Annotated in this window: 170 protein-coding genes and 1 tRNA gene (1 of these 171 only partly in view); 96 read left to right on the forward strand and 75 right to left on the reverse strand. The window is 39.8% G+C overall.

Annotated elements, in window-relative coordinates; genetic code table 11:
• Window positions 1-2,060, reverse strand: partial view of a patatin-like phospholipase family protein gene (locus G3567_RS10045; protein ID WP_164005201.1) — the 5' portion only. It extends 184 nt beyond the left edge of the window; the window shows 2,060 of its 2,244 coding nt (coding positions 1-2,060); it begins with the start codon at window positions 2,058-2,060; the stop codon falls past the left edge of the window.
• Window positions 2,050-3,852 carry an excinuclease ABC subunit UvrC gene (uvrC, locus tag G3567_RS10050; protein ID WP_164005357.1) on the reverse strand — a complete coding sequence of 601 codons (1,803 nt, stop codon included), beginning with the start codon at window positions 3,850-3,852 and terminating at the stop codon, window positions 2,050-2,052. Before uvrC ends, G3567_RS10045 begins: the two co-directional genes overlap by 11 nt.
• Window positions 3,853-4,041: 189 nt before the next feature.
• Here uvrC and G3567_RS10055 point away from each other — a divergent pair, with 189 nt between their 5' ends.
• Window positions 4,042-4,428, forward strand: coding sequence for a hypothetical protein (locus tag G3567_RS10055; protein WP_164005202.1), 387 nt, complete (start codon window positions 4,042-4,044; stop codon window positions 4,426-4,428).
• 75 nt (window positions 4,429-4,503) lie between these two features.
• Here G3567_RS10055 and alr read toward each other — a convergent pair whose 3' ends face one another.
• The gene (gene alr, locus G3567_RS10060) at window positions 4,504-5,607 is read right to left on the reverse strand and encodes an alanine racemase (RefSeq protein WP_164005203.1); all 1,104 of its coding nucleotides are present in this window, start codon (window positions 5,605-5,607) and stop codon (window positions 4,504-4,506) included.
• Window positions 5,607-6,245 carry a thymidine kinase gene (locus G3567_RS10065; RefSeq protein ID WP_164005204.1) on the reverse strand — a complete coding sequence of 213 codons (639 nt, stop codon included), beginning with the start codon at window positions 6,243-6,245 and terminating at the stop codon, window positions 5,607-5,609. The genes alr and G3567_RS10065 overlap by 1 nt, the downstream gene beginning before the upstream one ends.
• Before the next feature lie 101 nt (window positions 6,246-6,346).
• Here G3567_RS10065 and G3567_RS10070 point away from each other — a divergent pair, with 101 nt between their 5' ends.
• Together G3567_RS10070 and rsmI are read left to right on the forward strand one after the other, a co-directional pair.
• Entirely contained in the window at window positions 6,347-7,285 is a 939-nt protein-coding gene (locus tag G3567_RS10070; RefSeq protein ID WP_164005205.1) for a hypothetical protein, read from the forward strand.
• Window positions 7,286-7,287: 2 nt separating this feature from the next.
• Window positions 7,288-7,968, forward strand: coding sequence for a 16S rRNA (cytidine(1402)-2'-O)-methyltransferase (rsmI, locus tag G3567_RS10075; RefSeq protein WP_164005206.1), 681 nt, complete (start codon window positions 7,288-7,290; stop codon window positions 7,966-7,968).
• A 167-nt stretch (window positions 7,969-8,135) separates the two neighbouring features.
• On the opposite strand, the gene pyk is transcribed toward rsmI, so the two are convergent.
• The 5 genes from pyk to G3567_RS10100 all read right to left on the reverse strand — a co-directional run bounded on the left by pyk (window position 8,136) and on the right by G3567_RS10100 (window position 12,444).
• Window positions 8,136-9,566 carry a pyruvate kinase gene (pyk, locus tag G3567_RS10080; protein WP_164005207.1) on the reverse strand — a complete coding sequence of 477 codons (1,431 nt, stop codon included), beginning with the start codon at window positions 9,564-9,566 and terminating at the stop codon, window positions 8,136-8,138.
• Complete coding sequence (locus tag G3567_RS10085) at window positions 9,566-10,048, reverse strand: IPExxxVDY family protein (RefSeq protein WP_164005208.1); 483 nt, start codon at window positions 10,046-10,048, stop codon at window positions 9,566-9,568. The genes pyk and G3567_RS10085 overlap by 1 nt, the downstream gene beginning before the upstream one ends.
• Before the next feature lie 138 nt (window positions 10,049-10,186).
• Window positions 10,187-10,924, reverse strand: coding sequence for a ribonuclease III (gene rnc, locus G3567_RS10090; protein ID WP_164005209.1), 738 nt, complete (start codon window positions 10,922-10,924; stop codon window positions 10,187-10,189).
• A gap of 14 nt (window positions 10,925-10,938) precedes the next feature.
• On the reverse strand, window positions 10,939-12,192 hold the full coding sequence (gene fabF, locus G3567_RS10095) for a beta-ketoacyl-ACP synthase II (RefSeq protein WP_164005210.1): 1,254 nt from the start codon (window positions 12,190-12,192) through the stop codon (window positions 10,939-10,941).
• Window positions 12,193-12,207: 15 nt separating this feature from the next.
• Complete coding sequence (locus G3567_RS10100) at window positions 12,208-12,444, reverse strand: acyl carrier protein (protein ID WP_093364943.1); 237 nt, start codon at window positions 12,442-12,444, stop codon at window positions 12,208-12,210.
• A 154-nt stretch (window positions 12,445-12,598) separates the two neighbouring features.
• Between G3567_RS10100 and purN the strand changes: the two genes are divergently transcribed.
• The 20 genes from purN to pncA all read left to right on the forward strand — a co-directional run bounded on the left by purN (window position 12,599) and on the right by pncA (window position 36,145).
• A complete protein-coding gene (purN, locus tag G3567_RS10105) occupies window positions 12,599-13,186 on the forward strand; it encodes a phosphoribosylglycinamide formyltransferase (RefSeq protein WP_164005211.1) in 588 nt (195 codons plus the stop codon).
• A gap of 3 nt (window positions 13,187-13,189) precedes the next feature.
• Entirely contained in the window at window positions 13,190-13,810 is a 621-nt protein-coding gene (locus G3567_RS10110; protein WP_164005212.1) for a ribonuclease H1 domain-containing protein, read from the forward strand.
• A gap of 178 nt (window positions 13,811-13,988) precedes the next feature.
• The gene (locus tag G3567_RS10115; protein ID WP_164005213.1) at window positions 13,989-14,912 is read left to right on the forward strand and encodes a PfkB family carbohydrate kinase; all 924 of its coding nucleotides are present in this window, start codon (window positions 13,989-13,991) and stop codon (window positions 14,910-14,912) included.
• 45 nt (window positions 14,913-14,957) lie between these two features.
• Window positions 14,958-16,859 (forward strand): amidophosphoribosyltransferase, encoded by a 1,902-nt coding sequence (locus G3567_RS10120; RefSeq protein ID WP_164005214.1) that lies wholly within the window; start codon window positions 14,958-14,960, stop codon window positions 16,857-16,859.
• Between the two features lie 67 nt (window positions 16,860-16,926).
• On the forward strand, window positions 16,927-17,907 hold the full coding sequence (locus tag G3567_RS10125; protein ID WP_164005215.1) for a hypothetical protein: 981 nt from the start codon (window positions 16,927-16,929) through the stop codon (window positions 17,905-17,907).
• Between the two features lie 102 nt (window positions 17,908-18,009).
• Window positions 18,010-18,552, forward strand: a complete 543-nt coding sequence (locus G3567_RS10130; protein ID WP_164005216.1) for a hypothetical protein — start codon at window positions 18,010-18,012, stop codon at window positions 18,550-18,552.
• Entirely contained in the window at window positions 18,552-19,685 is a 1,134-nt protein-coding gene (wecB, locus tag G3567_RS10135) for a non-hydrolyzing UDP-N-acetylglucosamine 2-epimerase (protein WP_164005217.1), read from the forward strand. Before G3567_RS10130 ends, wecB begins: the two co-directional genes overlap by 1 nt.
• 12 nt (window positions 19,686-19,697) lie before the next feature.
• A complete protein-coding gene (locus G3567_RS10140) occupies window positions 19,698-21,113 on the forward strand; it encodes a lipopolysaccharide biosynthesis protein (protein ID WP_164005218.1) in 1,416 nt (471 codons plus the stop codon).
• Window positions 21,110-22,339: a glycosyltransferase family 4 protein gene (locus tag G3567_RS10145; RefSeq protein WP_164005219.1), complete on the forward strand. Its 1,230-nt coding sequence runs from the start codon at window positions 21,110-21,112 to the stop codon at window positions 22,337-22,339. The genes G3567_RS10140 and G3567_RS10145 overlap by 4 nt, the downstream gene beginning before the upstream one ends.
• A gap of 40 nt (window positions 22,340-22,379) precedes the next feature.
• A complete protein-coding gene (locus G3567_RS10150; protein ID WP_164005220.1) occupies window positions 22,380-23,639 on the forward strand; it encodes a hypothetical protein in 1,260 nt (419 codons plus the stop codon).
• A complete protein-coding gene (locus G3567_RS10155; protein WP_164005221.1) occupies window positions 23,596-24,759 on the forward strand; it encodes a glycosyltransferase family protein in 1,164 nt (387 codons plus the stop codon). Before G3567_RS10150 ends, G3567_RS10155 begins: the two co-directional genes overlap by 44 nt.
• Window positions 24,756-26,024 (forward strand): O-antigen ligase family protein, encoded by a 1,269-nt coding sequence (locus G3567_RS10160; protein ID WP_164005222.1) that lies wholly within the window; start codon window positions 24,756-24,758, stop codon window positions 26,022-26,024. The genes G3567_RS10155 and G3567_RS10160 overlap by 4 nt, the downstream gene beginning before the upstream one ends.
• A complete protein-coding gene (locus tag G3567_RS10165; RefSeq protein WP_164005223.1) occupies window positions 25,999-27,105 on the forward strand; it encodes a DUF1972 domain-containing protein in 1,107 nt (368 codons plus the stop codon). The genes G3567_RS10160 and G3567_RS10165 overlap by 26 nt, the downstream gene beginning before the upstream one ends.
• Before the next feature lie 119 nt (window positions 27,106-27,224).
• Window positions 27,225-28,532, forward strand: coding sequence for a UDP-glucose dehydrogenase family protein (locus G3567_RS10170; RefSeq protein WP_164005224.1), 1,308 nt, complete (start codon window positions 27,225-27,227; stop codon window positions 28,530-28,532).
• Window positions 28,533-28,535: 3 nt separating this feature from the next.
• Entirely contained in the window at window positions 28,536-29,522 is a 987-nt protein-coding gene (locus tag G3567_RS10175; RefSeq protein ID WP_164005225.1) for a UDP-glucuronic acid decarboxylase family protein, read from the forward strand.
• Between the two features lie 3 nt (window positions 29,523-29,525).
• Complete coding sequence (locus G3567_RS10180) at window positions 29,526-30,872, forward strand: undecaprenyl-phosphate glucose phosphotransferase (protein ID WP_164005226.1); 1,347 nt, start codon at window positions 29,526-29,528, stop codon at window positions 30,870-30,872.
• On the forward strand, window positions 30,872-31,624 hold the full coding sequence (locus G3567_RS10185) for a glycosyltransferase family 2 protein (protein WP_164005227.1): 753 nt from the start codon (window positions 30,872-30,874) through the stop codon (window positions 31,622-31,624). Before G3567_RS10180 ends, G3567_RS10185 begins: the two co-directional genes overlap by 1 nt.
• 52 nt (window positions 31,625-31,676) lie before the next feature.
• A complete protein-coding gene (locus tag G3567_RS10190) occupies window positions 31,677-34,070 on the forward strand; it encodes an ATP-binding protein (protein ID WP_164005228.1) in 2,394 nt (797 codons plus the stop codon).
• A gap of 75 nt (window positions 34,071-34,145) precedes the next feature.
• On the forward strand, window positions 34,146-35,558 hold the full coding sequence (locus G3567_RS10195; protein WP_164005229.1) for a nicotinate phosphoribosyltransferase: 1,413 nt from the start codon (window positions 34,146-34,148) through the stop codon (window positions 35,556-35,558).
• A complete protein-coding gene (gene pncA / locus G3567_RS10200; protein WP_164005230.1) occupies window positions 35,555-36,145 on the forward strand; it encodes a bifunctional nicotinamidase/pyrazinamidase in 591 nt (196 codons plus the stop codon). Before G3567_RS10195 ends, pncA begins: the two co-directional genes overlap by 4 nt.
• Window positions 36,146-36,452: 307 nt before the next feature.
• Here pncA and G3567_RS10205 read toward each other — a convergent pair whose 3' ends face one another.
• Window positions 36,453-38,909 (reverse strand): ligase-associated DNA damage response DEXH box helicase, encoded by a 2,457-nt coding sequence (locus tag G3567_RS10205; RefSeq protein ID WP_164005358.1) that lies wholly within the window; start codon window positions 38,907-38,909, stop codon window positions 36,453-36,455.
• Window positions 38,910-39,078: 169 nt separating this feature from the next.
• On the opposite strand from G3567_RS10205, the gene G3567_RS10210 reads away from it, so the two are divergent.
• The 10 genes from G3567_RS10210 to G3567_RS10255 all read left to right on the forward strand — a co-directional run bounded on the left by G3567_RS10210 (window position 39,079) and on the right by G3567_RS10255 (window position 51,046).
• Window positions 39,079-39,561 carry a TlpA family protein disulfide reductase gene (locus G3567_RS10210; protein WP_164005231.1) on the forward strand — a complete coding sequence of 161 codons (483 nt, stop codon included), beginning with the start codon at window positions 39,079-39,081 and terminating at the stop codon, window positions 39,559-39,561.
• A 55-nt stretch (window positions 39,562-39,616) separates the two neighbouring features.
• Complete coding sequence (locus tag G3567_RS10215; RefSeq protein WP_164005232.1) at window positions 39,617-39,763, forward strand: hypothetical protein; 147 nt, start codon at window positions 39,617-39,619, stop codon at window positions 39,761-39,763.
• A gap of 178 nt (window positions 39,764-39,941) precedes the next feature.
• Entirely contained in the window at window positions 39,942-40,976 is a 1,035-nt protein-coding gene (hemH, locus tag G3567_RS10220) for a ferrochelatase (protein WP_164005233.1), read from the forward strand.
• A 4-nt stretch (window positions 40,977-40,980) separates the two neighbouring features.
• Window positions 40,981-42,354, forward strand: a complete 1,374-nt coding sequence (locus G3567_RS10225) for an MATE family efflux transporter (protein ID WP_164005234.1) — start codon at window positions 40,981-40,983, stop codon at window positions 42,352-42,354.
• Window positions 42,355-42,409: 55 nt separating this feature from the next.
• Window positions 42,410-42,952 (forward strand): CopD family protein, encoded by a 543-nt coding sequence (locus G3567_RS10230; RefSeq protein ID WP_164005235.1) that lies wholly within the window; start codon window positions 42,410-42,412, stop codon window positions 42,950-42,952.
• Window positions 42,952-44,418 (forward strand): sensor histidine kinase, encoded by a 1,467-nt coding sequence (locus G3567_RS10235; RefSeq protein ID WP_164005359.1) that lies wholly within the window; start codon window positions 42,952-42,954, stop codon window positions 44,416-44,418. Before G3567_RS10230 ends, G3567_RS10235 begins: the two co-directional genes overlap by 1 nt.
• Window positions 44,408-45,184, forward strand: a complete 777-nt coding sequence (locus G3567_RS10240) for an enoyl-CoA hydratase/isomerase family protein (protein WP_164005236.1) — start codon at window positions 44,408-44,410, stop codon at window positions 45,182-45,184. Before G3567_RS10235 ends, G3567_RS10240 begins: the two co-directional genes overlap by 11 nt.
• A 1-nt stretch (window position 45,185) precedes the next feature.
• The gene (hemB, locus tag G3567_RS10245; protein ID WP_164005237.1) at window positions 45,186-46,172 is read left to right on the forward strand and encodes a porphobilinogen synthase; all 987 of its coding nucleotides are present in this window, start codon (window positions 45,186-45,188) and stop codon (window positions 46,170-46,172) included.
• Between the two features lie 49 nt (window positions 46,173-46,221).
• Complete coding sequence (hemE, locus tag G3567_RS10250) at window positions 46,222-47,244, forward strand: uroporphyrinogen decarboxylase (RefSeq protein WP_164005238.1); 1,023 nt, start codon at window positions 46,222-46,224, stop codon at window positions 47,242-47,244.
• A gap of 436 nt (window positions 47,245-47,680) precedes the next feature.
• On the forward strand, window positions 47,681-51,046 hold the full coding sequence (locus G3567_RS10255) for a GEVED domain-containing protein (RefSeq protein ID WP_164005239.1): 3,366 nt from the start codon (window positions 47,681-47,683) through the stop codon (window positions 51,044-51,046).
• A gap of 411 nt (window positions 51,047-51,457) precedes the next feature.
• Here the strand turns inward: G3567_RS10255 and G3567_RS10260 are convergent, their stop codons facing one another.
• Window positions 51,458-52,855, reverse strand: a complete 1,398-nt coding sequence (locus G3567_RS10260; protein WP_164005240.1) for a dipeptidase — start codon at window positions 52,853-52,855, stop codon at window positions 51,458-51,460.
• Window positions 52,856-53,009: 154 nt separating this feature from the next.
• Between G3567_RS10260 and G3567_RS10265 the strand changes: the two genes are divergently transcribed.
• Window positions 53,010-53,091: transfer RNA gene (locus G3567_RS10265), tRNA-Leu, on the forward strand.
• Window positions 53,092-53,361: 270 nt separating this feature from the next.
• On the opposite strand, the gene G3567_RS10270 is transcribed toward G3567_RS10265, so the two are convergent.
• Window positions 53,362-54,330 carry a glycoside hydrolase family 5 protein gene (locus tag G3567_RS10270; RefSeq protein ID WP_164005241.1) on the reverse strand — a complete coding sequence of 323 codons (969 nt, stop codon included), beginning with the start codon at window positions 54,328-54,330 and terminating at the stop codon, window positions 53,362-53,364.
• A 415-nt stretch (window positions 54,331-54,745) separates the two neighbouring features.
• On the opposite strand from G3567_RS10270, the gene G3567_RS10275 reads away from it, so the two are divergent.
• From G3567_RS10275 to G3567_RS10295, 5 genes are read left to right on the forward strand one after another with little or no spacing between them, the layout of a single operon-like run.
• Window positions 54,746-55,750 (forward strand): sensor histidine kinase, encoded by a 1,005-nt coding sequence (locus G3567_RS10275; RefSeq protein WP_164005242.1) that lies wholly within the window; start codon window positions 54,746-54,748, stop codon window positions 55,748-55,750.
• 21 nt (window positions 55,751-55,771) lie between these two features.
• Window positions 55,772-57,817 (forward strand): cellulose biosynthesis cyclic di-GMP-binding regulatory protein BcsB, encoded by a 2,046-nt coding sequence (locus G3567_RS10280; protein WP_164005243.1) that lies wholly within the window; start codon window positions 55,772-55,774, stop codon window positions 57,815-57,817.
• On the forward strand, window positions 57,804-58,700 hold the full coding sequence (locus G3567_RS10285) for a hypothetical protein (RefSeq protein WP_164005244.1): 897 nt from the start codon (window positions 57,804-57,806) through the stop codon (window positions 58,698-58,700). Before G3567_RS10280 ends, G3567_RS10285 begins: the two co-directional genes overlap by 14 nt.
• 1 nt (window position 58,701) lies before the next feature.
• Window positions 58,702-60,594 (forward strand): glycosyltransferase family 2 protein, encoded by a 1,893-nt coding sequence (locus tag G3567_RS10290; protein WP_164005245.1) that lies wholly within the window; start codon window positions 58,702-58,704, stop codon window positions 60,592-60,594.
• The gene (locus G3567_RS10295) at window positions 60,594-62,111 is read left to right on the forward strand and encodes a hypothetical protein (protein WP_164005246.1); all 1,518 of its coding nucleotides are present in this window, start codon (window positions 60,594-60,596) and stop codon (window positions 62,109-62,111) included. The genes G3567_RS10290 and G3567_RS10295 overlap by 1 nt, the downstream gene beginning before the upstream one ends.
• 404 nt (window positions 62,112-62,515) lie before the next feature.
• Here the strand turns inward: G3567_RS10295 and G3567_RS10300 are convergent, their stop codons facing one another.
• Together G3567_RS10300 and G3567_RS10305 are read right to left on the reverse strand one after the other, a co-directional pair.
• Entirely contained in the window at window positions 62,516-62,845 is a 330-nt protein-coding gene (locus G3567_RS10300; RefSeq protein WP_164005247.1) for an Hpt domain-containing protein, read from the reverse strand.
• A complete protein-coding gene (locus G3567_RS10305) occupies window positions 62,838-64,949 on the reverse strand; it encodes an ATP-binding protein (RefSeq protein ID WP_164005248.1) in 2,112 nt (703 codons plus the stop codon). The genes G3567_RS10300 and G3567_RS10305 overlap by 8 nt, the downstream gene beginning before the upstream one ends.
• 553 nt (window positions 64,950-65,502) lie before the next feature.
• Between G3567_RS10305 and G3567_RS10310 the strand changes: the two genes are divergently transcribed.
• The 5 genes from G3567_RS10310 (at window position 65,503) to G3567_RS10330 (ending at window position 71,826) form a co-directional block, all read left to right on the forward strand.
• Window positions 65,503-66,078: an N-acetylmuramoyl-L-alanine amidase family protein gene (locus tag G3567_RS10310; RefSeq protein WP_235923563.1), complete on the forward strand. Its 576-nt coding sequence runs from the start codon at window positions 65,503-65,505 to the stop codon at window positions 66,076-66,078.
• Window positions 66,079-66,116: 38 nt separating this feature from the next.
• The gene (locus tag G3567_RS10315) at window positions 66,117-67,382 is read left to right on the forward strand and encodes a BaiN/RdsA family NAD(P)/FAD-dependent oxidoreductase (RefSeq protein ID WP_164005250.1); all 1,266 of its coding nucleotides are present in this window, start codon (window positions 66,117-66,119) and stop codon (window positions 67,380-67,382) included.
• A 78-nt stretch (window positions 67,383-67,460) separates the two neighbouring features.
• Complete coding sequence (locus G3567_RS10320) at window positions 67,461-68,045, forward strand: DUF3332 domain-containing protein (RefSeq protein ID WP_164005251.1); 585 nt, start codon at window positions 67,461-67,463, stop codon at window positions 68,043-68,045.
• A 131-nt stretch (window positions 68,046-68,176) separates the two neighbouring features.
• Window positions 68,177-70,771 (forward strand): T9SS-dependent M36 family metallopeptidase, encoded by a 2,595-nt coding sequence (locus G3567_RS10325; RefSeq protein WP_164005252.1) that lies wholly within the window; start codon window positions 68,177-68,179, stop codon window positions 70,769-70,771.
• An 86-nt stretch (window positions 70,772-70,857) separates the two neighbouring features.
• Window positions 70,858-71,826, forward strand: a complete 969-nt coding sequence (locus G3567_RS10330; RefSeq protein ID WP_164005253.1) for an ABC transporter ATP-binding protein — start codon at window positions 70,858-70,860, stop codon at window positions 71,824-71,826.
• On the opposite strand, the gene G3567_RS10335 is transcribed toward G3567_RS10330, so the two are convergent.
• Window positions 71,819-72,244 (reverse strand): Rieske (2Fe-2S) protein, encoded by a 426-nt coding sequence (locus G3567_RS10335; RefSeq protein ID WP_164005254.1) that lies wholly within the window; start codon window positions 72,242-72,244, stop codon window positions 71,819-71,821. The two genes, G3567_RS10330 and G3567_RS10335, sit on opposite strands and share 8 nt — an antisense overlap.
• A gap of 109 nt (window positions 72,245-72,353) precedes the next feature.
• Here G3567_RS10335 and greA point away from each other — a divergent pair, with 109 nt between their 5' ends.
• Entirely contained in the window at window positions 72,354-72,830 is a 477-nt protein-coding gene (gene greA, locus G3567_RS10340) for a transcription elongation factor GreA (protein WP_164005255.1), read from the forward strand.
• Window positions 72,831-72,901: 71 nt separating this feature from the next.
• Here greA and G3567_RS10345 read toward each other — a convergent pair whose 3' ends face one another.
• A complete protein-coding gene (locus G3567_RS10345; protein WP_164005256.1) occupies window positions 72,902-73,501 on the reverse strand; it encodes a porin family protein in 600 nt (199 codons plus the stop codon).
• A gap of 426 nt (window positions 73,502-73,927) precedes the next feature.
• On the opposite strand from G3567_RS10345, the gene G3567_RS10350 reads away from it, so the two are divergent.
• Complete coding sequence (locus tag G3567_RS10350) at window positions 73,928-75,070, forward strand: hypothetical protein (protein ID WP_164005257.1); 1,143 nt, start codon at window positions 73,928-73,930, stop codon at window positions 75,068-75,070.
• 247 nt (window positions 75,071-75,317) lie between these two features.
• Here G3567_RS10350 and G3567_RS10355 read toward each other — a convergent pair whose 3' ends face one another.
• The 8 genes from G3567_RS10355 to G3567_RS10390 form a co-directional block, all read right to left on the reverse strand.
• Window positions 75,318-76,130, reverse strand: a complete 813-nt coding sequence (locus tag G3567_RS10355) for a purine-nucleoside phosphorylase (protein ID WP_164005258.1) — start codon at window positions 76,128-76,130, stop codon at window positions 75,318-75,320.
• Window positions 76,127-76,759: a TIGR04282 family arsenosugar biosynthesis glycosyltransferase gene (locus tag G3567_RS10360; RefSeq protein ID WP_164005259.1), complete on the reverse strand. Its 633-nt coding sequence runs from the start codon at window positions 76,757-76,759 to the stop codon at window positions 76,127-76,129. Before G3567_RS10360 ends, G3567_RS10355 begins: the two co-directional genes overlap by 4 nt.
• Window positions 76,759-77,253 carry a rhodanese-like domain-containing protein gene (locus G3567_RS10365; protein ID WP_164005260.1) on the reverse strand — a complete coding sequence of 165 codons (495 nt, stop codon included), beginning with the start codon at window positions 77,251-77,253 and terminating at the stop codon, window positions 76,759-76,761. The genes G3567_RS10360 and G3567_RS10365 overlap by 1 nt, the downstream gene beginning before the upstream one ends.
• Window positions 77,254-77,335: 82 nt before the next feature.
• Window positions 77,336-78,304, reverse strand: a complete 969-nt coding sequence (arsM, locus tag G3567_RS10370; RefSeq protein WP_164005261.1) for an arsenosugar biosynthesis arsenite methyltransferase ArsM — start codon at window positions 78,302-78,304, stop codon at window positions 77,336-77,338.
• A gap of 20 nt (window positions 78,305-78,324) precedes the next feature.
• A complete protein-coding gene (gene arsS, locus G3567_RS10375; protein ID WP_164005262.1) occupies window positions 78,325-79,377 on the reverse strand; it encodes an arsenosugar biosynthesis radical SAM (seleno)protein ArsS in 1,053 nt (350 codons plus the stop codon).
• 45 nt (window positions 79,378-79,422) lie between these two features.
• Window positions 79,423-79,758: an arsenosugar biosynthesis-associated peroxidase-like protein gene (locus G3567_RS10380; RefSeq protein WP_093365162.1), complete on the reverse strand. Its 336-nt coding sequence runs from the start codon at window positions 79,756-79,758 to the stop codon at window positions 79,423-79,425.
• Between the two features lie 63 nt (window positions 79,759-79,821).
• Window positions 79,822-80,502 carry a TIGR04282 family arsenosugar biosynthesis glycosyltransferase gene (locus G3567_RS10385; RefSeq protein ID WP_164005263.1) on the reverse strand — a complete coding sequence of 227 codons (681 nt, stop codon included), beginning with the start codon at window positions 80,500-80,502 and terminating at the stop codon, window positions 79,822-79,824.
• A gap of 102 nt (window positions 80,503-80,604) precedes the next feature.
• Window positions 80,605-80,979 (reverse strand): SPOR domain-containing protein, encoded by a 375-nt coding sequence (locus G3567_RS10390; RefSeq protein ID WP_164005264.1) that lies wholly within the window; start codon window positions 80,977-80,979, stop codon window positions 80,605-80,607.
• Window positions 80,980-81,176: 197 nt separating this feature from the next.
• On the opposite strand from G3567_RS10390, the gene G3567_RS10395 reads away from it, so the two are divergent.
• The 26 genes from G3567_RS10395 to G3567_RS10520 all read left to right on the forward strand — a co-directional run bounded on the left by G3567_RS10395 (window position 81,177) and on the right by G3567_RS10520 (window position 115,185).
• A complete protein-coding gene (locus tag G3567_RS10395; protein ID WP_164005265.1) occupies window positions 81,177-82,511 on the forward strand; it encodes a c-type cytochrome in 1,335 nt (444 codons plus the stop codon).
• A gap of 28 nt (window positions 82,512-82,539) precedes the next feature.
• Window positions 82,540-85,617, forward strand: a complete 3,078-nt coding sequence (locus G3567_RS10400) for a TAT-variant-translocated molybdopterin oxidoreductase (RefSeq protein WP_164005266.1) — start codon at window positions 82,540-82,542, stop codon at window positions 85,615-85,617.
• A gap of 32 nt (window positions 85,618-85,649) precedes the next feature.
• Window positions 85,650-87,116: an NrfD/PsrC family molybdoenzyme membrane anchor subunit gene (nrfD, locus tag G3567_RS10405; protein ID WP_164005267.1), complete on the forward strand. Its 1,467-nt coding sequence runs from the start codon at window positions 85,650-85,652 to the stop codon at window positions 87,114-87,116.
• Window positions 87,116-87,643, forward strand: a complete 528-nt coding sequence (locus G3567_RS10410) for a DUF3341 domain-containing protein (protein ID WP_164005268.1) — start codon at window positions 87,116-87,118, stop codon at window positions 87,641-87,643. Before nrfD ends, G3567_RS10410 begins: the two co-directional genes overlap by 1 nt.
• 4 nt (window positions 87,644-87,647) lie before the next feature.
• The gene (locus G3567_RS10415) at window positions 87,648-88,235 is read left to right on the forward strand and encodes a c-type cytochrome (protein ID WP_164005269.1); all 588 of its coding nucleotides are present in this window, start codon (window positions 87,648-87,650) and stop codon (window positions 88,233-88,235) included.
• A gap of 29 nt (window positions 88,236-88,264) precedes the next feature.
• Window positions 88,265-89,572 carry a quinol:cytochrome C oxidoreductase gene (locus G3567_RS10420; protein ID WP_164005270.1) on the forward strand — a complete coding sequence of 436 codons (1,308 nt, stop codon included), beginning with the start codon at window positions 88,265-88,267 and terminating at the stop codon, window positions 89,570-89,572.
• Window positions 89,573-89,596: 24 nt separating this feature from the next.
• The gene (locus G3567_RS10425; protein ID WP_164005271.1) at window positions 89,597-90,643 is read left to right on the forward strand and encodes a cytochrome c oxidase subunit II; all 1,047 of its coding nucleotides are present in this window, start codon (window positions 89,597-89,599) and stop codon (window positions 90,641-90,643) included.
• Between the two features lie 23 nt (window positions 90,644-90,666).
• Window positions 90,667-92,487 (forward strand): cytochrome c oxidase subunit I, encoded by a 1,821-nt coding sequence (locus G3567_RS10430; protein WP_164005272.1) that lies wholly within the window; start codon window positions 90,667-90,669, stop codon window positions 92,485-92,487.
• A gap of 69 nt (window positions 92,488-92,556) precedes the next feature.
• Window positions 92,557-93,579: a Holliday junction branch migration DNA helicase RuvB gene (ruvB, locus tag G3567_RS10435; protein WP_164005273.1), complete on the forward strand. Its 1,023-nt coding sequence runs from the start codon at window positions 92,557-92,559 to the stop codon at window positions 93,577-93,579.
• A gap of 9 nt (window positions 93,580-93,588) precedes the next feature.
• Window positions 93,589-94,911, forward strand: coding sequence for a cytochrome P450 (locus G3567_RS10440; protein ID WP_164005274.1), 1,323 nt, complete (start codon window positions 93,589-93,591; stop codon window positions 94,909-94,911).
• A gap of 3 nt (window positions 94,912-94,914) precedes the next feature.
• Complete coding sequence (gene queG, locus G3567_RS10445) at window positions 94,915-95,841, forward strand: tRNA epoxyqueuosine(34) reductase QueG (protein ID WP_164005360.1); 927 nt, start codon at window positions 94,915-94,917, stop codon at window positions 95,839-95,841.
• Window positions 95,842-96,044: 203 nt separating this feature from the next.
• Window positions 96,045-98,330, forward strand: coding sequence for an NADP-dependent malic enzyme (locus G3567_RS10450; RefSeq protein WP_164005275.1), 2,286 nt, complete (start codon window positions 96,045-96,047; stop codon window positions 98,328-98,330).
• A gap of 91 nt (window positions 98,331-98,421) precedes the next feature.
• Complete coding sequence (ruvA, locus tag G3567_RS10455) at window positions 98,422-99,003, forward strand: Holliday junction branch migration protein RuvA (protein ID WP_164005276.1); 582 nt, start codon at window positions 98,422-98,424, stop codon at window positions 99,001-99,003.
• A 65-nt stretch (window positions 99,004-99,068) separates the two neighbouring features.
• A complete protein-coding gene (gene sov / locus G3567_RS10460; RefSeq protein WP_164005361.1) occupies window positions 99,069-106,244 on the forward strand; it encodes a T9SS outer membrane translocon Sov/SprA in 7,176 nt (2,391 codons plus the stop codon).
• Window positions 106,245-106,256: 12 nt separating this feature from the next.
• On the forward strand, window positions 106,257-106,634 hold the full coding sequence (gene gcvH / locus G3567_RS10465) for a glycine cleavage system protein GcvH (protein WP_164005277.1): 378 nt from the start codon (window positions 106,257-106,259) through the stop codon (window positions 106,632-106,634).
• Window positions 106,603-107,010 (forward strand): VanZ family protein, encoded by a 408-nt coding sequence (locus G3567_RS10470; RefSeq protein ID WP_205521217.1) that lies wholly within the window; start codon window positions 106,603-106,605, stop codon window positions 107,008-107,010. The genes gcvH and G3567_RS10470 overlap by 32 nt, the downstream gene beginning before the upstream one ends.
• A 50-nt stretch (window positions 107,011-107,060) precedes the next feature.
• A complete protein-coding gene (locus tag G3567_RS10475) occupies window positions 107,061-107,780 on the forward strand; it encodes an energy transducer TonB (RefSeq protein WP_164005278.1) in 720 nt (239 codons plus the stop codon).
• Window positions 107,781-107,881: 101 nt separating this feature from the next.
• Window positions 107,882-109,951 carry a gliding motility protein RemB gene (locus G3567_RS10480; protein ID WP_164005279.1) on the forward strand — a complete coding sequence of 690 codons (2,070 nt, stop codon included), beginning with the start codon at window positions 107,882-107,884 and terminating at the stop codon, window positions 109,949-109,951.
• A 79-nt stretch (window positions 109,952-110,030) separates the two neighbouring features.
• Window positions 110,031-110,933 (forward strand): heme o synthase, encoded by a 903-nt coding sequence (cyoE, locus tag G3567_RS10485; protein ID WP_164005280.1) that lies wholly within the window; start codon window positions 110,031-110,033, stop codon window positions 110,931-110,933.
• Complete coding sequence (locus tag G3567_RS10490) at window positions 110,924-111,490, forward strand: cytochrome c oxidase subunit 3 (protein ID WP_164005281.1); 567 nt, start codon at window positions 110,924-110,926, stop codon at window positions 111,488-111,490. The genes cyoE and G3567_RS10490 overlap by 10 nt, the downstream gene beginning before the upstream one ends.
• A gap of 44 nt (window positions 111,491-111,534) precedes the next feature.
• A complete protein-coding gene (locus G3567_RS10495; protein WP_164005282.1) occupies window positions 111,535-112,518 on the forward strand; it encodes a cytochrome c oxidase subunit 3 in 984 nt (327 codons plus the stop codon).
• Window positions 112,519-112,546: 28 nt separating this feature from the next.
• Window positions 112,547-112,912, forward strand: a complete 366-nt coding sequence (locus G3567_RS10500) for a cytochrome C oxidase subunit IV family protein (RefSeq protein ID WP_164005283.1) — start codon at window positions 112,547-112,549, stop codon at window positions 112,910-112,912.
• Between the two features lie 75 nt (window positions 112,913-112,987).
• Window positions 112,988-113,626 (forward strand): hypothetical protein, encoded by a 639-nt coding sequence (locus tag G3567_RS10505; RefSeq protein WP_164005284.1) that lies wholly within the window; start codon window positions 112,988-112,990, stop codon window positions 113,624-113,626.
• Entirely contained in the window at window positions 113,626-114,300 is a 675-nt protein-coding gene (locus G3567_RS10510) for an SCO family protein (protein ID WP_164005285.1), read from the forward strand. The genes G3567_RS10505 and G3567_RS10510 overlap by 1 nt, the downstream gene beginning before the upstream one ends.
• 90 nt (window positions 114,301-114,390) lie before the next feature.
• A complete protein-coding gene (locus G3567_RS10515; RefSeq protein WP_164005286.1) occupies window positions 114,391-114,930 on the forward strand; it encodes a DUF420 domain-containing protein in 540 nt (179 codons plus the stop codon).
• 12 nt (window positions 114,931-114,942) lie between these two features.
• On the forward strand, window positions 114,943-115,185 hold the full coding sequence (locus tag G3567_RS10520; protein ID WP_164005287.1) for a hypothetical protein: 243 nt from the start codon (window positions 114,943-114,945) through the stop codon (window positions 115,183-115,185).
• Between the two features lie 122 nt (window positions 115,186-115,307).
• Here the strand turns inward: G3567_RS10520 and G3567_RS10525 are convergent, their stop codons facing one another.
• From G3567_RS10525 to G3567_RS10550, 6 genes are read right to left on the reverse strand one after another with little or no spacing between them, the layout of a single operon-like run.
• Complete coding sequence (locus tag G3567_RS10525; protein ID WP_164005288.1) at window positions 115,308-116,225, reverse strand: hypothetical protein; 918 nt, start codon at window positions 116,223-116,225, stop codon at window positions 115,308-115,310.
• A 10-nt stretch (window positions 116,226-116,235) separates the two neighbouring features.
• Entirely contained in the window at window positions 116,236-118,017 is a 1,782-nt protein-coding gene (locus tag G3567_RS10530; protein WP_164005289.1) for an Ig-like domain-containing protein, read from the reverse strand.
• 32 nt (window positions 118,018-118,049) lie between these two features.
• Window positions 118,050-119,531: an SLC13 family permease gene (locus G3567_RS10535; RefSeq protein ID WP_164005290.1), complete on the reverse strand. Its 1,482-nt coding sequence runs from the start codon at window positions 119,529-119,531 to the stop codon at window positions 118,050-118,052.
• Window positions 119,532-120,287 carry a DUF4886 domain-containing protein gene (locus G3567_RS10540; RefSeq protein ID WP_164005291.1) on the reverse strand — a complete coding sequence of 252 codons (756 nt, stop codon included), beginning with the start codon at window positions 120,285-120,287 and terminating at the stop codon, window positions 119,532-119,534. It lies immediately after the preceding gene.
• A 22-nt stretch (window positions 120,288-120,309) separates the two neighbouring features.
• Entirely contained in the window at window positions 120,310-121,728 is a 1,419-nt protein-coding gene (locus G3567_RS10545) for a SusD/RagB family nutrient-binding outer membrane lipoprotein (RefSeq protein WP_164005292.1), read from the reverse strand.
• Window positions 121,729-121,739: 11 nt separating this feature from the next.
• Window positions 121,740-124,988, reverse strand: coding sequence for a SusC/RagA family TonB-linked outer membrane protein (locus G3567_RS10550; RefSeq protein ID WP_164005293.1), 3,249 nt, complete (start codon window positions 124,986-124,988; stop codon window positions 121,740-121,742).
• A 175-nt stretch (window positions 124,989-125,163) separates the two neighbouring features.
• Here G3567_RS10550 and G3567_RS10555 point away from each other — a divergent pair, with 175 nt between their 5' ends.
• The 4 genes from G3567_RS10555 (at window position 125,164) to G3567_RS10570 (ending at window position 129,245) form a co-directional block, all read left to right on the forward strand.
• Window positions 125,164-126,312: a hypothetical protein gene (locus tag G3567_RS10555; RefSeq protein ID WP_164005294.1), complete on the forward strand. Its 1,149-nt coding sequence runs from the start codon at window positions 125,164-125,166 to the stop codon at window positions 126,310-126,312.
• A 413-nt stretch (window positions 126,313-126,725) separates the two neighbouring features.
• The gene (locus G3567_RS10560) at window positions 126,726-127,079 is read left to right on the forward strand and encodes an arsenate reductase family protein (RefSeq protein WP_164005295.1); all 354 of its coding nucleotides are present in this window, start codon (window positions 126,726-126,728) and stop codon (window positions 127,077-127,079) included.
• On the forward strand, window positions 127,072-127,974 hold the full coding sequence (locus G3567_RS10565) for a DMT family transporter (protein ID WP_164005296.1): 903 nt from the start codon (window positions 127,072-127,074) through the stop codon (window positions 127,972-127,974). The genes G3567_RS10560 and G3567_RS10565 overlap by 8 nt, the downstream gene beginning before the upstream one ends.
• 212 nt (window positions 127,975-128,186) lie before the next feature.
• On the forward strand, window positions 128,187-129,245 hold the full coding sequence (locus G3567_RS10570; protein WP_164005297.1) for an ArsO family NAD(P)H-dependent flavin-containing monooxygenase: 1,059 nt from the start codon (window positions 128,187-128,189) through the stop codon (window positions 129,243-129,245).
• Here G3567_RS10570 and G3567_RS10575 read toward each other — a convergent pair.
• Window positions 129,242-131,623, reverse strand: coding sequence for a DUF5916 domain-containing protein (locus tag G3567_RS10575; RefSeq protein ID WP_235923565.1), 2,382 nt, complete (start codon window positions 131,621-131,623; stop codon window positions 129,242-129,244). The two genes, G3567_RS10570 and G3567_RS10575, sit on opposite strands and share 4 nt — an antisense overlap.
• A 179-nt stretch (window positions 131,624-131,802) precedes the next feature.
• On the opposite strand from G3567_RS10575, the gene G3567_RS10580 reads away from it, so the two are divergent.
• The 4 genes from G3567_RS10580 to G3567_RS10595 all read left to right on the forward strand — a co-directional run bounded on the left by G3567_RS10580 (window position 131,803) and on the right by G3567_RS10595 (window position 134,449).
• Window positions 131,803-132,132, forward strand: a complete 330-nt coding sequence (locus G3567_RS10580; protein ID WP_164005299.1) for an ArsR/SmtB family transcription factor — start codon at window positions 131,803-131,805, stop codon at window positions 132,130-132,132.
• Between the two features lie 154 nt (window positions 132,133-132,286).
• Window positions 132,287-132,739 (forward strand): DUF6428 family protein, encoded by a 453-nt coding sequence (locus G3567_RS10585; protein ID WP_164005300.1) that lies wholly within the window; start codon window positions 132,287-132,289, stop codon window positions 132,737-132,739.
• A 32-nt stretch (window positions 132,740-132,771) separates the two neighbouring features.
• Window positions 132,772-133,782 (forward strand): ACR3 family arsenite efflux transporter, encoded by a 1,011-nt coding sequence (gene arsB / locus G3567_RS10590; RefSeq protein WP_164005301.1) that lies wholly within the window; start codon window positions 132,772-132,774, stop codon window positions 133,780-133,782.
• A gap of 34 nt (window positions 133,783-133,816) precedes the next feature.
• The gene (locus tag G3567_RS10595) at window positions 133,817-134,449 is read left to right on the forward strand and encodes a low molecular weight phosphatase family protein (RefSeq protein WP_164005302.1); all 633 of its coding nucleotides are present in this window, start codon (window positions 133,817-133,819) and stop codon (window positions 134,447-134,449) included.
• On the opposite strand, the gene G3567_RS10600 is transcribed toward G3567_RS10595, so the two are convergent.
• Window positions 134,429-135,385, reverse strand: coding sequence for a DUF3667 domain-containing protein (locus G3567_RS10600; RefSeq protein ID WP_164005303.1), 957 nt, complete (start codon window positions 135,383-135,385; stop codon window positions 134,429-134,431). The two genes, G3567_RS10595 and G3567_RS10600, sit on opposite strands and share 21 nt — an antisense overlap.
• Before the next feature lie 164 nt (window positions 135,386-135,549).
• Between G3567_RS10600 and G3567_RS10605 the strand changes: the two genes are divergently transcribed.
• The 4 genes from G3567_RS10605 to G3567_RS10620 are packed head-to-tail and all read left to right on the forward strand — an operon-like array spanning window position 135,550 to window position 140,679.
• The gene (locus G3567_RS10605; protein ID WP_164005304.1) at window positions 135,550-136,224 is read left to right on the forward strand and encodes a TetR/AcrR family transcriptional regulator; all 675 of its coding nucleotides are present in this window, start codon (window positions 135,550-135,552) and stop codon (window positions 136,222-136,224) included.
• 3 nt (window positions 136,225-136,227) lie between these two features.
• Entirely contained in the window at window positions 136,228-137,889 is a 1,662-nt protein-coding gene (locus tag G3567_RS10610) for a peptidase domain-containing ABC transporter (RefSeq protein ID WP_164005305.1), read from the forward strand.
• A 1-nt stretch (window position 137,890) separates the two neighbouring features.
• Window positions 137,891-139,261, forward strand: a complete 1,371-nt coding sequence (locus tag G3567_RS10615) for an HlyD family secretion protein (RefSeq protein WP_164005306.1) — start codon at window positions 137,891-137,893, stop codon at window positions 139,259-139,261.
• Window positions 139,258-140,679: a TolC family protein gene (locus G3567_RS10620; protein ID WP_164005307.1), complete on the forward strand. Its 1,422-nt coding sequence runs from the start codon at window positions 139,258-139,260 to the stop codon at window positions 140,677-140,679. The genes G3567_RS10615 and G3567_RS10620 overlap by 4 nt, the downstream gene beginning before the upstream one ends.
• Window position 140,680: 1 nt before the next feature.
• Here the strand turns inward: G3567_RS10620 and G3567_RS10625 are convergent, their stop codons facing one another.
• Window positions 140,681-141,274: a riboflavin synthase gene (locus G3567_RS10625; RefSeq protein WP_164005308.1), complete on the reverse strand. Its 594-nt coding sequence runs from the start codon at window positions 141,272-141,274 to the stop codon at window positions 140,681-140,683.
• 51 nt (window positions 141,275-141,325) lie between these two features.
• On the opposite strand from G3567_RS10625, the gene pdxA reads away from it, so the two are divergent.
• From pdxA to rpmF, 3 genes are all read left to right on the forward strand, one after another.
• On the forward strand, window positions 141,326-142,351 hold the full coding sequence (gene pdxA / locus G3567_RS10630) for a 4-hydroxythreonine-4-phosphate dehydrogenase PdxA (protein WP_164005309.1): 1,026 nt from the start codon (window positions 141,326-141,328) through the stop codon (window positions 142,349-142,351).
• A gap of 71 nt (window positions 142,352-142,422) precedes the next feature.
• Window positions 142,423-142,959, forward strand: a complete 537-nt coding sequence (locus G3567_RS10635; protein ID WP_164005310.1) for a YceD family protein — start codon at window positions 142,423-142,425, stop codon at window positions 142,957-142,959.
• Between the two features lie 15 nt (window positions 142,960-142,974).
• Window positions 142,975-143,178 (forward strand): 50S ribosomal protein L32, encoded by a 204-nt coding sequence (gene rpmF / locus G3567_RS10640; protein WP_093365270.1) that lies wholly within the window; start codon window positions 142,975-142,977, stop codon window positions 143,176-143,178.
• A gap of 333 nt (window positions 143,179-143,511) precedes the next feature.
• On the opposite strand, the gene G3567_RS10645 is transcribed toward rpmF, so the two are convergent.
• The 4 genes from G3567_RS10645 to aspS form a co-directional block, all read right to left on the reverse strand.
• A complete protein-coding gene (locus tag G3567_RS10645) occupies window positions 143,512-143,703 on the reverse strand; it encodes a cold-shock protein (protein ID WP_019037592.1) in 192 nt (63 codons plus the stop codon).
• 114 nt (window positions 143,704-143,817) lie between these two features.
• Window positions 143,818-144,099, reverse strand: coding sequence for a hypothetical protein (locus G3567_RS10650; protein WP_164005311.1), 282 nt, complete (start codon window positions 144,097-144,099; stop codon window positions 143,818-143,820).
• 9 nt (window positions 144,100-144,108) lie between these two features.
• Window positions 144,109-145,896: a chloride channel protein gene (locus G3567_RS10655; RefSeq protein WP_164005312.1), complete on the reverse strand. Its 1,788-nt coding sequence runs from the start codon at window positions 145,894-145,896 to the stop codon at window positions 144,109-144,111.
• 46 nt (window positions 145,897-145,942) lie between these two features.
• Entirely contained in the window at window positions 145,943-147,691 is a 1,749-nt protein-coding gene (aspS, locus tag G3567_RS10660) for an aspartate--tRNA ligase (protein WP_164005313.1), read from the reverse strand.
• A gap of 221 nt (window positions 147,692-147,912) precedes the next feature.
• Here aspS and G3567_RS10665 point away from each other — a divergent pair, with 221 nt between their 5' ends.
• A complete protein-coding gene (locus G3567_RS10665; protein ID WP_164005314.1) occupies window positions 147,913-148,272 on the forward strand; it encodes a toxin-antitoxin system YwqK family antitoxin in 360 nt (119 codons plus the stop codon).
• Window positions 148,273-148,307: 35 nt separating this feature from the next.
• Here G3567_RS10665 and G3567_RS10670 read toward each other — a convergent pair whose 3' ends face one another.
• The gene (locus tag G3567_RS10670; RefSeq protein ID WP_164005315.1) at window positions 148,308-148,874 is read right to left on the reverse strand and encodes a DNA-3-methyladenine glycosylase I; all 567 of its coding nucleotides are present in this window, start codon (window positions 148,872-148,874) and stop codon (window positions 148,308-148,310) included.
• A gap of 47 nt (window positions 148,875-148,921) precedes the next feature.
• Here G3567_RS10670 and G3567_RS10675 point away from each other — a divergent pair, with 47 nt between their 5' ends.
• The gene (locus tag G3567_RS10675) at window positions 148,922-149,542 is read left to right on the forward strand and encodes a thioredoxin family protein (protein ID WP_164005316.1); all 621 of its coding nucleotides are present in this window, start codon (window positions 148,922-148,924) and stop codon (window positions 149,540-149,542) included.
• Here G3567_RS10675 and truB read toward each other — a convergent pair.
• Genes truB through G3567_RS10695 form a run of 4 tightly spaced genes read right to left on the reverse strand, consistent with a single transcriptional unit; the run spans window position 149,539 to window position 152,170 of the window.
• Complete coding sequence (gene truB, locus G3567_RS10680; RefSeq protein WP_164005317.1) at window positions 149,539-150,237, reverse strand: tRNA pseudouridine(55) synthase TruB; 699 nt, start codon at window positions 150,235-150,237, stop codon at window positions 149,539-149,541. The two genes, G3567_RS10675 and truB, sit on opposite strands and share 4 nt — an antisense overlap.
• The gene (locus G3567_RS10685; RefSeq protein ID WP_164005318.1) at window positions 150,230-151,027 is read right to left on the reverse strand and encodes an undecaprenyl-diphosphate phosphatase; all 798 of its coding nucleotides are present in this window, start codon (window positions 151,025-151,027) and stop codon (window positions 150,230-150,232) included. Before G3567_RS10685 ends, truB begins: the two co-directional genes overlap by 8 nt.
• Window positions 151,027-151,290, reverse strand: coding sequence for a DUF3098 domain-containing protein (locus G3567_RS10690; RefSeq protein WP_164005319.1), 264 nt, complete (start codon window positions 151,288-151,290; stop codon window positions 151,027-151,029). The genes G3567_RS10685 and G3567_RS10690 overlap by 1 nt, the downstream gene beginning before the upstream one ends.
• A gap of 1 nt (window position 151,291) precedes the next feature.
• A complete protein-coding gene (locus tag G3567_RS10695) occupies window positions 151,292-152,170 on the reverse strand; it encodes a cell division protein FtsX (RefSeq protein WP_164005320.1) in 879 nt (292 codons plus the stop codon).
• A gap of 298 nt (window positions 152,171-152,468) precedes the next feature.
• Between G3567_RS10695 and G3567_RS10700 the strand changes: the two genes are divergently transcribed.
• On the forward strand, window positions 152,469-153,035 hold the full coding sequence (locus G3567_RS10700; RefSeq protein ID WP_164005321.1) for a hypothetical protein: 567 nt from the start codon (window positions 152,469-152,471) through the stop codon (window positions 153,033-153,035).
• A gap of 82 nt (window positions 153,036-153,117) precedes the next feature.
• Here G3567_RS10700 and G3567_RS10705 read toward each other — a convergent pair whose 3' ends face one another.
• On the reverse strand, window positions 153,118-154,269 hold the full coding sequence (locus G3567_RS10705) for a serine hydrolase domain-containing protein (RefSeq protein WP_164005322.1): 1,152 nt from the start codon (window positions 154,267-154,269) through the stop codon (window positions 153,118-153,120).
• A 308-nt stretch (window positions 154,270-154,577) separates the two neighbouring features.
• Between G3567_RS10705 and G3567_RS10710 the strand changes: the two genes are divergently transcribed.
• Entirely contained in the window at window positions 154,578-158,036 is a 3,459-nt protein-coding gene (locus tag G3567_RS10710; RefSeq protein ID WP_164005323.1) for a leucine--tRNA ligase, read from the forward strand.
• Between the two features lie 205 nt (window positions 158,037-158,241).
• Here G3567_RS10710 and polA read toward each other — a convergent pair whose 3' ends face one another.
• On the reverse strand, window positions 158,242-161,061 hold the full coding sequence (polA, locus tag G3567_RS10715; protein WP_164005324.1) for a DNA polymerase I: 2,820 nt from the start codon (window positions 161,059-161,061) through the stop codon (window positions 158,242-158,244).
• Window positions 161,062-161,466: 405 nt separating this feature from the next.
• Here polA and G3567_RS10720 point away from each other — a divergent pair, with 405 nt between their 5' ends.
• The gene (locus G3567_RS10720; RefSeq protein WP_164005325.1) at window positions 161,467-162,693 is read left to right on the forward strand and encodes a metallophosphoesterase; all 1,227 of its coding nucleotides are present in this window, start codon (window positions 161,467-161,469) and stop codon (window positions 162,691-162,693) included.
• Between the two features lie 198 nt (window positions 162,694-162,891).
• On the opposite strand, the gene G3567_RS10725 is transcribed toward G3567_RS10720, so the two are convergent.
• The 6 genes from G3567_RS10725 to G3567_RS10750 form a co-directional block, all read right to left on the reverse strand.
• On the reverse strand, window positions 162,892-163,290 hold the full coding sequence (locus tag G3567_RS10725; RefSeq protein WP_164005326.1) for a VOC family protein: 399 nt from the start codon (window positions 163,288-163,290) through the stop codon (window positions 162,892-162,894).
• 50 nt (window positions 163,291-163,340) lie between these two features.
• The gene (locus G3567_RS10730; protein WP_164005327.1) at window positions 163,341-165,188 is read right to left on the reverse strand and encodes a DUF885 domain-containing protein; all 1,848 of its coding nucleotides are present in this window, start codon (window positions 165,186-165,188) and stop codon (window positions 163,341-163,343) included.
• A gap of 366 nt (window positions 165,189-165,554) precedes the next feature.
• Window positions 165,555-166,742, reverse strand: coding sequence for a porin family protein (locus G3567_RS10735; protein WP_164005328.1), 1,188 nt, complete (start codon window positions 166,740-166,742; stop codon window positions 165,555-165,557).
• A 43-nt stretch (window positions 166,743-166,785) separates the two neighbouring features.
• Window positions 166,786-167,673 (reverse strand): mechanosensitive ion channel family protein, encoded by an 888-nt coding sequence (locus tag G3567_RS10740; protein ID WP_164005329.1) that lies wholly within the window; start codon window positions 167,671-167,673, stop codon window positions 166,786-166,788.
• A 91-nt stretch (window positions 167,674-167,764) separates the two neighbouring features.
• Window positions 167,765-170,314, reverse strand: coding sequence for an ABC transporter permease (locus G3567_RS10745; RefSeq protein ID WP_235923566.1), 2,550 nt, complete (start codon window positions 170,312-170,314; stop codon window positions 167,765-167,767).
• On the reverse strand, window positions 170,314-171,000 hold the full coding sequence (locus G3567_RS10750) for an ABC transporter ATP-binding protein (RefSeq protein ID WP_164005330.1): 687 nt from the start codon (window positions 170,998-171,000) through the stop codon (window positions 170,314-170,316). Before G3567_RS10750 ends, G3567_RS10745 begins: the two co-directional genes overlap by 1 nt.
• Before the next feature lie 73 nt (window positions 171,001-171,073).
• On the opposite strand from G3567_RS10750, the gene G3567_RS10755 reads away from it, so the two are divergent.
• A complete protein-coding gene (locus tag G3567_RS10755; RefSeq protein ID WP_164005331.1) occupies window positions 171,074-171,778 on the forward strand; it encodes an arylesterase in 705 nt (234 codons plus the stop codon).
• A gap of 6 nt (window positions 171,779-171,784) precedes the next feature.
• On the opposite strand, the gene G3567_RS10760 is transcribed toward G3567_RS10755, so the two are convergent.
• Window positions 171,785-172,183, reverse strand: coding sequence for a hypothetical protein (locus G3567_RS10760; RefSeq protein WP_164005332.1), 399 nt, complete (start codon window positions 172,181-172,183; stop codon window positions 171,785-171,787).
• 363 nt (window positions 172,184-172,546) lie between these two features.
• The gene (locus G3567_RS10765; RefSeq protein WP_164005333.1) at window positions 172,547-173,248 is read right to left on the reverse strand and encodes a gasdermin; all 702 of its coding nucleotides are present in this window, start codon (window positions 173,246-173,248) and stop codon (window positions 172,547-172,549) included.
• 216 nt (window positions 173,249-173,464) lie between these two features.
• Between G3567_RS10765 and G3567_RS10770 the strand changes: the two genes are divergently transcribed.
• The gene (locus tag G3567_RS10770) at window positions 173,465-173,617 is read left to right on the forward strand and encodes a hypothetical protein (protein ID WP_164005334.1); all 153 of its coding nucleotides are present in this window, start codon (window positions 173,465-173,467) and stop codon (window positions 173,615-173,617) included.
• 36 nt (window positions 173,618-173,653) lie between these two features.
• On the opposite strand, the gene G3567_RS10775 is transcribed toward G3567_RS10770, so the two are convergent.
• From G3567_RS10775 to G3567_RS10790, 4 genes are all read right to left on the reverse strand, one after another.
• Window positions 173,654-174,166, reverse strand: a complete 513-nt coding sequence (locus G3567_RS10775; protein WP_164005335.1) for a hypothetical protein — start codon at window positions 174,164-174,166, stop codon at window positions 173,654-173,656.
• A gap of 166 nt (window positions 174,167-174,332) precedes the next feature.
• Window positions 174,333-175,178 (reverse strand): hypothetical protein, encoded by an 846-nt coding sequence (locus G3567_RS10780; protein ID WP_164005336.1) that lies wholly within the window; start codon window positions 175,176-175,178, stop codon window positions 174,333-174,335.
• Between the two features lie 65 nt (window positions 175,179-175,243).
• Window positions 175,244-176,266 (reverse strand): hypothetical protein, encoded by a 1,023-nt coding sequence (locus tag G3567_RS10785; RefSeq protein WP_235923567.1) that lies wholly within the window; start codon window positions 176,264-176,266, stop codon window positions 175,244-175,246.
• The gene (locus G3567_RS10790) at window positions 176,263-177,063 is read right to left on the reverse strand and encodes a DUF6090 family protein (RefSeq protein ID WP_164005337.1); all 801 of its coding nucleotides are present in this window, start codon (window positions 177,061-177,063) and stop codon (window positions 176,263-176,265) included. The genes G3567_RS10785 and G3567_RS10790 overlap by 4 nt, the downstream gene beginning before the upstream one ends.
• 329 nt (window positions 177,064-177,392) lie before the next feature.
• Here G3567_RS10790 and G3567_RS10795 point away from each other — a divergent pair, with 329 nt between their 5' ends.
• A complete protein-coding gene (locus tag G3567_RS10795) occupies window positions 177,393-178,460 on the forward strand; it encodes a methyltransferase (protein ID WP_164005338.1) in 1,068 nt (355 codons plus the stop codon).
• Window positions 178,461-179,320: 860 nt separating this feature from the next.
• Here the strand turns inward: G3567_RS10795 and G3567_RS10800 are convergent.
• The 11 genes from G3567_RS10800 to G3567_RS10850 all read right to left on the reverse strand — a co-directional run bounded on the left by G3567_RS10800 (window position 179,321) and on the right by G3567_RS10850 (window position 189,884).
• Window positions 179,321-180,157, reverse strand: a complete 837-nt coding sequence (locus tag G3567_RS10800; protein ID WP_164005339.1) for an SAM-dependent methyltransferase — start codon at window positions 180,155-180,157, stop codon at window positions 179,321-179,323.
• Window positions 180,158-180,456: 299 nt separating this feature from the next.
• Entirely contained in the window at window positions 180,457-181,437 is a 981-nt protein-coding gene (locus G3567_RS10805; protein WP_164005340.1) for a DUF6624 domain-containing protein, read from the reverse strand.
• 272 nt (window positions 181,438-181,709) lie between these two features.
• The gene (locus G3567_RS10810) at window positions 181,710-182,078 is read right to left on the reverse strand and encodes a response regulator (protein ID WP_235923568.1); all 369 of its coding nucleotides are present in this window, start codon (window positions 182,076-182,078) and stop codon (window positions 181,710-181,712) included.
• A gap of 1 nt (window position 182,079) precedes the next feature.
• Window positions 182,080-183,261 carry a sensor histidine kinase gene (locus tag G3567_RS10815; RefSeq protein WP_164005342.1) on the reverse strand — a complete coding sequence of 394 codons (1,182 nt, stop codon included), beginning with the start codon at window positions 183,259-183,261 and terminating at the stop codon, window positions 182,080-182,082.
• Between the two features lie 171 nt (window positions 183,262-183,432).
• Window positions 183,433-184,203 carry a DUF6090 family protein gene (locus tag G3567_RS10820; protein ID WP_164005106.1) on the reverse strand — a complete coding sequence of 257 codons (771 nt, stop codon included), beginning with the start codon at window positions 184,201-184,203 and terminating at the stop codon, window positions 183,433-183,435.
• Between the two features lie 163 nt (window positions 184,204-184,366).
• Complete coding sequence (locus G3567_RS10825; RefSeq protein WP_164005107.1) at window positions 184,367-185,143, reverse strand: DUF6090 family protein; 777 nt, start codon at window positions 185,141-185,143, stop codon at window positions 184,367-184,369.
• Between the two features lie 166 nt (window positions 185,144-185,309).
• Window positions 185,310-186,293, reverse strand: a complete 984-nt coding sequence (locus G3567_RS10830) for a hypothetical protein (RefSeq protein ID WP_164005108.1) — start codon at window positions 186,291-186,293, stop codon at window positions 185,310-185,312.
• A gap of 123 nt (window positions 186,294-186,416) precedes the next feature.
• Window positions 186,417-187,229 carry a LytTR family DNA-binding domain-containing protein gene (locus G3567_RS10835; protein ID WP_164005343.1) on the reverse strand — a complete coding sequence of 271 codons (813 nt, stop codon included), beginning with the start codon at window positions 187,227-187,229 and terminating at the stop codon, window positions 186,417-186,419.
• A gap of 236 nt (window positions 187,230-187,465) precedes the next feature.
• Window positions 187,466-188,233, reverse strand: coding sequence for a DUF6090 family protein (locus G3567_RS10840; protein WP_164005109.1), 768 nt, complete (start codon window positions 188,231-188,233; stop codon window positions 187,466-187,468).
• A gap of 336 nt (window positions 188,234-188,569) precedes the next feature.
• Window positions 188,570-189,271, reverse strand: coding sequence for a DUF6090 family protein (locus tag G3567_RS10845; protein WP_164005344.1), 702 nt, complete (start codon window positions 189,269-189,271; stop codon window positions 188,570-188,572).
• 94 nt (window positions 189,272-189,365) lie between these two features.
• A complete protein-coding gene (locus G3567_RS10850) occupies window positions 189,366-189,884 on the reverse strand; it encodes a hypothetical protein (protein WP_164005345.1) in 519 nt (172 codons plus the stop codon).
• A gap of 199 nt (window positions 189,885-190,083) precedes the next feature.
• Between G3567_RS10850 and G3567_RS10855 the strand changes: the two genes are divergently transcribed.
• Window positions 190,084-190,599 carry a hypothetical protein gene (locus tag G3567_RS10855; RefSeq protein WP_164005346.1) on the forward strand — a complete coding sequence of 172 codons (516 nt, stop codon included), beginning with the start codon at window positions 190,084-190,086 and terminating at the stop codon, window positions 190,597-190,599.
• Window positions 190,600-191,400: 801 nt separating this feature from the next.
• Here the strand turns inward: G3567_RS10855 and G3567_RS10860 are convergent.
• The 8 genes from G3567_RS10860 to G3567_RS10895 form a co-directional block, all read right to left on the reverse strand.
• On the reverse strand, window positions 191,401-191,721 hold the full coding sequence (locus tag G3567_RS10860; RefSeq protein WP_164005347.1) for a hypothetical protein: 321 nt from the start codon (window positions 191,719-191,721) through the stop codon (window positions 191,401-191,403).
• Between the two features lie 355 nt (window positions 191,722-192,076).
• Window positions 192,077-192,706 carry a hypothetical protein gene (locus G3567_RS10865; protein ID WP_164005348.1) on the reverse strand — a complete coding sequence of 210 codons (630 nt, stop codon included), beginning with the start codon at window positions 192,704-192,706 and terminating at the stop codon, window positions 192,077-192,079.
• An 83-nt stretch (window positions 192,707-192,789) separates the two neighbouring features.
• Complete coding sequence (locus G3567_RS10870; protein WP_235923569.1) at window positions 192,790-193,974, reverse strand: serine hydrolase domain-containing protein; 1,185 nt, start codon at window positions 193,972-193,974, stop codon at window positions 192,790-192,792.
• A gap of 214 nt (window positions 193,975-194,188) precedes the next feature.
• Complete coding sequence (locus tag G3567_RS10875) at window positions 194,189-194,929, reverse strand: DUF6090 family protein (RefSeq protein ID WP_164005350.1); 741 nt, start codon at window positions 194,927-194,929, stop codon at window positions 194,189-194,191.
• A gap of 91 nt (window positions 194,930-195,020) precedes the next feature.
• On the reverse strand, window positions 195,021-195,779 hold the full coding sequence (locus tag G3567_RS10880; RefSeq protein WP_164005110.1) for a hypothetical protein: 759 nt from the start codon (window positions 195,777-195,779) through the stop codon (window positions 195,021-195,023).
• Window positions 195,780-196,461: 682 nt separating this feature from the next.
• Complete coding sequence (locus tag G3567_RS10885; RefSeq protein ID WP_164005351.1) at window positions 196,462-198,345, reverse strand: DUF885 domain-containing protein; 1,884 nt, start codon at window positions 198,343-198,345, stop codon at window positions 196,462-196,464.
• A 173-nt stretch (window positions 198,346-198,518) separates the two neighbouring features.
• Window positions 198,519-199,166 (reverse strand): hypothetical protein, encoded by a 648-nt coding sequence (locus tag G3567_RS10890; protein ID WP_164005352.1) that lies wholly within the window; start codon window positions 199,164-199,166, stop codon window positions 198,519-198,521.
• 154 nt (window positions 199,167-199,320) lie between these two features.
• Window positions 199,321-200,022: a hypothetical protein gene (locus G3567_RS10895; protein WP_164005353.1), complete on the reverse strand. Its 702-nt coding sequence runs from the start codon at window positions 200,020-200,022 to the stop codon at window positions 199,321-199,323.
• Window positions 200,023-200,090: the final 68 nt, after the last annotated feature.

Below are 200,090 nucleotides of genomic sequence, written 5' to 3' on the forward strand. Positions count from 1 at the left end.
GCTGTAAACAGGAGATGGTTTTTTTTATAGAAATTATAATCTATTTGTATAATGCCTTTGATGTAGGAATCTGCAGAAAGCGTGAAAAAATCATAACCCAGGAAATGTCTGAAATTATTGATGGTCTGGTTTCCGAATCCACCCAGGAAAAAATTGAGCGCAGCCAGATCCTCATTTCCAGTCCTGAAACCCAGTTCCGAACCAATATAACCGGAAACTTTAGGAAGCAAAGGCTGAGCGTAGCCTATTTCACCTTTTGCAATGGCAAATTCAGAATAATCATCAAAAAAGGGGAAGTAAATGTTCAACTGCCCGGAAAAGAAATAGCCGGAACTCGGGTAGAATTTGTCATCGAGGGTATCGATTTTGAGATAGCCAAAGCTGCTAAATAAATTGTTCTTTTCTATGATGGTTTCGGCTTCACTGACCATGGGATCCTGGATAAAGGTTTCAGTGGTGGCTCTCAGAAATTTGTATTCGGCTCCAAGGCCGAATTTAAAGTCTTTGGTGAGAAAAGTTTCAGCATAGATTTGACTGGTGAAATCGTTATTTCTCAGCCGGACCTGATTCAGATTCAGAATATTTTGAGAACCTATATTCTGCTGGATAAACTCAAAATTGACATCCTCTTCAAACTGATTAAACCTGGAGGAGAACCCGATGCTCCAGTACCGCCCTTTGTCGATATAATAATTGAAATTATACCTTAGGTTATCACCAATGATCAAATCTAAAGAGGCTAGGTCATTTATAAAAAACAGTCTTTTTTGGGTAAGGTTGGCCAGGAAACTCGTTTTGTAGAGTTCGTCGTAATGCGCACTGAATTTGAGTTGTGTATTCTGTTCACTTTCATACATCTTCAGCGTGAGGTCCTTGTAAATGCCATTTTCAGAAAGCGTATAATTTATCTTTTCAAAACTGCCTGTGGCCGATAAATTGTTAAGCCCGGCGTTCAATTGATTAAAACTGGTTTTTTCAAAAGATTCAATTTTTAGCTTTCCAGTAATGTAATTTCTGGGAAAACGCTCATTTCCAATGAGTTTTATATTCCCTATTTGGATTTGTTCCGGCACGGCAACGGGCTGACGTGTAAAAGTTCCGCTTTGAACTTCAGCGATTTTTTTTAGAGATTCTATTTTCGCTCGTGCCGCCATTTCTCCGTTATCGATAATTTGTTCACCCTGGTCAAAAGACAAAACCGAAAAATCCTTAATATCGGGTTTGATGTATATCTCTGTTTTTTGACTCTTTTCCTTAGCCGACTTAATCGTCCTGAAATTGTTGACTTGGGTCAGGATTTCCAGACCGCTTTCCAGTTCCTCCCGTTTCCTTAAATCATCCTGAACATCCACGGCGATAATAATATCCATGCCTTTGGCTCTAACTTCATACACAGGAAAATTGTTCAGGACTCCACCATCGGTCAGCATCATTCCATCGATGTAAACCGGGCTGAAAAGGGTTGGAATCGCACCACTGGCTGAAAGTGCAGTGGCCAGATCTCCTTCTTCCAGAATCACTTCTTCACCGGTTTCCACATTGGTGGCGACACAGAGAAATGGAATGGGCAGCTTAGAAAAATCCTTGACACGCACACGGGATAACAGCTGGGCATAGAGGTTGTAAATGTTTTGTCCTTTGGATACCCCGGAAGGAAATTTGATCTTAAAATCATCAAACGGGAGCTTTAAAACGTAGCGTTCAGAATCTTTTCTGATATTAAAACTCTTCGAACTCCTTGGTAAATCATCCTGAATTAGGGTGCTAAAATCTGTCGTCTCGAAAATAGAGTCCAGTTGATGCGTTGTATATCCTGCTGCATAAAGCCCACCTACAACCGCGCCCATGCTGGTTCCCCCTATGTAATCTATCCGTATTCCTGCTTCCTCTATAATTTTTAAAACGCCAATGTGAGCCAAACCCTTGGCTCCTCCACCACTTAAAACCAATCCTACCTTAACCTGTTTTCCGGAGTTTTTTAAACTATCCAGTTGATTCAGATCCAGATTCTGGCTCCAAACCAATACAGGGAAAAGCAGCAGCAGTAAATTAATTTTCATTTTGAGTGTGGTAATGGTTATAAATAAGTCCCGCCTTGGAAGTTCCTATAACATCTTCCAGCTCCTTAAAAGTTGCCTCTTTCACTTTTGTAATGGATCTGAAATGCTGTAACAATTCAATTGAGGTTTTTTCTCCTATTCCTGTAATTTCCTCCAACTCTGTACCAATGGCATTTTTACTTCGCTTGTTTCTGTGAAACGTAATTCCAAAGCGGTGAGCCTCGTTTCTTAGCTGCTGGATAATCTTTAAGGTTTCTGTTTTCTTATCCAGGTACAATGGATACTGATCGCCGGGATAAAACAGTTCCTCAAGGCGTTTGGCAATGCCGATGATCGGTATTTTTCCTCGTAACCCAAGGCGTTCCAGCGCTGTAACTCCAGAAGATAACTGGCCTTTACCTCCGTCCACAATCACGAGCTGAGGCAGAGGTTCGTCTTCTTCCAGCAGTCGCCTGTAGCGCCTGTACACGACTTCTTCCATAGAAGCAAAATCATCCGGACCCTCTACGGTTTTGATATTAAATTTACGATAATCTTTCTTACTGGGTTTCCCATTTTTGAAAACGACGCAGGCGGCAACAGGATTGGAACCCTGTATGTTGGAGTTGTCAAAACATTCGATATGCCGAGGTTCTTCGTTCAGCCTTAAATCTTCTTTCATCTGAGCCATCAGTCTATTGGTATGCCGGTCGGGGTCTACAATTTTCATTTGCTTGAAACGCTCCATGCGGAAATACTTTGCATTTCTTGTGGACAGATCCACAATGGCTTTTTTATCGCCCAGTTTTGGAACGCTTACTTTCACATGTTCACCAGCCTCCACTTCAAAAGGCACGTAAATTTCGGGGGACATGGAGTCGAAGCGCTGTCTTATTTCAGTGATGCCCAATTCCAAAAGCTGTTCATCGGTCTCATCCAGTTTTTTCTTCATTTCGATGGTATGGGAACGAATGATAGCACCGTGAGACAGTTGTAGAAAATTGACATAGCCGTAACCTTCATCGCTAACAATGGAAAACACGTCAACATTGCTGATCTTAGGATTGACAACGGTAGATTTGGATTGATACTTTTCCAGGGTATTGATTTTTCGCTTAACTTTTTCGGCTTCTTCAAATCTCATTTCCTCGGCCAGGGCATGCATCTGGTCTTTGAAATCTTTCAGGGAATCCTTCAGGTTTCCCTTTACAATGTTACGTATCGCCTCGATTTGTTTGAGGTACTCTTCTTCATCCTGATAATCTTCGCAAGGCCCTTTACAATTGCCCAGATGGTATTCCAGACACACTTTATATTTTCCCTGGTCAATTTTAGACTGAGACAAATCGTAGTTGCAGGTTCTGAGCTGATAAAGCCCTTTAATCAAACCCATAAGTGTTTTTACAGTGCGCACACTGGGGTAAGGGCCATAGTATTCACTGCCGTCTTTCACGACTTGTCGGGTCAGAAAAACTCTGGGAAAGCGTTCGTTTTTGATACACAGCCAGGGATAGGTTTTGTCATCCCTTAACATGATGTTGAAACGCGGCTGATGCTTTTTGATGAGGTTGTTTTCAAGCAGGAGCGCATCCATCTCAGAATCGACGACAATGTGCTTTATGTTTTTGATCTTCTTTACCATCACGTTAGTGCGATGACTGTCGTGCTGTTTGTTGAAATAGGAAGCCACTCTTTTTTTAAGATTTTTGGCTTTGCCTACATACAAAATCCTGTCGTCTTTATCATAGTACTGATAAACACCGGGGCTTTCCGGAAGCGTTTTTACTTGTATGTCTAGGTCTGTGGTTTCCATAAATTCCAGTACGAGCAAAGTTAAGTCTTATGCTTTAAACTTGGTAAGACTTTATAAAAATGAAATACTATTTAAACTTTTTCAGTGAGAAATTGAGATGCATGGCTGTAAGTGTTTATCTTTATGTAAAGGAACAGTTGGTGTGTATAATTCTTATCGGCCAAAATAAAATGTGGCCCTTTTAGTCATATGAAAAAATTAAATCTTTTTTGGATTTTCATTTTCGCAGGAATTTGCTTTTCCTGCGAAAATGATACTGAAATGAGTCAAGAACAAGAAGCTCAAAACTTAAAACTAATGTTTTCTGAAATTGAAAGTTTAGCATACAGTGAAAGCTGTAAGGATTCATCAAACTGGACTTTTACCAGCATTGGGAGCAAGGCTTGTGGTGGACCTGCAGGATTTATTGCATATTCACTAAATATTGACACAGAGCTTTTCTTGGAGAAAATTAATCAGCATAAAAGGGCTCAGGAAGAATTCAATAAAAAGTGGGGAATATCCAGTGATTGTTCTCTGCCTCCTCAGCCAAGCGGGGTCGAATGTGAAAACGGAAAGCCGGTTTTAAAATACTAAGCTTTTCCTTAAACCTATGCTATTCCAAATAACTTATTGAGAATAAAACGGCACTTATAAAAAAGCAATTGCAGTTTAAACCAAGACCCGCGTAACCCGCTGAGAAATTCTCGTAATCACTTCGTAAGGGATGGTTTGTTGCTGAAGGTCAAAGTCCACAACCGTATTGTTTTTTCCAAAGACTTCCACTTCATCCCCTTCCTCACACGCAATTCCCGTTACATCTACCATTAAGGTATCCATGCAGACGTTTCCCACAATAGGGGCCTTTTTTCCATTCACTAAAACCTGTGCTTTTCCATTTCCAAAAATTCTGGAAATGCCATCCGCATAGCCTAAGGGCAACGTGGCGATTTTGGTGGTTTGTTCTGCCTTAAACTTGCGTTCGTAGCCTACACTATCTCCTTTTTGAATGGTTCGCAACTGGGCGATTACGGTTTTTAAACTCGCCACCGCTTTTAACAGGCGGTGTTCTTCAGGATTGTTTCCGTAGCCATACAGAGCAATGCCTGCCCGTACCATATCAAATTCGGCTTCAGGGAAATTCAATATACCACTGGAATTGCAAATGTGGCTTTCAAAGCTGTACTCGAGATGGGTTTTAAAAAAGCCTCGGGCTTCTTCAAATTTAGCGATCTGGCTTTTGGTGAATTCAACCTCATTTTTATTTCCAGAGGCGGCAAGATGAGAAAACACACCGGCCACCTTTATCTTTTTTTCTGATTCCAGATGGGTTAAAATGGAATCCAGCTCACTCAGTTCAAAACCAAGTCGGTTTAGTCCTGTATTGATTTTGAGGTGAACACCAAGAGCGTCTACCTCATGATGCGTTAGCTCCTGGCAGAGTCCTTCCAGAAAACGGTGGGTGTACACACTTGGGGTGAGCTGGTAGTCTACCAGGTTTTGAATTTCTTCCAGCTGGGGATAAAAGACCAGAATAGGAACTTCAACCCCGGCTTTTCTCAATCTCACGCCTTCTTCGATGTAGGCGACGGCAAGATGCTGAGCACCGATTTTTACCAGATGCTTACCGATGATTATCGAATCTGTACCGTACGCAAAGGCCTTAACGACCCCCATCATTTTGGTTCCGGGACTCAAATAGCTTTTCAATAATTTGAAGTTTGCTTCCAAAGCATTGAGGTCTATTTCCAGACGTGTTTCCAAAACTTTGGACATTACTTCGCTTTTTTTTGAATGAGTTCCTGAGAGTCCTTTACGTCGATATTTTTTACTTTCTCTTTGAGCATGGCCTTAAAATAGGCCGCTCTGCTTAAAGGTTCATATTCGTCGGTTTCGCCGAGTAAAACCAGGTCTTCTTTGGTTGATTTTCTGTAGCTGTATTGTGCCAAATTACCGGTTCTCGTGCAAACCGCGTGCACTTTGGTTACATACTCTGCGGTAGCCATTAAGTTGGGCATGGGTCCAAAGGGATTGCCTTTGAAATCCATGTCCAGGCCAGCCACAATCACTCTCACGCCTCTGTTGGCCAGATCGTTGCAAACCGAAACAATCTCATCATCAAAAAACTGAGCTTCATCGATGCCCACCACATCACAATCGTCTGCCAGGAGCCGAATATTTGCAGCGGCCGGAACCGGAGTAGAGCGGATGGAGTTTTCGTCGTGTGAGACCACTTCTTCATCATCATACCGGCGATCGATTTGGGGTTTGAAAATTTCGACTTTTTGTTTGGCAAACTTCGCACGTTTGAGCCGCCTGATCAATTCTTCCGTTTTTCCGGAGAACATACTTCCACAGATGACTTCGATCCATCCAAATTGCTCTTTGTGATTAACAGTGTTTTCGAGAAACATTTTGTATTTTAGGGCGTTAATAAATAGATTGTCACTACCGAATAATAAGGCTAAAATTAGCAAAAATAATAAGGTCTTTAAAGAAGAAAATCACAAATGTTATGAAGAGAGTTTTAGAAGACGAATTGATAAGTATAGCCGAGCGTATTTTAAAATTGAAAAACAGAGCAGATATACACCAGTTAAAAAATGAAGCGGCTGAGCTCTATGAGAAATTGAGCATCCTGGCTTTTGCTGAATCCCATTTTGGAGGCTTAAAGTCTGAGGTTTCCAAGACTGAATTCATAGAAGGCTTTGCAGAGCAATTCAGCGACATAGATGAAGAAAGCGGGCATTACAAATCCCCTGATGGTATGGATTACAATCCCAATCCCATCTCTGAACCCAATACTGAAAAAATAAAAGATATCGTATCTCAAATGCCACCGGAATCTGAGCAGGTCGATTTGCTTTTGGCAGAGTTTGAAAAACTGACTCACAAATCCAGATCTGATTCTGAATCCCATTCAGAGAACAAAAAATCTTCCCCATCAGAGTCTTCCGATGAGAAAAAAACTTCCCCTCCAAAAAAACCCTATCCCACAGAGGATGATTTCAATAGTTACGGTGTTCATTTTGATGACTTGCCGGATTTTGAACCTAAATCTGCTGACCAGGACCAGAAGCCGAAGCCTCCCGAGCAAAAATATCCGGAGCAAAACCCGGATGCTGACCACTCAGAGCCAAAATCAACACCACCTAAACCCGAAGCCGTTAAATCTAACCTGAATTCTGCTCATGAAGAAAAGCAGTCTCTGAACGACAGACTGAAAAAAGGAATCAAGATTGGGCTTAACGACAGGATTGCGTTTACAAATCATCTTTTTGGCGGGAGCACCGATGATTACAACCGGGTGCTTTCTCAGCTCAATACCATGTCTTCTTTCAAGGAGGCGGAATCATTTATCCAAAATCAGGTAAAACCCGATTACGATAACTGGGAAGGTAAAGAAGCTACAGAGGCAAGATTTATGGAGATTATTGAACGCAAATTCGAGTAAGCATGTCAAAATTAATTTTGGTTCCCACCCCTATAGGCAATCTTGCAGATATGACTTACCGGGCGGTTGAGGTCTTAAAGTCTGTGGATGTTATTCTTGCAGAAGACACCCGTGTCAGTGGCATTTTGCTCAAGCATTATGGAATAGAAACACCAATGCAAAGCTATCATCAGCACAATGAGCATTCGCAAACCGATTCTGTAGTAAGGCAAATCAAAAGCGGAAGGGAAACCGCCCTCATCACAGATGCGGGTACCCCGGGCATATCCGATCCCGGATTTTTGCTCGCGAGAGCCTGTGTTGCAGAAGGCGTCAAAATCGAGTGTTTGCCAGGAGCAACCGCTTTTGTTCCTGCGCTGGTCAACAGCGGTTTGCCCAATGATAAATTTGTGTTTGAAGGTTTTCTGCCAGCCAAAAAAGGCAGACAAAAACGCCTTAAGGCTTTAGCTGAAGAAGAACGTACCATCCTGTTTTATGAATCGCCTTACAAACTCTTAAAAAGCCTTGAGCAGTTTGCAGACCATTTTGGAGCAGACCGGCAGGTGAGTGTTTCACGGGAAATTTCAAAACTTTATGAAGAGACTGTTCGTGGAAGTCTTGCTGAAGTCATCACGCATTTTGAAGAGAAAAAACCAAAAGGGGAATTCGTCATTGTACTCGCGGGATCCGGATTGAAAGCATAAAAAAAGTTGTTTTAAAACATTTATTGTCACCTTGAACTTGATTCAAAGTCTGTTAAGTGATTGCCCAACAATTTAGATTCTGAAATAAACCTGCCTGCTTGATTCACTCAGGCAGGTTCAGAATGACAAGTAATAGATTTAAAGCAACTTTTTGGAAGTTTGAGAACTTATTTTATCTCTGACACTCGGAGTGTGTTTACCATGCCTTTTGCTTCAATTGGCATCGCGGCCAGGTTGATGGTGAAGTCTCCTTTTTCAACATAATTCTTCTCCTTGGCAATAGAGTTTATGTCATCTATCGTTTCGTCGGTACTCTCAAATTTGTCATAGTAAAAGGCTTTAACACCCCACAACAGGCTTAATTGTGTGAGAATTCTTTTGTTGGAAGTAAAAGCTAAAATATGAGAATCCGGTCTCCAGGCCGAAATTTGAAATGCGGTATAACCACTATTGGTCAATGTACAAATAGCATTTGCGTCGATTTCATTGGCCATTAAGGCGGCGTGATAACAAATGGATTTTGTGATGTACCTCTTGGTTTTGATTTGCGGAGCCTCATGTGGAACGTTGATCAGTGGTGAGTTTTCAACACTTTTCAGAATTTGAGCCATCTTTTGAATCACCTGTACCGGATATTTTCCTACAGAAGTTTCTCCGGATAACATAACCGCATCGGCACCATCCATGACGGAGTTGGCCACATCATTTACTTCCGCTCTAGTCGGTGTAAGGCTGTCTATCATGGTTTCCATCATCTGCGTGGCAATGATGACGGGAATTCTGGCCTGTTTTGCTTTTAAAACGAGTTGCTTCTGAATGAGCGGCACTTCGTGAGCAGGCACTTCTACACCAAGATCTCCACGGGCAACCATCAATCCGTCACAGTAAGCTATGATTTTGTCGATGTTTTTAACCCCCTCCGGTTTTTCGATTTTTGAAATGATAGGAATTTTGTAGGCGCTGTGTTTTTTGATAATTTTCTGAAGCTGCTTGAGATCGCTTGCAAACCTTACGAAGGATAAGGCGATCCAGTCGACCTGGAGTTCACAGGCAAAAATGGCATCTTCAACATCTTTTTCTGTCAGTGCCGGAAGTGAAATGTTGGTATTAGGAAGGTTAACGCCCTTTTTAGATTTAAGCGGCCCGCCCTGTATGACTTTGGTTTTTACTTCACTTTTTTTGTCGGTCGTAAGCACTTCAAAAATAAGCTTCCCATCGTCAAGTAAAATACGCTCACCAGGCTCCACATCCTGTGGAAAGGTATCGTAGTTCATGTAGACCCGGGTTTTTGTACCTTCAAACTCTTCACCTGTGGCAAAGACAATTTCGTCACCAGGTTCTACAACCACCTCGTCTTTCATAACGCCCACCCGAAGTTTAGGGCCTTGTAAATCGCCAAGTATACCTGCGTTATACCCATATTCTTCATTGAGGTCACGAATCATTTTTACACGTTCGCGAACGTCGCCATGATCGGCATGAGAAAAATTGATTCTAAAGATGTTGACGCCTGCATCTAGCATGTCCTTAAGGACTTCTTTTTTGCTGGTTGAAGGGCCTAAAGTGGAAACTATTTTTGTTTTCTTTGATGTTTTCATTAGTCTAAAATTAAATGTTCTGGATGTTTTATCGCATGACTTTCAATAGGGTATGCCATTGAAATTTGATTTATTGTTATTAGTTTTTTTATGATGAGTTCCGGATTGAAAATATCCAGCTCGTCGTCTATTTTCAACAGATAATCTACGCGTTTATAATCTTTCAATAAAAATTCTGAAGTCATTAAATCTTCAGAATCAAATAAATTATCGGCTGTTACAAAAACCTGCTCTAAGCTGACTTTGTTACAGATCAAGTATGATTTGGTATCCCATTCTTTATTGAAATAATCGAATATGGGAAATGTTACTGATTTGCCACCTACACTTAGGTCAAGATTGTTCTCCATTCTTTTGAAACTCGTTCCAAGAACAGAATTGATGAGATAAGCCAGCTTGTGAGGTTCCTGATGAGAATGAATGCCTATCAATTTGAAATCATAAATATCAAAATCAGATAAACTAAATCTTCTTTTCTTCATGATCATGAGGTCATCAAAACTCGTTAATAACATTTCAACAGAGCGAATGTAAATATATGAAACAAAACAAGATGCATCAAATCTTAATGAAATATAAAAAGCGCTAAAGCTTAAGAAAACGTTTTCGTGGAAAGAATTTTAGATACTCATGCTGTTCTGAAATGTAAAGTAAGCGCGTTGAGAAGCTTTTTCTTCAGCCCTTTTCTTTGAAGTTTCCCTTGCTTTCCCAGAAACTTCATTGTTGATGATGAGTTTTACCGAAAAATGTTTTTCTTCATCCTTGCCCTGGTCGTCTTCCACCACAAATTCGAAGGTGAATTTGTTTTTTTGACACCACTCGATCATCAAGCTCTTATAGCTCATCACGCGTTTTTCAAGTTTGACCAGATCAACGTCTTCCCGTATCACTTTCTTGTAGATAAAGGTTTCACAGGCTTTGAATCCTTTATCGACGTATATAGCACCTATAAGCGCTTCAAATAAATTGCCGTTTATATTTTTACCCAGCTTTTCAGTGGGAATGTCAGAAAGGATAAGGTCGGTGAGGTTCAAACGTTCACCGAGTATATTGAGGTTTTTGCGGCTAACAATTTTAGATCGCATTTTGGTCAGGTAGCCTTCATCGCCATGCGGTGCATTTTCAAAGAGATAGGTAGAAATAACAGCGCCAAGAATAGAATCTCCAAGGAACTCCAGACGCTCGTAACTTATATAACGCCCGTCTTCATTTTGTATTTTTAAGGAACGATGTGTAAAGGCTTGTTTATAAACAGCTAAGCCGTTCGGTTTTACCTTTATAATCTTTTGGATTTTTTGAAAAAAAATCCCGTCTGTTTGAGAACGGGATTCATTTAAGATATGTTTAAAAAATTTCATTCGAAAGTGATAAACTACTCATCCATACTTTTAAAAGCTACACAGGCATTATGACCTCCAAATCCAAATGTATTGCTCATCGCAACTTTTATTTTTCGTTCCTGAGGCTTGTTCAGTGTAAGATTAAGTTCGGGATCAATATTTTCGTCTGCAGTTTCATGATTGATCGTTGGAGGAACCAGGTTATGCTGCATGGCTAAAATAGAAGCGATAGCTTCTACGGCTCCGGCGGCACCCAGTAAGTGACCAGTCATTGATTTTGTAGAATTGATATTGATATTCTTGGCGTGATCTCCAAAAACGTTTTTGATAGCTTTCAGTTCTGCCACATCCCCAAGAGGCGTAGAGGTACCATGCGTGTTGATGGTATCGACATCCTCAGGTTTAAGTCCGGAATTTTCAAGACAATTTTTCATCACAGCAATCACTCCTTTTCCTTCCGGATGCGGAGCGGTCATGTGATAGGCATCAGAGGACATTCCTCCTCCAATGACTTCGGCATAAATTTTCGCTCCTCTGGCCTTGGCGTGCTCATATTCTTCAAGAATAAGCGCTCCTCCGCCTTCTCCAAGTACGAATCCATCCCGGTTAGCATCGAAGGGTCTCGATGCTTTCTGAGGGTCATCATTTCTTGTAGAAAGGGCATGCATAGAGTTGAATCCGCCCATACCTGCCTGGGTGACTGCGGCTTCACTTCCACCGGTAACCATGATATCGCTGTAGCCTAAACGAATATAGTTTAGAGCGTCTATCATAGCATTTGCAGAAGAGGCGCATGCAGAAACCGTTGCGTAATTGGGGCCCATAAATCCATGCTTGATAGAGATGTTGCCAGGGGCAATATCTGCAATCATTTTGGGAATAAAGAATGGGTTGAAACGTGGAGTTCCGTCACCTTTAGCAAAGTCAATGACTTCGTTTTGGAAGGTTTCCAAACCTCCAATTCCAGCTCCCCAGATGACACCGATTCGATATTTATCGACAACATCCAGATCCACACCAGAGTCTAAAATGGCTTCATCCGAAGCCACTAAAGCATATTGTGCAAATCTGTCAAGTCGCCGTACTTCTTTTCTGTCGAAGTGATCGGTGGCATTGAAATTTTTTATTTCACAGGCGAATTTTGTTTTGAATAGGCTAGTATCAAAATAGGTGATGGGTGCCGCTCCACTTTTACCGCTTTTGAGGGCTTCCCAATACTCTGATATATTATTTCCTATGGGCGTAAGCGCCCCTAGACCAGTAACTACAACTCGCTTTAATTCCATGAAATAAGACTATTTTTATTTTTTTGCTTCTTCGATGTAAGAAACAGCTTGACCTACGGTTGAAATGTTCTCTGCTTGGTCATCAGGTATCTGAATGTCAAATTCCTTTTCAAACTCCATAATGAGCTCTACCGTATCCAAAGAATCTGCTCCCAAATCGTTTGTAAAGCTAGCTTCTGTAACAACTTCGTTTTCGTCAACGCCCAACTTATCAACGATAATGGCTTTTACTCTTGATGCAATGTCTGACATGATTGTAATTTTTTATGTTTAATTTCAGTGCGCAAAAATATAAAACTTTAGTTTAAAACAAGTTTTAAAGGTGAAAATGTGTTTAAATTTACATAATTATATTTTATAAATTAGTTTTGAATTTACTTTAATTCAAAGTTCAACATCATTTTAAATGGAAAATTTTAAATCAAATTCAAAAAAACGAATAGTTGTTTTTGCCTCTGGTAACGGCACAAACGCTATCAATTTATATCATTATTTCAGGGAGAGTAAAGAGTTCGAAGTGTCTCATGTTCTTTCAAACAATAAAAAATCCAAAGTATTACGTCGAGCCCATGACCTGGGCATAAAATGTATACATTTTGACAAAGAGGATCTGCAGGACTCTACGAGTTTGCTGGAAGTGATCAAAGAAATAAATCCCGATATCATTGCCTTGGCTGGTTTCTTATTAAAAATACCAGAATCTTTCTTAGCGGTTTTCCCCAATCAAATTGTGAACATCCACCCCTCACTGCTTCCCAAATATGGAGGGGAAGGCATGTACGGTGAGCGCGTTTTCAAAAAGGTATTAAAAAATAAGGATAAGGAAAGCGGGATTACCATACATTTTGTTAACGCCAAATACGATGAAGGTGAAATCATCGCTCAGTATAAAATCGAACTGGATGATGATGAGGACCTTAATTCTCTGGAAGAAAAGATTCATTCGCTAGAATATGAGCATTATCCGAAGGAGATTGAAAAGCTTTTGTCATAGATTATGTCCAAATCATCCAAGTATTACGTCGTTTGGGAGGGTTATGAGCCAGGCATCTATTCCTCCTGGACGGATTGTAAACTAAAAATCCAAAATTATCCCAACGCGAAATACAAATCATTTCCAAGCCTGGAAGAGGCTAAAGAGGCTTATGCTATGGGGTTTTTCAACTATCAGAAACAAAAAAAAGCAACTTCCAAAACCTTTTCTACAGAAGGTATTGAATGGAATTCTATAGCGGTAGATGCTGCCTCTAGCGGAAATCCCGGTAAAATGGAGTACCGCGGGGTGGTGACTAAAACCAAACAGGTCTTGTTTCATATGGGTCCGTTTCCCAACGGAACCAACAACATTGGGGAGTTTCTGGCTCTGGTGCACGGTCTGGCCTTTTTGAAAAATAAAAAAAGCGAGTTACCGATTTACACAGATTCTAAGATTGCGATGTCCTGGATCCGCCAAAAAAAATGTAAAACCAAGTTAGCAAGGAATTCTGAAAATGAAAAGCTGTTTGAACTGATCAAAAGAGCTGAACTCTGGCTGGCAACGAATAGTTTCAAAACCCCTATCCTAAAATGGCAAACCAAAGCCTGGGGAGAAATCCCTGCCGATTTTGGGAGAAAATAACTCGAGTACTCATGCAGATGAAGGTTGTTATTATGCTGCCTGACCAGCTTTTGAGGCTTCGAAAATGTGGGGTTTGGCAGCCGATGTATAAGGTGTTTCGGATGCGTTTTTATTCATCGTAAAGCGCGACTTGATTCTTATAGAAAGCCTTATATTTGCAAAAAAAATTAAACTAGTTATGAGCAAATTACTGATTGTTGGAACTGTAGCCTTCGATGCCATCGAAACCCCTTTTGGAAAAACAGACAAGGTCCTTGGCGGTGCTGGAACTTACATCGCTTTAAGTGCTTCTCAGTTCAATATAGAATCCGGAGTGGTTTCTGTGGTTGGTGATGATTTTCCGCAAGACTATCTCGATTTGCTCACCAATAGAAATGTGAATTTAGACGGTTTAGAAATCGTAAAAGGTGGAAAAACATTTTTCTGGAGTGGGCGTTATCATAACGATATGAATACAAGGGATACCCTGGATACTCAGTTGAATGTTTTGGCAGAGTTTCAGCCTGTTGTCCCCGATAATTTTAAAGATTCAGAAATCGTTATGCTTGGCAACCTTCATCCAGCGGTACAACTCAGTGTGATGGAGCAGGTCAACAACCCGAAATTAATCGTTCTGGATACGATGAATTTCTGGATGGATTCTGAGCTCGATTTGCTGAAACAGGTCATTTCAAAAGTGGATGTGATTACGATCAATGATGAGGAGGCACGACAGCTTTCCGGAGAATACTCGTTGGTAAAAGCAGCCAGAAAAATAAGAGATATGGGGCCCGATTATGTGGTCATCAAAAAAGGGGAGCACGGCGCCCTGTTGTTTCACAAGGAAGAGATGTTTTTCGCGCCTGCACTTCCGCTGGAAGAAGTTTTTGATCCTACGGGAGCCGGAGATACCTTCGCCGGAGGATTTGTAGGGTATCTGGCCAATTCCAGAGACGTTTCTTTTGAAAACATGAAAAATGCAGTGATCTACGGATCGAATTTAGCTTCCTTTTGTGTTGAAAAGTTTGGGACAGAAAAAATGTTGGATTTGAATAAAGACGAGTTAGACAGACGCCTGGAGAGTTTTAAGGCACTAACCCAATTTGAGATTAATTTAGCTTAATACTTAGTGCCCTGAATGTTCGGGGCATTTTTATAGAATACAAAAATGAGTGATCTAATAAAACATGAGTGCGGAATTGCCACTCTCAGACTTTTGAAACCACTTTCCTATTATCAGGAAAAGTACGGCAGTGCATTTTACGGCATCAACAAGATGTATTTGATGATGGAAAAACAGCATAACAGGGGTCAGGATGGAGCTGGGTTTGCAAGTGTGAAGTTGGATGTGGAGCCCGGTAACAGATACATCAGTCGTGTACGATCAAACGCGGCTCAACCTATACAGGATATTTTTGCTCAGATCAATGAAAGAATCAATACAGAGTTAGAAACCAATCCGGAAATCCTCGAAGATGTAGATGCTCAAAAAGTAAACCTTCCCTATCTGGGTGAAGTTTATCTGGGCCACGTGCGTTACGGGACTTATGGTAAAAACAGTATTGAAAGCGTTCATCCCTTTCTAAGACAAAACAACTGGATGCACCGGAATCTTATTGTTGCCGGGAACTTCAATATGACCAATGTAAACGAGTTGTTTCAAAATCTGGTGGAACTGGGTCAGCATCCCAAGGAGAAGGCCGATACGGTAACGGTGATGGAGAAGATTGGTCATTTCCTGGATTCTGAAGTCGGGAAGCTTTATAAAAAACTGAAAGAGAAAGGCTTTAATAAAAAAGAAGCCTCACCGCATATTGTTGAGCAGCTTAAGATTCACAAGATTCTGAGAAAATCCTCTAAAGACTGGGATGGCGGTTACGTGATTGCCGGAATGCTAGGTCACGGCGATTCTTTTGTGCTCCGGGATCCCAACGGGATCAGGCCGGCTTATTATTACAAAGATGATGAGGTGGTTGTGGTGGCTTCAGAGCGTCCGGTTATTCAGACCGCATTTAACGTAGCTTTTGAAGATGTACACGAACTGATGCCTGGGGAAGCCATTATTACAAAAAAGGATGGCTCGGTTCATTTCAAAACCATTTTAAAGCCAAAAGAGCGCAAAGCCTGTTCGTTTGAGCGCATCTATTTTTCGAGAGGCAGCGATGCCGAAATTTATAAAGAGCGGAAAAATCTCGGCCGATTACTGATGCCGGATGTCTTAAAAGCCATCGATTACGATACGATGAACTCCGTGTTTTCTTACATTCCTAATACAGCTGAAACCTCCTTTTATGGAATGGTAGAAGCAGCCCAGGATGAATTGAACCGTCAGAAAAATGAGGCGATTTTAAAAGAAAAAGAAAGCCTTACAGATGAGCGACTCAAAGACATTCTTAATCTAAGACTGCGAACTGAAAAGATTGCCGTCAAAGATGTAAAACTTCGCACCTTTATTACGGAAGACAGCAGCAGAGATGACCTGGTAGCCCATGTCTATGATGTGACCTATGGGGTGGTTAAACCTACTGACAATTTGGTGGTGATAGACGACAGTATTGTGCGGGGAACCACCCTGAAGAAAAGTATTTTGAAAATGCTGGACCGCTTATCGCCAAAGAAAATCATCATTGTCTCTTCAGCACCACAGATTCGTTATCCCGACTGTTACGGAATTGATATGGCAAAACTGGAAGATTTTGTAGCCTTTCAGGCGACAGTTTCACTTTTGAAAGAGCGTGGTATTTATCAGGAAACCGTAGATGCGATTTATAAAAAATGCAAAGACCAGTCAGAATTTGCTTCCCAAGCCGAAGAAAATCATGTCAAAGCCATGTATGCGCCCTTTACGTATGAAGAAGTATCCGAACGGATTTCTCTACTTTTAAGCGATGAGAGCATCACTTCTGAAATTAAGGTTATTTATCAGACTGTGGATAAACTCCACGAAGCCTGCCCTAAAAATCTAGGCGATTGGTACTTTACTGGCGATTATCCCACGCAAGGCGGCAATAAAGTAGTTAACAAGGCGTTTGTAAACTTTTATGAAGGTAAAAATGACAGGGCTTATTAAAAGTTAGGATTAGTCTGCTCAAGCCTCGTTTTTAGATATATTTACGTAAATATTATGATCAGTTGCTATGAGTGAACATTCCTCCCCAAACCAAACCTCAAACGACGAAGTTGATTTGAGTGTGGTTATTGAAAAAATAAAATCATTTTTTAAATCCATTTTGACAGGGATCGTACAGATCTTTCAATTTTTCTGGAACCATAAGGTCAGGCTCTTAATATTTCTGATCATAGGTATTGGTTTGCAGTACCTTTTAATGACTCAGACCCAGAAAATCTATGTCAGTGAGTACTTGGTCAGAACCAATTTTGAGAGTACGGAGTATCTGTATAGCAAAGTCAGCTCGATTAATGCAAAACTCAATTCTGAAGATACGCTCTTCCTGGAGCGTGTTTTTGGAGAAGACTATGAAAGGATAAAGGAACTTGAAGTTTCTCCAGTCGTGGATGTTTACAGCTTAATCAACGAATCCGAAGGAAACAGAGAAATCTTTGAACTTTTATTAGATGAATACGGAGACTTGTCATTTCTTGAAGATGAAATCAATATCAATGAATACCCTACCCACAAATTAAGAATTTTTATAAAAGGTCTGGAAAACAATGAACTTATCTCGAATCGTCTGTATGACTTTTTATCAGATAACGCATTCTTTGAGGAGTTAAAGCAAACGGCATTATCGAGTTACAGGGAACAACTCGAGCAAAATAAAACAATTAGAGCTCAAATCGATAGCATTATAAAAGACCAGAGAGAAAACGGAATGATGCCCAACCTGAATGATAAAGCCGTTAGTTTTACAGTTAGTCAAGATTTTAAAGAACTTTTGACTCAAAAACAAGGTTTGCTAAATAATGACTTTATACTTAGAAATCAGCTTTCCTCTGAGGATGCAATTTTTAAAACCATTGACGCTTCTTTTGGAGTATTGAGTGAAGAGAAGAACTTAAATTATTTTGTAATTCCTTTATCTTTAGTTGCTGCCTACTGCCTGTTTTTCTTTGCTTTGTATTTAAGAAATACGGTGCAAAGCATTTTGAAAGCATAAAATTTCCAGTTTTTTAGTATTTCCCGGGTTGATTTTCAGAGAGGGATTTTAATTTTTTATTGCTTGTGTTGAATTTAGGTAAATCGTATAAACTTTAAACTTATGGGAAAGTACATCTGTCTCTTTGCTTTAGTTAGTTTAGCAGCCTGTAAGGATAAAAAAGTTCCTGACATATCCCAAAATGAAAATGCAAGGGATAATATTTTAAAAGTGGTTATGGAAGTCAAGATTCCTGAAGATGATACGTTCCAATTGTTTTATTTTGAAGATGCATCTCAGGCGAGTTATAAAGTTGAAAAAAGAATTTCAGTACCGGTCACCCGGAGTGATAATTTTCAGAAGGTAGAATTTGAGTTGCCAGTGAAACTGATACCCTATAAATTCAGAATTGATGTCGGTGAAAAAGGGTTGCAAACTCCTGTTGAAATCAAGCATATAAAATTGGAATATAACACGAATTACATTGAGATTGAAAACCCGGTATTCGATCGGTTTTTTCAAACCAACATCTATTTAGAAAAATCAAAAAACACGCTTATAAGGAAAGAGGTGGATGGAAGATCGGATCCTTTTTTTGTTTCAACAGCGCTTTTGATTAAAAAAATGCATATTGAATTTTTAATCAGTACTAAAGCCTCCTACTGATGAAAAAAAATTTAATCATTTTTGGAACACGACCGGAAGCTATTAAGATGGCTCCTTTAATAAAAGAGTTTTTAAAGGATCAGGTCAATTTTGACACCAAAGTTTGTATTACAGCTCAACATAGAGAGATGCTGGACCAGGTGTTGTCTTTTTTTGAAATTGAACCAGACTATGATTTAGACCTTATGAGGCCTAATCAAAATTTATACTCTTTAACGGCAGATATACTGACTTCATTAAAGCCTGTTCTGGAGGAATTTCAACCTGATTTTGTTTATGTTCACGGGGATACGACCACTTCACTAGCCGCAGGTTTAGCTGCGTTTTATTCGGGTGCAAAACTCTGTCATATCGAAGCCGGTCTAAGAACGTTTAATAAGCTGTCACCATTCCCGGAGGAGATGAACAGATCGGTTACAGGTCGTATTGCCGACTACCACTTTTCCCCAACCCAGACGTCCAGACAAAATTTATTGAAGGAGGGTATAGAGGATAAAAATATATTAGTGACTGGAAACACCGTTATTGACGCCTTAAAGTTCAGTAATGCCAGAGTCAATTCTTCAGACTATTTCGACGAAGAAATAGAGTCCTTAACCTCAGTGATAGAACCCGATAAAAAATTGATTTTGGTCACAGGCCACAGGCGAGAAAATCATGGACAAGGTTTTATAGGCATCTGTAATGCACTAAAGCAAATCGTTGAAGAGCAGGAAGATGTTCAAATTATCTATCCGGTTCACCTCAACCCCAAGGTCAAAAGACCAGTGTTTGATATCTTAAACAGGGTGCCACATGTGACTTTAATAAATCCGTTATCCTATCCTGCATTTATATGGTTGATGAGTCAGTCTCATATCATACTTACCGATAGTGGAGGAGTACAGGAAGAAGCCCCGAGTTTGGGGAAGCCGGTTTTGGTCATGCGAGACACTACTGAAAGGCCTGAGGCTGTAAAGGCGGGTACTGTTGTGTTGGTGGGTACAGACCCAAAAAAAATAGTGAAACATACCAGGGAACTCTTGAATAACCCGGAGGCCTATTCCAGCATGAGCAGGCTGCATAATCCGTATGGAGACGGGACTGCCTGCAAAAAAATAGTTCAATTTATTCTGAATGAAATTGGCAAATAGATATTTCTCATCATGACCGAATACATCAAAGACTTTGGTTGGAATTCTATAGCGCAGGCCTATAAGGTTTTATTTTCTTCCTTAATCCTTATTGTATTAGCACGCATAATACCCGTAGAAGCCTTTGGAGTTATTGGCATGGCTACTGTATTCGTGCTCTTCTTCAATACCTTACTGAATATTGGATTTGACAGCTCTATCATTTACTCTAAAACACTCAAAGAAAAGGATTTATTTTCTCTTTTTGTTTTAAACATAGGAGTAGGAATCCTTATTTATGGGATTGGATATATGATTGCTCCCTTACTGTCTTTATTCTACGACAACGATGAAATTCAAATCATATTCAGGGCCTTAATCCTAAGTGTTGTGCTCGCAAGTGCAGGAGTGGTTTCCAAAGGCTATCTACAAAAGAAGTTAGAGTTTAAAAAGCTGGCCATAGTCGATTTAATTTCAATTACCCTGGCTGGTTTGGTTGCCTTGGCGGTAGCTTTGAATGGTTATGGATACTGGGCTTTAATTTGGCAGCAGCTTTTAACGGTAGGTTTAATTTCTATTGGATATTTATCTATTTCCTATAAAAGCATTTTTAAATCCATTGAATTTTCATTTGGTGTTTTAAAAGAACATTTACGATTTGGCTATAACGTCTTAATATTTAATATCTCCAATTTTTTTGCTCAGCAGTTAGATGTGTTATTAATCGGAAAATTTTTGGGAGAACGGGAGTTGGGGATTTATATGCTGGCATTCAACCTGATTATCAAACCCATTTCTTTATTAGTCCAGGTTTTTAATAAGACGCTGTACCCTATCTTGACCGGATTAAAATTCGAACTGGTGTCTCACAAATACGCTCAATACACTTACCGGTTCTTTATAATTTTCACGCCCTTAATTATTATTGGCGTATCCTTAAGTCAAATAGTAATACCCTATCTGCTAACAGATAAATGGATATCGACTTTGCCTTTATTAATCGTTTTCGGCTATCAGGCCATACGCATGATTCTGGCATCTCCTTCTGGTTTATTGTTTTTAATCTCGGGGAACCCTGATAAACAGTGGAAGTTTTCCATATACATTTCTTTACCTCTTCGTTTAGCAGGAATTTTTATGGGGTATTTAATGTTTAAGTCTTCCCTTGGAATCGCCGTTGGAATCAATTTTTTTGCTACTATTGAAATGCTTGCTGGTTTTTACCTGACTTTCAGATTGATAAAACTGGATATTAAGTCCTATTTTTTTCAGTTTAGAAAGGAATTTATAGAATTTATAGTCCTGGTAAGCCTGCTTGTTATTTTAAATTTGAAAGTAGATGATTTTATAGTCTTGCTGTCCCTGCAAGTCGTATTGTTCTTAGCTTACGAACTAGTCAAATGGAAGAAACAAATAAAACTTCTAAGCATCTTTAAAACGGATAAATGAAAAAAATAGGCATTGTAACTACTTGGTTTGAAAGAGGAGCGGCTTATGTTTCTAAACAGTTTGAGCAGGTATTGCAGGAAGAACATGAAGTCTTTATTTATGCCAGAGGGGGAGAGCACTATGCTATAGGCGATCCTGAATGGGATAAATCAAATGTGACCTGGGGAAAAAACATCAGATCTCGATTCGCACTTACTTTAATGGATAAAAAGGATTTTAAAGCATGGGTAGATCTTAATTCCATCGATTTGATTTTGTTCAACGAGCAACATTGGTTTGAACCCTTGTTATGGTGCAAGGAGTGGGGGATACAGACGGCTGCATATATCGATTATTATACCAGAGAAACCATAGGTTTGTTCAATATATATGACCTCTTAATTTGCAACACCAGGCGTCATTATTCTGTGTTTGAAAACACAAACAAAGCAGAATATTTGCCCTGGGGAACCGATACCGACTTATTCAGCACTTCCAATACTTCTGAATTAGTAAATGGGGAGCATGTTACTTTTTTTCACTCCTGTGGCATGGGTCATAAAAGAAAAGGGACAGAACAACTGATCATCGCTTTCAGCAGAACGAAACATGCTCAAAAATTGATAATCCATACGCAACAGAACATATCAGGAGCTAAAATTGAACACTTAATTTCCAGTTTAGAAGCAGAAGGGCGTTTGAAAATTATTCATAAAACGGTACCGGCACCAGGTCTTTTTCATTTAGGCGATGTGTATCTATACCCGTCTTTACTGGAAGGAATTGGGTTAACCATAGTGGAAGCATTATCCTGTGGACTAGCAACTTTAGTACCCGATAATGCTCCGATGAATGAATTTGTTGACCATGGATTCAACGGGCTTTTAATTAAAAAAGGCAAGTGCTATTTACGGGAGGATAAGTATTACTGGCCCTTATGCGAAATAGATATAGATGATTTGGTGCAGAAAATCGATTACCTGGCTACACATAAGGATAAAGTTATTCGCATGAAAAGGAATGCACGCCAATCGGCGCTAAATAATTTATCTTTAAAGGAAAATATGAAATCCTTGTCTGGCATACTTGAAAACTTGGAGTTTACGCCTTTAAGACAAGAGACTGAAAATAAAATAATTAAATTCGGCAAAAAAGGTTTTGGCAGGTTTAATAAGCTCTATATAAAACTTTACCCTTTCATAAATATGATTTATAGGCTACATGGATACGTGAAACCTTCAAAATAAAAACAAATCTTCAGAACTGTAAAAACTTAAACCCTAATTTGTGCTTCCTCTAAAAACTCTATATCAATTTTCATTCTATTTCGTTTTGGCTTTGAGTTTTATAATCGGAGGCGCATTTCAGTTTCTGTTTGGGCTTTCAAACACGGTACTTACTGTTTTTTTAGGCCTTGTCATGTTTTTGAATTACCTGGTCTATGTCTATGTCAAACGAAAGATTCTGATGGACTGGGTTTTAATTTCGTTTCTGGCTTACGCATTGATTATAATTCTTAGCAGCCTGGTGAATAAGTCAAACCTGGTGAGTACGCTTCTGTATTTGAATTTTGCTTTTCTTCCGTTGTCTGTTTATTATTTCTTTCATATCAATAAAAAAGAAGGCTATGTAAAACCCCAGGCATACTATAAGTTTATCATTCTTATTGCCTGCATTCAGTTACCGGTTTTAATTATACAAAGAAACTTTTACGATGTATTGATCCTTTTAAACAACAGCGGTCAGTATATTGCTTCCTACGACTTTATGTATGGAACTTTTTTAGTCAAATCAGATCATTCCTTAGGCGCTTTCTTATTGTTTTTAATAATAGGCTTACTTTTCAACATCAATAGAGTCAACAGATACATCAAATACAGACTTGTTCTGGCCGTATACCTTAGCGTCACGCTTTTGTTATCAGAATCCAATATTTCGAAAGCACTGCTTGCAGCAACCTGGGCTGTATACATCATTTATCTGCTTTATCACAGAATACCAAAATCATTTTTTAGTCGTAAATTTTACGTCATAGTCACCTCTATAATCTTTCTCCTGCTTGTTTATAATTTAAGGAATATTGAACTTATCACCTCAAGACTTGGAGGCACCATCGAGAATAATTACACCATTGAAAAATCCATTTACTTCTTTGAAGAAGGAACGGCTAAAAGGCTGCAAATAATAATTGTTGCCGTATATGATCTCCATGCCAAATATCTGGGGGATGGGCCTTATTCTTATTTTGACATACTCACAGGAAAGTTTAAAAACACAATACATTTTTCTCAGTTCATATGGAGTTATTTTGATCTGGGCCTTTTAGGACTCACAGCACTCCTGTTGTATGTGTATAATTTAATTCGTGCTGTAGTGAAGAATAATAAGAACCTGTTCCTTTTTATATTCCCGATTGTCCTAATTTACATGATGTATACAACCCCCTTTTCAGAAGTAGGTATTTTGTTAAGTTTTTTTATAATTTTCAGCATAAAGCAATCCAATGAATTTAATAATAATTCCATTTCACGACTGGAGAAAAAGTGAAAAAGAAGGTTTCAGAACACGCGATGTTCATTTTATTAAATCCTTTGAGACCTTAGAAACTATAGAAAAAATTTTGGTCGTAAACAGACCATATACCAGGCTTGAGCTGAAATTCAAAAAGCATAAACCCGACTTGCAAGGGGAAGTCGTTTTTCGTAACTCCAAATTTTCGATAACTAAAGTTTCAGAGAAGATATATGTTTTGGACTATGAATCTCTGGATATGCCTGGTCAATTCATATACAGGCACAAATGGTTTTTTAAAAAGTATGGCGAAAAAAAATTAATGCATTTTGTTTCTAAAGCCCAGGAAATTTTGGGGATAACAAATCCTGCAGTCCTCTGTCAAAATATATTTGCTTATAAATTCTTGCTGAATATTGAGGCTGAAAAGAAAATATTTGATGCCTGGGACAATTTCTCAAAATTTCCAGCATACAGTCATATTAAGCCCGAGATTGAAAGTGCATATACTCAGCTAAGTGAAAAAGTTCAAACATGGCTTACAAATTCAAAAGAGAATCAATTATACTTTAAGGAACATCTGGGCGTTCATGATGTATACCTCATTAAAAATGGAGTGAATGAAAATTTTGCCGAAGCGTGTTCAGAAATACCTGAGGATATGGAACAAATCCCAGGACCTATAATCGGGTTCGGCGGGAAAATATCCTACCTCTTAGATACTGAACTTATCAACTATTTAGTTGAAGACAATCCTGCATTACATTTTGTGTTTGTAGGTCAGGTATTGGATGCATCTGTATTTGATAGAATTTACAAAAAGTGTAATGTGCATTTTCTGGGAGATAAAACCTACGACATTTACCCGTGTTATGTCAATCATTTTGATGTAGGGATTATACCCTATAGAATAAATGAGAATCAACATGGAGGGGATTCCATTAAAGCTTACGAATACCTGCAGGCAGGGAAAACGGTTATTGGAACCTGCGGAAATGGTTTAACAGAGTTATCGGATTATTTATATTTAGCAGAGAATAAATTTGAATTCTCTGAGTATTTAAAATCAGACTTAGCCGCTAAGAGACATTTTTATGCGGCAGATTTTAGCTGGGAATCCAAAGCGAAAAGAATTCTATCACTGATGAATGCATGAAGACTTTTTTAAAAAATCCATCTTTTCATTTATTTCTGCTGGCAGGCCTAGCCATGGCTATACCTGTTTACAGGTCATTCGCGAATGCTTTTATAATTATTTCCTTTGTAGTTGGGTTGTTTTTAATTTACCAAAACAAGTCAGGTTTAAGGATATTACTCAGGTCGATAATAGCCTTGCCTGTTTTTTTTTATTTGTATTTATTAATCAATGGCTTGACGGGGTATGATTATGATTTTTTATGGAAACAGCTTAATAAGAATTTACTCTTTGTCCTGATTCCTTTTTCTGTTTTGATGCTGTATAAAGATTTCTTTTATACTAAGATATTAAGACTTTTCACCTATTCCCTGTTTACAATAACTTCGGTCCTCCTTTTACATAATTTAATCAAGTTTATAAAAGGCGCAGACAGTTCGGTCTTCTATTTCCATGAATTTACAGAGCTTATAGGCGAACATGCAGTGTACTTTTCTCTTTATTTATCATTGGGTATTCTAATCTGTATGGATCAAATTCAAAAGCAAACTTACATCCGTGTAAATGCACTTATGATACTTATTTTTTCTCTGGGTTTGTGGTTTTCCGCCTCAAAAGCAATAATCTTAGCAACCTTGGCTTTAGTTATTTTCTATTTGATAAGTCAAAGCGGCATTTCTTTTAAAAAAGCAGCCATAGGGCTTTCCGTTTTAGTTGTTTTTGGGATTTCAATCGCAACGAATCCGTTCTTAAAACAAAGATTTATCGAAGGTTTTACATATGATATCAATTTTGAGCCTACGGATAAATTAGAAAATGCCAGGGTATTTACCAGTGCTGAAATCGACGAAATATCGGATTTGGAACTCAGGGTGATTCTGGGAAAAATAAGCACGTATCATTTGGTCAAAGACCAAAACCTGATGTTTGGTTATGGCTTAAGCGATTATCAGGATTATCTGGATTACTACTATATGTATTATGGCCTGGCACCATTTCATTACGAGGGTTATAGTCCCCATAACCAATACATTACAACTCTGGTGAGTTCCGGGCTTGTGGGATTGTTCATTTTTTTATTATACATAGGGTATAGCTTTTATAGAGGCTTTATTAAAGGTCATTATTTATATCTATCGTTTTTAATTCTTTTTTGCTTTGCAATGGTCTTTGAAACTTACTTATTACGGGCTAAAGGGATTATTTTTTTCTTCTTTTTCAACAGTTTTTTTTTAATTCATAATGCACAGAATACAAAGGATGAGGATAGCAATATTAGGAAGTAGAGGAATACCCAATTACCATGGAGGTTTTGAACAGTTTGCTGAGAACTTCTCAGTTTATCTAGTAGAAAACGGCCATCAGGTATATGTGTATAATTCCAGTCTGCACCCTTATCAAAACTCAACTTATAAAGGGGTTCATATCATTCACTGCAGGGACTTGGAAAATAAACTAGGGACCTCAGGACAGTTTGTATATGATTTCAATTGCATTAGAGATTCAAGCCACAGGAACTTCGATATCATTCTTCAACTGGGATACACCAGCAGCTCTGTATGGCACCGGTTTTTGCCAAAAAAACCTGCCATTATTACCAATATGGATGGCCTGGAATGGAAGCGTTCAAAATACAGCAAAGCGGTCAAGTCCTTTTTAAAATACGCCGAGAAGCTGGCTGTTCAAAGTAGTGATTACCTCATTTCAGATTCCATAGGCATTCAAAATTACATCAGGCAGACCTACAACCAGGATTCAAAATACATAGCTTACGGTTCTACTGTAATCGAGGAGGTTGATGAAACGGTGTTGGGTCATTATGGACTGGAGGCCTATGGCTATAATATGCTTATTGCCAGAATGGAGCCGGAAAATAATATTGAAACCGTACTGGATGGAGTTCGAGACAGTGAATCCTCTGCTGCATTTTTGGTTATCGGGAACTACACTACAAATGCATTTGGGAAATATATCTATCAGAAATTCAATGCATCAGAAAATATAATTTTCTTAGGGGCGATTTACAATCAGGAGCATTTAAATGCCTTAAGATGGTACTCCAACTTATATTTTCACGGTCATTCGGTAGGCGGTACAAATCCCTCTTTACTGGAAGCTATGGCTTCAGGATGTCTTGTCGTTGCCCACGATAATGACTTTAACAGAGCTGTTCTTCATACCGACGGGTTTTACTTCAAAAATAAAAATGACATTTCCTCCATGTTGGAAACCTTAAGTAAAAAAAACCATGGCGAAAGGATTGTCAATAACAAGAATAAAATTAAACAGCATTACAGCTGGGAGATGATCAACAGGACCTATTTAAACTATTTTGTTGAATGCCTGAAAACTAAGAGCGACAACTAGATAAACTATTTACCTTCTGTGAGTCTGCTTTGTTTGGATTATCCTATTTTTGACTGATAAAATAATCTTTAGTATTCTGAGTTATTCTTAATGGCTCAAGCAGATAAATAATCCAGCTTATGAAAATAGCAGTTATTGGCTCAGGTTACGTTGGCCTGGTTACTGGAACATGTTTGGCAGAAAACGGTAATGAAGTCCTCTGTGTTGATATCGACAACAACAAAGTTGAACAGATGAAAGCGGGAATAGTCCCAATTTATGAACCACATCTGGATGTGCTTTTTGAACGAAACATTGAAGCGGGCAGACTCAGCTTTACCACCGATTTAAATGAAGGTCTGGATTTCGGAGAAGTGATTTTCCTGGCCTTACCCACTCCCGAAAACGGAGATGGTTCTGCAGATTTGAAATATGTCTTAAGTGTTGCTGAAGAGATAGGCAAGTACATCACTTCTTATAAGGTGATTGTCGATAAAAGTACAGTGCCGGTGGGAACTGCAGAACGTGTGAGAGCGACAATCGCCAAAGCCTGTAAAACAGAATTTGACGTTGTTTCCAATCCTGAATTTTTAAGGGAGGGTTTTGCTGTCGATGACTTCCTGAAGCCGGAGCGCATTGTGATTGGCTCAAGCAGTGCAAGAGCTACCGAAGTGATGCAGCGTTTGTATCAGCCCTTCGTCAGGTCCGGTAACCCGATTCTCATTATGGATGAAAAGTCGGCAGAACTTACCAAATACGCCTCAAACTCCTTTCTGGCAACCAAAATCACCTTTATGAATGAAATCGCTAACTACTGTGAAAAAGTAGGAGCAGATGTCGATAAGGTGAGGATAGGTATGGGGACCGATTCCAGAATAGGTAAACGTTTTCTCTTTCCCGGTATTGGTTATGGAGGCTCTTGTTTCCCAAAGGACGTCAAAGCACTTCATAAGTCAGGAAAAGACATCAATTACGATTTCAAAATTCTGGATGCTGTGGTACAAGTTAACGACAAACAAAAGACCATACTTTACCCTAAAATTTCATCCTTCTTTGATGATGATCTGAAAGGCAAAACCATCGCCATTTGGGGATTGGCCTTTAAGCCGGAAACCGATGATATTCGGGAAGCGCCAGCACTTTACATGATAGATAAATTCCTGGAAGCCGGGGCCCATGTGAAAGCCTTTGATCCGGAAGCAATGGAAAATGTAAAACAGAAGTATGGAGATCAAATTGCCCTGGGAAAAGATATGTATGACGTGACCAAAGGCGCAGATGCACTTTTGATATGCACCGAATGGAGTATTTTTAGAACCCCCGATTACAAACGTTTAAAATCGAACTTACGAAATCCGATTATCTTTGACGGTAGAAATTTATATCCGGTTCTAGAGTTAGCAAAAGAAGGGATTCACTATATTTCCATAGGAAGACAAAACGTATAAGGCATGAAAAAAGTTTTGATTACAGGTGCTGCTGGTTTTTTGGGTTCACATCTATGCGATAAATTTATAAATGAAGGTTTCAAGGTCATTGGTATGGATAACCTGATTACCGGGGATCTGAAAAATATTGAGCATCTTTTTAAACTGGAAAGCTTTGACTTTTATCACCATGACGTTAGTAAATTTGTTCACGTTCCGGATGAGTTAGATTATATCTTACATTTCGCTTCACCGGCAAGTCCGATAGACTACTTAAAAATTCCTATACAAACGCTTAAAGTAGGTTCACTGGGGACTCACAATTTGCTGGGCCTGGCAAAGGCAAAAGGGGCCAGGCTTTTAATTGCTTCCACAAGTGAGGTTTATGGAGATCCTTTGGTGCATCCCCAAAACGAAGATTATTACGGGAATGTCAACACTATTGGTCCCCGCGGGGTTTATGACGAAGCTAAACGCTTTCAAGAATCCTTAACTATGGCTTACCATCGCTTTCATGGGTTAGAAACCAGAATAGTTCGCATTTTCAATACCTATGGTCCCCGAATGCGTCTAAATGATGGCCGTGTTATTCCGGCATTTATCGGCCAGGCTTTGCGGGGAGAGGACCTTACTGTATTTGGAGATGGTTCTCAAACCCGGTCCTTTTGTTATGTGGACGATCAAATTGAAGGGATTTATAAATTGTTGATGAGTGATTATGCCGAACCCGTGAACATTGGGAATCCCTATGAAATTTCCATTTTAGATTTCGCTCAGGAGATCATCAGGCTTACAGGAACCGATCAAAAGATCGTGTTCAGGCCACTTCCTAAGGATGATCCTATGCAAAGACAGCCGGATATTTCAAGAGCGAAGTCAATATTGGGGTGGGAGCCAAAAGTGGAACGAGGCGAAGGGATGAAGCTTACCTATGATTATTTTAAGTCCCTGAGCAAAGAGGAACTGCAAAAAAGCGATCACAAAGATTTTTCAGTTCATAATCGAAAATAACAAATGGCCAAAATTGGACGATATTCAGGTTATATAAAGCCCGCAATCTTTAGCGTTGATTTAGCTGTTCTTATCTTATTCGGATCTCAGTTCAACTTTGACTTCGAGATGAGCCTTCTATTTTATGGGTATCTGGCTATATCGTGGATTTTATTATCCACCTACTTAGAATTTTACGAAGTCTATCGCTATACCAAGTTAATTAAAATCATATCGCTTACCATCGCTCAGGCGGTGCTGTTTACCTTTATTGTATTTAGCTTCTTTGGCTTTTTTTATCGCTATAGCAGAGATACAGATCAGATATTTTCTTACTTAGGCCAGTCTTTTTTAGTCATTTTTTTGATTAAGATAGCCTTGCATTTTTTTTTGAAAACATACAGAAAAGATCTGGGTGGAAATTTTAGGAGAACAGTTATTGTTGGTGAATCCGCCGGAAGCCTTCAGTTAAAATCTTTTTTTGATGAAAAACCCGAATATGGATATCAGTGTAAAAAGGTGTTCAATATCAGTTCAAATACGACTATTGAAACTATAAATAAATTTGTTTTAGACAATAAAATCGATGAGATCTATTGTTCGATGGCAGATCTCACCAATGAACAGCTCAATCAGATTATCAGTTTTGCAGATAACAATTTAAAAGTCATCAAGTTCCTTCCGGATAACAAGGACATCTATTCTAGAAAATTGAATTATGAATATTACGGTTTTCTGCGAGTAATCTCCTTGAGAAAAATCCCTCTGGACTCTCTTGTTAACAAGTTTCTTAAGCGAGCCTTTGACGTGTTATTAAGTCTGATTGTGATTGTATTTGTTTTATCCTGGCTAACACCTTTGCTCGCTATTTGTATCAAAATGGAAAGCAGAGGATCTGTTTTTTTTAAACAAAAGCGCAATGGTCTGGATTATGAGGAGTTTTACTGTTATAAATACCGTTCTATGAAACCCAATCCGGAGGCCGATCTCCATCAGGTGCATAAAAATGATAGAAGGGTGACCAGAATCGGTAAATTACTGCGCAAAACAAGTATGGATGAATTGCCTCAGTTTTTCAATGTTATTAAAGGGGAAATGAGTGTGGTGGGACCAAGACCTCACATGGTGAGTCATACCCATAATTTTGCAGAAAATGTGGATAAGTTCATGGTGCGGCATTTTATCAAACCGGGTATAACGGGTCTTGCTCAGGTCAGCGGTTATAGAGGTGAAGTGGAAACCGGACAAGATATTATCAACCGGGTTAAATATGATATTTTTTATTTGGAAAACTGGTCATTGCTTTTGGATATGAAAATTATTTTCCAAACCCTCAGCAATGCTGTCAAAGGGGATAAAAAAGCCTACTAATGTCAGATCTGGTCTCTATCATAACGCCCGTGTACAATGCTGAAAAGTACCTTGAAGAGACCTTAACATCCGTAAGGAATCAATCTCATGAGAACTGGGAACATATTTTGGTAGATGATTGCTCTTCAGATCAGTCGGTTAAGCGTATCCAAGAGTTCTCCGATAAAGATCCAAGGATTAAACTGATTAAATTGACCCAAAACAGCGGCCCTGCGGTGGCGCGAAATCGGGCTATAGATTTAGCCAAAGGCCGTTACCTTGCTTTTTTGGATGCAGATGACATTTGGTTTGACTTTCATTTGAAAGATTCATTAGCGTTTATGAACTCAAAACATCACGATTTTGTTTTCGCTTCCTACAAAAGATCTGATGAGCATCTCAATTTTATCTATTCAAATTTTGAAGTTCCCCTTAAAGTGTCCTACACCGATGTTCTAAAAACAAACTCGATAAGTTGTCTCACCGCTGTCATTGACACGCATACTTTAGGCAAGAAAAAAATGCCTCATATACGCAAACGTCAGGACATGGGATTATGGCTGAGTTATCTAAAAGAAACAAAATATGCCTACGGCATAAAGCGACCACATGCTATTTATAGGATAAGAGAAAACTCCTTGTCGAGAAATAAATTTAATCTTATCCGGTACCAGTGGGAGTTTTATAGGAAAGTAGAAGGGCTTACAGCCTTCAAATCCATTTACTTTCTGGTTTTGTGGACCTATTATGGTTTCAAAAAATACAAGGATTAAACCTTTCTTAATTTATAAATAAGGTCTATATTGCCGGTCATCCCTTTCATGAATGAAAACATTAATTAAACTAGCCGTCTGCTTGATTTATTACATGCCTTCGTATGCAAGTCATCCAGCAATTGACAGTTTAAAAACGGAGCTTGCAAAAGTTAAAGCCGACTCTATAAAAGTTAGGCTTTATAATGAAATTGCTTCAGAGTTTATTAATGTAAGCTATGATAGCATTCTTCCGTATTCCCAGAAAGCCCTTAATTTAGCATCTAAAATAAATTATCCGAAAGGCAAAGGCATAGCCTTAAAAAATCAGGCGATCTACTATTTCTATTCCGGCAATCAGACTGAAAGTAAACAGAAAATAGAACAGGCTATTGAAATTTTCAAAGAAATCCCAGATGAACTGCAACTGGCTAAAGCCTATCAGAATTACGGAATTTTATTAAAAAACTTCGGAGAGACGGAGAATGCTGCCGAAAAATACAACTTAGCTATTATCCATTTTGAAGCGATAAGTGATAAAAAAGGAGTTGCAGATAATCTGATAAACCTGGGTGATATTTATCAAAACCAGGGGGATTTCGATAAAGCCATGAAGGTCTTATCAGAAGCAAAAAAAGTCAGCAAAAGTCTCAACGACCCCAATCTTAAAGCAAGTATTCTTAGTGGAGAAGGCCTTATAGAAGAAAATAAAGGCAATTTTGATACCGCCATAGATAAGCTAACCCAAAGTCTGGAAATCTTTCAGGAACTCGATCAGCCGAGGCTTGTCTTGGGGATGTACAATAACCTGGCAAATATTTCAAGAAAAAAAGGGGACTATCTGAAGTCTATAGAGTATTTTGAAAACGCCTTATTTACAGCCAGAGAAATAAACAATCCAAGATTGCAGGGGATAATTCTTAATAATCTTGCGAATGCTTATTTGGATATTAATGATGATGCTAAGGCCGCTTCCTTGTATAAAGAAGCTATGGCAATCATTAAAGATATCGACAGGACCACTTATGCCTGCCTGTTATCCAATCTTGCCATTATCCAGACCAATCAAGATGAGTTTTCATTAGCACTTAAATCTTTAGACTCCTCGTTAACCATTTACAGAGAACAGGATAATAAAATTTACATTGCTAATGCCTTGTCAAATATTGCTTATAACTACCTTCAGTTAAAAGATATTCCTAAGGCAAAACAGTTCTACGAAGAAGCCAAGTTTGTTGCCGAAGAAATGGGAGACCAGTATACCAGTGTAGGGATCTACAACGGCCTTGGTGAAGTTTATCTGAAAGAAAACCAGCTCGATTCTGCCTATTACTTTGCTGAAAAAGCCTATTCGCTTTCCAAGAAAATCAAGGCTTTACCTGAAGAATCTTATGCGGCAGAGCTGCTTTACAAAATTTACAAATCGGATGCAAAAAGCGCCGAAGCACTAACCTACCTTGAGATTTTCAGAACACTCAAAGACAGCTTATTTGATGATGAGAAAAGTAAGGCCCTGGGAAAACTCGAAGCCGAGTTAAGCTTTAAAAGCCTTAAAGAACAACTGGAGTTAGAGAGACAAAATCAACGTTTGGAAAATAAGTTAAAGGTTAATAGACGAGAAAACTACATCATAGGATTAAGTTCTGCCTCCCTGGTTTTCGTTTTAATCATTTTGCTTTTGCTAAGAATCAGAAAAAATAAAACGAGAACCAATCGTCTTCTCACTCACAAGAATAAAGAGATTGAAAAGCAAAACATAAAACTGAACGAGTCCAATACCCAAAAAAACAAACTGTTTTCTATTATCTCTCATGACCTGAGAAGCCCAGTAAATAACTTGAGTCAGATTTTTGAAATGCGCGTATCAGGACAGATTTCTGAAGAAGAGTTTGAAACATGGCTACCGAAAATCAATAAAAGCCTGACCTCTACTCGGCTTTTGATTGAAAACTTGCTCAAATGGGCAAGTGCTTCTCTTAACGAATCTCAGGTGGATAAAACCGAATTTCTTGTACATAATGAGATACAAAGCATGGAAGACTTTTTTAGTACAGCTTTAAAGGATAAAAACCTGATTCTAAACAATAAAGTTTCAAAAGGCTTTAAAATTTATATGGATGCCAATGCCTTCAAATTGGTCATCCGAAACCTGATCTCCAATGCGATTAAATTTTGTAATCCTGGAGATGAAATTACGATTTCAGCAATTACACAGGATGGGTTCTACAGGGTTTGTGTTCAGGATACAGGGGTTGGCATGCCTTCAACTACAGCAAAAAGTTTGTTTAAGGATTCGTCGATTACGTCCTCAATCGGTACTCGAAAAGAAGATGGTAAGGGCATAGGGACGATACTTTGCAGAACCTATGTGGAAGAAAATGATGGAATCATCTGGGTGGATTATTCTGAAACAAATAAAGGGACTAGAATTTGTTTCGAAGTTCCAGCTAAAAACCTGCCTCTCTAGCTTTAGCATTTATTTATAAGTGCTTCCAAAGTTTCCAGGCTTTCATTGCTTAAATTTGATGAAACTCCAAGAAGCATGCATAACTTCACGGCAACCTATACGGATTTGTATCAGATCAATATGGCCCAGGTTTATTTTCAGCAGGGTAAACATGAGCATCAGGCTGTTTTCGATTATTTTTTTAGAAAACTCCCTTTTGAAGGAGGATACGCCGTATTCTCGGGATTAGAAACCTTATTGGAAATTTTAGAAGATTTCAGGTTTTCAAAAGAAGATTTAGACTTTCTAAACGCTCAGGGATTGGATTCCAAATTCCTGGATTACCTGAAAGACTTTAAATTCCAGGGAAATATTATCAGTTCTGCAGAAGGAGATATCGTGTTTCCCACGCGGCCGGTTCTTCAGGTGGAAGCCAATATGGTAGAAGCTCAACTGGTGGAAACCATACTTTTGAACATACTCAACTTTCAAACGCTTATTACCACTAAAGCCAGCCGCATTAGAAAATCTGCAGGAGACCAAATGCTTATCGATTTTGGTATGCGACGTGCCCAAAGTAGCGGGGCGTATCATGCCAGCAGGGCTGCATTTATAGGGGGTTTTGAAGCCACCAGTAATGTGGTCGCAGGTAAGGATTTCAACATCCCTATCTCGGGCACCATGGCTCACTCTTTTGTACAAAGTTATGACGACGAACTCACGGCTTTTAGGGATTTTGCACAGAGCCATCCCGATAACAGCATTTTGCTGGTGGATACTTACGACACGCTTAAAAGCGGTCTGCCCAATGCGATTAAAGTGGGTAAAGAAATGAAATCCCGGGGCGAAGAATTGAAAGGCATCCGCCTGGATAGCGGGGATTTGTCCTACCTGGCCAAAAAATGCAGAAAAGCCCTCGACGAGGCGGGATTACAGGATGTGAAGATTGCTGCTTCAAATCAGTTAGACGAATACGTTATCAGAAGTTTGAAAGAACAACAGGGGCCTATAGATGTCTTCGGAGTGGGCACAAATCTGGTGATTGGAGACCCGGACGCAGCTTTGGATGGAGTTTATAAACTTGCATTCGCAAATGATAAGCCTCGAATCAAACTTTCAGAAAACCTGGCTAAACTTACCCTGCCTCATAAAAAGCAGGTTTACAGAATGAGAAATTCTGAAGGGAAACTCACAGGAGCGGACGCCGTGACCTTAAGAGAAGAAACCAACATCGCACACATGAATCACCCTTTCGATGCTTCAAAATCCCTGCGTTTCAACGACTGCACTGAAGAAGCTTTGCTTCACTACGTCATGAAAGATGGAAAACGAACAGAACCTCCCAAAAGGCTGCAGGATATCAAAGCCTATTCAAGAAAGCGCTTGGCCGAATTCACGGAAGAATTCCAGCGTTTTGAAAACCCGCACCTTTACAAAATAGGAATTTCAGATCAATTGCTTGAAGAACGAGAGGCCCTGAGAAATCATTATAAAACCCAAAACGCATGAAAACCTTACTGATCGTAGATGCCCAGCTGGATTTTATGCCAGGCGGAGGTCTGCCCGTAGAACATGGCGACCAGATTGTGTCCCACATCAACTTGATTCAGCCCCAGTATGACCTGGTGCTGGCTACACAGGACTGGCACCCGCAGCATCACATGAGTTTCGCTTCCAATCACGACGGCTACACGCCGTTTCAGGAGAAAGAAATCGATGGCTACCAGCAAATCTTATGGCCAGAACATTGTATACAGGGGTCGATAGGTGCAGAATTTCATCCCAACATGCGAACCAATTGCATCGAAGCCATTTTCAGAAAAGGCACCAATCCCAATATCGACAGTTATAGCGCTTTCTATGACAATCACCACAAAAAATCTACCGGTCTGGCGGGTTATCTCAAAGATAAGGGCTGCGAAACTTTAGAGATCTGCGGACTGGCAGGCGATATCTGCGTGTATTTCACCATTAAAGATGCCCTCAAAGAAGACTTTCAGGTCAGAGTTTTGGAAAAAGCCACCAAAGCTCTAGACCAGGACAAATTCAGTCAGCAGAAAGAAGAACTGAAAGCAGAAGGGGTTGTATTTGTTTGATGTTTTAGAATTTCAATAGTTGAGCGACTTTTGTGCTCTTTGCGTGAAAGATCAACTTCATTTTTAAACCCTGAATTAATATACATTATCAAATAGCAGGAGTGATTGTTTCTTTTGAATTTACCACTGCTAAATTCAAAGGATTTCGATATACATCTTCACAGCTCGCGTTCACTTCATGAAGCGTCCCAAGTGAAAAGTTTCACCTGAAGTCGACGTGAAATTTGGGGTTTAGGGTATAGGAATTAGAATTTTTAATTTGCTTGTTTCCGTCTGATATTTTTATTTTTGACTCACGACTCACGACTCACGACTTCTGCAATTTTTTAATCATCTTTTGAATCCGGTCGCTGAGTTTTTCAGAAGATAATTTTTCCCGTAACCGGTCGGTAATGATGGGAAATGAAAAGGGAGTGGGTTTCTGGCATGATTTCCATACGATGTCTTGAGTGGCGATGCGCTCCAGGGCTTTTTGTAAACGGCCCTGCTCAAGGGAATGCTCAAAGGTTTCTGTAAAGGCCTGCTGATACAGCGGATTATCCGGGTCAAAATCTTTGAAGACATCAAAAATCAACTGCGAACTGGACTGCAGGTGTTTGTTTTTAATCAGTTTGTTGGGATAGCCTGTAAATACCAAACCGGCAATCACAGCAATATCTCTGAATTTTCGCCTAGCCATTTCAGTAGCATTCAGACTTTTGGATAAATCATCCAGAAGATAGTCTGCCGTGAACAGATTGTTGTCCAGCACGGCCTGCATATCTGCCGGCTGGTCCGATAACAGCTCAAATCCATAGTCATTGAAGGCCAGTGAAAACGAAATCGGTGTTAATAAGCTGATGCGATAGGCGAGCAGACTTCCCATAGCTTCATGTACAAACCGGCCCTCAAACGGATAAAAAATATGATGATAACCATCCCGGGTTTTAAAAGTTTCGATTAAAAACTGATGCGGTTTTGGTACAATCGATTCCAGGTTCTGCCGCTCAAAAATCGGTTCAAGAGCTTTCAGTTCCGGGCTTTTATTGTCCGCATCACTACTGTAGAGTTCCGCTCTCAAGAGTTCACTCATTTGAGACGTCAGGGTTAACCGGCCACCCATCCAGCTTGGTACTTTGGAGGTTTTCGACTTGGATTTCCTGACCAAAACCTGCATCTGTTTTATCCTGACCAGTTCCAGATTTCGACCCGCAAACGTGAAGACATCGCCTGGTTTTAATTTCGAAATAAACCATTCTTCAATAGATCCTATAAAACCTCCAGTCATGTACTTGACGCTAAGCACGGCATCACTCACGATGGTACCGATTTGCAGACGATGCCGCATGGCGATGCCCTTGCGGTTGACTTTATAAAGTCCATCGCTTTCAATTTCCACTTTTCTATATTCATCATAGGTCTGCAGGACTTCTCCCCCTTTGGTGATGAAATTGAGGGCCCAGCTCCATTGCTCCTCGCTCAGGGTCTGGAAACAAAAAGTCGACTGGATTTCGGGTAAAATGTCTTTGGGATAAAACCCGTCAGATACCGCCAAAGTGGTTAAGTACTGCACCAGGACATCAAAACTGTTGAGGTAAGGCAGCCTGTCCTCAACCACTTTGCTTTCTACTGCTTTTTGCAAGGCAGAGGCCTCGATCAACTCGATAGCATGCGTGGGTAAAAAATAAATGACACTGGTTTTGCCAGGCTGGTGACCGCTTCTTCCGGCGCGTTGTAAAAACCGGGCAACCCCTTTGGGACCGCCAATTTGTATGATGGTCTCTACAGGAGCAAAGTCAACGCCCAGGTCTAAGCTTGAGGTGCAAACCACAGCTTTGAGACTTTCATTCCGGATAGCGCCTTCCACCCATAGCCGTGTGTCTTTGTTGATGCTCCCGTGATGCATGGCCAGTTCTCCGGCAAATTCCGGATGCTTTTCCAAAATCTTCTGAAACCAGATTTCACACTGAGACCGTGTATTTGTAAACAACAACGTGGTCTTTGAAGCTTTGAGGATCGGGATGACGTCTTCCAGTAAATGCAATCCCAAATGACCACGCCAGGGGAACTTATCCATGGTTTCAGGGATGATGCTTTGGACGCGAATGTTTTTTTTAATATCCGCTTTGATTAAGATGGAATTGTCCAGCATGCCTGGGTCAATACCTAAAAGCACATCACGGGCCTGTTCCAAATTGCCAATGGTGGCAGAAATCCCCCACACTCTCAGCTGAGGGTTGATGGTCTTGAATCTGGAAAGCGCCAGCTCCATCTGCACGCCACGTTTGGTGCCAAGTAGTTCATGCCATTCATCAACGACAATGGCCTGGCAATCTCTAAAGGTGTTAGGATAGTCTTTGGAAGCTATCAGGAGCTGCAGACTCTCCGGGGTAGTTACCAGAAGATCAGGCATTCTGCGTTTTTGCCTTGCTCTTTCGTTTTGGGGGGTGTCGCCGGTTCGAATGCCAATCGTCATATCGAGATCCAGATCGGTGATGAGTTGCTCGGCGGCCTGTTGTATTTCGACAGACAACGCCCGAAGCGGAGTAATCCAGACGGCTTTTAAGCTGGAGTTTTTTTGTTTTTGTAAGCTCTTAAATTTTAAGATCTCCAGGAAAATAGGGACCCAAAGGGCGTAGGTTTTTCCACTGCCCGTCGGAGCATTCAGCAGGCCATGCTTTCCCCGGGCATAAGCCTGCCAGGTCTCAGTTTGAAACTGAAAAGGAGACCAGCCTCTGGAAGCAAACCAATCCGTAAACAACGAAATATCTGGGGATTTTGGCATAGATACAAACATAAGTATATTTAAAATCAAGTAGTATCTCTGTCAGTATCAAAACTCATTTCTAACCGGAGATAAGATTCAAACCCAATTTCTTTCAGAAGTGATGACTGCAGCTGAACATGTTTTTATAAAATAAATTACCTTTACATGTATTTTAAACGTAATCCCTATGAGATACTGTTTCCTTTTTTTAGCTATGATGACTGTTCAGTCCAGTTTTGCACAAAGCGAACTCGAAACCTTACCGGAATTTAATATCTTCACTTTGGAGGGAGAGACCTTTACTCAGGATGATATTAAAAAAGACAGTCCCAGTTATTTTATATATTATGATCCTTCCTGCGGGCATTGTGTAAGAGCTTTTAAAGTCCTGAATCTTAAAGCAGAGCAACTCAAAAATGCGGATGTTCATATTTACGCAGTTTCTGCAGGTGCAAATCAGCAGACCCTTAAATTTTTTGAAGAGATAGCTCCACAGCTCAAAGACCTGGAGAATCTTCACCTCTTGAAAGATAAAAATTATGCCTTTGCCGATATATTTTTTGTAGGACTATTCCCAAGTGGGTATTTATACGATGAAGATAACAAGCTCATCAAAACCTATGAAGGCGAAGCTGAAGCGGTTCTTTTTTTAAACGATTTGCCTGAATAGAGCAGAAGCTAAAGCCTTAACCTCTTTCTTCTATGATGTAATTGAAAGTATCTTTATGAAAAGCATACAAGTAAACATTTATGCTTTCAAAAGTTCAACTGAAGTTTATAAAAAAAGTTTCCTGGTCGAAAAACTCCCATTACCGGTGAAATTTTCTCGTATGGCATTACTCCATGCCATAAAATCCAAATCGACCACCTAAAAATAAGCCTTTGCACTTCACCTATCATAACATTCTATCAAAATTGGCTTTTGTTAAAATGCAGTGCTTTAATTTTGGAAATTATAATGAATATTATGAAATGGGTTGTGCTAGTTCAATTACGAACTGAATTGTTTGTGATAGAATGGTTTCTGACTCATTGAGAAAAAACGAACAGATGAAAGGAGTATTACTAGTCAATTTAGGTTCGCCCAAATCCACCGACCCCAAAGATGTAAAAACTTACCTGGGGGAGTTTTTGATGGATGAGCGCGTCATCGATGTCCCCAAATTTTTCAGAACGATTCTCGTTAAAGGGATTGTGTTGAACACCAGACCTAAAAAATCTGCAGAAGCCTATGCTAAAATATGGTGGAAGGAAGGTTCGCCGCTTATTGTCTTGTCAGAACGCCTTCAAAAGGGAGTTGATGAACATACGAGTGTTCCTATTTCGCTAGCCATGCGTTACGGACAGCCGACCATAAAATCGGGTTTGCAGGAATTGCATGACCAGGGTGTTGACGAAGTATTACTGGTGCCTTTATATCCTCAGTTTGCCATGGCTACCACAGAAACGATATTAGTCCTGGCTGAAGAACTGAGACGTGAACACTTTCCTGAAATGTCGTTTACCACTTTGCCACCCTTTTATAACCATCCCGATTACGTCACAGTCTTATCCAGAAGTATAGGTGAAAAACTGGATGAATTTGATTACGATCACCTGTTGTTTAGCTATCATGGGGTTCCGGAAAGGCATATCCGAAAAAGCGATATCACCAATTCACATTGTAAAATCGACGGCTCCTGTTGTCAAACCCCTTCCAAAGCGCACCAGTTTTGCTACAGGCACCAGTGTTTTGAAACCACACGTGGCGTAGCCAAAACCCTGGGTCTTAAGGAAGGCACCTACAGTACCTCGTTTCAATCCCGTTTAGGCTTTGATCCCTGGTTAAGGCCTTACACCGACAGAACCGTTGAAAAATTAGGCCTGGAAGGCACCAAGAAATTAGCCGTCGTTTCTCCAGCTTTTGTTTCGGATTGTTTAGAAACTTTAGAAGAAATCAATATGGAAGCCCGGGAGATATTTGAAGAGTCTGGAGGTGATGATTTCATGTTTATCCCTTGCTTAAATGATAGGGAAGACTGGGTAAAAACCATGAGCCGCTGGATAGACGAATGGGCGCATCAAACTCAAAAGGTAAACGCATAAGTACATGAACAGAGCCAATTCAGAAGAATTAGGTAATAAGCCTATTGGCAAGTTATTAATAAAGCAGGCTGTTCCTGCATCTATCGGAATTTTAGTGATGTCCATCAATATTTTGGTGGACACTATTTTTGTAGGTAACTGGATTGGTTCTATCGCTATTGCAGCGATTAATGTCGTTTTACCCGTCTCTTTTTTTATTGCCGCTCTGGGGATGGCGATTGGTATTGGCGGATCTTCTATCATTTCCAGGGCGCTGGGAGCAAATGATGATAAGAAAGCTTTAAAAACCTTTGGAAACCAGATCACCATTACGCTTTTGGTGACCATCACCATGGTGGTGATTGGCTTAACCTTTATCGATGAACTGATTCCGGCCTTTGGAGGTAAAGGTGAAATTTTTGACCCCGCCAAAATTTATTACAGAGTCGTTCTGTACGGAGTTCCTGTATTGGCTTTAGCCATGATGGGGAATACGGTAATAAGAGCGGAGGGCAAGCCTAAGTTTGCCATGGTGGCCATGATAATTCCGTCGGTTGGAAATTTGGTTATGGATTATGTCTTTATCAATGTCTTAGATTATGGAATGCTCGGTGCAGCCTGGGCGACAACAGGTTCCTACGTCCTTTGCATGGGTTATATTCTCTGGTTTTTCCTTTCCAAAAATTCAGAACTGAAGATTCGGTTTTCAGATTTCGGGATAGATTTCTCCATATTGAAAGAGATGGGAGCTTTAAGTTTTGTAACGCTTTCTCGACAAGCTATCGTCAGTGTTACTTATCTTCTTTTGAATAATATCCTTTTTGAACTCGGGGGTGAATCCTCGGTAGCGGTTTATGCCATTGTCGCTCGGATGCTTATGTTTGCCTTGTTTCCTGTACTTGGTGTGACTCAGGGATTTTTGCCTATTGCCGGGTATAATTACGGGGCTGATAATTATGAGCGGGTTAGGGAAAGTATCAATAAAGCCATTCTTTACGCCTCGGCTGTCGCGATTTTAGTATTTGCCGTTATCATGATATTTCCCGAAGAGATAGCTTCGGTATTCACAAAAGATCAGCAGGTGGTTAAAGACACGCCGAGTGCTATGCGGTGGGTCTTTGCAGCAATCCCCATTATTTCTATTCAGCTTATTGGCAGTGCCTATTTTCAGGCCATCGGCAAAGCTGTTCCTGCACTTTTACTTACCATATCCCGTCAGGGGATCGCTTTTATACCGCTGATACTCATTTTACCAAACTACTTTGGCGAACTGGGGGTTTGGATTTCTTTTCCGCTGGCGGACCTTTTATCTACCCTGGTTACAGGGTATTTCCTGAGACGCGAAGTAAAGTCGACCCTCATCACTAAAGAAGAACCCGCAGAAGTAGAAACGACTTAGTGAACCAAGTCTTTCAGTAATGTTTATCTTTGATTTACAAATTCAATAAGATACAGTGGAATACAATTACATCAAAGCGCTTCATCTCATTTTTGTAATCACCTGGTTTGCGGGTTTATTCTACATTCCGAGATTGTTTATCTACCATATTGAAGCCAGGCAAAAGCCAAAGCCCGATTGCGATATCCTGAGTAAACAGCTCAAAATTATGGAGAAGCGTTTGTGGTATATCATCACCTGGCCTTCAGCCATCCTGGCTACGATTTTTGCCGTATGGTTGTTAGTTTTGGTTCCGGGCTGGTTAGAGCAGGCCTGGATGCACGTGAAATTGACTTTTGTAGCTTTGCTTTTTGCGTATCACATCAAAAATCATTTTATTTTTAAACAGTTTCAAAACGAGGATATCAGGTGGACTTCCAACGGCATGCGTCTCTGGAATGAAGGCGCAACCCTTATTTTATTTGCCATTGTGTTTTTAGTTATTTTAAAAAATACTATCAGTTGGATTTGGGGTCTTGTGGGTTTGATTGGGCTTGGCCTAGTGCTGATGCTGGGCATCAAACTGTATAAACGTCTTAGAAACCGAAATTCTGCATGATGTTCAACTACAGGCGATCTTTACGAACCCGAATCTTTATTTCCATGATAGCGCTTGTGGTTGGAGCTTCCATTTTGATAGCTGGGGTGACTATTTATCAATTTACAGAAGAAGCCGAAGAACTTCATCTGGAAAAACTCAACCGGAAAGAAAATGCCATTCGTGCGAACATCAATTATGTCTTGAGGACGACTACTTATCCCGTAGATGAAGAGAATCTGTCGCTCATTTTCAAGGAAAAAATCTACGAAATACAGGATATTCATAATACCGAAATCAACATCTATGATCTAGACGGCTATCTTTTAAAATCCTCTTTTGCTACCTTTTATATGGATTCTGTGCAAACGCGCATGGCTCCGGAAAAACTGGAAACCTTAGAAAATTCTGCCAGCAAAAAATACGTTGAGAACTTTAAAATCAACGATCAGAACTACCAGTCCTCTTACACCTATATTCTGGATAACTATTTTAAGCCCATCGGTATTTTAAATTTACCTTATATCGAGGATGACGGTTTCCTGCAAAGGGAGCTTAGAGGCTTCCTCATTCTTTTGTCTGAAGTGTATTTATTTATGCTGATAGCCGCTATCGTTTTAGCTTACTTTCTGTCTAAATATATCACGAGTTCACTCCAGAGCATCAGCAAAAAAATAACCAAAACAAGACTGGATCAGGCCAATCCTAAAATATCGTACAATGAAATCAGCTATGAAATTAAACCCCTGGTCAAGGCCTATAATGAAATGATTGACGAGCTGGAAGAAAGCGCCGCCAAGCTTGCCAGAACTGAACGTGAAGAAGCCTGGAGGCAGATGGCACGGCAGGTAGCCCATGAGATCAAAAACCCACTCACCCCCATGCGTTTGAGCATGCAAAGTTTTGAGCGAAATTTCGACCCCGGGGATCCTGCTATTGAAACAAAAGTCCAGGAGTTTTCGAAAACCATCATTCAGCAAATTGATAACTTAAGTGCCATTGCCGGAGCCTTTTCAGACTTTGCCAAAATGCCTGCGCAGCAAAAAGAAAGTTTAAATGCTGTTGAAATCATTAAGCTGGCCCTCGATATTTTCAACGATAATAAGATTCGGTTGATTTCTGAAAAAGATAACATTCAGATTAAATTTGATAGAAGTCAGCTGATAAGAATTATTACCAATCTGGTCAAAAATGCGATTCAGGCCACTGAACATCTGGAGTCACCACTCATTACTGTGAGCATTTTTACGAGTGAAGATGACGTCATCATTACTGTGGAAGACAATGGAGTTGGAGTTCCTGAAGAAATGCAGGAGCGGATTTTTGAACCGAGATTTACCACCAAATCCAGTGGCATGGGTCTTGGTCTTGGCATGGTCAAAAATATCGTTGAAACTTATAAAGGAGATATAAAACTGACCTCAAAACCTGATGAAGGCAGTATCTTTACATTAAAATTTCCAAAATCCCAAACCTATGACATTTGAAAATTTACGAGTAGATATTAACGATCGTATCGCGACCGTTTTCATAGACAGGCCTAAAAAACTAAACGCGCTCAACAGGGCTACCATTGAAGAACTGCACAAGGCCTTCGCATCCCTTCGGGACGATGCAGATGTCTCTATTATCATTCTGACAGGCAGTGGTGAAAAAGCATTTGTGGCAGGAGCAGACATTTCAGAATTTTCTGAATACAGCGTTGAACAAGGAAAAGATCTTGCTGCTAAAGGTCAGGAACAGGTGTTTGATTATATCGCCAATTTTCCGAAACCTGTGATTGCAGCTGTCAATGGCTTTGCTCTGGGCGGTGGACTGGAATTAGCGATGTCTGCACATTTCAGAATTGCAAGTGACAATGCCAGATTGGGCCTTCCTGAAACTTCTTTAGGTGTGATTCCTGGTTATGGCGGAACGCAGCGCTTACCCCAGCTGGTAGGTAAAGGTCGAGCTATGGAAATGATCATGACCGCAGGAATGATCGATGCGCAAACCGCCAAGGACTATGGTTTGGTAAATCACGTGACCACACTAGAGGAGTTGCTTCCGCTGGCTGAAAAACTGGCTAACAAGATTTTAAACAACTCCATACAGGCGATTTCTGCTGCTATTGAAGCTGTTAATGCCAATTATAAAGATGGTGTTGACGGCTTTGAAACCGAAATCAATAATTTTGGAAAAGCCTTCGGTACCGAAGACTTCAAAGAAGGAACTCAGGCCTTTTTAAACAAGAAAAAGCCAAATTTTAACTGATATGTTCCCATTACAAAGACACCGACGCTTAAGGCAAAGCGAAGCCATAAGAGCATTGACGAGAGAACACTATCTGAGTCCGAATGACTTTATCGTGCCTCTGTTTGTAGTTGAAGGGAAAGCTGTAAAAGATGAAATAGCTTCTATGCCCAACTACTACAGGTTTAGTCTAGACCTGCTCGCTAAAGAAGTTAAAGAACTCTGGCAGATGGGTTTAAAGTCTGTTTTGCTGTTTGTAAAAGTGGATGAGAAACTCAAAGACAACAGAGGTGAGGAGGCTGTCAATCCCGATGGATTGATGCAAAAAGCCATCAAAACCGTTAAGGATGCCGTGCCGGAAATGCTGGTGATGACCGATGTGGCACTGGATCCGTATTCCATCTATGGTCACGACGGGATTATAGATCAGGGGAAAATTGTGAATGACAGAACCAACTCTTTCCTTGCCCGGATGGCATTGAGCCATGCTCAGGCTGGAGCCGATTTTGTGGCGCCTAGCGATATGATGGACGGCCGGATTTTGGAGATACGAAGCGTTTTGGAAGATGCGCATTTCACCGATGTGGGGATCATGAGTTATTCAGCTAAATTTGCTTCGGCCTTTTATGGACCTTTTAGAGATGCTTTAGATTCTGCTCCTGTAGATGCGAAAGATATCCCCAAGGATAAAAAAACCTATCAGATGGACCCTGCCAATAGAAGTGAAGCTTTAAAGGAAGCCTTTGCCGATATTGATGAAGGCGCCGATATCGTTATGGTAAAACCGGGTTTATGCTATTTGGATATCGTAAGAGATTTAGCCAACGAAGTAGAGGTTCCTGTGGCGGTTTATCAGGTGAGCGGCGAATATGCCATGATCAAGGCGGCCTCCGAAAAAGGCTGGCTGGACCATGATGCAGTCATGCTGGAACAACTCACCGCCATCAAAAGAGCAGGGGCAACCATGATCGCAAGTTATTTTGCAAAGGATGCCGTTAAATTGCTTTAAGCAATTAGTTTTGTACCTTAAAAAGATATCGAATACCAATTCAGAATACATGATAAAAAACGACTTATTTCTAAAGGCTTTAAGAGGAGAGACCGTAGAGAGACCACCGGTGTGGATGATGAGACAAGCTGGGAGGTATCTGCCAGACTTCATGAAATTGAAAGAAAAATATGATTTTTTCACCCGCTGCAGAACGCCCGAACTGGCTACCGAGATTACGGTAATGCCCATCCATCAGGTAGGAACAGATGCGGCCATATTGTTTAGTGATATCCTCGTGGTTCCTCAGGCCATGAATATAGAAGTAGAGATGCGGCCCGGTGTCGGACCCTGGCTGCCAAACCCCATTCGGGACAGGAAAACCCTGGACCAGGTCATTGTTCCTGATGTTTACGAAGAACTTGGTTACGTCTACGAAGCTATCAAAATGACCAAAAAAGAGCTCAATGATGAGGTCCCGCTTATTGGTTTTGCAGGCTCACCCTGGACGATCTTTTGCTATTGTGTACAGGGACAGGGTTCCAAAAACTTCGATAAGGCTAAAGAATTCTGCTTTACAGAACCCCAGATGGCGCACGAGTTACTCCAAAAAATTACCGATACCACGATAGCCTATTTAAAAGGAAAAGTGGAAGCAGGGGTGGATGCCGTACAGGTGTTTGACTCCTGGGGAGGTATGCTCTCGCCGGTAGATTATCAGGAATTTTCATGGCCTTATATTCAGCAAATCATCGATGGGCTGAAGGATGACATCCCAGTGATCGCTTTTGGAAAAGGCTGCTGGTTTGCTCTGGATACCATGGCGAAGTCCGGTGCATCTGCATTGGGTGTAGACTGGACCTGTTCCGCCAGAAACGCGAGATACCTCTCTGGAGGGAAAATCACCTTACAGGGTAATTTTGATCCGTCGAGGCTTTTCTCCCCACCAAAGGACATTAAAAAAATGGTACACCAGATGATCGACGAATTCGGTAAAGACCGGTATATCGTGAATCTAGGTCACGGCATTTTACCCAACATTCCCGTCGAAAATGCCAAAGCCTTTGTGGAGGCGGTGAAAGAATATAAATAAACACAAACTCCATTTAGAAGACAAAAACCATCTGCCCGAGGCAGGTGGTTTTTTGTTTAAAAAAATAAGCATCCTCTCTTTAAATCACCATTTGTTTTTCCGACCCCAGGCTCAGGAATTAAATACATTGATCTTCAGACCAGTATGAGCAGCTTGACAGATTATAGATTTTCAACTGCTAACCAAATCCTAAAAATCTTACGGTTTTCCCTCACTTAAACTACGGGCGAACCGTAAATCATTTCAAAATAATCGGGCGTTATTTACAATAAAAGTAAAATAAAGGCAATTTTGAAGAATATCAGAACCTGCCATTTTATTCACTATGCGCTTCTCTTCAAAGTGATTTTATCACATGATTTTTTGACGCAATTTTCGAATATTCACTCTAAACCTACCCCTAAGGGGGCTCACTTTTTAATTTAAACACTAACCTATGATTCAAAAATTACTTAAAAACGCTACAAGCTTTGTAGCCATTGCTGGCTTTTCTTTTTTAGGAGTCGCACAAACCCAGGAAAAGCAGGTAGAAATCACATCCAGTTACGACACCTCAGCTTTAAATACACTTGAAAAGGAATTCAAGTCCAAATCAGAACGTCAGGAACTCAAAATCGAGGAGTATATAAAAACCCATTCGGTACAGACTGAACTTATTTTGGATGACGGCGGATATGCCCAGCTTCAGCGTATTGAAGAGGATGGAAGCCTTATTTATTACAGAACTTTTAATGTGGGTTCAGCCAGATCCACACGTGTCAACCACGTCAATTCAGGAGGTTCTTTAGGACTCAGCCTGGATGGCCAGAATATGATTTCTTATGTCTGGGATGGTGGTCATCCCCGGGTAACCCATCAGGAATATGATGGTGCAGGGGGGAGTAACAGGGTTTCTATTCAGGATGCAACCGCAGAAGGCGGCGTTCAGCTTAATTTTCATGCGGCTCATGTTACGGGAACCATTCTTGCCTCAGGTGTTGTAGCCAATGCCAAAGGCATGGCTCCACAGGCCAAGGCTAAAGCCTACAAGTGGAATGATGATTTGGCCGAAGCCACTTCAGCAGCAGGCAGCGGGATGCTGATCTCCAACCATTCTTACGGATACAATTCGGAGGCTGTTCCCGATTACTATTTTGGAGCTTATATCGGAGATTCCAGAGACTGGGATAATTTACAGTACAATGCGCCCTATTATCTTATGGTTGTAGCAGCTGGTAATGACGGAACGGCGACTTATAATGCTTCTCCGCTTAACCCTACCTATCCCCCGTACGATAAACTCACAGGGCACTCGGTTTCTAAAAATACAATGGTCGTTGCCAGTGCTCAGGATGCTGACATTGATACCGCAGGCAATCTGGTATCCGTCAACATAAGTTCATTCAGCAGTCAGGGACCAACCGATGATTACAGAATCAAACCCGATATTACAGGGAATGGTCAAGGGGTGTATTCTACTTACGATAACAGTGATACGGCGTACAATAGTATTTCCGGAACTTCAATGGCTTCGCCGAATGTGGCCGGATCCTTGCTTTTATTACAACAGCACGCCAATAACACTACTGGAAATTATTTAAAAGCCTCCACCTTAAAAGGAATTGCTTTACATACTGCCGACGATGCCGGTTTAACCGGTCCCGATGCCATCTTTGGATGGGGGCTGATGAACACTAAACGAGCTGCAGAGGCGATTTCAGATAACGGGCAGGCGGCGCTTATCAGTGAATTAACTCTGGCATCCGGACAAAGCTATTCTGTGGAAGTCGAAAGCGATGGCATCAACGACCTGATGGCTTCTATTTCTTGGACAGATCCCGCAGGAACAGCGACTACCTCTTTAAACTCTACCGAAGCAAGACTGGTGAATGATTTGGATATCCGTGTGACCAATACCTCAACCTCGTTTTTACCTTGGCGGTTAACCGGAGTGAATACGAATGGCAAAGGGGATAACACCAGAGATCCTATTGAACGTGTAGACGTGAGCAATGCTTCGGGAACTTATACCATTACGGTAACACATAAAGGGTCTCTTAGCAGCGGAAGTCAGGATTATAGCCTGGTCGTGACGGGTTTGACTTCAGCACCCGTAGCCTGTGAGGCGTTGACGCCAACGGGACTTGCAGCTTCAGGCATAGGCTCTACGTCAGCCAGCTTGAATTGGATTAGCGTTGATTCAGCAAGCTATGCAGTGAGGTACAGAGCTTCCGGAACCTCGACCTGGACCACAACTTCTTCAGATAATGCGTCGACGACGCTTGAAGGTTTGACTGCAGAAACCACTTACGAAGCTCAGGTAAGAAGTATATGCGGTTCTGGCAGTTCTGCCTATTCTTCATCGATTAGCTTCACAACGACCCCTCAGGAGCTGGTCTATTGCGATTCTAAAGGGAATAGTGTTGCCGATGAATATATCGGGAATTTTGAATTGAACAGCATCTCTAATGCATCCGGAGGCGGAAATGGATATTCAGATTTTACATCTACCTCTACAGAATTGGCCAGCAGTCAGACTTACAGTTTTACAATAACGCCAACCTGGACCGGTACGGTTTACAACGAAGGCTATGCTCTATGGATAGATTATAATAAAGACGGAGATTTTACGGATGCTGGTGAACTTGTGTTTTCGAAAGCGGCCTCCAGTGACACGCCGGTAACAGGAAACTTTACAGTACCCAGTACAATTGTGGAAGGCGCTACACGGCTTCGTGTTTCAATGAAATACAATGCTATTCCAGGTTCATGCGAAGCCTTTTCCTATGGGGAAGTGGAAGATTATACAGTGAACCTAAGTGCAAATACAGAAGACACCCAGGCGCCAAGTACGCCAACGGCTTTTGCAGCGTCCAATGTCACAGAGACTTCAGTGAATCTAAGCTGGGACGCCTCTACAGATAATGTAGGTGTGGAGGGCTACGAAGTTATACAGGGATCGAGTGTTTTGGGATCTACGGTAAACACCAGCGTGAAGGTTAACGGCCTTTCTGCCGGAACGACCTATAGCTTTGCTGTAAAAGCAAAAGATGCCGCAGGAAATACCTCGGCAAGTGCAACCTTGAGCGTGACCACAGCTTCTTCCAGTGTAACCTATTGTACTTCCAGCGGGAACAATTCTTCCTACGAATGGATTGATTTTGTCGGACTTAACAATATATCCAAGACCAGCGCAGACGATTCCGGCTATGCAGATCGTACCAATTTGGAAGCGGATTTGCCCTACGGCTCTAATACCGTTCAGATAAGTGCTGGATTCTCGGGTCAGGCGTATACGGAGTACTGGAAAATCTGGATAGACTACAATAAAAACGGCGTTTTTGAAACCAGTGAGTTGGTGGTGAGCGGGTCCTCATCCAGCGCTGATAATTTGAGTGCGACTTTTAATGTGCCAACCACAGCAGTGTCGGGTTTAACCCGTATGCGAGTATCCATGAAGTACAATGCTGCTCAAACCCCCTGTGAAAACTTTGCTTATGGCGAGGTAGAAGATTACACGGTGAATGTGGGCCAGACTACCAGCAGCTATGTAACCTTGAATGCTACAGAAAGACTGGGTAATGAAACGGCTTCCCTGGGTATGCAGCTGTATCCTAACCCCGTGACAGGAAACTTCGTTAAGATAAAAGCCTCATCCAAAACACAACTGAACTACAGCATCTTTGACCTTTCCGGAAGAGAGTTGAGTCAGGGACAAGTGAGGAATCAAAGCATTCCTACACATAATTTATCTACTGGAGTTTACCTGGTCCGCTTGGATGATGGTCAAAAATCCTTCACCAGAAAAATGATTAAAGAGTAATCCATTGATTTTTTTTAAATCAAGGTTAAGCCGTCCGTCTCACCCGGGCGGCTTTTCTATGTTGTAAAATCAAGTAGGGAGGTTGTGTTTTCTTTTGATTTTGTGCCCGTTAGCTTAACGGCATAAAGATAGTCAGCTTCAGGCTTTGGATAGCTTCCTGTGGCGTCGGGGAATTGTAAGTTCTACTGAAGTCGGCGTGGGGTTTTATGCTCTTCTATATAAATCAGGTGAACGCCAGGTATGCGTTAGGGATAGCAGTGGAAAGCCCATGACGTAAAAGCCATTTAAACATAAAGCCTGGCGAAGCGACTAAAAGAAGCTCTTGCCAGGCTTATATGTTTTTGGCTTTTTACCGAAATGGCTTGTAGCGGATAGCCTGACCCCCAATGCTTTGGGGGTAACGCCCAAATCTTACTGCTTGTGTTCCTTGTACAGCTTTGTAAAATGCTTGTAAAAATAAGGAATGGTTTCAATGCCTTTGAGGTAGTTCCAGATCCCGAAATGCTCGTTGGGGGAGTGGATGGCATCCGAGTTGAGACCAAAGCCCATCAGCACGGTTTTGCTGCTCAGGTACTTTTCGAACAGAGACACGATCGGAATGCTTCCACCGCTTCGCTGAGGCACCGGTTTCTTACCAAAAGTCTCTTGAAAGGCGAGATCTGCCGCCTGGTATTCGATGCCATCGATAGGGGTGACGTAGCCCTGGCCGCCATGATGAGGTTTGACTTTGACTTTCACGCTTTTTGGCGCGATGTTTTCAAAATGCGTTTTGAACAAGTCTGTGATTTCTCTCCAGTCCTGATTCGGTACCAAACGCATGGAAATTTTAGCGAAGGCTTTGCTCGGTATCACCGTTTTGGCACCTTCCCCTGTATAACCGCCCCAGATACCGTTGACATCCAGGGTAGGTCTTATGGAATTGCGTTCGTTGGTGGTGAAGCCTTTTTCACCATGAACCTCGGGGATGCCGATGTGTTTTTTATAATCTTCCAGGTCAAAAGGCGCTTCGGCCATTTTCTCCCGTTCTTCATCGCTTAGTTCTTCGACTTTATCGTAGAAACCGGGAATCGTGATGTGGTTATTTTCATCGTGAAGTGAAGCAATCATTTGGGATAAAATGTTGATCGGGTTGGCCACGGCTCCGCCGTATAAGCCTGAATGCAAATCACGATTGGGTCCTTCCACTTCCACTTCCACATAGCTCATGCCACGCAGGCCGGTAGTGATGGACGGCACTTCCTTGCTAATCATGCCCGTATCCGAAATCAGGATGACATCGTTGGCAAGTTTTTCTTTGTTGTTTTCCAGAAACCATTCCAGGCTCACACTGCCGACCTCTTCTTCCCCTTCAATCATAAATTTGATATTGCAGGGCAGGCTGTCATTTTGAATCATGACTTCCAGCGCTTTGACGTGCATATACATTTGTCCCTTGTCATCACAGGCTCCGCGGGCAAATATGGCGCCGTCGGGGTGGATGTCTGTCGTTTGGATCACCGGCTCAAAGGGAGGGCTGTTCCATAGATCCACGGGATCTGGTGGCTGCACATCATAATGGCCGTAAACCAGAACCGTGGGCAGGGACTCATCTATAATTTTTTCGGCATACACAATGGGGAATCCCGGGGTGTCACAAATTTCCACTGTATCGCAACCTGCGGCTTCCAGATTGATTTTCACAGCGCCGGCAGTCATCAACACCTCTTTTTTGAAATGCGGATCTGCGCTCACCGAGGGAAGCTTGAGAAGCTCTATGAGTTCATCTATAAAACGTTGTTTATGTTTTTCGATATAAGGTCTGGTATCCATAATAATTATTTAGTTTTTACAATATAAAATTTTTTCCCGAAACATAATTTGAAAGTTGTATTTATTACATATATTTGCAATCGCAAAAAATAATGCGGGCGTGGTGGTCCCGAAGCGTCGGGAGGTAGACACGCTGAAATCATCAAAAAATAATGCGGGCGTGGTGGAATTGGTAGACACGCTAGACTTAGGATCTAGTGCCGCAAGGTGTGAGAGTTCGAGTCTCTCCGCCCGTACTTGTAGAAAGCTTCTCATATTTGAGAAGCTTTTTTTTTTGAAATCTATTTTAAGTTTTCAGGGTTCGTTCCGATAGCTATCGGAACTCCGGCCCTTACTTGAATGCTTCTCTTGATTGAGAGAGATTTTTAAAACAACAACGAAGTGTGATACAGCTCTCCTATCTGGTTTACTTAAAATCAGTTTCAAAATTAATAGTAAATCCTACAGACTTACTGAGATTATAAATTAATCCTTTTAGGATTTTTTTTAAATGTAGACTCCGAAATTCATTTAAAAAGAACATTTAAGTCTTTTACTCCAAAATTCCCCTGGTACTCCCATATGAATCCGGGGATATCGTGAGCTTTTAAGGTCTGGTGAACCCCTCTTAAATAATTTTTTCTGGATTGTTTATCGGCATTCTTGGTGACACCATATTCTGTGCACCACACTTCTACATCATGTTGATCTCTCCAGTTTGAAATAATACTTATTTTATTTTCGATGGCATCATAAGTTCCTGTAGATCCATAATCCCGATAATTGATTTCTCCCGGGGTGCCCATAGCTTCTTTGGCGAGAGGGGGTAGCAGGTTTATGTTGTTTAGGGGATAGGGAAAGGGTATGCCGAGAGTGTTGTTCTGGGGAGCAGTCCAGGGTGTACCCTGATGTGTAAAAATAAAAGGTTCGTAAAAGTGGAAGCTATAAATGATATTGTCGTAAGGAAAAGGTTCCAGTCTGGATAACTCATAGATGCTGTTGAAATTGGAAGCTCCTGCTATGATAGGTAGTTCTGGGTAATAACCTCTTATCCCTTCTATGATGATTGCAGCAGACTGTTTCCATTCCCGGGGATAGATCTGAGGTTCATTAGCGATCTCGATATAGATATCATGTCTTAAGAATCGTCTTCTGTTCAGAGATTTCAATAACTTTATCCAGTTCTTGGCCATTAACGCTGCTTCTGATTTAAAATTATCATGAGCCAGGTTGTGGTTGAAATAGGCTAAAATAAGTGGCTTATCGTTTTTTTGATATCGAATGATCTTATTCAGAAGCCTTATAAATCTTCTTTTTCGACTTGGATCATCCAGGGTGAGAAAATGTTCTATATCCACAGGAATACGCACAGCTTCAATATCATTTCGATTCAGGCTCCGAAAGGTCTTTCGATATGTTTTTGGTCTGAGGCTAAGGTTTTTTTCCCAGGTTTCTTGTAATCCTGTGACGTTAACCCCCTGAGCTGTTGTTTTCAAGGGAAATAGCAGAATAAAAAAAAATGCAATTAAAAAGTAATTTACTTTTTTTTTGATTAGATTAACACCACAATAATTAGAACGTTTCATGCAAAACATTAAAGTTCCAAAGTCCTGGTTTCTTCGCGAGTTGAAGCTGAAAATGTGGAAAGCTTGTAACAGATTGGTCTGGGGGACTATTGGGCTCTTAATTATCATATCAATTTTAGATTTTCTTTTATTTCAGGAGTTTTTTTTAGAATTGATTATACTGAATTTAGGCTGTATAACTTTAATATTATTTAGTTTCCGTCTATTGGCTAAAGTACTACAAAAACCAACTTTTCTGTTGCATTTAGTCCTGTTGGTTATTAGTTTTTTATTTTTATATAGTATTGCTGTAACTCATACTACAGGCAAAATTCTATATTTAACCATGTTGGCGATTTCATACGTAAGTTTTAATACGATTGCCATCTGGAAACCTTCTGATGCAATGCTACAATTTGGAGTTCTAAGCATTTTGATCTTCAGTCTGGATTATCTGAATCTTTTTGATGTGGAAGAACTATTGCTGATCGGAGGATATACCACTTTTTCTATTTGTATGGTCAGCCTGGCTTTCCCATCTATCAAATCCCTATCTCTGAAGGATCAAATAGAAGAAGAGTATTCGAAATCTCAGAAGATCTCAGATTTTAAATCAGCCAATCAAAATTTAAAAAAGGAAAATGATACTGTCAAAACTAAATTATCCTTTTTAGAAAATAAAGCTAAGATCTATCAGCATGACCTAAATAATCAACTTAGCAGTATAGAATCTTTGGTTGATTTGATAGAACTGGAAGACAGATATGTTAATGATGGGGATGCAGATAATGATTATTTAGACCTGATCAAAAACACATTAAAAGATTCAAAAGAGGAAAACGAGAATTTTTTTAAAAACTTCAGTAAGGAAGAAATAGGTAAGGAGTCGTATAACAAAACGAACCTGAATCTGAATCAGCTTATTAAAGAAAATATCAGGAAATTTTCAGAAAAGATCTCTTCCAGAAACATTCAGATCGACTTGGAGTTGAATGCTAAAGAATGCTGTATTCTTGCCGATAAAACAATCTTGAACACTTCTTTTTATAATATTTTCAAATACGCGATTGATTTCTCAAATAATAATGATTCCGTAAAAATAATAACTCGAAATGAAGACAAATTAATGATATTTGAACTGGTGAACAGAAGTTCAGGAATGTCCATGATAGAACTGGAATCTTATTTCAAAAATATCAAAGTTTACGATTTTGAAGATATTCAAGGAAATAAAGGTTTGGGTTTAGCTATAGCAAGAAAAAACATAGAACTAATGGATGGTAATTTACGGTATAGTGCCTCCAAAAGTCTTGGCTTTGAATTTATTGTAGAATTTCAACTTAATGATTAGACACCTTTAATTACAATTTTAATGCAACTAAAAATACTTCCATTAGTTTGTTTGTTTTTGATCAGCTTTATGCTGCAGGGCCTAAATGCTCAAGAAAGATTCGGGTTTGATGATTTTGAATACTCCGAAGAATCAGTCACCTGGGGATCCGTTAGTAAATCCACCTATTTTTTCCCTATTAATGAAAAGCGATTTATAGCAAATGGGAGTACGCTTTATTTAAATTTAAAAACTTCAGATGTTCTCAATGCTAAGCGAAGTTTTGTGACCATAGCCATTAATAATATCCCTGTAGCTACAAAATCCCCTGAACCTAGTGACTCTTCCATTAATTTTGTCATTCCTCTTAGTGCAAATAGCGTAAATTCTGGTTTTTTGAGAGTTGATGTAATCAGCAAATTAAGGATTGATGAAGAGCTATGTGAATTTTATGGAGAAGGAGCCTTTTGGCTTCGAAGATTACCCTCCTCACATTTGGATCTTAATCTGAAATCACCTGAAACGTCAGAGATCAAAGGCATAAGTGATTTTTTAAACGAGGCCAGTACTATTTTGCTGCCTGAGGAGGTGTCCCTAACCACCATGAAATACGCTGCATATATCCAGTACTATTTTAAGAATGAGCTGAATAGAAACCTGAGTATTAAATCGATTCCTAACCGATCAGATTCTATTCCACCGGGAAGCATTCTTCTTGGGTTGTTAAAGGAGATTAACTCGGATGAAAAATTTGATGTCGAAATTGATACGCCTCATACTGAAAGCGGTTTGGTTAAACTCTATAGATTGGGAGCGGAAAATAAGCCATTCTCAAAAAATAAATCAAAAATTTTACTGGTGACAGGCCAAGGTGAAGACGAATTTGAGAAAGCAGCTCAAAGCCTTCTGGAAAAAGATTTAATCAGCAGTGCTTATACAGATTCCTATTTTGTAAAAGAGGGTAAGAGCTTAGGAGGAGTTTCCGTTGAAGTTTTAAATGAAATAAATTTCAGAGAATTAGGAGTAAATGAAGAAATAACTGAAGGTGTAGGGAGAATTCAAAAGGAAATTGAACTGCCCAGAGCTATCTTCCCTCCAGGACTTTCCAAGTTAAAATTAAATCTAAAATTCACTTACCGTCCTCTTGAAGAAACGGAGAGCGCCTATTTGAACCTTTACATGGATGATGTTCTCAAACATAGTTATTCATTAAATAGCTCTGGAAGCTTTGAAAGGATGATGGATTTTACAGGGGTTAAGTCTAAAGATAAAAATAAACTTAAGATCGAATATTACTTTATTCCTGAGGGGAAAGAGTGTATAAGAAACCCAACTACATTCTATGCTCAGCTGGATCTGGATGCTTCTGAATTTAAGGCTGAAGCTTTTGAAAAGGAAAAACAACTCAGTTTCGATAATTTTACTCAAACATTTTTCCGGAATAAACCTGTTATCTATTGGGATGTTCCCAACTCTCCAAGACATACCGCTTCATTAAGCCTTTTACTTGACAAACTAAATCCGGAACTCGCATTTAAGAAAAAACATGTTTTTCCTGATATTCTGCCTATTGACAGTCTGAAAACACGCGGTAATACAAACAGCAGTATCATTATTACATCCCAAAGCGAATCCCTGGAAGAATTTGCCGAGGGGAACTCCTTTCTAAATATCAGATACAATCAATATGAATTTAAAAAAGAAGACTATTCCCGTTTTTTTGAAGTGAGCTATACGGATAGAATTGGAATAAGTCAGTTGTTCGAAGTAGAAGGTCAGGACTTTATGTTCATCTATGATCCTGATGGTAATCCTGCTATTCTGAATCAGATAATCGAAAAAATTGCTAGCCCTTACCTAGATAATTACGGAGATTTAATACTAGCTAGCGAAGATGATTCCTATTTTTTTAGCTTGATGAATGAACAAAAAATAACTAAAAAGGAAATAGAAAGTAACTTTCAAAACTTCTGGAACAAGTATAGTCTCATTATTATTTTTGTATTACTTATTTTACTCATTGTTATATTGATCTATATCTTTCAAAAGTCACAGGAATCAAAAAACAATATCATTGGAAACGAATAAAATGTTCACCCTCATTTTTATACTGAGTTGGTATTATATTTCGGCTCAGGATACTAATGACCCCATTGGCAAGACTGATGAGCTCGCTGAGGAAAATGCTGCTGAAGAACGAATAAATCCCTGGCAACAGGGATCCGGAGAGATTTTGCTTTCTCCTTTTGTGAGTCGCTATGAAGCTACTTCTTACAGAACTTCGGATGGTGATAAAATTGATTTTGCAAGAGATGGTAAGTTCAGTAACTATAACCCCAGATTATTTGTCGCTGCTCCTTTTTTTGGTGAAAGATTAAATATAATCGGTTCCATTCCTTTTTTTAGCAACACTTATGAAGATAATGATGCTTCAGATACGAATACCGATTTTGGGGATCTTGAAGTGGGGTTAAAAGCTCATTTGGCAAGGTTCAAAGAAAACTACCTAATGGCCAGTGTGATCGCATATATTCCCTTGTATAGTAATACCTCCACCCCTTTTATAGGCTATGATCTTTTTGCTTTAGAAGCGCGTTTGATTTTTGCAGGTACACAAAAGAGTCTGGGAGAATACAATAATTTTCATAAAGTTGAAGTTGGCCTCAGGTATTTTTTCCCTGAGGATCCCCTTCAGTTGCGTATCCTCGTTTCTGAAGGTTATGATTTATCCGATAGAGTAAGCTTATTGGGAGAATTGGAAGGCATGTTTTCATTCAGTGAAAGAGATGAATTTTTTAGAAATAACCTGCAGGCTGTGGCAGATTTTAATATGATAAAAGCCTCTCTTAATCTCGGTTATCAATTTTCTGATACCTTTACTCTTTACGGTGGGTTATTTCATGATATTTTTAATAGAAATTCTGCCGTTGGAAGAGGTTTTCAAGCTTTCGCAGTGATCAGACTCAATTGATATGCTTAAAATTTATAGGAATGATTTATTCTTAAAGTCTGGATTACTCCCCCTAGAGGTCTGCGAAGAAATTGAAAAGATGAGGAAGACCATGGATAAATCCTTCCTGAAGACGGCTCTGAACTATGCTTTCCTTTCCCGCCTGGACTACAAAAATTTATTACTTAAGAAGGGTATAAGCTTCTATCAGTTTGATTACGCTAATCTGACAAAACTAAACAGGGAAGTCAGTAAAGCTGATTTAGATTTTCTGCTGGATCATAATCTTTATCCTCTCCAAAGCGAGAGTGGGGAGATCGAATTGGTATCTGCCGATCCTTCTGATGATATTAGCATTTCCAAATTCAGGGAACGCTTTTCACTTCGGGCAAGTCATGTGCATTTTGCCGAAGATCTGGATATTGTTAAAGCTCTACATCTCACCTATGGTGAAAGCCTGTTGCAAAAAGCTGTTTTTGATCTTTACAACAGAGATTCCAAAAGTTCAGCACTGGAGACCTTTACCTCAAAACAGATCATAGTGCTTTGTGTTTTAGGATTGATCTTTCTGATTCTCTTATTGATTTTTCCTGTGATTAGCATCATCACTGTAAGCCTTCTGATCAATTTGTTTTTCTTTATCTCCATAGGTTTCAAATTTATGTTGACGATTGTTGGGGCAAAATCGGAAAATCTGCAAAAAGTATCAAAGTCTGAATTAGGAAATTATCTTGATAGTGAACTGCCCTATTATACATTACAGTTGCCCGTTTTTAAAGAATCTGAGGTTATATATAAGTTAGCGTCAAATCTCAAGAATATCGATTATCCCAAAGAGAAACTGGATGTCAAGCTGCTCATAGAATCTGATGACCCTGTCACATTTGATGCAGTCAAAAACCTGAAAGATCCCTGTATTTTTGATCCCGTTATAGTTCCTTATGCCCAGCCTAAAACCAAACCTAAAGCCTGTAATTACGGACTGTACTTCAGCAAAGGGAAATATCTTGCTATTTATGATGCAGAAGATATTCCTGATAGTGATCAGTTAAAATTGGTGAATGCTTTATTCCATAAGCTTCCTGAGGAATATATTGTCATACAATGTGCTTTAAATTACTTCAATAAGACAGAAAATTTTCTCACCAGAATGTTTACTCTTGAATATTCTTATTGGTTCGACTATATGCTTCCGGGACTAGATGGTCTAGATATTCCCATACCCTTAGGAGGGACCAGTAATCATTTTAAGTTTGATAAACTGATCGAATTGGGAGGCTGGGATGGATTCAATGTTACCGAAGATGCTGATTTAGGGATACGTGCTTATGCCAAGGGATATAAAGTGAGTGTACTTGATTCTACGACTTACGAGGAAGCCAATAATGAATTTTACAACTGGATACGTCAGCGTTCCAGATGGATCAAGGGATATATGCAAACTTACTTGGTGCATATGCGCAACCCCGCTAAACTCTATAAAGAAGTCGGCTGGAATGGGTTTTTTGGTTTTCAATTTTTTATTGGAGGCACGATTTTCACCTTTTTAATTTATCCCATACTATTGTTTACTTTTCTCTTTTACCTGTTTTTAAAATTAGAAATAGGGGTTGATTTGTTGGGCTCTGTAAATCAAGATCTGATCAATTTTATTAAATTGATCTTTCCGGACTGGTTAATAATAGTCTCGATTTTCAATTTTCTGGCCGGTAACTTACTGATGATTTTCGTCAATATGATTGCTGTATTTCGAAGAAAATCTTACAATCTGATCTTATATGCGATTGCCAATCCGGTCTACTGGATCATGCATTCCATTTCAGCCTACAAGGGCTTATTTCAATTAATATCTAAACCCTTCTATTGGGAAAAAACCAATCATGGTTTGACCAAAGCTGATAAATCTAAAATTTAATGAGAGCATCGTTTTCCATCGGTATTGTTGGGCTCATTTACTCTGTATATTATATAGGTCTCAGTCACTATGTGATCGCTCAGGGCTACTGGCACCTGGAAGCTTACTTTATAAGTGACAAGCTGCAATTGCTATTTACAAATGATGAAAAGACCCTTGAATTATTTTTTTTTATTTATCCCTTGATAGCTCAGGTTCTAGCCATGCCTGCGAGCATTTTAGGTACCCTCAATGCACCTGTGATCACTTCAGGAATTTCTATGGCCTTTCTTGCTTCCTATTTAGTGGTGAAGACCTTTAATCTTCACTTGAGATTTGCTTCGGTTTTGATCAGTATATATTTTTTATGCAGCCCCCTTGTTGTCTACCTGTCTACTTCTGGATCATCATTATATCTTTATTTTATACTTTACTTTCTGTTTTTCCATTTAATATTCAGATACCTTAGACAGTTTACGATTTATAATTTTGTCTTACTTGGACTTTGTCTTGGCCTATTTGTCTTTCTTGATTATTCCTTTTTATGGATCATGTTATTTATGATGCCACTCATATTATTAATATCGCTGTTTAACTATTCAGGAATTGATAAAACCTATATCGGTGTTTTTTCGCAAATTTCACAAGAGTATACCTCTGCTAAAGAACTTTTAGCGCGTTCTTTTTCTACATTCCTGGTCATCATTTTTATCCCCTTAACCAGCTTGATCTTCTATCTTTTTTTTAATTATTGGTTTACAGGAAATTTGATGTTCTTCGACCAGTCCGATACACATCAATGGAATCAGAGTAGAATATTCACTTCCGATTTTATGGATAATTCTATGGGGTATCTGCTCAGAATGGGACTTTGTCTTTCCCCGTTATTTCTTGCGGCTTCGTTTTTAGGCAGAAAAAGACTATTATTTCAAATGACCCTGCTCTTGGTTCCGATCTGGCTGATTTATTTGAAAAATTCAAATCCTGGAGAGCCTTTGTTCTTACCTGTACTAATCATCATAACAGCTTCAGGAATGGCCGCCATGGTCCATCTTTTTCAAACCCAGTTATTACCTCTGTTCAAGAAAAGTAAAGCGCTTCACATGGTCACGACGCTTGTATTTTTGATTACGATCCTTGGTGAGTTTTATTATTTCAAAAATACCGAGCACAGTCAGGAAGCCCGACTATTTTCTTTTTCTGAAAGTGATGACGTTCAAAGAATAAGCGCTCATGAGGATATGGCAAATTATATTAGTTCTGAAATCAAAGAAGATGAAGTTATACTGGCAGATAATAAAATATTTTATCCTACGATGGCCTTAACTCGTAAAAGCACAGAGTATATAGATCAGTTTAGTAAAGATTATGAAAATGCATTACAGGCTCCAAAACTCTACGCCGACTTCATATTACTAAGTAATGCTGATATAGGTTATTATAGAAATGATCAAATGAAACCCTTGATCGAGAAAAATAAACTGGTGCTGTATCCGGTGTATACGAATTCTGAATTTCGATTGCTTAAACTTAAGTGACTGGAGGACAATTTGTTGGGTTTAGGTTTAAAATTCAAACCCTTTCAAAAATTAGCGATTAAATATAGATTTAATTCAAATTAAAAAACAGCAAAAGATATCCAGCATCACTAGGCTTGGCTTAAGCCTAGTGATGCTGGATATCTTGGTTTGCATTTATAAAAAACTAAGGCTTAGGAACTAAAAGAATATCTGTGGTCGCTTTGGAATTTCCAGGCTTTGGATTTCGTGTTCTAACAGGCATGGTTCAAAATGAAGTAGTTCAGCCCCTATAGGCTGATGTTCTAAACCCCTTGATGCCGGGAGGATAGATGAAGGCTGTACCTTCTCAGATATACTCTAAAGGAGCTTGTCCTAAGCGTAAAATTTACTACTTGTTTGAATAAAAGCTGAAATTGAAACAATCAGGGAAGGTCTTTATTCATGTCATGAATTATATTTCTGGTTTCAGAATTCAACCTTTCAAAAACCGGTGTTATAGTTTCGATAGGTTCTGAATTTTTGCCCATCTCCTCCAGTTTTTTAATTAGAAACACATTTTTATAATTAATGAGATTATAACTTGACACTAATTTATGGCTGAGTTTAGAGATGGATTCGTAATTTTTAGCGTCGATAGCATCCTGAATTTTTGCTAAATCTTCTGGTGTTACCTTTATGAATATGTCTAGCATTTCCCTCACGAATTCTTTATCGCCGGATGCGATGGATTCCAGTTGTTTAAGGTTATACACTTTCTGATTTTTTTATGCCAGAGAGTGCCGCTTGAATCTTACGGTTCAGGTCTTCGGGTTTGAAAGGCTTTGACAGATAATCTGACATACCATGCTGGATGCATTTGGTCTTTTCCTGGCCTAAAGAATGGGCAGTCATCGCAATGATAGGGAGGTCTAACTCTAAGTCTTTTCGGATGACAGAAGTGGCCTGATAACCATCCATTTTGGGCATTTGCAAATCCATTAAAATCAAATCTGCCTCGTTATGCTTTAACCATTCCACGCCTTCTTCTCCATTGGAAACAATGGTTAATTCATGACCTAAGTCAGTAAGGATTTTCTGTCCCAGTTTCTGATTCAGTAAGTTGTCTTCAAACATTAATATTCTGCCCGCAAGAAACTCTTGTTTCTGATTTACTTCTTGCTTATCGTCTTCTAATTCGTGTTCTATTTTAAAAGGAATAGAAACTGAAAAGAGGGAACCTTCACCCAATTTGCTTTTTATGCTCAAATCTCCTTTGAAATTTTCTGTCAGTAATTTTACGATATTAAGACCCAGGCCTGTGCCACCGTACTTACGTGTCGTATCCGTGTCTGCCTGGGTAAAGCGTTCATAAATCATTTTTTGTTTCTGTTTAGGAATACCTATACCACTATCCTGTACGCGTATGTTTAAGGTGCAATTCTCCTCATCCAGTAGTTTTGCAGAGGCAGAAATTTTTACAAAACCTTCAGACGTAAATTTTATAGCATTACTCACCAGATTGATGATGATTTGACTTAGGCGAAATTCGTCTCCTGAAAGCATTTTGGGTATCTTTTTATCTATATTACTTTCCAAAAGAATATTTTTCTCTTCAGCTTTCTCCCGAAGCATTTTCTCCACAGATTTTATGACATGAGCCGGACTAAACGGGTTATTTTCCAATGCAAATTCACAGGATTCAATCTTTGATAAGTCGAGTATGTCGTTTACAATACTTAGCAGGTTTTTGCCTGCCTGTAAAATGGTGTTGACATGATCGGTTTGGGCATCGTTGAGCTTTTCATTTTTAAGGATATCTGAAAATCCGATGATGGCATTTAAGGGCGTTCGGATTTCATGGCTCATATTGGACAGGAACTTATCGTTAGCCTCCAGGGCTTTTTCTGCTACGAGTTTCGATTTTTCCAGGTCTTTCTGATATTGCACCTCATTGGTGATATCATGGGATATATTTAAAATACTTACCAGCTTGCCCTGCTCATCAAATATGGGGTTGTAATTGGCTTCAATCCATTTCTTATTGCCATTTTTTGTGATTCTAATGAATTTTCCCCGGTGGTAAACCCCTTGACGCAATTTTTCCCAGTATTTCTCGTGGGTTTCTTTCAACTCATCCTTTGAAATTAGGAGACTGTGGTCCTGCCCAATCAGCTCTTTTGGCTGATAGCCCATCATCTTACAAAAAAGTTTATTTGCAGACAAAATTTTGCCGTTTAAATCAAATTTGATGGTAGCATTTGCCTTGTCTATCGATTTCTGAAGTAAATTGGCTTCGAGTTCTTTACTGGTTAACTTATCTTTTGTCTCCTGAAATCGCTCCCCAAGCAAATGTTCCACTTCTCTTTTTAAGTTGGTATTCAACTTTCTCATTTCCAGCTGAGTCATCACCTGTTTGGCGATGGTTCTCAGGGCTTTTTTTTGCTCAGCATTCAATTTGCCAGGCTTTGTATCAATAACGCATAAAGCACCCACATGATATCCTTCTGCTGTACTTAATGGCATCCCGGCATAAAAACGGAAATTAGGATCTTCTCTAATTAACGGATTAAACTTGAAGATGTCGTTTTTTGCAAGATTTTGTATCTCTAAAATATCATCCTGAAGTATAGTATATTGACAAACGCTGTCTTCTCGAGGTCGAGAACCTCTTGGCATACCCACAGCAGATTTCTCATACTGTCGCTCTTCATCTATAAAATTGATAAGACCAATAGGTGTTCCGCAAATATAGCTTGCAAGTTTTGCCAGTTCATCCAAATTCTTTTCCTGACCAGATTCAAGGATGTTGTAACTCCTCAGGGCTTTAAGACGATCAACTTCATTGGAGGGAAGCGGAGCTTTCGGGAATAAATTCATAGTTTAAAATACCAGTATTTCTTGACTTCAAAAAAATCGATTAAATATAGAAAAAAATAGTTTACAAGCAGAGGGAATTAAAAAATATGTTGAAGATTTTAAGTGGGTTAAGCTATTGGTCTTTAGATTAATACAGGTGAAATTAGAGTTTCGGTTTAGTTATAGAGGACCCCGGTTTACAATTAATGCCCGGCTTTCATTTAGGTTGCTTCCTTAAATAAATACGTTCAATTTTAAAATGCCTTGTTTTCCACTGGCCTTTTTTGAATTTAATTTGAATACCAGCCTTTTATTCAGCAGAGGGAATGGTGCTTTGCAAGCAAGTGGATGATTCTAAACAAATCTATTTTTCTGTCTTCAAAATAATGAATAGTTCGCTTTTGTCTTGATGAGAAAACCAGCAGTAAGTTTATGATCAGGGATTGAGTTTGCAGATTTAAACCGGATACTAAAATATTTTCTTCATAAAAAAACCTTAATTTTAAAAATTAATTACTACATTAGAAATTATAATAAGTATGTGTGTATGAGATTGTTTTGCTTTTTGTTCATAATGTGTGTAGGATTCAATTTTGCAGCTGCAGACCCTACAAATCCAAATAAGACTAAAATTAAAGTGGTTGTTGACGCTGGTCATGGCGGCATGGATTCTGGTGCACAAAGTGATTCGGTTTTAGAGAAGCAAATTGTGGCTGATGTTTCTTCTCAGCTCAAAGCGCTTTGTAATGATAATAATATCGAAGTGATCCTTTTGAGAACCGAAGATAAATTCATGTCCCTTGAGGATAGAGTCTCCAAAATAAAAGCGCTTTCTCCGGATTTAGTGATTTCTCTTCACGCCAATTATTCTGAGAACAGAGAACGCAATGGCGTCGAAGTTTTTGTTGCTGAGAATGATTTCACGGTAAAGTCTTCCTATTTTGGGACCAAAATCCTGGAATCGTTCAAGCGTAAAGATTTTAAAACTTCGGCCTTAAGGTCAGCGAACTTTTTCCTTTTAAAAAATCTGGATTGTCCGGCAGTAAGCATCGAGCTTGGCTTTTTATCCAATGCTGAAGATATGAAATACCTCAATTCTGAATTTGGACAAAAATTCATTGCTAAACAAATCGTTTCTTCTTTAGATTAATCGACTAACAAAAGCCTGTATTCCATTACTTTTGCCTTATGAAAGTATTAGAAAGAGAGGTGGTTATTATTGGTGGAGGAGCAGCAGGTTTCTTTGCAGGCATTAATCTTGCAGCATTTAATTCCGAAGTAAATGTCCTTATCCTCGAAAAGAGCAAGCAGGTGTTAAGCAAAGTTAAAATTTCTGGTGGTGGACGTTGCAATGTTACTCATGCCGAATTTGACCCCATGGCTTTAGCTAAAAATTATCCTCGGGGACACAAAGAGCTTTTGGGTCCCTTTCATCAATTTATGACGGGTGACATGTTTGCCTGGCTGGAAGAACGCGGCGTTGAGCTTAAAGTTGAAAACGACCAGCGTGTATTCCCGGTTTCAGATTCCTCACAAACCATCATCGATTGCTTTGAAGCTGAGGCCAGTAGAGTGGGCGTTGAGGTCAGAATCAAAGCAGGAGTTGATGAGATTTATAAGCGGGAAGGCCAAGACTTTTCCTGGGAGCTCAAGGGTAACGAAGTTCATGTTTTTGCTAAAACCTTAATTTTCGCTTCCGGCAGTAGTCCGAAATTATGGCGTCTTATTCAGTCACTTGGACACCGGGTTATAGAACCGGTCCCGTCATTATTTACTTTCAACGTAAAAGACAAGCGCATAGAAGGTCTTTCAGGAATCAGCCTGGAAGCTGAAGTGCAAGTGTTTACAACCAAAGACAGAGGGGTGTCTAAGCAGAAGCTTAAAAGTCTGCATTCTTCCGGCCCGATTTTGATCACGCACTGGGGGTTGAGCGGTCCCTGCATCTTAAAGCTTTCGGCCTGGGGAGCCCGTGTTTTTCATGAGCTGAATCATCAGTTTCAAATGCGGGTAAACTGGCTTCCCCATCATCATGTGGAATCTCTTCAGTCTCTGATGGAAACCTTGAAAACAGCGCATCCTAAACAGTTGATATACTCAAACCCAATAGAAGCTTTGCCCAAACGCTTATGGCAGAGCCTTTTGGATCATGTCGCTATTGATTCGCACCTGAACTGGTCGAACATCAGTAAAACACAAATTCATGCGTTAGCGGTAGAAATTTGTGCCGGAGAGTTTCACGTCAATGGGAAGAGCACCTTCAAAGATGAATTCGTCACTTCAGGGGGGGTAGATCTTAGGGAAATCGATTTTAAAACCTTCGGCAGTAAACTTCATGATAACCTGTATTTTGTTGGGGAGGTTTTAGATATTGATGCCGTGACGGGGGGATTCAATTTTCAAAATGCCTGGACAGGGGCCTACATTTGTGCAAAGCACTTGAGTAAGTCTTTGTAATGTTAAACTTCTGTTTAGTCTATAGCTATCACTCTTATTTCTGTTAAATTGATAATTCTAATTTAAAAACCTAACATAATGAAAAAGAAAATATTTATTTGCGGCGCATTGTCAATGACCTTATTAAGCACGAGTTGCCTGGGGTCGTTCAGTGCCTTTAATTCGTTAAGAGACTGGAATGACGGGTTAACAAGCAGTAAGTTCATGGATAACTTAGTTTTTTGGGCCTTAAACATTGTTCCGGTTTATGGACTTTTTATGACAGGTGATGTTTTGTTTTTTAATGTCTTGGAATTTTGGACCGGAAACAATCCTATAGCCATGGCAGAAGGTGAAACAGAAACTCAATATGCCACAATAGACGGTAAAGATGTGAAAATGACAGCTACAAAAAATCATTTTAACATTGAAATTCTCTCTGGTGAAAACAAAGGTCAAACTCTAGAAATGGTATATACTCCGGAAAACAAAACCTGGAATGCTTTGGATGAAAACGGAGAATTCATCAAACTTGCCTCCATGAAAGATGGATTTTATATGGTGTATACGCCAGAAGGTGATGTTATCCAACTGGATCCGGCAGCATCAAAAGCACAAAATATGGCTATTTTACAAGGTAAAGTAGCAGATTATGAAGCGTCTATGTGGGCAAAAGCAAACTAAAACGCTTGTTACATATTTAAAATAGTAAACCACCTGAAACCAGGTGGTTTTTTCATTAAAGAAAATTAACACATGTTAGTTTATTTTTAAATAATTTTTTAGGTATGTTGCTTAAAATTTTACTTTAACATATGAAATCAAAATTACTTCTGTGTCTGTTGGCGTTTGTGTCCTTTTCATCCATACATGCACAAACAGAAATCAAACTGATAAAAGCTTACGTGGAGCAGGAACAAGCAATGAAAAAGATTTCTTCCGATGATTTTTCAGGTCTGAAACTCAATTCTGAGCATTTTTCTCAAAGCACAAAGCTGAATCACATCTATATTCAGCAGACCTATCGTGGGATTCCTGTCTTTAATGCTATAGGTAACTTTGCGGTTTTTAGAGATGAAGTCCGCTATGCCAACTACGATTTTGTAACTAACCTGGCTTCTAAAATTACCACTCAGAATTCAACATTGACTCCAGAGGAAGTTTTACAAGCTGCCGCTACTCAACTTGGCATTGCTACACCCACACGGGTTTCTGTCATAAAAGCCAACTCTGAAAACGATCTGGTTTTTTCGAATTCAGGAATTTCTATGGATCCAATTCCAATGAAGCTTGTCTTTTACAAGGCAGATCAGGAGAGTCTGAAATTAGCTTGGGATTTATCGATTCACCTTCCTGATGGGTCTCACTGGTGGAGTATGAGAGTAGACGCTCAGAATGGTCAAATACTAGAAAAAAACGACTGGATTGTTCATTGTGAATTCGATCATTCTTCCTTGCTGGGTAGAACGTCTGGACCCTTATCTGCTTCAAAACGCAAACCTGAGCAGGTTTCATCGGTTGTGGAAGGCCCCACTTACAATGTGTTTCCTTATCCTGTGGAATCGCCGAATCATGGGCCAAGGCAACAGGTTACAAATCCGGCAGATCCCGATTTTTCTCCTTTTGGCTGGCATGATACCGACGCTGTTGAAGGTGCTGAATTTACAATCACAAGAGGTAATAATGTCTATGCCTACGAGGATAGAGCCAGTGCCAATATAGCAGGCTATTCGCCTGATGGTGGTGCCACATTGAATTTTGATCATGCTTTAGATCTCAATCAGCCGCCAGCATTTAATTTAGATGCAGCCATCACTAATTTGTTCTACTGGAATAATATAGTACATGATATGTGGGCTCACTATGGATTTGATGAGCGGTCTGGAAATTTTCAGCAAATCAATTATACCGGAAGCGGTTTAGGCGATGATTATGTAAGGGCAGAAGCTCAGGATGGTGATGGATTAAATAACGCAAATTTTGGAACACCTCCAGATGGAGCGCGTCCCCGTATGCAGATGTTTTTGTGGTCGCCTTCAGGTCCTTTGGAGGAGCCTTTAACCATCGGAGCCCCGGAAACCCTGGCGGGAAGCTACGACGGAGTTGCTGCGGCATTTGGTGCTAAACTTCCCACTAAAAAAATAAGTGCTGAATTTGCTCTGGCTCTGGATAGCGAACTTAGCCTCGAGCTCTTAGATGCCTGCGAAGATTTAACCAATGCTGCCGAATTGGATCAAAAAATTGTTATCATCAAAAGAGGGAACTGCACCTTTGTAAGTAAAATTGAAAAAGCCCAGGCCGCGGGCGCACTGGCTGTTATAATGGTCAATAACACAGCGGGAGACCCAATCATAATGGGTGGTGAAGACACAGGCATTACCATCCCTTCTATTATGGTGAGTCAGGCAAATGGAGAAGCCATCATCCAGGCTCTTCAAAATGAAGAAAGTGTAACAGGGGCATTAGAAAATAAAGGACCTTACGAGGTTGATGGTGATTTCGACAATGGCATTATTGCGCATGAATACGCTCATGGGATATCCAACCGTTTAACAGGAGGTCCTTCTGCAGCCGACTGTTTGGGAAACAAAGAACAAATGGGTGAAGGCTGGAGTGACTGGGTGGGTCTTATGATGACTATTTCTGAAGGTGATTTGGCAACGCAGGGGCGAGGTATTGGTACTTTTGCCACGTCTCAGCCTGTTGATGGCAGGGGGATTAGGCCTTTTCAATACTCTACAGATTCATCTATCAATCCTGCGACTTATGCTTTGACCAATAATCTTGAGTTAAGCGAACCTCATGGAATCGGTTTTGTGTGGGCGACCATGTTATGGGATTTGAACTGGGCACTTATAGAGCGCTATGGATTCGACTCCAATCTCTATACGGGAACAGGAGGAAATAACATCGCTATGCAACTGGTTATAGACGGGATGAAGCTACAAGCCTGTAGTCCTGGTTTTATCGATGGACGGGATGCCATACTGGAAGCTGATGAATTTGCCAATTCAGGCGCAAATCAATGTTTGATCTGGGAAGTATTCGCGAAACGCGGTCTTGGCTGGAGTGCGAAGCAAGGAGATACAGATAATAGAGAAGATCAGGAAGAAGCTTTTAATATGCCTCCAAGTGATATTTTAAACTGTTCTTTATCCAATGATAGCTTTGAATTTGATAAGTTTGGAATCTCTCCAAATCCTGCTAAAGAAAGCTTTAAACTGCATTTGGTAAACACAGACTTGTCAAATGCTAAAGTTGATATTTATGATATGAACGGAAGACTGGTCATTTCTAAAGTTTCAGATTACAACCAAAGGGTAAACACTCAGGGTCTAACTTCCGGAATGTATATCGTAGTGGTAGCGTCTGAAAACAAAACCTACACTAAAAAATTAATCGTTCAGTAAAAAAAAGAATCCTCTGAGAATCCGGACCGAAATCATCTGATTTCGGTCTTTTTGATTTAGCTACCTTTGTTTTAAAACACAAACTTATGCTCAAGGTCAATCATATCGCTTATTTTCATAGAAAAGACACGGGCATTTCAGATATCAGTTTTGAACTGAAGCAAGGAGATCATTTGGCTTTAATCGGGGAAAGTGGCTGTGGAAAAAGCACACTCATCAAGGCTTTGTTCGGACTCTATGATTTACAAAAAGGTTCCATTCACTGGAATGGTGAAGAAATCCAGGGACCGGCATTTCATCTTATCCCTGGGTTCCCTAAATTCAAACACTTATCTCAGGAATTTGATTTGATGCCTTTCACCACTTCAGAAGAGAATATTCAGAAGTTTTTGTCGAGAGAAACTCCAGATCAAAACAAGAAACGGAGCGATGAACTCATCGCCTTATTTGATCTGGAAGGAGTGAAAGACCAAAAGGTAAAAACCTTAAGCGGAGGTCAGAAACAAAGGGTGGCGATAGCTCAGGCTTTGGCTAAACCACCGCAACTAATCTTACTGGATGAGCCCTTTAGCCATATCGATCAGTTTTTGAAACACAGGCTAAGACGCCGTCTGTTTCAATTTCTTAAAAAGGAAAAAATCACCTGTGTGTTTGCCACGCATGATGCAGAAGACGTCCTGCCATTTTCAGATTATACGATGATTTTAAAGGGTGGTAAGTCCATAGACTTTAGGCCGACTTCTCAGGTGTATAAGCAGCCTAAAAATGTCTATTGCGCTTCGCTTTTTGGAGATGTCAATAGTTTAGAAACAACAGAATTCGGACTGGATGCCCAGCAGGAGAAGGTATTGGTTTATCCCCATGAAATTGATATTGAAGAACATTCCAAATTCAAAGGCATCATTAAATCAAGTTATTTTAAAGGCGCTCATTATCTTGTGGAAATACACCATAAGTCCAGATCGATTTTTGCAATTTCTAAAAAGGATCACAAGCCAGGAAGTGAAGTTTCTTTTGGATTGGCTTCAGAAAAAATAAGGAAACGGCTTAATTGAAAATCCGGAGTACTCCGCCACTTTCGGTTACCCGGTAGGCAAACAGTGGATACCTTAAGTTTTCTGTCAAAGCTTGTCCGGTAATCAGACTGTAACTATGAGGTGAGTTATCGCAGTTAGATTCGGCATTAAGTCCATCTATCATAAGCCTGGAACACTCCATTGGAATCAGGTTAGGATCTGCCGCATCCCAGGCCAGAAAGCTGCTGCCGGAATTTACGATAATGAGACCCAGATTCCCCTGCTCTGGAATGTAAACCGAATTCCCTGTAAAGTTGAGATTGTTAAACTGTGGAAGGCTTAAGTTGACCTCATAATTCACATTGATGTTGAGTAAATTAGGATTCCTCCTCAGGTTCTCATCGGTTTCACAGCCAATTAAGAAAGATAGACCGATAAGAAAAAAAATGGCTTTCATATTAAATTTTAGATGTTAATGACTTTACAGCTACAAAAATATTATATTTGCTTTATAGAATCTCGAAACCAGCGGGATTCTTTTTTTGTTATATGTAAACGACAGGATTATGAGTAAAGTATCTTATTATACAGAAGAGGGATTAAAAAAGCTTAGAGCAGAATTAGATCAGTTGAGAGACGTAGAGCGACCTAAAGCTTCGCAGGATATTGCAGATGCCAGAGATAAAGGTGATTTAAGTGAAAACGCTGAATATGATGCTGCCAAAGAAGCACAGGGCATGCTGGAAATGCGTATTTCCAAGCTGGAAGAAGTGGTTGCCAATGCCAGAGTCATAGATGAGTCACAACTGGATACCTCCAAAGTCTTAATTCATAGTAAGGTGAGATTGAAAAATACGAAGATGAACCAGGAAATGACTTACAAACTGGTGGCGCAAAGCGAAGCTGATTTGAAAACGGGAAAAATTTCTGTGGATTCCCCAATTGGAAAAGGTCTTCTTGGTAAAAAAGCCGGGGATACCGCAGAAATTGAAGTGCCTAACGGAAAAATTACGTTTGAAATTCTTGAAGTCTCAAGAGATTAATAGGCTTCTGGTTTAAATTATTACGATTGAAACATCACTCTAAAAAACAAAAAGCATTCAGTAAATTTCATTTAGAATCGATAAATAATTCCTACGGTATGTTGTAATTGACCACCTCTCGGTGACAAATTATGATGCCCAACCGTTTTAATGTCTAAGGCTAATTTATTATCTGAAATTCGATTGTTTGAAATAAATTTACTTATCCAAATTCTTATACCTGCACCAAGATTCAACGTTGTTCTTTCTACTTCATCAATAGTGGTTATACCGATTCCAGATATTAAATAGGGATCCAAGAGGGATATTTTTAAAAGATCTGGGAAAAAGTAAAGCGCATGCAAGTTCAAGGACGTATAGTCTATATCCCTGTCTAGTCGACCACTACTGATAATTTTATCTTTTTTGAAAACATTTACAGAATAGGCTAGTTGTAGTGAAAATCTTTTTGTTATTGAATATTCTAAGCCAGCTACAAATCCATATTGCCAGCGTTCGTTGATTTTCAATGGATTATAATCTCTTGTAATAAAACCGTCATCAACAATACTTAAACCGCCAAAAACAGAGATGTTACTTTCAGTAGTTGTGTCTTTACAATTACACTTTTGGGCATTGGCTGATAAAGTCATCAAAAAAATCAACACAATAATAAAAGATACAGATTTCATAATAGAATTTAAAGTGAAGAAAGACCAGTAAACTAGATTGATTTATTTAAACTCGAGTAAGATTTAAATTTTTTAGGTCTTCCTTTTTCAGGGAAATGTACAATATAAGCAACAAAAATTCTATTTTTATTCGTTTTTAAGCTCTTCATGACATCATAATTGCGCCTTTTGCATAAATGTTTCTCAATTAGTATTCATTTTAAGTTATAAATGAGATAACCTGAAAAAGTTTTTCCTTAATGAGCATGTGAAATTATTTCAACATTGTTTGTGATTATAAGATAAATTCTATTTTTAGTGTCTGAAAAAAAGAAATAAAGATTTTCTTTTTTCATTGATAACACATTGTTTAACATGCTAAAATACGTTTGGGTATCAATCTTTATATTTTGCTTCTCTTTTTACGAGTTTCAAGCTCAGGATACATTGAAATTGAATAAATCAGTTCAAAAACCATCTATACTTTCAGCGCATGTCTTTGGGATTTTTATTGGCCGACTGGAAGGGCATTTCAAAAGCAGGCCCGATCAAAACTTAAGTCTTCAATTCGATTATCTGAGCGGGAATGTATGGGGGCAGCCTGTAGAAAATTATATTCCCGGAACAGAGGCTATTAAAAACACGGTAACCCCTTACGAATGGCACAGGAGAGAATTTTTCGTGGACAGGCATGATGAACATTTTCAATCCAATACCGAAAATTTCAAAATCGCCTACGACGGCGTCATTAAAGGTTTAAAAGCTCAAATGTACGTCCCTTTAAATTCAAGGAACGCTCTGCAAATCGAACTGCGCTCTTTTCTTTTAACCCGTGGGCGTTTTCCTTTTGCAGGACTCACGGGAGATGACTTTATTGAAAGCTTTCACTCGAATATCGCCGGAGGGGAAGACCCTTTTCAACGAAGAGACTTTGGACTCAACGAGGCAGAAATCAACTATACGGACCGGCAGGGAAGGCAGATGCTGATCGGTCAGAATGAAGGTTTTTTTGGAGGTGTGAAGGTTGATTTCTATCACTATTTCGAAAACCTGCTGCCTAACGAAGTCCACTTCAACATCGGGTTGCATTCGGGAGTCAATACGTCCCCTTACAATAAATCTATAGACCTGGGTATTTCAGCCAATGCCTTCAAGCAAATCGCAGTGGGTGACAGGACCTATTTTCAGCTTGGACTCAATTTGGGTTACCTCCATTTGAAGTCAGCATCCTTTTCGGACAGCAACATAGAATTTGCCACACGACCGGGCTTTTTAAATCTGGAAAGCGTTTTTACCTATAACCTCATCAATTCAAAACAGCAAACCCACAGTATTGGGCTGGATTTTTACGTTCAATCCGCATACCATCCTCCTTCTGAATATGATTACAGTATTTTGTTTAGAAACGAACAGGCAGAACGTTCCTGGCATCATAGCGTCACCCAGTTGTATCTCAATAACAATTACTGGACTCTTTTTTATGCCTTTACCGAAAACAACAGTTTCAGAGTATATCTGCAGCAGGACTGGCGGGTTAATAATACTCCCGATTTACAGACCGGTATAAGTTATGTCATCAATTTTAGATAGTGTTTGGCAAGATTGGGTGAATCTAATTTGAGCTGCGTTAGAGCTGAAAGTTTAAGCACAAAATAACAGATAGTTTGTTTTAATGATTGTCAGCTGAATGCTGCAAACTTAAAACCTTTGATGAAGTGAACATTAGTTTTGCAAGTCACCTATTCATAAGACCTGTGAGGTCTTCAAAACCTCACGGGTCTCTTTTATTTGGGTTACTAGAAGCCTGCTTGCTTTTGCAGACAAGCTCGTAAAACCCCTAAAGGGTCTCAATTAAACTCGAAAAGAGTTTGACTAACTTGGGTTCTGCTTTGTTGGCAATAGCGATAATCTCTTCTATATTTACGGGTTGTAAATGATCAGGATCACATTCGTCGGTCAACACCGAAATAGCCGAAACGGGCAGCTTGAGATGGTTGGCCACAATAATTTCTGGAACGGTGCTCATGCCCACGGCATCGGCCCCAATGATTTTCAAATAGCGGTATTCGGCCCGGGTTTCCAGCTGAGGTCCCACCACTGAAGCATACACCCCTTCGTGTAGAGTGATGTCGTTTTTCCTGGCAATCTCCTTAAACTTTGCATTCATCTCCTTGTCGTAAGGTGCCAGCATGTCTACGAAACGCTCCCCAAATTGTGAAACCCCCTTAAAGGCCAGGGGCGAACCGCCCTGCAGGTTGATGTGGTCGTCGATAAGCATCAAATCTCCTTTCTTATAGGTTTTATTAATGGCTCCTGCAGCATTGGAAACCAGGAGTTTTTTGATGCCCAGTTCTTTCATGATGCGAACAGGGTAGGTGATGTCCTGAAGAGAATAGCCTTCGTAAAAGTGAAAACGCCCCTGCATCACCACCACTTTTTTCCCGGCCAGATTTCCAAAGATGAATTTGCCCTGGTGAAATTCTACCGTGGCGGTAGGAAAATGCGGAATATGATTATAGCTTATCTCTTTTTCGATGTCGATCTGATCAATCAGCTTTCCCAGCCCGGTGCCGAGAATGATACCGATTTCCGGATTCATAAATCCCTTTTCTTCCAGGTAACTTACTGTTTTACGGAGTCTTTCTTTCATAGGTCTTTAGATAAATGTCTTAACATGTGAGCCGGAATATAACGATGATACTCCGGGTGTTTAGCAAGGTCTTCAAGGGTATCAATATCGGTTTTGGTTTCGAGAAAAGCAAGGCTTAATCCCTCTAAATCTTCCAGGGTTTTTTGCAAAACAGTTTCGGTGCTCCAGGCCTTTTTTAAAAAGGCGTTCTTATGAAATCCGGACATGCCCATGAGGTAATAGCCTCCGTCATTTGCCGGTCCGAACACCAAATCCTTGTGTTCCAAGTGCTGAAAGGCTTTGACGATATCTGAGGTTTCCAGCATCGGCAAATCACTGCCGACGATACAAATTTTGGCATAGCCTTGAGCAAAACCCCACGCAAAAGCGGCCTGCATTTTTTCTCCCAGATGTCCTTTGCTCTGGACCTGCTTTTGAAATAAGGCATCGTCCCACAGGTCCCTGTTCTGAAGTTCTTCTGAATAAAATACGGCACGACTTACACTCGTGTTTCCTATGGTTTTGGCGGTGTGCCGGATCAGGGTCTTGTAAACTTCCAGAGCATTTTCATCCCCGATACTTTTGGCTAAGCGCGTTTTGCACTTACCAAGTTCCGGGTTTTTAGCAAAAACAATAACCAGATTTTCCATCAGTACACCTTTTGACCTTTCTTCAAATACTTGCTCCAGAACAGGTCATAGGCATGTACTTTATCGGTTGGATTTCCCTTTTGATCATATACCTCTTTACCGGTATTAACCCATTCAAAAAGGCCTCCGTAAAGATTGAAAACATGTTTGTAACCCGCCTTTTGAAGACGTTCCCCAATATCTTCAGAACGCACCCCTATGGAGCAATAGACCACAATCGTATCTTCCGGGTCTATTTTATCCTCAATGGTTTTAAGCTTGAAATCCTCGTATCCCGCAAAAATAGCATCCTGAAGATGACTTATACTGTATTCTGAGGGCTGTCGTGTATCTAATAATTTCAGATTTGGGATGGAGTCCTTAAGCTCCACCAGGTCTTCAACACTGATGTAGTCTACCGTATGTGAATTGTACTTTTCAATCGCCTGGTCTATGCTTTGTGAAAAAGCAAGACAGGGGCCTAAAAAAGCAAGTAAGATTAACTTGATTTTCATTTAATTCAAATTCAAGAGTTGACCTTCAAAGGTAGTCGCTTGTTCCGAATCTGTGTACAGATTAATCATATCGCGCTTTTTTTTAACAGCATCCGCCGCCATCGTAATGAAAGGTAGAGTCGCTTATAAAAATATCATCCCTTCCCAAATCGGATAAGGCTTTTGCGGTTTTGTCACAAATAGCCAGAGGCTGGTTTTGTAATAAAATGTGGCCTTTATGATCGTCGAAAAAAGGTTTGTCGCCATAATATATCGCTGCTTTTCCCGTAAAAATACAGGGGCCGTCATCGGGCATAGGATCTTTGATAGCAGCTACTTCTACCGACTCTATATAAATCAGTTCATCGGTTGGGTAGTGTTTGGGATCCAGGATACGATAAGGTTTTCTGGCTCGTATCTCAACGGTTCCAAAACCGGCATCTGTAAGGGCTTTTACATAATCAGCCAAAGCCAAACTTCCGCTTAGGCAAAGTGCTCTCAGTCTGTCGTCATTTCTCAGCCTGTCATTCATGTCCTGCTCGCAGGTAGGATCGCTCATGACCAGTTTGCCATTGGGTTTCAGCACCCGGTACATTTCTTGGATGGCTTTCTTCAGGTCTTCTGCTTTGAATATATTAAAAAGGCAATTTTGAGCAGCGACATCTATGCTCTCATCGTCTACAGGAAGATGAAGTGCATCTCCTTTTTTGAGGGCCACAAAATCACTCTTGAACCAGGGATTCATTTGCTCTGCTTCTTTGAAGTTTTTTCTGGAAGCCTCCAGCATTTCATCTACCATATCTACGCCTATCACTCCATCTTTCTGGCGATTGAAATAAGCAAACTGCAGTAGTTCCATGCCGCCACCAACGCCTACATAAAGCAGTTTAGGATTGTTGGAAAGGTCCCTGGCATGAACGGTGCTTCCGCATCCATAATTCATTTCCTGCATGATCTTGGGAATCTTAAGTCCTGGTAATTCCCAGATTGGATTTGTTGTGCAGCATAACCCCACATCCGGCGTAAGTGCTGCATCTTTATAGACGTTGTAAGTCGTTTTTAAATAACTCATTTTTTACTGTTTAATTTGTTTTAAACCACACTCCCCTGGCAGGAGCTTCCAGCGCCAGCCGTACATCCGTAGCAGTGCTGTGAGACACATATAGATCTCTCCTGCAGTTGCTCTTCGTTATAGTCTTTGATATGTTGAACCGGACTTTCAACTTTCATTTCCAGCATTTGATTGAAGTCACAGTCATAAAGCCAGCCATCCCAGCTTACAGAAAGCGTATTCCTGCACATTACATTTTTGACCGCAGCAGGATTGTAGGCCTCTACCAGTTTGTACATGTAATCCTCATAATTATCTGAGGCGATGAGGTAGTCCAGATATCTGGAGATGGGCAAATTGGTGATGGTAAACAAACTGTTGAAGTCAATGCCGAAATCTTCCTTGAGCGCCTTTTTGAAATCCTGTTCCAAAGCCTCCTGATTGGAAGGTAAAAACGCGCCGGAGGGGTTGTACACCAAATCCAGTTTAAGGGGAGAACCGGGTAAACCATAGCCTATGGCATTCAGATCCTGCAGCGCTTTTATAGATTTATCAAAAACACCGCTCCCTCGCTGCTTATCGGTTTTTCCTTTGGTCCAGTGGGGCATGGAACTCACGACATGAACATTGTGTTTTTTGAAAAATTCAGGCAGGTCATAATACTTTTTATTTGCTCGTATGATGGTGAGATTGGACCTGACGATAAAATCCTTGACACCAAGTTTGGCCGCTTCTTCCACAAACCACCTGAAATTGGGATTCATTTCGGGAGCACCTCCGGTCAGATCCAAAGTATGTGCCCTGGTGGTTTTAATCACCTCCAGGCATTGCTGCATGGTTTCTCTGGTCATGATCTCTTTCCTGTCCGGTCCTGCATCTACGTGACAATGCTCGCAAACCTGGTTGCACATATAGCCCAGATTGAGCTGTAGGATTTCCAGTGCCTTGGGTTTTAGCGGGAAATCTTCGATCTTTTCCAACTGTTGCCTGAAGGTGGGAAGTTCATCTTTGAAAATGCCGTTGGACAGGAACTTGAGTTGCTCTTCAGCCTTAGCCATCAGTTTCTTTCTTGCAAGCAGAGATTTCGTTGCCATGGTTTATTAATTTTAAAGGTTTAAATCACGATCTAAGTCCGTGTTTTAATGACTTAACTTGTCGTATTTTTTCATCATTTGCGTCGCGTGAACCAAAGTGGCGCCTGACTCAATTGCGGCTCCGGCGTGTACAGCCTCCATCATTTCTTCTTTGGTAATGCCGCGTTGGAGTCCGTCCTGGGTGTAAGCGTCAATGCAATACGGACACTTCACCACATGAGAAACGGCAAGAGCAATCAGTGATTTTTCGCGTTCAGAAAGCGCTCCTTTTTCAAAAACTTTACCGTAGTATTCGAAAAATTTGTCGCCCAGTTCCTGATTCCAGTCTGTGATTTTCGGAAATTTTCTGAGGTCTTTAGGGTCGTAATATGAATCTGCCATAGTATGAAATTTGAGGCAATAGCCAGGGGTTATGTGAAATTTTAAATCTTATGTTGCTGTGTCTTAAACTCTGGAAAGCAGGGGAGGAGCTTTGTTGAGGCAAGACCCAGAAATGATGTTTTTGATATACAAAGAAGGACTTTGAAAACCAAAATCTAAAGATTTATGCATGGTTTTTAATATCAAAATAACATCGGTGTAGAGTTGTTTTGAGAAATTAAGCAAACCTTTGAAGTCAGACTGATTGTCGATATCCTTTAAAGTAGGAGTAAAACTGACTTCAACTTTGGTGCTCAGCAATTGAATAACTTCTGAACTTACATTTGATGTATTCCAGCTTAAATTTAAAAAGTCAGACTGATTGAAATACTTTTTTTGAATGGCCAGCAGGTAGAATCCGCCATCAAAGGATTTACCCAAACAGGCCTTGTCAGAATGGAGCGCATCTATTCCAGACTGAAGGTGTTTGTATTTTAACTGGGGGCAGTCATTACCTATGACGATGACCTTGTCATATCCTTTTGAAAATACCGAAGAAAGCGAACTGCAAAAACGCTCGCCGAAGGTGTTTCCCTGTTGTTGGTGCTCGTCATGATTGAAAACATCAAGCCCTGTTTTGGAACAGAGTTTTTTAAGTCGATTTTCCTGACTTTGAAAAAAAAGCTGATTGCCGGCAAAACCCTTGAAACTACATTCAGCTTCTACAGATCTTGAGAAAATTAATAGGGCTACAGGTGTTTTCATTTAATCTTAGTCTCATCGGTGATCAAAACCTTACCGGACTTTTTCACTTTATTTGTAATAAAATCTATTCTCTGCCAGGTTGAGTTTCCATAACATCAGCTTTTATTTCCCGGGACGAATAATGAGGGTGTTTGGGTATTCAGATTTTATTTTTTGATAAGCTCGGTCTGCCTGTATTCGGTTTCTGAAACTACCAACCCAGACCTTGTAGTTTGGAGTCTGGTAAATGATTTTTGAAGTAAGCTCAAGTTGCAAGGATTCAAGTTTTTGTTGATTTTCTTCTGCTTCCTCTAAGGAGCCGGAAAAAATTTGAAGTTTATAAGTCGTTTTAAGTTCATTATTGGATTCCAAATCATGTTTAACCGCGATGAGTTTATCAATCGTGTTGAGTTCGCCTGCACTGAGCTTTTGAGCCCAACCAGACAGCGTCGAAAAGAGAATAAGGAAACTAAGAATAAATAATTTTTTTAACATCATGTTGGTTTTGAAGCAAATGTACAGTTAAACGTAAAATAAAGGCTTTAAATTGTAATTTAGAAAGATTATAAATTGCCATTTAACATATGTAGGTATTCCAGAAACGTTCTTTAAGTGTTACTTTTGTTGTCAATTTTTTTGATGCCTAATCGTACGTTTTTATGGGTATCACATTGAAATAGGTTAATAAATATTATATGAAAAAGTCGATGGAACGCCCATTTATTCTGAAACATTTCCTTCTGGTTTCTCTTTTGCTTTTTACGTTTTTAACTTTTGCTCAGGATACGGCAGAGGGAGAAAGTAGTGGTTATGGGTCTTATGTGCCTGAGGTAGTTTTGAATTCAGATCCTGCAAAGGGAAAAGAATTGTTTAATTCACTTTGTGCGGCTTGCCACAAGCGCTACAAGAATGCTACGGGTCCTTCTCTTCACCGAGTGACCGAGCGAAGAGAGATGGATTGGTTGTATGAATGGATTAAGAATAGTCAGGAGCTTATAAAATCTGGTGACAACCAGGCTGTTGAGCTTTACAATGAGTGGAATAAAGTAGCTATGAATGCTTTTCCTCAGTTGAGCAATCAGGATATCAATGATATTTTGGCTTATGTTGAGGAGCCTAAACCAGAACCAAAAGTCGCTGTCGCTGCTCCGGCTGGAGCAGAAACTCAGGGTGGAGCCGGGATTTCTACAGAAATTGTACTCGGACTTTTAGCCGTGGTTTTACTTGTGCTTTCGGTTATACTTTACCTGGTTAATAAAACCCTTAACCGTTTTGCTGAGGCTAACGGAATTCCTATCAGAGCGGACAAACCCAAAGGCAAGCCTATTTGGGTAGCATTTGCTGAAAATCAATTTTTGATTTTTGTCGCTGTTATATTCTTGTTACTGGCGGTGGCCTGGGGAGGTTACGGCTTCCTGATGCAGGTTGGAGTCGACCAGGGTTATGCGCCAATTCAGCCAATTCATTATTCCCACAGAATACACGCCGGGGAAAACCAAATTGAATGTAAGTACTGTCACTCTTCGGCAAGGGTGTCCAAGCATTCTGGTATTCCGTCGCTTAACGTGTGTATGAACTGCCACAAGCAGATTGCCGAGGTTGCAGAGGAAACTCAGGCTGAAGGTAAAAAGGAGTATGGTGTTGATTATAATGCAGAAATTCAAAAGCTTTACGAAGCCACAGGCTGGGATACCTCTACGCAATCCTATACCGGAGAAACCAAACCGGTAAAATGGATCCGAATTCATAATTTACCTGATTTCGCTTACTTCAACCACTCTCAGCACGTTAGTGTTGCTGGAATTGAATGTCAGACTTGTCATGGTCCGGTAGAAACCTATGAAATTCAAAAACAGTATGCTCCGTTAACTATGGGCTGGTGTATCAACTGTCACCGGGAATCTAAAATCCAGGTTGGAGATAACGCGTATTACGAAAAAATTCATGAAGAGCTTTCCGAGAAGTATGGTGTAGAAGAATTTACTGTCGCCGATATGGGTGGTTTGGAATGCGGAAAGTGTCATTATTAATATTAATTTAGAAAAATTAAAGTTCAATATGTCATCAGAAAAGAAATATTGGAAAAGTGCCGAGCAGCTTAAGGAAAACAGTCCTTTGGTTGAAGCGCTTGAACAAAGTGAATTTGCAGAACATATTCCTGCAGATGAGTTTTTGGGTGATAAGGAAAAGTTAGAGGGTTCTCAAACTTCGCGTAGAGATTTCCTAAAGTATGTTGGGTTTAGTACAGCTGCTGCATCCTTGGCAGCCTGTGAAGGTCCCGTTATCAAATCTATTCCTTATGTTGTCCAGCCAGAGCGCATTGTGCCGGGTGTTGCAGATTATTACGCCACAACCATTGCCAATGGGTTTGATTTTGCAAGTGTTCTTGTAAAAACAAGAGAAGGACGCCCGATCAAGATTGAAAATAATAAAGAAGCGACTGGACTTTCTGCGGGTAAGGCCAGAGTTTACGGTTCGGTTTTGGATTTATATGACATCAAACGTCTTCAGAATCCACAGATCGAAAACAGAGATGTGACCTGGACAGAGTTCTTCACGTCTTTGGAAGCGGACTTAAAAGCTAAAGCAGATAAGAAAACCTATCTTCTAACCCATACCTTTGCATCGCCATCTACTGAAAAGCTTATCAAAGAATTTCAGGAGAACTATCCTAATGTAGTTCATGTTGTATACGATACGGTTTCTGATGAAGCTGCTGTCGATGCTTTTGCTGCTAAGTATGGTTACAGAGCGCTTCCTAACTACGACTTTTCCCAATCGGAGATGATTGTTTCTGTAGGCGCAGATTTCCTTGCAGACTGGCAGGGTGGTGCTTTTGATTCTGGTTACAGCAAAAGCAGAGTTCCGAAGAACGGAAAAATGTCCCGCCACGTCCAGTTTGAAGCCAACATGACTTTGACTGGTGCAAATGCAGATAAAAGAGTTTCGGTTAAGCCTTCTTTGCAAAAACAAATCGTGGTTGAATTTTATAATCAAATCCTTGGTAAAGTTGCAACAACGAATCTAAGCACCGCGCTTCAAACTCAGGTTGATAAGGCGGTTTCAAGCTTGAAATCCAAAGCTTCAGGCGGAGCTATTTTCGTAACAGGCTTAGATTCTGTTGAAGCTCAGGCTATGGCTTTAGAAATCAACGAAAAATTATCGAGCAAGGTTATGGATACTGGAAACCCTCGCTTGATTCGTCAGGGTCAAAATTCCAAAATCCAGACCTTGATTTCTGACATGAACGCCGGAAATGTCGGCGCTTTGATGATTGCCGGTGCAAATCCAGCTTACGCTCTGCCAAATGCGGATGAGTTTACTGCTGCTTTGGCTAATGTGGACACCACCGTGAGTTTTTCCATGAAGAAAGACGAAACGGCTAAGCTTTGTAAATACATTGCTGCCACACCGCATTACCTGGAATCCTGGGGAGATGTAAGGTTTGCCAAAAAGGACTTTAGTCTGATGCAGCCTACCATCAAACCTCTGTTTAATACCAGACAGTTCGAGGACTGTTTGTTGAAATTGAACGGGAATTCTACAAAATACTACGAGTACGTAAAAGCAAACTTCAAGTCGACTTACGAAGGCTTATCCTGGAATAAATCGCTTCACGACGGAAGTTATGTTTATGATATGGACCTGCCACAAGCTTCTGATGTTCCTGATATAGATATTGCTGCAGGAGCTAAAAAACTGGTTTCTCAGAGTGATTCGGAAGGACTGGAACTGACCTTATATACCAAGATTTCTATGGGTGATGGTTCTTATGCTAACAATCCATGGTTGCAGGAAATGCCAGATCCTATTACCAGAACTTCCTGGGATAACTATGTTACCGTGTCTCAAACCGATGCACAGGCCTTAGGTTTAGAGAACTCCAATGTCGCCAATGGCGCTTTGAACGGAGATTACGTCATGGTATCTGTAGGCGATAAAAAATTAGAAAAATTACCTGTTATCATTCAGCCCGGACAAGCTCCAGGTTCTATCGGAATTGCTTTAGGTTACGGTAAAACCGACGCTATCCAAGAAGAAATGCAGGTTGGTGTCAATGCGTTTCCATTGTACCAGAATTTTGATGCTCACCAAACAGTGCGTCTCGAAAAGGTGAGTGGTGTGCATGAGTTTGCCTGTGTGCAGCTTCAGCATACCATGATGGGAAGAAGAGATATTGTAAAGGAAACCACTTTGGAGATTTTCAATACCAAAGACAAGCACTATTGGAATGCAACTCCCGAGGTTTCACTAAACCATCAGGAAGTTGAGGTTACCAGTCCCGACGTGGATTTATGGGATGAATTTGACCGTTCTATCGGGCATCATTTCAATCTGTCTATAGACCTTAATGCCTGTACTGGTTGTGGTGCCTGTGTTATTGCCTGTCACAGTGAGAACAATGTTCCTGTAGTTGGAAAAAGTGAAATCCGTAAGAGCAGGGACATGCACTGGTTAAGAATTGACCGTTATTATTCTTCAGAAGACACCATTCAGGAAGATTATGAGCTTAAGAATGATATTTCAGGCTTAGATAGTGCTATTGGCACCTATGGTGACCTTGAAAGTGCGTCAGAAGGCGATGTGCAGGTTATCTTCCAGCCCGTCATGTGTCAGCATTGTAATCATGCGCCATGTGAGACGGTTTGTCCGGTTGCTGCTTCAGCTCACGGACGCCAGGGTCAAAATCACATGACCTATAACCGTTGTGTTGGTACAAGGTACTGTGCGAATAACTGTCCTTATAAAGTAAGACGATTCAACTGGTTCTTATACAATCAAAACGATGAGTTTGATTACCACATGAATAACGATTTAGGTCGAATGGTCTTGAACCCGGATGTGACTGTAAGGTCTCGTGGTGTCATGGAAAAATGTTCCATGTGTATCCAAATGACTCAAAAAACAATTCTTGATGCCAAGCGTGAAGGAAGAGTTATAGAAGATGGCGAATTTAAAACAGCCTGTTCTTCTGCCTGTGATAATGGTGCTATTCAGTTTGGAGATATCAACGACAAAGAGAGTGTTGTGTATAAGAAAACACAGGATGATAGAATGTATCACTTGCTTGAGTACTTAGGAACTAAGCCTAATGTGATGTATCATACTAAAGTTCGAAACACAACAGAAGCATAATCAACTAACTAAGAATAAATTCATAATAAATTATGTCTCATTACGAATCGCCTATTAGAAAGCCCTTAGTTACAGGAGATAAGTCTTACCATGACGTTACATTGGACGTGGTCAGACCTGTAGAAGGGAAGGCAAATAAATCATGGTGGGTTGTCTTTTCAATAGCACTCATCGCCTTTTTATGGGGTTTAGGCTGTATAATTTATACCGTATCCGAAGGGATCGGTGTCTGGGGTCTTAACAAGACCGTAGGCTGGGCCTGGGATATTACCAACTTTGTATGGTGGGTAGGTATTGGTCACGCAGGGACACTTATTTCTGCGGTACTTTTACTATTCAGACAAAAATGGAGAATGGCTATTAACCGCTCCGCGGAGGCCATGACTATTTTCTCTGTTATCCAGGCGGGTCTTTTCCCAATTATTCACATGGGGCGTCCCTGGCTGGCTTACTGGGTGTTACCCATACCAAACCAGTTTGGTTCCTTATGGGTAAACTTTAACTCTCCCTTGCTTTGGGACGTGTTCGCGATCTCGACTTACCTTTCTGTCTCCCTGGTATTCTGGTGGACAGGTTTGCTTCCTGATTTTGCGATGATACGAGACAGAGCTGTCAAACCCTTTCAAAAACACATCTACGGGATTTTATCTTTTGGATGGAGTGGAAGAGCTAAAGACTGGCAGCGTTTTGAGGAAGTTTCACTGGTACTTGCCGGTTTGGCAACTCCACTTGTACTTTCTGTACACACCATCGTATCTTTTGACTTTGCGACCTCTGTCATTCCCGGATGGCACACTACGATATTCCCTCCTTACTTTGTGGCAGGAGCTGTGTTTTCAGGATTTGCCATGGTGAACACGCTTCTTATCATTATGAGAAAAGTATCCAGTCTTGAGAATTATATCACGATTCAGCACATCGAACTGATGAATATCGTGATCATGATTACGGGATCCATTGTAGGTGTCGCTTATATTACCGAATTATTTATGGCCTGGTATTCCGGAGTTGAGTATGAACAGTATGCCTTCTTGAACAGGGCTACCGGTCCTTATGCATGGGCTTACTGGGCAATGATGACCTGTAATGTGTTCTCACCACAGTTCATGTGGTTCCCGAAATTGAGAAGAAGCATTATGTTCTCTTTCTTTATTTCGATCGTTGTAAATATTGGAATGTGGTTTGAACGTTTTGTTATTATCGTGACTTCTCTTCACAGAGATTATATGCCATCGGCATGGACGATGTTCTCCCCAACATTTGTGGATATAGGTATCTTCATAGGAACTATCGGCTTTTTCTTCGTGTTATTCTTATTATACGCCAGAACATTCCCGGTGATTGCCCAGGCAGAAGTGAAGTCCATTCTTAAGTCTTCCGGAGAAAAATATAAAAAGATAAGAGCTGAAAAAGGTGAGCATGCGAAGCTGTATGATGAACCCGAGCAAGAGCCTTTACCAGATTTTTCAGCACAGTTTAATTCAAAATCGAACTCATAATGGCATCAAAAGTTTTACATGCGATATTTACAGACGATGATATATTGATGCAAGCCGTTAAAGCTTTGCGTGAGAAAAAACATAGTATTGACGAGGTGTTTTGTCCTTTTCCCGTTCACGGACTGGACAAGGCCATGGGGCTGCCACATACCCGACTAGCGATTACCTCTTTCCTTTATGGATTGGTAGGTCTATCGGTAGCGACCTGGATGATGAATTTTATTATGATCGAGGACTGGCCCCAAAACATCGGAGGTAAACCAAGTTTCAGTTACTTGGAAAACATGCCGGCTTTTGTTCCGATTATGTTTGAAATGACGGTTTTCTTTGCTGCTCACCTTATGGTAATCACCTTCTATATGAGAAGTAAACTCTGGCCTTTTAAAGAAGCTGAAAACCCAGATGTGAGAACTACCGATGATAAGTTTTTGATGGAAATTTCAGTTAATGAAAACAATGTGCAAGCGATTGCAGAAGTACTTCATGAAAACGGAGCCTCTGAAATTAAATTAATAGATAATAAATAAATTTATGAAAAGTTTGTTTACCATAGTACTTGTAGCTTTTAGCCTTGCTTTTATCTCCTGTTCCGATAAAACAGAGCGTAACTACCAGTATTTTCCAAATATGTATGTTTCTGTTCCTTACGATACTTACGGGGAATACGAAATCTTCCCTCAGGAGCAGGAAGCTTTATTGATAGCTGACGGGACTATATCCAGAGGATTTACGCCCTATGAGTATGAGGATGATACAGAAGGCTACAACGAAGCGAAAGCAGAGTTAGAGAATCCGCTTCCTTACACTGAAGAAAATTTAGTTAAAGGAAAAGAGCTTTACAATATTTACTGTGCGATTTGTCATGGTGAAAATGGTAAAGGAAAAGGCTATTTGGTAGAGCGTGAAAAGATTCTTGGTGTGCCGAGTTATGATGACCAGGGTCGAGCCATAACAGAAGGCAGTGTGTATCACGTCATGTGGTATGGCATAAATACCATGGGCTCTTATGCTTCCCAAATGAACAATGAAGAATTATGGATGGTAGATCACTACGTCATGCAATTGAAGGCAGAACTTGAAGGTAAGGATCCAAGAGAATTTCAAACAGAATCAGAGTAAAACTAATTATAATACATAGCTGAGATATTATGTACACAATGTCAAATAAAATAAAATTATTCTCTTTAATCCTTATCATTATAGGGGCTATTGGTTTAGTTGTAAGTTTCATCAATGCTCCATCTTCTGTGGAAGAGGTCAAAGAAATGCTTCATGCCGAGAGTGCATCGCACGGGGGTGAAAGTGTTGCCATGGTAGGTGACGACCACGCTTCAGAAGACGCTCATGCAGATGAACATGCGGAGCATGTATACCATCAGTTACACAATAAACCCTGGGCGGCACTTTATGTCCCGGCTCTATTTATTTTTCTGATTTCTTTGGGTGTATTTGTATTCTATGCCCTTCAGAATGCTGCTCAGGCAGGTTGGTCTCCCGTATTATTCAGAGTTATGGAGGGCATTGCTTCCTATTTAGTACCCGGGGGTATCCTTGTTTACTTATTGCTGGTACTTTCCAGTTTACACCTTAACCACCTTTTTGTCTGGATGGATCCGGAAGTTGTCGCCCACGATGAGATCATCCAAAATAAAACCGCATACCTCAATACGCCTTTCTTTCTGATAAGAGCTGCCATTTATATCATCGGCTGGGTTTTATTTTCGAAACTGATTATCAAAAACTCCAGAAAGATGGACGAAGGTTTCGATCTGAGCCTTCATAAGCGTAACTTCAAGCTATCGGCTGGTTTCCTTGTCTTTTTCATCGTCACTGAATCTATGATGTCCTGGGACTGGATCATGAGTATAGACACGCACTGGTTTAGTACCTTATTTGGCTGGTTTGTTCTGGCTAGCATTTTGGTCTCTGCTGTAACAACCATTGCGCTGGTAACTATTTATCTGAAAGGTAAAGGCTACTTAGAGTACGTGAATAACAGCCATATTCATGATTTAGCAAAATTCATGATGGGTTTCTCTATTTTCTGGGCTTACCTATGGTTTTCACAATTTCTATTGATATGGTATTCCAACATTCCTGAAGAAGTAACTTACTATGCCGCGAGGCTTCAGGATTACCCTGTCTTGTTCTTCGGAACTGTTATTTTAAACTGGGCATTACCTATGCTGATACTTATCAATTCAGATTTTAAACGAATCAACTGGATTGTTGTTTTTGCGGGTATCATCATTTTAGTTGGAAATTACCTCAATTTCTTTGTGATGATAATGCCTGGAACCGTTGGAGAATCTTGGAGTATCGGTATTCCTGAAATCAGTTCTATATTGCTTATTTCCGGAATATTTATCTTTACAGTGTTCAATGCACTGGCTAAAGCTCCGCTTACTGTCAAACACAGCGCTTTCCTAGAAGAAAGTAAACAATATCACTATTAAAAATATTTAAAAGAAAGATAGAAGATGATCGCATTACTTATAATTCTTGTCGCCGCTTTATTGGGAATTACGATTTGGCAGATTTCAAAAATCTTCAAATTATCTCAGCCTGTAGAAAGTGATGACTCACAAATAGCAACTAACAAAGACAATGAAAAGCAGGGTAAATTGTTTTTGGTGTTTATTGTTTTCCTCTACGGATTGATGATTTACTCCTTCTGGGAACTGAGTAAATTTTACGCACCAGGAGCTTCTGATCATGCCGCTGAATATGATCAGCTATTCTTTATCTCACTAGGCCTTATCATGTTTGTTCAGGTGATTATCCAGTTTCTAATTCACTGGTTTTCTTATAAGTATCGTGGGCAAAAAGGAAGAAAAGCGCTTTTCTATGCAGATAACGATAAACTCGAATTCATCTGGACCATTATTCCGGTTATCACGCTTGCAGCCTTGATCATTTATGGCTTGTTTAGCTGGTCTGAAATCATGAATGTCGAAGAAACCGATGAAACTCTGGTGGTTGAAATCTATGCTTACCAATTCGACTGGAGAGCAAGATACTCCGGAGAGGACCGAACACTGGGTGAAGCCAACGTAAGATTTATTGAAGGCGTTAACCAGTTGGGTCTTAATGAATCCGACCCTTATGCTCAGGATGACATCATCACCACTGAACTTCACTTGCCTGTTGGCAGACCTGTTTTATTCAAGTTTAGATCTCAGGATGTTCTTCACTCGGCTTATTTTCCGTTTTTCAGATCCCAGATGAATGTTGTTCCGGGTATGATTACACAGTTCGGTTTCACCCCTACAACAACTTCTAAAGAAATCCGAAATAGCGAATACATGGTTGAAAAAGTTAGAAATATCAACGAAATTCGCCGAAACAACGATAATTTAGGCCCGGACGAAAAAGAATATGAATTTGAATATTACTTGTTGTGTAATAAAATATGTGGTGTATCCCACTACAACATGCAGATGAAAATTGTTGTTGAAACCGAAGAGGAATATCAGAAGTGGATAGAAGAACAACAGTCGTTTGGAGAATTAACAGCCCAAAATTAATTATAAAAAATAAATAAGAATATATGTCAGTAGCTGCACAACCACTTGCTAACGATCATGCACACGAGGAAGGTCATCATGAGCCCACTTTCATAGAAAAGTACATCTTCAGTACCGATCACAAGATGATCGCTAAGCAATACTTAATAACCGGACTCATCATGGGGGTTATTGGGATATCCATGTCCATGCTGATGAGACTACAGCTGGCCTGGCCAAACGAATCCTTTTGGATTTATGAAGTCCTATTGGGTAAATTTGGTGAGGGTGGTGTCATGGATCCGAGTATCTATTTGGCACTTTCTACAATTCACGGTACCATCATGGTATTTTATGTGTTAACCGCCGGACTTAGCGGTACATTTAGTAACCTGCTTATTCCTCTGCAAATTGGTGCAAGAGATATGGCTTCAGGTTTTATGAACATGATTTCTTACTGGCTGTTTTTTATCTCATCCATTGTCATTGTCAGTTCATTTTTCGTGGAAGCAGGACCTGCCTCAGCCGGTTGGACTGTGTATCCGCCTTTAAGTGCATTGCCACAGGCTATTGGAGGTTCCGGACTTGGTATGACCTTATGGCTGGTAGCTATCACTATATTTATAGCATCTTCTTTGCTAGGTTCCCTTAATTATATAGTAACGGTGCTTAACCTAAGGACAGAGGGCATGTCTATGACTAGACTTCCGCTTACCATCTGGGCGTTCTTTGTTACAGCTATCATTGGTGTAGTATCCTTCCCGGTTTTATTGGCAGCGGGTTTATTATTGCTGATGGACAGAAGTTTTGGAACGTCTTTCTTCTTAAGTGACATATACATCCAGGGCGAAGTATTATCCTATCAAGGAGGTTCGCCAGTATTGTACGAACACTTATTCTGGTTTTTAGGTCACCCGGAAGTTTATATTGTTTTACTTCCTGCACTGGGTATCACCTCAGAAATTATTGCCACCAACTCGAGAAAACCTATTTTTGGTTACAGAGCTATGATCGCTTCTATTTTAGCCATTGCTTTCTTATCGACAGTCGTTTGGGGTCACCACATGTTCGTGTCCGGTATGAATCCTTTCTTAGGTTCGGTGTTTACATTTACAACCTTATTAATTGCAATTCCATCCGGTGTTAAAGCATTTAACTACATCACCACGCTTTGGAAGGGTAATTTGCAGCTTAACCCGGCGATGCTGTTTTCTATCGGTTTGGTTTCTACCTTCGTAACCGGGGGTCTAACCGGTATCATTCTGGGCGATAGCACCTTAGATATCAACGTTCACGATACGTACTTTGTGATTGCTCACTTTCACTTAGTGATGGGTATATCTGCACTCTATGGTTTGCTGGCGGGTGTTTACCACTGGTTCCCGAAAATGTTCGGAAGGATGATGAATAAAAACCTGGGTTATATTCACTTTTGGATTACAGCCGTTGGTGCTTACGGAATCTTTTTCCCGATGCACTTTATCGGTATGGCAGGCTTGCCTAGACGTTACTATAAATTTACAGAATTTCCATATTTCGACGATTTGGCCGATACGAATATTTTAATCTCCGTCTTTGCCTTTATCACAGCTTCAGCACAATTGTTCTTTGTATACAATTTCATTCATTCCATTTTCTACGGAAAGAAAGCTGAACAAAACCCATGGAAGTCGAATACGCTTGAGTGGACTACCCCTGTGAAACACATTCACGGAAACTGGCCGGGTGAAATTCCAAAAGTGTACAGATGGCCTTACGATTACAGTAAAATGAATAAAGACGAAACAGAGTACGTTATTCCAGGACAGGACTTTGTACCACAAAACGTTCCTATTCAAGAGAACGAAGAAGAGTTAAATGAATAATGTATAATTATACACTGAGAAGCCTCCAAGAATCAAACTCCTGGGGGCTTTTTTATTTATCTTTGTGTTATGAATGAAAATTTAGACGCTACCGGGGATAACCTCTCAAATCAGGATCAGGAAGTTGAAAGAGCTTTAAGGCCCCTTTCTTTTGATGATTTTGCAGGTCAGTCTCATGTGTTAGAAAACCTTCAGGTTTTTGTGAAAGCGGCCAATTTACGTGGGGAAGCGCTGGATCATACCCTTTTTCATGGGCCTCCGGGACTTGGAAAAACAACCTTAGCCCATATCCTGGCCAACGAATTACAGACCGGTATCAAAATCACTTCTGGTCCGGTCATCGATAAACCCGGTGATCTCGCAGGATTACTGACCAATCTGGAACCACGAGACGTGCTGTTTATCGATGAGATTCATAGACTAAGCTCCGTGGTGGAAGAGTACCTGTACTCTGCTATGGAAGACTTCAAGATCGATATCATGATTGAGTCTGGTCCCAATGCCAGAAGTGTGGAAATCCATTTAAATCCGTTTACCCTGGTGGGGGCTACAACGCGCTCAGGTTTACTTACAGCACCCATGCGGGCCAGGTTCGGGATTTCCAGTCGACTCGAATATTATTCAACCGAACTCCTAAGCGACATTGTGCTTAGAAGCGCATCTATACTTGGTGTGTCCATTACCAATGATGCTGCCATCGAAATTGCAGGCAGAAGTCGCGGAACTCCCAGAATTGCGAATGCTTTGCTGAGAAGAGTTAGAGATTTCGCTCAGATAAAAGGCAATGGGAAAATCGATATGGAGATTTCCAAATACAGTCTTAAGGCTTTAAATGTTGATGCTTTTGGTCTGGACGATATGGACAATAAAATCCTGCTCACCATCATCGACAAATTCAAAGGAGGTCCGGTAGGACTGTCAACCTTATCTACTGCGTTGAGCGAAAATGCAGAAACCATTGAGGAAGTTTACGAACCTTTTTTGATTCAGAAAGGCTTTATCAACAGAACTCCACGCGGCAGAGAAGTCACCGACTCTGCCTATAAACACCTTGGAAAGCTTAGAGAAAGCAAGCAGGGTGGCTTATTTTAATCCATCGATATGTCAAGTCTTAAACAGCTTCCCGAAGTTCCTTTTATAGAGTTTTTTAAACATGCAGGCAGCATTTTAAAGAATCCCCTGCCTTTTCATCACAGAAACTTTGAAGCCCTTGGTGATACCTTTCGACTGAATTTGGGTTTTGGAAACTCGGTGGTGTTTTCAAGAGATCCGGAATTTGCGATTTATGCCCTAAGAGATCATCAGAAGAACTTCAGAAAAACGGAAATTCAAACCAAGGATCTGGCAAAATATGTGGGACATGGTTTGCTGACTTCAGAAGGAGAAGACTGGAAATTCCAACGGAAATTGATTCAGCCGGCTTTTCATAGAAAGAACTTATATACACTCCTCGATTTCATGGTGGAGGCTATTGATAAAGAACTCGAAAGAATTGAAGTGAATAAAACCATCGATATTTTCCCAGTCTTCAATGATCTGGCCTTTAAAGTGGTGGTGAAAAGCCTGTTCAGTGACGCTATAAATTCAGAAGAAATTTCAAGATTACAGTTTATAACCGAGGAAACTCAAAAAATGCTGGTCAAGGAATTAAGACAGCCTTATAAAAAGTGGTGGTTTAGCTTGAGCGGTGAACTCCGTCGTAATTTGAACCTAAGCCAGGAAGCGAGAGATTTGCTTTCTGGTATCATCAAAAGGAGGGAAAACGCTGACCAGGAAGGGAAAGACCTTTTGGATATGCTGATGGCTTTAAGGTATGAAGACGGTTCTAAAATGAGCGAAGAACAACTGATCGATGAAATTCTCATTCTGTTTATAGCAGGACATGAAACCACCTCCAATGCGCTGTCGTTTACGATTCAGCTTATTGGTCAAAAACAGGAGGTTCAGGATAAGCTGGTGACAGAAATCAAAAGCTTAGAAGGCTCATCTAATTTTGATATCCTAAAGGAAAGCCAGTATACGCAGCATGTGATTGAAGAGTCCATGCGTTTATTTCCGCCCGTGTATTTTATAGACCGGCAAAACATCGAAGACGATGTCTTTAAAGGCTTTGAAATCCCTAAGCATACCAACTTGCTCTTCTCCGTGCATCAGATTCATAGAAATGGAGAAAACTGGACCAACCCAACTGAGTTTAGGCCGGAGCGCTTCGCCGAGTCCAGGAGTGTAAGTGATTTTTATTTTCCCTTTGGAGCAGGACCGCGCAAGTGTATTGGCAACAATTTTGCGATGTATGAAATCACTTTGGCCATTCATCGCCTTTTAAAAACCTATAGGATTGAAGAGGTGAAACCTGAAATCGAAATTCAGCCTCTGATAAGCCTGAAGCCTAAAAATGCCTTTGTAACATTCTCAAAACGCTGATTTATCACACCAAAAGAAACCTATAGCAAACTCATTAAAGCTGAAGCGGAACGCCTGGGGTTTTTATCCTGTGGTATATCCAAGGCCGAATTTCTGGAAGAAGAAGCGCCGCGACTGGAAGACTGGCTGAAGCAGAATGCTCACGGCGAGATGCAGTATATGGAAAATCACTTCGACAAGCGACTGGACCCTACCAAGCTTGTAGAAGGTTCCAAAAGTGTGATTTCCCTGCTGTACAATTACTTTCCTGCAGAAACCCAACGGGAGGATACCTATAAAATCAGCAAATATGCTTACGGCAGAGATTATCACCACGTCATCAAGTCCAAACTGAAGGAACTGATGCATACCCTCAATGCCGAAATCGGGGAAATAGGCGGACGTGCTTTTGTGGATTCTGCGCCTGTTTTGGAAAAAGCCTGGGCTGCCAAAAGCGGACTGGGCTGGGTGGGAAAACACTCTAATTTGTTATCCAAACAAACTGGTTCGTTTTACTTTATTGCTGAATTGATTTTGGATATCGAACTGGAAACCGATACACCGGTAACAGACCACTGTGGGACATGTACCAAATGTATAGATGCCTGCCCAACGGATGCCATTTACGAACCTTATAAAGTAGATGGCAGTAAGTGTATTTCTTATTTCACCATAGAATTGAAAAACGAAATTCCCACGGGCTACGAGGATAAATTTGAAGACTGGATGTTTGGCTGTGATATCTGCCAGGATGTATGTCCCTGGAACCGTTTTAGCAAAGCCCACAACGAACCCTTATTCAATCCTCATCCGAGTTTGCTTAGCTACGACAAAAAAGACTGGGAAGAAATCACCAAAGATGTTTTCAATGACATTTTCAGAAAATCTGCGGTCAAGCGAACGAAATTTGAAGGTTTAAAACGAAACATCAATTATATCAAGTCGATATAAACCTCTGAATACTATAGTGTTAATCTTTAATCTTTTCGGTTGACTAAGTTGTAATTAAGCTCAACCTGTATTCAGGAAGCTGTCAGTATTCAACTTTCAATCCTAATATCAGTTAGGATTTGTTTCAAAATAACTCTTAAGGCTTACCTTTGTTTTTATAAAATGGCTAAAGCAAATTTTGCTTTAGCTGTAACCATATAATTATGAGTTCACCAAGAAAACGAAGAGAAGCCTTAGTATATCATGCCAAACCGAGGCCAGGAAAAATTGAAGTTGTACCCACCAAAAAACACAGCTCACAGCGGGATTTAGGGCTTGCTTATTCTCCAGGCGTTGCAGAGCCGTGTAAAGAAATCGAAAAGGATAAGCAAAATGCTTATAAATATACCAACAAAGGGAATCTTGTGGCGGTAATATCCAATGGGACCGCTGTTTTAGGTCTTGGAGATATAGGAGCAGAGGCCTCAAAACCCGTGATGGAAGGAAAAGCCCTGCTTTTTAAAATCTTTGCAGACATCGATGTGTTTGATATTGAAGTTGATACCAAAAATATTGACGAATTTATAGCAACGGTCAAAAATATAGCTCCCACTTTTGGAGGGATAAACCTGGAAGATATCAAAGCTCCTGAAGCTTTCGAAATCGAAGAGCGTCTCAAAGCGGAATTGCCAATTCCCGTGATGCATGATGACCAGCACGGGACGGCAATTATCTCTGCAGCAGCGCTTCTTAACGCTTTAGAACTTGCCGATAAGAAAATTGGTGAGGTACAGGTTGTGGTTTCCGGTGCAGGCTCTGCAGCCATTGCCTGTACCAAGCTTTACGTTTTGCTTGGTGTGAAAAAAGAGAACATCCTGATGTTTGACAGCTCAGGAATCATCAATGAAAAAAGAGATGACCTGTCTGAAAAGCAAACTGAATTCGCTACCTCAAGAAGCGTTGAGACTTTGTCTGAAGCTATAGAGAATACTGATGTATTCCTTGGTCTTTCTGTGGGCGGTGTGCTTAAGCCAGAGATGCTTTCTAAGATGGCAGACAATCCTATCGTATTTGCGATGGCCAATCCAGACCCTGAAATCGATTACGATTTAGCTTTGGAAACTCGCGATGATGTCATTATGGCTACCGGAAGAACAGACTATCCCAACCAGGTGAATAACGTTCTGGGCTTTCCTTATATTTTCAGAGGAGCACTCGATGTAAGAGCGACTCAGATCAATGAAGAAATGAAAATGGCCGCTGTAAAAGCGCTGGCCAGACTGGCAAAAGAACCGGTTCCTGAGCAGGTGAATATCGCTTATGCAGAAACCCGGCTCAACTTCGGCAGAGATTACATCATTCCAAAGCCTTTCGATCCTCGTCTTATTGCCGAAATCCCTCCTGCTGTGGCCAAAGCTGCGATGGAGTCCGGAGTGGCACAAAATCCTATCGAAGACTGGGAGGCTTACAAAGAAGACCTTCTGGAGAGAATGGGTAGTGAAGATAAAATCACAAGACTTCTCACCAACCGTGCTAAGCAAAATCCAAAACGCATTGTGTATGCAGAGGCGGATCATTTGGATGTACTCAAAGCTGCTCAGCAGGTGTATGATGAAAAAATAGCAACCCCCATTCTTCTTGGACGAAGGGATGTTATTTTAGAACTCATGCATGAGATCGAATTTGAGGGAGAGGATATCTTAATCATCGACCCAAAGTCTGATGAAGAAAAGGAGCAAAGGTATCTGTACGCAGAGGCTTTATGGAAGAAGAGAAGCCGGAAAGGAGTAACCTTTTACGACGCCAAAAAACTGATAAGAGAGCGAAATTACTATGCAGCGATGATGGTTGAGAACGGGGATGCAGATGCGATGTTATCTGGATACTCCAGGGCTTATCCTTCTGTTCTGAAACCCATTTTGGAGTTGATAGGGAAAGAAAGCGGAGTTACCTGTGTGGCAGCCACCAATTTGATGAATACCAAACGCGGTCCAATCTTTATTAGTGATACCTCCATCAATATAAACCCGGATTCTACAATGCTGGCTAAAATTGCACAGATGACTGCCAAAACCGTAAAGATGTTTGGTATAGAACCGGTAATTGCGATGGCATCCTATTCCAATTTTGGGTCTTCCAAAAATCCCAATGCCTCCAAAGTGAAAGAGGCGGTAGACTATTTACATAAAAATTTCCCTGAAATTGCAGTAGATGGAGAATTGCAGGTGGATTTTGCCCTGAATAAAAAAATGAGAATGGATAAATTTCCGTTTTCAAAATTGAATGGAAAAAAAGTCAATACGCTTATTTACCCAAATCTTGATTCTGCAAACAGCACCTATAAATTATTGAAAGAGTTGAACAGCGCAGGATCCATAGGACCAATTTTAATGGGACTCAATAAACCTGCACATGTTTTTCAACTTGGGGCAAGTGTGGATGAGATGGTAAATATGTCTGCTGTTGCAGTGGTAGATGCGCAGCAAAAAAGCAAGAGGAAAACGCTTTAAAGCTGTTTGGATTGTCGAAGGTTTTAACAGGAGGTATCCTTCCTCTTCCTGAGTTAATTTTGTTACATTTGATTCCTAAATTTAAGTTAAGATGATTACTCAGCTTCGAGGGAAACTTTTAGAAAAAAATCCAACCCATATCGTTATAGATTGCAACGGGATAGGGTATGAAGTGAATATTTCACTTCATACCTTTTCTCGTTTAAAAGATGAAGAATTGATTACTGTTTACACGCATCTTCAGGTCAAGGAAGATTCGCACACGCTTTTTGGGTTCGTAGATAAAGCAGAGCGCTTAGTGTTCAGGCAGCTGCTTTCTGTTTCCGGAATCGGGGCCAGTACGGCAAGAGTGATGTTGTCATCGCTTACTCCGGAGCAGGTCATTGAAGCGATTTCTACAGAAGATACAGAGACCATACAAAGCGTTAAAGGCATTGGTAAAAAAACGGCTCAGCGGGTCATTCTGGATCTTAAAGACAAGATGCAAAATACAGAAGCTTTAACCGAAATTCTTCAGTCTCCAAGTCATGTTCATAAGGAAGAAGCTTTGTCGGCTCTGGAAACTTTAGGCTACACCAGAAAACAATCGGGTAAAATTATTACTAGAATTTGTAATAATCATCCAAATGCAAACGTTGAAGAGATAATCAAGCTTGCCTTAAAAAACCTATAACACTCTTGACGTTTACTCAAAAAGTTTCCCAATCCCTTTTATGTCCACTGGTACTCCTTGTGATTATGGGGTTGTTTTCAGTAAAAACCCAGGCTCAAGAAGAACAGGACTCGATTCCTAAAGGACCTTCCTTTGGAAACATTTCTATGGGTAAGCCTTCCAGTATCGTTTCCAAATATGAGTATGACCTTGTGTTAGACCGCTATATTTATACGGAAAAGATTGGCTCGGTTGATATTAAATATCCCCTGGTGCTCACTCCGGAAGAATTTGAAGCTTTGGTACTGGAAGAACAAATGAAGGCTTATTTCAAGGAAAAGGCTGATGCAGCTCTTGGGAAAGGTGACGAGGAAAGTCAAAAGAACTTAATCCCGATTTTTTATGTGAATAATTCTTTCTTTCAATCCATTTTTGGTGGTGATGAAATAGAGGTAACCCCCAGGGGTTCGGTGGCTTTGGATATGGGTATTCTCTACTCTAAACAGGACAATCCTGCGCTCTCTCCAAGAAATCAAAGCAATCTCACTTTCGACTTTAATCAGCAGATAAGTCTGAGTATGCAGGCTTCTGTGGGAACCCGGCTTAACGTCAATGCGCAATATGACACGCAGTCTACGTTTGATTTTCAAAATCAGATCAAGTTGGAATACACCCCTACTGAAGACGACATCGTGCAGAATATTGAGGTAGGTAACGTTCAAATGACCACCAACAGTTCACTTATTCAGGGCTCACAAAGTTTGTTTGGGGTTAAAACCGAGCTTAAGTTTGGAAAAACAACCATAACGGGCGTCTTTTCTGAATTGAATTCAGAACGCCAGAGTGTAAATATACAGGGCGGGGCCAGGGTAAGAGAATTCGATAAATTTGTTTTAGACTACGATGTCAACCGACATTTTTTCTTGTCGCATTACTTTAGAGATCAGTACGATGCGGCTTTAGAGAATTATCCGTTTATAAACAGCAAAATACAAATTACCCGAATCCAGGTTTGGGTGACCAACCGGACCAATAACTCTCAAACGACTTCCAGTGCCAGGAATATCGTGGCTATACAGGATCTTGGTGAGAGTTCTCCGGAGAATCTGGGTCTTCTGAAGGATAATGCAGGAAATCCTATTGCATCGCCGGTTCCGAATTTTATTTTGAACCCGAACGAAAGACCCAATAACCCCAACAACTTGTTCAATCCCAGGGGGATTGGAATAAGTGGTCAGTCGACATTAACCAGCCAAATACGAGATTTTGCCACCGTTCAGGAAGGTTTTGGCGCTGCACAGCCCTACGTTTCTGAAGGTCGCGATTATGCGATTTTAGAAAATGCCAGAGAATTGCAGCCTAATGAATATTACCTGGACACCCAACTGGGATACATTTCCTTGCAGCAACGATTGAATAACGATGAAGTGCTTGGGGTTGCTTTTGAATACACAACCACAGATGGAAGGGTTTTTCAGGTGGGTGAATTTGGTAATGGAGGTCCGTCTGCAACCGAAACCCAGGACAATAGTCAGGTGGAAGGCGAGCAAATAGCAATCAACAAGAATTTAGTGGTAAAACTTCTCAAGAGCCCGATCACCTTCGTAGAAGAACCGGTCTGGGATTTGATGATGAAAAACTTCTACGATCTGGGGGCCATGGATCTTGAACAGGATGGATTTAGCCTTAATATCTTATATGCGGATCCGCAGCCGGTTAATTTTATTGATCAGGCTCCGGAGAGTAATACTCCGCTTCCCGAGGATGTTAGTGAAACGAATCTTCTGCAGGTCCTGGATCTGGATAGATTGAATTTTAATAATGACCCTGTAGAGGGAGGGGATGGTTTTTTTGATTTTGTTCCCGGCATCACGGTAGATCCGCAAAATGGAGTTTTGAAATTTACCAAGATCGAACCCTTTGGGGAATACCTCTTCAATAAATTAGACCTGACCCCGGCTTCGGGTTCAGAAAACTACGATAATCCACAAACCTATAACGGGAATCAATCCAAATACGTTTTCAGGAGTCTGTATACAACGACCAAAATTCAGGCGCAACAGGAAGGGGCGGAAAAAAATAAGTTCCGATTATCGGGGCGTTATAAGTCAGCCAATGTGGGTGGAATTCCTATCGGGGCTTTTAATGTACCCAGAGGGTCTGTTAAGGTAACGGCAGGAGGAAGAGTTCTGCAGGAAGGAATAGACTATACGGTAGATTATGAGTTGGGGAGAGTCAATATCCTGGATGAAGCCTTGTTGGCTTCAGATATACCGATTGAGGTTTCTACTGAGAACAATGCCGTGTTTGGAAGGCAGACCAAGCGTTTTACAGGCGTTGATGTTCAGCACAGATTTAGTGAAGACCTATTGTTTGGCGGAACCTTTTTGAATTTGAACGAGAGGCCTATCACTCAAAAAGCCGATTTTGGAACCGAACCTGTAAACAACAGTATTTTTGGTGTGAATTTCAATTACAACACCAAGGTTCCTTTTTTTACGCGGCTCGTCAATAAGCTTCCGAATATGGATACGGATGTGGAATCCAACTTTTCTTTGAGGGGAGAATTTGCCTATTTGTTGCCCAACTCACCTTCAGCAAATAATTTTGACGGAGAAGCCACGACCTATGTAGATGATTTTGAAGGATCCCAGACTTCCATTTCAGTCATTGATCCTACAGCCTGGAAATTGGCGAGTTCCCCTGTGGGTTACCGGGGGCCAAAAGATACCAATGGGAATTTTGATGCCAATAACGACCTGAGTGTAAATGACTTTAGAGCAAAACTGAACTGGTACACCATAGACCCTATTTTTTATAGCACACAACGGCCTTCAGACGTTACCGATGAGGATCTTTCTCAATACTATTCCAGGCGTATTACCATCAATGAGATATTCCCCAACATAGATATCGTCCCGGGACAAATTCAGACCCTGTTTCCTTTAGACCTGGTTTACAGGCCCGGAGAAAGGGGCATGTATAATTTCAATCCTACCGCAGCCAGCGATGGAAGGCTTCCCAATCCGGAGCAGAATTTCGGAGGAATAATGAGAGGCTTACAGACCACAGATTTTGAAAAATCCAATGTGGAATATGTTGAATTTTGGATCATGGACCCTTTCATATATCCCGAAAATGCCGGAAACAACGGAGGAAAAATGGTGCTGAATTTTGGAAGCATCACTGAGGATGTTTTAAAGGATGGCAGAAAACAGTTCGAAAACGGATTACCGGAAGATGGGGGGAATTCTAATGCGATTTCAACCAATTTTGCTAAAGTGCCGAGCAATCAATCCCTGGTTTACGCTTTCGACACAGAGGGACAGGAACGTATAAATCAGGATGTGGGTTTCGATGGACTAATCAATGCAGATGAAAAAGAAAAGTTTCCTTCCTATGCCAATTTTGAAGACCCTTCCAATGATGATTATCAATATTATTTAGACAGAGATGGGGATATCCTCAATCGCTATAGAAAATTCAATGGCGCTGAAGGGAATAACCCCGTCATTGTGACTGAAAACAGCAGGGGAAATTCTGTTTTTCCGGATGTTGAGGATGTGAATCTGGATAACACCATGAATACCATCGACAGTTACTTTGAGTATGAGGTTCCTGTTTTTCCGAATATGAGTGTGGAGAACAATACGAGTTCAGTAGCAGGAATAGATACAGATTACATTACGGATGTCCAGGAAGTTGTAGCTACGCTTCAAAATGGAGAACAGCTTGAAGCGAGATGGATCCAATTTAGGGTTCCGCTTAGAACAAGTGAGGAATTTGCTATTGGCGGAATAAGCGATTTGCGGTCTGTTCGGTTCATGAGAATGTTTTTGACAGGTTTTCAAGAAGAAACCATTTTAAGATTTGGAACTCTGGAGCTGGTAAGAGGAGATTACTTCGATTACGAACTGCCGATTTTACCGGGGGGGTCTAATCCAAGAATCGGGAATACACAGTTTTTCTCTGAAGCGGTAAGTGAAGAAAATACCTCCAATTACGTGACGCCCCCCGGCGTGTTGAGAGAAGAACTGGTGAGCAATAATGTGGCGATTAGAGAAGACGAAAAATCGCTTGCTCTTCGAGTTAAGGGCCTCGAACCTGAAGACTCCAGAGGTGTTTTTAAAAATTACCAGATCGACATGCGCCAATATGAGAATTTAGAGATGTTTCTTCATGCGCAGGCCCTGGCACCTCCCAATACTCAACTTCAGGACGGGGAACTGACAGCCTTTATAAGGATGGGAATCGATTTCACCAACAACTATTATCAAATTGAAATTCCCTTGAAAGTCTCAGATGCTCAGGACTATTCCCCGCGAGGAGTCTGGCCTCTGGAAAATGATTTGAATATACCCCTTGATCTTCTTCAGCAGATTAAATCCCGAGTCCTGGGCGATGATAACCTAAGCAATCTTGAGCTCAATTACTTCGATAAATCCATGAACCTTGTGGACGGCAGTTTCAATGAGGACGTTAAAGTGGGAATCCTGGGAAATCCGAGTTTTGGAAATGTAAGGGTGATCATGCTGGGGCTTAAGAACTCGAGCAATCAAAACGTTTCTGGTGAAGTCTGGTTTAATGAACTCAGGCTTTCCGGTCTCAAAAATGAAGGCGGCTGGGCGGCTGTGCTCAATCTGGATACCAACTTTGCCGATTTTGCAAATATATCGGCAAGCGGACGAAGATCTACCATAGGTTTTGGAGCTATAGATCAGGGTCCAAACCAGAGGAGCAGGGAGGACATCCAGCAATACGATGTGGTCACAGGTTTAAATCTAGGTCAAATTTTACCGGAACAGTGGGGGGTAAAAATCCCTGTGAGTTACAGCAGGGGAGAAGAACTGATAACCCCGCAATTCGATCCTGTGTACGGCGATCTGGAATTGGAAACACTTTTGGATAATGCCACTGATGAAGAAGACAGGACAGCTTTTCAAGAGCAAGCAGAAACCTACACCTTGAGGCAGGGTGTAAGTGTAATTGGCCTGCGTAAAGACAGAACCAATACAGAAAAGACCCCCATGCCTTATGATATCGAAAACTTCACCTTATCCGGCAGCTACAACGAAACCAATTACAGAGATTTCCAGATCAGACAGTCTCTGGATCAAAATGTGGACGCTGCCCTGACCTATGCCTATAATTTGCAGCCTTTTGAGGTAAAACCCTTTGAGAATATAGGCCTGTTCAAAAGTCCCTATTTTGCTATTTTCAAAGACTTTAATGTGAATTTACTGCCCAATAGTATAACGGCAGGATCAAATATAAATCGACAGTACAACGAAATGAGGTATAGGGAATTCAACCTTCCTCCCGGAAGTATAGGGACTCCCAAATTATTTCAGAGAAATTACTTTTTTGACTGGCAGTATGCCATAGATTATAGTTTGACCAAGGCTTTAAACTTTAACTTCAATGCATCGACAAACCGAATCGTAAGAAATTACATAGACGAAAATAACGTTCAGGATAACAGCATTGGGATTTTTGACGATTTCTTCGATGTAGGAATTCCAAACAGGCATTACCAGCAGCTCCAAGTTAATTATACCCTGCCGTTTAATAAAATTCCATTTTTGAAATTTATCCAGACGCAGTATTCCTATACAGGAGATTTTCTTTGGACCAAAGGCTCTGAGATTTTAAAAGATCTGGAAGGAATTCCCGATTTAGGAAATTCAGTTCAAAACTCAGCCAGCCATCGTATCAATGCAAACCTGGGCATGTCCAATTTATATTCCTATTTGGGACTCACCAAAAAGGCAGTTCAAAATTCAGCCACTATTAAAAGGAATACCAGCAGAAGAAGAGGTGGAGGAGTACAGCAGACACAAGGGGAAAACCAAGCCAGCTCAGGAGAAGCTGCAACCGAACTCAGCACTGGAGACAAAGCCTGGAACACTCTCATCGGGCTTGTTACGGTACTGGACAGAGTTCAGGTCAATTATTCGGACACCAAAGGTATCTTTTTGCCAGGCTACACCAATACGATAGGCTTTGGTGGAACTTTAAAACCAAGCGTCGGATTCACGTTTGGAAGTCAAAATGATGTGAGACGAGAAGCAGCCAGAAGAGGCTGGCTTACCCTGTACCAGGATTTCAATGAGCAATATACCAGGACCGATAACCAGCAACTCGATATCCAGGCCGCATTAGACCTTTTGCCAGGTCTTACTGTGGATTTGAATGCCAACAGACTGTATTCGGAAACCTATACCGAAAACTTTAAAGTTGACCCTGAGTCTATGGCCTATAGTTCTATCATTCCAAATACATACGGGAACTTCAATATTTCTACGAATATGATGCGTACTTCTTTCAGTACGAGCACCAGCGATTTTTCTAAAAATTTCGAACAGTTTAAGGAAAACCGACGTGTTATAGCAGGCAGACTTGCAGAACAGGCAGGGGTTGATTTGAATAATCCGAATAATATAGATGAAGATGGCTTCCCTGTTGGGTTTGGCAGGACCAGCCAGGCGGTATTACTTCCTTCTTTTTTGTCTGCATATACCGGAACCAGCGCGGAAAGCGAAAATTTGGGAGCATTTAGAAATGTTCCTATTCCTGGCTGGAACATGCAGTATACGGGTCTGATGAGGCTGTCGTGGTTCAAGGAAAATTTCAATCGTTTCTCTGTGCAGCATGGCTACAGGTCAACCTATACCATCAATCGCTTTCAGTCCAATTTAGAGTATAACAGGAGGGATCCTTATGGAGATTTCAACAGAGATCCGGATGGAAACTTCAGACCGGAACAGTTTGTATCGAATGTGAATCTCATTGAAGAATATAGTCCACTGGTAAAACTGGACTTCGAAATGAAAAATTCAGTGAGTGTGGTTGCTGAAATACGAAAAGACAGAGCTTTATCCCTGAGTTTCAACAATAATCTGTTAACCGAAATGCAGGGGGATGAGTATGTTGTAGGTTTGGGTTACAGAATAAAAGACCTTACCATAGTCACTCAGTTTGAAGGCAATCGACGCGTCCTGAGCAGCGATTTAAATATAAAAGCGGACATTTCCCTGAGGAGAAATAAAACTTTAATAAGAAGTCTGGATGTACTGAGCAACCGTGTAACCTCGGGTCAGGACATCTGGTCTATAAATTTTGTAGCCGATTATGCATTTACTAAAAATTTAACCGCGTTATTTTTCTACGATCACGTATTTTCGCAAAACGCAATTTCAACGATATTCCCTCAAACCACGATTAGATCAGGAATAACCTTGAGATATAACTTTGGAAACTAAAAACAACTTATAATGAATGTACCAGACAATTTAAAGTACACAAAAGACCACGAGTGGGTTAAAATCGATGGCGACACAGCAACGATAGGTATTACCGATTTTGCCCAAGGCGAACTTGGGGATATCGTCTATGTGGAAGTCGAAACTATTGGTGAAACCATGGATAAGGACGAAGTTTTTGGAACTGTAGAGGCCGTTAAAACAGTCTCTGATTTGTTTTTACCACTGACGGGCGAAGTCCTCGAATTTAACGAAGAACTCGAAGATGAACCGGAAATGGTAAACGAAGAGCCTTACGGGAAAGGATGGATGATCAAAATGAAAATCGCAAATCAAGACGAAGTTGACGAGTTGATGGATGCAAAAGCTTACAAGGCTCATATTGAATAGCAAAATGCTGTTGCCAGTTGCTATGTTTTGTACCCTGATGATAGGATATTTATCATTGGCAGACATAAGTAGTTTGCCAAATCTCAACGTTAAAAACGAAGATAAGTTCTATCATGTTTTAGCTTATTTTCTGTTGAACACGATTTGGTTGATCGCCTTGAAACCTTTTACAATGAAAGGTTTTAAGTCAAATCTCCTGATTTCCTTGGGAATTCTTACATTTGGCATTGTTATTGAAATATTTCAAGAGCTTTTAACCGAGATTAGAGTCTTTGATTATTATGATATTTTAGCCAATGGCATTGGAATAATTTTAAGTTTTCTGTGTTTTCAATTTTTCCTAAAAAGAATTTTTGAAAATATAAATTCAAAGTGAAAGTAAATTTCATTTTTTTTATACTTTAGTAACCTATTTAAAATAAGAATATGGAACCAAAAAAGAATCCTAAAAAAGATCTTTCGAAAAGGAGTCTTCTGTTTTTTCAAATTGGTCTTGTAGTTGTTCTTGCAATTACACTGACTATGATCGAATGGAAAACTTACGATAGAGATGCTATTGATACTGGTATTGTAGATCTTAACATGCTTGATGAAGAAGATGTACCTATCACTGAAATACAAAAAACGCCACCACCACCGCCACCACCGCCACCACCAGCTCCTGAAGTAATTGAGGTCGTTGAAGATGACTCAGAAGTGGAGGAAGTGATTATAGAATCTACGGAAACCGACCAAAACGAAATCGTTGAGGTAGAGGAAGTGGAAGAAGTGGAGGAAGAAATAGGAGATGTCCCTTTCGCTGTTATTGAAAGTGTGCCTATTTTCCCAGGTTGTGAAGGTCTGGATAATAACGATCAGCGCAAGAATTGTATGAGTAAGAAAATTAGTGAATTTGTAAATGATAATTTTGATACGGGTCTTGCTGCGGATTTAGGTTTAAGTGGTATAAACCGAGTCTATGTTCAATTTAAAATTAACAAATCAGGTAATATTGTAGATGTTATGGCAAGAGCGCCTCACCCAAGACTTCAGTCTGAAGGGGAACGCGTAATAAAGAAACTCCCAAAAATGAAGCCTGGTCAACAGCGTGGACAGAATGTAGGTGTTCTTTACTCTTTACCAATAACCTTTCAGGTACAAGATTAAATTCGTTTACAGAATATATCCAAATCCCGAATATTACATTCGGGATTTTTTTTATTGCTATTTTTAAATCACTTTTGTACTGGTTTTCAATTCTCCTTACTATGAAATTTTCTCCTTTTGTTTTGGCTTTATTTGGGTTTATGGCTTCGGCTCAAAACTTTGTTTCCAAAACAGAAAACTACCCTACTTTTCCCGCCTGTGAAACTGTGCTCAAGTCGGAAAAAGAAGCTTGTTTTAAAGAGCAGCTGAAGTCCTTTATATTTTCGAATTACAAGGAACCTGCCGTCATTGCTTCTGAAAAGTATTCAGGTTTGGCTACCGTTATTTTTGAAGTAGATACCGAAGGGGAATTTCAGGTGCTGTATGTGAATTCAGATTATAAGGTTTTAAATGAAGAGCTTGAAAGCGTCTTTAAGGCCTTACCGAAAATCTCGCCAGCAACTTATAATGGAGCACCAACCTATGTTCAGTTTAGGATGCCTCTTCAAATACCACTTACAGCCTCCTCATTTCAAGAAGAGGTTCTTCAAAAGGATAAGCCTTTAGAAGCTTATCAAAATGAATATGAGGATATCAACACCAAAAAATTCACCTATCCTCAATACAGTAGCGGACTTAATATTCCTCTGTCTCACGAACTTTACAACAGGTTCACCACCAATATGGATAAAATTGGCACCAATGCCCACACGGCTTCCAAGCCTTTTTTATACACAGACATACAGCCGTATTACGATATGCAGGCGCAAAATCAAGATCTGTTTTATGAGAAGGAATCCTGGTTTGGGCGAAAGTTTTTTAATGAAAACACGGTCCAGATTCAGGGCGAAGAGTACTGGTTTACCTTCGATATCGCTGCAGATTTGCAGTTAGGTAGAGATTTCGGTGAGTCGTTTACCACCTACAACAACACCAGGGCCGGAATCGTTCAAGGGGGCTTAGGTAAGAAGTTGAATTTTTACTCCGTGATTTATGAAAGTCAGGGAAAATTTGCCGGCTATTTCAATGACCTGGCTATCGATCGTGGCAGGATGAATACCGAACAGGTGAGTATCCCTGGTCGGGGAATAGGAGAGCCCTTTAAAGACGGGTTCGATTATCCGGTGGTCGAAGGCTATCTTTCCTATGACGTTGCAGATTATCTGAATGTTCAGTTTGGTCGGGGGAATAATTTTATCGGGGATGGTTATCGCTCCTTGTTTTTGAGTGATACCCCAAGCCCTCATGCCTATTTTAAACTTAAAACAAATTTTTGGAAATTTGAATACACAAATATTTGGTCCTCGCTAAGAAATCCAAACATGACGACCGAAGGCGGCGCTTTTTCGACCAAATATATGGCGACACACTATCTGAGTTACAATGTCAACAGGCGCTTAAACATAGGTTTATTTGAGTCTGTTTTGATTGAAAGCGAACCCAACCGTGGTTTTGACTGGAATTTGTTAAACCCCATATTATTTTACAATATGGTGGAATACAGTACAGGATCTCGATCCGGAACCTCATTGATAGGGCTAAGCTATAAATACAAATGGACGGACCGCATCAATACTTACGGACAGCTTATCATCGATGAATTTTCTTTGGAGGAAGTACGCGCTGGAAATAAAAGCTGGGTCAATAAATTTGGATTCCAAATGGGCGCAAAGTATGCAGATGCCTTCAATGTCGACAATTTATTCTTTCAGCTGGAATACAACCAGGTAAGACCCTACACCTATGCTCATAACACTCTGAGTGTGCATTATACGAATGACAATCAGCCTCTGGCTCATCTCTGGGGAGCGAATTTCAGGGAGTTTTTGTTTATCACCAGGTATAAAAAAGACAGATTCTATGGCCACGCCAAGTTGATTTTTGGAGAGCGGGGTTTTGAAGTCAATGCAGAAAGTGATCCTTTTTATGGCACAGATTTGCTGGGAGATGAGCGATTGAGAATCGCCGATGAAGGTATAAACATAGGTCAGGGAAACAGAGCGAATTCTTATTATGGCGAATTTGAAGCGGGGTTTATTGTGAATCCGACAACCAATCTTAAAGCTTACATCAGTCTTATACATCGCGAACTTGATGTTTCTCAAAATACAGCGCTCAATTCTGACCGAACGACCACCTGGTTAAATCTTGGCTTCAGAACAGATATCTTCAATTGGTATTATGATTATTAAGTCAATTCTTAGTAAACATTAACGAACGTCTGCTTCCTAAAAAAAACTTTTTAACCGTATCTTCGCAAAAATTTGAGTATTGTCCGATTCCTTAGCATACACGCACTTATTTTCCTGGATACAAGACTTTAAAGAACTTACAAAATTTAGGCTGGCACTAAGTGTTGTATTTTCTTCCATAGCCGGGTATTTACTGGGTGTAGACGAATTTCATTTTGGGAATTTAGCCCTGTTGGCCCTTGGTGGCTATGCCATGGTTGGGGCTTCCAATGCGTTCAATCAGATTATAGAAAAAGACCTGGACGCCAAGATGAAAAGAACCCAAAACCGGCCTATCCCTTCCGGGAGAATGACGGTGAATACCGCCTTTACCATCGCCTCTCTGCTTACTCTAACGGGATTATCCCTGCTTTTTGTAATCAATCCGATTACAGCCATGTTTGGGGCGATTTCCATTTTTCTTTATGTCAGTGTTTATACGCCTCTCAAAACGATGACCCCGCTTTCGGTTTTTGTGGGCGCGTTTCCTGGCGCTATTCCGTTCATGCTGGGATGGGTGGCAGCCACCGGTTCTTTTGGAATAGAAGCAGGGACCTTATTTATGATTCAGTTTTTCTGGCAGTTCCCGCATTTCTGGGCCCTCGGCTGGTGGCTTTATGAGGACTACAAAACGGGCGGTTTTTTTATGTTACCAACCGGGAAGAGAGATAAGGGAACTGCTGTTCAAATCATACTGTATACCATCTGGACGATTCTTGTTTCCGTAGTTCCTGTTCTGGGCATAACAGGGGATTTAAAACTTTCTATGGTCTCTGCAAGTCTGGTTTTCATTCTCGGATTGGTGATGCTGTACTATGCGATTAAGCTTTTTAGGAACAGGGAGACCAAAGACGCAAGACAGCTGATGCTGGCGAGTGTGTCCTACATTACTTTTATACAACTCATTTACGTTTTAGATAAATATATACGATTATGGCTTTAGACGAGAAACACAAACAAGCAAGGATGATGATGATGTGGTTCGGCATCATCAGTATGGGGATGATGTTTGCCGGTCTTACAAGTGCTTACGTGGTAAGTAAAAACCGTCCGGACTGGCTTACAGACTATCAGCTACCCGAAGTTTTTATATGGAGTACCCTGGTGATTTTTATAAGCAGCATCACTTTTCATTTGGCTAAAAAATATACTGCGGAAGGCGATTACAGCAAGTCTACGGCGATGATTGTCGCTACATTCATCCTGGGCGTTTCCTTTGTTGTTATGCAATTCATCGGTTTTAATGAAATCGTGGAAGCCGGCTATTATTTTACCGGAAGTGCCAGTAGCATTACCATGTCTTTTATTTATGTACTGGTCATGGCCCATGTGGTTCACGTTCTTGCCGGGCTTATCGTGTTGTGTGTTGTAATTTATAATCATTTTAAAAAGAAATATTCAAAAGGGAATATGTTGGGAATGCGGTTGGGTGTTGCTTTCTGGCACTTCGTAGACGGGCTCTGGCTTTACCTCTTTTTGTTTTTATATTTCTTTAGATAATGATAAAATTGTCTATTTTTGTTCAATATTAATATTTGATTTTTATGGAAGCTACTACCGTTGCGAAAACAGGTACCGAAGGAAAAATTTGGGGAGGAGGAGAACAACCTCTAAAAGCAAGTTATGGAAAGTTGATGATGTGGTTTTTTATCAGTTCTGATGCACTTACATTCTCAGGTTTTTTGGCAGCTTATGGCTTTACCCGGTTTAAATATATCAATCAATGGCCTATAGCCGATGAGGTGTTCAATCACTTTCCCTTTTTACATGGTGTAGACGCACCGATGTATTATGTGGCTTTGATGACCTTCATTTTGATTCTTTCTTCCGTAACCATGGTTCTTGCTGTGGACGCCGGTCACCAGATGAATAAGAATAAAGTCATAAATTACATGGCCTTAACCATTTTGGGAGGTATTATCTTCCTAAGCGCGCAGGCCTGGGAATGGAAAAACTTTATCCAAGGTGAATATGGAGCTGTTCAAACTAAAAGCGGGAGTATCATTCAGTTTGTAGACGCAGATGGAGATCGGGTAGCTCTGGATGAATTTGCTTCGGCGGCACCGGTAACCAGAACAAAACACATAGATAATAAAGGCGTATGGTTTAGAGGTGAAGACGGGTATAACCCTTTATCCATTGAAGATGTTAAGGCCGGCTTTGCTGCAAATCCCAATCTGCGTGTAAGGACCATGGAAATTGTTTCCCCTGGTGAAAAAGAAATACTAAACCGGGAAAACTCCTTAACAAAACTGAATACTTCAGGTGTAAATGTTGTTGAAGGGGCTAATCTGACCGCTAATGAATATGGTGCTCCATTGTTTGGCGACTTTTTCTTTTTTATTACTGGCTTTCACGGATTTCACGTCTTATCTGGAGTCATCATTCTTATCATAATATTTTTTAACGTACTGGTAGGAACTTACGAGAAAAGAGGGAGTTATGAAATGGTAGAAAAAGTAGGGCTTTACTGGCACTTTGTCGATTTGGTCTGGGTCTTTGTATTTACCTTTTTCTATCTTGTATAATTTATTAAACTACTGAATTTATAATCTAATGGCACACGATACAACTCACGGAGAACACTCAGGATCAAAAAAAAGAATCTGGCAAGTCTTTATCATCTTGTCGGTATTAACTATAGTGGAGGTTGTTTTAGGTATTTTCAAACCGGACTTCCTGGTTTATAATGACTTGGTTTCTTTAACCCTGCTCAACTGGATTTTTATTATTCTTACCATTGTTAAAGCCTACTATATTGTTTGGGCTTTCATGCACATGGAACATGAAACGGCAAGCTTAAGACGGGTAGTTGTCTGGACTGCTGTTTTTCTTATCAGTTACCTGATAGCTATCTTATTGATTGAGGGCGATTATATTCATGATATTTATGAGAACAGCTACATGACCTGGGATTTCTAAAAAAGAAAGGTTAAATATATTTCAAAAGGCGGTTTCATAGAACCGCCTTTTTTAATTTTGCAAAATATTTACATTATGAAAAAGTACATTGTTCTTACCGTCTTATTTGTACTCCCGCTGGTGGCCTATTTGTTTTTTTCTAGTGGAATCAATTCTTTTGGAAAACTCCCTGTTCTTAACGAAGACCTGTCGGTTTTGAAGACCTTTGAAACCGAAGAGATCAGCTTTGACAATAAAATTACAATTCTTACTTTTTTTGGAAATGATTTCAATATCAAGAAAGTTCACGCGTTCAACATGAAGGAAAAAATTTATGACCGCTATCACGAATTTGATGACTTTCAGGTGGTCACGGTAACGGGATTAGATTCTGAAGAAAATATTGCAATCTTCAAAAGTGAAATCAATAGCACGTCCGATGCTTCCGATTGGTTATTTCTGAAACTCGAAGATGAAAAAATTCAGGACTTATTCGACAGCCTGGATTCGGATCTGAAACTGGATGATAAATCGTCTTCTAATTATGCCTTTATCATCGATAAAAAAATGAATTTAAGAGGGCGAAGCGATGATGAGGATGAAGGAACCAAATACGCTTATGATCTCAGTAACATCAAAGAGGTAAGCGACAAGATGAACGATGATGTAAAAATCATCCTGGCTGAATACAGATTCGCTCTCAAAAAAAATAATGCACAAAGGCAGAAAAATTGATGAAAAAGTATTCTTACGTAGGCATATCGCTTGTGATTTTAGTGTTCGGAATTTGGGTGGTGAGCGAAATCTTATCCCGAAATTCTGAAGAAAGCCTGGTTTATATTGAAATTGACGGTGAACGTAAAAAAGTTCCTGAATTTGAGTTTATAAATCAAAACAGGGATACGATCTCCAGTGAAGATTATTTAGGCAAAGCCTATGTTGTGGAATTCTTTTTCGCCACCTGCCCAACGATTTGCCCTGTGATGAATGAAAACTTACTTGAAGTACAGGATGCATTTTATGGTAATATGGAATTTGGAATAGCTTCCATAACTATAAACCCGGAACAGGATACTCCGGAGGTTTTAAAGGATTATGCCGAAGAACTGGGTGTAAAGCATCCCCACTGGAATTTCTTAACCGGGGATAAAGATGAGATTTATACTCTGGCTAACCAGGGCTTCAATATATATGCTCAGGAAGCTGAAAATGCTGAAGGGGGGTTTGAACATTCAGGATTTTTTGCCTTAATAGACCAGGAAGGCTATCTCCGAAGCAGAACAGATGAGGCCGGGAACCCGATCATTTTTTACCAGGGCTCGGTGCCAAGAGATAATAATTCAGGGGAAGGCCATGAAACCCAGCAAATAGATATGTTGATAGAAGATATTGAAATCCTTTTAAAATGAAAGCAAAGCGTTTAAAACAATCCGATAACACCTGTTGAAAGGATTGTTTTAATCCATAAAGATCACCCTAAAGAAAATAAAAGCCAGCACATGAAAGCTACCTTATCAAAATCAGACCGAACAATAGTGCCGATAATCATTGGCTTATCTATCGTTGTTCCTGTGGTTGTCGTTGTTCTAATGAATCTCCCGACACGATACGATTTGTTAGGTTTGGAAGTGGGCTCCTTTCCCTTCTTCCATGCGTTGATCAATGGTATGACAGCCATACTCTTGTTTTTAGGATATGCCTTTATCAGGAACGGGAAAAAGATCGCTCACAGGAACCTCATGATTACTGCATTTGGGCTGTCGGCCCTCTTTCTGGTCAGTTATGTTATCTCCAAGATAAGCAACGAACCGGTGCCCTATGGCGGAGAGGGGATGCTGAGATACGTTTACTTTTTTATCCTGATTACGCATATCGCTCTTTCTGCTATTATCATTCCTCTTGTTTTATTTACCATGTATAGAGGATTAACGGGAGAATATAGCAAACACAAAAAGATTGCCAGATGGACGTTTCCTATCTGGATGTATGTCGCCATTACAGGTGTATTGGTATATCTGTTTATGCTGCCTTATTATTAACTTTGAAAGCCGATGAAGATGAAAAAAATAATATTCACACTACTACTGATGCTCCTTATAGTTTGGGATTCTACTTCGCAATGTTCTATGTGCAGGGCCGTTTTGGAATCTGAACAGGATACGGGGCAGGCAGAGGCTATCAATGACGGGATCGTTTATCTTATGGCCTTTCCCTACATCTTGGTTTTTGGGGTCTTATATTTCGTATACAGATCTTTTAAGAAGAAAAAGTCCGGGGCTGAAGTGGAAGAATAAAACCTTTCGACTGAAAAGACTCAAACTAAAAAATACGGTAAAGAACAACTTTTAAAGTTCTTCTTTACCGCATTTACAGATTTGGCTACCTCAAATCGCTTTTAGATCATTTTCAACTAAATTTAATACAAAAGATCAGACGCCTGGGGGATGCTTCCCTCAAGATCATGACCATTTCCCTGTGTTTCTATAAGTGACCAGTTAAAATTAACCGATAATTCTTCTGTCAGTATTTTGGACCTGTTAAACATATGGTAGGCACGGTCGTAGCGATTGTCCCCCTGCAGATCCACAACAGAATTTCGCCTCAGAGCAGGCGCATTAGGATCGTTGTCTAATGTTCCTATTTGGAGCGTGAAGTCTGTTGAGAAATAAGAGGAGGGGGAGATTGCTTCAATCGGGCTTTTATCAATGCCATAAGGAAAAGATATTGATGGATCGGGTACGGTGTACCAGCCGGCAGCTGAAGCTACAACTCTGTCAAATCTTGCCTCCGGTTTGAATAGCATAAATCTGTGGGCAAATTGTGCTCCTGCAGAAAATCCAAAGACATCGTAGGTTGAAGACGTATTTCCTCTCAAGGTTTTCACTTTATCAAACAGAGGTTCAATAATGGAAAAGGTCCAGTCAGATTCAGGATTAAGGCTTTCTGAACTCGGATTGTCTCCATCCTGAAAAACATTCCCTAAGTTGTATGCATCCCCTCCCGGGAAATTTTGATCAGAAAATTCTGGCGCTATCACCATAAAACCCTTGGCATTGGACTCTGCTATCCAGGCGTTTCGAATTCCCATTGCATTTCTGCCACCTCCGTGGAATACAAACAAGATCGGCATGTTTTCCAGATCGCCGTCAGGTATGTGATAATAAACAATCATATTCAGACTAGCATCACTTCTGCTCACATCGAATACAAAGGCCCCCGTATCGGTTACCTCTTCTCCAGTATCTGGAGTGTTATCGATGTTAGGGTCGTCTTCTTCTCCGCAACCGGATAATAAGCTCGCTAAAATGATCGCAAAAAACAAAGGATATCTCATACTTAAATTTTTAATTACACAGTGGGTAAGGACAGCTCGAATTTAGAGTAGTTGTGGATCCTACGGCACAGTCCAGTATGCCTGCAGTCCAGGTTTCGCCAGATTTGTAGGCCCATGTCCCGGAATATTCCCAGCCCTCGCCAGTTCCATCAACATTAGGATCGCCATAGGTTTCAATGACCACTTCATTTTTAAATAATTCTATGGCGTCATCGCCATTTTGGCTAACAGAGTTATTCGACTCTATCACATGCTCAAATTCGTTTATACAGCTATCAAAATAGGCAGTAAGCGTTGCAGGTTCTCTGGCTAATAAGATATCATCTCCTTCTTCTACTGAAATGGCGGGAAAAGAAAATTCCAAACCGTCTGTTCCGCCTCCGTTATTTGCAATACCAACGCCGTAAATACTCAGGTCTGGTATATCTTTAATGGCTTTTACATGAATGGCTTTTCCGCCATTGGTTCCACTACCGTCCCAAAGAAGTGCCATGACCCCTTTTAGTTCTAAAGCTTCTTTGCAAATAGGATAGGTGCAACTAGAGTCTTGAGTGGTAGAACTGCCAACGCTGCAATCTACACCACCATAGGTCCATTCTCTGCCAATTTTATAAGCCCATGACCCCTTGTATTCCCAAACTTCGCCTGTTCCATCAACATCGGCATCTCCATAGGTTTCAATTTTCGTAATACCACTAAAAAGCTCAATGGCATCATCACCATTTTGACTGATAGAATTGTTGGCCTGAAGAATATGCTCAAACTCAGTATTGCAATTGCCAAAATAGGTTGAAATTAAGTCCGGACTTCTTGCTACGAGAATATCATCTCCAGCAGATACTGAAATGGCAGGAAAGGTATATTCGATGCCATCGGTTCCTTCTCCATTATTGGCAACCCCTAAACTGTATAGGCTTAAATCTGCTATATCTTCGTTGGCAACCACATGCACTGCTTTTCCATCATTGGTTCCGGACCCATCCCAGGTAAGTGCCATGACGCCTTTTAAAGCTAAAGGCGCCAGTTCCTGCAAAATGCTAATCGTGACTTCTTGCGTGGTACCTTCGTTGGCATTTTCAACAGAATCTATGCTCACAACAATAGTTTCATTGTCATCGTTTTCGGCGTCAAGGTTGGTGGTTATTTCTGTAGTTCCTGTGAGGTTTCCTGCAGGGATAACAATACTTTGAGAGCTTACGGTATAATCTGCATCGAGCGTAGAAGATCCACCGAAAGCTAAATTAATAGTTACGTCAGTTGCTGTGGTTTTATCTAGCGAAGCTGTGATAACGGCAGTCTCAGAATCCTCTTTTAATTCAATCACATCGGTGCTCAGTGCAACCACCGGAAGGGTAAAGGCTTCTGTCTTGAAACTCAAAGAAACCGGGTCTTTAATAGCTTCTCCATTTACGCCATAGGTTCCGGAGGGCAGTTCTACACTATAGGTAGTTAAATACTCCAGACCCTGATTTCCCGAGATGGTCACTGTGGAATTCACTTTGGTAAATTCAAGAGCATAATCAACAGGATTTCCATCCTCAGAAGAAATAGAAAGGGCTGAGGCTAATTTTTCTGTATCCAGAGAGTGAGAAAAAACCAGTTCAATAGATAGATCTGTCTTTACATTTTCTACACCATTTTCAAATTTGGTGTTATTGATGTTACTGGCGAGTACCCGGAGGACTCCGTCATCTAATGCATTCACTTCATCATCGTCCTGACAGCTGTTAAGAAGCAGCAAGGCAAAGGATAAGATTAGGCTTGCGGATAATAATTTTTTTACTTTTTCCATGATTTAAGTTTTATAGAATTGTTGACTTGCTATTAAGGTTGTTCGATTTTAAATTTCTGTGTGATTACATAGGGATCAAAATCCCAGATAAAAGGCAATAAGAAATATACCATAGCGGTGAGTATGAATATAGAGATCACATTCATCCAAATCCCTGTTTTAACCATATCTGGAATCCTCAGGTAGCCCGATCCAAAAACAACAGCATTTGGAGGAGTGGCTACGGGGAGCATAAAGGCACAGGAAGCAGCAACTGTAGTGGCCACCAGAAGCATATACGGATTCAAATTGAGATTTAAAGCTATTGGTGCCAATATGGGTAAAAGCATAGCCGTAGTCGCCAGGTTGGATGTAAGCTCAGTTATAAAATTGACGCTAAATATTATCACGAATATCAGCAGTAGCAATGGTAAAGCCTGTAATAAGGTCATCTGTGTTCCAAACCAGACGGCCAGTCCGGTAACTTCAAATCCTGAGGCCAGGGCCATCCCGCCACCGAAGAGCAATATGATGCCCCAGGGCATTTTGACAGCTTCATCCCACTCGATGATCTGCTCTCCTTTTTTTTCAGCAGGAATAGTAAACAGTAATATTCCTGCAGATATTGCAATCATGGTATCGTCGATACCCGGAAGAAAGGCTTCCAGTAAAAAGGAACGGGTAATCCAGCAGAAAGCAGTCAGCACAAATACGGAAAGAACAATTTTCTCCTCTTTTTTAATGGGTCCCAGGTTTTTCAAGAGTGCATCAATTTCCATTTTGCCCCCTGGAAATTTCTTTTCTTTAAATTTGAAGGCGACTCGGGTCAGATAAAGCCAAGAAATCGTCAACAGAAGCAATGAAATGGGAATTCCAAACTGGAACCATTGCCAAAAACTGATTTCGATGTTATAGATTTCAGACATATAGCTTGCGAATACCAAGTTGGGCGGAGTTCCTATAAGAGTAGCAATTCCGCCAATAGAAGCGCTGTAAGCAACGGCCAGCATTAAGGCTTTTCCAAAAACTAGGCCTTCTTCTTTAGGTGTAGCCGGATTATCTTTTAATTGAGCGACAATGGACATGCCTATAGGTAGCATCATCACAGACGTAGCCGTATTGGAAATCCACATAGAGAGAAACGCAGTGGCTACCATGAATCCAAGGATAATCATGGTGATATTGGTTCCGATGAGTTTGATGATGTGTAAAGCTATCCGCTTATGTAAACCCCATTTTTCAATAGCTATAGCCAGTATAAAACCACCGATGTAGAGGAATATATATTTATGTCCGTAGGAGGCTGTGGTTGTCACAATGTCCAGGGCTCCTGTGAGGGGAAAAAGTACAATAGGTAAAAGGGCAGTTACTGCAATAGGCACTGCTTCGGTTACCCACCAGAGGGCTATCCATAAGGTAGCACTCAGAATCGCATAAGCACTTTCAGACATCCCGGCAGGGGGATTTAGACTTTGCATCAAAAGAAAAACAGCAGGTCCGAGAATTAGTGAAAAATATTTTCTTTTTGAATTCATTTATCTGCTGGCTTTTAATGTTTCCATAGGAAATTCTTCTACAAGTTGTCTTAAAAAATCACCGGTTTCGGGTACTATAAAAATCAAATACAGTTTTTGACCGTCTTCATTCAGAGTGGTAAGCCTGTTGGGTATAGCCTTTACCGATTTTCCTGTCAGGAATTTATAAAACACAAGTGCTTCCAGATAGGAGCCGTTGGGTGACAGGTGTTTGTCATCAAAAAACAAATCTAAATCCGGTCGCTTCTCCCGTGCTAAAGCTAAAACAGAGCCCATCGGGACTAGTTTTACATCCAGGTCTTTGGCCAAACCCCGATAACTTTCTGTGATTTTAGCCTGCATCAGGGGGTTAGACTTATAAGCCCAGGAGCTGAAAAGCACAGGCTGAGCGCCTTGCGTCCTGACCAGACTTACAAATTTTTGATTGTACGCTTCCCAGCGCTTTTTGGCTTCGATGGTACTCAGGCTATGATCCTGTAAAATCACGTAGTCCCATTTTTTTGTGTCCAGACGATTTCTTGTTGTTGTTCCTTTTTCTGAGTTCCAATGCTGTTCCAGATTGCTTCCGCCAACGGTAGATTGATCCGTATGCAGAGGAACGTTTTGATGCCTGGCCATGGCTTCCACCATTTGCGGCATATTCCAAAAGTAAGTAAAGCTATTGCCAACAAACAGGACTTCAGTGCCCCCGTCTTGCTGTGCATATCCTAGAATTGGAAGTAAAAAGGCTAATAAACAAATTTTTATTTTTCGCATTGAATTCAAATTGATTCAGGTTTTAAAGGTTTATGTCTGTAGGGTCAAAGAAATCTGGAATAGGGGTAGTCAAATTATCATTCCTGTCTATTTCTGTCTGAGGATATAAAAAACGCTGGGGTAATCTGTCTCCTACATTTGGATCTACAGGTACTCTTACTCCGGTGTCTTCAAGTGTTCTTCTCACATCGTTGAAAGGCTCTATTTGACCAAAAAGGCTGATGTACCTTTCCTCAAGAATTTCTCTTAAAAGCGCATCTTCTTTAGCTATTCCATCTGGATTTTCTATACCTCCTGCTTCAAAATCGGCTTCTGTGTAAGGCTCATATCTAAGCTGTGAGATATCTATATTGCGCAGGTAGCCTCCAGTGCTCATAAAAGCTCTGAAATCATTGAGATGGGCCATTCCTGTGTTAAAATTTACCGATCTTAAACCTGCTTCTGCAAGGATGAGAAGATTTTCCTCCAGGGTAACTAATGGCGCTGGTGCTTCCTGAGCAGCAAAACCATTTATGGTATTGGGCTGAAAGCCATTACTTGTAGAATTAAAATAAAAATTGAAACGCGCGGTCTCGTCAGTCTTGCTATTCCCGCGATAATTTGCCGGATCTGGATTGTCGGTTCCTGGCTGCAATAAACTCACCATAAAGTCCGAAACGATAAGATCGGCCTGTCTAACCTGGATTTCAAAAAATTGATAATTCAAATTGGAATTATCTGCAGCTGTGCCATGAGGACCATACATGCTGTTGTCCAATGAACTGATCCCGTTACCGGCAGCCTGATAAGCCTGATCGTAGGCTTTGGTATGCATGTGGTATCTTGCTTTTAAAGTGTAGGCCGATTCTATCCATTTGGAAGGATTGCCGTCAAAATAAATTTCCGAGCCCCCGGTTGGTCTTCCTGTGTTAGATTCAAGGTTGGTTATAGCTTCAGAAAGTAAATCCTGAATCTTCCCATAAACCGCTTCCTGTTCCTCAATAATCGGGTCCTGAATTTCTATGGATCCGGCTTCTTCGAAGGGAACGTCTCCGTACAAAGAGGCCATGGTTCCGATAACTTGAGCCTGTAAAACCTGGGTAATCCCCTGGCTAACGGGTCCAACATTGTTTTCAACGATGCTTTGTTCGGTGACAAGTGCATTTCTATAAGCATTGACGAACCCGTCATACCACAGACCATTAAAATCACTTGTGGTTACGTTATACTGAGAAAATCCAAGATGCTGCCTGTCTATTCCTGTATATTGACCTGCAAAAATACCGGATCTTCTTGCAGATTCTCCTGTTTGTAAAAGAATATTACCAACTTCTGCCCCGGTAAGGATATTCCCGTAGGCGCTTTGGGTAATGCTGTTCGGGTCTTCGTTGATTCCTTCAACCACATCGCTGCATGAATTTAAAATCAGCGCAATTGCAAATAAGCATATATATCGTTTCATAAGTGTTGTATTTAAAGTTTTAAAGTCAGACTAAAGATGTAAGATTTTGTTGCGGGATTATTGAAGTAATCGATACCTCTCGCGGCACTTACACCAGAAAGGTTGGTGTCTGGATCGTTACCTTCAAAATCTGTCCATATAATCAGGTTTCTGCCAGTTACAGCAAATTCTGCCGACTGTAGCTTGGTCTTGGATTTAAACCATTCGCTGTTCCATATATAACTTAGCCTCAGTTCACGTATACGCGTCCAGGAAGCATCTTCTATGTACAATTCATCAATACCTCCGCCGAAGAAACCTCCGCGTCCGTTATACCAGCTTTCGGTAAGCGCTACCGGACCGGCACCAAAATCACCTACGTTTCCTCTGAAGGTCTCTCCTATATTGATAATGGAGCCGTCGGAGGTAAGGTAATTTCGGGTGGCGTCCACCTGGTTGGCCGTGTCATACCATCTTCCCAGATCGCGGAGTACAGATTTTGTACCTGCATAAATATCGCCCCCCTGAAAGGTTTCCACCAGGATGGAAACACCGAAATTTTTGTATCTGAAGGTACTGTTAAGCGCCCCCTGCCAGTCTGGATTGGGATCTCCAATTACACCTTCAACCTGATCCTGAACCGGGAAGCCGTATTCATCTAAAACCATAGCTCCTTCCTCGTCCCGTAAGATTCTGGACCCCCATAGGACGCCCAGAGGAAAGCCTTCTACCGCCCGTGAACTTACAGCGGATAATCCGCCAAGATCGAAGGACTCTATACCTGCTAAATTAGTCACCTCGTTTCTTAGCGAGGTAAAGTTGGAGGAAATACTCCACGAGTAATTTTCAGTCAGTAGGAGCTGATAGCTAAGATCGAGTTCAACACCCTTGTTCTCAATTTCTGCGCCATTGGCATAAATGGAACTATAGCCTGTAGAGTTGGGTACCGGGAAATCCAGAAGCACATCTTCGGTCACATTATCAAAATAAGTCGCGCTTATTTTAAAACGGTTCTCAAAAAAACGCAGGTCTACTCCCAATTCCATTTCCTTTTTTCTTTCAGGCTTCAGCGACGAGTTACCACGACTGGCAGCAGGAATAAATCCACCGTTTCCGTATAAACTTATATCCAGGTCACCCCCAAAGGTATCCCCCAGGGAAGGCGAAACGAAGACATTGGAGGTGTTGTATCTTCTGGGTTGTATCCCTACTTCACCATAGGAAGCCCTTAGTTTTCCAAAAGACAGGAAGCTGTCATCCACATTGAGTAATTCTGTGAATTGCCAGGCTGTCGAAAGTGATGGGAAAGCAAATGTATTATCTGAGGCATCTCCAAAGGTGGAAGCAGACTCCACTCTGAGGGTGGCATCCACAAAAAGCATCTCGTAGGCAGAGAGATTTAAGGCTGAATAGACACCGGCTGTTCTCTCATGTCCCTCAAAGCTGGTTACCGATCTGTTTTCAGGCAGCGTATTGCTAACGTCGCGAATCCCGCTGTCCACATCCAGGAACTGAATAAAATTTCTGGCTTCAACGCCTTCAACTACTCTGGATTTTGAGTTGTAATTAAATCCTACTAAAAATGAACCGTCAAGATCGTCGTTGACATCAAATCTGGATTTAGCGATATAATCCATGTTCAGGATAGTATTCGTGGCCAGGGACCTGTCCAGGGCACCCGGTCTGAATTCTCCGGCAGCAGACCCCGGAGTAAAGAATTCACTTCTTTTTTCACTGTAATGATCAATTCCAACCCTGGCTATTAAATCTAACCAATTTGTAGGGGTGCCTGTCAGTTCGAAATTAGAGATAAAACGATCGACTTTAGCTTCATTTTCCTGCTCATTGATGGTCCATAACGGGTTATTATAAGTTGGAGAATCATCGGCACCCAATGGCTCTCTGTAGGATCGATGCCGGTTTGGAATAGGAGAGGCATCCGGTGAAGAATAATAATTTCCACGGTATCCAGAGATGTCAAAATCAGCCGGATTTCTTAACAGACCAAGATATAAACCGGAAGAACTGGCCCCTTTCCGAATCCGGTTTGAATTGGTCTGGACGTAAGTAGAACTCAGCTGCAGGTCTAAGTAGTCATTAAATTTGTGCTGAGCGTTAAATCGGGCTGTGGTTCTTCGGTAATCTGAGTTGTTTTTAATAATTCCCTGCTGGTCCAGATTGCTCATGCTGAAAAAGATGGTGCTTTTTTTATCTCCACCACTTAAGCTTAAATTATTTTCGAAGAAATGACCATTATCGAATACCTGATCGAAATTAGAGTCGTTGAACGTCTCTCTTGAATTTTTGTTTATAATCGGGTAGTAAAATCGTCCATCCTGGTCCTGAAAAAACTGACCTGACGTATCAAAATCATCTTCACCACCACTTCTGTTAGCGATCAAATCACCATAAGAATCTCTTGCTCTTTGGTTGTAGAATCCATTGTCCCCTTGTCCGTATTTGGTTTGAAGAGGATACCTCTGACTTATCTGGTCATAGGAATAGGTCGAAGAATAAGTGACCGTTAAGGGCCGGTTATAGTTTCCACTTTTGGTCGTAATTATGATGACCCCGCCAAGTGCCTGGGTACCCCATAAAGCCGCTGCGGAAGCACCTTTCAAAATCGACATGCTTTCTATGTCGTTGGGGTTGATATCATTTAACCTGGATTCCTGACTTACGCCGCTCCTGTCACTATTTCCCCTGACATCATTGCTGATGGGAACTCCATCTACCACAATCAAAGGCTGGCTGTTTCTTGTAATGGAAGATAAGCCCCGAATCTGAATATAAGCTCCAGCACCAGGATCTCCGGAATTTCGAGAAATTCTTACTCCTGAAGATTTCCCGGAAAGCCCGTTAAGCAACGTGCTTTCTCCTGCCTCTACAACTTCATTCCCTTTCACCGTTGAACTCGCATAACCTAGTTCGTCCTTGCTCTCCTTAAAGCCCAGTGAAGTGATGACGACCTCATTAAGCGATTCAATGTCTTCTTTCATAGTGACATTGATAAGGCTTCTGCCATTCACCTCAATCGTTTGAGTTTTAAAACCAACGTAACTAAAGCTTAGCGAAGGATCTTGTGTTGTTACTGTAATGCTATAATCTCCATCTATGGAAGTTACAACTCCATTGGTTGTTCCCTTTTCTATAACGGTTACACCAGGTAGGGGAAGTCCATATTCATCCTGTACAGAACCAGTGATGACCTCTTGCGAAAACACAAAAGAACTAGCCAGAAGGGCCGCTAACAAAAAAAGTTTCTTGGGAATACATTTCATTTTGTTCACTTTTAAGATTATTATAATTAATTGTACATTTGATTATGCAATGTGATAACTTTAATTTTTATCCTATAATTATGGCAATCTTATAAATAATTAATCGAATAATTATTGTTTTAATAATTTTTATCGATTTTTAATGAATTCAACAGGTTTTATATTGACTTAAGTTATGAATGAAGAAAACAAAACTGAAAATTTTCACAGTTCTTTTATTGCACTTTTAGAAAAAGAATACGGGAGTTTTAATCCCGCTAAAAATAGCTTTGAAGCCACGAGTAATTCTAAAATTGCCAGGGATCTGTGTTATAGCGACTCCCAGTTTTCTCGCTTAATCAATAACACAGCCTCTGAAGGTGAATTTAAAAGAGCATTGCGAAATGTGAATCGCTTACTCAAGGAATCGCGTTTAGAGAGAGATCAAAGCCTTGATCTTCCTGAAAAAAAGACCTCAAATAGATATGTTCTTATTTCAATAATCATTTTCTTATTATCAATGATGGTCTTCCTTTTATTTTATTCAGATAATTTCAGTTTTAAAGAGAAAGAAAACAGCACGGCGACCAATTCCAGATATGAGATGCTTAAGTGGAGTTTTGAAAATAAATACATCAAGCCTTACGTAAAATTAAAAGAATTACCGGCAGATTGTAATTATCCTTGTTACAAATACCAGGGCAAATGGACGTTGAAAAATGAATATAAAATACCTTTTTTTAGAGAAAGAAACGGGTTTCATTATGTGGCCAAAGAAGCTGTGATGTATGTGAGGTGTATGGATGAGCAGGATAACTCGGGAACTTCATTTGAAGGTTATGAATATCAAAAGCATGAGATCTGGTATGATATTCGAGAAATGCCAATAGATTCTTTTCTGGTACGCGGTCAAACCACAACATTGCGGGCCGATTACAATACATCCGATCTGGAGCAGGATAAAAACTTTATCAAGATTGCCTATGTGCACACCTTCTTTAAAAATGAATTCAAGCTGGACAGTACCTTGATCAAAAGATCAGGCAGTGTGATTGGGAGAGACATTGAATTTTTATCGGATGAGATTCTTAAGCAAAAAACAAACTCCTCAACTCTGATAGCTGAATTGAAAAATGAAGTGAATTCAATTGCCAAGAACAGACTGGAAGACTTTTCAAAGCCTGTGAACTGCAAAGCCTCACCCGTTCCAGAAGAAGACTTTCATTCCATAGAGACAGGAGATGAGATGTATTTTGAATGTCAGTTCTCAACCGGAAGATTTCTGGTAGACTATAATAAAGTCTTTAGTCTAGAAGAACAATACATCAATAACTACTGCCGTTAAAAAAGAATAGGACCAGTCACTAATCGCAGATTATAAAAAGCTTTATACTGACGGACATGTCTCAAGCCGTCGTTGCTTTTATGATTTGCTTCTTCACACCTTAAGCCTTTCGGAACGGAAGTTTTTGAACGTCCTCAAGTTTTGAAACACACATGGCTAAATTCAGAATCTTTTTTTCTCTTCCAAACCTGACTTCTGCTGAACCAGATAAAAGTCAAAGAGTGTGCTTATGAATTTTCAACGCAACTATTAAATAGTCCTTTAGTTATAATTAATAGAAAATCGTTGTGCAATGCCATGTTTCCGTAGTAAATTTGTCGTTATAAATGTAATCCAGGGAACAAACCTGAAACTCCAATTCCTTCTTAAATATAGAAGTGACTCAAACCTTAAACCCCAAGAGAATTCCTCCTATGAAAAAAGTATTTTACCTTTCAACCTGCGATACCTGCAAGCGAATCCTTGGAAAATTATCCTTACCTGAAGATGTGATGCTTCAGGATATCAAGAAGGAACACATTTCTGAAGAAGATCTTGAGTTCTTACACAAACACACCAGATCTTATGAGATTTTGCTCAATAAAAGAGCCAAAAAATATACAGAAGAGGGCCTGAAAGATGAAAATCTATCTGAAGAAGAAATCAAATCTTACATTTTATCCCACTACACATTCTTAAAAAGACCTATCTTCATCCTTGAGGATAAAATTTTCATAGGTAACGACAAGCATACTGTAGATGCCTTGAAGTCTTTTTTCAATGAGTAAACGCGTCTTAGCCCTTTTAGCTGCTCTGGTAGCGACTTCAATTTTTGGAATCAATCATACCCTTGCCAAAGGCCTTATGCCGGATTATGTCCAGCCATTCGGGTTTATCGTAATACGCGTGCTTGGGGCCGGAATTTTGTTTTGGGTTGTAAGCCTGTTCATAAAGAACGAAAGAATAAAGCGTGAACACTGGCCCAGACTCCTCTTAAGTGCTGTCTTTGGAATGGTGATCAATATGCTTTTTTTCTTCAAAGGACTTAGTCTGTCAACTCCTATTAACAGCTCTGTTATAGTTACCATCACCCCCATTTTGGTATTTATCCTCTCGGCTGTTTTGATACGGGAAAAAATTACAATTTTAAAAGGCTCCGGTGCAATTCTGGGACTTTTTGGCGGTCTCACCCTTATTCTGTTTGGCGTACAGCAGAAATTGGGTGCACCAAACATTCCTTTGGGAAATACCCTGCTACTGGTCAACGCCCTGTCCTACGGTATGTTTTTGATTGTAGCCAAACCCCTTACCAAAACCTATCATCCCATTACGCTGATGCGGTGGTTGTTTTTAACGGCTATCCTGATCAATTTACCCATAGGCTGGTCAGAGTTTCAGGCGGTAGATTGGGTGAATATGCCCTTTTCAGCACTCTGGCGAATTGGGTTTGTCGTCCTGGGAACCACCTTTACGACCTATCTCCTCAACATGTTTGCACTTAAACACTTATCGGCTTCCACCATAGGTGTATTTACCTATCTGCAGCCGGTTATAGCCATTGCCTTTGCTATCATTTCCGGAGCCGATCAGCTCAACTTCCTTAAAATAGTAGCCTCCATTCTCGTCTTTCTGGGCGTGTTTATGGTCAGTAAAAACCCGGCCAGAAAAAGGGCAAAAGCTTAGGTTTCTTTTGATTCCTGCTTTCCGAGCAATGCAGAAAGATGAAGTTGAGATTTATCTGTTTCAATGTAGTCCAGGTTTGTCAGGTCGAGCGCAGTCGAGACCCCAGTTAATTTTCTGCAAAATCAACAAAAACTCAAGCTGGCGCTAAATCATTTTCTTTTAGGTTTTGTAAACTCTGAAATCAGCAGTAGATTTAAAATTATTTTTAAGGCATGACAGATAAAATTTACGATGTAATCCTGGTAGGAGGAGGGCAAAGCGCTTTGGCCTGTGCGTTTTTCCTCAGGCGAAAAGAATTGGAGTATATTATTCTGGATGATCAGGATTCCTGTGGTGGCTCATGGCAACAGACCTGGGAGACCCTAAGCCTCTTCTCGCCTCCTGAACACAGTTCACTTCCTGGGTGGAAAATGCCTGAGACGGAAGATGAATTCCCCACCAAAGAAGAAACCATAGACTATTTGTGTAAATACGAAGACCGCTATGGCTTTCCCGTTAAACGTCCGGTTAAGGTCAAGTCTATAACCAAAGCGGATGGTGTTTTTAAAGTTGAAACATCGCAGGGGTTGTTCAGCGCTAGAGCAGTTATTTCAGCTACAGGAACTTATAAACGTCCATTTATTCCAGAGGTTCCAGGCCGCAATAAATTCGAAGGGCACCAATTGCATTCTGCAGATTTCCATGCTTCAGAAGCCTTTAAAAATAAAAAGGTAATTATTGTAGGGGAGGGTAATTCTGGAGCTCAAATTTTGGCTGAGGTCTCCAAAGTTGCCCAAACCTTTTGGTCCACCAGGGAAGAACCTCAGTTTTTACCAGATGACGTGGATGGCCGAGTGCTGTTCGATATGGCCACAGCCAAATATTACGCTGAAAAAAAAGGAGAAACCTACGATAGTTCCAAATTCAATCTGGGGAATATTGTCATGATTCCTTCCGTAAAAGAGGCAAGAGAACGCGATGTGCTTCACTCCCGAGGGCAAATTCAATCCATCACCGAAGAAGGAGTGGTGTGGGAAGATGGCACTCACCAGGAAGCCGATGCCATCATCTGGTGCACGGGCTTTGGCTATTCAACCGGATTTTTAAACCCTCTGGTGTCCATCGGCAATACAGGTAAAATTCCTACTGATAAAACAAAAGCCAAAGAAACCGATGGCCTCTGGCTTGTTGGGTATGGTGGCTGGACAGGCTTTGCTTCAGCGACGCTTATAGGAGTAGGCCGCTATGCCAGACAAACCGTAAAAGAAGTCAGCGACTACCTCAAGGCCTAGCTTTTTTTAGAAGCAAAAACAGATTTAACCGTGTTCACATCAAAGAAATATTGAAGCCTTACCGATACGGTGTGCTGGATGTCCTGTTGAAACAAATTGGTAAAGGTGGTTTCAAAATTATTCAGAGCCTGGGAATTATTCGTAAACAACTGATTTCTGTATAAAGCGGTAAGGAAACTTCCCGGAGCAAATTGCCAGGAATAATTCAAATCTACATTCCAGGTGCTAAAATTGATGTCGGGATTCGACCGCAGAGCGGTTTTAGGAAGACTTCTATTTTCTGAAAGCCTGCCGTTTGGATTTAAATCGTACATAAATTCGTCGTATAACACCGTATCCCAGTAGTGACGAAGTTGAAGATTCAAACCATGAAAGGGGTTAAAGATGTAATTGGCAGAAATACTGTTGGTTAAAATTTGTCTGTCCCGCTCTCCGAACACAGGCTCACTTTCATAAAACGTTGCAAAGCCACGGTCATTGATTTGCTTTTCAAAATTGAAATTGTATTCCATTAAGAAGGAATTATTGAAGCGTATTCTTGGTCGGACTCTAAATTCATATCCATAAGAATCTCTGCCTTCTTCAAAAAAAGTTTCAGCTCTTGCTCTGAGGTTGATGGCAAATGTCCTGTTATAATTGGAAGAAAGAAACCCTCCGATTCGGGTTTGATTCTCTGTTATAAAAAAGCGACCATCGACCCGGGGTTCAAAATAATCATACTGTTTTCCGGGTTGCATTCGGAAATCGATACCATAGGTGTCCAGCTTAAGCGACGTGGCAACGGCTTCTGAATATAAAGTAAGCCCTGTGAAGGTCTGAGGCGAGGCTAACTGGCTGTAGCGTGAAAATAGCCTGATACTATAACTCTGAAAATTATCAGTAGGTTCAAAAATTCGATAGGAAGCTCTTGCAGTGAAGTTGTTGAAATTATTCCTGAATAAAAGCCCTAAATCGTTGATGTCGTATTTTTTATCCGCATAATCGTGTGAAAGCGAAAATTGATATTGATCACTGATTTTAGCAAATCTCAATTTTGAACTAAAGCCTGTTTTTTCATCCTGGTTCAGGTTCAAATGACTCATTTTAAATTCTCCGGAAATCTGGTAGGAATTACTTTCATTGATAAGGTCGAACAGGGCTCCGGTAACATTTGCATTTCTAAAGTCACCTGAGCGGGTGACATTGGTATTGATTAAGCTTACAGAAGAATTTTTGTTGAATTGCTGGTCTACTACAAGAATATTATAATTGGCCAGAGGCTCAACTTCTACGCTCCTGCTTTCATTTTGGAAAGTATCTAAAACCCTAACATTCGTAGATTCTGTAACAGCGTTAAACACACCAACTCCAAGGCCACTTTTGAGACGACCAGACATTTTAATAGCGTTAATCAGTCCAACCTCATCAGGTCTGTTTTGGGCAATCTCATTTTCACCTAGATTTACTTTACCTGAAGGGGCACTTCCAACACGTCTGGAAAAAAATAAATCGCCCTTGGTAAAGAGATCCACCCCTTCCGTAAAGAACTGACGCTGCTCATCAAAGGTTTGCTCAAAGGGACCTAAGTTTAAAACCACGTTATCAAACCTGGCCTGACTAAAGTCGGGAATAAGCGTAGCATCCAGGGTCAGGTTGTCTGTAATGCCATATTTCATATCCAGGCCTAACTTGAAATCAGTTGAAGTCTGGTCGCCAACAGTATTTACAATTCCTGTGGTGAACGGGTATAAATTCAATCTCAAGGGGGGCTCTAAATTCTTTAAACCCACCAACTGCCCGTGGTAAAGTCCCTCGTAACCCTTGGTTCTGTCTATAGGATTCCAGGCATAATCTGAGCGCTCTCTTCTGAAGTGTCTTCTAAACTGAACACCCCAGGTTTGAATTTCAGTTTTAGGAAACCTCAAAGTTCTGTAGGGTATCTTCATCTCCAGCTGCCATCCAAAATCGGTTTTTTGAACTGCGCTTTCCCATACCGCATTCCATCCAAAATCTCTCCCGATGCTTGGGGAGGACAAGGCATCGGCCTGTGTTCCTGAACTAAACACAAAAAATTGAGTATCGTTCTGAGCGTCGTTATTGGGATTTAAAATCAAAGCAAAATAATCTGCTTCTCCGAAATCATCTCGGGTCGTAAACTGACTCATCATTTGATTGGGATCATCATACAGTTTTGCTGAAAGAAAAATACCCTGATCGTTATAGTAAAGTTTGACTTCAGTCCTGCGGTCTGGGGTTGCCTGAAGTTTGAGATTGGGGGAGTACTGAATAAAATCAGTAGCTATATCCAGGTCTTCCCAAACCTTGTCCGACAGGTTGCCATCTATTTTAGCAGATTTCTTCTGCCTCAAAATGTCATACTGCTTTTTATCCTGGGCCATTCCAAGAGTGATTGATAAACACATAAAAAAGCAGACGAAACCTCTAATCATAAATAAAAATTTAAAAAAGTGCAAAACTACAGCCTTAAGACTTGAGGGCAGACAAGAAGTTGAATACTTTAATAAAACTTTGTAAAATCAGTGTATTATCGTAATATTGCAATGTATAATTATATGATATGGGAGTGACACGAACCGATCTGTTTACAGAGAAGCAAAACGAATTTTCCAAAATAGCCAAAGTCTTTGGCCATCCTGCCCGGTTAGCGATTTTAGAGTATTTGTTGAAATCTCAAACCTGTATTTGCGGAGATTTAGTGGAAGAACTGGGTCTGGCCCAGGCCACCATAAGTCAGCATTTGAAGGAACTGAAGACCGCTGAAATTATCAAAGGGACTATTGAAGGCACCTCGGTCTGCTATTGCATCAATGAAAGCAAGTGGCACGAGCTGAAAGTGACTTTCAATGAGCTTTTCGATCGCTATCCCAGCGCTAATGAATGCTGTTAGTTTGAACAGGATCTTAACCCAGCCTGAGACTTTTTGGAAAAGCATAAATTTTTTGGTCTGCTGCTATGTAAGGCTGAATTAAAATTAAGAACATCTAAATCTTTTAGATAAGACGAATCAAATTGAAAATAAACACACATAAAAACTCATTAGCATGACACTCAGACAAGTCAAAGCGCATTTAGCTGAAATGGATACTTTACAATTCCAGTTGCCAGATGGAAGTACGGTCCCTTCGCATTTCCATGTGACCGAAGTTGGCCAGGTTTCCAGAGATTTTATCGATTGTGGAGGAACCTTAAGGCATGATAAAGCGGTGAATTTCCAGCTTTGGAATGCCGATGATGTCGACCACAGGTTACAGCCCGAAAAGCTTAAAAACATTATCAAGCTTACAGAAAAGAAACTCTTTATAGATGACAGGCTGGAAGTTGAGGTGGAATATCAGGGAAGTACCATCGGTAAATACAGCTTAGAGTTTGGAGAGGGAAAATTTCATTTGGCAAGCACGCGTACAGATTGCCTGGCCAAAGACCAATGCGGAATTCCAGAACCTCAGTCCGAAGAACAAAACTCATCCTGTGCCCCAGGATCGGGATGTTGTTGATCACTTTTTAATAAAACCGAGAATCAAAATTTATGGGTAAATTCGAAAGGTACCTGACGCTTTGGGTGGTGTTAGCTATTATTTCAGGGATTGGGATAGGACGATTAGCAGGAGATTCTATAGCATTTCTGAGTGACCTGGAAGTTGCTAAAGTGAATATTCCTGTAGCTATTTTGGTATGGATGATGATCTACCCCATGATGGTTCAGGTCGATTTTTCATCCCTTAAACATGTGACCCGGAACAGCAAAGGCATCGGGCTCACTTTGGTCATCAACTGGCTTGTCAAGCCATTTTCGATGGCCTTTTTTGCCTGGTTATTCTTAGACCAGATCTTCAGTGCTTACCTCAGTCCGGATGATGCCCAGCAGTATATTGCCGGGGCTATTATTTTAGGAGCCGCGCCTTGTACAGCCATGGTGTTTGTATGGTCTTACCTGACCAAAGGCGATGCCAACTACACCCTTGTACAGGTGTCTTTGAATGACCTCATACTGCTCGTGCTTTTTATTCCGATTGTAAGACTGCTTTTGGGGGTGACCGATATCCAAATCCCGTACAATACCCTTATTTATTCAGTGCTTATTTTTGTGGTGATTCCCCTGGCTGCAGGCTATATTTCCAACAAATATCTGATTCAAAAACAGGGCTTAGCATGGTTTAAGTCGGTCTTTTTACAAAAATTGAAACCGGTTTCCATGATCGCTTTGATGGTTACTTTGGTTTTGCTTTTTGCTTTTCAGGGACAAAGCATACTGGATAATCCCTTTGATATTTTATTGATAGCCGTGCCACTGGCTATCCAAACCTACTTCATTTTCTTTATGACCTGGTTTATCGGCCGGTATTTGAAGCTAAAACACAATATTTGTGCCCCTTCAGCTATGATAGGAGCGAGTAACTTTTTTGAACTGGCGGTCGCTGTGGCCATTTCGCTTTTTGGATTGAATTCTGGAGCATCCCTGGCCACGGTTGTCGGTATTCTTATAGAAGTCCCTATCATGCTGTCTTTAGTCGCACTGGCCAATAGATGGAGGTATTAATCTTTAAATCTAATCCTAACCAAACCCCTGTCATATGTTTCCTGGAATTGAAAAAAATTGTCGAAAATTTGAAAGTGAACTGCATTTAATTTCAGCAGAACGAAAAACTATATTGAATTCCGCTGCCAAGGCAATAGATGCTCAAATTGATAAAAACGGTGTTGCCAAACTGATTTATATCTGTACTCACAATTCCAGAAGGAGTCATTTTGGACAGGTCTGGGCAGCTGTTGCTGCAGAATTTTATGGCATGTCTTCTGAAATCGAGGCTTTTTCCGGAGGGACGGAAGTGACAGCATTACATCCCAATTCCATCAAAGCTTTAGAGACGATGTGTTTTCAGATTACATCAGATTCGGTTGGAGCTAATCCCAGGTATAACATTAAATTTGGAAGCGAATTGTCCATAACCTGCTTTTCTAAAGTCTATGAGGATTCTGAAAATCCTAAGCAGGATTTTTTGGCCCTTATCACCTGTTCGCATGCCGACGAAAATTGTCCGGTGATTCGGGGGGCTAGTGAGAGATTTGCAACGCCTTACGAAGACCCTAAACTCTTTGACAATATCGAGCTTCAGGATAAAATATACCTGGAACGCGCCATGGAAATAGGGCGTGAAGTGTGCTATATGATGTCACGGTCTGCCTCAAAAAAAGATTATACTTAAGGTCGCTAAACTGCTCAGGACCAGTAAGGCACTTATCCAGTATAAATTCATAATCACCAGTTGTTTTAAGATGGTTTTGAACCTTCCCTGCTCATAGAATTTTCTCATCGACTTGTACAGGTAGAAAAAATAAATCAGTAACCAAATCCATAAGCTTATAAAGCCAAGGATAAGGTTTAAGAAGAGAAGAATTAAAAAAACCGTTTGCTGGTTATAATTAAAGATGAGGTGGTGGGTGTAGGGAATTTTCCTTCTTATATAGAGTAAGGTATTGAAAAGCGTAAATAGCGGAATAAAGAAAAAGAGGAAAAAGGGAAATTTAGGAAGCAGGAAATTGACAAATCCTGTGGGATTTTCAATAAGTCGAGTATACCCCAGCATAAATTCGAACTTCACCTGGTTCATCAGGGTATCCTCCATTCCTAAGGCGGTTATGGCTTCTGAATAATTGGTTTTTGGATGTTCTTTGATGTATTTTGTAATTTTTGACTCGGGTAAATCTTTCATAAATTCCAAATCACTGTTTATGGTTTCAGGATTGGCTTCTATCTCTTTGTCAGTTAAGATTTTGATGTCTCTGAGCGCATCGCGATTCATCCAGCTCACCATGATAAAGAATACAATGGCTGTACTGATAAAAAACCGAAAGGGATTGACGTATGTTATGCGTTTACCCTGAATGTATTCCCGACTAAGTTTTCCCGGAGAACAGACAAGAGCACTCACAGACTTTCTGAAACGCGAGTCATAAGAGACCAGTCCTGCAAAAAACTCGGTGATAAGCGCTTTGAGATTTAAAGCTTTAGTGGAGTTCTTTTGCCCGCAATAGGAGCAGTAACGTTCGGAAATATCCAGGGAATGTCCGCAGTTTAAGCAGCTTTCGGCCCTGTGCTGAAAGGGTTTTGGTTGAGTATTAAGCGGCAGTTTAAATTTCATTTCTTTTGAAAATAACCAGTACAAATTACACATTTTATTTCAGTTTTCAATTCTATGAAAACAAATATTTTTAACGCTTTTTAATACAAAAATGCATTATTTAAGATTTTGTTGTAATTTAAATGATAGTATTACTATTAACTTCGCGTTTTTAATTTTCAAATATGCATAACTTACTATCTAGTCTCCGGGTAGATATCAATTCCAGCCTTTACCTTAAAGATCCGGAGAGTTCTTCTTTAGGGATCAATATCGTGAAATCCAGTATTGATCTTATAGATTTGCATGGTATTGAGGAATTCAACTTTAAGAAGCTAGCCAAAGCAATAGGCTCGACTGAAAGTTCAATTTACAGATATTTTGAAAATAAACACAGGTTGCTTTTATACATTTCCTCGTTGTATTGGGGGATTATGGAGTTTCAGACCGTCGTACAAACCAACAATATGCCTGATGGCATGGAGAGATTGATGAAAGCGGTGGAAACTTTATTCAGTACGCCGCAAACCAAATGTACTTCGTTTGAAGTGGAAGGTCAGAAATTGAGGCATATTCTCAATTCTGAATTTGTAAAAGCTTATCATCACAAACTTGTGGATGAGGAAAACGAAGCCGGATACTTTAGTATTTACAAGCGTTTAGCTTTGCGATTGTCTGAGATGATCGCTGGAGTAAACGCAAATTACAGGTACAACAATAGTCTGGCATCACTCATCATAGAAGGTTCGTTAAATCAGTATTTCTTGTCAGAACATTTTCATAATTTAACCGACTGTCATTCTAAAGATAACTTATATGAATTTTACAAAGATTTATTGACCAAAACCTTAACCTCTTAATTTATGGCAACTGATACTAAAACCCCCTGGATAAGGTTAGGCCGCTTGTTGAGTCTGGAGCGAAAGTCCGTTTTTAAAATTCTCTTTTATGCGGTTTTTGCCGGTCTTGTAGAGCTTGGTCTCCCTTTGGGTATCCAGGCCATTGTGAATATAATTGTAGGCGGTAGCTTCAATGCCTCCGTGATTTTACTCACCGGTGTAGTGCTTTTCAGTGTTGCATTTGGTGGCGTTTTAAGGTATATGCAGCTTAGGATTGGTGAAGATTTACAACAGCGTATTTTTGCCCGATCTTCCTTTGAGCTCATTTACCGGTTTCCAAAAATGAAGTATTCTGCCTTGCAGAACGAATACCCGCCAGAATTAGCCAACAGGTTTTTTGATGTAATGACGATTCAAAAGACATTGCCAAAGCTGCTTATCGAATTTTCCAGTGCTTTTATTCAGATAGGGTTTGGTCTTATCCTGCTGTCTTTATACCATCCGTTTTTTGTCTTTTTTGGATTTTTATTGATCGCCTTATTTTATGTCATATTCAAGCTTTCCTTAAGAGAAGGGGTAAAGGAATCTTTACATGAATCCAACTATAAGTATAAAACGGCGCACTGGATTCAGGAAGTTGCCAGAAGTATTGAGGGCTTTAAGGTGTCGGAAAGTTTTTCGTATGCTTCTCAGCGCAATGATGAGACTAGTTTGAAATATCTGAACGCCCGAGAAAAACACTTCCGGGTGCTGAGGTTTCAGTTTTTCAAAATGATTGCCTTTAAGGTCATTGTGGCCGCGGCATTATTGATCGTTGGTGGACTGCTGGTGATAAACGAGCAGATGAACATCGGACAATTTGTGGCTGCTGAAATTATTATCGTTTTAATGATCAACTCTGTTGAAAAACTGATTAAGGGCTTGGAAGATCTTTATGTGCTTATTGCCGGTTTGGAGAAACTAGGTAGAGTCACCGACATTCCTATTGAAATTCAGGGAGGTAATAAACCTTTAAATAGAGAGCAGGATTTTATTTTTGAATACAAGAATATCAATTTGAGTTTGGGAAATGAAAAGGTTCTCAAAAATATAAATGCTACAATTTATCCAAACGACTCCATACTGGTTCAGGGAACACCAGGCTCCGGTAAATCGACTTTGCTTAGGGTTTTAGCGGGTCTAATCGATAATATTGAAGGTAATATTCTAGTCAATGATTTCAACCTGAAGAATATTGACCTGACTTATTTCAGAGATTTTGCGGGTCATTATTTCCCCAACAACCAGACTTTTGAAGGTACAATACTCGAAAATATAACCTTGAACAACCCGGATATATCTATGGATTATGTTCAGTTCTTAATCAAGAAACTGGAATTGAGTGAGTTTGTGAAATCACAGGATAAAGGTTTAGAAACAATAATTTATACCGAAGGCAGGCATTTGCCCTATACCATCAACAAAAAAATCATGATTGCAAGAGCCATTGCTTCCAAACCTAAATTACTCGTGTTGAAGGATCCTACGCAGGATCTGATGGAAGATGAATCCAAAAAAATAATTGATTTCCTCTCCGGACCCGACAGAACCTGGGCTTTGGTAGTGGTGAGTACCAATCAACTTTGGAAAGATAAGTGTAACCGTTTTTTCTACATGGATAATGGTGAAATGACAATAAACGAATAAGATGCTGGATATATCAAAACTCAAACTGAATGAAAAGGTTGATTTATCTAAGTATAAATCAATGCAATACACCTTTCAAAAAGATCGTTTTCTGACTTTTAATAAAATCATGACTATCTTTGGAATCGTACTGTTAGCGATTATGTTTCTGCCATGGACGCAGATTGTTCAGGGGAAAGGCTATGTCACGGCCTTAGACCCTAGTCAGAGAGCTCAGTCCATAGAGTCTGCCATTGCGGGTAGAATAGAGAAATGGTACGTAAAGGAAGGCCAGATCGTTGAAAAGGGAGATACCATCTTACACATTTCAGAAATTAAAGATAAATTCTTTGACCCCTTGCTCTTGGAGAGGGCTCAATCTCAAATTGCAGCCAAGAACTTTTCTTTAGAGTCTTATGTGGAGAAAGTAAAATCTTTAAATTATCAGATAGAAGCACTCAAGGAAGAACGAAAATTGAAACTCGAGCAGGCGCTCAATAAATTAATTCAGGCGAATCTGAAAATAGAAAGCGACAGTATTGATTTAGAAGCTGCACAAACCCAGGTTATAATTGCTGAACGTCAATTTGAACGGACCGAAAGTCTAGAAGAGGAAGGTTTATTAGCTAAAACAGATCTGGAAGCCAAAAAATTACAGCTTCAAAATAGTTTAGCTAAAGTGATTTCTCAGAAAAATAAACTGCTTTCCAGTAGAAACGAACTTATAAATGCTCAGATTGAAATTTCGAGTATAAAAGCCAACTACCAGGAAAAAATTTCTAAAGCGGAAAGCGATAAGTTTACGGCACTTTCTGGTCAATTCGATACAGAAGCTCAGCGTACCAAGCTTGAGACAGATTTTTCCAATTTCAACGTTCGTTCCGGAATGCGGTTTATCACTGCGCCGCAGGGAGGCTTTGTTAACAAAGCCCTTCAAAGTGGAATTGGAGAAACCTTCAAAGAAGGCACTCAAATCGTCAGCATTATGCCTACAGATTTTGATCTGGCAGTGGAAACCTATGTAGACCCTATAGATTTACCCTTATTACATCCCGGTGAACCTATCCGTCTTATTTTTGACGGTTGGCCTGCCATCTTTTTCTCGGGCTGGCCCAATTTATCTTATGGTACCTATGGCGGTGAAATTGTTGCCGTATCCAGAACGATGGATCCCCAAATTGGAAAATTTAGAGTCCTTATCAAAGAGGATCCGGAAGAACAGCCCTGGCCGGATGTAATACGGGCAGGCTCCGGAGCAAGAACCATGGCTTTGCTTGAGGATGTGCCTGTGTGGTATGAAATCTGGAGACAGATCAACGGGTTTCCGCCGGACTATTATAAACCTCAGGATTCAAATATAAGTAATAATAAAAATCAAAATACTGGAGAATGAATCGCTTCAATTTAGTAGTGTTAAGTTTTATTTCTAGTATTTCCATGTTTTCTCAGGTCATTCCAGAGAATAATGTGGAAAACAATGTTCTTAGTCTCAATGAGTTCCTGGCATATGTGAAAGAATATCATCCTGTGGCACAACTTGCCAATTTTGAAATCTCATCTGCTCAGGCCGAACTGCTAAAATCACGTGGCGCTTTCGATCCTCAGGTGATGGTAGATTGGACCAATAAAGAGTTCAAGGGAACCGAATACTACGATGTTCTCAACTCTACCTTTAAAATACCAACCTGGTATGGTATTGAAGTGAAAGCGGGGTTTGAGCAAAATCAGGGACAGTTTCTCAACGCCGAGAACACTGTACCGGATGATGGCTTATATACGGCCGGAGTTTCTGTTCCTCTAGGTCAGGGGTTGTTTATCAATCAAAGAATGGCCGACCTGCGACAGGCCAAAATCATGCAGGATTTGAGTCAGGCGCAGCGTGATATTCGTCTCAACCAGTTGTTATCCAATGCTGTCCTGGCCTATTTAGACTGGTATTTGGCTAATCGTGAAGTGAAGCTGTTTGATGATTTTGTAGAACGTGCAGAGGTTAGATTTGAAGGCATCAAAAAAAGTGCCTTAGCGGGAAACATTCCTACTATCGATACGCTGGAAGCCGGGATTATTGTTCAAAACAGGAAATTGAGCCTGGAACAAGCCGGTTTAAAATTGATTAAAAGCCGGCTGCAGCTCTCCAATTTTCTTTGGTTTGAAGATAATATCCCCCTGGAACTGGACCCCTTCGTCCTGCCCGAAGAGCTAAGCCAGGGATCCCTGGACCCCGTTTTAGGGACCAATTTTCTTCAGCTTGAAAATTTTGTACTGGAAGACCATCCAAAGATCAAAGCTTTAGATTATAAAATCGACAGACTAGAAGTAGACCGGCGGCTTAAAGCCGAGATGCTGAAGCCGCAGCTGGATTTGGAGTATAACTTCATCAATGAACGCGTCGGGCAATTTGAAAACTTCAACACCAACGATTACAAGGCGGGTCTTTTCTTTAAACTTCCGCTGTTTCTGAGAAAAGAGCGTGGAAATTTAAAACTGGCTAAAATCAAGGTCAATGAAGCCCAGCTGGATTTGGATTACGAGTCTCTTCAGCTTCAGAATAAAATACAGGCCTCCCGAAATGAAATCCTGTCCTATAACCGACAGCTCAGCACCTTTCAGTCTATTGTAACCGATTATGCCAGCCTGCTGAGGGCCGAGGAAAGAAAATTCAGCTTTGGCGAGAGCTCTGTTTTCCTGATCAACTCGAGGGAAGTAAGTTTAATAGACTCCAGGCTGAAAGAGATCAAAGTTTTCGAAAAACTCCTCAAATCCAAAGTTGAGCTTTTCAATGTACTGGTGAACGAGGCGAGTATAGACTGATTTACAGGGATTTCAGTTCCATCAAACGCTTGACGTATTTGCCGATTACATCAAATTCCAGATTCACAACATCCCCTTTTTTTAAAGTTTTGAAGGTGGTGTTTTCGTAGGTGTAGGGGATGATAGCAACGCTAAACTCATTCAATTTTGAATTGACTACCGTAAGACTCACGCCATTGATTGTAATAGAACCTTTTTCTATAGTGACATTCATGTGTTTTGGGTCGTAAGAAAACGTAAATTCCCAGCTTCCGTCTTTGGTTTCTGCACGCTCACAGGTCGCGACCTGATCTACATGGCCCTGCACGATATGCCCGTCCAGATGGGCATTCATCCTCATCCCGCGTTCCAGGTTGACGAGGTCGCCTTCTTTGAGATGTTTCAGGTTGGTTTTGTTTAGGGTTTCATCTATGGCGGTTACCTTGTAGACATCACCCGAAATGTCAACTACAGTAAGGCAAACTCCATTGTGGGCCACGCTTTGGTCAATCTTTAACGCGTTGGCGAGATTGGCCTGAATGCTATAATGTATATTTCCTCCGGATCTCTCAATTTTAGAGATGCTTGCCACTTCTTCAATAATTCCTGTAAACATAATTGTAGATTATTTCGTTACCTTTGGTTGATACAAAAATAGACGAATTTTATGAATACGAAGTCAACTATAAAGGTAGGAATCAGTATTGGGGATATGAATGGTATAGGACCGGAGATTATATTGAAGTCTTTGCAGGATAGTCGTGTTTTAGAGCTTTTTACTCCTGTTATTTTTGCCAACTCCAAGGTGATGTCGTTTTTTGGAAGCCATTTCAAAATCAAATTGCAGTTTCACGGTATTTCCAAGGCTGAAGAAGCCATTGAAGGTAAAATTAATGTCGTGAATGTGTGGAAAGAAACTGCGAAAATCAACTTTGGTGAAGAAGATAAAAGCATTGGTGGTTTTGCGATCAAGTCGCTTAAGGCTGCCACTGAAGCACTTATTAATAAAGACATCGACACGCTTGTCACCGCACCGATCCATAAAAACAGCATTCAGTCAGACGACTTTAATTTCCCGGGACATACCGATTTTCTAGCGCAGGAATTAAAAGGAGACAGCCTGATGTTTATGGTTTCAGATAACATCAAAGTAGGTTTACTCACCGACCACGTGCCCGTAAAGGACGTTTCTTCACGAATAAACGAAGCGCTCATCACCAAAAAGGTGAACGCTATACATGAATCGCTCAAGAAAGATTTCAGGATTAGAGAGCCTAAAATTGCAGTCCTGGGTATCAATCCGCATTCCGGAGACGGGGGAGTGATTGGTAAGGAAGATGATGAGGTGATAAGACCGGCTGTTAAGCAGTTTGTAGATGATGGTAAATTTGTGTTTGGTCCTTATGCGGCAGACAGCTTCTTTGGATCCAAAAACAACGCGAATTTCGATGCGATTATCGCAGCCTACCACGACCAGGGCTTGATTCCTTTCAAGACCCTGTCCTTTGGTAACGGAGTTAATTTCACAGCAGGGCTCAATAGGGTTAGAACGTCGCCGGATCATGGGACAGCCTTTGATATTGCCGGAAAAGGAATCGCAGAAAGCAGTTCGTTTTCACAGGCTATATTTATGTCGATATCCATTTTCAGGAACAGAATGGAGTACCTGAAACTCACTAAAAATCCTTTATAAAATCATTATTGAATTTTAGTGCGGATTATTATGAATTTTTAATATATTTGCAGGCTCAAAACTGATGTTGGATGAGGAAGTTTAAGGCTTACGCCATACCCTTTGTAGGATTGAAAGAAGGCGAGCACAGATTTGATTTTGAGATTGATAATGCGTTCTTTGACCTTTTTGATTTTCAAGAATTTAATAGTTCTGAGGTTAATGTAGATATAGAATTTACAAAGAAAGCCAATATGCTCGAGCTGGAATTCTATTTTACCGGTCATGTTAATGTCAATTGCGACCTGACATTGGAACCTTACAACCAGCCCATAGATAATCATTTGTCTCTGGTGGTCAAGTTTGGCGATGCGTTTAATGATGACAATGAAGAATTGCTGATTTTGCCGTATGGAGACCATGAAGTGGAAGTGCAGCAGTACATTTATGAGGGTGTTGTTTTGGGTTTACCGGCCAAAAGAATTCACCCGGGTGTAGAGGATGGCAGTATAGAATCAGACATTCTTGAGAAATTACAAGAGCTGGAACCTAAATCAATTTCAGAAGAAAATAAAGAAGAGGACACAGATCCCCGTTGGGATAAATTAAAGGAATTACTAAACGAATAAATACATACTTGAGCAATGGCACATCCAAAGAGAAAAATATCCAAGACAAGAAGAGATAAGAGAAGAGGTCATATTAAGGCCAAAATGCCGCAAATCGCTACAGATACAACGACTGGCGAAGCGCACTTATTTCACAGAGCCCACTGGCACGAAGGTAAAATGTTTTACAGAGGTCAGGTGTTGATTGACAATACGGAAGACGCTGAAGTCGTAGAGTAAATCTATGTCGCTTTAGATGCTATAATCACTCCTTTATTAAGTTAAAGGAGTTTTTTTGTTTACTGTAACTAAGGCTAATGATTGGATGGCATGCTGTTAAAAATGATGGACATCAGATAGGCTTGCTGAGCTCTGGGTTTTGACCCCGCCTGCGTTCAGCCCTGCAAATAGTTCAGTTAGGGATGGTGTATCTAGTTTTAAGACGCCAAATTCCCTTCAAACTAGGTTTTAAATACGCCGGATATTCTAGCTTTGGAGTTAAAAAGTGTATATAACAAAAATGCCACTCGAAAGAGCGGCATTTTAAGGTTTTGAAAAAAAAATGTTATATGATTAGATCAAACGTACGTCTGTAGCGTTCATTCCTTTTCTTCCTTCTTCTTCTGTGTACTCAACTTCGTCACCCTCATTAAGAGTTTCTCCGTTTAGTCCTGTAACGTGAACAAAAATATCTTCTCCTGTTTCGTCGTTTGTAATGAATCCATAACCTTTAGACTCATTGAAAAATTTTACTTTACCTTGCATAATAATAAATAATAATTAATAATTGATACAAATGTAAACAAAAATTAATGTTCTGCATTCATTTTATTAAAAAAAAATCACCTTAATTAAATCATTTTCAATAATCTACTGTCTTCAATCTGACTTTTTGTCCTCAGGATCCTCTTGGTCAGGTGCTTTTTCCTGATTTTTATTATTCATTCGGTCCATATTTTCTTTGGTCAGTGTGTAATCCTGCAGGCGTTTGCCTTTCCAGCGATGCGCCAAAAAGAGGGGCATCAGTACAAATGCACTGGCTAGCACACTTATTCCGATGATGCGTTCTCCCACGATTTCATCCTTATACAGATTGTAATAGATTCCAACGGTAAATCCGCCGGCAATAAGTATAAAAACCAGTTTAATAAGTGCTCTCATCGTATAAATTTAAACAGTGACTTCAATTAATTTTTGTCTGTAAGCGGTAAGCAATTTAGATTTTGAAATAAAACCAACGTATTTCCCGGCTTTAACAACAGGTAAATTCCAGGCACCGGTCTCCTGAAATTTTTTCATGATGTCCTTCATCTTACATTCGTTAAGCTCGATCACATCTGGAGCGTTCTGCATTAAATCGATCACCGTCATCTCCTGGTACATGCTTTTATCGAACATGATGCTTCGCATGTTATCCAGAAGAATAATACCCTTGAAGATGTCATTTTCATCCACGACAGGGAAAATATTTCGCTTCGATTTAATAACTCCTTCATTGATGATCTGTTCAAGATTCATGTCAATCGTAAGGATCCGGAAATTATCTTCAATCACCTGATGAATATCCATCAGGGTCAGCACCGCCTGGTCTTTGTTGTGAGTCACCAGATCCCCGCGTTCAGCAAGTTCCATGGTATACACAGAGTTGGGCTGAAACTGACTGGTAATGACGTACGAGATGGCAGCCGTAATCATTAAAGGCACAAAAAGACTATAGCCGCTGGTAATTTCAGCAATAAGGAAAATAGCGGTGAGTGGCGCATGCATCACTCCAGCCATAAGCCCCGCCATTCCTACCAGTGTATATTGATTCACTGATACGGGCAGCTTTGTGATGCCCAGCGCATTGATCACCAGTCCATAGCAATGTCCAATCATGCTGCCTATGAATAAAACGGGTGCGAAAATACCTCCAATTCCACCTGCCGCTATGGTGACTGAAGTGGCAATCATTTTAAAAATGACAAGCAGTAACAAAAAGACGATGACCATCCAGGTAGAACTCCAGTCCTGAAGAAATTTGTTTTTGGAGATCAGCTCATGATTTCCTGCCAGTAATTCGTTGACTGTCGAATAACCTTCTCCGTAAATTTGAGGGACCAGGAATAAAATTCCACTCAAAATAAGACCTCCAACAAGGATTTTATTGAATTTACTTTTGAAGGTTTTAAACCTTTTAAAGGTATAGATATACACTTTTGTAAAGGTAATCGATGCGATAGCTGTGAAAATTCCCAGGGCCATATAAAAGGGGACATCGCTTATTTCAAAAGCTTCCCCGAGCTGCGTATGCAGGATGATATCGGGACCAAAGAAGAAATAGGAAGTCAGAATCGAAGAGACAGAGGCTACAAGCAAAGGGATCATGGACGCTAAGGTCAGGTCCAGACTAAAAATCTCGATCGCAAAAATAATTCCTGCAATAGGGGCCTGAAAAATGGAGGACATGGCACCGGCTGCAGCACAACCGATCAGCAGGGTTCTGGACGCCTGGGTGAGATTCAAAACTTTTGAAAAACTGGTGCTCAAGGCCGCGCTGGAAACTACCGTAGGAGCCTCAAGACCTGCAGATCCTCCAAATCCCAGAGTGATGGGAGCAGTGATCAGAGAGGCGTAATTTTGAAACTTTCTCATAAAGCCTTTCCTCCTCGAGATGGAATATAAGGTGGTGGAAATTCCCTGGCCAATCTCTTTTTTCAGAATAAATTTTGAAAACAAATAGACAAGAAGAAGCCCTATGAGGGGGAATATAAAATAGTAAGCGTTGTGGTAATTTGAAATATAACCTCCTCCAAGCAAGGACTGAATCAAATAGGTAAGGTTCTTTAAAAGCACCGCAACGAGTCCCGAAAGCAGGCCAACACCGGCACTTATAAGAATAAGCAGCTGCTGTCTGGACAAGTGTTTTTCAAACCAGACAGGGACATTCTTTAATAAACTCCAGGACCTTAACTTCATCAACTTTTTAAATATTAACTGCTCTTCAGAAGTTTTATCTTTGGTTCTAGCTCCTAAGCTTGAGGTCGAGCTCTTTCAGCTGTTCCTCATCGATAGGGGCCGGAGCATCTATCATGATATCTCTTCCCGAGTTGTTTTTCGGAAAGGCTATAAAATCTCTTATGCTTTCCTGTCCTCCCAAAATGGCAACAAGCCTGTCCAGTCCAAAGGCGATTCCCCCGTGAGGCGGAGCACCAAAGGTAAAGGCTTTCATCAAAAACCCAAACTGAGCTTCAGCTTCTTCCTTTGTAAAGCCAAGATAATCAAACATTAAGGATTGTGTCTTTTGATCGTGAATTCTGATGGAACCTCCTCCAATTTCATTCCCGTTTAAAACCAAATCGTAAGCATTGGCCTTAACCGCCCCGGGGTCTGTGTCTAGCAATTCAATTTGCCCTGCTTTAGGAGACGTAAACGGATGGTGCATGGCATGGTAGCGCTGGGTCTCTTCATCCCATTCCAGGAGTGGAAAATCTATAACCCAAAGTGGAGCGAATTCATGAGGTTTTCTCAATCCAAGACGGTTTCCCAGTTCCATACGCAAGGCGCTCAATTGTCCGCGAGTCGTTTGGACATCACCAGATAAGACGCAGATTAAATCACCAGGATGAGCTTCGGTCTGTTCTGCCCAGGCTTTTAAATCGGCTTCGTCATAAAACTTATCCACAGAGGATTTTAAGCTTCCATCCAGATTATACTTGACGTAAACCATGCCTTTGGCGCCAACCTGCGGGCGCTTAACCCAGTCTATAAGTTTGTCTATTTCTTTTCTCGAATAAGAGGCGGCCCCAGGAACAGCAATACCCACAACCAGTTCAGCCTCATTAAATACCTTAAACTCTTTATGCTGTGCCACTGCATTCAATTCGCCAAACTTCATTCCAAACCGGATGTCCGGCTTGTCATTCCCATAGGTTTTCATGGCCTCGTCATAGGTCATGCGGGGAAATTCTTTCACGTCAACGCCATTGATTTCCTTGAGTAAATGCTTGGTCAGGCCTTCAAAAGTATTGAGAATATCCTCCTGTTCAACGAACGTCATTTCGCAGTCTATCTGGGTGAATTCAGGCTGCCGGTCTGCTCTTAAATCTTCATCCCTAAAGCATTTTACGATCTGAAAATACTTATCCAGGCCTCCAACCATAAGCAATTGCTTGAAAGTTTGCGGCGACTGTGGTAAGGCATAAAACTGCCCGGCATTCATTCGGCTTGGTACCACAAAATCTCTGGCGCCTTCGGGAGTGGACTTGATTAAATAAGGCGTTTCAACTTCCACAAAATCCTGTTGGGAAAGATAATTTCTTACCGCCATGGAAACTTTGCTCCGGAAGATGAGTTTATTCTTTACCGGGTTTCTTCGGATATCCAGATACCGGTATTTCATTCTCAGATCTTCTCCGCCATCGGTTTTGTCTTCAATCGTAAACGGAGGCGTTTCAGAGGCATTCAGCACAGTAAGCTTTTCGACCAGGACTTCAATGTCTCCGGTAGACATATTCTCATTTTTCGATTCTCGCTCTAAAACCTGTCCTTCTACCTGAATCACAAATTCTCTTCCAAGACCTCTGGCCTGCTCCATGATTTCCTTGGAAGTCCGCTCAGAGTCAAAAACAAGCTGGGTTATGCCGTACCTGTCCCTCAAATCTACCCAGATGATAAATCCTTTGTCTCTTATCTTTTGAACCCAACCAGATAAAGTCACCTTTTTATTCAAAGATGAGATATTTAACTCGCTGTTATTGTGATCTCTATACATGTTTACTAGTTTGTGTAACAGTTTGCAAAAATAAGAAGTTAGCCGTCTTATTGATGTTATGCTCAAGAAATTTTTGAATAATATCTTCTTCGTGACTCCGCTATTTTAGGAATGCTTAGCTACCTGTGCAAAGGACTTAAGACGCGCTATGTAAATTTAATGTTAACTAAATGTATTTTAAAAGTAAATTATGTGTATATTTGGGTCTAAATAAAAGAGATATGAAAGCATTCAGCACCCTAGTAATGGTATTTTTAATGAGTTTTACACTTTTTGCTCAAACTGAAAATGACCTGGTGAAGACAGAGAAAGTCGGAGATTTAATAAAAGTGTCCATATTTTATGAAAGCGGAGAATTACACCAGGAAGGGTATATGATCAATAATAAGCTTCACGGCGAATGGAAGTCTTTTGACAGAGAAGGGAATAAGCTTGCTAAAGCGACTTATGAAAAAGGTAATAAAGTAGGGAAGTGGTTTTTCTGGAATGAAGGAATTCTTTCTGAAGTAGATTATAACAACAACAAAATTGTACAGGTTAGCACCTGGGATAAGCTAGATACTCAATTGGTGAGTAACTAATACAATCTCTATTTAATAGAAAAGTGCCTAAGCGATTAGGCACTTTTTTTATGCTTAAAACAATAGGTAAGATGATCGTTCACCATGCCTGTGGCCTGCATAAACGCATACACCGTAGTGGGTCCCAGGAATTTGAACCCCCTCTTTTTTAAGTCTTTTGAAATGCTTTGACTTACTTCGGTTTGTGCAGGAACCTCTTCAGGACTCGCAAAGGCGTTAAATACGGGGACGCCATTTACATACGCCCAGATGTAGTTTGAAAATGAACCAAACTCCTTTTGAATGTTCAGGAAAGCTTTTGCATTGCTGATAGCAGCCTCAATTTTCCCGCGATGCCTTATGATATCTTCATTTTGAAGTAATTCAGAAATTTTATCTTCAGAATATTTTGAAATGCGTCTATAATCAAACTTATCAAAAGCTGTTCTGAAACCTTCTCTTTTCTTCAGGATCGTTAACCAGTTGAGCCCCGCCTGAAAACTTTCTAAAAGCAACATTTCAAAAAGTTTCTCATCGTCGTAAACAGGCTCACCCCATTCATTATCATGATATTTCTGATAAAGATCATTATTTTTACACCAGTCACACCTTATTTTTGCCATTGTAATGATTGAATTTAAATTCGACTAATTCAGTAAAAATAAAGCTTATGTCTCAGGAGCACAGCATAGATATTATAAAAAAGCATCTGGATAAAACCTTTAGCTATTCAGACTATAAAAACCATATCGAAGCGCTTTTAAAGGAGGGCGAATCCACCGGATACACTCAGAATGAAGCCTATTTGAATTATTCCAGGCTTGGTTTTAGCCGAATGAAACGCTGGGAAAAGATATTCGAATTAAGTCCCGATCAAATTGAGGCCATCAAGAATGTCGATCAAAAACAAACCTGGCTGGTCATTACCGAAGGCTGGTGTGGAGATGCTGCCGCAGTACTTCCCATCATTAAAAAAATTACAGATTTGAATTCATTCCTGGATTTAAGGATAATTCTTAGAGATGAAAATGAGGAGTTGATGAACCAATTTTTAACCAACGGCGGAAAATCAATTCCAAAGCTGATTGCCTTTGATGAAGACGAGGAAAAAATACTGTTTACCTGGGGACCACGGCCCAAAGTAGCGGCTGAGATGGTAGCTAAGGAAAAAGCGGAATTTGGAACATTCAGAGATGAATTTAAAATCACACTTCAGAAGTGGTATAACCAGGATAAGGGTAAAAACATCGCCGCAGATCTGGTGAATTGTTTAAAACATGAGATGGCCTAGGCCTTAAGCAGGTTCTCAAACTCATCAATTGTCAGGGCGTCTTCAACCCGGTAATCCCCGATTTGAGTGCGTCTCAGTTCAGACAGGTAGGCGCCGGAATCCAAAGCTTTTCCAAAATCGTAAGCCAGACTTCGGATGTAGGTACCTTTGCTGCACCGGACTTTAAACTTAAGTTTTGGCAAATTGTTTTCAAGGATTTCAAAGTGGTCTATGTGAACTTTTCGCTTAGGGATGTCTACCTCTTCCCCTTTTCTTGCAAATTCATAGAGGCGTTTTCCTTCTTTTTTCAAGGCTGAAAAGATAGGCGGGCGCTGCATGATTTCCCCCTGAAACTGAGCGAGGCTCTGGTCAATAAGCTCCTGGGTGATATGTGAAATAGCAAAGCTTTCATCAATTTCAGTTTCCAGATCATAAGACGGCGTGGTCGCCCCAAGTGTGAACTCTCCGGTATATACTTTGGTTTGTCCCATCAGGGATTCAATGGTTTTGGTCGCTTTTCCCGTACACAAAATCACAAGACCGGTCGCAAGCGGATCCAGGGTGCCCGCATGTCCCACTTTTATTTTCTTAAGTTCGAACTTTTGCTTGATCAGCCACCTTACTTTGTTCACGACCTGGAAAGAGGTCCGGTGCAAAGGCTTGTCAAATAACAGGACTTGTCCTTCTTTTATGTCCTCCAGACTAAATCTATCCATGGATTTGTGTAAAAATGATAGCTCCTACACCTAGAGTAAAACAGTAGATGGCAAAATACCTGAGCTTGCTGCGTTTCACAATGGAAATCATCCAGGTACAGGCAAATAAACCAGAGACGAAGGCGGTTAAAAACCCTACTCCGTACACCAGGATATTGGCATTTTCCAAGGTGATGTCCCCACTGGTAATGTCTTTTACAATTTTTCCTAAAATAAGCGGAACCACCATCAAAAATGAAAACCGTGCAGCTTTGGTTTTATCATTTCCGAGTAAAACGGAAGTAGCGATTGTAGCGCCACTTCTAGAAATTCCCGGCATAATGGCGATAGCCTGGGCCACGCCAATAACGAAAGAATTGGAGTAAGTCACTTGTTTTTGAGTGGATTTCGCTCTGTCCGAAAGCCAAAGTAAAAGTGCCGTAACGATAAGCATAAAGCCAACAAGAAGAAGATTCCCTCCAAAGAGCAGTTCCATTTCGGACTCAAAAAAATAACCCACAAAAGCTGCGGGAATCATAGATAGGATAATCTTCAGAGAAAATTTGGTTTCTTCATTCCATCGAAAAGAAAACAGGCCTTTCAGAATTTCCAGAATATCCTTTCTGAAGATCACTGCCGTACTCAGAGCGGTGGCAAAGTGAAGAATCACAGTGAGTAATAAAGATTCTTTCGGCAAACTATCGTCGCCTAAAATCGCTTTCCCTATCTCCAGATGTCCACTGGAAGAAACGGGTAAAAACTCGGTCAGGCCCTGGATAATTCCAAGGATACTTACTTCCCAGACATCCATTATTTGGAGGATTTGGGCTTAAGTAAAATAGCGTAAACTTCAATGCCGAAGCCAATCAAAACCAAAGTAGGCGCAAGACGAATACGTCTCCAGCTGAATATTTCAGGGTTATATACATTAGGGTCATCGCTGCCGCCACCTGCCATGAGGATAAATCCAAGGGCAATGACTGCCAGACCAATCACCATAAATTTATAATTCTTTTTCTCAAAGATGAATTTCTCGTTGGCCTTTGCTTCTTTTTTACGCTTACTTTCTCCCATATCAATAGTACAATTCGTCAGTTTTTAAATTTAAAAAGCGCTGAGTTGCAAAATACGTACTCAACCAGGAAATCAGAATGCCAAGCACAAGGACACCAGCAAAAATGCCTGCCAGCAAAACCTCGTCACTTATAAGTTTCAGTTCAGGAAAACTTTTATCGAGATAATACAGGACTACGGCCATTCCTATCAACGAAATCGACGAGCCTATAATACCGAGTTTTACGCTTTTCAGGATAAAAGGACGGCGTATAAAGCGCTTGGTAGCTCCCACCATCTGCATGGTTTTTATCGTAAATCGCTTGGCGTACACCGACAGTCGTATCGAACTGTTGATGAGCAATACTGCGATAAAAGTGAGCAGTCCACTAACCGCCAGAATCCAAAAACTCAGGCGTTTGATATTGTCATTGAGAAGAGCAATCAGCGGTTTGTCATAAATGATTTCATCCACAAATTCCTTTTCACCCAGATCTCTCGAAATCTCAGCGATTTTCGTTTCAGATACATAATCGGCATTGAAATACACATCGATTGAATTTTGCAGGGGGTTATACCCCAGAAACTCCATAAAATCCTCACCGATTTCTTCGCTATATGCCTTAGCCGCCTCTTCCTTGGAGACAAACTCAATGCTCTTGGTGTATTCGGAAAGGGCCAGAGACTTCTGCAACTGGTCGATTTCCACTTCCTTGGCGGTGTCTTTGAGGTAGATGGTTAAGGCGATTTGCTCCTTAAAATGGTCGGCTACTTTTTTGGTGTTTAGCACCAGCAGGGCCAATAATCCAACCAAAAACAACACCAAAGCAATACTGATCACCACCGAAAAGTAGGAGGTAATCAATCGTCGTTTTTGGTATTTTTCAAAAGAGGTAGCCACGCCGTAAATTTTGGTAAAAATATAAAACTAAAGCATTATAACGTCACTTGCACATATTAATTTCATGGGCGCTTTTACCCGCTATCCGCTACAACTCCTCAGACCTCACTTCCAGGTCTGGAGCTTGCCGCGGCTTTTCCTCCGGTCAAGCGCTTCAAGCTAGACCTGGAGCGTTTGGTCTTTCGGGGTTTCCACTCCTATCGGGAGCGCAAATAAAATTTAACATTTAGTTCATAAACCACGCGCTACAACATTAAAATAAAATCTATTTTAGCATCAACTAATCAACTACTTAACTATGAAATCATTCAACACCCTTGTTTTATTACTTTGCTTCACATTTTGTATTGCTCAAAACGATGAAAAACCATCAGCAACAGATTTAAGTTCCCAAACTAATTACGAAAAAGTTCACGAGTTGAGATTGGGAGCCTTTAAACTTTTAGCCGGGGGGTTTTTAGACATTAGTTATGAGTATATCAATTCTACTGATTCTGGTCTTGGGGTTTCGCTGATGCTAAATCTTGATGATGCAATCGAGACTGAAAAACTCGGTCTTATTCCATATTATAGGTTTTATTTTGGTGACAATCCAGAATTTAAAGGGCATGGATTTTTTGTTGAGGCCTTTACTTATTTTTACACTGGAGATCAATATGAATATTATTTCAGTCAACAAGGGAATAGCGTTATAGAGGATGACTCTTTTTTCGATGTGGCTCCGGGATTTGCTGTAGGTTCTAAATGGATCAATTCCGGCGGATTTTTATTTCAAATCAAATTCGGTATCGGCAGGAATTTATTAAGTAATAGTCCTGATGAGTTTGTTGGTATCGGAGATTTTTATGTGGGTTATAGATTTTAAGGTTTCTTAGGTTAAATTCAATAAGCAGAAAAAGACCTGTTAAGTTTCAAAAATCTAACAGGTCTTTTTAAATTGGAAACCATCACTTATTCATCATTTCATAAGCTTCATCGATGTATAATGAAATATCCATGGTATAAGCCCCAATGCCGGCATCCGGAGATTTTTGATGTCCCAGGCGCACTATAATCACATCATCCTCGGGTTGTACGATGACGTATTGACCCAGATGTCCGCGCATCATAAAAAAGTCCTTGTCGTTTTGGGTTTTAAGCCACCAGCCATATCCATATTGCGGACTGGAGGGGAAACGGGGTTTTAGGGAGGTTGCCACAAAAGCAGAATCCAGGAGTTGCTCTCCATTCCATGTTCCATGGTCTTTGTATAACTTTCCAAAACGCGCAAAATCTTTCGCATTGCTGGCTAGGCAGCAGTAGGCTTTCACCATATCTTCCTCAGCGCTATCCACCTGCCATAAGGCTGAATTCTGACTTCCCAAAGGTTTCCAGAAACTATCGCTTAAATAATCGTACATTTTTTTCCCTGTCGCCTTTTCAATAAGCATGGCCAGCATCTGGGTATCTCCGCTGGCGTATTTGAAAGCCTGCCCGGGAGTGGTTTCCATCTCCAGACCATTGATGACTTTCCGTAAATCATCATCAAAATAAGCCCGTGTCGTAATGGATAAAGGCGAATAGTATGCTTCGTCCCAGTTGGTGCCCGATGCCATACTCGATAAATCACCTACCGTCATTTTTGAGGCTTCACCCTCACAAAAGGCAGGTAAAAAATCACACACCGGTTGCTCTAAGCTTTCGATGTGGCCTTCCATAATCGCTTTGCCCAGCAAACCGGACACATAACTCTTAGCCATGGAAAAGGAATTCGATTTGGAGTTGGCGTCATACCCATCATAGTAGTTTTCAAACCAGATGCTGTCGTTTTTAATGATCACATAAGCAACGGTTCCCCAGTCTTTATTTGCTTCCTGCAATGCTGAGGTTTCAGCAACCGAATTATAGGCTTTGTGTTTTGGCCAGGCCTGAGGTGTTCCCTTCTCGATAACCCGGTTGTCAAAGCGCTCGTAATCCTCTAAAAAGGCTGTGGTATGTCCCTGCAAATAAATGGTGCGCACTGCTTTGATCAGGTAATCGGTGTCTGTGACATAAAGTGTAACTATGAGTAAGCCAAAAAGGATTACAACTACTTTCAGAAGGTTCTTTATGAATTTCATTAAAAAAAGTTTAGGAACTAAATATAGAAATTAAAAGCAGAACGATGTATTTCTGAAGTGAATTCAAATCAAAATGATTTTCGTTCTTTTTCAACCATAATAGCATAAGCGTGAGCCAGTCTGCCGTAAAAGGCAGGCTTGCGCCAGCGGGAGATGGTGGATATTTGCTGAAGCGAGGAATTCAAAAACCCATTCCAGATTAACTTAACCTATTTTCTATATCATACTTCGTCCTTTTAATATTGTACTTTGTGCTGGGAGTTAAACCCATATATATTAGTTTTGCCATTTGCAAATAGCATTTCATTATGGCATACGATTATAAGGCAATAGAACAAAAATGGCAGAAGCACTGGGCCAAAGAACAGACTTTCAAAGCCAGACAGCCACAGGACTTTACAGGAGAGCCCAAACCTCCGTTTTATGTTTTGGACATGTTCCCTTATCCTTCGGGAGCAGGTCTTCACGTCGGTCATCCCCTGGGTTATATTGCCAGTGATATCTATGCGCGTTACAAAAGGCATTCGGGTTACAATGTCCTGCACCCGCAGGGCTACGATTCCTTTGGCTTACCAGCCGAGCAGTATGCGATCCAGACGGGTCAGCACCCTGCCAAAACCACCGAAACCAACATTAAACGCTACAGAGAGCAACTCGACAAGATCGGTTTTTCCTTCGACTGGAGTCGGGAAGTACGCACCAGCGATCCCAAGTATTACAAGTGGACACAATGGATTTTTATCCAGTTGTTTGAAAGCTGGTATGACGAAGCCGCTCAGAAGTCCAAACCGATTTCAGACCTGGTTCAGATGTTTGAAAAGGAAGGAAATTCAGGAGTACAGGCGGTTTGCAATGACGATACAGCAGAATTCTCTGCTGAAGACTGGAATGCGTTTTCAGAAGATGAGAAGGAACAGCACCTGCTTAATTACAGACTGACCTATCTCGCTGAAACCGAAGTCAACTGGTGTCCGGCTTTAGGAACGGTTTTGGCCAATGATGAAATCGTCAACGGCGTCTCCGAACGCGGAGGACATCCAGTGGTGAGGAAGAAAATGAAGCAGTGGAGCATGCGTATTTCTGCTTTTGCAGAACGTTTGCTTTCAGGGTTAGACGATCTGGACTGGAGCGAGAGCCTGAAGGAAACCCAGAAAAACTGGATCGGTAAATCGGTTGGTGCGCTAGTCAAATTCCCCATCCTATCCTTCCCGAAAGGGGAAGAGAATACCAAATCCGGTTACATGACAGGGAGTAATAATTCGTATTTACTCCTGGAAAAAGCTAAAGAAAATCGGAATCATCCAACCGAAGCTGAAAAAGCACTTTGGACTCAACTTCGAGGTAAAAAGCTGTCAGGCTATAAGTTTAAACAGCAACATCTCATAGGGGATTATATTGCTGATTTTGTTTGTTTATCCAAGTCTTTGGTGATAGAAGTTGATGGTGGATATCACAATGAAACCAAGGAGTACGATGAAGAATCTACTGAATTTTTAAATAGTAAAGGATTTGAAGTTATTCGTTTCAAAAATGAAGAAGTCATTGGAAACATAGATGAAGTCCTCGAGCAAATACAAAACAAACTGGATAGCTTACCATCCTATAAGAAAAATCAAACTTCTAAAACGAGCGAAGCCAGTATCGATAAAAAACCCCTTTCCTTGGGAGAGGGGCAGGGGGAGAGGACTATCTCAGCTTTTACGACAAGACCCGACACGATTTTTGGAGTATCCTTTATCACCCTAGCTCCGGAGCATGACTTGGTGAGTGAGATCACGACCCCGGAACAAAGAGAAGCGGTGGATACGTATGTAAAAGCTGCAGCCAGGCGAAGCGAACGCGAGCGTATGGCGGATGTGAAAAGCATTACCGGAGTCTTTACCGGTGCTTTCGCTGAGCATCCTCTAACCCATAAACCCATTCCGATCTGGATTGGAGATTATGTACTGGCCAGCTATGGAACCGGCGCTGTGATGGCGGTACCCTGTGGGGATCAGCGCGATCATGATTTTGCCAAACACTTTGATATTCCTATCCCTAACGTATTTGAAGGCATCGATATCTCTGAAGAAGCCTATACCGATAAAACCAATGCCACCAAGATTGCCAATTCAGACTTTCTGAATGGTTTAGGTGTTCTGGAAGCCATCCCTAAGGCGATTAAAGCCCTGGCCGATATGGGTGCAGGAGATAAAAAAATCAACTATAGATTACGGGATGCTGTGTTCTCGAGACAGCGCTACTGGGGAGAACCATTTCCCGTGTATTACGTCAACGATCTGCCTAAGATGATAGCTGAGCAACATCTGCCTTTAGAACTTCCGGAAGTAGAAAAATACCTGCCTACAGAAGATGGTGCCCCCCCTTTGGGAAGAGCTACCGATTGGGCCTGGGATACAGAGGCCAATCAAGTGGTATCTAATGTTAAGATCGATCACAAGAGCGTTTTTCCTCTCGAATTGAACACCATGCCCGGCTGGGCGGGAAGTTCCTGGTATCTGTTCCGCTATATGGAAGAGCAGAACAATCGCGACCAGCATATCGCTTCAGAAGAAGCTTTGAATTACTGGAAAAACGTTGACCTATATATTGGGGGAAGCGAACACGCCACGGGCCACTTATTATACTCTCGCTTCTGGACCAAATTCCTGAACGACAGAGGGGTCTTGCCGGTAGAGGAACCTTTTAAAAAGCTGATTAATCAGGGGATGATTCTGGGAGAAAGCGCTTTTGTCTATAGATGGAATTTAAATGTGAGAGGGGATAACTCCAAAACAATCTTTGTTTCAAAATCAATTATCGATAAAAGTATTGAAAGAGGAATAAATTTAATTGATTATAGCGAAGCTTTTGCTAGTCAAGTATACAATATTCTGGATGGAGATCAATTGATTTCTTCTAAAACTCAAATTTCTCATTTTTCACCCTTACACGTCGATGTTTCTTTAGTCAACACCTCAAATCAACTTGATATTGAAGGTTTAAAGAAAATAAAACCAGAGTTTAAAGACGCTCATTTCATCACCAATGAAGATGGAAAATTTTTGGTTTCTCGCGAAGTCGAAAAAATGTCGAAATCCAAATTCAACGTGGTCAATCCGGACGATGTGTGCGAGGAGTACGGCGCCGACAGCTTACGGCTTTACGAAATGTTTCTTGGTCCCATAGAACAGGCGAAGCCCTGGAATACTGCCGGACTTTCGGGTGTGCATAACTTCCTGAAAAAGCTCTGGAAGTTGTATTCCTCCCAAGACCCCTCTCAAGGAGGGGAGTCTGATTTTCAGATTTCAAATCAGCCTGCATCTAAAGAGTCTTTAAAGACCTTGCATAAAACCATTAAAAAAGTCACCCAGGATATTGAAGACTTTAGCTTCAACACCTCGGTGTCTACTTTTATGATCTGCGTGAACGAACTGACTCAGCAAAAATGCAATTCGAGAGAAATCCTTGAACCTCTCGCCGTTTTGATTTCACCCTATGCGCCACATATCGCCGAGGAATTGTGGGAAGGTCTGGGTCATTCAGAAGGTATTTCGGAAGTGGACTATCCTCTATTTGAAGAAAAACACCTGAAGGAAGATTCTAAAACCTATCCGATTTCCTTCAACGGGAAAATGCGCTTTACCATGGATTTATCGCTGGACCTCAGCAAAGATGACATCGAAGAAATCGTGATGGCCGATGAACGCACCCAAAAACAACTGGAAGGCAGAACCCCTAAAAAGGTGATTATTGTGCCTGGCAAGATTGTGAATATTGTGGGGTGATTCTAAATGCTCTGGAGTAAATGAGATGCTGAACTTGTTTCAGCGTCTCATTAACTCTAAAACTTTATTCATTTCTGCTAGATTTAAACTTGAACCTGAAATGAGCCTGCCTGCCTTAGTCATCAGGCAGGCAGTTTCAGGTTGACAAAAGCAATCGACTAAGATAGACTATAGATACCCCGATGGCTCTGCCTCGGGGTATTTTTTAATGCGCTTCCAGCCAGTTTTGTCCGGTACCCATATCCACATCTAAAGGCACATCAAGTTTAAAGGCATTTTCCATTTTGTCTTTGACCAGAGCTTTGAGTTCTTCGAGTTCATCTTTATGCGCATCGAAAACCAATTCATCATGCACCTGTAGGAGCATTTTAGACTTGAAGTTCTTTTCCTCCAGGGCTTGGTAAATATTGATCATGGCTACTTTAATGATATCGGCAGCGCTCCCCTGTATGGGTGCATTCACGGCGTTACGCTCGGCCGCGCTGCGCACCACATTGTTTCTGGCATTGATGTCTTTCAGATAGCGTCTTCTGCCCATCACGGTTTTAACGTAGCCGTTTTCCTTGGCAAATTCGACCTGCTCGTCGATATAATCTCTGAGTTTCGGATAGGTCTTATAATAGGTTTCAATCAGTTCCTTGGATTCCGTTCGGTTTAAATCGGTTTGATTGCTTAAGCCGAAGGCAGAGACCCCGTAGATGATTCCGAAATTTACGGTTTTGGCATTGCTTCGCTGTGCTCTAGTCACCTCTTCAATATCGACTCCAAAGACTTTAGCGGCAGTGGAAGCGTGGATATCTTCCCCGTTTTTGAAGGCTTCGATCATGTTTTCCTCCTGACTTAAAGCGGCGATGATCCTCAATTCGATTTGAGAATAATCGGCAGCAAGTAAGACGTGATTTTCATCTCTGGGTACAAAGGCTTTTCTCACTTCCCGACCGCGTTCAGTCCGGATAGGAATGTTCTGCAGGTTAGGGTTGTTCGAACTCAATCGCCCGGTGGCAGCCACCGTTTGCATAAATTCGGTATGCACGCGTTTGGTTTTGGGATGAATCTGCTTGGGCAGGGCATCCACATAGGTGCTCTTGAGTTTGGAAAGCTGTCTCCACTCCAACACCTCCCTCACGATTTGGTGTTCTTTAGTATATTGAGATAAAACATCTTCTGCGGTAGAATACTGACCGGATTTGGTCTTCTTGGGTTTTTTTGCAATTTCCAGCTTCGCGAAAAGAATTTCTCCGAGCTGCTTGGGAGAACCGATATTGAATTCCTCCTCCGCTGCTTCATAAACCGACTGTTCTAAGCGCTTGATATCTTCATCGAGCTTTTCTGAAATATTCTCCAATGCAGATTTATCCAGGGTAATGCCTTCAATTTCCATAGCCGCAAGAACCCTTAGTAACGGAATCTCAATGTCTTTGAACAGGGGCTCGTTGGAAGCTTCTTTCAATTCCTTTTCAAAAAAGGTCTTGAGCTGGAAGGTGATATCGGCATCTTCCACAGCGTACTGCGTCTGGTCTTCCAGGTCTACTGTGCGCATGGACCTTTGATTTTTCCCCTTACCAATCAGGTCTTCAATGGGCTGTGGTGAATAGTTGAGGTAAGTCTCCGCCAGGACACTCATGTTATGACGCATGTCCGGGTTGATGATGTAATGCGCCAGCATGGTATCAAATAGGGGGCCTTTGACTTTTAAGTTATAATTGGCCAGCACTTTAATGTCATACTTCAGATTCTGTCCGATTTTCTCAATTTCTTTAGACTCAAAGAAAGGTCTTAAAACTTCAATGAGTTCCTGGGCTTCGTTCTGGTCTTCCGGAAAAACGACATAATAGCCTTTGTGGGCTTCCCATGAAAACGCAATCCCCACTAACTCAGCATCGAGCGTTTTGAGGCTCGTGGTTTCCGTATCAAAACATACCGAAGTTTGCTTCATGAGCCTGTCCATAAACAGTTTTACAGACATCTTTCCTTTGACGTACTGGTAGTGATGGTCTGTGGTCTCCAGGGTCTTATAACCGTCGAAATTCGCCGGATCGACGTTGGCAGCGTCGGTATCATTCCCGAAAAGCGAAAACTGTCCTGCACCTGCTGTTGGTGAGGCTGTTTTTGAAGAGGTTTCTTCAGAGGCCGCTTCACCTTTGTTATACATTTTGACAAACTGCTCCGTCAGTCTTCGAAATTCCAGATCTTTAAAAATCTCCAGGACCTTTTCTACCTGAGGAGGTGAGACTTCATATTTAGCTTCATCGAAGATGACCTCACAATCGGTAAAGATGGTGGCGAGCTTTTTGGACAGGATTCCAAGCTCGGCGTTGGCTTCGATTTTCTCTTTCATTTTGCCTTTCAGCTGGTCGGTGTTTTCCAGTAAAGCTTCCATGGAGCCAAACTGCTGAAGGAACTTTTTGGCTGTTTTTTCTCCAACCCCCGGCAATCCCGGGATATTATCGGAAGCATCGCCCATCATCCCCAGAAAGTCGATGACCTGCTCCGGGCGTTCGACGCCAAATTTTTTCTGAACTTCGGGAATACCCCATTTCTCAACGCCATTGCCCATTCTGGCCGGGCGCTGCATGAATATATTTTCGGTGACCAGTTGTGCGAAATCCTTGTCTGGGGTCACCATATGGACCTCGTAACCTTCGGTTTCGGCCTGCTTGGCCAGGGTGCCAATGATGTCATCGGCTTCCATGCCTGAGATTTCCACGACAGGAATTTCCATGGCGTGAAGGATGTCCTGAATGATGGGAATAGATTCTTTGATGACCTTTGGCGTTTCATCGCGATTGGCTTTGTAGGCTTCATACATTTCCTTGCGCTCCTTGCTTCCGTCTTTGTCGAAACACACGGCCAGATGGTCCGGGTTTTCGCGTTTGATCACATCAAAGAGTGAATTCATAAATCCCATGATGGCAGAGGTGTCCTGCCCTTTGGAATTGATTCGTGGATTCTTGATGAGGGCATAATAGCCACGGAAAATCATTGCGTAAGCGTCTACAAGGAAAAGTCGTTTTTTGGAAGCCATAGGTCAATTTTTGTTGAATGTAAATTTAGTTGAAATTATGGCTTAGCCAAAATTGAACCTGCTGTTTGTTTGGATTAAAATAGTGAATTTACTCCAGTGCCACGGAGTACGCCAAGAGTAAGCTTTGTGTCCTCTGTGCCTTTGTGGTGCATAATAAAACGCTTTAGTGAATTCGATAATTTAAAAATTTCGAATTCACTTCTCGATGTATCCGACTAGGATGGACACTTGAGGTGTTCCTCGACTACTTCAGTGGAACACGGAGGCAGACATCCGGCTGAGTTTTAGAGAAAGGTTTGGTGGTCTGCTGCATATGTCATCTGGCAGGATCAGCATAAATACTTCTAAAACTTTATATAAAGCGGTTTGTCGCTAATTTGCGAGGTCTATATTTGCAGAAAAAAAATGCGGTGGATCATCTCAATAGCCATTTTACTGGCTTTGGAAGTATATGCGTTTCAGGCGTTTAGAACGCTGTTTAAATTCTGGTGGAGCTTATCGGCCTATGTGGCCATCACGCTTGTCGCGGCGGGCCTGTTGATATATTCGTTTTACCAGCCTGCACCGCATGGGTCTTTGACCGGGTTTCGAGCCTATATGATTGGTATTTTCCTGAGTCTTTCAGCTTTAAAACTCAGCGTTGTCGTGGTGATGTTTGGTGAAGATACCCTGAGAATCCTGATTTTTATTTTCAATAAACTTTTTACGTCATCGGCTGAAAATCTTCCTTCACGCCGCAAATTCATAAGCACACTCGCATTGGGTCTTGGCGCCATTCCTTTTCTGTCTCTGCTTTATGGGATGTATAAGGGGAAATACAATTTCAAAGTCCTGTCCTACGAGCTGGAATTCGATAATTTGCCGGAAGAATTTGACGGGTATACGCTTACGCAGATCAGCGATATACATAGCGGGAGTTTCGATAATGAAGAGGAGATTAACTACGCTGTAGATCTGGTGAATGAACAGGAGTCGGATGTGATTTTATTTACCGGAGACCTGGTGAACAATCTGGCTGAAGAAATGAAGCCCTGGGTTCCCGTTTTTTCACGACTGAAAGCGAAAGACGGAGTTTATTCCATACTTGGGAATCACGATTATGGAGATTATTATCAGTTTGCAAGCAATGATAAAAAGCAGGAAAATTTTATGGATTTGGTCAAGGTGCATTCCGATTTAGGCTGGGATTTGCTTCGAAATGAACGCAGGGAAATAAAAAGAGGAGAGCATAAACTGCATGTGATAGGGGTTGAAAACTGGGGCAAAGGCGGTTTTAAAAAAGCGGGTGATTTTGAAAAGGCAGCGGAAGGTGTAGATCCTAAAGAGTTTAAAATTCTGATGAGTCACGATCCTTCGCACTGGGATGAGGTGATCAAAGGTCATGAAAAAGAGGTGCAACTCACCTTGAGCGGACATACTCATGGGATGCAGTTTGGAATTGAAATTCCAGGCTGGTTCAAGTGGAGTCCTGTTCAGTATCGCTACGAACAGTGGGCCGGGCTTTATGAAAATGCGAAACGGTTTATTAATGTGAACCGCGGGTTTGGTTACCTGGCCTACCCAGGTAGGGTGGGAATCTGGCCGGAGGTCACCGTGATTAAACTGAAACGCAAACCTGCTTCTGAAGCCTAAGAAGAGCTGTCTAAAAATCCATTTTTTTGTCATTCTGAACCTGCCTGTCTGCATCAAGCAGACAGGTTTATTTCAGAACCTTAATAATGGATTATCAATCTATATTTAGACCTAAAAATTCCCGAAGCGTCAGGCCAAGGTGGCAATTTAATGTCGTGAGACAGCTTCTTTAAACTAACTTCAGAATGCTGATCCATTTTATTTTGCATTAATCATCCAGTGGACTCCATACTTGTCGGTTAGTCTTCCGTAGTATTCACCCCAGCTGGTTTTCTGGTATGCTGCCAAAAGCTTTCCGTCTTTCACTAAGGCGTCAAAAATGTCCTTCCCCTTGTCTTTATCATCCAGGTCTATACTCATCTGGATTTTAGTTCCTGAGGTTAGATTAGCGTCTGGAGAAGCATCATTTCCCATGATGTGAAATCCGTCACCTACCAGTTCGGCGTGCTGCAGCTTGTCTCTGTAATGCTCAGGAAGGTCCTGGATTTGATCCTGATAGGTTTGACGGTTAATGATTCTGCCGCCAAAAATGGATTGATAAAAATGGAATGCGTCTTTACAATTTCCTTCAAAAGATAAGTAGGCCTGAATGTTCATGATTCTTGTTTTTTTTAAAATAAAAATTTAGCCCCACTTTTTCCATAAATCTATCCTAAACCTTGCTTTCTAAAGTCCTGTTTTTGATTGTTTATCCAGGTGTCAACTTGCTTTTCCAGGTAGTTTAACGGCAAAGCCCCACTGCCAAGAACGAGGTCGTGAAACGCTTTGATATCGAAATTTTCGCCCAGTTCGTCTTCAGCTTTTTGTCTGAGTTCACCAATTTTAAGCATACCGATTTTGTAACCTGTTGCCTGTCCGGGAATAACCATATAACGTCTAACCTCTGCTTGGATAGCGCCTTCCGAAATCGATGAGTTTTCGCTAAAATACTGAATGGCGTCTGCTTCAGTCCAGCCTTTGGAGTGAAGTCCCGTATCGACCACCAATCGGATAGCCCTCCAGATTTCGTTGACCAGTCTTCCAAAATCATAATACGGATTTTCATACTGTCCCATTTCCTTGGCCAGTTTTTCAGAATATAAAGCCCAGCCCTCCACATAGGCATTGTAACCGCCTTGGGTTCTGAATTTTGGTATATCCTGGAGTTCCTGAGCTATGGAAATCTGCATGTGATGTCCGGGATTGCCTTCATGATAAGCCACGCCTTCCAAAGTCGTTTTTGGCATAGAAGACATGTCCGAAAGATGCACATAGTATGTGCCGGGTCTGGATCCGTCTGGAGTTCCTGCCATATAATGCTGAGGTGCGCCATCCTGTTCCCTAAAAGGCTCAACACGCTTCACTTCTAAATCCGCTTTGGGTAAAATGCCGAAGTAGTCTGGAAGTTTTTTGGTGATTTCATCGATGTATTTAGTAGCTTCCGTTAGGTAAGCTTGTCGTCCTTCGTCCGTATTTGGGAAATAAAATTGCTCGTCTTCATTTACAAACTTGAAGAAGGCCTGCAAATCACCGTCAAAACCAACTTCCTCTTTAATCGATTTCATTTCTTCCTGAATACGCTTCACTTCTTTGAGACCTATGTCATGAATTTCATCTGCAGTGAGGTCTGTTGTGGTGGAAGCATTCAGTCTGTAGTTATAATATTCAGTTCCGTTAGCATGCCGGCTTACACCGGTTGGCTTCTCTTCCGTATTGGGCAATTCGTTTTCAGTCCAGGCAATCAAATTTTCGTAAGAAGGTTTAAAGGCATTTAATAAAGCTTCTTTTGAAGCCTGTTCCAGTTCTTCTGCCTTTTCTTCTGATATTAAGTCGTCCTCGAGTAAAGCTCCTATTTTTTTCTTCATGTCTTGGTAAATCGCTGAAGTGTCATCACTCTCGTCAAAAGGCTGGCCGGTTATAAGCGATTTGCTTTGGTTTTGAACGATTTCCAGGGCAAAACGCGGCGGAAGAATGTTGTTTTCAGCCTGAGACTTTGCGCGATCCAGCAGCTGATTTGTGGCCCGATCCATTTGCTCAATCCGACTGATATAAGCTTCCATATCTGAAAGGCTGTCGACTTTATGAAAGTTGATAAGCATGTTGGGCAGGCGTGTGTGGATGGACGTCATCTGGTCGAATATATATTGCATAGGAGCATAGTTGACTTCCTTTTGCTTCATATCGCTTTGATAAATCCACAAATCATAAGACAGCTGACCTTGCTGATCGAGCTGCTCATAATCAAACTCTGCCTTAAGCTCGTCAACAGATTCCTGCATCCATTTTGCCTCTTCCTTCAGCGCTTCCATGCTCATGTCATCCAGCTCTCCATAGCGGTCTTTTCTGCCAAGGGCTGTGAGTCTTAACGGGCTGGTTTGAAGGGATTCTTCGTGTTTTTCATCAAGCCAGGTGGTTAATTTTTGGTTGAGGTCTTTTTGTTCAGAAGCTTCCTGACAGGATATTCCTATGAGCAGGAAAGCAAGAAAAAGGTACGAGAGTTTTGAATTTTTAGTCATATGAAAGGGTTTAAATGGGTTGATTGGGTTTTTGCTGGTAAAGGGAATAGATCGTTAGGGCGGCATAAAGAACTCCGAGGCTTAGAGTATGGTAGGGTGTAAGAAGACCGAAAAAAATGTAAGGAACAGCCATAAGAACATTTTAAATTCAACCTAAGTTAATTTAATATCTGTTAAGATGCAAATCCTCGCAATAGCTAAGGCGGTATGATTCTTTAAAGCTTCGGGTTGCAGAGGCGAGTAAATATACCGTTTTGGTTTTAAGATGTGTTCGCTTATGAGCCTATAACCCTCTGGTTATGTTGTTTTCGCAGCTGAATTCTGTTTTTTTATCACTGCCTGACTCAAAGTTTATCAGAGGCGTTATTAAAAAAGGGTATATCCAACTATCACGGACATCGTCTTATAATCAGAATTATAAAACTTATAGTTATGAAAAAGTTCTCTACTGCTAAAATACCTGAACTCCAGACTGTATTTGTCATCGTGTTTATACCCTAGTCCAAATGCAAGATTGAAACCTGTTTTGATTTCTGTGAACTTATTAAAAATGGATGCTTTGCTGCTGAAATCTGTAACGAAAGACCCATTTATAAAGAGCTTGGAGGTTTCATCTAAAAATAAATAATGCCTTATGCCCACAGGTAATTCAATGGAGGTATAATCAATGCTCTTTTTCAAGACTGTCCTGTCGGACCTGGAATAGTCAGACTTAAAATATTGGTAGGTTGGCTCAACAATCACCGACCATTTGTTTTTATTAAAGGGCATGATATATTCAGCCTCAATTCCAACTCTGAAATTAATACTATTGTCAAAGTCGGCATTTAAAGAATTGCTTTGAGTGTTATTAACCCTCAGGGAGGTGCTGTTTAAACCCGGTCTAAGTGTTAAGTGAAATAAGTTCTGTTTCTGTTTGTTTTCAAAATTGACATAATCTGAGCCTTCACATGCATTATATTTTACAAAAAGATCGATTAAATCCTTGCTCCTGTAATCTGTTTTTTCAACCTCATTCTTGGTGATGCCTTCACATTTCAAAGCATTCCATAATTGCTGCTTAAACCTTTCGTTTTCGGCAATTTCCGTTTTAGAACTTCTGTATTTTTTGTAAACCAGTTGTTCAACAGGGGAGTCCCCTGTATTAAAAAAGAACCTAAGAATATTTCCGTCTGTATACGCATACAGGCTGGCTTTTCCTTCCACTAATACCTTTAAGTAATGTTGTTCTTTTTGAAATACAGGCTTTTTTTCTTCACTTAAGGCGTTTAGAGTTCTGCCGGATCTGTCCATATCAACCTGACGCCTTACGTATTTTGATTTATCATAAATACCGAATTCTTTTGCAGATTCCAGAGTCATTATGACCTCTTTTGCATTCTCTGCTGACTTGAATGAAAATTGAGTGGGATTATTATTCCAGTCCACGTTTCTGATCAGGCCTTCTTTCCTTTCATCAGAATTGGAGATGAAGTAAGCTTCTTCGAAAGAAATTTGGGAATAGCCATTGAAACCTATGACTAAAATTAGAACAGAAAAGACGTGTTTTATCATTGCTTGAGCATTTCGAATCAAAGGGGTTTCAATTCCAATGCAATTATAAACTATTTTCGTCGCTGTTCAATTTTAAGTTTAAGGAATCGGATTGATCGTAGTTTTTTAACTCTACAATGGAAGCGGGAAGGCTAAAGCCGGCCGAAAGCAATGCGCCCATGACCTTATCCATCGCGTTGGACCTGATATTGATATGGTAAGATCGCTTTGTGGATTCAAAGGTGTTAATCCAGAATCGCACTTTCAGGTTCACGGTGTTGGTGGCGAATTCATCAATAGCTATGCTGGGTTTTTTATCCCCTTTCAAAACCGAGTCTAGCTTGCTGAGGGTTTCCTCAATAATTTCCGAAGCTTTCCCCGGACTGTTTTCATAAGCAATACCCACAGTGAATTCATACCTCAGGAATCCGTCAATGGTATAATTAAATAAAGGGTTCTTGAGTATGATGGAGTTGGGTAAGAAGACATCTCTGCCGTCCGGGGTTTTGATAAGCGTTTCCCGAATGTTGATGTCTTTTACAAAACCAACAATCTTATCGACTTCAATCAAATCATTTAATCTGAACGGACTTTTAAAGGCCAGGATAATACCCGCTAAGAAGTTTTCGCCGATGTCCTTTAGTGCAAAACCGATGACAAAGGTTAGCAGTCCAGCTCCTGCCAGAATTTTGTTGGTAAAGGCATCCAGGCCAAGCATATAAAGCGTGATGAGCAGCACAGCGGTCTTGAGCGCAAAGCTGATGATCTGCGATATAAAGGTTGCGGTGATGTGATTTGGAGACTTTTTTATGAGACGCAGCCTTACTCTTTTCTTGATGAAATTGGCGATCAGAAATCCCGCAATCAGGAAGAGTAATGTTAACCCAAGGTGAATGTAATTCGTTTCAAAATACTGAATAATATCCTTATAAAAGGTTGTAGGATTTCTCATAGGATTTGTTTTTTAAAATTCTCAATTTACCCGAATGTATTAACTAATGTGACACGCCAGCTCGTTACATGCTCATGAACCTTACCCTCATTTAGCTGACTTCCTTTCTTAATACCTCCAGCGGTGGTTTTCGGATCACACTCAGGCTATTGCTCAGTCCGATCACTAAAACTAACAAAACAATTCCAGGAAATATAATCAGGAATGGAATTAAAGAGGGTGTAAATGGAGATTCGAAGACCAGCCAGGCCAGGAGTTGGCTGCTGATCAAGGATAACAGAACGCCAGATAAACCTCCCAGAACGCCAAGATAAATATATTCTAAAGCAGTGATATTTAAAATCTGCTTGCTTTTGGCACCCAGCGTTCGCAGCAAGACACTTTCCCGAATACGCTGGTATTTGCTGGTTCTTATGGCTCCTAAAAGCACAATAATTCCAGTGAGAATACTGAAGAAGGCCATAAAATTGATGATCCATGAAATTCTTCCCAGGAGCATTTCGATGACATTTAAGACCTGCTGTAAATCGATGATCGACACATTGGGAAATTTTTTCACGAGTTCCTGCTGCAATTCAGCCGATTTTTCTTTGCCGGGGAGTTTGGTGGTCAGAACGTGAAACTGCGGGGCTTTTTCCAAAACACCTTCAGGGAAAACCAAGGAGAAATTCAGTTGCATCCGCGACCAGTCTACCGTTCTTATGCTTCCTACCACGGCCTCCAGCAATACGCCCTGGACATTAAAAACCAGCTTATCCCCGACCTTAACTTTAGCATCTTCAGCAAAATTAGTGCTTATGGAAACGGGAACCGGGTTAAGATTTTCTCCTTCACCAGTCCATGACCCGCTTTCGATGCTTTCCGAAGCAATAAGGGAGTCGCGATAGGTCGTCCGGAATTCATGGTCCAGAACCCAGCCGTTTATCCGGGAAGTCGAATCCTTTCTTATTTCCTTCACGGATCTGCCTGCCAGACTTTGCACCCGCATGGTCACAATAGGGATATCATTCAAAACAGGTAAGTCGTTTGCTTTTATGGTTTGAGCCAGGGCCTGGCGCTGCTCACTCTGCACATCCAGCAGGATCATATTGGGACTGCTGGACTGGGACTCTATAGAAGCCTGTGCCAGCAGTAAATCTTTGCTGAAGTAAAGCGTGCTTATCAAAAACGTTCCCACTCCAATCGCTAAAACCAAGGTAAGGGTCTGATTTTGAGGTCTAAAAAGGTTAAGCAGACTTTGTCTGGCAACAAATCCCCACTGCTGTGGAAAATATTTCCGAATAGCCTGCATAAACAGGTAAGCTATCCCGGCAAGTATAGCGAAGGTCAGTAAAATTCCACCGACAAAAGCTAAGGAATATACCCAGTCTTCCAGGAGCCAGAGCGAGAATAAAAAGATAAATAAAAAGATACCGGCCGATACTAAAATAATCGCCTTCCTGGATTTTTTGGACTCTTCCTTTATGACCCGCAGGGCCTGTAATGGAGAAATGTAAAGCGTCCCGATTAAGGGGTATAAAGCAAACAGGACCGACATGAAAATCCCGAGTAAAATTCCCATGACAATGACCTGCAACGAGAACGTGACTTGTACATCTACAGGCAGTAAGCCTTCCAGGAGAAGCGGGAATACCTGCTGAAGCAGCAATCCGACACCGGTACCTATGAGACCGCCTATCAGCCCCATCATCGCTACCTGAATGAGGTATATTAAAAATGTTTGTTTCTTACTTGCTCCCAGGCACTTCAAAACCGCAACGGCGCGTAATTTCTCCTTGATATAAATATGAATAGCACTGGCAATACCTACACAGCCGAGTAACAGAGCAATGAAGGCCACAAGATTGAGGAACTTGCCGAAATTCTCATAACGTCTGCCCAGTCGGTCGCTGGTAGAGGTGTGGGTGTCCAAATCGGCTTCTTCTGCATCCAGCATGGGATCCAGCTTTTCATCCAGCTGTTCCATGTCTGCTGAAGGTGCTGCCGTAAAATAAAACTCGTAGTCTATTCGGCTTCCGGTTTGCACCAGACCGGACGCTTCAATAAATCGATAAGGGATAAGCACCGGGGGAGCTACTGAGCTAAAAATAGCCGTACTTCCCGGAACAGCGTTCAGTGCGCCTGCAATGGATAAAGTCACTTTACCGATTTTTATACTGTCGCCTGGCTGTATGCCCAGTTGAAGCATGACGGTGGCATCGACCAGGGCCGCTCCCTCTTTCTGATAAACAGAGGCGGCGGAAACCGGTTGAGTTTCAAGTTCACCATAAAACGGGAAACCCCCTTCAATACCTCTGACCTGCATTAACTTGGTGGCTTCATGTTGTGGAAAAGCCGCCATAGAGGCGAATTTGATTTCTTTGGCTTGAGGGCCACCCAGCGAATCCATAATCTGGAGTACACGCTCATTGGGAGGGTCGTCACTGTCTATTTTAAAATCGGCGCCCATCAGCGCTTTGGATTCTAAAGCGATAGTATCCTTTAGATTCTCCCCAAAGGACTGAATGGAAACCACGGCCGCGATTCCCAGCACGATAGAAGCCATGAAAAGGAACAGTTTCCTGCCGCTGGCTTTTCCGTCGCGCCATGCCATTTTAAAGAGCCAGCTGAAGCCCGGTTTGGAAGTGTTATGCTTACTCATTAGACTGGCTTTTCTTGGTTTTCGATGATTCTGCCTCCTTTCAACCTGAGGATGTGCTGTGTTTTATGGGCCAGTTCAATATCATGGGTAACAATGACAAGGGTAGTGCCTGCTTCTTTATTAAGCTCGAAAAGCAGGGCTTCTACTTTTTCACCGGTTTCTGCATCCAGATTTCCGGTAGGTTCATCGGCAAACAGAATGGAAGGACGGTTCGAAAACGCACGGGCAACCGCTACGCGCTGCTGTTCACCTCCTGAAAGTTGAGAAGGATAATGATGAATGCGATCCCCCAGTCCCACTTTTTCCAGGAGGTCTTTACTGATTTTGGAAGCATTTTTATCGCCCTGAAGTTCCAGGGGCACAGCCACATTTTCCAGGGCTGTAAGCGTTGGTAAGAGCTGGAAATCCTGAAAAACAAAACCGATATGTTTATTTCTAAGCAGGGCTCTCTCATCTTCACCGAGTTCACTCAGTTCACTTCCGCACAACTGTATAGACCCCGAGTCCGGACTGTCTAAGCCGGCGCAAAGGCCTAGTAAAGTCGTTTTTCCGCTTCCGGAAGGCCCTACGATGGCAAAGGTCTTTTGTTCCTCAACTTCAAAATGAATATCTTGTAAAACTTTTAGGCGTTTGGATCCGCTGGAATAGCTTTTCTCAAGGTTACGTACGTTTAATATCTTTGCCATCTTAAATCTGATTAATGTCTTTTATCGAATGAAGGCAAAATAAAGAAACGAATTGATTATAAACCCCTGTGTTATGAGAACCTTAAGGCCTTATTTCTGTATTTTTTTAGTAGTCCTGTTGCTTTCCTGTGGAAAGACTACCGATAAAAAAACAGAGCAAACTTCAGCAGAAACCCCAGAAACGGAAACCCAGGCTGAGGTTGAAGAAAAAAACGTGATTCTTTTCTTCGGGAACAGCTTAACGGCTGGAATGGGCCTGGAGCTTTCAGAAGCTTTTCCGGCACGTATTCAACAAAGGCTTGACTCCCTGGGTTACGATTATGAAGTGGTGAATGCAGGATTGAGCGGTGAAACGACAGCCAGCGGGAAAAACAGAATTGACTGGGTTTTAAACCAGAATGTGGATGTTTTTGTTTTGGAACTGGGCGCCAACGATGGTTTACGCGGAATCCCCATCGAGGAAACCCGGGAAAATCTTCAGGACATCATCAACACGGTAAGGGCGAAAACCCCCGAGACCAAAATTATCCTGGCCGGTATGCAGATTCCACCGAATATGGGAGAAAACTACACCACCGATTTTAGAAACATTTTCCCCGAACTTGCCGAAAAAAACGACGTGGCTCTTATTCCATTTCTGCTGGAGGGTGTTGCCGGGGATCCTGAACTAAACCAGCAAGACGGCATACACCCCACCGCCGAAGGCTATAAAATTGTAGCCGACAACGTGTGGGGTGTGTTAAAGGATAACCTAGTTAAAAAAGGGGGCAATTCCTGAAACTCTTTATACTAAGCTTCCTACAAGAATAGTGATGAGGATAAGCAATAACATGAGCCAGAACCAGATGCCAATAGTAACTGCAGGTTCCGCAGGGTCTGTAGGGGTTCTTTCAGTTCTGCTGTAAAACTCTTCATACCGTCTTCTGTCAATCCGGGTAGGCGTAGCAGCTGAAAGTATTAATGCAAATAGGAGTCCTATGATTAAGAAATCAAACCAGGCGATATCCCAGTAAAGGGGTCCAACCGGATCTGAAATTACGGAAATTAGCCATATTCCGCCGATCAGGATCACTAAAAAAGGCCAAAAAGTACCCCATGGTCCTCTAAGGCTGAAGCCATAAAAGAATAAAGCACCAATAAAAAGTGCGGTTACAAAAATTCCAATTAACTCAATCCAGTCCATAAGTTTAGTTTTTAGTTAATATTAATAATTGTTTAATTAATATTACTAATTACAGACCTGTCTCCCGGCGGCTGGATTCGTTTTAACATCAAAATAACGCTTGCATGATTTTTTTCTTAAATTTCATAACACATTAGCCTCTCTCTGAACTTCTTAGGTATTTTTTCTTTTGATTTTGTTCCTGCCAGCCTTTATGCTTTACACTACATTGCTTAAGGATTTTACTTTAGCGCGATGTTTACAGCGGGTTGGGATGAGTTCTGAAGGAGACGTGAAGGATTCGGGATTTAGGGGCTTAAGGCCTGCAAAGCAATCCTGTGACCTGCAAGCCTTACTTCAGACCTGGCATAAGCCTCATGCTTATCAGAAGAAGCGCCTGTTGTCTGTCACCAGGTTTGTATTGATAAAATGACCCATATCGAAGTCTATCCGGTCTGCTTTTACGGCTACAGGAAAGTAATTGCCTCCTTTGGAAATCATTCTTAACTCCCTTTCACTGTTCCTCGAAAAATTCAGTTTACCGTCCGCTGTTTCATTCAGGATCGCCACTAAATCAGCTTCTATAGAAAAATCGGTTTCAATTTCAACCACCAGATGCTTGGCCTGCAGGGTTCCGGAAATTACAAGGATATTCCTTTTGTTAGCATTTTGGAGAAGGGTTCTGTTGGGGTGTAAAAAATCGGAGCTGGCCAGATAGTTTTGAATTTCTCCTATGGGTACCTCCTTGGTGATGGAGTGATCATAACTGATGCTTATTTTTTTTCCGGAGGTTATCCGTGCCGAGATTTCAAAAGATCCAAGACCGATTGAGCTTAAAATATCTTCCAGCATGGAAAGGCCAATATTGAAACTGTATTCATCTTTGGTGGTTGAGGTCACATGCAAAGCTGTATTGACCACTTCGTTCATTTTGGCATCACTGATGAACGCATGCCGGATATGCGAATAATAAAGCTGCACATCATTAAATGGTTTTTTTAACCACAGCTGTAAGAGTTTGTGATTTCTTACGGGGCCTTCAATAAGATCGTAGCCCTGGTTTCTTAGGGTTTGTGTAAGATTCATTTTGGTTGGGTTTTAAGAGTTCATATCATGACTTATCTTTTTTTAGACCAGAAGAAGCTCAGCTATTTATCACGGGACCATACCTGCTCCCCGGGTTTATATGCTTATTTCCAAAACTACTTTCCAAAACAAAATCCATCCCGCTAACCAGTCAGGACCTCTTATCCTATAAACTCTTAAAAGTACAATAAATTACGATGGGTTTAAACATTTAACATGAAAATGAATAATACCATAACAAAGCATGATATATGTTATGGAATGTCTTGTGAAACAGCCTGTTTAAGACTAGGCCTGAGTACCTCTGTAAACCATAAGCGATGGTTTAGTCCTGAAACTTCGTGGAGATTTGATGTAGCGACAGAGTAGAGAGAGCTAGCAATTACTTATAGTTAGTAAACCTTTTTATTCATTAGACAAAAATTCAGTCACTACAGGACTTTTTTCAGATTCCATTTCGCAAGTCCAGCTATCAATCCACCATCTTCCATTTTCATGATGGAGCTGAATGCTATTTACACCCCTGATAGGGGATTCAGTGTTTGGGTCAGTTCGTATTTCAAAGGCGCTCCAAACTTGTGCAATATTTCCATATTTAATAACTATTCTTTTAAGCTCCTTCTCATAGAAATATAATCCCATCGGGATATATTCAGCTTCAAGGCGATGTGATTCTGCTCTTCCGTTTTCGTCCAGTCTTGTTATAAGGGCTATCTTTGAATGAATAAATTTATCCCTTTCAAACTCCCAGGGCTCACTACTAGAACCTGAAACAACATCATAATATGCATTTATTACTGCATCTACTGAGTTTACGTCTTCTGCATATTCCTGGGTAATTTGCCCGAAAACCGAATTACAGGAAAAATTATGCCAATTGCTGTAAAAATTATTTTGTTCATATCGGTTGGTTTTCAAATATTTGGCAGGGCTTAGGCTAAACATTTTTGACCTTTGAAGGGAGTCACCATCCTCTTGGTAAAGTAGCTAAAATCTTTGAAAGAAGATAATCTGACACACCCTCTCTGGAATATAGCAGGTACTGGCAACAATTTGAAGTTTAGCGTTAATAGTAATCACGTGTTTAGTTAGCATAGTCTTTAAAAAAGTGTTCTGTATCCCTTAGGTCTTCAAGTCCGAGAATCCAGCAGACTTCAGCAAGATCTGAAAAATCCAGGCCTCCGGCTAAAATAGCCTCATTGGTATAGCGCCCTTCTTTACCATTGTATTTAACGGCTAAATCCACGGCGAGCTGCCATATTTCAGTCAATCCCGGATCGGTAATGTAGTCCTCCCAGTGGGTGAAGTCCGGGTCACGAAATCCTGGAGTGCCGTTTCCGACCCCATTACCATCCGGTATTTTCACATAGTCGGTCCTTCGTTTCACGAAATCCAGCTTTTCAGGTGTGGTGACCTCTTCATTCCATTCGGCATGTTGTACCACATGTACTCTTTTCGAGCTTTCTATTTCAGGCAGATCTTTTTGTAAAGCATCGACAAGCTCAGCGGAAAAATCCGACTGTCCCGCATCGGCAATCCATACGTCCCCGCCCTGTAAGAGGGTTTGTATGGCTAGTGATTTTACGGTTTCAACAGCCCCTTTCCAGTTAGCATGAGCGTCTGTCCAGTTCTCTCCAAAGGCGAGCTGAAACAGCGCATTGGGGGGCACATATAAACCCTCCTGCATGCCATAAGTGCCGGCGACTGCATGATAATTTAGTTTCGAATAGGCTGGATTGGACATTAAAGTCTTAAAAGCGGCGACGGTATGAAGGTCATCTACATCCGTTTTACAGTCAAATTGTACCAGCAACAGGTCTTTTTCTATAGCGAAACGTTCTGCTTGCAGAAAACGCTCTGCAGGGGTATTGCTGTTGAATGCCATGAAAACAGGCAGTATGGCAATACTTAGTAATGCTTTATATTTCATAAGTCGTTCTCAGGTTTTTATTCCGAAGCTTTTTTTATAGTCATTCTTAGCTTTCTTTGCACAAATTATATGTGCTTCTGTAAAGCCTTATGTATTTGGTTTTCAAATTCAAGTGTATCGTCTACGTAGAATGCTAAATTCCTGTACTTTCTTTTTATCCCGTAAAGCCCGGTAAGTTCGTTTTCTTTTTTCAAGCGGATTATGATGTTATGGCTTTCCAGTTCACCAAACAGGGATAATTTTCGGGTTTCTTTATCTGGCTCTAAATCTTTTGATGAAATTTCAAGGCTGTCAATATCTTGTAGGTCGATAGTTGTTTCCGTCATCATGCCATAGCGAAGGTGAAGTTGGTCTTTCTCCAGGGATATGGGTCTTTTAAACATAGATTTTAAGAACCCGAAAATCTGGATTCCTGAATACATACTCAAAAATGTCAAAACCCAGGCTGCTGCATCGCTCCATTTTGAAAGTAAAATATGAATTGCAGCGGTCTCAATTGCTACCAGGAATAGAATTACAACCAGCAATGCTATTGTTCCGCTGTCTTTGTGGTAGGAAAATTCATTGGCTTTCAATTTTCGTCTTTTCCAGTAAATAAAACCATAGTAAAACACTCCAATTTCAGTAACTACGGGCATAACCGCTTTTCGGGGCAGAATGTCGTAACAGGTGTCCTTCAAGCTTGTAAAAAAATCAAATGTTGATTTTTCATTTTCCTTGAATTTTATAATTGCTTTTCTGAGCTTGTAAAAGACATAGCTCAACACAGCTAATTCCAGAAAAGGAAGTATCCAGGTTTTAAAATATTGAAGGTATTGCTGATCTTCCTTTGGGAGAAAAAAGGACCCTATTAAAAGTCCGATGATCAGAACAGGAATCACTGATATTTTAGGAATTTTAGACTTTCGAATTAGCAGAAAGTAAATCAACGGAACAGTCAGCAACAGGTCAACTGTAATGGCCATGACCAAGGTCTCATTTCCCGCCAGAACCGGTGATTTCATTACTAAAATGAGGCCTCCTAAAAGACTTAAGGGGATTCCAAAATTCAACAGGTTTTTATTTAAAGCAAATGTTCTATGCATCATATTAGCCTTTTGTTATTTTTCGATTCTTCTTCATTCAGGGCGATTATGTTTTCAATTTTAAGTTTCACACCAAGAGACTTGCCGTTCGTGTAAGTCGTGTTGACAATCAATAAACTCAAAAAATCCTCAAAGTCAGGATGATTTAACAAGTTGGTCGGGTCACTTTGTGCGAATAATTCCTTTAGAGATTTCTGTTTCTTAAACTTGATCTGAGTCACCTTTTCTCTGAATTTTTGATCATCCAGAAACTCTACATTCAGTCGACCAATTTGATAGTGATTTATTAAAAAGGGATAAAAACGCTCTTCAACCCAATTCACTATGATGGTTTCTTCTTCCCGTAATTCACTCAGAGAACTGGAGAAGGCAGATATTTTTTCTCTTAACTCCGGATTGGTAAGCAAATATAATCTTCCGGAATTTGTAAGGTCATTACTTACACCTAATGCAGGGTCAAAGGTTGGGCGTGTGATGGTTCTGGACAGATAGCGATTGAGGCTGTCACTGCCAATCAGGTCTGTGTCCAGGTTGCTGTAATCCACTAATTTAATGGAAGAGGTTATGATTTCGTCCCGTATAAATATTTTACTGTTGAGCTGGTCCAGATTGTTCTTATATTCTTCTAATAGCTGAGTCAGGATTTGTTTTTCCTGTTTGGCATTCTGTAGGTTCTGATTCCAGGTATTGATGGAAAGCGCAATTAAAATTCCGATAACCACAAGTATGATTTCTCCTGTGGCATACAGCAGGTATTTACTGAATTTGCCTGCCCGGCCGGCCGGCAGGCTTTCAGTCATTAGGTTTTGCCTGATTTTTCTAAAGAATTTTATCACAAGCCTTTCGTTTCGCTAAAGATATGATTTTTAATTCATTGGATTATCAGATTATGAAGCACAAGGATTCAGATAAAAATAGCTGCAGGGCATCGCACTTTTCCGCCGGGGCGGAAGTAGGCAAGGACCTGCCTGGCAGTAGGCAGGAATAGCAAATTAGTCTTGAATTTCGCTTAGGAATTCAGTCGCAATGCGCTACATACATTTTTACCCAAGCTTATTTGAATTATTATCTATCAAATAATGGAATTGGCAGGAAGGATTGTCTACCTTATAAAAATGAAAACTAACCTATGATGACCAGTATAGAAGGAAATAATCCAGAGCCTATTTTGATTAATAAAGCCAAAAAAACATTCAAACAAGGAACTAATGTTGAAAACACGATTGAATGCCTAGTACAAGGTGAGTTTATACTAATTAATGAGTTCTATAATGATGGAATAGCTTTACTACAGGATTTACATAACTATCTAAAGCGAAGACTACCTACTAAGTCTTTTAAGGATCAGCAGGATTATCGCTCAGAATACTTTAAACTTTCAAATCTGATTTTAGTAGAAATTACCGATCAAAAACTATGCGCAAAGAAATCACCCAGTATCGGCTGGTTAAAAAAGTTTTATCCGGAAAACAACCATTTCTATTTGACCTTTCCTCAAATACAAGGATTGAATAGTGCCTGGCAATGGTATGAAAATGGAGTTTCCTTACCTGTGTTACGAAATAAGTTACATCCATATTATGGAGTTTACTTCCCAACCCGTTTCGATCATTTACTTCTCTTTGACAATTGGTTGAAACGCTATAATGGTCCCAAAAAAACAGTTATTGAAGTTGGTGTTGGATGTGGTGTTTTAGCTTTACAAATGCTACAACACGGCTTTCAAAAAGTTTATGCAACTGATATTAATCCTAACGCAATTATCGGATTGAAAGAGTTTATGGGAACCACTAAGCTTTCTCGAAAGATAGAGCTGGATTTGGGAAATCTTTTTGGTAAGTGGGAAAAACAGACAGAACTGATTGTGTTTAATCCGCCCTGGTTGCCAAAAAGTCATGATTTAGGAAGTATTGATGATGCTATTTATTATGATAAGACATTATTTTCTGACTTTTTTAATGAAGCAAAAAAGCGCCTCTTACCTAACGGGAAATTGATAGTGATATTCTCAAACTTAGCTCAAATAGCAAATTTAACAACGGAGCATCCAATTAAAAGAGAGTTAGCTGCAGGTAACAGGTTCCAATTGGAAAGATGCTTTAAAAAATCTGTAAAAACAGCTTCTGATAAAACGAAAAGAGGACAGAATTTACGTTCTCTGGAAGAAGTTGAACTTTGGGTACTAACAAATAACTAAACCCTTGGGATATCGAAATAGTTTTTTAAAAGTGGGTAAGGTTTCTCATATATAGCTTCTGGCGAAGTAAAAACCGTTTGCCTTTCGGTCTGCCTGCCGGCAAGGGCAGGTTATATTTTTATCTTTTAAAAGTATAAAAATTTGGATTTAGCACTAATTCCACAATAAGCTATATGCGATGTGTGCGCCTTGAATGGTAAATATAGTCAAATATTGACTAATGTTCTTTTAGATATAACGAACAAGCTAGAGGGTTAAATTCCCTTAGGGGTTAGGGTAACGCCTATAACCATTAGTAAGTCGCAAGCTGGTTTACCGAGAGGCATTCAGTGAAGTAAGCGAGACTACAAAAGCCGGTACTGACCAATAAGAACTGCATATAGAGGCTAGTCGTATTGGGGTAAGCAAGTACGTCTTTGCAACGCCCACAAGAAAAGGTACAATTAGTAGATACAGCAGGAATTGGCAGGAAGCTATTTACATTGCCGAGGGAGGTCTCCAAAGTCACGAGTTGGCTATATGGAGAAGTCAGCCGAAGTCATAGTACTTGCCGGAAACGAGCCATTAACAGAGATATGGATGGTCTCACAAGTAAGGAAGGACGGAACGTGTTTCTCTTTAAAATTCGCATAGGAATGATATTTCATGGCCTATGCTTAAACTAGAAGATAGTTTCAAGGGTGTAAAGAGCCTTGTAGTGATGGATTACGAGACTCCGTATACAGACCCTTACGTGCGGTGGTGTGAGAGGCGCGCTCCGTCAGTAACTGGCGGAGCCGTCTACTCGATTAGCTGCTGGCTTTACTTTTCAGTTAAAATTATTATAGTAATAGTAAGCAAATAATTTTCATATTTAACCATTATTTTTCAGCGTAATACACCATCATTTTAGCAATGTTTTTTTTGATAATTCTGTATTGTACTATTCCCGATAGATTATTTTTAACTAATAAATTTGGTACTAATTTAAGCTTATTAAAAAAAATAGATAGAGGATAACTCCATATGCTCATTTTATAAATCTTTTTTGATGACGGATGGGATTCTTTTGATACATCAAATTCTTTTACTTCTCTGAATCCAACGTCTCTAAGGGATTGTTTAAATTCAGAAACTTCTGCTAGATTAGGAACTGCCCATCCTTCGCAGAAGGTATTTAAGTCCTTAGCCTCCTTTTTATTTTGAGGTTTACGATATTGAAATCCATCCCAGATAATTAACCTTCCGCCTTTTTTGAGTACACGATAAGCTTCTCGGAGAAAGTCTTTTTTATTTTCGGCATAACAAACACTTTCTATTGCCCACACTACAGAAAAGGTTTCGTCTTCAAATCCAGAGTTTAAAAAATCCCTTTGATAGAATGTTGTTAAATCATTTACGTTATTTTCAATTGCTAATTTTTCAGCCTTCTTAACTTGTCTTTCACTTAATGTAATACCTGCAACACGAGTTTTATAATTCTTAGCTAGCCATATTGAACTACCTCCAACACCGCAACCAGCATCCAAAATATAATCATCAGATTTAATTAGAGCTTTTTCTGATAAAAATTGGTTTGTATTTAAAAGTGCCTCATTATGATTTTTAGTTTTCGAGTCCCAGTACCCATAATGTATTCCGTGAGTGTCACCATGATAAAAATACTTATAAAAAGGTAAAGTATAATCGTAGTATTCTATTATATCTTTTTTGCTCATTAATTTTGAAAAGTTTTGGTGTTATATATTTTACTGTAAAATGTTCAACTATACCTTGATAGGAGACTTCGACATGAGGTTATGTTTCCTAAAATATTCTTTAATTTTTGGTTTTTTTAGCTTGCAGCTAACGGGAAGTGTATCTTTCAGTAGCGACAAAAAAAGCACTGCCCTTATTTATAAGTCGTAAATTTATAAAATAAATCCCAAACCCAAACTATTGCTTGTAGCTGTTGTTGGCAAATCATTTTATTTATTGAATTTGATTATTATAACCGCCGACGATATTATTTGGGTAACTAATTTTTGTCATTTGATTCAATCTTTTTGATTTGTGCTTTATGCTTTTCCGTATCCCAGTCGATTCCATATTTTACCAAATACTCTTCGATTGGTTTTAGACCAACGTTTACCCTTCTTTCGTTTACTTTTTCCGGTTCCATCAAAGGAGATACGTAATTTTCTCCGGTTTCAGGGTCTCTGGCAATTTGGGTTCCATAAACCTGACGCTTACCTTGTCTAAGACTTAAACGATCTTCCAGTAAAGCTAAGGCACCAGCGGCTATTTTGCCATCGGCTACTGCCTTTCTGAGAACAGGTAGATATTCTTCCTGGGTTTTCATATCACCATGTTGCAGGGTCAAAAAGATTGCATTACTTCCTGGTTTACCTATTTGCTTGAGTGATGGCCAGCCTAGACTGTCGAGCAAATTTGTTACTTTGATTACATTGAGAGAATCACTCAACCAGACTTGGCGTCTCACTCTTTCTGTTTCAGTAGCCTCGTATCCATGCACAGCTATAATAGCTCTATATTCTCTTCGTCCACCCTGGTCTTTAAGCATAATTTCGTCTAATAGATCTGAGATCTCATTTCTTTGGATACCCTCTGCCTCATTCTTATTGTGTCTGATGATTTCCATTAACTCAGACCATCCTTCTTGATTATGCAGCTTTTTTAAGTCTAAATCTGTAGCAATATGCCAATAGTTCTTGTATTGGGCCTCATTTGCTAGATGAAAAAGAAGGTCAAACGAGCTTTTTGGGTCATTTGCCAAGGCATATGCGCAGGCTGCATTGTAAATGTCGCGTGTGTTAATCTGTTCTTCAAATTGTTCAAACGCTGCTTTGTATTTTTCTGCAGACAGTAGATAGTCTTTGGATTCGAATAAACTTGAGGCTTCTTCGATTAATTGAGCGTATTTTTCTTGGTTCTGACCAAAAATAGACGTTGTAAGTAAAAAGCAGAATGCAGCTAAAAATAGAGTTTTAATTTCCATATTATGATCGTTTAATATGATTGCCAACGATCTAGTACTAGAATAGTAGCGGATTTTTACGTACTAATTTTTTCGATTAAATACAGACTTTTTTATATTTCTAACTTTTTTTGGGGCTAAAACCGCTATAATTTTTATACATTCTTGGCAGCTGACATTCATTAAGCCAATATTTCTATTAGAATTTTTCCAAACCTCATTTAATAGAAATTCTCAGCAGAGTTAATTCACTTATTATTTTATAAACACTCAATATAATAATTTACCTCAAATTAACTAGCTATCTTCTTTTTTACTACTTCAAGTTTCTCCTCTGTGAGAGGCTTTTCAAAGTAATCAATTACAGATATGTAACTAGAAGCCTTTATTTTGTCATCTGGATATCCTGAAGATGTCAACATAAATATTTTTGCATTCATGCAAAGTTCTTTAATTTCTCTTTCAGCCAAAAACTCCCATCCATCCATCACTGGCATATTTATGTCCAAGAAAATAATTTCAGGGCAGTCCTTTTCAAGATATCTAAGGGCTTCCATTCCGTTGAGTGTTTCTTTAACTTCAGTAAATCCAGCACGATTCAGGACTTCTTTAGATAAGAAATTTGTTATTTTATCGTCTTCTATCAATAATACTTTCTTCATTTTATTTTTCATTTAAATAAACTTTGAACAATGCTCCTTCATAGGGCTTGCTTTTCACTACTATTTCCCCTCCGTGCGTATCAATAATTGTTTTAACTATATACATTCCAATACCCTTTCCCTCTACATGTGTATGTAGCCTTTTAAAAAGACCGAACATTTTCTTTCTATATTTACTAGCATCAAATCCAAGTCCGTTATCTTTTACTTTTAGACAAACTCTTCCATTAAGTTTAGTTGTTTTTACTTCAATAATTAATGCCTTATTAGGGTCTCGGTACTTTATTGCATTAACCAATAAGTTATGCATAACACTTTTTAAATGCAGGTGAGGATAAACAATTATAGGGCACTTAGAAAAATCGGTTCTTAAAGTGGCGTTAGAGGTTTTAATTTGTTCGGCAATACTCTTTTTTATTCCATTGAAGATATTCTCAAATTTCAAGCTTTCACTTCTATTATTCAAGGTGGCTTTAAAGTTGATAACATCGTTCAGCGTAAATACTGTTTTGTGTAATTGATTTATACTTTTTTTCAAATTATCAAATAACTCTCTATTTTGCTGGTCCGTAAACGCATCTGTATCTATCATAGAGGTAAGTGTACTAAGGTTGGTAGCAGGTGCCTTCAAATCATGCGCAACTATAAAAGCAAATTCTTTCAGTTCTTGGTTTCTTAGCTTTATTTCTTTGGATTGTAGTTTTACTTTATTTACCTCTTCCTCTAATGCTTTTCTATAGTTCTTTAGCTTTTGTTCCGCTTTTTTACGTGATGTAATATTTTGAATAAAAACATGAATTATAGGTTTGTCTCCTACAAGGTACTTGCAAGGTGTAGCTTCTGCTATGAAGACAGATCCATCCTTTCTCTTAAAACATGTCTCTACAAACATTCTCTCTTCATGCTTCATTTTATCTAAAACCACATGTGAATGCTTGATTTCATCTTCGGGATGTAAATCAAATACACTTTTGTTAAGTAATTCATCTTTAGAATAACCAAGCTCTTCTATCAAACTATCGTTTGCATTAATAATATTCATAGTTATATCATGAACTAAGGTTGGAATTGTTGAATATTTGAAGATCTGCTTAAAAATATCGCCTTCCACATCAATTTTCTGAAAATCTTTCCCGGGATTTAATGAGCTAGCATTTTGAAATTTATTTTTTTCTTTTGCCATATTTTAGTCACATTGTTTTCTGAATCATGATTTTTTGGCTTTCTGCCAACGTGTTCGTATAACCGTCAGTTAGGGTTTAAAGTACTTAAATTTTTCGATTTAGAACTGACATTAGCAATTCCCAGTGGATTCGGACGTAGTCGAATACGCCGTGATTGCGGTTATACAGTGTTAGCCTTTCGTTATTTCTTTATTTATCAGTTCAACAACTTGTTTATTCAATTCAATCATTTTTTTATAGTCATCAATTATTAATGAATTAGTAAAAACTGATAGAACGAATCCATTCTTAAAAATCGTGTCATTTAAAAGTCTATCTAATTCTTGTCTTGAAAGCTTTATATTATTATCAAATTCTTTTTTACTGGCATAAAACAAAAAGCTTTCTGCTAATGGGTCTAAATCAACAGTTTTAAACCAAGGGTCATAAAAATAATGCTCCATATCATTTCTTAAATGTTCTCGGTTTGATATAATTTGATTGTGTATTATGTCTAAATTTAAAAGCCCACTTTTTATTGATTCGTTTGAGATTATTGTAAAATTTCCAGAGTTTAGTAATTCTACAAATGTGTTGTTGTTTCGTTTAAACTCTTGCCAGATTCCGACATTAAATGCATGGTAATTAAACATTTGAATATTCTCCACGGGCTTTCCTTTAAAATGTTCAAGTGCTATTTGAGCAGAGTTCACAATACCTTCTCTAATTCCAATGTGGCGTTCAAGTTCTTTTTCTTCAAAAATCAAATCACTTTTTATATTTTTCAAGAACTGTATTTCTTTCGCTCTTTGTTTATTTAATTCATTATGGTTATTGATTTGTAAGGCTATTAAGATTCCAATGACTACAAGAATTATCTCTCCAATTGCATATAACAAATACTTGCTGAATTTATTTTCTGAAAGTAGATTTTGACGAATTTTTCTAAAGAATTTTATCATTGGTTAGCAGGTTGTCATAATGAAGGCTAATGGTCTCGTATAACCGTCAGTCAGGGATAAATTTACAATTAAATTTGGTTAAGCGCTGACTTTGGCAATTACAGAGTGGATTCGGACGTAGTCGAATCCGCCGTAATTGTGGTTATACATTGTTGTGCTTTCGTTATTCTTTTCTTATTTCTAATTCAGTGTCAATGGATTTTATTAGATGATTAATTCTTTTATTTATATCATTTTGACTTACTTCTACTTCCCAATAAAATTGATTTTTCAAACTACGAAGGAAATACATAAACTGTTTATCTTTTTTGAGTTCATTAAAATTGTTAGGGATCATTTCAAGTTGCAAATCGTCAAAATTTTCAGTAACTCTATATTTTTCATAGTTCCCATTCCACAAAGCATTAAATCGTGTGCTAAAAATAGGTATATTGGCATCTTCTATCCTTTGAACGTATTTGTTGATTTGTGAATCTAATACATTGCTTGACCAAGAATAATAGCTGATTAATTTGTCCCTTAACTCATCGTTAGATATTAGGTTTAAATCTTTGGATTTTAGGGCTTCAAATACCTCTGTATTTATTTTAGGTGTCCAAGTTTGAGTAATTCTTCCAAAATGGTATTTTAAAGTGTCTTGATACTGTAAGTCTTGTTCAATATAATTTATTAAAAAGGTAATAGATTCTTTAGTAAGAGCATATTTTTCAAATCTGAAATTGTTAAATTCTATATCTGTATTTAGGCTTTGTTTAAAGTTAATAAGAAACTTGATTTCTTCTGCTTTTAATTTTTCCTTTTCATTCCAATTATTAATCTGAAGTGCAATCAATATTCCAATAACTACAAGGACAATTTCTCCAATCGCATAAATCAGATATTTACTGAATTTATTTTCAGAGAGTAGTTTTAGTCTAATTTTTCTAAAGAATTTTATCATTGGTTATTGGATGGTTTTAATGAAGCAAAACGTTAAGAATATATGGCGTTGGCCATTTCGCGGCTCTTAACTAGCAATTCGAAACATGTATTTATCAAATGTAATCATTTTCAACTTTAGCACTATTTGCCCAATGACCTATATTTAGTGTTGGGCATAGTTCATATCATTCACCTATCCCTAAGATATTATTTTTAGTATCAATCAAAATGACTTTATCCAAGAACATTTTATTCCCTGCTAGCCCCATCATTATCCAATTGGGAAAAAAATCATAGGGAGACATGCTATTTGAAGAGTACACATAAGGTGTCTCTTCAATTAATTTTCCTACCTTGATATCAGTGTTTAACTTTCTTCTGTAAAAATCATAAGATTTTCCCCAGCTAGTTATGCAACATAACGTATCTATCGATCCGGCGCTTTCTATATTTTGTAGTTTTTGATTATCCATGATGAGTGGAAACATGCTGGAGCCTGTATCGTATGTGAGCTGCACATTCTCACCATCAACTTTTGCAGGGAATAAGATTGGGAATTGATTTACACTAGCGCCTTTAATTTCATTAAATTTATATTCTAACTCTTTGAGATTATGGTTTGTAATGGCTAATTTATTTTTCTTGAAATCGAGTAGTAATTTTCTCCCAAAAATAGCATCATAACCAATCGTACCAAGAACCGTAAATGAACTGTCTATTTCAGCACTCCCGAGCTCAGATAACACCAACAAATTGTCTGCCTGGAGACTAGCGGCCCCTATTGATAAGGTTGAAGACTCTAACCAATAATTACCAGACTGACTTTTCTTGAACTCAAAAGAAGGATACTTTAATTTTAGGGCATTTAAAGTCTTACCATAGAGTTTACTTTGAGACGTCCCAGTATCAAACTGCATATAGAAAGAATCATCAATACCATTCAGCTTTACCTTTACGAAAAAGGAACTAATTTCCGTTTTTAAATCCCCATATGATCCTGAAACCCACTTTATATTAGAAAAGCTCACGGTTTTAGGTTCTTTAAAATTCTTAAATGTACTTACAGTGTTTTTGGTTCTCCAATAATAGTTAAAGACCTTCCAGCTGGTAAATAAAAGGCCAAAAATGATGACTGCTGCCAGTGATAAATTTTTAAGTGTTTTGTTCATTTCTTGAATTAGATTACAATAGTATTCTAGTAAAGAACGTGAGCAGTTACTTTATGAAAAAAATAAAGTGACAGATTTGAAGCTTTTGGGATGAGTTTGAAGTTTGTGAAATCAGCTTGACTTTTAAGATTGATTTTGCAGATACTTTTTTATCCCTAAAAAATATTTTGGTGATACAGGAACCTCTTCTTCCAATTTAGTTATCTTGATGTAACCTTTACGGGTATTTCCGTATATCTGATTTATCTGTAAAGGATTTACTAAGTATGACCTATGTACTTGTTCTGCTGATAGAATTTTATTTTTTATATCAACAAATTTTGATCGGATTATTTCTTTTTTAGGCAATTCATTTCTTATGTAGTAAATGTCCACATAATTTGATTGTGCTCTTGCCATAAGAAAATCTTTTTCCAGGAATTCTACTACTTCATTTTGGTTATACCCTTCTATCGAAATTGTCTTTTCATTTTTATCAATGTCTGGTTGTATAATAATTTTACTAAACCTTAATCGAAGATAGACCCAAAATGGAATAAAAATGGGGGCAAAGGGTAGACCGAAGTTTGTGAACCATTGCAGCATATGATTCAGTTTAATATTAAGGTCATTGACAACTAAAACATTATAGAAATAGGCAGTACTTGAAATCAATAAAAATCCCGAAACCAAGATAACTAGCTCTTGATAAATATGCCATTTTCCAAATGTGAGTCTATACCAAAACTCCTCAAAAATATGAATCAGTAATACTGGTAGGATGATACAAATTCCATAACCAACCAGCTTTATGTTTTTATACTCTATTTGATTCGTGTAAATATCAAATGGTTGAAGAAAAATTAGAACGACTACAATCGTTGTTGCCAACATTAGGCTTAATAATAACGTGTGATACCAGTCAGAAGTATAGCCGATGGATTTATGTAAATTCATTTAAAACAGATTTCTATAATTCAAGTAAAATAATAAATGTCAGATTTATTAATATCTGCAGTTTTTTATTTTTACTATGTAATGCGTGGTTATTATGCCTAACGGTTTTCATATGGCCTGTGGCGGTTTCGAAGCACTTTCCTGTCCAACGAAACCAAAGCTGGATACGAAGCGAAAACCCTGCTGGTAGCCGTTTACCCGCCATAAGGCTATATGCGTTGTTGTGCTTTCGTTATTTAATAATTTTTCAATTCGGATTCTATTAGTTTTCTCAAGTTTTCGTTTTCTACTATTACTGTTTTGAGTCTAGTGTAGAAATCACTCCATTTCACATTAACCTCAAACAAAATTTGATGAAACTTCTTGGTTTTTGACAATGCTAGAAATTTTTCACTGTCGATAATATCTTTGCCTTTTATCTCCTCAAATGTATAGTCTTCAAAAGTTCTCTTTTTCAATTCAAACCAATTCTTGGCGTTATAAAGTTCTTCTTGAGCAAGATATGGTTTTAACTTTTCGTTTATTAAAGGCACAAGTTCTATCCAATAAACATTTTCCATATCATTAATACTACTTGTGTAAGAGGTTAATGCGTCTTTAATTTTTGTGTTCTTTATTGTATAAATGTTTTCTTTAAAATCAGAACCTATTAGTTGTTTAAAGTACAAAGTTCTTCTTATGAGCGCAGGTTCTGAAATGGAATCAATATTTTCATTTTTTATTCCGAATTTATATAATTCTAAATGTAAGTTGTCAATCTGTTCGAATTGTGTTTCATAATAATTGAATTGTTTTGAATCAGTAACTAGATTTTCAAGAATATTATTTAATACAACCTTTTCTGCTTGTTTATTTTTACGAGTTTCATTCCAATTGTTTATTCCTAACGCAATCAAAATTCCAATTACAACAAGAACAATCTCTCCAATTGCATATTTAAAATACTTTACAGTTTTACCTTTTGAAAGCAAGTTTTGTCTAATTTTTCTAAAGAATTTTATCATTGGTTAGCGGTTTCTGGTAATGAAGCACAAGGCTTAGTATATGAAAAGTAAGCGGTATCAAAGCACTAAACTTTCGGTAAATCAAGAACTTTGATACGAGCTAAAACCTTTGAACTTACTACTGTTTCGCTTATTTTTTATATACATTGTTGGCAGCGGGCTTTTTTACCCGCTATTGCTTTTGGGTCAGATCTCTTATTTCATCAAGGAATGCCAAATCTTTGACTACTCCTCTCATCATACAGATGTTGGTTCTAATTTTTCCTTTATCTTCATAATTCCCGAATAAGATATAACTATAGCCGATCTTATCAGTTATCAGATGTCGTGCTTTCGTTAATATATAGACACTTTATTTTCTATAATGATCTTATCAATTTTGACTGCGGCTAATTTTAATTGATTAATATACCACTCCAATTGAACGTAATGATGATACAGGTCATCAAGGAATTCAGATAGTTGTTCAGGTTCCATATCGCGAAAAGATCCGGTTCTTCTTTCATGACTATACTTTTTACTTATAAAAGCCCATCTTTCGTCCAGAATTTGACCGTTATCTATTAACCTGTCATAGGTGGAATTGTATAATTTGATCAATTGTTGTGATAATTTCTTATTTCTAAAATTAGTGAGTTGATTGCCGGATACAGCAGATTGATAGGAGCCTAGTATTGGGTAAAATGTCCTGTTTGTGGAGAAATAAATTTTGAAGATAGAATCTAGTGATTTTCTATCATTCTGGTAAAGATCGAACAGGTCTCTGTTTAAAGTACTATAGGCCTCTATTTTTGGCTCTATGACTTCTATTGTAAATTGAATAAAAGCCCGATCCTGTTTTAGATCATTTTTTACGCTGGTAATGATTTCCTTTTCTTTTTCATGCTGAATTCTTCTTTCGTTCCAATTATTGATTTGAAGAGCAATTAAAATTCCAATTACCACCAGCACAATTTCTCCAAGAGCATATTTAAGGTACCTCACGGTTTTCCCTTCTGAAAGTATACTGTGTCTCAATCTTCTAAAAAAGGTTATCATTAGAGGTAGGTTTCATTTAGTTTAAATTATGCACGGACTCTTGATTAAGCACTAAATTAAGCATTATTTTTATACGGTGTTGTGGGTCGTTTTTTTAACTCGGTTCCCATAAGTCAATCCGTTTTAATTTTCCGTTCAGAAAGAAAAATAGTAATCGATTGTCAGTCATTTTTCCATTTAACGTCAATGGGATTCCACAAGTTATATATTTTTCAGTTTCTCCGTATATGTCAATGAAATTTGTTGAACTACAGTCAGATTTAAAATATTCAGAAATATCTTTTTCGGTCGTTTTATTTGACAATGTTAATTTACCTATATTAAGTTCAGTAATTTTTTCGTCAAAATAAACTACGCTCAACTCACATTTTTGAGAAACTTTATAAAATTCAAAGTGCGTTTTTCCAATGTATATTATTGAGTCGGCTATTGACATATCCATTAATTCAGGAATTAGTTTAATACTGTCAATTTGTTTAGCCAAAGATTTTAACTCATTAATATTAATTTGAAAAGGAATATTTCCATTCAATCTAATGTCATTCAATTCGACTGATTGAGCATTTACTGAAATTAAGATTCCAGCAAATATTAGGTTTAGAAATGTCTTCATTTTTTAATTACCTACAACGTTTGGTGAATGGTTAGTTACGTGTGCAGCAACTTATTTAGCAAATAAATCACAGATAGAATTTTCCGCAGGATATACGTAAATCGGCAGTGACCAAGCAATTAATTATACACGGTGTTATACCCATTTAGTTTCCTTAAATAATAATGTTGTAGGTTTACAAATAAAACCAAACAAATAGATGAATAAAACACTAAATAATACTAGAATTTTGAAACTATCAAGATTATTTATGATAGTTATGATTGTTAATTTTTCAACATCTTGTTCTTCTATAAGTGATAATGCTAAGAATTTTGCCTATGATTTAGAGGCAGCGGCTAAAACACTTAAATCTCAAGAAATTGGAAGTGAGTTTGTTATCAATTTTGTACCTATTGATACAGAAGCTCCATTCACAATTTTAATATTTTCAGAAAATGGAGTGACATTTAATGAATTAATTGAAAAAGGTCTTGATTCTCTTTTAGTTGAGGATTTATTTCCGCAACTTTCTTACATTGATTTAAAGAATAGAGCAACGAGTGTTGTATATCAAAATGGGACAATTAGTTTTACTACTTATTACAGGAGATTTGTTGATGTTAATACAACTCAAATAATTAATGGTAAAGGTGATACGGATATTCTTGTGAAAACCATAGGGGTTGGTCCAGGCAATATTTCTGATGAAGTCTTATTAATTGAATTACAATAAGAAATGAGTCAGCCTCTTTGTGGTTGTAATTGGGTATAATGTGTTTGTGTATGATTAGTGGCGTGTATAAGCACCTAATTAGCAAATAAAAACCGAATAGAAAATCAGCGAATCCCGATAGCTATCGGGATTCGTAAGTCTGCGATAACCAGCCATTAATTATTCTAGGTGTTGCCATTTCGTTGTTTTTTTTCAGATTATTGTTTTATTTCTATTTTATCGAAATCCAGCATTCTGATTTTAGTAAATTCGGTCTGCGGTTTGTTCAGCAAACTTTTTCAATTCCGATTGAGTGAGAAATTAAGTGAAAGGTCAATTCAGCTTATAATTCGGTTTTTTATAAACTTACTCAAATCGTGTTTAAAAGAAACTTCATATTGTAATAATCGCACAAATAATTAATGATAAAACACTTATTATTGTCAATAAATTTCTTTGATTTTTTATTAAATATTTTATTCCAATGACTAAAAAAACAATTTGGGCAATAAGAAATGGTATTGTCAACATTTCTATAAAAACTCCAATTAAAACAAAATCAATTCTATAATATTTAATTAACCAAATCAGAATAAAGTAAGATACAATTGCAAAATCTACAATTATCAAATTTCTATTGGTACTAAATTTGGTCATTTTTTCGAATTTGAGTGAGTTCTGCAATGAATGCCAACGGTTTGCGGCTACGCACAGTGGGGATCGTTACCAAGATTGATATCTAAAATAAGAATTTCTTCTTCAACTCAGTTCTTCCTCGTAAACAACCAAACCCGCATGGGATGTAGGCGCTGTTAGGTGTATTTACTTTAAAAGATAGATTAATAAAAAAGTAATTAATCCTAGTATCATTATAGCTAGACCAACATACGTAGTCATCTTTCGCTTTCTTTTTTCTTGATCGTTCAAAGGTCTTATTCGTCCTTCTTTGGCATATTTTTTCTCCATTGACTGTCCAACAGACACCCCAACTGCAACGCCAATTGCTGGTCCGATTCCGATAAGGCCAAGGTTACCGGTAATAATGCTGATTGGTATCCCGATTCCAGAGAAGATAGCTATACCCAGTCCAGTCCATTTATTGATAAAATGACCTTCGGGAAAAGTTTCTTTGTTTGTTTCCATAAACTTTGCATTTACTTCTTTGTTATTAATATAAATATTGTAGCTTGTTTCTACAATTGCATCTAACGTCTCTGCTATGAGTAGTTGCGTGGTTAAGCACGTAATTTAGCAAATAAATCACAGATAGAATATTCCGAAGGAATGTTCGTAAGTCGGCAGTGACCTAGCAATTAATTATACACGGTGTTGGCAACAGTAAGTTATTGGGATTCATAAAATAAGAAAAGGAGAACAACATGTGGGCAGGAGATTACTCGGCGAGAATGTTAGGAGACTTTTTTGCTTCGGTATCCTCACGTTTAAATAACTAGTTGTTAATACCCGAACTGGTTTGTTCACTCGGATTTTTTCTTACTTATTTTTGCAATATCAGAGTCAGTAAGCTATCAATATAGGCTTGTTGAGTACGTGCATATTCGTTGGCTTGTCGACTTCTTAACTTGTAGATGTAAGGTATTGTGTCTCCTTTATAAAAGTAGTTGCCACGATCTCCATAAACACTCATCCAACTATCGGGAGGGAAGATACGTATATCGTCTCTGTAACGCAGTGATGAATCCAAGTGTACGATGTTACCGTTAATCAGCAGCTCTTTGCTAAATAAGCCTTTTTTTTTGAAGCGGTCCAAGGAATTCTCATGGGCATCATACAGCACGAAAATATAATCTTCGTCAGTTGTTATATGAATATCGGTTGTACTATTCGCATAATTAATTTGTAAATAGCCACCAGCGAGCAATACTAGTTCTGCTATAATGAGTACGTAATAAGGAAAAAGCTTTTTTATAAGGATTCGGTCTAAAACGTATAAGCCAACAATAAGCATTGTGATGGGTACAACAATAATGGGATAAATAATTGCAGGACTCTCAAGAGTAAAACCAAGATAGATAGTATAAATAGCAATAACAATACTAAAAGGTGTTACAACCGTTAAGGGTGTAACAGGATAGAACCATGATTTTAGAATTTTTAAAGTAGCCATGTCTTATTTTAATTGGTGTTCATTACTTAAAGTTACAAGATAACGGTGGATTATGTTTTCTTTTTTGTCGATGCTGGCAATAGTTATTTTTTCACGCGTTTAATTTTATTGCCTTCTAAAAATCCATCTAATAATTCAACTTCCTTAACCTTATTATCTGTATTTCTCAAAAACCGCATAGCTCCATCTGTTTGTTTCATATAAAATTGGTTTTCCGATTGAGGCAATAAATGTATTTTATTTGGTCCCATCATTACAAATAGACTATCATTTTCATTGATGACTTCTAAATTCATATTTTCGTTTAGAGAATAGAATCCCGAATAACCCTTTAACAAATTTTTGTCAATGCCAATTTGTTCTCTTTCCAAAGGAAGAGAGTATTCTTTATTTTCAAGTATCGATTCAATACTATTTGAAATTTCCTTTGCAACTGGATGTCTGCGATTTGATAGAACAACAATTGCAATTTGGGCCTGTATATTATTAACTACCGAATAACTGAAACCGTCATAATAGCCATCAATTTCTAATTTATCCGAAAAATTTGAACTTATGATTTTTGCCAAATCATTTGCTGTTGATTTTATTCCTTTGCTACTAAATGTAATATCATCATTAGAAACAGGTGCTTTTTGTAATTCAAGTCCATTGCCTTGATGGTTATGATATAGATAGCCAACTGCTAAGGATGAATCAGTTTTTTGAAAATATGTGTTTTCTAAACTCAATTCCTTGCTATAATTTTCTATATTTTCTTGAAAGGTTTTACCGCTTATTTTTTCTATTAGCAATCCCAAAATATTATAGTTTAAATCACTTCGTTTGGTTTTTTCAGATGATTGAAGTGCTAAGTTCGCATAATCGATAGTTGAATATTCCAGCTCTGGATTTTGTTCTTGAATAGTTTGCAAGCTTGGTAAATTCGTTTTATGATTTAGCAAATCATTAATTGTGAGGTCTGATTTGAATTCTGGAATGTAATTCGAAATTTTGTCTGTTAATTTGAATTTCTCCTTTTTAGCCATTTCTTTAATAATATTCGCAGTAATTATTTCAGAAATTTCCCCAATTTTAAAAGTGGTTTTATTGGAAAAGGATCTATTGTTTTCATAGTCCGCTAAACCAAAACTATTTCCGTAAAGAATTGTATCGCCTTTGGTTACCAAAACAACTCCACTGAAGCGACCTAAATCAAGATAGCGGTTTGCGAGAATATCAATTTTTTCAGCTTTTTCGCTTTCAAGAATCTCAGTTTTAGGTTTCATTTCTGTTTTGCAAGAAAGAAAACTCAATATGAAAATTGTAAGGTAGAATACTTTATTCGTCATTTTCTTCATAATTATTGCCAACGGTCTCGGCTATGTTTAGTGCGTGATTTCAAGGCATTTCACTTTCCGTTAAGCAGTTAGTTTAATTAATGTAATTACGTTCCTATCAGCACTTAAGCCCGCATTACGTATAGCCATTGTTGTGCTTTCGTTATTTGTCATAATTCTTAATCTCTTCTACAAGAGTCTTTGTTTTTTCAATCAAACGTTGTCTCAAGCGATTGGTATGAATATAAATTGTGATTTTACTTGTTAATATTCCATTTAAGTTTGTCTTTAATTCGTTTTCATCGATTTGTTCCCATACCGAATTCATTTGTGTACCCTTGATGGCACTGAATTCGACATTTATTGGGAATTGAATAATGTATTTGTAGCCCAATTCTGCCAATAGTTTAAAATTCAAGTCAATAGTCTGAAGAGTTTCAATTTGTTCGGCATTATGTTTTTGAATTTTATCTCTCAAAGGTGCTTGTATTAAGTCTAAATTTCCAGTAGAAATCAGCGCATTATATGTATTCAAATTCAAGTTATTGGATGGAGTGAAATACGGTAGAAATTCGTATCGTGCAATATTTCTTATCGTGTCAAAAGTGGCATCAGATGACGACAATCGTTTGGATAAAGAAGTGTGTACTTCTAACTCTGTATTGAATGTCGAAATTTGATTTTCAAGTAAGACAATATCTGATTCTAAATCAATTAAGAGCGAATTGACATAGTTTTCTCTTAAATCCTGTTTTTTACGTTGCTCGTTAAGATTGTTAACCTGCAATGCAATTAAAATTCCCACAACTACAAGTATAATCTCTCCAATGGCATAAATCAGATACTTACTGAATTTATTTTTAGAAAGTAGTTTTTGTCTAATTTTTCTAAAGAATTTTATCATTGGTTAGCTGTTTCTGATAATTAAGCACAAGGGTTGGTATATGGTTAGTTGCGAGTTTTAGTAATTACTTATAGCCATTGCTGTGCTTTCGTTATTTGTTCGTTTTGTCGTTTTCTAAAATAGTTAATAGGTTTTCTGATTTTATTTTTATTTCTTTAAGTAAAGCAATTTGAAAATTACAAGTTCTTAATGTGGTATGCGCTTGATTACCAAAAAGTCTAAATTGCTCTGATTCTGAATCATATCGCCAATCCTCAAGTTTATCATCTTCACTGTTTATTCCTGCGAAAATTGAGCCCATAAATTTGGTTAAATCTATAGCATTTTGAAACTCAATAGTGCTGAGATTCCATTTTTGCATTTCCTCTGCATAAGCTTGACCATAAAAGTCCAGAACATTTTTAACCTTTAAAATTGCCTCTTTTTTTTCTTTGTTAAATAATGAAAGATTGCCTGTGCTAATTAAGTCGTCAATGGTATATGTTGAAGAAGTTAGCTTACTAATAAACATTAGCTTAATACTATCCATTTTTTTATTAAGAATCGTAATGTCCCTGTTTTGTTTTCTATAATAGTTAAGGTATTCTAGATTTCTTGTTCGATAAGCGTTGGTAATACTGTCCTCTTTTTTTATTTTTTCCAAATCGCTTTTCAGTTCAACTATTAAGCTGTTTTGGTAGGTTTCCATCAACTTATTCTGCTTTGAGAGTTCATTGGAATTGTTAATTTGTAAAGCAATCAAAATGCCTATTACTACAAGAGTAATTTCGCCAACGGCATAGAGTAGATACTTACTGAACTTATTTTCAGTCAGTAATTCTTGTCTAATTTTTCTAAAGAATTTTATCATTGGTTATTGGTTGGTCATAATGAAACACAACGGTTTGTATATGAGCCGTTTTAATGGCTTATATACATTGTTGTAAATAGTAATTATTTCGAATACAAAACATTTTTTTTCATGATAAGATTAATAACAATTCTAATTAAGAAATAGCCAATTAGTATAATAAAAAAAGGACCAAAATTGAAGCTAAAATATAAATTGTCAAATGGCCAAAATAACTTGTTAATAATTGGGCCCAAAATCGAAATGTAAAGTGCTAGCCAAATTCCAATAGCTGTAACTTCAATGACTAAATTTTTATGTTTAAAAATCCTCTGGATAATGTTTTTGACAAGGAGCACAATTACAATCAATGATAATACTGCAGATATACTAAATAAAAGCCAATACCAAGGATGTTCTTCAAAAGTCGAATCGCTTCTACCTATATGTTCAAAGTAATCATAAACGGAATATATGACTACTATAGACATTAAATAGGCTGTAGGATATTTAATTAATTTTTTAATCATATTTATTATTTACAACGACTAGTATATGAAAAGTAGGCGATTTCGAAACATGAAACTGTCGGTTAAGAATGAAATTTGATTCGAGCTATAAGCCTGGATTTTATTCCGGTTTCGCCTATTTTTTATAGACATTGTTAGCCTTTGTTTTTGTTTATTTCATTTTTCTTTAGCGTTTAGGTATTATTATTTTCCAAACTTACTTTGATATAGTCATTGATAGTTTTCTCTAAAACATCTAAAGGCATAGCGCCATTTTGTAAAACTGCATTGTGAAACTCCCTCAAATCAAATCGACTCCCAAGTTCTTGTTTTGCTTTTTCTCGTAATTCTAAGATTTTCATCATTCCAATTTTGTAGGCGCAGGCTTGTCCAGGTGCAACGATATAACGTTCAATTTCTTTGGTGACATCAGATGTAGGCAAGCCTGTATTTTCGACCATATAATCAATTGCCTCTTCTCGTGTCCATTTTTTATAATGGATCCCTGGATCAACAACCAAACGTACCGCTCTAAACATTTCTGCCTGCAGCCTGCCTAGATTACCAAAAGGGTCATTTTTATAAAAACCCAATTCCCAAGCCAGCTGTTCGGCATAGAGTGCCCAGCCTTCGCTATATGCTGTAAAAGGAATAACTGTTCTAAACGTTGGAATACCTTGAAGTTCATTTTGTATGGCCAGTTGAAAATGATGCCCGGGAATGCCTTCGTGATAGGCCAATGTTTTCACAGAAAATTTCACATGTTCTTTCGTATCCCTCAGGTTGACAAAAAAAACGCCATCTCTCGATCCATCCATTGCGGGACTTTCATAATAACCTAAAGCCATACCCGCTTCCTTAAATTCAGGAGCACGTTTTACCTCTAAACCTGCCTTTGGCATAATGTTGAAAGCCTTACTCATGTTTTGGCTTATATTATCAATGATACTTTTGTAATCGGCTAGAATCATTTCCCTCCCTTCATCGGAATCTGGATACAGAAATCGTTCTTCTGTATTAAGCTGTTGAATAATTTGTCCTAAGGTTTTGGTAGAATCTGCATAGTTTTCTGCCTCTAGTATAGCGTACATTTCTGACTTGATTCTATCTACCTCAGAAAGCCCTAGGCTATATACCTGTTCTGGCGTATAATCTGTAGTGGTATTTAGCTTTAACATGTGGCGATAATAAGCATCGCCATTGGGCAATTTCCATACACCTGCATCATTGGTCGCTTTTAAATTTAGATTTTCAAAATATGAAATAAGATTTTTATAAGCCGGAAAAACCGATGTCTCAATTGAAGCAGCAACTTCTTTTTTATATTGCGTCTTTTCTTCTTTTGAAATTTCTTTCAATGCATCCACTTTGGTTTCAAAATTGGTATAAAGAATATTTGAAGTAATAGCATTCGGTTTAGTAGTTGTCTGCCCTAAACTATCCGTTTTAATACCAACAAATCCCTTCATTTCGATAATTAGAATGTTATTGATGAATTTTGGCGTGATGATTCCTTTTGATTCTCTTATTTTGAGACCTTCTATAAGTTGAGAAAATTTAATGTCGAATTTTGATAAACGTGAAATATATGCTTCAATGTCACTAACATCATCGAGTTTATGATAACTTTCCATCATACTGGGCAAACCGCTTTGTATACCATATATTTGATTAACCGGATAATTATGGTAGAAAAAAGGTTCAGCTTCTACCGTATTTATCATCATATAATACCCTAAAATAGCCGTGTTGAGTTGATCTTCTGGCGATTGATTTTCATAATTATAACTTACTAGCGTTTCGTAATCTTCTTTGGCCTTATTGAAGTTTTCCCACTGTTTGGTATCAGAAATATCATCGAGTTCATCTTTAGACCAGTCATAAATGACCGGAATACCCAATTGTGTTGTTGTTTCTGGACTATCTAATACAAGTTCTACGAATACCTTTTCATAAAAATGATCGATGCTAAAAGGATGGAACCATATAAGATTGGTCAGCCATAGTCCTCCGAGAGTTAGTAGTGCCAGCAAGGTTCTTCCAGTCCAAAATTTCCAAGTGCGTTTCTTTTTGGTCATTTTCAATGTTTGTTAATGGTGGTTATTTAATGAAGGCTAACGGTTCTCTAGTATGGCAAGTAGCGTGTAAATACAAGATTACCTTTTAGAGTTTATCTTTTATGTTCATAAATATACCAAAACTTTGGGTTTAGCCTACAAAAGCTATTTGCTATACTAGATGTTGTAAGTAGTTATTCAATATTATCGGGATGATCTTCCATAAACGACTTATGATTTAATCCTCGTTCGCAAATTAACCTCCAATTATCTTCAAAATTATCTCCAGTTAGTTCTAAGCCTCTTTGGAGTCGTAAAAAGCTCCACCATCCATTTCTAAAGCCGTTATATACTTTTTTGTAACTGATCAACTTTATTTTGTTTAGCCTGTCCTGCCTATTAGGAGTCAAATGAGTCAGCGGAATTCTTAATTCTTTATAAAATTCTGACTCGTATTTTTGAAATTCTTTAGTGGGTTCATCAAAATACGTTAAAGCATTTTCCCATCTATTTTTGAAGCCCTTAATATCTCTCAATTGAGTAGCTAAGCCTTCATGGTGAGATTCTGCCAATGCTACAATAGCCTCCATGGATGACTGATAAAGGATTACTGCTTTAGATAAATGTCGAAAAGCTTGTTCTTCTAGGAATCGTATTTCACTTCCAGTTGTACCAGCATTTTGCATCCACTCTTCATGACTTTCATTTTTAGCTGTTTCGAGTAAATTGTGGTATGAAGGAAGAAGATTCTGAGCTTTAATGAGTTCATCAAACGCATTTATACCATGAATTCGGGTAACCTTAAATTCATTTATAAGCAAGTGTTCGAAAGAAATATCCATTTTGATTTTTATGACTTACAACGTGTTTGTATAAGATTAGTTGCGTGGTTTAAGCACCTAATTTAGCAAACACAAACCGAATAGAAAATCCGCGAGGATTTTCGTAAGTAAGCTCGCACTAGCAATTAATTTTATACGGTGTTAGTGGCTGGTTTTATTTTCTTTCAATCCAAATCTCTTTGTCAAACAGTGCTTTCATTGGGTCTATTCTAGAGATTTTTATTGGTTTTATCTTTTTCTTTTTTCCATCGGGTTTGATAAAAATGATTTCGATTTCCTCAATCATTTCCGTTTTATCTACCTCAACCATAAATGAAATATATTGGAATGAAACAATGTTCAAGGGTAATGTATTATTAAACCACAAAAAATCATTTTTGGGAATACGTAAGTCAAAAGTCTTGCCGTCGTCAAAATTCCAAGTTATTGGGTCTGACCAAAATATTTTGGCATCATATTGATTATTGTCCTTGGGATATTTAACTTTTATCTCTACATCATAAAAAAAGAAGTTTTTTTGAATTACTTGAATAGAAAATTTAAAAAAATATTGTTGTCCTTTTATTGTAAAAGGTTTTTGGTCCATTCCCATTCCATTAAAAGTCGCTTTTGGGGAGTAAGCAATACTTAAAATCTTTGCTCCAATTTTAGATTTTTTAACTCGGTCATATATTACTATTGCAGTAGAAATCAATGCAATTATAGTTGGTATGATAAATCCCCAGTCAATGCCTTGCTCTGTTATAGTTTTTATAAAAATGGGACTTTCAGATGTATTTAATATCTCAGTTTTTAAAGAATCAACATTAATATGTTGGATTTCTTTTTGAATTGTATCTGTTTTTATTTTTTGCACTTGTACCATTTTGTTCAACTTGCCACTAACGCTGAATATAAACTGTCGTTTTAATGCAGTTTATATAA

Source organism: Psychroflexus aurantiacus (genome assembly GCF_010820555.1).
Taxonomy (GTDB): domain Bacteria; phylum Bacteroidota; class Bacteroidia; order Flavobacteriales; family Flavobacteriaceae; genus Psychroflexus; species Psychroflexus aurantiacus.

Bases quoted from the DNA above. Each gene is read 5' to 3' on its own strand.
- uvrC (WP_164005357.1), bottom strand. From the start codon at position 3,852: ATGGAAACCACAGACCTAGACATACAAGTAAAAACGCTTCCGGAAAGC.
- G3567_RS10055 (WP_164005202.1), top strand. From the start codon at position 4,042: ATGAAAAAATTAAATCTTTTTTGGATTTTCATTTTCGCAGGAATTTGC.
- alr (WP_164005203.1), bottom strand. From the start codon at position 5,607: ATGTCCAAAGTTTTGGAAACACGTCTGGAAATAGACCTCAATGCTTTG.
- G3567_RS10065 (WP_164005204.1), bottom strand. From the start codon at position 6,245: ATGTTTCTCGAAAACACTGTTAATCACAAAGAGCAATTTGGATGGATC.
- G3567_RS10070 (WP_164005205.1), top strand. From the start codon at position 6,347: ATGAAGAGAGTTTTAGAAGACGAATTGATAAGTATAGCCGAGCGTATT.
- rsmI (WP_164005206.1), top strand. From the start codon at position 7,288: ATGTCAAAATTAATTTTGGTTCCCACCCCTATAGGCAATCTTGCAGAT.
- pyk (WP_164005207.1), bottom strand. From the start codon at position 9,566: ATGAAAACATCAAAGAAAACAAAAATAGTTTCCACTTTAGGCCCTTCA.
- G3567_RS10085 (WP_164005208.1), bottom strand. From the start codon at position 10,048: ATGAAGAAAAGAAGATTTAGTTTATCTGATTTTGATATTTATGATTTC.
- rnc (WP_164005209.1), bottom strand. From the start codon at position 10,924: ATGAAATTTTTTAAACATATCTTAAATGAATCCCGTTCTCAAACAGAC.
- fabF (WP_164005210.1), bottom strand. From the start codon at position 12,192: ATGGAATTAAAGCGAGTTGTAGTTACTGGTCTAGGGGCGCTTACGCCC.
- G3567_RS10100 (WP_093364943.1), bottom strand. From the start codon at position 12,444: ATGTCAGACATTGCATCAAGAGTAAAAGCCATTATCGTTGATAAGTTG.
- purN (WP_164005211.1), top strand. From the start codon at position 12,599: ATGGAAAATTTTAAATCAAATTCAAAAAAACGAATAGTTGTTTTTGCC.
- G3567_RS10110 (WP_164005212.1), top strand. From the start codon at position 13,190: ATGTCCAAATCATCCAAGTATTACGTCGTTTGGGAGGGTTATGAGCCA.
- G3567_RS10115 (WP_164005213.1), top strand. From the start codon at position 13,989: ATGAGCAAATTACTGATTGTTGGAACTGTAGCCTTCGATGCCATCGAA.
- G3567_RS10120 (WP_164005214.1), top strand. From the start codon at position 14,958: ATGAGTGATCTAATAAAACATGAGTGCGGAATTGCCACTCTCAGACTT.
- G3567_RS10125 (WP_164005215.1), top strand. From the start codon at position 16,927: ATGAGTGAACATTCCTCCCCAAACCAAACCTCAAACGACGAAGTTGAT.
- G3567_RS10130 (WP_164005216.1), top strand. From the start codon at position 18,010: ATGGGAAAGTACATCTGTCTCTTTGCTTTAGTTAGTTTAGCAGCCTGT.
- wecB (WP_164005217.1), top strand. From the start codon at position 18,552: ATGAAAAAAAATTTAATCATTTTTGGAACACGACCGGAAGCTATTAAG.
- G3567_RS10140 (WP_164005218.1), top strand. From the start codon at position 19,698: ATGACCGAATACATCAAAGACTTTGGTTGGAATTCTATAGCGCAGGCC.
- G3567_RS10145 (WP_164005219.1), top strand. From the start codon at position 21,110: ATGAAAAAAATAGGCATTGTAACTACTTGGTTTGAAAGAGGAGCGGCT.
- G3567_RS10155 (WP_164005221.1), top strand. From the start codon at position 23,596: ATGAATTTAATAATAATTCCATTTCACGACTGGAGAAAAAGTGAAAAA.
- G3567_RS10160 (WP_164005222.1), top strand. From the start codon at position 24,756: ATGAAGACTTTTTTAAAAAATCCATCTTTTCATTTATTTCTGCTGGCA.
- G3567_RS10165 (WP_164005223.1), top strand. From the start codon at position 25,999: ATGAGGATAGCAATATTAGGAAGTAGAGGAATACCCAATTACCATGGA.
- G3567_RS10170 (WP_164005224.1), top strand. From the start codon at position 27,225: ATGAAAATAGCAGTTATTGGCTCAGGTTACGTTGGCCTGGTTACTGGA.
- G3567_RS10175 (WP_164005225.1), top strand. From the start codon at position 28,536: ATGAAAAAAGTTTTGATTACAGGTGCTGCTGGTTTTTTGGGTTCACAT.
- G3567_RS10180 (WP_164005226.1), top strand. From the start codon at position 29,526: ATGGCCAAAATTGGACGATATTCAGGTTATATAAAGCCCGCAATCTTT.
- G3567_RS10185 (WP_164005227.1), top strand. From the start codon at position 30,872: ATGTCAGATCTGGTCTCTATCATAACGCCCGTGTACAATGCTGAAAAG.
- G3567_RS10190 (WP_164005228.1), top strand. From the start codon at position 31,677: ATGAAAACATTAATTAAACTAGCCGTCTGCTTGATTTATTACATGCCT.
- G3567_RS10195 (WP_164005229.1), top strand. From the start codon at position 34,146: ATGCATAACTTCACGGCAACCTATACGGATTTGTATCAGATCAATATG.
- pncA (WP_164005230.1), top strand. From the start codon at position 35,555: ATGAAAACCTTACTGATCGTAGATGCCCAGCTGGATTTTATGCCAGGC.
- G3567_RS10205 (WP_164005358.1), bottom strand. From the start codon at position 38,909: ATGCCAAAATCCCCAGATATTTCGTTGTTTACGGATTGGTTTGCTTCC.
- G3567_RS10210 (WP_164005231.1), top strand. From the start codon at position 39,079: ATGAGATACTGTTTCCTTTTTTTAGCTATGATGACTGTTCAGTCCAGT.
- G3567_RS10215 (WP_164005232.1), top strand. From the start codon at position 39,617: ATGAAAAGCATACAAGTAAACATTTATGCTTTCAAAAGTTCAACTGAA.
- hemH (WP_164005233.1), top strand. From the start codon at position 39,942: ATGAAAGGAGTATTACTAGTCAATTTAGGTTCGCCCAAATCCACCGAC.
- G3567_RS10225 (WP_164005234.1), top strand. From the start codon at position 40,981: ATGAACAGAGCCAATTCAGAAGAATTAGGTAATAAGCCTATTGGCAAG.
- G3567_RS10235 (WP_164005359.1), top strand. From the start codon at position 42,952: ATGTTCAACTACAGGCGATCTTTACGAACCCGAATCTTTATTTCCATG.
- G3567_RS10240 (WP_164005236.1), top strand. From the start codon at position 44,408: ATGACATTTGAAAATTTACGAGTAGATATTAACGATCGTATCGCGACC.
- hemB (WP_164005237.1), top strand. From the start codon at position 45,186: ATGTTCCCATTACAAAGACACCGACGCTTAAGGCAAAGCGAAGCCATA.
- hemE (WP_164005238.1), top strand. From the start codon at position 46,222: ATGATAAAAAACGACTTATTTCTAAAGGCTTTAAGAGGAGAGACCGTA.
- G3567_RS10255 (WP_164005239.1), top strand. From the start codon at position 47,681: ATGATTCAAAAATTACTTAAAAACGCTACAAGCTTTGTAGCCATTGCT.
- G3567_RS10260 (WP_164005240.1), bottom strand. From the start codon at position 52,855: ATGGATACCAGACCTTATATCGAAAAACATAAACAACGTTTTATAGAT.
- G3567_RS10275 (WP_164005242.1), top strand. From the start codon at position 54,746: ATGTTGGCGATTTCATACGTAAGTTTTAATACGATTGCCATCTGGAAA.
- G3567_RS10280 (WP_164005243.1), top strand. From the start codon at position 55,772: ATGCAACTAAAAATACTTCCATTAGTTTGTTTGTTTTTGATCAGCTTT.
- G3567_RS10290 (WP_164005245.1), top strand. From the start codon at position 58,702: ATGCTTAAAATTTATAGGAATGATTTATTCTTAAAGTCTGGATTACTC.
- G3567_RS10295 (WP_164005246.1), top strand. From the start codon at position 60,594: ATGAGAGCATCGTTTTCCATCGGTATTGTTGGGCTCATTTACTCTGTA.
- G3567_RS10305 (WP_164005248.1), bottom strand. From the start codon at position 64,949: ATGAATTTATTCCCGAAAGCTCCGCTTCCCTCCAATGAAGTTGATCGT.
- G3567_RS10310 (WP_235923563.1), top strand. From the start codon at position 65,503: ATGTGTGTAGGATTCAATTTTGCAGCTGCAGACCCTACAAATCCAAAT.
- G3567_RS10315 (WP_164005250.1), top strand. From the start codon at position 66,117: ATGAAAGTATTAGAAAGAGAGGTGGTTATTATTGGTGGAGGAGCAGCA.
- G3567_RS10320 (WP_164005251.1), top strand. From the start codon at position 67,461: ATGAAAAAGAAAATATTTATTTGCGGCGCATTGTCAATGACCTTATTA.
- G3567_RS10325 (WP_164005252.1), top strand. From the start codon at position 68,177: ATGAAATCAAAATTACTTCTGTGTCTGTTGGCGTTTGTGTCCTTTTCA.
- G3567_RS10330 (WP_164005253.1), top strand. From the start codon at position 70,858: ATGCTCAAGGTCAATCATATCGCTTATTTTCATAGAAAAGACACGGGC.
- G3567_RS10335 (WP_164005254.1), bottom strand. From the start codon at position 72,244: ATGAAAGCCATTTTTTTTCTTATCGGTCTATCTTTCTTAATTGGCTGT.
- greA (WP_164005255.1), top strand. From the start codon at position 72,354: ATGAGTAAAGTATCTTATTATACAGAAGAGGGATTAAAAAAGCTTAGA.
- G3567_RS10345 (WP_164005256.1), bottom strand. From the start codon at position 73,501: ATGAAATCTGTATCTTTTATTATTGTGTTGATTTTTTTGATGACTTTA.
- G3567_RS10355 (WP_164005258.1), bottom strand. From the start codon at position 76,130: ATGAAAGAAAGACTCCGTAAAACAGTAAGTTACCTGGAAGAAAAGGGA.
- G3567_RS10360 (WP_164005259.1), bottom strand. From the start codon at position 76,759: ATGGAAAATCTGGTTATTGTTTTTGCTAAAAACCCGGAACTTGGTAAG.
- G3567_RS10365 (WP_164005260.1), bottom strand. From the start codon at position 77,253: ATGAAAATCAAGTTAATCTTACTTGCTTTTTTAGGCCCCTGTCTTGCT.
- arsM (WP_164005261.1), bottom strand. From the start codon at position 78,304: ATGAGTTATTTAAAAACGACTTACAACGTCTATAAAGATGCAGCACTT.
- arsS (WP_164005262.1), bottom strand. From the start codon at position 79,377: ATGGCAACGAAATCTCTGCTTGCAAGAAAGAAACTGATGGCTAAGGCT.
- G3567_RS10380 (WP_093365162.1), bottom strand. From the start codon at position 79,758: ATGGCAGATTCATATTACGACCCTAAAGACCTCAGAAAATTTCCGAAA.
- G3567_RS10385 (WP_164005263.1), bottom strand. From the start codon at position 80,502: ATGAAAACACCTGTAGCCCTATTAATTTTCTCAAGATCTGTAGAAGCT.
- G3567_RS10390 (WP_164005264.1), bottom strand. From the start codon at position 80,979: ATGATGTTAAAAAAATTATTTATTCTTAGTTTCCTTATTCTCTTTTCG.
- G3567_RS10395 (WP_164005265.1), top strand. From the start codon at position 81,177: ATGAAAAAGTCGATGGAACGCCCATTTATTCTGAAACATTTCCTTCTG.
- G3567_RS10400 (WP_164005266.1), top strand. From the start codon at position 82,540: ATGTCATCAGAAAAGAAATATTGGAAAAGTGCCGAGCAGCTTAAGGAA.
- nrfD (WP_164005267.1), top strand. From the start codon at position 85,650: ATGTCTCATTACGAATCGCCTATTAGAAAGCCCTTAGTTACAGGAGAT.
- G3567_RS10410 (WP_164005268.1), top strand. From the start codon at position 87,116: ATGGCATCAAAAGTTTTACATGCGATATTTACAGACGATGATATATTG.
- G3567_RS10415 (WP_164005269.1), top strand. From the start codon at position 87,648: ATGAAAAGTTTGTTTACCATAGTACTTGTAGCTTTTAGCCTTGCTTTT.
- G3567_RS10420 (WP_164005270.1), top strand. From the start codon at position 88,265: ATGTACACAATGTCAAATAAAATAAAATTATTCTCTTTAATCCTTATC.
- G3567_RS10425 (WP_164005271.1), top strand. From the start codon at position 89,597: ATGATCGCATTACTTATAATTCTTGTCGCCGCTTTATTGGGAATTACG.
- G3567_RS10430 (WP_164005272.1), top strand. From the start codon at position 90,667: ATGTCAGTAGCTGCACAACCACTTGCTAACGATCATGCACACGAGGAA.
- ruvB (WP_164005273.1), top strand. From the start codon at position 92,557: ATGAATGAAAATTTAGACGCTACCGGGGATAACCTCTCAAATCAGGAT.
- G3567_RS10440 (WP_164005274.1), top strand. From the start codon at position 93,589: ATGTCAAGTCTTAAACAGCTTCCCGAAGTTCCTTTTATAGAGTTTTTT.
- G3567_RS10450 (WP_164005275.1), top strand. From the start codon at position 96,045: ATGAGTTCACCAAGAAAACGAAGAGAAGCCTTAGTATATCATGCCAAA.
- ruvA (WP_164005276.1), top strand. From the start codon at position 98,422: ATGATTACTCAGCTTCGAGGGAAACTTTTAGAAAAAAATCCAACCCAT.
- sov (WP_164005361.1), top strand. From the start codon at position 99,069: ATGGGGTTGTTTTCAGTAAAAACCCAGGCTCAAGAAGAACAGGACTCG.
- gcvH (WP_164005277.1), top strand. From the start codon at position 106,257: ATGAATGTACCAGACAATTTAAAGTACACAAAAGACCACGAGTGGGTT.
- G3567_RS10470 (WP_205521217.1), top strand. From the start codon at position 106,603: ATGCAAAAGCTTACAAGGCTCATATTGAATAGCAAAATGCTGTTGCCA.
- G3567_RS10475 (WP_164005278.1), top strand. From the start codon at position 107,061: ATGGAACCAAAAAAGAATCCTAAAAAAGATCTTTCGAAAAGGAGTCTT.
- G3567_RS10480 (WP_164005279.1), top strand. From the start codon at position 107,882: ATGAAATTTTCTCCTTTTGTTTTGGCTTTATTTGGGTTTATGGCTTCG.
- G3567_RS10490 (WP_164005281.1), top strand. From the start codon at position 110,924: ATGGCTTTAGACGAGAAACACAAACAAGCAAGGATGATGATGATGTGG.
- G3567_RS10495 (WP_164005282.1), top strand. From the start codon at position 111,535: ATGGAAGCTACTACCGTTGCGAAAACAGGTACCGAAGGAAAAATTTGG.
- G3567_RS10500 (WP_164005283.1), top strand. From the start codon at position 112,547: ATGGCACACGATACAACTCACGGAGAACACTCAGGATCAAAAAAAAGA.
- G3567_RS10505 (WP_164005284.1), top strand. From the start codon at position 112,988: ATGAAAAAGTACATTGTTCTTACCGTCTTATTTGTACTCCCGCTGGTG.
- G3567_RS10510 (WP_164005285.1), top strand. From the start codon at position 113,626: ATGAAAAAGTATTCTTACGTAGGCATATCGCTTGTGATTTTAGTGTTC.
- G3567_RS10515 (WP_164005286.1), top strand. From the start codon at position 114,391: ATGAAAGCTACCTTATCAAAATCAGACCGAACAATAGTGCCGATAATC.
- G3567_RS10520 (WP_164005287.1), top strand. From the start codon at position 114,943: ATGAAGATGAAAAAAATAATATTCACACTACTACTGATGCTCCTTATA.
- G3567_RS10525 (WP_164005288.1), bottom strand. From the start codon at position 116,225: ATGAGATATCCTTTGTTTTTTGCGATCATTTTAGCGAGCTTATTATCC.
- G3567_RS10530 (WP_164005289.1), bottom strand. From the start codon at position 118,017: ATGGAAAAAGTAAAAAAATTATTATCCGCAAGCCTAATCTTATCCTTT.
- G3567_RS10535 (WP_164005290.1), bottom strand. From the start codon at position 119,531: ATGAATTCAAAAAGAAAATATTTTTCACTAATTCTCGGACCTGCTGTT.
- G3567_RS10540 (WP_164005291.1), bottom strand. From the start codon at position 120,287: ATGCGAAAAATAAAAATTTGTTTATTAGCCTTTTTACTTCCAATTCTA.
- G3567_RS10545 (WP_164005292.1), bottom strand. From the start codon at position 121,728: ATGAAACGATATATATGCTTATTTGCAATTGCGCTGATTTTAAATTCA.
- G3567_RS10550 (WP_164005293.1), bottom strand. From the start codon at position 124,988: ATGAAATGTATTCCCAAGAAACTTTTTTTGTTAGCGGCCCTTCTGGCT.
- G3567_RS10555 (WP_164005294.1), top strand. From the start codon at position 125,164: ATGAATGAAGAAAACAAAACTGAAAATTTTCACAGTTCTTTTATTGCA.
- G3567_RS10560 (WP_164005295.1), top strand. From the start codon at position 126,726: ATGAAAAAAGTATTTTACCTTTCAACCTGCGATACCTGCAAGCGAATC.
- G3567_RS10565 (WP_164005296.1), top strand. From the start codon at position 127,072: ATGAGTAAACGCGTCTTAGCCCTTTTAGCTGCTCTGGTAGCGACTTCA.
- G3567_RS10570 (WP_164005297.1), top strand. From the start codon at position 128,187: ATGACAGATAAAATTTACGATGTAATCCTGGTAGGAGGAGGGCAAAGC.
- G3567_RS10575 (WP_235923565.1), bottom strand. From the start codon at position 131,623: ATGGCCCAGGATAAAAAGCAGTATGACATTTTGAGGCAGAAGAAATCT.
- G3567_RS10580 (WP_164005299.1), top strand. From the start codon at position 131,803: ATGGGAGTGACACGAACCGATCTGTTTACAGAGAAGCAAAACGAATTT.
- G3567_RS10585 (WP_164005300.1), top strand. From the start codon at position 132,287: ATGACACTCAGACAAGTCAAAGCGCATTTAGCTGAAATGGATACTTTA.
- arsB (WP_164005301.1), top strand. From the start codon at position 132,772: ATGGGTAAATTCGAAAGGTACCTGACGCTTTGGGTGGTGTTAGCTATT.
- G3567_RS10595 (WP_164005302.1), top strand. From the start codon at position 133,817: ATGTTTCCTGGAATTGAAAAAAATTGTCGAAAATTTGAAAGTGAACTG.
- G3567_RS10600 (WP_164005303.1), bottom strand. From the start codon at position 135,385: ATGAAATTTAAACTGCCGCTTAATACTCAACCAAAACCCTTTCAGCAC.
- G3567_RS10605 (WP_164005304.1), top strand. From the start codon at position 135,550: ATGCATAACTTACTATCTAGTCTCCGGGTAGATATCAATTCCAGCCTT.
- G3567_RS10610 (WP_164005305.1), top strand. From the start codon at position 136,228: ATGGCAACTGATACTAAAACCCCCTGGATAAGGTTAGGCCGCTTGTTG.
- G3567_RS10615 (WP_164005306.1), top strand. From the start codon at position 137,891: ATGCTGGATATATCAAAACTCAAACTGAATGAAAAGGTTGATTTATCT.
- G3567_RS10620 (WP_164005307.1), top strand. From the start codon at position 139,258: ATGAATCGCTTCAATTTAGTAGTGTTAAGTTTTATTTCTAGTATTTCC.
- G3567_RS10625 (WP_164005308.1), bottom strand. From the start codon at position 141,274: ATGTTTACAGGAATTATTGAAGAAGTGGCAAGCATCTCTAAAATTGAG.
- pdxA (WP_164005309.1), top strand. From the start codon at position 141,326: ATGAATACGAAGTCAACTATAAAGGTAGGAATCAGTATTGGGGATATG.
- G3567_RS10635 (WP_164005310.1), top strand. From the start codon at position 142,423: ATGAGGAAGTTTAAGGCTTACGCCATACCCTTTGTAGGATTGAAAGAA.
- rpmF (WP_093365270.1), top strand. From the start codon at position 142,975: ATGGCACATCCAAAGAGAAAAATATCCAAGACAAGAAGAGATAAGAGA.
- G3567_RS10645 (WP_019037592.1), bottom strand. From the start codon at position 143,703: ATGCAAGGTAAAGTAAAATTTTTCAATGAGTCTAAAGGTTATGGATTC.
- G3567_RS10650 (WP_164005311.1), bottom strand. From the start codon at position 144,099: ATGAGAGCACTTATTAAACTGGTTTTTATACTTATTGCCGGCGGATTT.
- G3567_RS10655 (WP_164005312.1), bottom strand. From the start codon at position 145,896: ATGAAGTTAAGGTCCTGGAGTTTATTAAAGAATGTCCCTGTCTGGTTT.
- aspS (WP_164005313.1), bottom strand. From the start codon at position 147,691: ATGTATAGAGATCACAATAACAGCGAGTTAAATATCTCATCTTTGAAT.
- G3567_RS10665 (WP_164005314.1), top strand. From the start codon at position 147,913: ATGAAAGCATTCAGCACCCTAGTAATGGTATTTTTAATGAGTTTTACA.
- G3567_RS10670 (WP_164005315.1), bottom strand. From the start codon at position 148,874: ATGGCAAAAATAAGGTGTGACTGGTGTAAAAATAATGATCTTTATCAG.
- G3567_RS10675 (WP_164005316.1), top strand. From the start codon at position 148,922: ATGTCTCAGGAGCACAGCATAGATATTATAAAAAAGCATCTGGATAAA.
- truB (WP_164005317.1), bottom strand. From the start codon at position 150,237: ATGGATAGATTTAGTCTGGAGGACATAAAAGAAGGACAAGTCCTGTTA.
- G3567_RS10685 (WP_164005318.1), bottom strand. From the start codon at position 151,027: ATGGATGTCTGGGAAGTAAGTATCCTTGGAATTATCCAGGGCCTGACC.
- G3567_RS10690 (WP_164005319.1), bottom strand. From the start codon at position 151,290: ATGGGAGAAAGTAAGCGTAAAAAAGAAGCAAAGGCCAACGAGAAATTC.
- G3567_RS10700 (WP_164005321.1), top strand. From the start codon at position 152,469: ATGAAATCATTCAACACCCTTGTTTTATTACTTTGCTTCACATTTTGT.
- G3567_RS10705 (WP_164005322.1), bottom strand. From the start codon at position 154,269: ATGAAATTCATAAAGAACCTTCTGAAAGTAGTTGTAATCCTTTTTGGC.
- G3567_RS10710 (WP_164005323.1), top strand. From the start codon at position 154,578: ATGGCATACGATTATAAGGCAATAGAACAAAAATGGCAGAAGCACTGG.
- polA (WP_164005324.1), bottom strand. From the start codon at position 161,061: ATGGCTTCCAAAAAACGACTTTTCCTTGTAGACGCTTACGCAATGATT.
- G3567_RS10720 (WP_164005325.1), top strand. From the start codon at position 161,467: ATGCGGTGGATCATCTCAATAGCCATTTTACTGGCTTTGGAAGTATAT.
- G3567_RS10725 (WP_164005326.1), bottom strand. From the start codon at position 163,290: ATGAACATTCAGGCCTACTTATCTTTTGAAGGAAATTGTAAAGACGCA.
- G3567_RS10730 (WP_164005327.1), bottom strand. From the start codon at position 165,188: ATGACTAAAAATTCAAAACTCTCGTACCTTTTTCTTGCTTTCCTGCTC.
- G3567_RS10735 (WP_164005328.1), bottom strand. From the start codon at position 166,742: ATGATAAAACACGTCTTTTCTGTTCTAATTTTAGTCATAGGTTTCAAT.
- G3567_RS10740 (WP_164005329.1), bottom strand. From the start codon at position 167,673: ATGAGAAATCCTACAACCTTTTATAAGGATATTATTCAGTATTTTGAA.
- G3567_RS10745 (WP_235923566.1), bottom strand. From the start codon at position 170,314: ATGAGTAAGCATAACACTTCCAAACCGGGCTTCAGCTGGCTCTTTAAA.
- G3567_RS10750 (WP_164005330.1), bottom strand. From the start codon at position 171,000: ATGGCAAAGATATTAAACGTACGTAACCTTGAGAAAAGCTATTCCAGC.
- G3567_RS10755 (WP_164005331.1), top strand. From the start codon at position 171,074: ATGAGAACCTTAAGGCCTTATTTCTGTATTTTTTTAGTAGTCCTGTTG.
- G3567_RS10760 (WP_164005332.1), bottom strand. From the start codon at position 172,183: ATGGACTGGATTGAGTTAATTGGAATTTTTGTAACCGCACTTTTTATT.
- G3567_RS10765 (WP_164005333.1), bottom strand. From the start codon at position 173,248: ATGAATCTTACACAAACCCTAAGAAACCAGGGCTACGATCTTATTGAA.
- G3567_RS10770 (WP_164005334.1), top strand. From the start codon at position 173,465: ATGAAAATGAATAATACCATAACAAAGCATGATATATGTTATGGAATG.
- G3567_RS10780 (WP_164005336.1), bottom strand. From the start codon at position 175,178: ATGAAATATAAAGCATTACTAAGTATTGCCATACTGCCTGTTTTCATG.
- G3567_RS10785 (WP_235923567.1), bottom strand. From the start codon at position 176,266: ATGATGCATAGAACATTTGCTTTAAATAAAAACCTGTTGAATTTTGGA.
- G3567_RS10790 (WP_164005337.1), bottom strand. From the start codon at position 177,063: ATGACTGAAAGCCTGCCGGCCGGCCGGGCAGGCAAATTCAGTAAATAC.
- G3567_RS10795 (WP_164005338.1), top strand. From the start codon at position 177,393: ATGATGACCAGTATAGAAGGAAATAATCCAGAGCCTATTTTGATTAAT.
- G3567_RS10800 (WP_164005339.1), bottom strand. From the start codon at position 180,157: ATGAGCAAAAAAGATATAATAGAATACTACGATTATACTTTACCTTTT.
- G3567_RS10805 (WP_164005340.1), bottom strand. From the start codon at position 181,437: ATGGAAATTAAAACTCTATTTTTAGCTGCATTCTGCTTTTTACTTACA.
- G3567_RS10810 (WP_235923568.1), bottom strand. From the start codon at position 182,078: ATGAAGAAAGTATTATTGATAGAAGACGATAAAATAACAAATTTCTTA.
- G3567_RS10815 (WP_164005342.1), bottom strand. From the start codon at position 183,261: ATGGCAAAAGAAAAAAATAAATTTCAAAATGCTAGCTCATTAAATCCC.
- G3567_RS10820 (WP_164005106.1), bottom strand. From the start codon at position 184,203: ATGATAAAATTCTTTAGAAAAATTCGTCAAAATCTACTTTCAGAAAAT.
- G3567_RS10825 (WP_164005107.1), bottom strand. From the start codon at position 185,143: ATGATAAAATTCTTTAGAAAAATTAGACTAAAACTACTCTCTGAAAAT.
- G3567_RS10830 (WP_164005108.1), bottom strand. From the start codon at position 186,293: ATGAACAAAACACTTAAAAATTTATCACTGGCAGCAGTCATCATTTTT.
- G3567_RS10835 (WP_164005343.1), bottom strand. From the start codon at position 187,229: ATGAATTTACATAAATCCATCGGCTATACTTCTGACTGGTATCACACG.
- G3567_RS10840 (WP_164005109.1), bottom strand. From the start codon at position 188,233: ATGATAAAATTCTTTAGAAAAATTAGACAAAACTTGCTTTCAAAAGGT.
- G3567_RS10845 (WP_164005344.1), bottom strand. From the start codon at position 189,271: ATGATAACCTTTTTTAGAAGATTGAGACACAGTATACTTTCAGAAGGG.
- G3567_RS10850 (WP_164005345.1), bottom strand. From the start codon at position 189,884: ATGAAGACATTTCTAAACCTAATATTTGCTGGAATCTTAATTTCAGTA.
- G3567_RS10855 (WP_164005346.1), top strand. From the start codon at position 190,084: ATGAATAAAACACTAAATAATACTAGAATTTTGAAACTATCAAGATTA.
- G3567_RS10860 (WP_164005347.1), bottom strand. From the start codon at position 191,721: ATGGAAACAAACAAAGAAACTTTTCCCGAAGGTCATTTTATCAATAAA.
- G3567_RS10865 (WP_164005348.1), bottom strand. From the start codon at position 192,706: ATGGCTACTTTAAAAATTCTAAAATCATGGTTCTATCCTGTTACACCC.
- G3567_RS10870 (WP_235923569.1), bottom strand. From the start codon at position 193,974: ATGAAACCTAAAACTGAGATTCTTGAAAGCGAAAAAGCTGAAAAAATT.
- G3567_RS10875 (WP_164005350.1), bottom strand. From the start codon at position 194,929: ATGATAAAATTCTTTAGAAAAATTAGACAAAAACTACTTTCTAAAAAT.
- G3567_RS10880 (WP_164005110.1), bottom strand. From the start codon at position 195,779: ATGATAAAATTCTTTAGAAAAATTAGACAAGAATTACTGACTGAAAAT.
- G3567_RS10885 (WP_164005351.1), bottom strand. From the start codon at position 198,345: ATGACCAAAAAGAAACGCACTTGGAAATTTTGGACTGGAAGAACCTTG.
- G3567_RS10890 (WP_164005352.1), bottom strand. From the start codon at position 199,166: ATGGATATTTCTTTCGAACACTTGCTTATAAATGAATTTAAGGTTACC.